Raw genomic sequence first — 226,523 nt, 5'->3', positions numbered from 1 at the left:
CGCCAGCGAACCGGGCAGCAACAACAGCGCCAGGTCCGGGCTGAAGGCGCGCACGCCATCCACCACCGCGCGGGCGTGGACCTCGTGATGAACAATCGTGTTGTAGAGGGCGCCATGGGGCTTGACGTAGCTGACGCGCGTGCCCGCGGCCCGCGCCATCGCGTCCAGCGCGCCGATTTGATACAGCACGTCATCCGCCAGCTCCGTCGCGGTGGCGTCCACAAAGCGTCGGCCAAAGCCCGCCAGGTCGCGGTAGGCCACGTGCGCGCCCACGGCCACGCCCCGTTCGGCGGCTGCGCGCGCGGTGGCGGCCATGTGGGAGGGGTCCCCGGCGTGGAAGCCGCAGGCGATGTTGGCGCTCGTCACCGAATCCAGGATCGCCGCGTCATCCCCCATGGTCCAGGCGCCAAAGGATTCGCCTACGTCGCTGTTCAGGTCCATGACGCTCATGTGTGACCTCCGTCTCGGTGATGAATCCTCACCAGAATGCACCATCGAGACGGATTGTTCAACAATCTGAGCGGCGCGGGGTGGGGGGAAGCGGTGCCTTCGCCGCCCAGGTACTCAAAATGCCACGCCTCCGCGTTGGGGTTCCTGGCCCCGGAAACGGTGAACTCCTCCAGGTTTCGGCGGTGAATCCAGTTGTACGTACCCGCGTTGGCCTTGAGCCACAGGTAGTACTTGCCCCCAAAGGCATACTCCGGGGTCTCCGGGACATCGATCGCGTCCCCCCAACCGTGATTGGACGTGCCCGGGATCGCCGCCAGGTTGGGGCCCAACTCCTTGAACAGATAGTCCTGCGTTTGGCGCGTGCGATACGCCAGGTCAATCTGCAACGGGCGCCCAAACCTGGCCTGGAACGCGGCGTTCAGGCGGGTCAGATCCGCCAGCGCGGGCGCCGCGAGGAGCGTGCGCTCGCTATCCCACGGAATGGCCACGAGCGAGCCGCTCGGCAGGCGGCCGTTGGGCTGGGCACGCACCTGCGCCCGCGTGAGGCCGGCGGCGTTGGACGTGGGGGCCGTGGATTCTCGGACCAGCGCCGCCTCCTTCATCCAACCGGTCATGCCCTGCGTGCGCACAAAATACCAACCGCGCCGCTGCCCTCCGGCCCTCTCGTAGGCCACGTCCCGGTACGCCACCGAGTTGGCCGGAAGGTCCCCTGCTATCAACGCCCCGCCGATGCTACGAAAGAGCTGGGCCCCCTCCGAGCCCGTGAAGAAGCGGTCCGCCAGGCCCGCCCGATTGGTGCTGTAGTCCTCATTGATGCGCACGTACCTGCCGCCGCCGCTGGTGGGGCGGGTGTCCGCCCTGGGCTTGTCTGACTTGGCGGGCTTGGGTTTGGCTGTGGGTGGCGTGGCCGGCTTGGCGGCGCCCGACGCGGCGGACCCCGGGGCGGGCGGCGCGGTGACGTCCGGGGCGCCGCCGGTGGGATCGCCGGCAGTGCCGCCTGCAGTGCCCGACGCCGCTGCCTCACCCGCCGTCGATCCTCCCGCTTGACCCGTGGCCGGGTTCCCCGGCGCACCCTCCGCGCCCGTGCCGGGCGCCTGACAGCCCGCCAGGGCCAACGCGAGCGCCGTGGCGCCGGCCGCCATCGCGAGGCGGGCGCGCTGGCGCAGGGCGCTGCGTGCCGGGGCGGGGGGCGTGATCTTCATGGTGCTTGAACTCTAAGCGCAGGCCGCGTGCTCCCCTAGACTCGCGTCGTGAACACCCAAAACCCGGCCCCGGATCAGGACGAACTCGAGAAGAGCGCCGAGCGCCTCAAGGAGCGCGTCTACGTCACCTTCACCGCGCTGGCCGTGCTGCTTGCGTTGTCGATGCACGCGGACACGGAGACCCCCGGCCGGGCGGCGCTGACCCTCTTCATCACCGTTCTTGGTGTGCTCCTGGCCAGCTTTTGTGCGGATCTGGTGGCGCACACTGTGGTTCACCAGCATCTCCCCGGCCGCGCGGATCTGCGGCACATGATCAAGGTTGGCACCGGGGCGCTGGGCGCCGTCACGTTGCCCCTCCTGCTCATCGGCGCCGCTGGGCTGGGGCTCTTCGGGCTTCCTGCGGCCCTCAAGGTGGGCCAGGTGGTGCTGGTCGTGACCCTCGGCGCGCTCGCGTTCATCGCCCTGCGCCGCGTACAACTTCCCCTGCTCCAGCGCGTCTTGCTTGTCGCGGCACTGGTGGCCGTCGGCACGCTGGCCGTGGCATTGGAATTGGTGGCGCACTTGTTCTAACCGGCCTCGCGGCAGTATCCGGCCGCAACCATCACCGGGCCTGCGCTCGCGCTGCCCCCCTCAGGGCGCCCCCGGGTGCCGCCCGGACCATCGTGGCGACTAGCCCGCGGCGTTCTCTTTCATGGCCGGGCAGCTCTGTGCCTTGGGGTCCTTGAGTTCGTAGTGCCACACCTCGTTGGCGTAGGTCCGGCAGAGCCCAAAGTCGCTGGCGTTGCGGTCCATCCAGTAGGCGGCGGCGGTGGGGCCCACGTCCGCGGCGGCGCCGTGCACGTGCTCGGAGTTCTCTGGGGTCCTGACCCACTTCTTGGCGGCCGCTTCACTGCCGCGCTTGCGGATGGCCTGGTCCAGTAGCTCCTGCTGGTAGTCGGCGGTGCGCCATCCGGAGGTCAGCCAGAAGTCGTCGACGCCGTCCTCCTTGGCGGCAGCCTTGGCCTCCTTGATGGCCTTGAGCAGTGCGGGGTTCATGTATTTCACTGCGGGGTGCTCGCTATTGCTGGGGTCCACCCTGGTGTCCCGCAGCTGGCTCGGGTCCTTCAACGCCGATGGCGTCGCGAGTCCCGCGCTGTTCGTGGTTCCCTTGGTGGCGCTCGCCGTGGCCTCATCCGCGGGGGTGGCCATGATCCGCTGAGCCACAAAGATCGTGGCGACCAGGGCCAGGATCAGCACCACAATGGCCCCCATCCGCTGGCGCCGCTTGTCCGCCTGGCTGGTGGTTCCTTCAATGGGGGGCATGGGGGCTCCTGGTTTGTCTGCACGAGTCGGGAATGGCTCCGTGTGCCGGCGGGACGTTTCCCGGCCGACTCTCACTACTTTGCCGCCCGGACCCCCCTCGGCGCGTCGGGCGAGGGAGTGAAGAATCTACGTGGCACTCATACCCGGGGGCTACCTCTCCGGGGCGGAACCTGCCACGCTGGGGCCATGAGCGCTTCCCCCACGCCCCGCGTCCTGGCCCCTGAGATCGATCCGGACAACAAGCCCAAGGGCCCTGCGTCCTACTTCCCCAGCATTGAGGCCAAGTATGGGCGCGGCCTGCAGGAATGGCTCGACGACGTGGTGTCGCGTTTGGAGGGCGGCGCGTCACACATGGAGGTGGTGACGTGGCTCAAAACCGAACACGGCATGGGTCACGGTCACGCCAATGCCGTGGTGGCGTACGCCAAGGCAGCGCTGGCTCACTAAGCCCGGGCGGCGCAGCGAGCAACACATCTGATATTCTAGATATATGGATGACAACGCCGCACGGGACGTCTCGCTGGGGACCGTCTACCGAGCCCTCGCCAATGACACGCGCCGGCTCATCCTCGACCTCCTCCGCGATCCCCACGCCCACTTTGATCACCAGCAGTACCGGGGCCTGGGCCTCAGCCTCGAGGATGGCGTCTGCGTTCAGGACATTCAGAAGGCCACCAAGATCTCGCAGTCGGTGGCCTCGACGTACTTGAAATCCCTCCAGGATGCGGGCTTTTTGACCTCATACCGCGAGGGTCGCTGGACGTACTACCGACGCGATGAGAAGGCGATCCGCACCATCGCCGACCGCATCGGCCAGTCGCTCTAACCCAGATTTCACCGCAGCAAGGGTCGGGGAGATCCTTCGCCTAATACATCTAATTATCTAGATATGGAGATTCATGAAACACGGTTTTTTGGCCAGCACCATGCTTGCGCTGGGCGTCTTTAGCATCATCACCACCGAGATCGGGATCGTTGGCGTGCTCCCTGAGCTGGCAGACCGGGCGGACGTGTCAATCTCTCAGGCCGGCCTGCTCGTGAGTGTCTTTGCCCTGGTGGTGGCAGTGAGCGGACCCTTTGGCGTGCTTGCCGCGTCTCGTTTCAATCGCAAAACGGTTCTCCTGCTTGCCATGGCAGTTTTTGCCCTCGCGAACATCGTCTACGCCTTCTCCGAAAGCTTCCCCGTGCTGGTGGCGTTCCGGATCATTCCGGCCCTGCTCCACCCCATCTTCTTTGCGGTTGCCCTGACCGCCGCGACCTCGATGGCGCAACCGGGCAAGGAGGCGGGAGCGGCCGCCCGGGTGTTCACCGGAGTGACCGTCGGCTTTGCCTTCGGCGTTCCGGCCATGGCCTTCCTGGCCAGCAGCGCCTCGGTGCCCACGGCGTTTTCCATCGCGGCCCTGGTGAACGTGCTCGCCTTCATCGGAATCGCTCTGTGGGTGCCGGCCATGCCGTCAGAGCAACACCTGAGTTACGGGAAACAGCTGCAGATCCTGCGCCGCCCTCGCCTCTGGCTCCAACTGATCATCGTGACGCTGGTGTTCGCTGTCATGTTCTCCAGCTACTCCTACTTCTCGGACTTCTTGGGCGGGGTCAGCGGCGTCCCCTCCCTCACCATCGGTGCGCTGCTCATGCTCTTTGGCCTCGTGATGATCGCGGGCAACCTCGCCTTTGCGCGGCTGATCAAGCACGGCCTGCTCGCGACTCTGCTGTGGTTCTTGGGTGGCTACGTGGCGCTGTACCTGGTGATGTACGCGGTGGCGCCGTCCGCGTGGGCCATCTCGATCCTCGTGATCCCGTGGAGCCTGCTGCACTCCGGCGGGCTCCTGCTCGGCCAATCGCTGATCGCCCGCGAGTCCACGGAGGCGCCCACGTTCGGCAACAGCCTCTTCGTTTCCTCCTCCAACATCGGCATCACTCTTGGCTCGGCGCTGGGCGCGCTGCAGATCGCAGCCGCCGGAACGCGGTCTCTCGTCTTCGTTGGAGTGGGCGCGGCGTTGCTGGCGCTGCTGGCCGTCGGGGTCAGTCACCTGATCCGTGGAAGAGAAAAAGCACCGCAGCTAGCGCAGCACGAATAGCCGCGCGCTCACGCTCCCACCCGCATCCAGCGATCATTGCGCACGCGCCAGGACAAGGTGGCGGCCCGGGCCAGCAGGTAGCCGCAGAACGCCACCCAGATCCACACCAGGGCCTCGCCGGGCAGGGCAAGCACGTCAGTGAGGACCAGCAGCGGCGCGTAGAGCGCCAGGTTGAGAAGGCCCGTGAGCGCCAGGTAACGGGCGTCCTCGGCGCCGATCAGCACGCCGTCGAGCACAAAAACCAAACCGCACACCGGCTGCGACGCCGCCAGGATGAACATGCCCAGTGTCGCAGCGCTCTGGACCGCAGCGTCCGGCGTGAAAAGCGGTGGCAGCACCCAGGCCAACGCAGCCAGCATCGCGCCCGTGAACAGCCCAAACCAGACGCCCCACCGCATCATGGTGCGCGTCAGGGCCCGCGTGCGGTCCTTGTCCCCCGCGCCCAGCTCCTTGCCGATCAGGGACTGCGCCGCCACCGCCAGGGCATCCAGAGCAAAGGCCAAGGTGGAGAACATGGTGAAGACCAGCTGGTGCGCGGCCAACGTGATGGCGCCCTGGGAGGTGGCCACCCAGACGGTAGCCAGGATCGCGATGCGCAGCGAGAGCGTGCGCAGCATGAGCCACCCGCCGGCGTGCGCCGAGCGCCTCAGCCCCGCCACGCTGGGACGCAGCGAGACGCTGCGCCTGCGCAGCCGCGGAACCAGCAGCGCCACATAGACCAGCGCCATGAGCCACTGGGCTATCGATGTGCCCAGCGCAGACCCACCCACACCAAGGCCCACCCCGTAAACCAGCACAAAGTTGAGGCAGATATTGATGCCGAACCCCCCGCCAGCCACCAGCAAGGGGGTGCGCCCGTCCTGCAGGCCACGCAGCACGCCCGTGGCCGCGAGCACCAACAACATGGCCGGCACACCCGGCATGGACCAGCGCAGATACTCCACCGCGTAGTCCGCGGTGGCCCCCCGTGCCCCCATCCACTCAGCCAGTGTCGGCGCAGTGGCAAAGCCCACCACCGCCAACACCAGCCCAAGGAAGAGGCCCAGCCACACGCCGTCGCGCCCAGAGGCCAGGGCCTTGGGCAGGTTCCCCGCCCCAAATTGCCGCGCAACGGCGGGCGTGGTGGCGTATGCAAGGAAGACCATCAGGCCCACCACGGTCCCCAGGACTGTGGTGCCAAGGCCCGCGCCGGCCAGCTGCTCCACGCCCAGGTGCCCCACAATCGCCGTGTCAGCGAGCAGGAAGAGCGGCTCGGCAATCAGCGCGCCAAGCGCCGGGACCGCCAGCACCAGGATCTGCTTGGTCAGCCCCGGGAACTGCTGGCGCGCGGGACGCCCCGCGGCGGTGCGCCGGGGCTTCGCGGAGGGTTCTGCTGGGGGCTGGGGCGAGGACTGCACGCACCGAGCCTAGCGACGCGCGCCGCACACGCTTGCTTCCGCGGCCCATTGCGGGTGAGATCGGGACATGACTGAACCCCTGGTGATCACCTCCCGTCCCGGCGTCACGCGAGTCAACATCAACCGCCCGGACCAGGGCAACGCCCTGGATGTGAGCACCGCGAGGGCGCTCGTGGAGGCCATCCACGCCGCGGAGGAGAACCCCACCACGGCCGTTTTGACCCTGACCGGAACCGGGCGCATCTTCTGCGGCGGCGGAGATGTCGCAGCCATGGCAGCGCACGGCAGCGCGGAGCGGCCCGCCTTCCTGACGGAGCTGGCCGACGCCGCTCACTCAGTCATGCGGGCGCTGGCGGGTTCACGACTGGTGATCCTTGCGGCCGTCAACGGCGCCGCCGCTGGCGCCGGGCTGGGGCTGGTATTGAACTCCGACCTGGTGGTCGCCACCGATCACGCCAAGTTCCTGGCCGCCTACGCCAGCATTGGACTGACCCCGGACAGCGGCGCCACGCGCATGCTTCCCCACATCTTGGGCCACCAGCGGGCCATGGAGATGCTGGTGGGCGGGAAGGCGCTGACCGCGGCAGAGGCCAAGGACTGGGGCCTGGTCAACGAGGTGACCTCGGCCGAACGCTTCGAGGCCGCGGTGACCCAGTGGGAGTCCCGACTCCTGCGCGTCCCCGCCCAGGTGCTCGCCACCACCAAGGGCCTCGCACGCCAGGCCATGGAACCCTCGCTGGGTTACTCCGAGCACCTTGACCGGGAGGCCACGCTGATTGCCCAGTCCTGCTCCGGGCCAGAGTCCCAGGAGCTGATTGCCCGCTTCGCTGCCAAGAGTCAGCCCGCGGGTGACGGCGGGCTGGCCGCTAGCGCGGACCGCAAGACGTCACAGTCTGCGTGAGTGGGCGAAGGGGCGCGCGAGCGCCTTCCGAACTGTGGTTGACATCACTCTAAGTGCGCCATAAGCTCGCGTAGTTTCATCACTGCGCATCAGAAGTTGCCTGCTGTGCAACATAGGTCTGACGTTTGGCACGATCAGCCCCACACGCTCGGAGACGCATCATGACCAACCTACGCACCCCCGCCCTCGAAGAGATCCTCGCTGCAGCCGCCCAGATTGTCAGGGCGTTTGCCGCTAACGACGGCACGGAGTACTTCACGGCCTTCGCCCCGGACGCAAGCTTTGTCTTCCACACCGAGCCGGGCCGCCTGGACGCCCGGGCCGAGTACGAGGCTCTGTGGCAGGGCTGGATCGCGGAAGGTTGGCGCGTGCTGAAGTGCGTCTCCACTGAGCAGCTGGCACAGGCGTACCCGGGCGGTGGCATCTTCAGCCACACTGTCGCCACCACTGTGGACCTAGGCAATGGCACGCAGGATTCCTATCGCGAGCGCGAGTCCATCGTGTTCCGCACGGACGGTGACGGGCTGCTCGCCGTGCACGAGCACCTCTCCACGCTGAGCGCGCTGGACGACGCAGGCGAGCGCTGATGTCCCTCTACAAGGGCCTTGAATCCCGCCTGCAATCCAACGCAGAGGACGGCGGTGCGGTCCGCGGCACGCTCAACATGCCGCGCATTGGCATGATCTGGCTCGCCGCCAACCTGGTGGTGACGACCCTGCTCACCGGCACGCTCTTCATCCCTGGACTGGACTTTGGCACCACCCTCGCCATGATTGCACTCGGCACCGTCTGCGGCGCCGTGGTGCTCACCTTGGTGGGAAACATCGGCACCCGCACCGGTTTGCCTACCATGGCGCTGACCCGCGGAGCCTTCGGCACCAAAGGCAGTTTCCTACCGGTCGCGGCCAATCTCTGCGTGCTGATGGGCTGGAGTTGGGTCCAAGCGATGCTGGCCGGGGTCACGGTCAATCACCTGGTGGCCAGCCTGACAGGTTTCTCCAACCCCGTCCTCTTCTCGGTCCTATGCGAGGCCATTGTGGTGATCCTCGCGATCTTTGGCCACACCGGCATTGCGAGGGTGGAGCCCTGGCTGGCCGTGGTGATGCTGGTGATCATCGCGTGGATCTTTGCCACCGCCTTTGGTGCCTACTCACCGGCCGAGTTCCAGGCCCTTCCCGTGGATGCCTCGACTGGGACGACGCCTTTCAGCGCATTCGACATCGTGTTCGCGACCGCTATCTCCTGGACCGTGCTCTCGGCAGACTTCAACCGCCTGGCCCGCAGTAGCAAGGCCGGCATCCTGGGCTCCGGCCTCGGTTACATGTTCTCCACCATCATCTCGATGACCCTCGGTGCCACGGCCATCGCGTACGTAGCGCTGCGCGGAACCCAGGTGATCGCATTTGATCCGACCCTGCTCGTGGATGCGTTCGGCGCCCCCATCGCGATCGTCATCTTCCTCTCCGTGATGGCAACCAACACGATGGTGGTCTACGGAATGACCACCTCCGTGGTCAACTCAAAGGTCGGCAGTCGCGTGAAGTTCCTTCCCACGGCGCTCATCATCGGCGTGGTCTCCATCGCGGGTTCCACGTGGCTGGCGCTCCTTGATCAGTTCACGACCTTCCTGACTGTCGTCGGTTCCTTCTTTGTGCCGGTGTTCGCGATCATGATCGTGGACTACTACCTGATCAAGCGCGGGCGCTACAACCGAGACCTGCTCCGCCCCACTGGCGGACGCTACTGGTATCAGGCTGGCGTCAACTGGATAGCGGTCGGGGTCTGGATTGCGGGTGCGCTCTCATCCGCGGCCCTGACCTACGTGTGGCCCAGCCCCATCGGTGCCACCGTTCCGGCCCTCGCCATCTCCTTTGTGCTCTACCTGGGTCTGATGTTGCCCGCGCGAACCCGTGGCTCGGTTGAGCCATACCAGCACCTGGCTGACGACGCCACGCCCGGCAGTTAGCGTCGCGGCGGTCCACCCGGGTATTGCTGGCCCGGGTACTGCTGGCCTGGGTATTGCTGGCCCGGGAACTGCTGGCCTGGATACTGCTGGACCGGAGCCCCGGGTGTCATCATGGCGCGGGCCCGTCTGCGCCGGGCCGAGCGTGCCACGAAGAGCGGCCCCAGCACCAGCACCAGGATCACCAGCGGCGCACCGGGCATCAAAAACCACTCAGCTATGCGGGTTATCCCCGTTGCCCACGGCGTGCGAACGTCCTTCCAGATGAGGGACGCGGCGACGGTGGCCGCCAAGAACACCGGGATGGACACCAGCGCCCCGGCCCACCACGGGCCCCGCAGGGCTCGGTTTCCGATGAGGGCCAGACACGGTGGCAGGAGCATAGGCAGCGTGTCCACGAACAGGTCGGCCCCGGCCGACAACACGTCGCCAAACATCGAGAGGCTGCCGTGGCCCAGCATCAGGAACAGGATGCCCAGGAGCAGCATCCCACCCGAGACCAGGAGCGCAGGGGCCAACAACAGCGCCGCACAGAACCACAGCACGGCCTTCCACGAGGGGTCCCGGGGAAGAGGTCCCTGCGGCCGGGCCGGCACGCCGCCCCCATACACGAGCGGGGGGTACTGGCCCGGCGGTGGGTACTGACCCTGAGGAGGGTGTTGGCCCGGTGACTGGCTCATGATCCTGCCTTCCATGGAGGGGGCGGCGGGTGTCCTGGATAGCCCGGCCCTGGGTAACCAGCTGCCATGAACGCCCTAGCCCGCCGGCGCCGGCTGGACTGGGCGATGAGTAGCGGGCCGAGCACCAGCGCCAAGATCATCCAGAAAGCCCCGAACACGAGAAAGAGGCCGGCCACCACGGAGACCCCCTGCAACCACCCGTTGCCAGTGTGAATAAAGGCCCTGCTCAGGACTAGGCCCACCACAACGACCACGGCGGCGGAAACGAGCGTTCCCGCCCACCAGGGCGCCCGCAGTGCCCGGTTGCCGATGATGATCAACGCAGGAAGCACCGTGGAGGGAAGCATGCCCACGATCACGGCCGAGGCGAAGGGCATGTAGTCCCCCGCCTGTTGCGCTTCGAACGCCCCCAGGATGGAGGCGGCGCCGCCCAAGACCAGGAGCAGCACCAAGAAGGCAAGCCCCACGGGCACCAGCACCAGCCCGGCGCTGAACCAGAGAATGGCCTTCCACGAGGGATCCGTGGGGAGCGGGGCCCGCGGAATCACGTAGCCGACCGGAACCATCTGCGGCCGCTCCAGGTACGGCCCCTGCTGCGAGTACGGGCCCGGCGGTTGGCTCATGACCTCTCCGCCCGCAGCTCGCGCTTGAGCAGCTTGCCGGACTGATTCCGCGGCAGCTCCTGCACAAACTCCACCGCCTTGGGCACCTTAAACGCGGCGATGCGCTCCTTCACATGGGCCCGCACGGCCTCTGCGGTGAGGCTGGCCCCCGGCTTGAGCACCACGACCGCCGTCACCGCCTCGATCCATCGCTCATCCGGCAGACCAATCACCGCGACCTCCGCGACGGACTCCAGTTCGTAAATCGCGTCCTCCACCTCACGCGGCGCCACCAGCACCCCGCCGGTATTGATCACGTCCTTGATGCGATCCACCACGGTAATGAAGCCCCCCGCGTCCTTGGTGACCTGATCGCCGGAGCGGAACCACGCGCCGTCGAACGCTTCCGCCGTTTGCTCCGGCTTGTTCCAGTACCCCTTAAACAGCTGCGGTCCGCGGTACTGAATCTCGCCCGGCTCGTCTTGCCCGGCCACGTCGCCGTTGGCGGTGAGAACCCGCGCCTGGACAAAGTACACGGGGCGCCCGGCGGACGCGGGCCGCGCTTCATGCTCCTCCGGTCGCAGCACCGTGCAGAGCGGGCCGAGTTCCGACTGCCCAAAGCAGTTGTAAAAGCCGATGCTCGGGTATCGCTCGCGCAGGCGCGCCAACACCGTGACCGGCATGATGGACGCGCCGTATTGGGCCTTAGTGAGCGAGGAAAGATCACGTGTGGCCAGCTCGGGATGGTTCGCGAGCGGCACCCACACGGTGGGCGCCAGGAACAGCGAGCGGGCGCGCTCGGATTCCACCAACTCCACAATCTGCCCGACGTCCGGCTTGGGTAGGAGCCGCACAGTGGCACCGAGTGCCAGGTACGGCATCAAAAAGACATGCATGGCCGCCGAGTGATACAGCGGCATGGCGACCAGCGGGCGGTCCTCCGCGTCCAGATCCAGGGCGATCGTGGCAGAGACGTACTCGGCCATCAGCGCGGCGTGTGTCATCATGGCGCCCTTGGGTGCCGAGGTGGTCCCCGAGGTATAGAGCAGTTGCACCAGGTCATCGCCGTCCACGCGGACCGCGGCGAGCGCCTCCGTGCCGCCGTGCGGAGCGGGATCAAGCGCCGTGGTGAGCACGGACGGGTGGCCCTCTCCCCCAGGCGGGGGCAGAAGGTCCCACACCTGGCGCACCGAGGCAGCCCCGCCGGCGTCGAACACCGCCTTGACCGTGGCCCGCAGGGCCGGGTCCGCCGCAAGCAGCGTGGCACCAGAGTCCTCTAGTAGATAGCGCAGCTCATCACCCTTGAGCGCGAAGTTCACGGGGACGTGGACCAGCCCGGCGCGGGCACAGGCCAAGAAAAGCACCGCGTACGCGTCAGAGTTCAGGCCGTAGGCGGCCACGCGGTCGCCTCTGCTGAGGCCCGCGCCGAGCAGCCGCACTGCGACTCTGTCCACGGCCGCCTCTAGCTCCGCGTAGCTCCACTCGCGCTCCTCAAAGCGCAGGGCTGCGGCGTGTGGGGTGCGTTCCGCGCTCCGCGTCAGGAGCGAGTCCAGCCGCGTGGAACGGGCCGCCGCGATGGTGTCTTCGAGTGCGTTCACTGGTGTGGTCCTTGCTCTAGGGATCGCAGGGCTCTAGAGCCGCTCGATGATGGTCACGTTGGCCTGCCCGCCGCCCTCGCACATGGTCTGCAGGCCATAGCGGCCGCCCGTGCGCTCCAGTTCATGCAGCAGCGAGACCATGAGGCGCGCCCCGGTGGCACCGATGGGATGCCCCAGGGCAATGGCGCCGCCGTTGGGATTGGTCTTGGCCGGGTCCGCTCCCAGCTCGTGTTGCCAGGCCAGCACCACCGCGGCGAAGGCCTCATTGATCTCCACCACGTCCATGGCGTCCAGGCTCAGGCCGGTGCGCTTCAGCGCGTGACGCGTGGCCTCGATGGGCGCGGACAGCATCATGACGGGATCATCCCCACGGGCGCTGATGTGATGGATCCTGGCGCGCGGGGTGAGGCCGTGGCGCCTCACCGCCTCCTCCGAGGCGATCACCAGGGCCGCCGAGCCGTCGGACATCTGCGAGGCGGTGGCCGCCGTGTGGAGGCCGCCCTCCACGATGGGAGCCAGCGTGGCCATCTTGTCCCGGTCGGGGGCGCGCGGCCCCTCGTCCCGGGCCAACCCACCCAGCGACAGGATCTCCCGATCAAAACGGCCGGCCGCCTGCGCCGCGATGGCGCGCTCATGTGAGGCGGTCGCGAAGTCCTCCAGCTGCTCGCGGGTGAAGCCCCACTTCTGCGCCATCATCTCCGCGCCTCGGAACTGGGAAATCTCCTGGTCCCCGTAGCGCGCCGCCCAGTCCTTGGAGCCGGCAAAGGGGTCCGGAAAGCCCAGTTCGGCGGCCGCCCGATTGGAGGCCTGGAGGGGGATGGAGCTCATGGATTGCACCCCACCGGCCACGATGAGATCGCTGGTGCCGCTCATCACGGCCTGGGCCGCGTACATGATGGCCTGCTGGCCGGAGCCACATTGGCGCTCAACCGTGGTGCCGGGGACGGACTGATCCAGGCCCGCCGCGAGCCAGGCGTTGCGGGCAATGTCCATGGACTGGGGTCCCAGCTGGTCAATGCAACCCAGGATCACCTCGTCATACTCGCCGCTGTCCACTCCGACGCGGGAGACGGCCTCACGCAGCGGGGCCGCGGCCAGGTCCAGCGGGTGCACCGCGGACAGGCCCTTGCCACGGCGCCCCACCGGCGTTCGGATCGCGTCGACAATGAAGGCCTCTGGCACGGTGAACTCCTCGCGATCCGCGGCCACCATCCCGTCGATGTGACCCACCTTGCACAGTACGAGGCGCACCCTCAGCGCGCAATGCACCCGGGCGGGGGCGGTGCCGCGCTCAGCAGTGGCGAGTGCTGATGCGGGTGCCCACCTTAGGCGGGCGCCCAGGCGTAGATGGTGCGCGGCTTGATGGTTTTGGCCCACAGCCACCCGCCGAGCAGTGCGATGGCGTAGGGGATCACCACCTGGGCCAAGATGACGCCCAGCATCCACACCGACCCGGCATCGCTTCCATACTGCGACCGTGACTCCGCTGCCCCGATGCCCACCAGCACCAGCACGGCCAGCAGGGTAGCGATCACCAGCCCCATCACGTGCCCCCAGACGGCGCTCTTGGTGAGTGCGGTCGCGGCCGCCGCGATGCCCACGCCGACCATGGCAAAGAAGCCGCCGCCCACGAGCACCCCCATGAGGGTCACGAGTCCCACCATGAACAGCAGGGAGACGGACAGGACCAGGCCAAGGAGGACCGCAAGGACGGCGCCGCCAACCATGATGACGCCCGTCATGAGCCAGTAGCGTCGCCACAGCAACGAGGCTTGCTCCGAGGCCGGGTCCACGGGTGCGGCAACGAGCCCGGCGCCGTACTGCTGGGGGGCGTAAGGCTGGACGGCGTACGGCTGGGGACCAGCCGGGGGCAGCGGCGCTAACGGTGCCGGCGGCGCGGGGTAGCCAGTGGGCCGGTACGGCAAGACCGGGCCAGCGGGCGGCGGCGCCTGGGTGGGCAGGAGGTGATCCACGTTGGTCTCGATCAGCGGCGGACGCTCCCGTGGCTGTTCCTGCGGTGTGGTCCCCATAGTTGCCGCTCCTTCTCCCCATGCCCAACGCGTGCCAGTGACTTCAGCCTGAATCCTAGCCAGTCTGTGCGCGCGGAACCTCTTGCCTTGTTGCTAGCCATCCCATCACAAGAGCCACGCCGTAGGGGGGAACGATCGGCAGGAACACGCGGAGCAGGACCGCCCAACGGCGGGCGAAGTCCAGCTCGAAGGCCGAAGGAAGCAAGTGCGAGAGCATCCACATGGCGGCCAGCGTGCAGAGCACCACGACCGCGAAGCCCATCACATGCCCCCACGCTGCGTTCTTGGTCAGAGCCGTCCCAGCCGCTGCGACTCCTAGCCCTAATAGTGCAACGCATATCCCCCAGTAGAGGGCAATCACCAGTGCCCCGAGTTGAAAGGCGTCGTCCAGGGCCCCCAGCAGGACAGCGAAGCAAACCACGGAAAGACAGAACCCTAAGGCCAAGACCCACACCAACATGATGGTGTAGCGCCGCCATTCCAACGCCTTGAGCGCTGCTGCAACGACTTCCGCCCGCTCCTCTGGAACGTCCCCCATATCTGCCACCCTCCCCACAGAGCATTGCGCTGCGTATCGCCCGTCTCGGCGCGAGCCGGACCCTCACCAGAGTGTGGCAGTTCAGGGCCTGTGAGGGACGGGAGCGCCGCTCACCTGTGGATTCACGCGGTCACGGGACTGGCAGCATCATCAGGATTCGGTCCGGCCATCTGCTCCATGGCGCAGGAGTAGTCGCCCAGAAAATCGATCCGGGTCACGTGCTTAAAGCGCGTATTGGTCCACATGGCATCCCATCTGCCGTCCGGATCGATCATGCGGACCCAGACCGAGCGCTTGCGCCATGTCTGCGGGGAGCAGATCCACATGTGCCCCAACCGCCGCTCTTCCTCATACAGCTCGTAGACGGCTGCGTTCTTGGCGACGCTCTGCAGGAGCCCGCCCGTCTCCGAAAGATCCAGAGGGTGCTCCGGAGCGATAAGGGGCCACGGATCGCGAGACTCAACGAACTCCTGGAACACCGGGGCAAGCCTGGCCTCGGTGATGTCGCGAAGGCGAACCACGCTGTATCCATTCGGGTAGCCGCCATCACGCAGCACGGCAAAGAGCACCCACTCCGGCCCGCGGTCTAACACCACGCCATAGAACGCTTCGCGATCCTGGTGGCCGCCCCGCTTCCCGAGCACCGCGGCTCGGCGATACCTCACGATCGCGGCCTCGCGCTGGGAGCGCTGCAAACATGTGAGAATCTTGCTACGTTTCCGCGCGCTGTGCATACCGAATTTTAACTCCCCAGCGCGGCGCCGCGACCTTCCTTGCGCAGCACCGCCCAGGCGATCAGCACGGCGAGCACAATCATGGCTCCGACGCTCGCGACCACACCGCCCCATCCCTGACCCTGAAAGGCCAGGCCCACGGCCCAGCCAAAGAGCGAGGAACCGCCGTAGTAAGCCAGGTTGTAGAGGCTGGAGGCCTGCGCGCGGCCGGTGCGCACCAGCCCTGGCACCCAACCGGAAGCGGTTGCATGCGCCGCGAAGAAGCCTGCGGTAAAGAGGAGAAGGCCAGCGATCACGGCCGGCAGGGAGTCCATCCATGTCAGTAGCAGGCCTGCGAGCATGACGCCGCTCGCCCCACGCAGCACGGGATAGCGGCCATGACGGGAGGAGAGCCTGCCGGACTGCGCTGAGGACCACGTCCCGGAGAGGTAGGCCAGGAACAGCAGTGCGGAGAGCGAGGCGGGGATGAGGAAGGGCGGTGCCTGCAGCCGGAATCCAAGGTAGTTGTACACCGCCACAAAGCCGCCCATCAGCAGCCCTCCCTGGCAGAACAACGCCACGAGCCGGCGGTCCTTGAGGCACGTCACCAGCTTGCGCAGCAAGGGAATGTCTCGCGCCGAACGCCGCACCACCGGTTGGAATCCGCGTGGGGCCGGCGCCACCAAGAAGAAAATGAGCCCGGCCACCGCCGCCACGGCGGAGACCACAAAGGTGCCCACCCGCCAGGTATAAAACTCACTCAGGGGCCCCGCGACCAGGCGGCCAAGCAGCCCGCCGAGCGTGGTCCCGGAGATGTACGTTCCGCTTGCCACGGCCGCGGCCAACGGCGCCACTTCCTCGGTGAGGTAGGCCAACGCCACGGCGGGAATGCCGCCCAAGGCCAGGCCCTCCAGCAGGCGCAGGCCCAGCAGCACCTGGAAGGTGGGGGCAAAAGGCACCAGGAGCCCCAGCACCACGGCGCACAGGATGGCCAGACGCATGGTGGTGCGCCGCCCGCGCCTGTCCGCCATCACGGACCAGGGGATCACGGACACGGCCAGGCCCAGGGTCGCCATGGACACCGCCAGCGCGGCATCCGCCTCTGAGATCCGCTGATCCGCAGCCAATTCCGGCAGCACGCCCTGCACCGAGTACAGCTGCGAGAACGTGGCGACGCCCGCCGCAAACAGCGCCAGAATCATGGCCCGGTAGCCGCGGCTGCCGCGCTCATGCCCCGACCAGGGACTCGCCCCGGATTCCGAACCGCCCAAGGACATCTCGAGGATCAGGCCCCGGCGGTGGTGTAGGTCAACAGCAGCGCCATGCAATTAGAAAAGGCGTGCATGCAATAGGAGTAGGCGATGGATTTTCCTGAGAGCACATAGCCCGCACCAAAGGAGATGCCCATCAGCAAGTACGGCAATCCCGTCATCAGAGTGGGCCATTCCTTGCCGATGAAGTGCAGGGACATGAACACCAGCGCTGACAGCACCACCAGCACCCAAGGATTGATCCAGCGCGAGAGCTTGCCCACCAAGAGATGCCGGAAGATGTACTCCTCCACGAGCGGTCCCATGAGGCCCACCATCAGCACCATGAGCGGCCACGGAATGGCCTGCATCATGGCGGTTGCGGCGTCCTGATTTTGGCTCTGATTGACGCCGTCAAGGCCGACGCCGCTGGCGGCAGCCGCCAGAGCCACCAGGACGGCGGTCGCGATGATGGTCGCAAACCACGCCGCCGGGAGCCCGCAGAACTTGGCCCAGGGGTACCAAAGGAAGGTCTTGAAGGAGCGCCACAGCTCCCTGCCCAAGGCAAAGAGCGTGAGGGTCACGAGGATGGCGTACATCCCAAAATTGACCACAAAGCTAGAGAATTGGTCCTCATCCGCGGCGGCGGCCTCCGCCTCCGCAGCCGCGTCCCCCAGAAGCGCAGTCAGCGCCAAGGGGAGCACAAACATGAGCCCCACGTAAAAGGCAAAGGTGACCCAGTCCATGACAGAAAAACGGCCCAGCTTGGCCTCGGGATGCCGGGGACGCTTGCGCGGCGCCGGCATGGCGGGCGGGTACGGGGTCGGGGCGAAGTGGGCCGGGTAGCTCATAGGGTCCATCGTAGATCGGTGCCCGACGCCGCGCGGTACGCGGTTGCGCGGCTCACCGGGCGCGCCCGGCCGGCTTCTCAGCCCAGCCCGTTGGCTTGCAGCCGCTGCGCATGGGTGTTCACGGCCTGCAGGGTGCCCGCCGCGGCGTCGTAGCGGAAGAGGGCGATCCCTGATTGCTCGGCAAAGGCCAAGGCGCCGGGAGCGTAGCCGGTTCGCGTGAAGAAGAGGCCCTTGCGCCCGCGGGGGTCATGATTCACCACACCGGCAAACTCGCGGATGTCCTTCACACCGACGCTGCCCGCATAGTGCTTCACCTGCGCCACGTAGAAGTGGCCTTCCACATCGATGCCGCCATCACCCGTGGCGGCGGTGGTCTGTGCAGAGGACTCGCCCATGAAGCGCATCCACTCAGCCGCGAGCGTCTCCGCCTCCAGCGGCGTGATCTCGTAGTGTCGCGGAGCCGGGGCACCAAAACCGCCAGCCGGCGCGGGTACCGCCGTTCGGGTGGTGCCCACGCCCCGGCGCCGGTGGATGGCGTCCATGGCACCCGCGACGGCGGCATTGGCCAGCCGCTGCCGCGCCCGTTTGCGGGAGGCCTTGGCCCGGCGAGTGCTGCGTACGGTCAGCGCCACCACAAGGATGAGCAGCGCCACCATGCCCCAGAGCACGGGATCCACGGCCTGCGAGGGAAGCGTCCTCAGGACGGCCTCTGACACCGATGTGCCGAATCCGGGAAACAGCCCCGGGAACCTGGTCAGCACCATGGCACCGCCCACCAGGATGGTCACAAGGATCGTGACGCCGCAGAGGCTGGCCATCGCCTCCGCGTTGCCCTCCGCCACCGTCTTGCGAGGTGTGAACTGGCTGCGCATGCGAAGGATGACCTCCCGGCGCAATTGGGCGTCAGAGAGGTAGGGATCCAGGACGTTCCGGCCCAGGTCTTTGCCGGATTTATACGCTGAGTTCTCTGACCACACGAGCGTCATCCTCCCATAACGGGCCAAGATAATGCTGTTTGATATGTGCTCCAAGCAGATTGTGGAGCGAACGGCAGCGCATGTGCGCCCACCAGCCCTCGGTCGGGCCCGCTCAGCCCTCGCCCAGCACGCGCAACCCGAGATCCGCGGCCAGCGCCGGCGCCAGCTCCTGCAGCTGCCAGTCGGTGATGATGGCGCCGCGCAGGCCCATGACGGGACCCACTCCCGCCAGCCGCGCGCCGCGCAGGTCCACGTCCTTCAAAACGCTGCCGTGCAGGCTCAGACGGCCAATGTGCACCTCTGAGAAGGAGATCCTGGTGGCCTTGGCCTCGTCCAGGTCCAACTCCTCAATCACGGCGTCCTCGATCAGCAGATCCGTGACGATGGCCCTGCGCAGGTCAACGCGGCCCAGCTTGGCCCCGCCGATCCGCACGGCCTGCACCTTGGCGTCCACCAGATCAAGCACGCCCATCCGGGACTGCCGCAACATCACGTTGCGCCACGAGGACTTTCCCGCCCGGAGTTCATCAGCAAAGACGCCCTCCAGCAGGCTGCCCTCCCAGCGGCTGCGCGTCAGGTCCGCCCCGGAGAGGTCCGCGCGGGCCACCACGCAGTCTCGGAACGTGACATCACTCAGGTCTGTGGCGCCGCTCGCGCCCTCTAGCCGAGCGCCGTCGAACTCGCCGCCTAGGCCCATCTCATCCCACCCCAGCACGTGATGCGAGGAGCTGGGCTCCGCCAGGGGGACGCGGGGTGTGGCGGGCTGGACCGAACGTGAGGCAGACATGGTTCTAGTCAACACGGTGCGGGCCAGACATGGCGAAGCGGGACGAGCCTGAGGCCCGTCCCGCTTCGCGTGATGCATCGGTACCCCCGTACCTTGGGCCTACTGGCCCCGCATCACGTGACGCACTCAGGGGAAGCAAAGGGGGTGGCCTTCCTCAAAATTCCACCCCATATGCCGCCCGTCTGGCGCACCACCACTCCCCCCGCGAAGCAACAGCACCCGGCCTTAGTTCCCCCGGCCGGTCTGCTACCCCCCATCGCGTTGAGTGGCTAAACCAGAGTTTGGCAGGCCAACGACCCTGCCACAACCCGCCCGCGCCCCGACGATTCCACGGAGCGAGTCGATGCCATGCCCCTAATTGACTAACGCCGTCACGTTTCATATTTTTCGCGCCGGTAACCCGATGCGAAAGTATCCGACACCTGACGCATTGTTCCCGTCCTGCGGCGGCTTGTCACAACAAGCCACAAATCAGTCAAGAGTTGACAGTCCGACCGCGAGCGCAGTGAAGTCGCAGATCAAACAAATATCACCCGTTGTCCAGCATGTGGACACTTTGGGCGCAAGCGCTTGCCTCGTGTCCTCGAGGCGCCCACATGGCACGAGGCCGTGCGGCGCTGGAGTGCGCCGCACGGCCTCGTGAAACGGACCTGAGGGTCCGTTGGGCTAGGCGTCGTCCTGCGTGGAGGGCTCCTGCGCCGCCGGGACAATCGGCAAAGCGCCGGTGGCCAGCACCTCTGCCGCCACCCGGTCCTCCTCCGCCATCTCCGTATCAGCCGGCCCCACAAACTGGGACATGTAGAGACGGTAGTAGGCACCCATCGCGGCCAGTAGATCCTCGTGGCTGCCCTGCTCCACAATGCGACCGGACTCCATCACCAAGATGGTGTCCGCATCGCGAATGGTGGAGAGTCGGTGCGCAATCACAAAGCTGGTGCGATCCGAGCGCAGGGCCTTCATGGCCTGCTGGACCAACAGCTCCGTGCGCGTATCCACCGAGCTGGTGGCCTCATCCAAGATGAGCAGGCTCGGGTTGGAGACAAAGGCACGCGCAATGGTGATGAGCTGGCGCTCGCCCGTGGAAACGTTGGTCGCCTCCTCATCCAAGATGGTGTCGTAGCCATCTGGCAACGCACCCACAAAGCGATCCACATAGGTGGCCTTCGCGGCCGCGATGACCTCCTCGTCGGTGGCGTCCAGGCGCCCGTAGCGGATGTTGTCCATGATGGTTCCGCCAAAGAGCCAGGCATCTTGCAACACCATGCCCACCTTGGAGCGCAGCTCCTGGCGGGAGAGCTCGCGGGTATCCACGCCATCCAACAGGATGCGCCCGGCGTTGAGCTCGTAGAAGCGCATCACCAGGTTCACGAGCGTGGTCTTACCCGCACCCGTGGGACCAACGATGGCCACCGTGTGCCCCGGATCCGCCTCAAAGGAGAGCTCCTCGATGAGCGGCTTGTCCTCCGAGTAGGAGAAGGAGACGTTCTGGAACTCCACACGGCCCTCGGTCTGCTGCGGCAGGTGGGCCGTTGCCTCCTCCTGGGACTCCTCATCGGCATCCAGGAGCTCAAAGGTGCGCTCCGCGGAGGCCACTCCGGACTGGAGCATGTTCGCGACGCCCGCAATCTCGGAGAGGGGCTGCGTGAACTGGCGCGAATACTGGATGAACGCCGTGGCGTCGCCCAGGCTCATCTGCCCGGCGGCGACGCGCAGGCCACCCACCACGGCAATGCCGACGTAGGACAGGTAAGTCACAAACATCATGACCGGCATCATGGACATGGACAGCGCCTGCGCACCAAAGGCCGCCTTGTACAGCTCCTGGTTGCGCTCCTCGAAGCGGTCCATCATGTCCTGCTCGCGACCAAAGACCTTGACCAGTTCGTGACCGGAGAAGGACTCCTCGATCTGCCCGTTCAGGGCACCCGTTGCCTTCCACTGCGCCACAAACTTCTTCTGGCTTGGCTTGCCGATTCCCGCCATGACCACTGCGGTGAGCGGCAGCGCAACGAGCGCAATCAGGGCCAGCTGCCAGGAGACCACAAACATCATGATGATGATGCCGATGACGGTGAAGACGGAGGAGACCAGCTGGCTCAGGGCCTGCTGCAGCGCCTGCTGGATGTTGTCCACGTCATTGGTGACGCGGGAGAGCACGTCTCCGCGCTGGCGCGGATCGAAGTAGTTCAGCGGCAAGCGGTTGAGCTTGTTCGCCACGTCGTCGCGCAGCTTGCGCACCACCTTCATCACCAGGCGGTTGAGCAGCCAGCCCTGGGCCCACATGAACAGTGAGGCCAGCACGTACAGCATGAGCACGGTGATGAGCACATTGCCCAGCGCCACAAAGTCGATGCCCTGTCCGGGCGTGAAGACCATGTGGCTCAGGCGGTCGGCTTCCTCGGTCTGCCCCTGGGCGCGGAGGCCCTCAATGGCCTGTTCCTTGGTGATCCCGGTGGGCATGTTTCGCCCCACCAGTCCGCCAACGATGATGTCCATGGCGCGGCCCATGACCTTGGGCGCCACCACGTTGAAGACCACAGAGACGGCCACCAACAAGAACACTCCGGAGAGCTGGACCTTGTAGGGGGAAAGCAGGCTCAGCAACCGCTTGGCGCTGGGCCAGAAGTTCTCTGCCTTGCGCACGGACTGCTGGCCACCAAAGCCATCGTCCATGTTCATATCAAAGGCTTCCGTCTCCGGTGCCTCCGTGGCGTTCTTGCCCTCCGCTGCCTGCACGGCGGCGGTCTCACTCTTGAGCTCCTGGCTCTTCTTCTTGGGGCTCATCAGGCCACCTCCTCCGCGCTGATCTGGGACTGGACAATCTGTTGGTACGTCTCTGAGGACTCCACGAGTTCCTCGTGGGTGCCCCTGGCGACGATCTCCCCGTGCTCAAGCACCAGGATCTGATCCGCCTCGATGATGGTGGAGACGCGCTGCGCCACCACAATCACCGCCGCGTTCTTGGTGGGCTCTGCCAGGGCCGCCCGCAGGCGGGCATCCGTCGCCACGTCCAAGGCGGAGAAGGAGTCATCAAAGAGGTACACCTGCGGCTTGGACGCCAGCGCGCGCGCAATGCATAGGCGCTGACGCTGCCCGCCGGACACGTTGGTGCCGCCCTGCGAGATGGGCGAGTCAAGCTTGCCCTCTCGTTCGGTGACAAAGTCGGTGGCCTGGGCCACCGTCAGCGCCTCCCACAGCTCCTCCTCCGTGGCCTTCTGCGCGCCAAAGCGCAGGTTGGTGGCCACGGTTCCGGAGAACAGGAACGGCTTCTGGGGCACGGCCGCGATGGTCTGCGACAGGCGCTGGCGGGTCATCTGCTGGGTGGAGACGCCGTTGATCAGCACCTCTCCCTCATCCGCGTCATACAGGCGGGGAATCAGGTTCAGCAGCGTGGTCTTGCCGGAGCCGGTGGAGCCGATGATGGCGGTGGTCTTACCCACCTCAGCCGTGAAGTTGAGGCGGTTCACCACGTTCTTCTCTGCACCCGGGTAGCCAAAGCTCACGCCGCGAAACTCCACGGCGGGCGCGCCCGGGACTGGGTCAACGTCCACGGTCGCGTCCGTGATGGAGGGCTCGGTGTCCAGCACCTCTCCCACGCGCTCTGCGGAGACCATGGCGCGGGGAATCATCATGGCCATGAACGTGCCCATCATGACCGCGGTCAGAATCTGCATGAGGTACTGCATGAACGCGGTCAGCGAACCGACCTGAATGTCGCCGCTGTCCACGCGGTGCCCACCGAACCACAGGACCGCCGTGGTGGCGCCCTCCAGGATCAGCATGATGAGCGGGAACATGAGCACAAACAGGTTGCCCACGCGCACGCCGACCTTGGTCAGGTCCTCATTCGCACCGGCAAAGCGCTTGGACTCGTGCTTCTCACGCGTGAACGCGCGGACCACGCGGATGCCGGTGATCTGCTCACGCAGCACGCCGTTGATGCCGTCAAGGCGCGTCTGGTTCTCGCGGAAGAGCGGCATGAGCTTGATGACCAGCAGGCCCACCACCAGGAACAGCAGCGGCACGGAGACCCACACCAGCCACGACAGCCCGGCGTCCTCGCGCAGCGCCATGATGATTCCGCCGATGCACATGATGGGCGCGTTGACCATGAAGTTCAGGCCAAGCAGGACCAGCATCTGGATCTGCTGAACGTCATTGGAACCACGGGTGATCAGCGTTGCGGCGCCAAACTTATTGACCTCACGGGCAGAGAAGTTTGAGACGCGGCCAAAGACGGCCTTGCGGATGTCGCGACCAACGGCCATGGCCGTCTTGGAACCGAAGTAGACGGCGGCGACGGCGACGATCACCTGGATGAACGCGACGATCAGCATGATGCCGCCGAGTTCCCAGATCCGGTCAACGTCGCCCTTGATGACGCCCTCGTCAATGATCTGGGCGTTCAGCGAGGGCAGGTAAAGGGTGGTGATGGTGGAGGCCAACTGGAACAGAACAACCAGGAGGATCCAGCCGATGTATGGCTTTGAATGCCGAGCGATGAGCTTGAACAGCATGTGTTTCCTTCTTCTTTCCGCCCCATACCCTCACAGTTCGTGGCGGCGCGCGGTGCCGGCGGGCAGGGCACACGGACCTAGGGGAATCAGCGGGAGGGCTTGGGGGCCGGCTGCCTCCCAAGCGACCGCAAGCTTATAACGCGAGGCCGACACCCCGGTATCCTCCGAACGAATGAACTTTAAACACGCGCTGACGCGCGGTGCTCTCGACCGGCGCATGTGCCCGACGCCGCATGGCCGGCTCGGCGCCTCAATCGCCCCACGCTGTGGGCGCGGCCGCCACCTCATCCACGTTAAGGGCGGACGGCGAGGCGAGCAGCGTCAGCTCCGTCTCTGCCACCCGGCCTTGCACGCCCTCCCAGCGCACCTGAGGCACCGGTTCCAGCTCGCCCACGGGCACCCCGGTGGGCGCAGTCAGGCGCAGCAGGCTCTCCGCCGTCCACGCCAGGGCCGTGCGCACCGAACCCCCGCCCACGCCGTCGACCGCTCGGTTCCGCAGCCGCGCTGCGATCCCCGCCACCAGCAGTTGTCCCGTGGCGTGATCCAGCGCCTGCACCGGCAAGGCGCCGGGCCGCCCATCGGGGCCCCGGTAAGCGCCCGCGATCCCCGTGGCGGCCTGCACCAACGAGTCAAACCCGCGCCGCTCCTGCCACGGACCGGGCCCCCACGCGCTGAGGGAGGCGCGCACCAGATGGGGGTGGGTGCGCTCCAGCGCGGCCTCGTCCAGGCCAAAGGCGGCCAGCGCGTTATGGCGGTAGCCCGTGACGATCACGTGCGCCTGCGCCAGGTGCCTGTGCACCGTGGCCGCGTCGCGGTGCAGGTCAAGGTGCATCACGCGCTTGCCCGCATCCGTGTCCAGGTGCTGATCCTCCAACTCCGGCAGCTGCGGCGGATCAATCCGGATCACCTCCGCGCCCAGCGCGGCCAGGGTCCGGGTGGCGGTGGGGCCCGCTATGACCCGTGTGAACTCGACGACGCGCAGGCCGGCGAGCGGGGCCACGGCTGCCGGGCCGCCCTGCCCGGCGCCGCGCTGCCCGGCTCCGTGGGGTTGCCATCGCGGGCCGGGCACCTGGTCCTGTGCCGGGCAGGCGCCTTGGGCGGGGGCGACGTCCGGCAAGAGCTCCAGCGCCCCGTGCGCGTCCACCGCCGCGGCCGCCGCCACACCCGCAGCGCTGGCCCGCCACGCGATGACCGAGCGCGATGCCGCGGCCACCCCACCGGCGGCGAGGATGGCGCGCTCTGCCTCGGCGCTCGTGAGCCGGGCCAGCACGGCTCCCACCCTGTCTGCTTCCTCCCCAACCTCCACACCTCCCCCCGGCCCAAGCGCCCGCAGCAGCGCGGCGTGGTGGTGCGGGTAATTCGCGTGGGTGCGCAACCAGCCATCCGCGGTGGGCCAGAAGCGTGAGAGCGGAGCAAAGCCCTGCGGCGCCCGTCCCTCGGGATGCTCGGCGTCGATGACGCGCAGCCGGGACAGGGAATCGAATCCGGCGCACACGCGCGCACTGCTCGTGGAGATTCGCCCCCGCAGGTCAGTCAATTCAGCCACGGCCGCGGCTGCCAAGCGGGTGGACCCCAGGGCCAGCCCCTCCACATCCAGCGGTCCGCCCCACCAGCGCCGCGGTCCAGAAACCCTGACGGCTGCGATGCTGGCTTCGCTGATGCCGGCGCCAGCGGAACCCATGAGCCCGCGTCCCAACTGGAGCGCGGCCCCCACACCGCCGTCCTGATCGCCGCTCGGTTCTCGTTCCATCCGCGCCTCCAGCCCCTCCGCAACAGCACCACCGGCGTGCCAAGTGTAAACACGTTGGGTTGCGAGCCGGTGCACCTGAGATGCTTGGACTTCCCTGCCCCAGAGGAAGTGAGCACAGTGCTGGAAGAGGTCGCGACCGCGAGCGAGGCGGCGCTGCGCTCCCTTGGCTTCCGCTTGGGCCACAAGAGCGCAGACACCTGGGCTTTTACCCTCCCCAATTCGCGCCCGGCGGTGCGCACCCTGCGCGGGGATCGCGGCCGCATCACGCTCTCTGAGGCGCGCAAGCGCGGCGACCAGCACGGCGGGGAGCGTGCGCTCCTCGTGGCCCCGTCCGCCTCCCCCGGCGTGATCAGCGCCGCGCGGCTTGGCCGCTGGGACCTGCTGCTCTGGGACGGGCCGGAGGCGCTGATCAATGGTGTCTCTTACGCGGCTGTTGGCATGGGCGCGCCGGCCGATGCCCCCCGTCGCCGCGACCGGCTCGGTGCCGTTGCCCCCGCGACGGCCCCCGCTCCCCTGCCCCCTGGAGTCGCGGGCTCGCGCGCGGTGTCTCCCCACGGCGTCGGGCACAGCACCGAGCCAGCGCCGCTGCCGCACACCGGTGGGCGGCCGGCGTGGACGCGCTGGGCCGTGGCCCGCCTGCTCCTGCTGCGCGGTCCGCAGCCAGTGGGCCGGCTTTCTGACGTGCTGGGGGTTTCGCGGCAGGCCGTGGGCCGCGCGCTGCAGCAATGGGGCGGTTGGGTACACCGAGCGCCCGACGGCGCGTGGTCGGCTGTGAACGGGCCGCAACTGCGTGCGGCATGGGACGGCGCCTATTCCGGCCCCGGCGGGGTGGTGACGGGATGGTGGCATCCTCTACCGCCGCTGCAGCAGGCCAGGGCGGCCGTGCTGGTGGCCCAGCGCGAGGGCGCGTGGCCGCTGGTGAGCGGCTCCATTGCCTTGCGTAGCCACGGCGTGGAGCCGCATGTTGACAACGGGCCGGCCTGCGTCCTGGTCCGAACGGAAGTGGACCTGGCCTCGGCCGGGTTCCAGCGGGTGGAACTGGACAGCGCCACGCTGGTATTGCGGGTGCCCCATGACCCCACCGTCTGGGCCACAGCAACGCCCGCCACCGTGGCGGGGGAGGCGGTGGTGATCACCGATCCACTGATGGCGGGATTTCTGGCATGGGGGGATATATAGTGATGTGTGGGGTAGCGCACGTAGGGTAACTCGGGTTGTGAGGCAAATCTCAGAATCCGCCCCCTGTGGGCGCCGTAACCGTGTTATTTTTGGATCAATGAAGTGGGGGACTTGGCGCATTGTGCGCCGAGTACGCGGCTGGAGCGTGAATGGGAACGCTCTTCCGCGGCCATTGGGGGCCCCTGCATGTCGTCGCCAAGCGGTTTTGCCGCGCCGATGACCACACAGGGGGGGTAGATGCTTTGATGCGTCAACGCACAAGATCGATCTGGGCCGTGCTTGCAGCCGGCGCCTTAGCAGTGTTGGGACTCGCAGCAGTCCCGTCCGCAGCCTTCGCGGCAGCGCCATACGAAACGAATGGCACCGTCTCCAACGTGAAGTTCGTGGAGACCACGATCACCGACGGCAAGAAGAGCGAGTTGACCGGCGAGTGGTCCTTGCCGAACTACCCCACCAAGCCGGCAGGTTTCACGCTGGCGCTCCCCGTGGAGTTGCAGGGCCTCGCGGAAACCTTTGATCTGAAGGCTACCGACACCGGCAAGCCCATGGGAAAGTGTGTGGTCACCAAGACCACGTTGGACTGCAGCGTCAATGACGACTACATCGACACGAACCCGCGCAATCTGCGCGGAACTTTCACCTTCTGGGCCAGCACGCAGCTGAACAACTCGGAAGAAGAGGTCAAGGACTTCACCTTCAAGAACGTTGAGGGCAAGACGACCGTCACGGTCAAGCCCGACAAGTGCACCGAGCGGTGCGAGTTCACGGGCTGGTCCGGCCAGAAGTTTGGCGATTATGACAAGGTCAACAACGACGTGTGGTGGTACATCGAGATTCCCGCCCCCGTGGGCGGCATGACCGCGGGCGAGGAAATCGTTGTCACCGACACCCCCGGGGATGGCCAGGAGCTGAAAGCGGACTCCGACTTTGTTGTCCAGGAAACCTCCACGGTCACGGAGCACGAGTCCGGCCGAAGCTACCCCGACGGATGGTCGGAAACGGACCGCAGCCGCGTGAGCTTTGATGACGGCCCGCCCTACACCGCCAAGTGGACCGCTGAGCAGGGCAAGTACTACCGCATCCAGATGAAGCTTGCCGCCAGCAGCAACAGCAGCACTGAGGGCAACACGACGACCTACACCAACAAGGCCACCATCAAGGTGGGCTCCAAGGACGTGATCGAGGTCAGCAATGTCGTGAAGAAGCAGGGTGGCAGCGGCACCGGCATCGGTGACAACGTCGGCACGTTCACGATCAACAAGAAGGTCACCGGCGACGCCATCGTCTCTGCAGATACCGAGTTCACCGTGCACTACGTGGTGACCAGCTCCACCGGCACTGTGCTGGCAGATGCGGACGCCACCGTCTCTGCCACTAAGTCGTTCAAGAGCGAGGAATACCCGACTGGCGCCAAGGTGAAGCTCTCCGAGGCCAAGCCCAAGGACTCCGCCTCGGTGACCTGGGCCGCCCCGGTCTTCGACAAGGCCGAGTTTGAGCTGGAGGGCGGGACCAATACTGTGGTCGCGCTGACCAACACCGCCTCGCTGGAAACCGGCTTCTTTAAGGCCAAGAAGGTTCTCTCCGGCACCGGTGCAAGCCTGATCCCGGCCGATGCCGAGTTCACCGTGAAGTACAACTACCCCGCTGGCGATGCCTTCCCGGCCGGCGCCGGCGAGCTGAAGTTGCGCGCGGATGGCACCGAGGTCACCAGCCCCAAGCTGCCCGTTGGCGCGGTGCTGAAGCTCTCTGAGGTGGCCCCGGCCACCGTTGACGGCGCTACCTGGGGCAAGGCCAAGTTCAACAAGGACACGGTCACGATCGCCAAGGGCGAGACGGTTGAGGTCACCCTGGAGAACCCCATCACGACGGTTCCCCCGACCACGGCCCCTCCGACCACGCCGGAGACGACCCCGGCCACCACGCCGGTGGATTCCACTCCGGCGACCACCCCGACCACCCCGCCGCTGGCTAACACCGGCGCCTCGGTCGGCATCGGTGTGGGTGTAGCAGTTCTGCTGCTGGTCGGTGGCCTGCTGACGGTGGGCTTCTCCCGCCGCCGCGCTCGCCACTGAGCACACCGTGACTGACACCGCCTCGCGGTGACACGTCGCAAACACAGGGTCTGCCCCGGAGCACTCGCTCCGGGGCAGACCCTTTTTGCTGGGCAATGTTTCCTAATCATGGAAACTGGACTCCACCTAGCGATACGCTGGCGAGTGAACCAGCCCCACAGCCCGAGGAGTCCACATGCCGCAGCAGTCACAGAACATTGAGCGCCTGTCCGCAGGAACCACCGCCCCGAGCTTCACCCTCACGGAGGCGGACGGGGGCCAGGTTTCGCTTGAGCAGTCCCTCGCCGATGCCGGACGGGGCGTGGTGGTGTACTTCTACCCCAAGGCAGCCACCCCGGGTTGCACCACCGAGGCCTGCGATTTCCGCGACAACCTGGCCTCGCTGCAGGGCGCCGGGTACCTGGTGCTTGGCGTCTCCCCGGATGAGCCGGAGGCCCTGCGGGACTTCCGCGACGCGCAACACCTCACCTACACGCTGCTCTCAGATCCCGACTACGCGGTGGCGCGGAGCTACGGCGCCTACGGCTCCAAGGTCATGGGAGAGCAGACCTTCACGGGCACGCAGCGCTCCACCTTTGTGGTGGGCAAGGACGGGAGCCTGATGCACGCGGAATACGACGTGCAAGCAGAGGGCCACGTGCGTCGCCTGCGTGAGGAGCTGGGGCTCTAAGCGGCGCTCACCGGCCGGGCCATAGCCGGGCGGCCGTCATTGAATCGAGACCGTCCTGCCACCTGACTACCGGGGAACTCATGGGTCCGGCTAGGCCCGCCGCCCTAGGCTGAGGTCAATGGAACATGCGGCTTGGGACGGACACACGCGCACGCAGGGAGGGTGGACTCGCCTGGGGCAATGGCTCCTGGTTGGCCTGCTCGCGTGCGTTCCCTTTGCCTGCGGGCTGCTCGCCCTTCTGGTGATTCCCACGCAGCTGCGAAGCTCGCTGGTGCCGTGGCTGGCCACCGGCATCATCCTGCTCGGCGTGCCGCTCTGGTTTGTGGTGGCGGAGGCGCTGGCCTCTGCCCTGCGCAAACTCATCAAGCCGCCACGGCTCTTCCTGGCCGTGGACGCGCTCCTTGGCTTTGCGCTCCTGGTGCTGCTGTACTCCATGATCGTCGCGTCCCTACTTGGCGCGGTGCTCTGCGCCGGCGTGGCCGCGGTGGCCTGGTGGGTCAGCGCTCCGTTGACTCACCGTCGCTACCGGCTCGCGTCCACAGGTAAGGCGTCGTCTCCGTGACCTTGACTAACCCGGCCCGCTCCAGAATGGGGCGGGAATCCTGCGTGGAGTCGGAGTGGATCCACCGCACGCCCCGGCGCAGCACGCTCTGCACCCGGGCAGAAGTCAACGCGCGGTAGATACCCCGCCCGCGGTACTCGGGAAGCGTGGCGCCGCCCCAGATCCCGGCAAACTCGGTGCCGGCCACGGGATCAATCCGGCCCGCGCTGACCACCCGGCCCTCCGCGAGTGCGGCCCACAACTCCACCGGTTCTCCGGCTGCCTGGCGGCGCAGCAGCTCGGGGACCATGCGCCCCGCCAGTTGTGTACCGAACACGTGGTCCTCCATGCGAGCTGCGGCCATCATGGCAGCCTCCGTCTGCGCCTGCTCCAGGGTGATCCCTGACGGAGCCTGAACGCCGGCCAGCCCCTGTGCGGAGCCCACCATGACGGACTCGGCCGCTTGGGCCGCAAAACCCGCCTGTTCTAGCGCCTGGTGCAGGCCCGGCGCGTGATCGTGCGCCCGGGTCTTGACCTCCACCTCATCCAGTTCGGGGTGCTCACGCACCCACGCGGCAACGGAAGCGACCAACGCGCGCACCCCAGCGGCGTCGGGCAGGTGGCCGTCCCGATCCGCCAGCGAGGCGTAGGAAACAAAACCCTGCCCGCCCTCATAGATGCCCAGCTCGGTGCTCAGGGTGCCCGTCATCTCCGCCTCAGAGCGCAGCTGCTGGTCATAGGCGGCAAGTAATTGGGTTCTATCGATCACTGTGCCGAGACTACCTCAGCTTCCGGGTCTACGCTGGAGAACAGCCCCAGACCCAAAAACATTAGGAGTACCCCCTCGTGAACCCCACCATGCGAGCCGTGGTGCTCAGCTCACCAGGCGGCGTCGAGCAGTTACAGATCCGAGACGTGCCGCTCCCGCAACCAGCGCCTGGTCAGCTGCGGATCAAGGTCAAGGCCTTTGGGCTCAACCGCTCCGAGCTTCACACCCGGCTAGGCCTCGCGGAAAGTGACGTCACCTTCCCCCACATCCTTGGCATCGAGGCCGCCGGGGTGATCGACGAGGATCCCAGCGGCACCTTTCCCATAGGCCAGCAGGTTGCGACCATGATGGGCGGAATGGGCCGCAGCTATGACGGCGGCTACGCCGAATACACCTGCGTGCCGGTGGGGCAGGTCATCGCCTTTGAATCAGAGCTGCCCTGGGATGTCCTCGGGGCCATCCCAGAGATGCTACAGACCGCCTACGGTTCACTCACCGTGGGCCTGGACGCCCAGCCAGGCCAGAGCCTGTTGATCCGCGGCGGAACCTCATCGGTTGGGATGGCAGCCGCAGTCCTGGGCCACCGTCTCGGCATGCGCGTCTTGTCCACGACGCGCAACCCCACCAAGGCAGAGGCACTGACGCAGCTCGGCGTGGACCATGTGTTGATCGACAACGGCAAGGTCGCGGAGCAGGTGCGTGCAATCCTTCCTGATGGAGTGGACGGCGCGATCGAACTGATCGGCACGCCAACGCTCCCGGACACTTTGCTGGCCACGCGCGTGCACGGCACCGTGTGCTTCACCGGCATGCTCTCCAACGAGTGGACCGTGCCAGACTTTTACCCCATCGCCTACCTGCCGCGCGGGGTCCGGCTGACAGGCTATGCGGGCGAGGCCGCGGACCTGCCGGCGCAGATCTTGCAGGGCTTCCTGGACGATGTGGCCCTCGGCAGTGCCGTGGCCCCGCTGGACCAAGCCTTCTCCATGGATCAGATCCAAGACGCGCACCGGCTCATGGAATCAGGACAGGCCACAGGCAAGCTGGTGGTCTTGCCCTGACCCGGCGCACCTATTTCATGGTGTCCAGGATCTGCACCAGGTCCTCAAACGTGGTCAGCGGGTTCACGATCGCAAAGCGAGTGTTGGGCCGGCCGCCGTGCGAGCTGGGCACCACAAACGCAAACTGCTCATCCAGCAGACCATCAGACCACCGCGCGTAGTCCTCGCGCTCCCAGCCATCCCGTTCAAACACCACCACGCTGAGCTGCGGATCCCGCACCAGCGTGAAGCCGGGACGATGACGGATCTCCTCAGCGATGCGCTGGGTCAGCTGCAGCGTGCTGGAGACCGCGTCGCGGTAGGCCTGCACGCCGTAGGTCGCCAGCGAGTACCAGAGCGGCAGGCCGCGCGGGCGTCGCGTGAGCTGGATGGAATAGTCAGAGGGGCTGTAGTCATCGCTCTCCGTGAGCGTGTCCAGGTACTCGGCGTGCTGGGTGTGCGCGCGCCGCCCGGTCTCCGGGTCGCGATAGATCAGCGCGCAGCAGTCGTAGGGCGCAAAGAGCCACTTGTGCGGGTCAACGATCGCGGAGTCGGCACGCTCGACGCCGCTGAATTGGTGGCGTGCCTCGGGTGCCAGGATGCCGGTGAGCCCGTAGGCACCGTCAATATGCAGCCAGAAGTCAAAGTCGTCCTTGAGGGCTGCGATGCCCTTGATGTCGTCAATGATGCCGAAGTTGGTGGACCCCGTGGTCGCCACAACGGCAAAAACCGCGTCCCCGTGCTCCTCCAGCGCCGCCCGGACCGCGTCCGCATGCAACTTCCCGTCCGCCCCGGCCGGGACGGCGATGGTGTCCACATCCATGACCTTGGCGGCGGACTTATTCGAGGAGTGCGCCTCTGCGCTGCAGACCAGCTTCCAGCGCGACGGCAGGGCCTTTCCGGCCTCGGAGAGGCGACGCTTCGCGGCGTCGCGCGCTGCCACCAGCGCCGAAAGGTTACCGATGGTGCCGCCCTGCACAAACACGCCCCCGGCTCCCTGCGGGAAGCCAAACTCGCCGGCCAGGAAACTGAGCACCTCGTTCTCCGCATGCACGGCGCCCGCACCCTCAAGCCAGCTGCCGCCGTACAGGCCGGACGCGGAGACGACCAGGTCAAAGGCGATGGCCGCGGTGGTGGGCGCGGTGGGGATGAAGGAGAGGTAGCGCGGGTGGCTCGCGGTGAGGCAGGCCGGGGCCAGAATGTGCTCAAACACAGCCAGGGCACGGTTGTTGCCCAGGCCCTCATCGGTGATGGTGCGGCCGGCCAGGCGGCGCAGTTCCGCGGGGGCCAGCGGCTTGTCCAGCGGGACATCCTTGGCGAGCATGCGCCGGCGGGAATAGTCCAGCACCGAGTCAACAATCGCGGCCTGCTCTGGGGTGCTTGCGTGCATGCGCATGGGATCCATTGGTGACTCTCCTTGTTGAGCCTGCGGCACACCCGCTGGGCCACAGCAACGCTAGCAGAGGGCGGCGGCCAGGCGGGTGTGAGTCCCTTGCCGCGCGTATCCCTAGACTGGCCACGTGAGATCTCCCATCCCCGCGTACCTGGAAGAAGTCCTCAACGACACCGTGGACGGCGGTGAAGTGGCCTCCTATATTCCCGAATTGGCCCGGGCCAACCCGGACCGGCTCTCGGCCGCCCTGTGTATGGCCGATGGCACCATTTACGGCGCGGGAGAAGTGGAGACCCGCTTCAGCATCCAGTCCATTTCCAAGCCCTTTGTTTACGCGCTGGCCCTGCAAGAGAACGGCGTGCAAGCCGTGATGGAGCGTATCGGTGTGGAGCCGAGCGGCGAGACCTTCAACTCCGCCTCCTTGGATCCCAAGACACAGCGCCCGGACAACCCCATGGTCAACATCGGCGCCATTGCGACCCACGCTTTGGTGATGCCGGACGGAACGTGCGCCGAGCGCTCCGAGGCGGTACGTCGCGGGCTTTCCGCCTTTGCCGGGCGCCAGTTGCAGATTGATCAGGCCGTGTACTCCTCGGAGATCAGCACCGCCTTCCGCAACCACTCGCTGGCGTACCTGGTGCGCAGCGTGGACGGCTTTGAGCAGGACCCGCGCGAGATTGTGGAGGGCTACACCCGCCAATGCTCGCTGCTCGTGGACGTGCGAGACCTGGCCGTCATGGCCATGACCCTCGCCAACTCCGGCGTGAACCCGGTGACCAAGGAGCGCGTGGTTCACGCCGACGTGGCGCAGCAGGTGCTCTCCGTCCTGACCACCTGCGGCATGTACGACGCCACGGGAGACTGGATGACCCAGGTCGGCATCCCCGCCAAGTCCGGCGTGGGCGGCGGCGTCATCGGGGCGCTGCCGGGCCAGGTGGGCGCGGCGGTCTTCTCACCGCGCCTGGACGATGTAGGCAACTCGGTCCGCGGCGTGCAGGCCTTTGAGCGCTTCTCCAAGGACATGGGCATGCACCTGCTCAAGGCGCCGCCGCTGTCCAAGGACGTGGTGCGCACGGCAACCATGCGTTCGACGGCGTTGGGTCCGGTTCACGCTGTGGAGCTTCAGGGGCCGTTGCGCTTCTCCAGTGCCGAGCGGGTCATGCGTCGGCTTGAGCAGGTGCCTCACGATAACTACGGCGTGGCCCTGGACCTGACGCGCGTTTCCTCCGCGGACGAGGTCAGCCGGCGCATGCTGCTGGAGGCCATGCGATCGCTGCGCAATGAGGGTCACCGGATTTATCTGGTGGACCCCAAGGGTTCCGTGCCGGACCGCGATCTGGGCGATGGATCGCTTCCCCTCCAGGCCGCCTCGCTCGACACCCTGGATACGCCCCGCAATCACTAGCCACGCTGCGTGGGGTTGTGTTGGCGGGACGAGGTGTGGCGAGCTGTGGTGCGGCGAGCTGTTGTGCGGCGAGGGCGTGGGATCCAGGCGCCTGGTCACGGGCCACGCTGGCGTTGGCGGGTGGTCCAGGAGCTGACGACAGTCCACGGGCGACGGACCGCCCCTCCGGGAGCCGTCCCCACCTCGGGCGCACCAGGGTTGGCCGGCCGTATTGCGGCGGGCTCGGTGGTGGCTTCCACGACGAGCCTGCCCAGGTGCACCTCGTGGTGGTGGAAGTTGCACAGCAGCACGGCGTGCTCCACGTCGGTCGGTCCGCCCTGCTGCCACGGAATCACGTGGTGGGCCTCGCACCACCCTGGGGGCGCACCGCAACCGGGAGCCTTGCAGTGCCGATCGCGGACCATCAACGCTCGGCGCTGGTGAACACTGAAATGACGCCTGGCCCTACCCAATTTCAGCGGTAGCCCTGCTTCGTCGGTGAGCATGAACTGCACATCGGCGCTACAGAGCATGCTCATGACTTGGGATACAGGCACGGCAGCGTCCGACCGTGCCACCCTGGCGAACCGTTCATCCACCAGTGTTTGAGGATCAATTCCAGTCATCGTGCCCAGCGCACGAGGCGGCGCCGGCGCAAACACGGGTGGCGGTGGCGGTGGTGCTGGTGGTGGTGGTGAAGATGCCACGGCCTGCACCGGCGATTGTTCTGGTTGCGGCGCCCCGAAGGGGGCGCGCATTCCTGCAAAGGGATGGGGCGGTTCCATCCGATCCGGCGGCCCGCCCCACCCCTGACCTGCCGAACGCGGATCTGCAAACACGTCCCCGCCTTCGGTCGGGCCATCAGTCCCGGCTCGTTGAACTGCGGCGGCCGGCTGGGCTGTGGGCTGCTGGGCGGTGGCGGCGTGGAGGAAAGCATGAAGGGCCGGCAGGGTCGCAGTCACCAGCAGCGTGGGAGCGGCGCCGTGGTTAGTGGGTGCGTTCCCGGAGCTGGCATGAGCCGCGAACAAGGAGGCCAGGGCGTCGAAGGACTTCTGGTCCATGGTGCGGGCATCCTCCCCCGCCTCCACGTCCACTACAGCGCCTGATTCGGGGTCTGGGGCTGGTTCCTTCCGGCGGGGTGAGGTGTAGGCATCCAGCACGGCGCGGATCGCAGCGCCCTCTAGTTCTGGGGCGAACCCCGTCATCCGCCACCCACCACCGCGCGCCATGCTGATCTTGAACGATCGAGCCTTCACCTGCTTCTCGTAGTCCGGCTCTACGCCATCGGGGTCAATCGCGTTAGCCCATGCCCTGGCGACCTGGACCAGCGCTGCGCTCTCCAGCCGTCGCCCACCCCAAGGGTCCACGGCGAACTCCACCCCGGACTCACACCCAAACCCCGGCTCACCCTCCCCGGGGAGCACCCGCCCACCACTGGCCTGAGCCACGAGGGTGGCCTCGGCGAACTCCAACATCCCCGCCACCACTTCAGGGTTCTCCGCAGTGTCGGGCACCTCCTGCGGCAGTTCCCGGTGAATGGTCAACGCCTGCTCAGCGGACACTTCCCCGGCCTCCAAACCCCGAGCAATCCCAGGCCGCAACGGCGCCAACACCCCGGAAGAGAAACCATTGCGCGTTGTGACGGCTCCGGCCACGGAGATCCACCCCTGAGCCGTCGGGGCAGGGACCCCAAAGAGCTGCATCAACAACGCCTTAGACCCGCGCGCACCCACCCGGTGCGCCAACGAATCCGGACCGGCCCTGCCCACACCACCGTTCAAACCCTCAGACCGAGAGACCACAGCAGCAGCGGCACGCACCCGCAAAGCATCCATCACCACCGAAAGCCCAGCTAGCTCAACCAGCACCGCCACCACCTCAGCATCGCTGGCTTCTTCAACCCACCGCGCCGAATCCGGCAACACCGCGCCCCGCAGCACCCCGACCACGGTAGCGAGCGCCCCGGCGGCAGCCCCCGACCCTGACTCCGACCCCTCGTGACTCTGATCCACGACCGCTCACCTCCCCAGGCGACTGGTGTTCCCCCTTGAACACCTCAAGCGTCTCGTGACCCCCTGACACTTTGCTCCGCTTTTGAACCGTTTTCGGCCAGATCCACCAAAGAATATTTCAGACCCACAGAAACAAGGTTTATCCACAGGCCCCGTCCCTCACAGGCCACCCAGAAACACCACGCCCGCGCACCCGGGCGCGCCAACGACGTCGACCCTCAGAGGTGAGAGCCGACGCCGCTGGCGTCCCGTCCCCCATCAAAACTGGGGGCGCGCCGGAGGTAGGACGGCGCCGGGATTTCTGGCCGGTGAAACCCGATTCCGCCGGCCAAACTTAGGGGTAAAGCTGGTGGGTGACGCGAGCGCAGCAGACCTCAGTTCGCGCTCAGCAACTGCCCCGTCGGCGTCTCGAAGTCCACCTCGCGGCCGGCCACGAGCGTGCTGTGCACCACGCCAAAGAGCTCCCGGCCGTCGTACGGCGTCACCGGGTTCTTGTGCCGCAGCGCCCGCGCGTCCACCACAAAACTCTGCTCGGGGGCAAAGAATGCCAGGTCGGCATCCGCCCCCACGGCGATCTTGCCCTTGGACTCCAGGCCCACAAATGCGGAGGTCTTGGTGGCCATCCACCCGAGCACGTGCTCCAGGGAGACCCCGCGTCGCCGCGCCTCGGACCAGACCAGCGGCAAGCCAAGCTGCAGGGAGGCCACGCCGCCCCATGCCTCGCCAAAGTCGCCGTGATCCACGCCCTTGACCTCTGCCGTGGCCGGGGAATGATCCGACACGATGATGTCGATGGTGCCATCCAGCAACCCGGCCCAGAGGGCGTCGCGGTTGGATTCCTCGCGGATGGGCGGGCAGCACTTGAAGGCGGTGGCGCCGTCCGGAACCTCCTCCGCCACGAGCGTGAGGTAGTGCGGGCACGTCTCCACCGTGAGCCGCACGCCGTCCGCCTTGGCCTGGCGCACGCGCTCAATGGAGTCCGCATTAGAGAGGTGCAGAATGTGGGCGCGGGCGCCGGTGCGCTTGGCCCGCTCAATCACGTCCGCGATGGCCCGGTCCTCCGCATCCCGCGGGCGGGAGGCCAGGAAGTCCGAGTAGTGCTGCCCGTGCGCCTGCGGCGCCGAGTCAATGATGTGCGCGTCCTCCGCGTGGACAATCAGCAGCCCGTCCACGGGCTCCAGCTCCTCCATGACCTGCTGCATCTCATCCGCTGTGAGGGACGGGAACTCGTCCACGCCGGAATGCAGCAGGAAGCACTTGAAGCCAAAGACCCCCTGATCCAGCAACGGGCGCATGTCCGCCAGGTTCCCGGGGATGGCCCCGCCCCAGAAGCCCACGTTCACAAACGCCTTGGGCCCGGCCACGGCGCGCTTCACGTTGAGCGCGTCCACCGTGACGGTGGGCGGGATGGAGTTCAGCGGCATGTCGATGATGGTGGTGACACCACCGGCGGCCGCGGCGCGCGTGGCGGAGGCAAAGCCCTCCCACTCGGTGCGGCCGGGCTCATTCACATGCACGTGGGAGTCCACCAACCCGGGCAGCAGCACCTGATCCGAGGGAACGTCCACCACTCGCGCGCCTTCCAGCCCGGCGCCCAGTGCCTCGACGGCCACGATGCGGCCCTGGTGCACGCCCACCTCCACGGCGCGCACCCCCTCGGGGGTGTAGGCGCGCTCGGCGCGGACCACCAGGTCAAGGGCGCCGCTCACCGTCGCCCCGGCCTCAGCCGCTACCTCAGCATTGCTCATCTGGCTCACGCGTCCTCCTCCATGCTCTTAGCCTGGGCCAGCAATCGCCGACCCAGCTCCTGACCTGCCCTCTGCACCAGCTCCCCCGCGCGCGCCATGGACGCCCGCGGATCTGGCTCAAACTCACTCAGTGCCAGCACCCCGGCAAAACCGGCCGCCCGCCACTGCGCCTCCTCCAGGGTGGTGCGCCCGCACACCGCCCAGACGGGTTTCCCCGCCCGGCGCGCGGCCTGCGCCACCCCCGTGGGAGTCTTGCCACCCAGCGATTGCTCATCCAGGCTGCCCTCCCCCGTGATCACCGCATCCGCGGATTCGATGATCTCAGAGAGCCCCACCAACTCAGCCACGACCTCCACGCCGGGCCGCCGGCTCGCGCCAAGCACGGCCAGCGCGGCATAGCCCACGCCCCCGGCCGCGCCGGCCCCGGGAAGCTGGGCGGCCGCGGCAGCCTCCTGACCCAGCGCCTGCCCGACGACGCGTGCCCAAGTCCCCAACGCGGCGTCGAGCTGGGTGACCTGCTCGGGTGAGGCGCCCTTCTGCGGGGCAAACACGGCTGGGGCGCCGCGCGCACCGGTGAGGGGGTTGTCCACGTCCGCGGCCAGCACCAGCGTGGTGCCCTTGAGCCGCGGATCAAGCGCCGAAAGGTCCAGGCGCGCTGCCCGCGCCAGGGCACCGCCGCCGGCAGGCAGCGGCTCCCCCGCGGCGTCGAGCACCCGCGCGCCGAGGCCCTCCAGCAGTCCAGCGCCCCCGTCCGTGGAGGCGGAACCGCCCACACCCAGAATGATGGTCCGAGCGCCCGCGTCCAGCGCGGCCGCCAGCAACTCTCCCGTGCCGCGGGAGGTGGCGCCCAGCGCGTCTTTGACGCCGCCGGGCAGCACGTCCAACCCGGAGGCGGCGGCCATCTCCACCACCGCATGCTCGCCGCGCAGGGCAAAGATCGCCTCAACTGGGGCGCCCGTTGGCCCGGTGACCACCACGGATCGCGGGCAGAATCCCGCGGCCAGCGCCGCCTCAACCGTGCCCTCTCCGCCGTCCGCCATGGGCACGCGCACCACGTCAACAGCGGGGATTACCTCAGCGAGGCCCGCCTCCAGCCTGGAGGCGACCTGGGCGGCGGTGAGCGACCCCTTGAACTTGTCCGGGGCAAGCACGATGCGCACGGGAGGCTCCTTCGGGTCGGGGCGGGTGGGGTCGGGTCGGGAGGGAAGTCGGGTCTGGTGGGGCGAACAGCTACGCCGAGACCGCCACCGGCATGGGCACCAGCGCTGTCGGCGCGTCCGTGGCGCTACTGGCCACGTCCTCAAACTCATTCACGTTATCCAGCTCGCTGCCCATCGCGATATTGGTGATGCGCTCCAAAATGACCTCCACCACCACGGGAACCTGGTGCTCGGCGGCCAGCGACGTGGCGGTGGCCAAGGCCTGGGCGAGCTGGGACGGATCCTCCACGCGGACGGCCTTGCAGCCCAGTCCCTCTGCCACCTTCACGTGATCCACACCATATCCCTGAGTCTGCGGGGAATTGATGTTCTCGAACCCCAGGGACACCTGATAGTCCATCTCGAAGGGGCGCTGGGACTGGCGAATCAGGCCAAGGTAGGAGTTGTTGACGACCACGTGGATGTACGGCAGCTTGTGCTGCGCGCCCACCGCGAGCTCCTCCATCATGAACTGGAAGTCGTAGTCGCCGGAGAGCGCCACCACGGTCTTGCCCGGCAGCGCGCGGGCCACGCCCAGGGCCGCGGGGCCGGTCCAGCCCAGGGGTCCGGCTTGGCCAGCGTTGATCCAGTGGCGCGGCTTGAACACGTGCAGCATCTGCGCGCCGGCGATCTGACTCAGGCCAATGGTGCTCACATAGACCGTGTCCCGGTCCTGATCAAAGAGCGCATTCATCTCTTGGTACACGCGCTGGGGCTTGATGGGCTGGTTCTCAAAGTTGGTCTTGCGCTGCAACTCGCCGCGACGGGCGCGCACCTCTTGCGCCCACTCGCTGTAATCCGGCAACGTGCCCTCTGCCGCGCGCTCCTTGGCCAGCTCCAGCAGCGCCTGCAGCGCCGCCTTGGCGTCTGACACCACGGAGACGTCCGCGTTAAAGATGCGGCCAATCTGCGTGGGATCAATGTCAATGTGCGCAAAGGTGCGCCCGCGACGGTAGGTCTCCAGGCCGCCGGTGTGGCGGTTGGCAAAACGGTTGCCGATACCCACCACGGCGTCACTGGCCAGGAAGGTGGCGTTGCCGTAGCGGTGATGGGTCTGCAGGCCCACCATCCCTGCCATGAGCCGGTGATCATCCGGGATCACGCCCCAGCCCATGAGCGTGGGCACAACGGGAACGCCCAACAGCTCCGCCAGCTCCACCAGCTCCGAGGCGGCGTCCGCATTGAGCACTCCGCCGCCGGCGATCAGCAGCGGCCGCTTGCCCGCCGTGAGCAGGTCAAGCACCTTGGTCGCCTGCGCGCGGGTGGCCCGCGGATTGGCCACGGGCAGCGGCTCATACGTGTCGATATCGAACTCGATCTGCGCCTGTTGCACGTTGATCGGCAGGTCAATCAGCGTGGGGCCGGGGCGGCCGTTGCGCATCAGCCCAAAGGCCTTCTGGAAGGTGCCGGGTACCTGCCCGGGCTCCAGGACGGTGACGGCCAGCTTGCACAGGGGCGCGGCGATGGAGGCAATATCCACGGCCTGGAAGTCCTCGGTGTGCAGCTTATTGGTGGGCGCCTGGCCCGTGATGCACAGCATCGGGATGGAGTCAGCCTGGGCCGCATAGAGGCCGGTAATCATGTCCGTGCCCGCCGGGCCGGACGTTCCGATGCAGATGCCGATGTTGCCGGCCACAGCGCGCGAGTAGCCGTCCGCCATGTGGCTGGCGCCCTCCACGTGCCTGGCCAGGGTGTGGCGGATGCCGCCATGGGCACGCATGGCCGAATAGAGCGGATTGATGGCGGCGCCTGGCAGCCCAAAGGCCTCCGTGCTGCCCTCCTTTTCCAGGATCAGGGCGATGGCGTCTACGGTGCGCATGCGGGTCATGGGGTCCTCCTCGAGGGCCTGACATTCCTGGCCCTCTTGGGCCACAAGGATGTGGGTTGGGTGCCGCAGGGAAGGCCCGACGGCGTGTGGCGCGGTAGGCGCGTGCGCCGCGTGCGGCGCGTGCGGCGGTTTCTTGAGCACCCGGCGGCGCCGGGTGGTGAGGCTACTGCGGGGCGTTAGGCGGCGGCGTCGGGCGCTTGGTCCGGATCCGCCCCAGAGAGCGTGGCCAGCGTGCGGAACAGGCCGGAGTGATCCAGCGCGCCGTCCCCGGTTGCGACCGTGGAGGCCACGAGTTGGGCAATCAGCCCGCCGACCGGCAGGCTCAGCCCAGCCTCGCGGGCGGCGGAGGTGACGATGCCCATGTCCTTGTTGTGCAGCGCCAGGCGGAAGCCCGGGGCAAACTCACGGTCCAGGATCTTCTGGGCCTTCTGATCCAGCACCTTGGAGCCGGCCAGGCCGCCACCAAGGACCTTGACCGCGGCCCGCGTATCAACGTGATGCGCCTCGAGGAAGAGGATGGCCTCCGCGAGGAGGGCAATGTTGCCCGCCACGATGAGCTGATTGGCGGCCTTGACGGTCTGGCCGGAGCCGGCCGGGCCCACGTGAACAATGGTCTTGCCCACGGCACGCAGCACGTCCATGACCTCCGCGACATCCGCCGGATCACCGCCAAGCATGATGGAGAGCACGCCGTCGATGGCGCCCTGCTCGCCGCCGGAGACCGGGGCGTCCAGGGGGCGCAGGCCGGCCGCCCGGGCAGCCTCCGCCAGGCGAGTCGTGACGTCCGGGCGGATCGAGGACGCGTCAATCCAGAAGGTGCCCGGCTTGGCGTTGGCGATGATGCCCTCCTCCCCGAGCAGCACGCCCTCCACGTCGGGGGAATCCGGGACCATGGTGATGACCACGTCCGCGTCCTTCACAGCGTCGGAAATGCTCTGCGCGCCCGTGCCGCCGGCGGTCTCCAGCTCGGCGATCTTTTCCGGGGAACGGTTGTAGCCGGTGACATCAAAGCCGGCCTGAACCAGGTTCTTGGCCATGGGAAGGCCCATGATGCCCAGCCCGATAACGGCGATCTTCTTGCTCATGAGAGTCTCCTTGGAACGTGGGAAGGGGTGCGGTGGGGTGGCGTTGCTGGTTGCTGCGCGCTCAGGCAGAGGCGCGGATGAGCCAGGCGAAGGCCGCTTCCAGCGGGGCCTTGTATTCCAGGCCGATGGGGCCGGCATAGCCCAGTTCGCGGGAGCGGGTGATCCACTCGCCGAGCGGGAGCGTGCCGGTGCCCGGGGCTCCGCGGCCGGGGTTGTCCGCGATCTGGATGTGGCCAAAGTCCTTGGCGTGGTCCTGGATCACCGCCGGGACGTCGTCACCATTGACCGCGAGGTGGTAAAAATCTGCCAGGAGCTTGACGTTGTCCACGCCCGCCGCCTGGGTCTTCGCGATGACGGCCAGTGCGTCCGCGGCGGTCTTGAGCGGGTACAGCGAGGCGCCGGAGACGGGCTCAAGCAGGACGGTGCCGCCAAGGCGAGCCACGCCCTGGGCGGCGGCGACCAGGTTCTTCACGGCCAGCTCATCCTGCTCCTCTGGGCTGACGCCATCCATGCGGTTGCCATAGAGGGCGTTGAAGGAGCGGCAGCCGGTGGCCTCACCGATGGCGGCCACGACCGCAACATTCTCCTTGAACTCGGCGCAGCGACCCTTCCAGGAGACCAGACCGCGGTCGCCGCCGGGCATGTCCCCTGCCAGGAAGTTGAGGCCGGTGAGTTGCACGCCGGCGTCCCGCAGGGCGCCAACAAAGGCGTCCACGTCCTTGGTCGCCGGGACTGCCTCCGCGAAGGGCCACCAGAATTCGACCTGGTCAAAGCCGGCGGCCTTGGCGGCGGCCGGGCGCTCCAGGAGCGGCAGCTCCGTGAGGAGGATGGAGCAGTTCACGGTGTAGGACATGGTCGCGCCTTCCTGACCCGCACCAGGTTTCCATGATGCGGAAGATTGTTTCTGTCTAATGAAACGCTAAGGCGTGACCCGGCACACAGTCAAGTCTTTTCCGCCTAGCGTTTCTTAGATTCCGCATTGTGGATAAGGGTGGGGCGGCTCGATGGGTCCTGCCGCCGCCGCGGCGACCCTCCCAGCAGCCCTTTCCGAAAGATATATTTCCGCATGGTGGAGGGGTTCTCTTTTGATGCGAAAACTGCAACACTCGTCCCCAATGTAAGGCGTATCACATTCCCACCTGTTGAAAGGCTCCGCCATGCCGTCGCCAGACGAGACGCTTCACCCCGCCCCCGCTGCGGGGATCTCCGCGCAGCATCTGGGCGACGCCAACAATCCGTATGAGCTGAGTCCCTCGCTCTACAACAAGGACCTAGCGCCAACCACCCGCGAGGGCCGCACTTGGAGCTCCTACAGCATCTTCACCCTGTGGGCCAACGACGTACATTCACTGGGCAACTACGCCTTCGCCATTGGCCTCTTTGCCTTGGGCCTCAGCGCCGGGCAAATCCTGCTGGCCCTCATCATCGGGGCCGTCCTGCTCTTCGGGCTGCTCAACCTCTCTGGCTTCATGGGAGAAAAGACCGGGGTTCCCTTCCCCGTCATGTCCCGCATTGCCTTTGGTATTCGCGGCGCGCAGATTCCGGCGCTCATTCGCGGCGCCGTAGCTATCGCCTGGTTCGGTATCCAGACCTACCTGGCCGCCATGGTCCTCAAGGTCATGGTCCTTGCCGTGGCCCCCGGGGCCGTCTCGTTGGATAGCGGCAAGGTCCTGGGGCTCTCTCCCTTGGGCTGGATCTGCTTCGTGGCGCTGTGGCTGGTGCAGCTCGTCATCGTTTCCTACGGCATGGAGATGATTCGCAAGTACGAGGCCTTCGCCGGGCCGGTCATCCTTGTCACCTTTGCCGCCCTCGCCATCTGGGTCTTCATGCAGGCCGGCGGCTCCATCTCCCTGGTCAACGACAAGGTTCCCGCAGCATCCTGGGTGGACACTCTGGGCTCTGCCTCCCTGTGGGTGGCCATCTACGGCACCTTTGTCCTGAACTTCTGTGACTTCACGCGCGGCGCCAAGTCCAAGAAGTCCATTGTCCGGGGCAACTTCATCGGCATTCCGGTGAACATGGCCTTCTTTGGGCTCATCGTGGTGGTCCTGGCGGGCGGCTCCTTCAAGATCAACGGCGCCACCATCACGTCCCCTTCTGATGTGGTGGCGGCCATCCCCAACACCCCGCTGCTGTTGCTTGCCTCGCTGTCTCTGCTGATTCTCACCATCGCCGTGAACCTCATGGCCAACTTTGTGGCCCCCGTCTACGCGCTGACCAACCTGTTCCCCAAGAAGCTCAACTTCCGCAGCGCCGCCATCATCTCCGGCGTCATTGGCCTGGTGATCCTGCCCTGGAACCTCTACGACTCCCCTGCGGTGATCACCTACTTCCTCGGCGGCCTTGGAGCCCTCCTTGGCCCACTTTTTGGCATCATCATGGCCGACTACTGGATCATTCGCCGCACCCACGTGCACGTGCAGGACTTGTACCGCATCCATCCAGACGGCACGTACTTCTTCAGCCGCGGCGTGAACTTCCGCGCCGTGGGCGCACTGGCCATCTCCTCAGCGGGCGCCCTGCTGCTGGCCTTCTCCCCCACCTTCGCCGTGGTGCACGCGTTCGCCTGGTTCATTGGCTGCGCGCTGGGTGCCGTGGTGTACCTGGTCATGGCCAAGCGCCCCACGGCCCTGGTTGACCAGGACGGCGAGGCCATCGCCGTGCGCCCCACCCACTGATGACCATCCCCGCCCTCAAACTCAGGAGCCCCGAGTTGCGCATCCTTGTTGTGAACGTGAACACCACCGATTCCATGACCGCCGCGATCGGGGCTTCCGCCAGAGAGGTGGCCGCTCCAGGGACGGAGATCATCGAACTCACCCCGGACCTGGGCGCCGACTCCTGCGAGGGCAACTTTGAGTCCTACCTGGCGGCCGTCGCCGTGATGGACAAGGTGATGCGCTACGAGGGGCCCTACGACGCGGTCATCCAGGCCGGCTACGGCGAACACGGTCGCGAGGGACTCCAAGAACTCCTGGACGTGCCGGTCGTGGACATCACCGACGCCGCGGCGTCCACGGCGCAATTTCTTGGCCACAAATATTCGGTGGTGACCACCCTTGACCGGACCGTGCCGCTGATCGAGGACCGCCTCAAGCTCTCCGGACTCCTGGATCGCTGCGCCTCCGTGCGTGCGTCCGGACTGGGCGTGCTGGAGTTGGAGGAAGACCCCGACCGCGCGGTGGCGGCCATCGTGGAGCAGTCCCGGATCGCCGTCGAGCAGGACAAAGCCGAGGTGATTGTGCTGGGTTGCGGGGGGATGGCGGAGCTGGAGGAGCGAGTCCGAGAAGCCACGGGTGTGCCCATTGTGGACGGCGTCCGGGCCGCCGTGACGGTGGCGGAGTCGCTGGTGCGCCTGGGACTCACCACCTCCAAAGTGCGGACCTACGCGCCGCCGCGGCCCAAGCGAGTCACGGGCTGGCCGCTCTCCCACTCAAAGGCCTGAACCCGCCGGCGGGAGTCTGGGTCTCCCGGCTCACGGACCGTGGCGGCGAAGACGTCCTGGTTGCAATACGCCTCCCCCACGTTCTTGGTCTTCCCCGGGAAGGTGAAGCCAGACAGGGTGGCCTTCTTCAAGTCAAAGAAGTACTGCGGCCGCTGCTTGGCGCGATCATCCACGGACCACGTCACCAGCTGCCCGCAGATGGCCGGGCCCTGACCCAGCTTGGTCTTGGCCGGGACGGGAACCGTGAAGGCCTGCTTGCTCTGGGTATCCACGATCACGAGCGAGCCCTTCACTGACAGCATCAGCGTGGTCCCCTGCGCGGCCACCACGAACGCGTCAAGCGTTGGGTCAATCTCCAGGACAGCCGTGGACTTTCCGTCCAAGTCGCCACTCACCACCCCGGTGGTTTTCATCAGGGTCAGGCCGCCTGGCTCCTTCTTCGCGGTCTGCCGCTCGGAAATCAGCCCGTGGGGCCCGGCGAAGGAGCGCCCCACGTTGCTCCCGATCCGCTGGGGCTTGCCCCCGGAGAGCTTGACCTTCAGCAGCCCGATGGCCGGCGTCGCAGAAGCAGATCCGCCCTCGACGATGGGGCTGCTCCACACCACCGAATCCCCCACCATCACTGGTGCGGACGCGCCAGTGACGCCCTCAAAGGGCTTGTCCGTGCTCCCACCAAAATCCTCCGCGCGCGCCAGCAGGCGCACCTTGCCTGTCTTCAGGTCCTTGGAGAACAGGCGCCAGGTGGTCTCCAAGATGTTGTTGCCGGGAGCCTCCATCCACACCACGTAGTCCTCGTTGATGTCCAGGCCCAGGAGTTGGCGAGGCCCGTCCTGCGGCAGGATCCCGCGCGACGTGGCCAGGGGTGCGGCGGTGGTCTTTCCCACCGAGACGAGCTGAAATTGACGCTGCGTGGTTTCCGTCAGCTTGTTGTAGTTCCGCTTGGGCTGCAGCACTCCCACCATGCCGTCCTTGGTGAGTGCCCACGGCCCCAGTGACAGGGACTTGGGCGCCGCCTCCGCGGTATCAAAGCGCACGGTCTGCGACACGGGGCTCTGGCCCACTGCGTCCTTGTCCAGACGTATCTCTCTGGCCTCCACCGGCTTGCCGCCGGGCCATGTCAGCCCCTTGACCGGCTGGTGAGTCTTGCTCACCGGCGTGGCCGCGCCCGCGGACGGGCCACCCGCAGACGGGCCACTTGCCGACGGGCCACCCGCAGACGCGCCACCCGCGGACTGGCTGCCGGAGGCGGCGCTGGTGGAAGTACCGGATCCGGCGGCGGTGCACCCACTCAGCAGGGCAAGGCTCAGGACGGCGGCGGCACCTAGGCCGGCCGCTGCACGCGGGTGCAATCTCATGGGTGGTGGCTCCATCGCTTCGCAAGGCCGAAGAGCCAAGGGGCTCATGCGGCTACGCCGGCCTTAGCCCGCGCAGAATGTCAGTCTCTGCACGGAGCACACACCACGCAAGTGAACAGCGCATGGACGGCCCTCCCCCACCCGGACTCCCACTGCCTCACAGCACCACTTGGCGGTTCTGATCCTTATACAAGAGGTACCGGAACGGCCCGGGCCCACCGGCGTAACAGGCCTGCGGGCAGAAGGCGCGCAGGGACATGTAGTCCCCCTCTTGCACCTCAACCCAGTCGGCGTTGAGCCGGTACACGCCCTTGCCCTGGAGCACGTAGAGGCCGTGTTCCATGATGTGCGTCTCCGCGAACGGGATGGATGCACCGGGCTCAAAGGTCACGATGTTCACGCCAAAGTCGTAGCCCAGATCGTTGGGGTCCAGCATGCGAGTGGTGCGCCAGCGACCGTCGGTCCCTGGCATGGACCCGGGCTCCACGTCGTGCTCATTGCCAACCGCAAAGCGCGCCGGGTGCCCCTCCAAGGGCTCCGCGCGCTTACGGAACCAGTGAAAGCGAGCCGCCTCCGCGCCGTCGTTCTGGGCGGACCATGCCGACCCGGCAGGCAGGAACGCGAAGCCGCCGGGTGTGAGTTCGTGCCGTTGCCCCTCATGCGTGATGCTGAGCTGGCCCTCCATCACGAAGAGGAACCCGGCCACCTCCGCCTGCGGCTCCGGCTTCTGGGCGCCGCCGCCCGGCGAGACCTCCAGGATGTGCTGCGCAAAGGTCGTGGCACCGCCGGCCACCGGCCGGTTCAGCACCCACGCGCGCGTGCGGCTCCACTCCGGGAACACCGACGTGACGATGTCCCGCATGACCCCCCGCGGAATGACCGTGTACGCCTCCGTGACGATGGCGCGGTCCGTGAGCAGCTCGGTCTGCGGCGGGTGCCCACCGTGCGGCGCGTAGTAAGGGGCCTGCGCGCTTGGCGCTGCGGTGGTGGGCTCGCTCATGTCATTCCTCGTGATCGGTACTCGGGTGTTTGCGTTCTTCTGGGTGATGATGCCCGACGACGCTTGGTTGCGTCAGTCGGCGATGCGTCAGAGGGCGATGCGTCAGGCGTCGCGGCGCGGCGGCCGCGCGTGCGCCGCCACCAGCTCCGGGCCCATCCCGGCGGCCGCCCACAGTTCCTGGGCGCTGATCGCGCCACAGACCAGGCCGCGGTGTAGGAAGCCGGCCAGGGCACGCGCTGTGGCCGGCTCATCCATGATGGCCCCCTCCACGCCGTTGATGTAGTTGGCCAGGCGTCCCGCCGCGGCCACGTAGCCGTCGCGGAAGTACGCGTAGGTGGCCAGGTAGCGCGTGATGAGCTGGGCGGGGTGCAGGTCCCAGCCCTGCTTGATGCCGCGCTCAAGGTGACGCCGCACCAGGCGGGCGTGCAGTTGCCAGGCCGCCGGCGCCTGCTCGCCGACCGGCAGGATGTTGGTGGAACCGTCCGAGAGGTGCACGCCGGTGCCGGCCACGGCCAGCTGCAGCAGGTCCTTGGCGGCATCCGCGACGGGGTGCTCCATGGACTGATAGGCGGCGTCGATCCCCAGGGAGGCCGAATAGTCGTAGGTGCCGTAATGCAGGGAGGTGATGCGGTGATCGCCCACCCCCAGCAGGCGCGCGGCCGTCACCGTGCCGTCCTGGCCAAGGATGATCTGCGGCGTCTCTGCCTGCACCTCAAAGCCCAACCGCCGCTCCGGCAGGCCAAGCGCCTGCTCCAGCCGCCGGCACACCTCCACCATGACCCGCACCTGATCCAGCGTGCTGACCTTGGGAAGCGTGATGACCAGGCCGTCCGGCAGGCGGCCGGCGCGGTCCATCAGCGTGGTGACAAAGAGGTCAAGGGTACGCAGCCCGCGGCGCCGGGTGGGGGCCTCAAGGCACTTGAAGCGGGTGCCAACAAAGGCCGGGTCGAGGCCGCGCTGCATGGCCTCCGCCAGGCGGGTCGCGGTGATGACCGCGTCCCTGTCCTCCCGCTCGGGGTGATGGCCGTAGCCGTCCTCGGCATCAAGGCGCAGGTCCTCGATGGGCTCCGTCTCCAGCTTGGCCTGCACGGCCGCCACCAGGGCTCCGTCCCCGCCCAGGCCCACCAGTTCCGCCACGCCGGCCACCCCGCCGTGCTGCCCGGCGGCGGCCAGGGCCTGCTGGCCCCACTGCTCCGGGAGCTCGGGGGTGTAGCGATCCATCCCGACGTACACGGTGTGCACCGGCTGGCGCACGTCGCGATCTCCGGGATAGTCGTTGGCCAGGATCGCGTCGGTCCCGGCCAGCGCCGCATCTGCACGGTCAAAGTCGGCGTCGTTCAAGATGCCGTGGTGGGCCTGAGGGGGAAAGGTGCTCATGCGGTGTGTGCCCCCGGGCTGGCCTGCCCAAGCGAGTTCACCTGGTCAAGCAGCCGGTACGCGGACAGGGTCAGGAAGTCCTCGTAGTCCTCTGCCCGGCCAGAGACCAGGCGGCCAATCAGGGCGGCGGCAGGCTCGTAGAAGCGGGCAAAACGCTCCGGGTCATTCACCTCACCGCGCAGGCGCTCCACCTCCTCCGCCAGCACGGACTGGACCAGCTCCGCTGTGATCACGTTGCCGGTGTCCCTGGCCGCCACGGCCTGATTCACCTGCTGCCAAATCTGGGTGCGAGAGATCTCCGCGGTGGCCGCGTCCTCCATCAGGTTGTGGATCGCCACGGCCCCGTTTCCGGAGAGCCACACGGCGGTGTACGCCACGGCCACGTAGAGGTTCATGCGCAGGCCGGACTCCGTCACGCCGCCGTCGGCAGAGGCCACGTCCAGGAGCTGCTCGGGGGAGACCTGGACTTCCTCGCGGAGGCGGTCCACCTGGTTGGGCTTGGAGCCAAGCACCGAGTCAAAGACCTCCTGGCAGACCGGCACCAGGTCCGGGTGGGCTACCCAGGAGCCGTCAAAGCCATCATTGGCCTCACGGGTCTTGTCATCTGTCACCTTGGCAAAGGCAGCGGCCGTCACGTCAGGGTGCTTGCGGTCGGGGATGACGGCGGCCATGCCACCCATCGCGAAGGCGCCACGGCGGTGGCAGCTCTTCACGAGCAGCTCCGTGTAGGCGCGCATGAAGGGGGCGGTCATGGAGACCGCGCCGCGATCGGGGAGCACAAAGTCCCCCGCTGTGGAATCACGGAAGGTCTTCACGATGGAGAAGAGGTAATCCCAGCGCCCGGCGTTCAGGCCAGAGGCGTGATCTCGCAACTCGTAGAGGAACTCCTCCATCTGGAAGGCAGCCGGGATGGTCTCAATCAGCATGGTGGCGCGCACCGTGCCGTGGGGAATGCCCACGTACTCCTGCGCAAAGGTGAAGACCTCATTCCAGAGGCGCGCTTCCAGGTAGTGCTCCATCTTGGGCAGGTAGTAAAACGGGCCCTGGCCAGAAGCCGTCAGCGCAGCCGCGTTGTGGAAGAAGTGCAGACCAAAGTCAACGAGCGCGCCCACTGCCTCCGCGCCGTCCACCAGAACATGCTCCTCCGGAAGGTGCCAACCGCGCGGCCGCACCACCACCACGGCCGTCTTGCCGTCCTGGCGCACGCTGTATTCCTTGCCCTCCGCGGAGGTGAAGGCCAGCGTGCCGTGAGCGGCGTCGCTGAGGTTCGCCACGGCGTCGAGCACGTTTTCCCACGTGGGGGTGGAGGCATCCTCCAGGTCAGCCAGCCACACCTTGGCGCCGGAGTTGAGGGCATTGATGGCCATCTTGGCCGGGGACGCGGGGCCGGTGATCTCCACGCGCCGATCCTGCAGGGCGGCGGGGGCCGGAGCCACCTGCCAGTCGCCGTCCCTGACCTGCGCGGTCTCCGGCGGGAAGGTCAGGGTGCCGGTGGCGCTGGCCTCCTTGCGGCGATCCTCACGTGCCGCGACCAACTCGTCGCGACGGCCGGCAAAACGGTGGTGCAGCTCCTCGATGAAGGCGAGGGCCTCATCGGAGAGGATCTCCGCGGAACGCGGGTGCTGCGAGGTACGGGTCAAGGTGATGCTCATGCTGGCCTCCTACTGGCTGGCGGGTCGTGACGTCCTGAAGCGTTGAATCGTGACTAGCGGGCAACCGCCGCGACAACTGCCGCCGCGACGTCGGGTGCTACCTGCGCGTCAAAGACACTCGGGACAATAAAACCCGAGTGGAGCTCATCCGGGGAGACCCGGTGGGCAATGGCATCCGCCGCCGCCACCAGCATCTCCGTGGTGATGTCAGAGACGTTGGCGTCCAGCAGGCCCCGGAAGAAGCCCGGGAACGCCAGGACGTTATTGATCTGGTTGGGGTAGTCAGAGCGGCCGGTGGCCACAACGGCAGCGTGCTTGGCTGCCGCGGCCGGGTCCACCTCCGGGTCCGGGTTAGCCATGGCGAAAACGATGGCGTCCGTGTTCATCGAGGCCACGTGCTCCTCCTGCAACAGGCCGGGGGCAGAGACGCCGATGAAGACGTCCGCGCCAACCAACGCCTGGTGCAGCGTGCCAGAGAAGTCCTCCGGATTGGTGTGCTGCGCAATCCAGGAGCGGTGCTCATCCACGTAGTTTTCGCCGCGGTGGATGGCGCCTGAGCGGCCCGCCGCGACGATGTGCTTGGCGCCGGAACCCAACAGGAGCTGGATGATGGCGTGGCCGGCCGCGCCGACCCCGGAGACCACAATCCGCACGTCCTCCATGTTCTTGCCGACCACGCGCAGGGCGTTGCGCAGGGCCGCGAGGGTGACGATCGCGGTGCCGTGCTGGTCGTCGTGAAAGACCGGGATGTCCAGCTCCTCTCGCAGGCGCGCCTCAATCTCGAAGCAGCGCGGCGCCGCGATGTCCTCCAGATTCACGCCGCCGTAGACGGGGGCCAGGGCCTTCACAATCGCCACAATCTCATCTGTGTCCTTGGTATCCAGGCAGACCGGCCAGGCGTCCACGTCCGCGAACTGCTTAAACAGCGCGGCTTTGCCCTCCATCACGGGCAGGGCTGCGGCCGGGCCGATATCCCCCAGGCCAAGCACCGCGGTGCCGTCGGTGACGACCGCGACCGTGTTGCGCTTGATGGTCAGGTTCCGGGCGTCCGCCGGGTTCTCGTGGATGGCCATGCATACCCGGGCGACGCCGGGGGTGTAGGCACGGGAGAGGTCGTCACGGTTGCGCAGGGGCACCTTGGGGACGACCTCCAGCTTGCCGCCCAGGTGCATCAGGAAGGTGCGGTCCGAGGCCTTGCGCACGGTGATGGACTCCAGGGCGTCCACGGCGAGTTGCACGCGTTGGCCGTGGTCGGCGTCGGTCGCGTCAAAGGTCACGTCCACGACCATGGTTGAGTGGTTGGACTCGGCGACGTCCAGGGCCGTGACCGCGGCGCCGGCGGCGCTGATCGCCGTGGCAATCTCGCTCGTGGCAGAGAACGAAGCGGGGGTTTCTACCCGCAGCGTCATCGAGTATCCGGGGCTGGGAACAGCCATGTGAGTCTCCTCGTGTTTCCATGATGTGGAAGTTAGCTTCTACCTTGCGGTATCTGTGTCCCAGTGAACCAGATCACGTGCCACATATCCAGGCCGTTATGGGGGTTGTTATCCAGAATGCGGAAAACTGACACCGCGTGGCGATAGGCTTTCCGCATGACACAGGCCATCCCGGAGACCGGGGCGCGCTCCGGCGGCGTCCAGTCGGTTGAGCGCGCGTTCGCGCTCCTCGAGACCATCGCGGCAGCCGGCGGGGAGCTCACGCTGAGCGAACTCTCCCAGCGCACACCCCTCCCCCTGCCCACCATCCACCGACTGCTGCGCACGCTCGTGACCATGGGCCACGTGCGCCAGCTGCCGGATCGCAGCTACGCCCTTGGGCCGCGCCTCATCCACCTGGGAGAGGTGGCCAATCGCCAGCTCGGCGCCATGGCCAAGCCGGCCATGCGCCGCCTCGTGGAGGAGCTGGGAGAGACCTCAAACCTCGCAGTGCTCGACGACGACCGGGTCACCTACGTGGGCCAGGTGCCCTCCCCGCACGCCATGCGCATGTTCACCGAGGTGGGCCAGCGCGTGAAGCTGCATTACTCCGGCGTGGGCAAGGCAATCCTCGCGACCCTGCCGGACGAGACCGCGCTTGGCCTGGTGCAGCGCTCCGGGATGGATGCGCGCACCATCCACTCGCTCACCTCTTCGCAGGCACTCCTGGATGACCTGGCCGCCTCCCGCCTGCGCGGCTACGCCGTCGATGAGCAGGAGCAGGAACTGGGGGTGCGCTGCTACGCGGTGGTGGTCCCGGACTCCTCCACGCCGCTGGCCGTTTCCGTCTCCGGGCCCACCTCCCGCGTGGACGACGCCTTTGCCGAACGCGCCGTCCCCGCCCTGCAGCGCGCGGCCCGCGAGATTTCGCTGGCGCTGAACGCGAGGTAGGCGGGGGTACGCGAGGTAGGCGGGGGTTCCGGCGCTGGGAGCCGGCCACGCGGCGTCGGGCACCTGCGCCTACGCCGAATGCCACCTCATACGACATATGCCGTCGTGGAAGACGGCATATGTCGTATGAGGTGGCACGCGCCCCGGACCGAGTCGGAAGCCGACCCGGCGCTGGGACTCCACCACGCGGCGTCGGGCACTGCCGCCCGCCGGTGACGTCAGTGGCCGCCGGGCGGATTGGTGCGCTCGTGCGCCTCGATGCGCCGCAAGGCCGGCGTCACGGACTCTGGCACGGGCGCGTTCTGCTTCTCGTGCTCCTTGACCACCGCGGTGAGGGCCACCTTTTGCTGCGTCGCGGTGACGACGGGGACCTCGTTGCCCTCGGCGTCAATGAGCTTGCCGCCCACGTAGCTGTCGCCATCCTCCAGGTTGTCCAACTCGTCCTCCCGGACCATGCGTGGGGGCGCCGCGACAAAGACGGAACCCTTGGTGGAGTTGCCGCCCTTGATCTCGTTGAACACGATGTTGAGCAGCACCGCCATGATCGCGGCCGAGCTGATGCCTGAATGCAGGATCGTGGACACCCAGGTCGGGAAGTGATCGTAGAAGGTCGGCGCGACGATCGGGATGCCGCCAAACGCCACGGAGGCGCCGACGATGATCAGGTTGTACCCGCCGTCGTAATTGACCTTGGAGAGCGTGCGAATGCCGGAGGCGGCGACCGTGCCGAAAAGCACGATTCCCGCGCCGCCAAGCACCGGAGTCGGCACCGCGGCAATCACGCGGCCCAGGACCGGGAGCAGGCCAAGCACCACCAGGATGAAACCGCCGGCGGTGACCACAAAGCGGGACTTGACGCCGGTGATGGCGACCAGGCCCACGTTCTGAGCAAACGCGGACTGCGTGAAGGTGTTGAAGAACGGTGCCACCAGGGTGGAGACCATATCCGCGCGCAGCCCATTGGCGATGCGCTTGGAGTCCACCTTGGCCCCCGTGATCTCGCCGACCGCCAGGATGTCCGCCGTCGTCTCCGTGAGGATCACGATCACCACGATCGTCATGGACAGAATGGCGCCGAACTCAAAGATGGGCATGCCAAACGCCAGCGGCTGCGGGAAGGCGAAGATGTGGCCCACGCCCACCTTGGAGAAGTCCGCCATGCCAAGCGGGATGGCGATGAGCGTGCCCACGACCATGGCGAGCAGGATGGACAGGCGCGAGATGGCCGCGTTGCCCAGCTTGGAGAAGACGATGGTCAACGCGAAGACGAGGGCGGCGAGCCCAATGTTTTGCAGCGACCCGTAGTTCTCCGCCTTGGCGTTGCCGCCCATGGCCCAGTTGGCCGCGACCGGCGTGAGTGAAACACCAATCATGGTGATCACCACACCCGTGACCACGGGCGGGAAGAAGCGAATGACCTTGGCAAAGAACGGTGCAATCAGCAGGCCAATGAGGGCGGCAACAATCACGGAGCCGAAGACCGATTGCAGGCCGTGCACGTGATCCGGCGCGCCGGACACGATGGCGCCCATCGTGGACACCGACGCGAAGGAGGTGCCCTGCACCAGCGGGAGCTTGGACCCAAAGAAAGGGATTCCCCACGACTGCAAGATGGTGGCGAGCCCGCCAATAAAGAGGCAACACGCAACCAGAAGGCCAATCTCATCGGTGGAGAGGCCCGCGGCCTGCCCAATGATCAGCGGCGGCGCAATGATGCCGCCGTACATGGTGAGCACGTGCTGCAAACCAAACGCTAGGGTGCGTCCCAGCGGCAGTCGCTCATCCTCCGGGTGCTCGGAAAGGTCCACCGCGGCGGAGGTATTTTTGGGGTGCTTGGGGTGCTTCACGCGAACTCCTTCGTTCGGCCGTGCCGGGTGGGCCGCGACGCAGAGCGCAGCGGCCCACCCAGAAAGATGCGGGTCAGCAGAAGCCCGGGATGTTCTCCCAGATCTGATGGGGCTGCGTGTCCTCGCGCTGAATGGTGGCTTCGATGAGCCCGTACGGCCGGTCGGCCGCGAAGAAGACCTCGTTCGGGTTGTCCTGGCCAAAGGGGCTCAGGTCAACCAGGAAGTGGTGCTTGTTGGGCAGCGACATCTTGATCTCTTCGATCTCCGGATGCGCGGCGAGCACCTCCTCTCCCATGGCAAACATGGTCTGCTGCAAGGCCAGCGAGTGGGTGTTCGCAAAGGCCCTCAAGAGGCGCTCACGCACGTCCGCGTAGGCGGCCTCAAAGTCGATTCCCTGTGCCACTGCGGCGTCGGAATAGCGCCAGCGCGCCGTCACGTCCGTGGCCAGGATCCGGTCGCTGGTCTCTTTCAGCGTGGTGTAGCGATCAACCGGGAAGCCGTGAAATTCGGAGCCGGTGGACTTCAGCACGGTGAGCCCTTCAAGGCCGGCGACCAACGTGGAGACGCCGTCCTTGACCTCCAGCACCGCGGTGCGCACCTCAGACTTGTTGCGGCTGAAGGCGTGATCGTGGTCCTGGATGCGGTCCCAGAAATACTGTTCCGCTTCCCAGCGGCCGCCGGTGATCCACTCAAACTCGGTGGTGAAGTGCCGGCCCATGCGCAGCAGGAAGGCCTCCACGGACGTGAACCCGTCACGCGCAAAGCCGTAGACCGTGTTCTTTTGCGTGTCGGTGGGGACCACCAGGGCGTTGTCGCCGTTGCGGTGCGCCTCGGTGAAATCACCGTGCAGCTGCGAGGAGACGTTCAAGTCCTGGATCTGGTGGCGGTCCGTGTCTCGCGTGATCTTCACGACCCGGACCTCGGCTTTGCCGTACTGGTTCTGACCCAGAACGATCTTGGTGCTGGCGCGGGTGGCGGTGCCAGTGGCGGTGCTTGCTGTGGCGGTCATGACTAACTCCCTCGGTACGTCGAGTAGGCAAAAGGACTGAGCAGGAGAGGCACGTGGTAGTGCGCCGAGGTGTCCGCCACAACAAAGTCGAGCGTCACAGCGGGGAAGAAGGTTTCCGTACCCTTCGCTCCGAAGTAGGCGCCCGTCTCAAAAGTGATGCGATAGCGCCCCTCCCCCACCTCGGCCGGGCCCAGGTTGTTGATCCGACCGTCGGAGTCGGTCATGCCCTGGCCAATCTCTTGCCACCCGGAATCCGTGGGGGATTCCAGCGTGGCCTTGACACCGGAGGCAGGCCTCCCGGTCCCGGTGTCCAGGATGTGGGTGGTGATGTGGCTGCGACCGCCGGCGGCGGGAGTCACGATCCCCTCGAGGCGCAACAGCGCGATCTGTGCCAGTTGCTCGGCGGCTTCCGCTGCCTCGGCGGCGCGGTCCTGCGTCAGGCGACGCTCTAGCTGGGCCAGGATGTCTTCCGCGCTGCGCCCTGCGGCGCGGATCAGGAAAACGCGCTGGAATCGCTGCTCGTAGTCGGCGTTGCCTGCCGCGAGGCGGCGCGCGGTTTCAGTCTCCTGCCCGACGCCGATGCTCGCCTGCTCGGTGCGGCTCAGTTCCGCTTCGGCTGAGTTCCCCTCGGGTCGCTCGCCGATGCGCGGGTGGTGCGCCAAAGCGGCGTCGAGCTCTGAGGGGGTGAAGGCCGGCTGCTGGCGGGCCGTCGCCAGGAGGGCGTCGCGATCCGCGTAGGGGCGGCCGGCCACGATGGCGTCCACCCAGCGGTCCACGTCGACGGCGGGGCGTACCGCGGCCGCTGCGAGGTCCGCGGGCAGGGTGTTGAACAGCGACAAGTCCATGGGTGATCAGCGCTTTCCACTGGTGTGGCCGCCACCGGCTGAACACCCTTACCCCCGGGAGCAGGCTCCTGGTTTGACTCGATGTTTCGTATGGCGGAAAGAAGATTTCGTTCGTGCTTCACCTATGTAATCCAAGTCACATGCATCCTGTCAAGGCTTTGCCGCAAGAACTTTGTGGCGCCGCCCCCTTGTCACGAGGGGGCGTGACTGTCAGACTCGTTCCACGATACGATTAACAGATTCCATATAGCGGAAAGAGGTGCATCATGACTGTCGAGAAGAACCCACCGCACACCACCACGCCGCAGGCACTCCGGGCCACGGACCCGCGTGCCAGCACTGCGTCACTGCCCTCCCACGCCCATCCCGTGACGCCGGGCCAGGAACGCGATTGGCCGGACTTCCCCGCCGGCGGGTGCGATCCGGACTTCCCCGGCGGCTCCCGGCTGCGCCGCCCCTCGGGTTTGAACCGGATGGTGGACGGCCTGATGCGGGCGGTCCGCGGCTAGGAACGCGGGCCACGCGGCCCGAACCCAAGCAGGCCTATCGCCCCGAAGCGCCCTTCAAGCCCGCTCCTCGTCGATAAGCCCGCTTCCCCCACGAGCCCGACACAAGAACGCCGCGAACCACCCCGTCAGGAACCCCGCGGCCCGAACCCAAGCAGGCCTATCGCCCCGAAGCACCCTTCAAGCCCGCTCCTCGTCGATAAGCCCGCTTCCCCGACGCATACGACAAGGGCCCGGACTCGCCACAGCGAATCCGGGCCCACCATTCTTGGTGCCACGATCTCCGGCGCACAAGGTTCGGCTCCCCTGCTCAAGCGGGCCTATCGCCCCGAAGCACCCTTCAAGCCCGCTCCTCGTCGATAAGCCCGCTTCCCGACACAAGAACGCCACGAACCACCCCGTCAGGACTCCCTGCGTACGGCCTCCGCCACCACCCACCCGGCGTCCACGTACATCGGGGCCTGCGCAGCGGGGACCAGGGTGGTGACCACCTCGGCGCCTCCCTGCCACGCCTCATCCAGCGCGGCCTCCACGAGCACGGGCACCACCGCGGAATCCGGCAAGCCGCCCTGGCCCACGCGCTCCACGAGACTCAGCGCGCCCGCCTGAGCCAGCCCTTCGCCGTCGAGCATCGCCGTCCAGCGCACCCGCGCCACCGGGTGGTCAAAGACGGACAGCTCAATCACGTCATAGTCGCCCAGCGGCGCTTGGGCCAGTACTCCCTCGGAGGGCAGTGCCCCCACCCGGCTCACCGCCTGCGGATCGGCACTCAGTACTACCCAAGCGTCGGCCTCATTCTGCTGCGCTGGCACCCATTGAGCGGCGTCCTCGCCGTCTGAAAGTACCGAATATCCCTCGCGCCACTGATCCTGCGTCATGCCGTCCTCACTCGATTTTTGGGTCTGCATTGGGGGTTCAAACCCGGCCACCTGCGCCGTTGCATTGAGGCTACGCCCGCGCCAGCGTGCGGCAACCTCGCCGGCGTGCGGTCAGTCCATAGGGCCCCTCAGCGTCCCGTAGTACGCGGCTCCTCAGTAGTCTCGGTATTTGAGTTGTCGCCTTTCGAAAGTAAGATGAAGAGTCAATTACTTTTGGTTGGAGGCGCGCTGTGTCGCACATCATCGGGAGTGACGTGTCCTCCCTGCGACACGTCAACCGCGCGGGGGCCCTGCAGCGCCTTCGCCGCGCCCCGGATGATTTCCAAACGGCTGCGGACGTCGCTGAGCCGCTTGGCCTCTCGCGCCCCACTGCCGCGCGGTTGCTGACGGAACTTGCCGAGAGCGGCTGGGCTGAGTTGCAGCTGGCCCACACCGGATCCGCCGGCAGGCCCGCCCGCACCTTCCGCTTGAACCGCCACCACGCGCTCGTCGCCGCCGTGGATGTGGGTGCCAATAACGTGCTGGTGGCCATCGCAGACCTCTCCGGTGAGGTGTTGCAGCGCTCCTACGCGCCGCATGGCTTCCCGGACTCCGCTACCGAAATGTCTGACCTGGTGGCAGGCTCACTGCGCCAACTACTGAAAGAGCTGCGGGGGCCGGACGGCGAGTGGGAGCAGCTCCTGGCGGTCTCCGTCAGCGTCCCTGCGACAGTGGATCGCCAGGGCGTCATTCACCCCCAAAGCGATTCGCCGTCCTGGGCCACTCAGGAGCTGGCGGATCGCTTGCGGCGGGCCATTTCCGGCCCCACGGTCCGTTTCGACAGCGCCCCCACGGCCGCCTTGCGCGCCGAACTGGAGCACGGCGAGCTGCGCCGTTACGAGGACGGCGTGTTCGTGTTGGCCGGAGACATCACGGGCGTGGCGCCGCTCGTGAACCAGGTCCCGTACCTGGGGGCTGGCGGCGCGGCCGGCGCGATTGGCGGTCTGCACGGGGTGGATTGGCGCCACGCTACTGACGCTGTACTGCAGCGCACCGGGGCCCACAATCTGGACGAGTTGGTCTCTTGGGGCCTGCAGGAACGCCCGGACGCCATCGCTGCCCTGCGCAGTTACACGCAGGACCTGACCTCCGGGGTGGAGGTCCTGGTCCGCAGTTTTGATCCCGCGGTGCTGGTGCTTGGCGGATGCCTTGCCCCCGCGGGACACCTTGTACTGGAGCCGTTGGGGGAAGCTCTGGAACTGAAGCTCGGTGCACCACCGCCTCGGATGGTGTGTGCCCGGGTTGACCATGTCGACGCGCCGGTCCTTGGGGGACTCGCCGCCGCGCTGGCTGCAGTTGAGTGGGGCGCCTGATGTCCCACATAACCCCCCAAGGAGACCCCGTGTCGCAGATCGACGGAAGTGCCGTCGCGTCCCTTCGACGCTTGAACGCCACCAAGGTGTTGGACGTTCTACGCGGCGAGCCGTATCGGAAGTTCACCGTGCATGAGATGGCGGTCAGCACCGGCCTGTCGCGCCCCACGGTGGGGCGCCTGCTAGAGGATTTTGCGTCCTCCGGATGGGCCCTGATCGCGGAGGGCGTGCCCGGGGCCACCGGCCGCCCGGCTCGCCGCTTCAGCTTTGACCGCAACCGCGGCCTGATTGTCAGTATCGACATTGGCCGCCAAGGTTGCATCGTGCTGGTCTCTGACCTGGTGGGCAATGAGCTGGCCATCAGCGACGAGTTTGGCCTGGACATGCGGGACCCGAACTTTGCCATCTCGCATGCGCTGGACGCGGTGAGCACGGTCTTGGACACGCTCGACGACGCCCCGGAGGTTTTGGGGGTGTGCTTTGCTGCCCCGGTGGCGCTGTCTGAGAGCGGCGTGGTGCTGCACTCGCGGACGGTGCCGGAATGGGTGCGTGCCGACTTCGGTGCCAGGCTGCGGGCGGCCTACCCCGGGCGCCCGCTGGTGATGAACAACGACCTGTTCATCATGGCGGAGGCGGAGCTGCGTTTGGGTGCGCTGCGGGATGCCCAGCAGGGCATGTACGTCTATACCGGGACGTTCACGACCGTGGCACTCACGATCAACGGCAAGGTCCACCGTGGCTTTCGGCAGTTGGCCGGTGAGATTGGCTCGTTGGAGGAGTATCGCTGGCAGGATCAGCTGGACGCCGCGATGGAGAAGGTGGCACCCGGCCTGACCAAGCCCACGTCCTTCCTGGTCAGCGAGGCGGAGTTGGGCAAGACCGCGCCGCGTGAGGCCATCTCCGTCCTGGCGCACGGGGTGTCCCCCGGCATCGTTGACCTTGCGTCCGTGTGGGACCCGGATGTGGTGGTGTTGGGCGGCAGCCTCTCCCGCTCCGACCAGTTCTACCAGCCCATTGAGGCGGCCCTGCAGGAATTCTCTGGTGGTGCCATCACGCTGCGCCGCGAGCAAATGGACTCGCTACGCGCTGCCGCCTATGGCGGTATACACCGCGTCCTCGAGTCCATCGACTGGTCAGCGTGAGAGGACCCACCATGAGCCTGATCGATACCTCAGACGTCACTACTCTGCGACGCTTCAATGCGGAGACCATCCTGGATGTGCTCCGGGCCGAGTCCCGCCGGTGGTTCACCGTCCGCGAGCTGGCCCTGGGCACGGGACTCTCCCGCCCCACGGTGGCGCGCGTTCTGGATGACCTGGCGGGCAACGGCTGGGTCATCTCCGTGGCCGGCACGCCCGGCGAGACCGGCCGCCCCGCCCGCCGCTTTACCTTTAATCGCAGGCGCGGCGTGGTGTTGTCCTATGACAGCGGCAACACCATCTTCCTGGTAGTTGCTTCCGACTTGGCCGGGGAGCCGTTGGCGACCGCCTCGCGCCAAGAGGAGAACATCACCGATCAGAATGCGGTGGTTCCGGTGCTGTGCGAGCTGGCGGATGAGGTGATGGCCAAGGTGCAGATGGACGTCCCCGTCCTCGGCGTTGGCGTTGCCCTTCCCGGCGCCATCAATGAGGCCGGCGTGCTCACCGATTCCGCCTTTGCCCCGACCTGGATTGGCCTTGATCTGCGCCCGCAATTGGAGGAGGCGTTCCCGGATGCGGTGATCTCCCTTGGCCACGATGTGGAGACGACCACCGCCGCGGAGCTCAAGTCCGGAGCGCTGCAGGGCGTGAACTCAGCCCTGCACATCCACTTCCTGGACAAGCCCTCCGCCACGCTGGTGGTGGACGGGCAGTTGGTGCGCGGCGCACGCGGCCTGGCCGGGGTCCGGCCCCGGGCTCGCAAGGGACGCGAGGGCCACTCCAGCGATTGGATGGCGCTGCGGAACGGGCTCTACGAGGGTCACCAGATTCAGCGCATGTCCGCCCTGGTCGCGGCGGCCCAAAGCGGTGACCAGGAGTACATCGACCTGCTCACGCGCTACGCGGAGGGCCTGGCCCCCCGCATCGCGTTCCTGACGCGGGCCATTGATCCCGAGGTGGTGCTGATCGGCGGGCAGATGCTTGCCCTGCCAGAGATCCTGACCGGACCCATGACCCGTGCCATCCGGATCGCGGTGGGCCGCGAGGTTGAGGTGCGCTTGGCCAAGCACCCCTTTGAACAGGCGGCCCCGCTGGGCGGCGTCTACGCGGCGCTCGATGCCATCGAGTGGGTCAGCTGAGCCTCACTGCCCGGCAGGAGGGGCGGCACCCGGGTTTCCCGGGTGCCGCCCCTCCTGCTTTGATGCCCGACGGCGTGTGGCCGGGTCAGCGGACGCCGCTTAAGCCGCGCGTCCGCTCACACCCCGCCAAGCGCCGTCGGGCCGGGGGTGTGCAGCGGCCCCGTGCGCCGGGAGGCCAGGACCGCCAGGCCGCCCAGCGCCGCGGACAGGGAGAGGATGAGGACCAGCGGGCCCAGCTCGGAGCCGCGCTGCAGCATGCCGAGTGCGGCGAGGCCCATGGCGGCGCCCGTGGAGTCCGCCATGTTCAGGGCCGCCGAGTTAAAGCCCTGCCGACTGGGTTCGGAGAGGCGAATCACCATGGTGGACAGGCGCGGATAGGCCAGGCCCATGCCCAGGCCGCCCACGCCCCAGAAGGCGACGAGCGCCCAGACCGGCCAAAGTAGCCCCGTGCTCACGGCCACGCCGGCCAGCGAGAAGAAGACGATGGACACGGCCATCATCAGCAGCGACCTGTCCGGCCACCGCTCCAGGAACCTGCCCTGGATCCAGGAGGCCAGCGCCCAGGTCAGGGCCGCCGCCGTGAGTGCCAGGCCGGAGAGGGCGATGTCCAGGCCGTAGACCTCGTTCAGCAGCAGCGGAAGGAACGCCTCCGCACCAAAGAACGCGGCCGCGATCATGCCGCGCAGCACTACGGCGCCGGGCAGTCCCACCTTCAGGCGGAAGGCTCCTTGGGGCAGCAGCGGGTAGATCAGTGTCAGCACGGCGGCCACCAGGATGATCAGGATGGGCACGCCCCAGCCCGGCGTCTTGCCAACAAAGCCAATCACCAGCACGGCGGAGGCAATCAGCACGGCGCGGACCAGGTCCGGGCCCAGCGGGCGCATGCTCGCCCGCGACTCTTCGGTGAGTGGTTCTTGCGCTGGCAGCCGGCGCAGGGAGGGAATCATGACGAAGGCGGCCAGGGCCACCAGCACCACCACTCCCAGGAAGACCCAGTGCCAGGACCACAGCGTGGCCACGGCCCCAGCAAGGAACGGGCCAATGAGTGAGGGAAGCACCCATCCGGCGGCGAACAGTCCAAAGATGCGCGCGTGCAGGTGCGGGGGGTATAGCCGGGCCACCAGGACGTAGATGGTGACGTTGATGGCGCCTGCTCCCAGGCCCTGAAGAATCCGGCCACCGGTGAAGGTATACATGTCCAGGGAGAGGCCGCAGACCACCAGGCCCAGCGCAAAAAGGATCCCGCCGACCCAGAACGGGCCCTTGGGCCCGCGCCGGTCCGCCCAGCCTCCGGCGCCCACCATGCCCACGATTCCGGTGGCGAGCGGCGCGGCCAGCGCAATGGCGTAGAGGTGATGTCCGTCCAAGTCCTTGGCCACCACCGGCATGATCGTCGCGACGGCAAGGGCCTCAAAAGCGGCCAAAAAGATCAGGGAAAACGAGCCGATCGTTGTGAGTAATAACGGTCGGGAGAAAGGGCTATTCAGATGCTGGGGTGATGAGGGGACAGACACCATTGCAGTCTAGGGCGTGGGGCGGCGGACACCCGGCGGCTAAGATGTTCTGCGGCCCTCGCGGCCATCCCCCCGAACCCAAAGGACCCCCTCATGGACGCCGGCTTCTGGCCCGCCCTGCTCCCCCTGATTCTCGCGTGGGTCATTGGCATGACCTCCCCGGGCCCAGATCTCTTCTTCGTGATCCACCGCTCGCTGGCCGCGTCCCGCCGCGAGGGCATCGCGGCCGCCTGCGGCGTGGCCAGCGGCGTGCTGGTTTGGCTGATCGTGGCGTTCACGGGCCTGGCGGCGCTGATGGCAGCGTTCCCCGCCATCACCGTGGTGATGCAGGTGGTGGGCGGCTTGGTCCTGATCTGGATGGGCGCGCGCACCCTGCAGGGGTGGCGGCGGCGGCGCGTGGCGGTGCCAGAGGAAGGGACCGACGACGCCTCGGGGCGCCTTGGCCTGGCCGTGGCCTACCGTCGGGGCCTGTATACAAACCTCGCCAACCCCAAGTTTGTGATCTACGTTTCCGCGGTTTTTGCACCGTTCATCGCCGATCAACGCCCGCTGTGGCAGACGCTGGTGCTGCTGGCGATGCTGGTGTTCACCACCGTGGCGTGGTTCTCCGTCATAGCGCTGGTGGTGGGGCACCCGCGCCTGCGCGGGCTGGTGGCGCGCTGGACCCATGCCCTGGACGCGGTGGCCGGCGTGGTCTTCATCCTGCTTGGCCTGGGGTTCATTGTGCTGGCCATCGTGGAGACAGTCGGCGCGCACTGAGCGGGCCTCGACCGCGGAAATTACTCCATGGTCGCCGCCAACTCCGGCTCGCTGAGCGCCCGGTTGGCGTAGATGAGCCGGACGGCGTCCGCGTCGGGATTGCCCGCATCCGGGCCGCGGTGTTGCAGGGTGAGTCCCACCTTGCGGGCCACGGCCTCTGATGCCGCGTTGTGTTCCAACAAATAGGCGACCACGGGCACGTCTGGATTCACGCGGGCCGCCTGCTGCACCGCCGCCCTGGACAGCTCCGTGGCCAGCCCGCGCCCCTGCGCTTCCGGGGCAAAGCGGTATCCGAGGTTCCAGAAAGAAGCGTGCGTGCCGCGCAGATCGCAGCCCCCGGAGCCCAACAACGCGCCGCCGTTCGGCTCACGCGCCGTCCACGAACCCAGCCCGTTGCGCTCCCACCCGGCCAGTTTGGCCTCTAGCCACTCCTTGGTGCGGCTCAACTGTGTGAAGCGGCCGCTCGGCAGGTGCCTCCACACGCGCTCATCCGAATACAGCGCGTGGATTTCCTCCAGGTCCGCCTCCGTCACGGGCGCCAGGATCATGTTTTGAGTTCGCAACTCCATGCCTCCCACGCTAGTCCTGGGCCCCGACACCTTGCGCGGGCGTCAGCCCCATCAGCCGCGCCCCGTTGTGCCACAGCACCTGTCGCATCCAGTCATCGCCCACATCCCAGCCGGCCAGGACGCGGAGCTGGTGCGCGTACGAGTGCGGGATGGTGGGGAAATCGCTGCCAAGGACCAGCCGGCGCGCCATGGCACCCCAGCGGCGCAGCACCTGCGCCGGGACCGGCGCGATGGCCTCTGCGTAGTCGGTGCCCACCATGGTGGTGTCCAGGTGCACGCCCGGGAACCGCGCGGCCAGATCGGTAAACTCCGCGTACTCCGGCATGCCAGCGTGCGCAATCACCAGCACCAGCGCCGGGTGCCGCTCCAGCAGCCGCGCCACCGGAGCCGGCCCCGTGAACTCTCCCCCGTGCGGGCCGGATCCGGCGTGGATCACCACCGGTACCTGCGCCGCTTCGAGGAGCCCCCACGCGTCGTCGAGCAGCGGATCATCCGGCGCAAACGCGCCCACCTGGATGTGGATCTTGAAGATGCGGGCGCCCGCCGCGAGGGCAGCCTGCACGTCCGCCGCGGCGCTCGGCTCCGGGAAGAAGGTGCCCGAATGCACTGCCGATCGATGCTGCGCCGCGAACCGGGCCGAGTACTCATTCAGCCACGCCGCCATCCCCGGCCGGTGCGCGTAATTGAGCGTGGGGTAGGCCCGCACGCCCAGCGCCTCCAGGGTTCGCACACGCTGCGCCTCGTCGCCGCGATAAGTAATGGGCCAGGGCGCGTGGCCGTGATCCTGGACCGTGTCGAAGTAGTCCCACACCTTGCATTGCACGTTGTGCGGCATGAAATGCACGTGCACATCCGCCAGGCCGGGAAGGCCCAGCGCCTGCAGATAGGCGGGAATCTGCGCGTCGGCGGCCGGTCCGGGGGTGGTGCTAGGAGTGCTCGTCATCTGGCCAGGCTAGCGCCCACGGCCGGGCGCGCAACGGGTACCGTGACCGCTTTGGAGCGGGAACCGAGGGGGCGCACATGGAGATGGTCGTGGAGTTGGGTGCAGAGCACGCTGAGGCGGCCGCGGCGCTGTGGGCGGAGGCGGGTTTGGTGCGTCCCTGGAACGATCCGCAGGGAGATTTTCTGCGCGCCGTTTCCGGGCGCACATCCGCGGTGCTGGGGGTGATCGGCATGCTCGACGACGCCGGTGCCGGGACCGCGGAGCCGGTTCCGGCGCTGCGCGGGACCGCCATGGTGGGTGCGGACGGGCACCGCGGCTGGGTCTACTACGTGGCCGTGCGGCCACAAGATCGTGGTCAGGGACTCGGCGCGCTGCTCATGGCAGCCGCCGAGGACTGGCTGCGACAGGCCGGGGCACCCAAGGTGCAGTTGATGGTGCGCACCACCAACGCGGCCGTGGTGGGGTTCTACGAGCGGCTGGGCTACGCGGACCAGCACACGTCCGTGCTGGGCAAGTTCCTTGACCCCGAGCTGGAGGCGCTGCGCCGCTCGCACGGGTGAGCGCCTGGGGATGGCGCTGGCGCTAGGGTAGGGCCATGTTGACGATCGCGCAGATCAGCGACCCGCACCTTGACCTTTCGCCGGAGCGACTCCGACGCTTTACTGCCGTGCTGCGCCAGATCCAGGCCCTGCCGCATGTCGACGCGCTCCTGGCCAGTGGCGACCTCGCGGATCACGGGCTTGCCGCGGAGTATCAGAGCTTCTTCGCCGCCCTGCCTGCTCGCGTCCCCACCCTCGCTGTGCCCGGCAATCACGATCTGGCCGCCCCCATGGCGCAGGCGCTGGCCGCGGCGGGATTGCCGCCCATCTCCCATGCCACTCTGCAGCTGGAAGGGCTCACCGTGGTGGGGCTGGACACCCATACGGATGGGCGCGATGACGGGCTCCTCACTGCGGCTACGTTGGACGCTGCCCGCGCACAGATGGCCGCGGCGCCGGGCCCGGTCGCGCTCATGATGCACCACCCGCCGGTTCCGGTGGGGCACCACATCGTGGACGAGCACTTTGCCCTGACGAACCCGCAGGACCTGGAGGCGCTGGTCCGCGAGTTCCCGCGGGTGATCGCCGTCCTCACCGGGCACGTGCATACAGCCTTCTCCACGATGATTGCGGGAGTGCCGGTGCTGGGTGCCCCCGGCATTGTTTCCACGATGCGGCTCGGCAGCCGCACGGACCCCATCGCTGACCCGGACGCCCTGCCCGGTTTTGCGCTCCACACTGTCCGCGGCACCCACATCGGCACCGTCTTTCACACCCTGAGCCCGCAGGAACTGCGCTGATCCTCGCGACCTTCATGAGCCTTCTGCCCTTCGTGCTCACGCCCGGAGCCAGCTTTGCGCTGACCGTCAACGCCGCAGCAACGGGCGATCGCCGCGCCGGCTTGCGAGTCACGCTTGGCACGGCCATGGGCCTGGCGCTGATCGCTGCGGTCGCAGGGCTGAGCGGACTGGGCGCTTTTGTTGCCTCCCACGAGCTGATCCGCGCATGGTTCCAGCTCCTTGGCGGCGCGCTACTCTTCGGCTTTGGCGCCGTTCCCCTCATCAAAACCTGGAGGGCTCGCAACAGAACGGAGCCGAGGCCCAGCGCACCGCACCCCACACGGCTGATGGGTTGGGCTTTCGTCGCCGTCGTGACAAACGTGAAGGCGCTCGCCATTTATCTGATTGTTGTGCCGCCGCTTCTTTCTCCCACCGCGCCCCAGCTTGGCTCCTACGCGACGGTCGCGGCCATCCACTCCGGCATGGTCCTGCTCTGGCTCTGCCTCATCACAGCCCTGATCACCCGTACGCCAGCCATCGCGCGCAACCCACGCGTCACGCTCAACCTGCAGCTCGCCTCCAGCGCGGCGCTGCTCCTCCTGGGTGCCCAGAGCATCGCGACCGGGTTCCTCGAACTGGGCTGACTAGATGTATGAGGGCGAGAAGTTCCCTACACGCTGTGGGTGCGGCGGATGCCGTAAAGCGGGTCGCCAGATCGGCCGCGGTGCCCAAGGGTGTCGTGTTGGACGCGCTGACGGCATCGGTCCAGACTGTCCCCGGCGAGCCACTGTTTGAAGACCGCCTTCGAACGATCCTCGACCATGTCCAACAGTCCCGCCGGGCCGGTGTTGTTCCGGGTGGGGGTGAGGTCGATGATCACGGTGACGTACTTGTCGCCCTTGCGAGCGTGAGGCCAGACGTGCTCATCAACCCCGATTGTGGTGACACCAACGAATGAAGGTCCCGACCGGTAAACCGATCGGGACCTTCTTCATCACTCGCACCCTTGAGGTACTTACGAAGATAATCAGCCGCCCTGGGAACCATCTGTGCGCTCCCCCGGCAAGGGCGGGGAGTCCGGTGAACGCTCGGTGACGCGCCCGCAACGCCAGCACGCGGCGCCCGGCAATTCGTTGAAGGCTCCGCACTCCGGGCACACCCGGTGCAGCCAGCAAACCTCGTCTCCCATGGCCCCATCCAGCCACCACCGCGTGCGTTAGGCAAGCCCCCTACCACCCGCCCGCCGCGCTTCACCTTCCGTTTACCCGCCGCCAGGATGCATTCACTCGTGCACGTCAAGCTGGGCCCATGCCCGCCTCGCATCGCACCCCTGCCCACCGTCCCCAGGCATCCTTCGCACCAGCACCCCGCACCGTGGCTCGCCGCGCCGCGCCGGTACTCACCGTCGTCGCGCTCTTGCTCGGTTCCACCGTTGGCCTGGGGAGCCTGCCCGCCGTCGCGGCGGACGCGCCCGCACTGCCCGCCCCGGTCATCAACGAGGTGGAGTCCAACGGCGACGACGTGGACTGGGTGGAGCTGGGCAACCCCGGCACTGCGCCGCTTGATCTGACCGGCTACGTCTTGACGGACTCGGAGCCGGCCAAGAGCGGGCACTCTTACACACTGCCCGCGGGAAGCGTGATTGCCCCCGGCGGGCTGCTGGGGATCGACGGCGTGCAGGCCCAGCGCCCGGGCTTCCCCTTTGGTCTGGGCGGCCAGGACGCCGTGCGGCTCTACGCCCCGGGCACCGACCCGGCGGCGGCGGACATCAAGCCTCTCGTGGAGTACTCCTGGGAGTCCCACGCGAGCACCAGCTACGGGCGCTGCCCAGACCTGACGGGTGAGTTCGGCACCACCACCCGCACCACGCGCGGCACCACAAACGACTGCAGCTCGCCCCTGGTCATCAACGAGGTGGAATCTGACGGCGGCAATCCTGGCGACTGGATTGAGCTGTTCAACACCGGCTCAGGCACCGTGGACGCGGGCGGCCTGGTCCTGAAGGACAACGACGATTCCCACGCCTACACCCTGCCCAAGGGCACCGAGGTGGCAGCGGGCGGCTTCCTGCGCGTGGATGAGTCCCAGCTGGGCTTTGGCCTGGGCAAGGCAGATTCCGCTCGGCTCTTTGGCGCCGGCGGGACGGTGCTTGATTCCTACACCTGGGCCGCGCACGCCGCCACCAGCGACGGCCGCTGCCCGGACGGAACCGGCAAATTTGCGCCGACCACCTCCCCCACGCCCGGCACGGCCAACGCGTGCGCCACGGAGGGCGGGGATGGGATCACGGCCGGCCCCTGGCCCGGCGGCGACTCGGTGCGCACCTTGGATGCCGCGGATGAGAAGCGCGGGGACTGGAGCGGCCTGGACATCGAGCCAGCCAAGGGTTCCGGCCCCGGTGCTCTCTGGGCGGTCCAGAACGGCGACGGCGAGCTGTACCGCATGGATTCGCCCGACGCCGGCGCCTCCTGGGCGCGCTCGCTCGGCTTTGAGCTGCGCTACCCGGACGGAACGGGAACCGTGGACGCCGAGGGCGTCACCACCACCTCCGGCGGATCCGCGGCCGGCATCTACGTCTCCACGGAGCGCGACAACGACAACAAGGGCGTCTCCCGCCCAGCGGTGCTGCGGTACTCGCTGCCCGCCGGCGCGACCGGCGCGGAGAAGCCGGGCACGCCGGCGTCGGGCACAGCTGCCGGGGACACCCCGGTACTGAACGCGGCCGCCGAGTGGAACCTGGCCAAGGACTTCCCCGGCCTGGGCGCCAACGCCGGGCTGGAGGGCATCACCTGGATCCCGGACTCCTGGCTGACCAAGCGCGGCTTCCGCGACGAGGCGCGCGGCGCCACGTACTCCCCCGCCAACTACCCCGGCCACGGCGACGGCCTCTTCGCCGTGGGCGTGGAGGGCACCGGCTCGGTGTACCTGTACGCGCTCATGGACTCCGGCGCCTTCCAGCGCGTGGCCACCATCAAGACGGGCCTGGAGGTGGTCGCGGACGTGCAGTTTGACGCTGACAGGAACCGGCTCTGGGCAGTGTGCGACGACGCGTGCAACGGTCGGATCGCGACGTTCGGCTTGGGTGCCGAGGCGGCTCCCAAGGCCAAGGCGGCAGCTGCGCCCGCCGCTGCCGGGACCTTTGCCCGCACGGCGCTGTACGAGCGCCCCGCCAAGACCGCCAACTTCGGCAACGAAGGCTTCGCGATTGCGCCGCTCTCCGCCTGCAAGAACGGCGCCGTGCCCACGTACTACGCCGATGACAACAACACCGACGGCCACTCGCTGCGCACGGGAACGCTGAGCACCACCTGCCCCACCAAGCCGGTGAAGCCCACCAAGCCCACCCCGGATCCCACCACTACGGACCCGAGCGAGACCGGGACATCCGGCACGTCGGGAGGAGACGACGAAGCGGGGCGGGGCAACGATGCTGGGCGGGGCACCGATGCGAAAGAAGCCAGTCAGGAGGGCGGGGCGCCGGATGCCGAGGCCTCCCAGGCGGGTTCTGTGGCCGCCGGTGCTCAGCGTGACGGGCTGGCTGCTACTGGTTCCGAGACCTGGCCGTGGGTGGTGGGCGGCGGCGCGCTGGTGCTGATCGGCTTGTCCCTGCTGGCCAAGCGCAGCGCCCGCACCAGAGACTAACGTCCCGGCTCCTGCCGGCGTGGGCCCCTACTCCTCGTCTGGTGTGGGTGAAATGATCTGGCGTCGATACTCCAGGAAGCGCTCGAAGTTACCAGAGAGCGCCTCTTGGAGTTCCGCGGCGCTGTTCACCCAAGCGGTGGACCCGTAGGGGGAAACGAAGCTGGAGTCGAAAACTCCGCCTGGGACCAGATTGTCCGGCTCGCCTTGGGGATTGACGATCACGAAGCCGCCCGCGACGCACAGGTCATAGATGAACACGGTCTCCTCATCGGAGAGCGTCGCGTGGTTGATGTTCCCGGTGACCGGCTCGCTCTGGTCCAAGAGGTTCAGATAGAGCTCGCTCTGATACCCCTCGAAGGACAGGGGCGCCCCGGATTGATCCACCATAACGGCGGTGCTGAGGTCCGGCACCTGGTGCAAACGGTGCCTGTCCAGGAAGGCGGCCAGCCCTGCCCGGTCCGCGTCGTAGGTCTCTTGGCCGTTCACCCGCATGAAGTACAAGTCGAATCCCATGCGGTCAGGGTACCCACGGCGCCCCACGCATCGCGAGGAAGGGGTGGAACTATCTTTTGGCGGTCAGCGGCTGCGTCTCAGCGGAGACGTTGACGGAGTTCCTGGACTGGCGGGAAGCTGCCCTGGAGAGCACCACAAAGACGGCGCCCAGAAGAAAAACCAGTGCCATCATGGCCAGCCCTGCGGTCACCAGACCGTCGCGATAGACCCAGGGGTGGCCGGTGGCCCCGGACGCGGTCAACGCGCCGGCAGAGCCCGGTAAGGCATGAGTAATCACGGCTGAGAGGACCGCGGCGTAGGCGGCCACAAAGACCGCCTCTGATCCGATGCGGAACAGGTTAAGGACTCCGGAGGCGGCCCCGGCGCGGTCCTTCGGCACCGCGGCCAAGGCCTCGGCGTCCACAAAGCCCAGCGGTAGGCCAAAGCCGAGTCCCAGCAGGATCATGGGGAGCACACCGAGCACCACGGGAAGATCTGGGCGCAGCAAGAGCAACACGCCCACCCCGCCACCCAGGAGGCAGGCAAAGGACGCCAGCACCACGGGCACGGGGGTGACCCGGCCGGAACGCATCACGCGGTGCACCACGCTCGGGGCAAGCAGAACTGGAACGGTCATGATCAGCATGAGCGCCCCGACCACCCCGGAAGCAAGGCCGTGGATCGCCTGCAGGGCACTGGGCAGATAGGTCAGGAACGTGACAAATCCGACGGCTCCAGCCACGGGAACCAACGCCATGGCCAGGAATCTTGGCGCCCTCATGGCAGAGAAATCAAAGAGCTGGCCCCGGGAAGTGGTGCCGCGCCCAAAACGAGGCAGCCACACGGATCCCAGCAGCGCGATCAGCAGCACCGCGGTGTGCGCCGCAAAGATGCCGCGCCACCCCCACGCGGAGAGCAACAGGCCGCACAGTGCGGGGCCGGCCGCCAGGCCCAGACCGTTAATGGTGCCGAAGAGCGCAAAGGCCTTGGCGCGCTTGGCGCCGTCGAAGAGCCGGGAAATGAGCGGGGCAGCGCCCGTAAGAACGGCGGCGGAACCGATGCCCGCGATCACCCTGCCCGCGTCGAGCATGGCCACGGTGGGAGCCAAGGCGCTGACCGCGCCGCCTGCGGCGGTCATCACGATGCCGATGCGGAACGTGCGACTGTAGCCGATCCGGTCCGAGCCGGCGCCCCAGAGGATGGTGCAGATCGCGAAGGAGACGTTGAAGCCGTTGACCACCCACTGCAATGGGGTCGGGGCGGATCCCAGCTCCGCGGCGATGCTGGGCAGCGCGACGGCCGTGCCGGAGATGGAGAGCGGGATCACGAACTGCGCAAGCAGGATCACGGTCAGCGATAGCTGGGCTTTGGGCATGGGTGGCTCCTCCGGCGGGCACGTTGCGAGTTCGATGAATCTCAGAGGTTCGACGTATGGCGAACCTCAACCAGAATGCCCCCTTCGCAGGTACGATGCAAGTAGAACCTTCAGAAACGAGTGATGTAACGCAAGGAGGCAGCGTCGTGGCGAACCCAGCAGGGGCACCAGCGGTGGCAGAATCGCTGGAGCCGGAGGACATCGAGCTGGGCCCTGTGCTCTCGGCCTTGGCGGATCCGCACCGGCGGCACGTCATCCACGAGCTGGTCAACGACACCGACGGCAGCGAACGCCCCTGCACCAGCTTTGGGTTGGACCTGTCCAAGTCCACCCGGAGCCATCACTTCAAGGTGTTGCGCCAAGCGGGCCTGGTGCACCAGGTGGATCGGGGAAATCGCAGCGGCGTGACCCTACGCCGGGCTGACCTGGACGCGCGCTTCCCCGGGCTGCTCAGCCTGATTGGTAGCGAAAAAGAAAGCTAAAGTCTGCCAGCAAGCGACCCGCCTCACAGCGCGAAGACACCCCGATCCAGGACAATATTCTGTGTGGCCCGCCGGGCCGGAACGGGGTCACATGAAGAACTGGTTGCTGCTCTCCGGCGCCATCCTCACAGAGGTGGCCGGTTCGCTGGGACTCAAGGCAGCGACGTCGGACCCTTGGTTTTACCTCCTGGTCGTCGCCGGATACGCGTGCGCCTTTGCGCTGCTGGGCGCCGTGCTGCGCGGCGGCATGAAGCTGGGCGTGGCCTACGGCGTGTGGGGCGCGAGCGGCGTGGCGCTGACCGCGGTGCTCTCCTGGGCCCTCTTCGCGGAACCGCTGACCTGGGTCATGATGATCGGCATTGTCCTCATCGTCGGCGGCGTGCTGCTGGTGGAGATGGGCTCCGGCTCGCACGGCAAGGCCGCGGCGGAACGTGCCACGGAACCCGCGGCAGAGGCGGGCGTCGCATGATCTGGCTCCTGCTCAGCGCCGCCATTGTGTGCGAGGTCGGCGCGACCCTCTGCCTGCGCATGGCCTCCATGGAGGGCGCCAAACCGATCTGGTACGCGCCCGTGGGGCTGGGCTACCTGCTCGCCTTCACCTCGCTGGCCCTGGCGCTGGGGCACGGCATGCCGCTGGGCGTGGCCTACGGCATCTGGGCGGCGGCCGGCGTCGCCCTCACCGCGCTGGTGAGCCACTGGCTGTTCAAGGAGCGCCTGACCCGCACCATGCTGGCCGGAATTGGGCTCATCATCGTGGGCGTGCTCCTGGTGGAGCTCGGCGCGCGGCACTGACGCGCCGGCTGGGGCACAGCACCCCTGCCCGACGCCGCGTTCAACCTTTTGTCTGAAGTCTCACTTTGGCGCTTCGCTGGCGACGGCGCGCCGTCTAGTTTGAAGGCATGAAGACAAAGATTCGGACGCCGCGGTTCTTCTCCCGCTGGCTCAGCGCCGGTCCCGTTGGAGTTCTCAACGGCATTGGAGTGGGCGTGAGCGTGATTCTTCTGATCACGAATCCGCTGGCCCTTCCGTGGGGCACTCCCCAGGCTGGCTGGTCCGCCCTCATCCTGATGGGCACCGCCGCGCTGGCGGTCTTCACGGCACCGCGCCTGCCTTGGGTTTCCGCGGTGTTGGTCGTGGCCGCACTCGCGCCGCAGGCACTGGAGTGGACATGGCCCATGCAGGGCGGCGGCGACATCGCTGGTCTCGCCATGATCTTGCTTGCGTTCACTCTGCAGACTGCCTCACGCCACGCCACCGCGCTCAGCCGAGTGGTGAGCCTCGTGGCCGCCAGCGCCACTGCCATGCTGCTGTCCTTTATTACCCTGTGGCGGGCCCAGGACTTCCTCAACGCCCAATACTTGAGTGAAAACCCCGAGGGATTCACCACCAGGGTGTACCCCGAAGACGACGTGGACCAGACCGGGCCCAGCCGGCTCGAGACCTTTGACCCCGGCTCCGGCCAGGACAGCTGGCTCACGAACGGCCCGTACGTGGCCGCTCACTTCATGCTCCTGTTTGGCCTGTGCTTGGCCCTCGGGTACGCGATCCATGCCGCTCAACGCCGCTTCGACGCCAGGCAGGGCTGGCGCTCCCTGCGCCCCTCAGTCCCGCAGGCGTTCTTCGCCGCCGTCGCCGCCCTGGTGGTCTTCAATGTGCTGATGAGTGACGCCTATACCAGCGGGAATCCCGGACAGTTCGTGAGCATTGTGGCTGTTGGGGTCGGCGCCCTCGTCGTCTTTCGCCGGCCCCGCGCTGGGTTGTGCATCGTGGCCGCAGCACTGCTGATCGCCCTGATCACCTCCTGGCCCATCGGGTGGGTCGTGGAGCCCATACAAATCGGATGGCCCTCCCTGCTGGCGCTGGCCGTTGCCGCAGCCACGCTGCCCCGCGGGCGCGCCTGGTGGTGGTGGATCGGCAGCGCGGCCGGCGTCTTCGCGCTCTGGATGGGCTGCGGCGTGACCCGCTTCAACTTGGCGGACCTGCTCCGCCTCACCACACCCGGGCCTGAAGGAGACACCTTCAGCATCTACAGCTTCGTGGTCGCCACCCTCAGTTCCCTCTTGATTGCCGCCGTCGCCGTGGCGCTGGGCTTCTCCGCGCAGCTCTGGATGCGCTACCGAGCCTCGCGGGCCCAGCTGGCGGCGGCCAAGCAAGAACTGGAGGTCTCCGAGGAACGCCGAGCCCTGGCGGACGAGCGCCGCTCCATCGCCGGAGACGTCCACGACGTCCTGGCCCACTCCCTCACCGTGATCGTTGCCCAGGGCGAGGGCGCCCTTGTCAGCGGCAATCACGAGCGCGACACCGCGGTGCGCAACATGGTGGAGGTGGCCCGGGCCTCGCTCCGGGACGTCCGTGCGCTGATTGAGCGCCTGGACGGCGAGGACACCGACCTCCCCTCCCCTGGTTTGGGCGACCTCCCGGCTCTGATCGAGACCTTCCGCAGCGCGGGCCTGCCCGTGGAATTGCGCGAATTCGGCGAGCGCACACCGCTGGGAGACGCCAATCAACTCGCCGTCTTCCGGATAGCCCAGGAGTCCCTCACCAACTCCCTCAAGCACGGCGGGCGCGGCGCCAACGCGGTGCTCACCCTGGATTGGCGCGGCTCCGAGTCCGGCCTGGCGCTCACTCTGGCCTCCACGATCGGGACGGTGCTTGAGCCCGCACCGGGCAACGGCATGGGGATCGAGGGCATGCGCACGCGCGCCGCGGTGGCCGGCGGCTGGCTCAGTGCGGGCCCGACGACGCGGGAAGACTCTGCGGATCACTCCGGCGAGGAGGCCGTCGAAGCGGCTGACGGCTGGCTGGTCACGGCCCAGATCCCGGCCGCCAAGGAACTGGCGGAGGTGCTGCGATGAGCACCCAACCCGGCCACGCGGCGCAAGGCATCACGGCCACAGACGCACCCGCTGACGCAAGCGGCGTACCCGCGGCACCCGCGCGGATCCTGGTCGTGGACGACCAGCCTCTCTTTGCCCAGGGCCTGACCCTGGTCCTGAATGCCCAGGCGCATGTGGAGGTGGTGGGGCAGGCGTCCAACGGGACGGAGGCGCTGGAACTGATCGCGGAGCTGCGCCCGGACGCTGTGCTGTTGGACCTGCGCATGCCCGGAATGAGCGGGCTTCAGGTGCTGGCGCGGCTGCGCGAGGGCGGCGATCTGACCCCTGTCGTGGTCCTCACCACGCTGCGCCACGAGCGCGCTGTGTACGAGGCGCTGCACCGCGGCGCGGCCGCGTTCCTCACCAAGGACGCGCCGCCTGCACTGTTACTGGAGACGCTGGGCAGGGTGCTCGACGGCGATACGGCCGTGGGTGCCCCGGAGTTGCGCCGGGTGCTGGAGAAGCACGGCGCAGACCTTCCGCTCCCAGCGCCGCTGCTGCCGGAGCTGACCGAGCGCGAGCGCGCCGTGTTCCTGCTGTGCGCGCGGGGGCTGTCCAACCAGGAGATCGCGGAGAGTGAATACGTCACGCTCGCGACCGTGAAGAGCCAAGTCAGCGCGATCCTGCGCAAGCTGGGGCTGGCTTCGAGGGTGCAGCTGGCGGTGTACGCCTACGAGAACCACATCACGCGGCCCGCACTGGATGGGGACTGAGCCGGGGTTTGGCCGGGCGGCTCCGGATGCAGTTCGGTCCGGTTACTCTCCGGCGAGGACCGCACCCACTCCGCGGTGGTCCGTCCCGGCGATCTCGAACGTGGCCCAGGAGCGGGTCTCCAACTGCGCCGTGAGCAGGTGATCTATCTGCGTGAAGGCAGGGACGGTGGCCCCGCTTGGCCAGGTGGGCAAGGGGATGACTCCGGCGTCGGAGGCCGAATCCGCCAGCCCCTCCGCCGCTTCCCTGAAGGCGGGGTGGGCCTGGGAGGCGTTGAAGTCCCCCGCCATCACGAGCGGTAGGTCCCGGTGCGAGCGCTGCCACTGCCCCAGCTCCCGCAGGTCCGTGCGCCACTGTTGCGCGCCCCCACTGGTGGGAGGCAAGGTGTGCACCGCCGCCAGGCGCACGGGCTTCCCCTTGGGTGGGGTGAGCACGGCGACGCGTTGTTCAAAGCGGCTGCCCCCGGCAGGCCAGATGCTGCTTTCCTCGGTCAGGGGGACCGCGGCAATGATCGCGGTGCCGGTAGAGCCGGACCGTGGCAGCGTGCCCGTGCGGTGCGGGAGCAGTTCCTTCATGTCCGGTTCTTTCATCAACCTGCCCACCCAGCCCTCGGTGGCCTCCGTGATCGCCACCGCCACGGGCCTACTCTCACGAATCTTCCGAGCCGTGGCCTCCACATCCGCCTGACCCAGCTCCACGTTCAGGCTCAGGACCGCAAAGGTGTGCCGGTCCTGCCCCTGCGGGATGGCCGCCGCGACCTGGCCGCGGGGCGGGTGGACCGCCGCAGGGACGGCCGCCATCACGGTGGCGAGGAGCAAGATGAGCGCCGCCACCCACCGCCGGAACACCGCAAAGCCAAAGACCACCAGGATCGCGGCACAGCACAGGAGCGGCAGCAGCGCCTGCATCACCGGCACCGCACTCCCGCCCATCCCGTCCACCTGCGGAAGCACGGCCAACGCCGCGCCAAGAACCAACGCCACACACCAGGAGAGAACGCGCCGAGGCCGGTGGGGTACGGCCGGCCGTGACCCGCTACGCGCCGCAGGCCGATCCCAAGAAATACTCATCCCACCATGCTCCCCGCAACACACGGCCGCCGCATCAGACCACGGTGGCCACAGTGTCTGGTCCCTGGGGAGGGGACAGGCCAGACTGGGGGTGAGCCCGGCACCCCATGACGAACCACGGACCACGAACCACGAACCACCCAAGCGAGGACAAGCATGGACGCACTCTTCAGCGAGGACGCCATCCCGCGCGAGCGCCGCGAGCTGGCCCCCGGCGCCGTGTGGCTGCCCGGATTCCTTGACCTGGCCCAGCAGCGCTGGCTGGTGGAGCGCTTCCGCGAGTGGGCGGCGGGCCCCGTCCCGCCGCGCGCCGCCAGCTACGGCGAGCACCAGATGAGCGTCAAGACCGTCTGCCTTGGCTGGCATTGGCGGCCGGGCGGCTACAGCCGCGAGGCCGTGGACGTGAATGGGCACCGGGTGCTTGGCGTCCCGGACTGGATGGTACGGCTGGGCCGCCGGGCCATCTCCGCCGCGTACGGCGTTGAACCGGGCGCCGCGCCCGGAGCCGGGCCAAGCCCCTGGGTCAGCGGCGACTACACACCGGACACCGCACTGGCGAACTTCTACGACGCATCCGCCCACATGGGCATGCACCAGGACGCGGACGAACTGGCACCGGACCCCGTGGTCTCCCTCTCCCTGGGCGACTCCTGCCTCTTCAGGTTCGGCAACACCGACACCCGCGGGCGCCCCTATCAGGACATCCGATTGGCCTCCGGCGACCTCTTCGTGTTCGGCGGACCCGCCAGGCGGGCCTTCCACGGCGTGCAGAAAATCCTCCCGAGTACCGCCCCAGAGGGTTGCGGCCTGACATCCGGCCGCATCAACATCACCCTGCGCAACACCGGCCTCAGCGGCCCTGGATCCGGTGGCCCTGGAGTGAGCGGCACCGGCCCGGTGTAACGGCGCGCCCCCACCCGCCCGACGCCGCGCGCCCGGGTGAGCGGGCGTCGTCGGGCACTGTGCGCTGCACCCCGGCCGACGCCGTGTGGGCGGGTAGCCGGGCGCCGCGCGGCAGGGCAGGATGGGGAGATGCCGACCCGGATTCGTTTGCTGGACACGTCAGATGCCGAGGCGCTCGCGGCGCAGCTCTCGCAGGATCGGGCGCGGCTGCGCCCCTATGAACCCACCCGGCCAGAGTCCTGGTTCACCGTGGACGGGCAGCGCCAAGCGGCGCGCGCCAAGCTGGAGGCGTGGGAGGCCGGCACCGGCGCTCCGTTCGTGATTCTGGATGACGCCGAGGAGGTGGTGGGCGCCATGTACCTCAACGACGTGGTGCGCGGGGCCTTCCAGAATGCGCACCCCGGCTATTGGCTGGCCGGGCACGCCACGGGGCGGGGCTACGCCAGCCAGGCGCTGGGAGAGGCCGCCGGTTTCGCCTTCCACGTGCTAGGGCTGCACCGGCTGCAGGCGGCGACGTTGCTGGATAACGTGGCATCGCAGCGGGTGCTCGCCGCGTGCGGATTCACTCAGGTGGGGGTGGCGCCGGGCTATCTCCAGATCGACGGCGCGTGGCGGGATCACCGGTTGTACCAACTGCTGGCGCCCGGCGGGTGAACGGGCGGCGGACGTCCGGCGGTGGGGGCCCAGGCATCCCGCGGGCACCGGAGGGCGGGCATAGGGTGGAGGAATGACTGAATCCCAGGTGATCATGTACGGCGCCGACTGGTGCGGCGATTGCATCCGTTCCAAGCGCGTTCTGGACGAGATCGGCGTGCCGTATGCGTACGTGAATCTGGTGGAGACGCCGGAGGCAGCGGACACGGCGGAGCAGATCTCGGGCCGCAAGAACATCCCCGTGGTCGTGATGCCGGACGGCTCCCACTTGGTGGAGCCCACCGATTCCGAGCTGCGTTCCTCGCTGGAGTCCAACGGGCTGCTCTGAGCGGTGTCGGTTCGTGGCCCGCGGTAGGTGCGCGGGCCCGGGGCTGGGTGTGCGGGCGGCGTGGGCGCTGGCGCGGAAGGTTTGCGCCTCAATGTGTGCGGATGCAGGCCCAAGCGGGACTGCATCCGCACACATCGGAGCGCAAACCTTGGGCCGGCACCCCTCGCCCCTACAACCGCAGCCCGCCGAACGGCTCCCCTGGGCTCAGGCCGGCCCCCAGCAGCATCCTCCTGAACTTCGCGGGCTCCATCAGGTCCGCCCAACGCCAGCGCACCACCCGGTACCCCAACGCCCGCAGCCGGTCCTCGCGATTCTTCTCCTTCCAGACGCGATCCCCAACGCTGGCCCCCTGGCTCATCTCGGGATTGACGTACTTCTCGTAGCCATCAAACTCGCCGATCAGGTGCAGCTCCGGCCAACAGAAATCGGCGAACCCCACCAGCCCGCGCTCATCCCAGAACTCGTGTTGCAGCTGCGGCGCAGGAAAGCCGAACTGCATCATCAGGGCCCGGCTGAGTGACTCCGCGGGAGACTCCGCCCCCGGGAGCGCCAGCGCTGCGATGGTCGTGGCCCGGTGTTGCCTGATCGGGTACGGCAGCCGTTCGCACGCCTGCACAAAGCGCGGATGCGCCTCAATCCGCCCGCCGCGCGAGTGGCTTAGCTGCCTCTGGGCCGCGTCCGCCACGGCGAGCGCGCGCCCCATCGGCGCCGTGGAGAGGTGATCCGCGAGGGCCTCGTACCGCTCCACCACCCGCAACTCGCCGCGCTCCACCACCTGCGCCGCGGGCCGAGTGCGGCGGTGAATCACGGGCGGGAGCGCTAGTTCCAGTTCGCGCGAAGCGGGGCCGGACGCGGCATGGGCAAAGGTCCGTTTCCCCCGCCCGGCCCTGGCCGTCGGAGTGGCCAGGATGTCCATCGCGGCGGGCATGCCAAGGGTCGGGAGACCATCGAGCACGGCGGCTGCCTCGCCGCAAAACACGGTGCCGGGCAGGCTGCGGGCCAGCGCGTGGGCGGCGATCTTGAACCGCTGGCTGGGCGGGCAGGCAAGCCACGTACTGGTTGCGATATACATCCCCGACCTCAGCCGCAGCAGCTCGCCGCCCGCGAACCGGCGGCGCACGCGCCCCCTGGCCCCGGCGCCGCTCAGGTGTCGCAGCTCAATGATCTGGTCGTGCGGATCTGGCGAGTTCATGCACCGATCATGGCCCGACGACGCGTGGTCGCGCTGGGCGGGCGGCTCAAGTTGTGGATAACTCGCCTCGGGAGCGCACGTGGCTCCGGCGGAACAAGGTTTGCGCCCCGATGTGTGCGGATGCAGGCCCAAGCGGGACTGCATCCGCACACATCGGAGCGCAAACTTTCCGCACGGGCCCGCGCCCAGCCTCAGGGACCCTTGTACCCCGTGACCTCCAACCACTCCCGGAAGCTGAGCAGCCCCGGGTCCATGGTCCGCACCCACTCGATGTCCGCCTGATAGCCCGGGGTGTCCGCGAACCAGCGGTACATGCGCTGCATGTCGTCTTGGCCGTCCAGCGTGGAGAGCGGCAGGGGCTCAAAGCGAGCGGGGAGCCCGGCGGCGTCGCCAAACGCTGCGGCGATCTGCTCTCCGGTGACCTCGTCCCCGGCAATTTCCAGGCCGCCGTCGGGCGCTTCCGCTTGCCCCAGCAGCACGGCTGCGTCCATCTCGCCAATGTCCTGGACCGCGATCATCTGCAAGGGGGTGCCGGGTGCCAGCGGTGCCCGGAACACGAGTTCGCCGCCCTCCACCTGGGGCAGGCTCCAGCGCAGGTTCTCCATGAAGTACACGGGGCGCAGCACGGAAACTCGGCCATCGAGCGCCTCGAGATGCTCCTCAACGCGGCGCTTGGACTCAAAGTGCGGGACGCCGGAGTTGCGCTCCGCCCCACCGACGGAGTTGAAGACCAGGTGCGGCACGCGGGACTCCACGGCGGCCCTGGCCAGCAGCATTCCCTGCCGCGTCTCACCCTCGGTGTCGGCGTTCTGCATGCCGCCGGGCGGGGTGGTCATGAACCAGAATGCGTCCACGCCCTGCAGCGCGGGCACCAGCGTCTCTGGCCGGTCGGCGTCCCCCTCCACCAGCTGGACGCCGCGCGCGGCGAGCGCCTGAGCCTTGGGTGCCTCGGGGTTGCGCACCAGCGCGCGCACCGTTGCGCCGCGCCGCAGCAGCGAGTTCACGACCGCCCCGCCTTGCTGCCCTGTGGCTCCAAAGACTGCGATGGTTCCCAAATCCGTGCTCATGACGCTCCTTGCCTTGCCGGCACCGCTCCCGGCAAGGGGCGCGGCGTCCGGGCGTGTACTCCAACCCGAACACTCCCATCATGGCCTACCGGGCTCTCGTGTGGATTGAGAGGCATCACCCGGCGGCGGCCCGCCACCCCGCATCCGGTCGCGGCACGGAGTCCAGCAGCAGCTGGGTATAGGGGTGCTGTGGGTGAACCAGCAGCTCGGCGGTGCGCCCCATCTCCACGATCTCTCCGCGGCACAACACCAGCGTGTCATCACACACCCGCCGCACCACGCCAAGGTCGTGGCTGATGAAGAGGACGGTCAGCCCGCGCTCCCGACGCAGCTCGGAGACCAGCTCCAACACCTGTGCCTGCACTGACACGTCCAGCGCGCTCGTTGCCTCGTCCATCACGAGCAGTTCCGGTTGCACGGCGATGGCCCTGGCCAGCGCCACGCGTTGTCGTTGACCGCCGGAGAGGGTGCGTGGGCGGGCCTGGATTTGCTCCGGGGTGAGCCCCACGCGCTCCAGCAAGTCGCGCGCCGCGACCCGCGGGGTGCGCCCGGCGGCGTGCAGCCGCACCGCGTCCTCCACGGCCTGCAGCACGGGGATGCGCGGATCAAGGGAGAGGTAGGGATCCTGGAAAACCATCTGCACGCTGCGCGCACGTTCAAGGCGCTGCTCCCTGCCGCGCGGGGCGCCGCTCAGCTCCTTGCCGCTGACGCGGATGGTGCCAGAATCCGGCTTCTCCAGGCCCACGATCATGCGGGCCAGCGTGGACTTACCGGAGCCTGATTCCCCCACCACGCCCAACGCGGATCCGCGTGGCAGCTCAAAGCTCGCGTCCACCACGGCGCGCACGGTGCCCAGCCGGCGCACCTGGTAGCTGCGGGAGACACCCCGCACGCTGAGCGCCACGGCGGGTGCGGATTTCGTGCCGGTTTCTGTGCCCAGCGGGTCGGGAACGTCCATGAGCTGCAGCGACGGTGTAGCGGCCACCAGCCGCTGCGTGTACGCGGCGGCGGGCGCGGCAAGCACCGCGCGCATGTCCCCGCGTTCTTCCACGCGCCCCTTGTTCATGACCACCATGTCATCGCAGAGCGCGCCGGCCAGCCCCAGGTCGTGCGTGATGAAGAGCATGCCCATGCCACGCTCGTCACGCAGGGTGGAGAGCAGGCGCACAATCTCTGCCTGCGTGGTCACGTCCAGGGCGGTGGTGGGCTCGTCGCAGATCAGCAGCTGCGGGTCACCCATGAGCGCCCCGGCGATCATCACGCGCTGCAGCTGGCCTCCGGAGAGTTCGTGCGGGTATTGCGTGAAGTGCTTCTCCGGGCGGGGTAGGCGCACGGCCTCCATCATCTCCAGGGCCTTCGCCTTGGCCTCGGCGCGGGTGGCGCCCTCGCCCAGGCGCAGTGACTCGGTGAGGTGATCCCCCAGCGTGCGTACGGGGTTGATGCCCGCCCGCGGATCCTGAAAGACCATGGCCGCCGCGCGGCGTCGAACCCCGCGCAGCTCGGCCGCGTCCATGCCAAGCACGTCCTTACCCTGCACCAGAACACTCCCGCCCAGGCGGGCGCCGGTGGGGAACAGTCCAAGGGGCGTGCGGGCGGTGAGTGACTTGCCGGAGCCGGACTCTCCCACCAGGCCCACGGTGCGGCCGGGCTCCACGGTGAGGCTGACGCCGTCCAGCAGCCGTGTGCCCGTCGGAAGATCTAGGGTCAGGTCCTTGATGCTCAGCAGGCTCATGCGCCCCGCCCTCCTCCGATGCGCTCGGCGAAGTCCTCGCCAAGGATGTTGACCGCCACGACGACCAGCACCACCGCAACCGCGGGGACCAGTGCCGGCAAGTAATGCGCGCTGAGTAGGCCCACTTGGGCCTCGTTGAGCATGGCGCCCCAATCGGCCTGGGGCGCCTGCACGCCGAGCCCAAGGAAGGACAGGCCGGCCAGCTCCGCCAGCACGTAGCCAAAGTTCAGGGTGGATTGAGCACCCACCACGGGCATCACGTTGGGCAGCACGCGCCTGGTCGCGATCCACCCGCCTCCAAAGCCCTGCACGCGGTACGCGGACACGTACGAGCGTTGCTTCTCCGCCAGCACCAGTTGCCTGGTCAGCCGCGCCACGATGGGCGCGTAGGCGATGGACATGGCGATGATGGGCGCCACCAGCCCCTTGCCAAAGAGCGCCACCGCGAGGATTGCCAGCAGCAGAGCGGGGAAGGCGAAGAGCAGGTCCATGAGCCGGGCCAGGACCGAGTCCACCCAGCCTCCACGCCAGGCGGCGATCAGCCCAAGCGCCAGGCCAAGCACGGTGGATCCACACACCACCAGGAGTGGGCCAAGCAGCGCGGTACGCGCGCCGTGCATCATCCGCGAGAGCAGGTCACGCCCCAGCGAATCGGTGCCGAGCCAGTGCTGCGCGGAGGGCGAGGAATACCTGGCGATCAGGTCAATTTCGTTGGGATCGTAGGGCGCCAGCCATGGCGCAAACACCGCGGCAATCACGGCAACCACCAGCACGACGCCGCTGATCACCACCATCACGCGGCCTCGCAGCAGGCGCGGGGTGCGGAGGCGCGGCTGCACGGACGGGGCGGGTGTGGCGGGCTTGGAGGCGGGCTTGGCGAGCGTCATCGGGCACCTGCTCCTGCAGCTAGACGGGGGTCAATCAGGGGTTGGATCAGGTCCACGATTGCGTTCAGGACCACAAAGACCGTCACCACCAGCAGCACCAGGGCCTGAACCACCGGGAAGTCCAGGCGATCCACTGACTGCACCAGCAAGGACCCCACCCCGGAAAGGCCAAAGGCGGACTCGACGATGGAGCTGGAGACCAGCAGCCCCGCCACGAGCATCCCCGAGACGGTGAGGATGGGTCCCAGGGCGTTGCGGAAGACGTGCCGGCGCACCACGCTGGCGCGCTTCAGCCCGCGTGAGGTGGCGACCTCCACGTGTTCACGGTCCAGTTGTTCCACCATGGAGGAGCGCGTGACCTTGCCGATGAGCACCACGTACACCAGTGCCAGGGCTGCGGAGGGCAGCACCAGATGGCGCAAGGTGTCCGCGAATCCCTCGCCGGAACCAAAGGACGGGAACCATCCCAGCTGCACGGCAAAGAGCGCGATGAAGGCGATGGCCGCCACGAAGGAGGGAATGGCACCGAAGGCGGTGAGAGTGACCACCACGGTCCGGTCCACCCAGGTGCCGCGCTTGAGCGCGGCCAGGATGCCTGCAGCCAGGCCAAACACGGTGATGAGCAGCCCGGCCATGATGACCAGGCCAAGCGTCACGGGGAGCCGGTCAAGCAGCACCTCGGAGACGTCCTGGCGGTACTGCATGGAACGGCCAAAGTCTCCGGTCAGCATGCCTCCCATCCAGTGCAGGTACTGCTGCCACGGCGGCAGATTCAGCCCGTACTGCTCCGTCACCAGCGCCACCGCTTCCGGGCTGGGCTTGCGGCCCCGCAGCAGAAAGGCCAGCGGGTCTCCCGGCACCAAGAAGCGGGAAAAGAAGACCAGCAAGGACGCCAGGAAGAGAGTCAGCGCCAGCCCCGCGAGCTTCCCCAGGACGGCGCGGGCCACGGACGCCATCGCACCCGAGTTCCGTGGGGGCGCCGTGGTGGCGCCGGTGGTGGCGCCGGTGGTGGCGCCGGTGGTGGGCTTGGGCGCGGTGGGCATGAGCGCGCCTCCCTTTCGCGAGCTCATCAGCGGGCCCCAAGCGTTGCGGCCCAGGGGTAGTACATGAAGTTGACGGACGGGGAGAGCCCCGTGATCCGGTCGGAGAGGTAGACCATGACCGGGGGCGCAAAGAGCGGGATCCAGGGCAGCTGGTCGTTCACGATCCGCTGCGCCTGCGCGGCCTTCTGAGCGCGCTGCTTGGGGTCCATGATCTGCACACCCTGATTCACGATCTTGGTGAACTCGGGGTGATCCCAGTTCCCGTAATTGCTGAACTCCCCGGCGCGCAGCACCGCAAACATCTCCATGGGGTCCCGTGCTGAGAGGTACCACTGGGTGTAAAACAGGTCCACATCCTTGCGGGCGCTGGGATCGGAGAAGAGCGCGGTGTAGGCGTTGGGGGTGACTGTGTTGATCTTGGGTTTGAGCCCTATCTCCGTCAGGGCCGCGGCCGTGGCTTGGGAGCTGACCGTGAAGTCGTTGGAAATGGGGGCGGTGGCGATGGTGATTTCCTTGCCTTGTGCCCCGGCCTCCTTCACCAGGGCCTTGGCCTTCTCCAGGTCTCGCTGGTAGGGCTCCACAGAGGCGAAGGCGCCCTCCACCGTGGCCGGGTCAAGCCCGCCCCACGCCGTCCTGGTGGTCATGGTGTTGCTGACCTCGCCGTACCCCCCGGCGCCTGCTTTGAGGATCCCCTCGCGATCAAGGGCCAGGGCAAGGGCCTTGCGCACGCGCACGTCCCCGAGCGGGCCCTTGAGATTGTTCACCACGAGCGCGGACACGGTGGAGTTGGTGCCAAAGTAGACGTCCCCCTGGGTTCCCGCCCGCAGGATCGGCACCGCCTCAGCGGGGACCTGCCACGCGCCGTCCACCTCTCCGGATTTCAGCGCGTTGATGCGCGCGTTCGCGTCCGTGATGAACACAAAGTCCATGGCCGCCGCGCGGGCGCGCAGACTGGGGTCCCAGTAGCCCTCGTAGCGCTTGAGGTGAATGGATTCCCCGGAGGTCCACTTGTCCATGGTGAAGGGGCCTGTGCAGTTCACGCCGCCGGTGGAGTTGCCGTAGTCCTTGCCCTTGTCCTTCAGGGTCTTGGCGGATTCGATCACGCCGGCGGAGTTGCCCATGCTCTGGTTGAACTGGCTGTCCGGGATCTTGGTGGTCACGGTGACCTCCATGGGCCCGGTCTTCTTGATGTCCGTGACATTGGCATAGACGGAGTACCAGAAGGACCCAACGGCGGGATCTACATGGCGCTTCAGGGACGCCACCACGTCGTTGGCCGTCAACGCCGTGCCGTCGTGGAAGGTGACACCCTCCCGGATGCGGTACACCCAGGTGGTGGGCGTGGGGTTGGCGTACGACTCCGCGAGGCCGGGTTCCAGCGACATATCCGGCTTCATGCGCAGCAGCGATTCGCACACATTCGCGAGCACCTGGTTATCCGGGTAGTCAAAGGCGTAGGCGTAGTCCAGGCTGTACGGCTCCGAGTGCACGGCCCAGCTGAAGGAGTCGATGTCACCGGCGGGCGCCGGGGTGGTGGTGCTGATCTCCCAGTCGGAGATGGCGCCAGCGGGCGCCCCGCAGGAGCTGAGTGCCAGGGCGGCGGCGCCAAGCCCGGCCACCGCGGCGGTGAGGGTCCAGCGGGACCCTGCCACGCGGCGTCGGGCCCTCATGCCCCCGCTCCTGGGGTGATCGCATCCGCTGCCTGCGATGCAAGGGCCTTCGATTCAAAGACCGGGGCGCCCTGGATCCAGGTGGAGTTCACGCGGACCGTGTGCAGATCCGGCGCGTCCAGCGCAAAGGGATTGGGGTCAAGGATCACCAGGTCCGCCAGGAATCCCGGGGCAAGGGAGCCCGTGTCCTGATCGCGGTGATTCACGCGGGCGGAACCGGAGGTGTAGGCGGCCAGGAAGGTCGCCACGTCCAGGGCCTGCTCCGGGCCGGCCAGGGGAGGCAACTCGGACCCCGGGTAGCGCCGGTTCACGGCGATGTGCAGGGCCTCGAGGGGGTCCGGAGAGGACACCGGCCAGTCGCTGCCGGCCGCCAGGCGGGCGCCGGCGCGCACCAGATCGCCAAAGGGATAGTGGCGCTCCTCCGCGCCCTGGCGCAGGAACGGCAGGGTCAGCTCATCCAACTGCTCCTCGTGGGTGGCCCACAGGGCCTGGAGGTTGGCGGTGGCGTCCAGCTGCGCAAAGCGCGCCACCTCCTCCTCATCCACCATCTGCAGGTGGGCCAGGTGGTGGCGGTTGGCGCTGGGCCCGTTGGCCGCGCGGGCCGCCTCCAGGGCGTCCAGCGCCTCCCTCACAGCGCGATCCCCCAGGGCGTGGAAGTGCACCTGGAAGCCCTCGGCATCCAGCGCCGTCACGGCGTCCTTGAGGAGCTGGCGGTCAACAAAGGAGAGGCCGGAGTTCTGTGTGCTGTGCCCGGAGTGGTCGTGGTACGGGTGCAGCATGGCGGCCGTGAAGTTCTCCGCCACGCCGTCCACCATGATCTTGACGGTGCCCGGCACGTAGGCGGGGCCGCTGCCCTGGCTCTGCGCGGCCGCACGGCGCGCCACCATCTCTGGGATCTGCTCCAGCCCGCGGTCTCGTTCCCACCACTGCGCCCCGCGCACATGAACCTTCAGCAGCCCCTCTGCCGCCGCGCGCCGGTAGACGGCGTCGATGTCCTGGATGCCCGCCATGCCGCTGCCCACCCATGCGTCCTGCCAGCCGGTGATACCCAGGGCCAGCATGTCCTCTTGCGCCGCAAGCAGGCCCTGCAGCGCCTGGTCCTCGCTGATGTGCGGGCGAAGGTGGGCAAAGAGGTGCTCGGCGCCCTCATGGAAGGTGCCCTGCGGGAAGCCGTCCGGCTCGCGCTCCAGGCGGCCATCCGCAGGGTCCGGCGTGCTGGCGTCCAGCCCGGCCAGCGCGATGGCCGCGGTGTTGGCCCACGCGCTGTGGTGATCGCGGCTGGCCAGGACGGTGGGGCGCTCGCCCGTGACCGCGTCCAGTTCGTGGCGGGACGGCGCGCCGCCGGGGAAGTGATCCATGGACCAGCCGGCGCCCACGATCCACTCCGCGTCCGGGTGCTCCGCGGCGTAACGGGCCACGCGTGCCACGGCGTCCGCCGCGTCCGTTGCCTCCGTCAGATCGCACTGCAGCGACTCCAGCCCGCCACCCATGGGGTGCAGGTGCGCGTCCTGGAAGGACGGGGAGAGCAGGGCACCTTCCAGCTCGACGACGCGGGTGCCGGCCCCGCGGTGAGCGTCGGCTTGCGCCTCGGGGACCAGGGCAACGATGGCCCCATCGCGGACCAGGACCGCCAGGCCGTGCTGGGGCTGGCCCGTGCCGGTGAAGACCGGACCACCGGTGAAGATGACGTCTGCGTGGGACATGGCTGGCTCAATCCTGTGGTGCGTTTGTGTCGGCGTAGTTGATGACGTTAATGTGAGCCACACCACCATGTCAACAGCGTTGACCACAACGATGACCAACGTGTTGTCCACGCTGACGGCCCCACCAGCCCCTTCGGCGTCGGAACCCGTGGGAGCATGGGCCTCAGGTAAAACGAAGGGGAGGCATGAGCGCCACAGCAGCGGGAAGAAAGTCCGGCCGCAATCGACTGGATCGCGAGACCATCATCGAGGCGTGCCTCGAGCTCACCGCCCGTCCGGGCGTGAAGACGCTCTCAGTGCGGGAGCTTGGCCAGCTCCTTGGCGCGGACCCCACCGCCATCTACCGGCACTTTCGCAACAAGGACGAGGTGGTTCTCGCGGCGCTGGATCACCTCAACGCGGAGGGGGTGCGCGGCGTCAGCTCGCCGCCGGAGGCGTGGCAGGAGACGCTGCGCCAGCTCGCGAACGCCTCGCTGCGCCTGTTCACCGCGCACCCCGCCATCGGCATGGAGTCCATCAGCGCCACCACGCACGGGCCCGGCGAGCGTGCAGCGGTGGAGATGATCCTGGACGCGTTCACGCGCGCCGGGCTATCCGAGGATGAGGTGGTGAAGCACTACGCGCTCTTTGCCCAACACATGATGGCCTCCGCCTCCGGGATGGCTCGCTCGGCTGCGGATCGCGGCGAGGTGGGCGCCAGCGGGGCGTGGTTCGACTCGACTCCCACCGCGGATCCCGGCTCCCACCCGCTCTTGGCACGCATGGCAAACAAACTCGGGGACCTTCAGGACGCCGATCTGCTGGCGCTGGGCATAGACGTCATCATCGCCTCCGCCGAGCGCACCGCTACTCGGAGCGCGCGTCCCGGGCCCTTGCCGCGGAGCGCCGCCACAGCCACACCGTGATCGCTGCCAGGATGACCGGGGGCACAAAGGTCAGGACGACTTCAAAAGCGGACGACGGCGGGCGGCCGGCTCCCAGCAGCGTGGCCACAGAACCCACCAGGCCAAGCGCCGTGATGAGGGCAAAGATCTGCCACAGCGGAACACGGGGAATCTCGGGGCGGGCCATGCCCTTCAGATTACCGGAGCGGAATGGGCCCGCATCGCATCAGAGGTAGCGAACAAAGGCTCTGCCCGGGGAACTGAGATCGTGCACCTCGGTGAGCCCGTTGGCCTCATAAAAGGCTCGGTGGCCCGGCTCGGCGTCCGTGAAGAGCACCAGCTGGCGAATGCCCTGGCTGGCCTCGTGCACCGCGTCCATGAGCAGGGATCCCACGCCGCTGCGGTGCTGCCCCGGGGCCACCAGGATGTCCTGCACCAAGGTGACAGCGGCGCCGTCGGACAGAATGCGGGCCAAGCCCACCAAGGCGCCCGCCTCATCGCGGGCGCAAAAGACGGCGGTGGAGCCCTCCAGCGCGGCCTGGATCAACTGCGGATCGCGGGTGTACGCGGTCCATCCGACCGATTCGTAGAGGGACAGTGCCTCTTCCAAGAGCGGGATCCGACCGCTCGTGACGCTGACGCTCATGCCTGCCTCCCCGGCGCGGTGCGTGGCCGCCCCCGGGGTGGATGGCGACTCTGCCGTGCAGCCTTCACCGTACTGGGTTCTCGCGACGTTCGCGCGGCCCGAACGCTCGCCTGGCCAGCCCGCTCAACCGACCCGAACGCCGTCGCGCACTCGCAGCGCAGTCACGGCCGCCAACGCCACCATCCCGCCGATCACCGGGACCCACAGCGCGTTGCGCAGCCCCTCGCCCTGGGCCACGGCGCCCAGCAGCGGCGAGGTGACCAGGAAGCCAAGGCGCATCAGCCAACTCACCAGGGACAGACCGGTACCCGGTTTCAGCCCCGGCACCTCGTTCGCCGCGGCGAGGGCGGCGGGCACCAGCGTCGCGGAGCCGTAGCCCATGAGCGCAAAGCCCAGCAGCACGCCCACGCCACCGCCCACCACCAGGGCCACGGCCGCGCCGATCGCCACCAGCGCGGCGCCCACCATGGCCACGTTCAAGCGGCCAAAGCGGTCGGAGAGCGGGTCTCCCAGGAGCCGGCCCACAAACTGGGCGCCGAAGCCCACCACGTACACCACTCCGGCCGCCGCGCCCAGGCCCGCCACCCCCACGCCGATCAGGGTGGACCAGTTGTTGACCACGTCCTCCGAAGCGCTGCCCATGCTGCCGATCACCACGAGCGCGCCCAGCAGCAGCCAGGTGCGCCACGAGGGCCGCACCGCGCGCGGGGGCCCCTTGGCCGCCGTCGGGTCGGTGCTCGACGGCGCGTGGTTGCCTCCCGGTGCCGGTTCAGTTGGCGTGGGGTCCACCTCCACCTCCACCCCGCGGACCGCCCAGACGCCGCCGATCCAGGCCACCAGCACCACGAGCACTCCGGTCACGCCCAGCTGAACCGAGAGCGGAACGCCCAGACCAGCGGCCAGGGCGGCCAGCGCGCCGCCGGTCACCGCGCCCGCGCTCCAGAGGGCGTGCAGGGAGTTGATGATCGTGGTGCCGCGCACCGCTTGGACGCGCAGGCCCTGCAGATTCTGGGCCACATCCACCACCGCGTCCGTGGCGCCTGCCACCGCGTACGCCGCCACGAAGATCAGCGGGTGCGGGGCAACTCCGGCCAGGAAGAGGGCTGCGGCCAGCAGGGCGGTGCCGCCGATCAGGATGGGGAGGCGGCCCAGCCTGCGCACCAGCACCCCGGCCAGGGCGGCCGCCAGGATGGCGCCGGCCGGGAAGGAGACCACGGCCAGGCCGTACTCGGCGTCGCTGAGCCCAAAGCGTTCCTTGAGCTCCGGCAGGCGCGGCAGCAGGGAGGCCAGGACCAGGCCGTTGGTGAGGAACTGCAGGGAGATCCCCAGCCGGGCGCGCCCCACATTGCCCTGCGGGCGCTTGGAGGTGTTCACAAGCAGTGACCGTATGGGCTTGAATGATCGGGTGCAACGATCACATCGCCTCTCCATGATCGTTCGGGCGATCAATTCCAGTCGCAGCCTGAGCGTGGAGGCCCTGAGCCAGCTCACCGGCGCCTCCCCCGTGACGATCCGTCGGGACCTGGTGGAGCTGGTCAGAGCAGGCCACGTGCGCCGCACCCACGGTGGCGCCGAGGCCCTGCCCCAACGCGGCGTGGCTGGCGCACCGTTCCGCCAGCGCTACGAGGCCAAGCGGGAGGTCAACGAGCGGCTGGGCGCCGCGGTCGCCGCGCTGCTGAGCGACGGCGACTCAGTGGTCCTGGACTCCGGCACCACGTGCTTCACCGTCGCCACGTTGCTGGCCGGTCGCGACCTCACCGTCATCCCGCTGTCCCTGCACGCCGCCGCCGTCTTAGCGGAGGGCACGTTGCCGCGCGTGGTGTTGCCCGGCGGGCCGGTGGAACCGGATTCTCAAGCCATGAGTGGGGCGGCGGCGGTCCAGGCGTTGGAGTCCATCAGCGCGGATGTGGTGGTCCTTGGCCCGTGCGCTGCGTCGGCCGCGCACGGGCTCACCGCCACCACCGCGCAGGAGTCCGCGGTGAAGGCGGCGGCCACGCGCGCCGCGGCCCGGCGCATCGTGGTGGCCCCGGCCTCCAAGCTGCTCTCCACGGCGACCTTCCGCTTCGCCACGCTTTCTCAGGTGGATCACCTGGTCACCACGCGGGACGCGCCGGGCACCCTGTTAGAGGAGTTCGCCGCGGAGGGCGCTCAGGTGCATCTGGTGTGAGGTCACCGCGGGGGTAGCACCTCAAAGCCCGTCGGCCCAAAGCTTTCCCCGTTCACCAGCACCTCAAAGCCATGGGTTCCCGGGTAGTAGCGCCGGGTGGAGATGGGTTTAAACGAGTACCGCTTGCTCAGCTCCAGGCTCTGCCCCGGCTCCAGCGTGGGGGTGGCCCACTTGAAGACCTTGCGCCGCTGCTCGCCACGGGATCCGGGCAACAGCAGCGCAAAGTCGATCGCCAGCCGGGCGCTCGCCCGGCCCGTATTGCGCACGGTGGCACCCAGGGTGACCGCGCCGCCAAAAGGCACCACTGCGGCGTCGAGCACCGGGCCCGTCACCTGCACCGGAACGCGCTCGAAACCCAGCAGGGCCAACGCGCCAGGGTCCCCGCGCTTCACCAGCGTGCGCAGGGAATGCTTCACGACCCACGCGTGGTGCGCGCCGCCCTCCCCGGCCCAGCGGGCCGCGGTCTGCAGCACCCACGCGCCGTGCTCGCGGCTGTGATCGTTGAGGTGATTGGCCACGGAGCGGCGCACAAAGTCCTCGGGATCATCGCGCAACGCGTCCAGGATGGGCAGGGTCAGGAGCGGGTCCCGCACCAGCGCGGGAATGCGCTGCCCCCACGGCAGGTACGGCCGGGCGCCCTCGCTCGCCAGGCGCCGCACGTGGAAGTTCTCATGGGTGGTCCACTCCCGCATGATCGCCAGGGCGCGCGAATGATCCGCGGCCAGCAGGGGCCGGATGGAAAACTCCGAGGTATTGCGCGGGGTCAGCAGCCCCAGGACGTCCATGGCGTCGTCGAAGTTCCGCCCTCGGCCGGCCGCCAGCGCGGCCTGCGCCGCCACCAGGCCGGCGGGCCAGATCAGCCAGCCGGCAAAGTCGGGATCCGCGGCCGCGGCGCGGACCGCCGCGATCGCGGGCGCCCCGGGCGGGAGGTCCGCGAGGGCGGCGCGGGCCAGCTCCTTGGCGCGGGCGGCCAGCGCCTGCCCCTCCAACTGCTCGACGGCGCGGGCGAGCGTCGGCAGCGGCGTCCCGCTGGCCTGCGCGAGGCCTCGGTGCAAGGCGGCCGCTTGCTCTCTTCCGAGCAGTTCATCTGCGGTGGGCACGGGCACGCTCCTGGGCATGGGGGCGGCGCGGCGGGTGCGGCGCCTCTCGAACTAGGGTGCCACGCCACCCCGACTCAAGCGGGCTTATCGACGAGAAGCGGGCGTGAAGGACGCTTCTCGTCGATAGGCCCGCTTGGACCGGCCCGACGACGGGTGCCCGGGGCGAGGGACAGGCCCGGGGCGGTGGCGAGGGACAGGCCCGGGGCCGGGAGAATCGCCCGTCAGGAACCCACACTGTCGGGGGTGCTCCGTAGTCTCGTCCACATGAGCGAATGGGTAGCCCTGCTGCGCGGGGTCAATGTGGGCGGGGTGACGGTGCGCAGCGCCGACTTGAAGGAGCTGTTCCAGTCCCTGGGCTTTGAGGGGGTGCGCACGGTGCTGGCCACGGGCAACGTCCTGTTCAGCGCCGCCGGCACCCCCGCCGCACTGAAGGCGCAGATCGAGACGGAGCTGGGCGCGCGCTTTGGCTATGACGCGTGGATTGTCTTGGAACCGCGGCAGCGCCTGGCACGCATCGTCTCCGCGTACCCCTTTGACGAGGACGTGGAGCACCACGCCTATGTGGTCTTCGGTTCCAACCAGAAGGTGCTCCACGCCCTGGGCGTCGCGGCGCTGGAGGCGCAAGAGCCCGTTTCCGGGGGCGAGGAAGTGCTCTATTGGGCCTGCCCCAAGGGCAGCAGCACGGACACTGCCTTTGCGAAGATGAGTGCCCAGCCCAAGTACAAACCGTTCATCACCACGCGCAACCTCAACACGGTCCGCAAGCTGCTCTAGCTGGCCCCCCACCGGCCGGGCCCGCGTCACGGGCGGTCATCAGCGCTTCATGGGGTAAATCAACAGGCAAGTCCCAGCAAAGACTGCCCCGGCAGGGCCCCCGATCGGCGCATCCCACCACCCGTCCGGACGCGCACACTCGCACGCCCTCACAGCAACGGAGCGGCCCCTCCTCGCCCGGCAGGGGCGGCCCGCCCTGAGGCCCTCATTCACCTGCCCGATGCTTGCTCACGGCCCTGGCCCGTGCGAACCTTCCAGAACCACTTGCAAGCGGCAGGTGACCCGTCCCGGCGGGGCACAGGCGGCCCAACGGTGACCCCCCAATGCCGAGAGGACAACCCCATGAGCACCCTCGCCAACAACCCCGAATCAGCCACCGCCGCGCAGGCGCGCAACGAGCCCTCCGCACCCCCCACCGTGGAACTGGAACTCATCCTTGACCCCACGTTGGGCACCGGCCCGCTCCCCCAACCGTCCAGTCGCTCCGTCCACGCCGGCTGGCAGGAACGCCTCACGCTTCTGACGGACCTTGCGGCGGAACGCCTAGCTGAGGATCCGGACGTGGTCCGGGTTCTGTGCACCACCACGGGCAGCGGCGATCACCTGCATCTGCACTTGGAATGCTCGCTGGTCTCGGCCGAGGCCACGGAGCGGGTGAGCACCCGCGTTGACCAGGTGCTGATCCCGGATCTGGAGGAGCAGCTCGGAACCCGTTTTGCCGAGTTGCATCTGGGTTTCACGGTCGCTTAAGGCGCAGCCACCCATTTCAGCGTAGGGTTCACTGGGTAGCTCCAATATCCATCTACGTTGAACGGGGACATCATGCCCAAGGTCTTCCCAGGTCGGTTCACGGCAAACCCTCAGGGGGATGTCACGGTGTTCATGATCGGCATGCGCTTTAACCAGCTGTGGCGCGTAGATAAGTGGCTACCCGTCTTTGTTGCTATGCCCCGCATGATCGCGTTCCTGGCCCGCCACCCGCAGGATGGGTTGCTGGGCTGGCACCTCTGGATCGGCAGGACCGTGTTGGTGCTGCAGTACTGGGAAAGCCCGGAGAAGCTGCGGGCCTTCGCCTCCGCCAAGGACCGCCCGCACGTGGACCCGTGGCGCCGCTACGTGACGTCCGTGGGTGATCATCCGGCCGTGGGCATCTGGCACGAGACCTACGTCAGTTCCCCGGGCACGCGCGAGTCCATTTACGTGAATATGCCGGAATTCGGCGTCGCCGCGGCCACCGAGCACGTCCCGATCGGCGCGGGCCAGCGCACGGCCAAGCAACGCATGGGCCAGGAACCGCCCGTCAACGGGGCCTAGCTCGCCAACCCCAGCTCCGCGCGGGCATGGCGGTACTTACCCGCCAGCCGCGTGGCCGTGGCGTGATCAAGCAAGGCGACGCGAGCCGGGTCGGTGTTGTCTGCGATATCCGCCCGCTTCACGGCGAGCGCCAGCTGGTCCGCGCGCACCCGCGCGTAATAGGCGTCCGGTTCCTCCCCGGACCTGCGCGTCATGGCATCCACGCCTGCGGCGATCTGATCCCCAAACGCCTGCCGGATCTGTTCTAGCGTCACGTCCGTGTCCTCTACTACGTCATGCAACCAGGCCACGGCCACCGCTGCGTGGCGCGGGCCCACGTCCTGCGCAACCAGGGCGGCGACGCGCGCCGGGTGCTCAATGTAGGGGCGGCCAGCCTTGTCCTGCTGACCCGCGTGAGCGCTCGTGGCGAGCACCCGCGCCGGAATGGTGAGGTCCCTGCGTTCCACACGTCCTCCTGGGTGTCCGGACGGCCGCGCCGTCCTGAGCGGTCCTGCTCTGTCACCTCTTAGCCTAGACAATGGGGCCGACACAGCGCTGTTGAACTGCCCAGAGTTGTGGATAAGTTCACGTGGTATCGCTGCGTGGTCGGCGCACCTCCGCCCAGCCTGCCCACCCCAGCAGCGCGCAGCTAAGCCATATGGCCCCGGCCGGCCCCCACGGAGCGGCGACCAACCCAGCCAGCAACGGCATCGCCACCTGCCCCGCCCGGTTTCCCATCAGCCTCACCGCCAGCGCTGACCCACGCCAACTGCCCGGCACAGATTGGGAAATGGCGCTCATGCTCAGCGGCTGGCCAATCCCCAGGAAGAATCCGCCGACCACAAGCAGCGCACCGGCCACGATCACCCCAGCCAGCCCGGGCCACCAAGCCAGCGCGAGCGGCGGCAGCGCCAGGGTCACCCCCGCGCCAAAGAGGCACCACAGCATCAGCCGCCTGCGGCTGAACCGGCGCACCAGCCACGGCAGCATGGAGCGGCACACGATGGACGCGCCGGCCCGCATCGCCAGCAAGAATCCGACCACCTCCGGCCCCACCCCCAGTTCCTCTCCCACGACCGGGAGGAACGCCGTGAGGATGTCCAGCATGGCCAGTAGGCTCAGCGCGCCAAGCATGATGCTCGGCAGGCCCGGAATCCGCAGGATCCGCCACACGGTCGGCTTCCCCGGATCCGCGGCGGCGCCACTGAGGACCCGGTCAGCGCCCGACGGCGGCTGGTCGCCTCCTCCGGACTGCGCCCGGTTCCCTGTGCCCTGCGCAGCAGGGTCAGCTGTGCCTGGGTCCGCTGTGCCCGGCGCCGCGGGGCCGGGCGACTCGGTCCGGCGGTCCCGCGGGGAGCCCGGGAGCGGCGCGATCAGCAGCAGCCCGCCCGCGGCCGCGACCACGGCGCCCACCCACAGAGCCAGGTTGACGGCGTCGGCCCGCCCTTCGACTCCGCCCCCACCCAGGAGCAACCCGCCCGCCAGGGGTCCCAGGAGCTGCCCGGTGGAGTAGGCGGCCGTGAACCAGCCAAAGCCCGCGTCCAGCTGGTGCGGGGCGCTATACCTGGCGATGGAGCTCTGGCCAGCGATGGTGAAGAGTAGGTGCCCAAAGCCCAGGACGGTGGAGGCAACAATCACGCCGGCCAGTCCGGGCGCCACCGCCAGCCCTGCCCCGCCAAGGCCCAACAGCACCGCTCCAGCCAGGAGCAGGAATCTCAGGCGAATCACCCGGTCGGAGAGGCGCCCCATCCACACGGCCACCACCAGCGGGATCACCGCGTAGGCGGCCGTCGCGATGCCGATCGCCGTCGCATCCGCGCCAAAGTCCAGCAGCTTGTAAGAGGTGACGGGACGCAGCAGGTTCAGGCCGGTCTGCGTGAAGACGGCGGCACCCACCAGGACCCACAACCACGGCGAACGCCCCTGCGCGGGGGCGGCATCGCTGCGTGGGCGTGGCACGGGATTCCTCTCGCCAAACGGAAGGGCCCGCGGGGGCCGGGTCTCAATTCAGCCTAACCCCGCGGGCCCCGCGCACCGGCTCCGCGTCAGCTCGCCGAGCGGCTGTCGTCCCTGACCTGCCCCACCAGTTCCTCCAACACATCCTCCAGAGTCACCACGCCCACCGGCTCACCCGCCGCATCCACGGCCAACGCCAGGTGGGCGCCCTCGCGTTGCATGCGACTCAGCGCAGGGCGCACGGCCTTGTCCGCCTGGAAGCGGGGTAGTTCGCGCACCATGTCCGCGGACAGGGGGCGCTCGCGGCGCTCTGCATCCGCCCCGATCACGTCCTTCACGTGCACATAACCCAGCCACACGCCGTCGGGCGCTACCAGCGGGAAACGGCTGAAGCCGTTGGCCGCCGCGGCCTCCACCTCTGCCGGCGTGGCCCCGGAAGGCAGGGTCTGGACCTGCGCCAAGGGGATCGCGACGGAGCCGATGGTGCGGGACTCAAAGGCGAGCGCGCCCATCAAGAGGCGCTCGTCCTGACCGTCAAGCAGCCCGCCCTCACGGGATTCGGCGACCAGGTCCGCCACCTCGTCGCGGGTAAACGCGCTGGTGACCTCGTCCTGGGGGGTGACCTTGAAGAGGCGAAGGATGCCGTTGCCGCAGGCATTCATGATCCACAGGAGCGGGCGCAGGAACTTCACGACCACCACCAGCGCGGGCCCCATGGCCATGGCCGTCTTCTCCGGGCCGGAGAGCGCAATGTTCTTGGGGACCATCTCGCCAAGCACCACGTGCAGGTACGTCACCAGCGCCAGAGCGATGGCGTAGGAGAGCACGTCGATCCACAGATCTGACATGCCCCACGCCTCAAACGGGCCGGCCACCGCGTACTTAACCATCGGCTTGGTGACGTACCCCAAAGCCAAGGAACAGACCGTGATGCCCAGCTGAGCGCCCGCCATCATCAGAGAGACATTCTCGATGGCCCACAGGGTCATTTTGGCGCGGCGGCTTCCCTCCCGCGCCAGGGGCTCAATGATGGAGCGGCGCGCAGAGATCAGCGCGAACTCCGCGCCAACAAAGAAGAAGTTGGCGGCGAGAAGCAGCACGGTCAGGACAATTCCCAGGACGTCCATCAGAGCTCCTCCTCATCCTTCGGATCGGAAACGGTGGCCTTCAGGGACGCGATGCGCGCCCCGTCCATGTCCAGCACTCGCAGCGTGAGCGTGCGGGCGGGTAGCTCGTGCTCCTCCTGCGTCTGCACGCTCACCTCATCCCCGGGCTGCCCAATGCGGCCCAGGTGCAGGGTCACCAGCCCGGCCAGGGTGTCGTACTCAGGGGCGGCGGGCACGCGGGTCCCCAGCAGGTCAGTGGCCTCGTCAGGTCGCAGCGCACCATCCAGGCGCCAGGCGCCGTGCGGCAGGCGCAGATTGGGGTCCTCCGGGTCGTGTTCATCCACCACCTCGCCCACAATCTCCTCCACCAGGTCCTCCAGCGTGAGCAAGCCGGCCACGTCCCCGGTCTCGTCCATGATGATCGCCATCTGCAAGCCACCGGCCCGGAGCGTGTCCATCAGGTCGTCCAACTCGGCAGTGTCCGGGGCCAGGGTCGCGGGCTCCGCGAAGGACTCCACCGTGACGGATCCGCGCTCCGGGAAAGGCACCGCCAACGCCTTGCGTACGTGCACCACGCCTTCCACGGTGGTGGCGCCGGGCGCCCCCATGGGGAAGCGCGAGTGCCCGGTGCGCGCGGCCAGCACCAGCAGCTCGGTCACGGTTGTGGTGGGTTGCACGGTGTCCATGCGTGGGCGCGGGGTCATGGCATCGCGGGCCCTGCGGCGCCCAAAGGCCACCGAGCGCTCCAGGAGGCGGGCCGTCTCTTGTGGCAACACGCCCTCGCGCGCCGAGTGATCAGCCAGGGCCACCAGCTCCTCCGCCGAGCGGGCGGAGGCCAACTCCTCCTTTGGCTCTATTCCCAGGCGGCGCACTATCCAGTTCGCCGTGCCGTTAAAGAAGAGCAGGAGTGGTTTGGTCACGGTGCTGAACCCGCGTTGGAACCCGGTCACCGCCCGCGCCGTGGCCAGGGGCCTGGCGATGGCGAGGTTCTTGGGCACCAGCTCACCAAAGACCATGGTGAGAACGGTCGCCAGGACCAGCGCAATCGCGACGGATACGGTGCGGGCGCCGGCCTCCGGGAGCCCGGCGGATTGCAGGGGTCCCACCACCAGGGCCGCAATGGCCGGTTCTGCCAGGAAGCCGATGCCGAGGTTGGTGAGGGTGATGCCCAACTGCGCCCCGGAGAGCTGCGTGGACAGGGTGTTCATGCCCTTGAGCACGCCCTCCGCCTTGCGATCCCCCGCGGCGATGGCGGCTTTGACCTCATTGCGGTTGACCGTGATGAGGGAGAACTCGGCGGCGACAAAGAGCGCACACCCGAGAATCAGGAGCAGTGCCCCCAAGATAAAAATTACTTCCATGCTTTACACCCCCTACTCAGGACCGGCGCGTCAGCACCAGCACACGGCAGAGGGGACGGACTGTCATCCGGACTGTCGCCAGGGGTGTTCATCGTTCCTTCCAGGCCGTCAGAGGTGACGGTCCGATCTTGATGCCTTCTATCCTTGCGGGTCGCGGCGGCCCATGGCAACGAGACGGGGGTCTTGGGGCCACATCCTGGGCGGATTCTCAGCTTGAGGCGCCCCGCTGGGCCCATTCGTCCTTGAGGAGCGCGTAAAGAATGCCATCTATCCACCCGTGATCCCTGTGCAGCGATTCCTTGATGGAGACCGATTCGCGGCGCATGCCCACGCGCTCCATGAGTCGCCAGGAAGCCTCATTGGCGAAGAATGCCCCGGCGGTGACGCGGCGAAGCCCCACCTGCTCAAAAGAAATGCCGATGGCGGCATGAACGGCCTCGGTGGCGTATCCACGCCCCCCAAAGTCGGGGTGGAACACCCAGCCAAGCTCCGCTTCCGTGCCCGCGGCCTGCTCCTTCACCTCACGTTGCCCCCAGGCATCGCCCACGAGGATCATGAGATCGCCAATGATCCTGCCCTCCAACTCCACCACCAGTTGTGGCCCCAGCTTGCTGGGAAAGGTGGCGTCCCAGTCTGCCCGGTCCACCGGATGCCAGCCCAGCCACTCGCCCACAGAATCCAGGCGGCGGTACTCCCACATGGCGTCCATGTCAGCCAGGGTGGCCCGGCGCAGGCTGAGACGCTCGGTGCGCACGGGCCAGGCGACGGCCGTGAGCGGATCCATGTCCACAGCGGCATGTTCCGGGGTTGCCCCCGCGAGGGGGTCTTTGAGAGTGGGGTCCTTGGCAGTGGGGGCGGATGCCGCGTCAGGCGAGCTCATGCGCCCAAGCCTGCCATTCGCCGTCGGGCAAAAGAAACGGCGGCGCCGGGTACGCATACCCGGCGCCGCCGCAAGCAGTGCCCCGCGTCAGGGCTTCAGCAGCACCTTGCCCACGCGGCCCGCCTCGAAGTTGGAGGCGATCGCGGAGGCGACGTCTTCCAGCCCAAAGGTCCCGGAGACGGGGAGCGTGACCTCGCCAGCGGCGACCCGGCGGAAGATCTCGCCCATCAGCGCGGCCTTCTCCTCCGGGGCCATGTCCTGGGACACCTTGCTGCCCCAGAAGCCCTTAATGGTGGCCTGCTTAAAGATCACGGGGCCGGAGGGAATCTGCATGACCGGCGAGCCCATAGCGCCAAAGGACACCAGGGTGCCGTTTTCCGCCAGCGCGGAAAGCAAATCGGCGCTGGCCTGGCCGCCCACGGAGTCAACGGCCACGGGGATGGGGGCCCCGCCCGTGATCTGCTGCACCTGCTCCTGCCAGCCCTCGGAGTCGGTGGCGACGATGCGGTTGATGCCCTGCTCGGCCAGCTCCGCCACGCCATCGACTCGGCGCACCAGGCCCACCACGTTGATGCCGCGAGCCGCGGCGAACTGGGCCACCAGGCGGCCCACGGCGCCGTTGGCGGCGTTCTGGATGAGCCACTCGCCCTCCTTGACGCCAAGGAAATTTACCAGGGAGAGCGCGCTGAACGGCATGGAAACCAGCTGTGCCGCCGCCTCATCCTCGATGGCGTCCGGGACTGGAATCAGGGTGGCTGCGGGCGCAACAAAGAGCTCAGCCCACACGCCAAAGACGCCGCCGGCGATGACGCGCTGACCCACCTCAAGGCCGGTCACTCCCTCACCCAGGGCCTCAATGACGCCGAGCGCCTCTGTGCCTGCGGCCGCGGGCATCTCCGGCTTGAAGCCGTAGTTGCCGGTGACCGTCCAGATGTCGTGATTGTGCACCGGGCTCAGCACGGTGCGGACCAGGGCCTGCCCGGGACCAGCCGTGGGGGTGGGGACGTCCTCAACCACGAGGACCTCGGCCGGGACGCCGAACTGGTGCTGACGAAGCGCGCGCATGGTGAAACTCAACTTTCTGTGGGGGTTGCTGTGTCGTGAAGTGTGTCGTGAAGAGGGCGATCGCTGGCTCAGGCCAGCACGCCCACCGCGGTGGCGATCAGGGCAAGCGCCGGCAGGGTTCCTTGCTTCAGGGCGGCGGCGCGGTGCTCCTTGGAAGAGAGGAGCAGCACCAGCGCTGCGGCGGTCATGGAAGCCACGCCGGTGAAGATGAGCGTGAGTCCGGCGACGCTGGTGGCACTGCCGCTATCGGCACCGCCGGTCGCGGCGAGCACCACACCGAGCAGCGTGATGATCGCGAGGAAGAGGTTGTAGAAGCCCTGGTTGAACGCCAGGGGCTTGGTCAGGCGCGCCTCCTCATCGGTGCCAATCCCGAAGGTCTTGCGTGCGGCGGGGCCTTCCCAGGCCACGGACTCCATCCAGAAGATGTAGACGTGCAGGGCGGCCGCGACTGCGGCGAGGATGAATCCGGCGATCAACATGGGTTTTCCTTTGAGGTGGAGCAGGAGGCTTTACTGAAACGATCAGTTCATAATATACTGTAACGGTCGGTCCAATAAAAGCAAGGGCCGCGTTGCTTGCATCACGCACAGGCCGGCACAAGCCGAGCCTCACCACCAGCAGGAGACCACCATGGGCCGCACCCGCACCATCCCAGAGGCCGAGACGGTGCTGGCCGCCCGCCAGGTGTTCTGGGAGCGCGGTTTTGCCGAGGCCTCCATCCCGGAACTGGAGGCGGCCACGGGCCTGAACCGCTCCAGCCTGTACCACTCCTTTGGGTCCAAGCGCGGGCTGTTCGACGCCGCCGTGCAGAGTTATCTTGACCAGGTGGTGCGCCCGCGGTTGGTTCCGTTGACGGCCCCAGTGGTGGCCCCAGGAGCGCTGGCCGCGTATCTGCGCGGGGTCCGCGAGGCCATGGCGGAGCCGGCCACGGCCCTCGCCAGCAACGGCTGCCTGCTGCTCAACTCCAGCGTGGGCTCTCTTGGCCAGGACCAGGCCGTGCGCCACAGCATCGATGCGTACCGGGCAGAACTCGGAGCCGCCATCACGCGCGGGGTTGCCGCCGCGCACCCCCAGCTGAATGGTCCCGCCGCCCAGGCCCTCTCCGTAGAGCTCACCGGCCTCATGCTCGCCGCCATGGCCCTGGTGCGGGTGGCCCCGGGCGCTGCGGTGGAGATGCTGGACGTCGCGCTGTCGCTGGCCTGATGCCCCGGCCCACCCCCCCTGGCCCGCCCCCTGGCCCACCCCCCTGGCCCGCGCCGCGGCGGGCCGCTAGGGTGAGAATTCCCAGAGCACGGAGGACTCAGCATGCCCCGCAAGCGCAAGACCCTGCCCAAGGACTTCGCCACCCAGCTCAAGGAAGCACCCCTGGATCAGCTCATCGCCCTGTTTGACACGGTTGAGCTGAACGCCACGGGCGGCTACGCCAAGTTGCCCGCACTGTTTTTCCCCGAGTGCCCCCCGGAGCTTGCGACCTGGCTGATCTCACAGGGCGCCGAGTTGGAAGCCCGCGATAGAAACGGCAGAACGCCGCTGCACCACTGGGTCGCCGCGTGGATCAGCCACCCAGAGGCGCTGCTGGACCTCGGCGCGGACATCGGCGCCACGGACAACGCCGGGAACACCCCGCTTCACGCGGCCGCCACTCGCCTCAACGAGCCAGCGGTCACGCTGCTCCTGGATCGCGGGGCGGATCCGAAGGTGCAAAACGCCAGAGGATCGAACCCGTTGGAGAGCGCGCTCTTCAGCACGTCCAATTCAACGCTGAGCGACGCCGCCAAGGTGGCCCAGCGATTCCTAGCGGCCGGCGTCGAGGTATCGAAGGCGAGTCGCACCACGGTGCACCAGCTCGGCGAGACGTTTGAGTCCGCCCGGGACGTCTTCGCCCCGGAGTTTCTGGAGGAGACTGATGCTGCGTTGCGCCAGCTGTACTCCCTCTTCGATGTGCCGCCGGTTGCCCGGCTTCAACGGCACGACGGCGCCTCCCCCATCCAGGTGCCCGCCGGCACCCCGGGCGCGCAGCACGGTGCGCTCTGGGACCTGCTGGTCCCCGCCTCCGGCGCGGCCACGACCGTCCAGGGCGAGATCATCCGCACCAGCGGAAAGATGGCGGACGAAATCCTCCGCAACGGCGGCGCCAACTGGGATCGCGGCTTCAGCTCCATGCTGATCTGGACCGTGGACCAGCTAGGCCAGGGCACGCCGCTTGCGGCCCCCTTACTGGAGGAAGCCGCAGGCCTCCGCGCCGCCATGAAGGGCGGCCACGGGCTGGCCGGGCCAGAACCCGCCCCCGAACGCCTCATGGCCCTGGCCGTGGAGTGGGTGCGCCTCAACCCGAACCCGGCGCCCAACTCCGCGCCCACCTTCCACCGCTGAGGCATCCTCGGCAACTCTCCCTGCGCAGACCTCAAATCCGGTGCGGCCCAGGGCCCTTAGCGGCAAGCTCACCGACGGAGAGTGAGTCCTCGGGGAGCATGCGACCTCCAGCCTGCTGCCGGACCTGGTGGCAGAGATCGGAGGCGGGCCGTTCTACGCATGGGTTGCCTCGCTCTACTTCGTCGCCAGCGTCATTGCCGCCATGGCCCTGGTGCGGGTGGCCCCGGGCGCTGCGGTGGAGATGCTGGACGTCGCGCTGTCGCTGGCCTGATGCCCCGACCCACCCCCTGGCCCACCCCCCTGGCCCGCGCCGCGGCGGGCCACTAGGGTGAGAATTCCCAGAGCACGGAGGACTCAGCATGCCCCGCAAGCGCAAGACCCTGCCCAAGGACTTCGCCACCCAGCTCAAGGAAGCACCCCTGGATCAGCTCATCGCCCTGTTTGACACGGTTGAGCTGAACGCCACGGGCGGCTACGACAAGCTGCCGGCACTGTTTTTCCCCGAGTGCCCCCCGGAGCTTGCGACCTGGCTGATCTCCCAGGGCGCCGACCTGGAGGCCCGCGATAGAAACGGCCAAACGCCGCTGCACCACAGGGCCCTCGACTGGAAGGGCGGGGCGGAGTCGCTGCTGGACCTCGGCGCGGACATCGGCGCCACGGACAACGCCGGCAACACCGTGCTGCACCTGGCGGCGCAGGGCTGGCGCGACGTCGTCGTCTCTCTGTTGTTGCGCCGGGGCGCCGACCCGTTCGCGAGGAATCACCGCGACCTGGACGCGCTGGAGTTGGCACTGGCCACCACCTCCTCCGGCCATATGGAGCACACGGCGGTGATTGCCCGGGAGCTCCTGGCGGCCGGCGTCACCCCCACTGATCGCATGCGCAAGCACGTGCTCCGGCTGGGCACGGAGTTCGAGTTCCACTCCACGGGGGCCAGCTATGATCCGGAGACGAACGAGCTGGTGGCGCGGGTAGAACGCGGCCTTCACGAGCTGTACTCCCTCTTTGATGTGCCGCCGGTTGCCCGGCTTCAACGGCACGACGGCGTCTCCCCCATCCAGGTGCCCGCCGGCACCCCGGGCGCGCAGCACGGTGCGCTCTGGGACCTGCTGGTCCCCGCCTCCGGCGCGGCCACGACCGTCCAGGGCGAGATCATCCGCACCAGCGGAAAGATGGCGGATGAAATCCTCCGCAACGGCGGCGCCAACTGGGATCGCGGCTTCAGCTCCATGCTGATCTGGACCGTGGACCAGCTAGGCCAGGACACGCCGCTTGCGGCCCCCTTACTGGAGGAAGCCGCCGGCCTCCGCGCCGCCATGAAGGGCGGCCACGGGCTGGCCGGGCCAGAACCCGCCCCCGAACGCCTCATGGCCCTGGCCGTGGAATGGGTGCGCCTCAACCCGAACCCGGCACCCAACTCCGCGCCCACCTTCCACCGCTGAGGCATCCGCGGCGACTCTCCCCGCGCAGACCTCAGATCCGTTGCGGCCCGGGGCCCTTGGCGGCAAGCTCGTCTTGGGGGTTGAGCAGGTAGCAGGCCTTCATGGAGAGGCACCCGCAACCGATGCACCCCTGCAGCTCGCGTTCCAAGCGCTCCAGCCGCTCCCGGCGCTTGGTGAGACTCGCCTTCCAGATGACGGCGACGCGATGCCAGTCACCCGCCGTCGGAGCGTCGCTGTGCGGCAGCGGGGCGAACGCCTCCTCCACCTCGGAGAGCGGGATGCCCAAGTTCTTGGCGACCACGATGAGGGAGACGCGGCGCACCATGTGGCGCGCGTAGCGGCGCTGGTTTCCCCCGGTGCGGTGCGACACCACCAGGCCCAGCCGCTCGTAGTAGTGCAGGGCGGAGACGGCCACGCCGGTGCGCGCGGCAATCTCGCCGACGGAGAGTGAGTCCTCGGGCAGCATGCGACCTCCACACATTGGGGCGTGAGGGGCATCACCATCGGAGCGCCCCGGTATCACTTGACCTCAAGCTTGGTTGAGGTCTTAGCGTCAAGACTATGCCAAACACACCAACACCCCTCGCACCCCACCCGCAGCTCTCCCACTACCGCGGAGCGGTCGCGGTCCTGGCCGGCGGCATCCTGCTGCAGGCCCTCAACGCCTACGTGACCTCCAGCCTGCTGCCGGACCTGGTGGCAGAGATCGGAGGCGAGCCGTTCTACGCGTGGGTTGCCTCGCTCTACTTCGTCGCCAGCGTCAGTGCCGCCATGCTCTCCAGCCGGGCCCTCCTCAAGCTCGGCGCGCGGACGGCCTTTGTTGTCGGTTTTGGGGTGTTTGCGATCGGCTGCGTGGTCGCCGCCCTGGCCCCTGGCATGGAGATTTTCCTTGTCTCCCGTGTGTTGCAGGGGCTCGGCGGCGGGCTACTCGCCGGCCTCTCCTTCGCTACCATCCGTTCCGCCCTGCCCCAGCCGCTGTGGTCGCAAGGAACCGCGATCGTCTCGGCCATGTTCGCCATCGGCACCTTGGTGGGTCCCGCGCTCGGCGGCGCCTTTGCGCAGGCCGGGATCTGGCGGCTCGCCTTTGTGGTGCTTGCCGCGCTCGGCCTCGCGCTCACCGCGCTGGTACCGCGCGCGCTGCCGAATACTGCGCGAAGCAACGACGTCGGGCAGATTCCGTTCGCCTCCATGGCCGCCCTCACGCTCGCGGTCCTCGCCATGAGCCTGGCCGGCGTGCTCGGCGGGGCCGGCACGTGGGTCGCGCTGGGCGTGGGCGCCCTGCTGATCGGCGCGTTCGTTGTGGCGGAGCGCTTCGGTTCCACCTCGGTGCTGCCGCGGTTCACCTACCGGCGCGGAAACTCGCTCAAGTGGCTCTACCTGACCATCGCGTTGGGCTCCGCCGCGGTCGTCACGGAGGCATTCACACCGCTCTTTGGGCAGCGACTGATTGGGCTTGAACCGCTGGTCGCCGGCTTCCTTGGCGCCACCGTCTCCGCCGGCTGGTCCGCCGCGGCGATCCCCAGTTCCCGGGTTCAGAGCGCCGCTGCGCGTCGGCGCCTCTCGATGTTTGGTCCCCTTCTCACGGCGATCGCCTTGGGCGCGACGGCGGTGCTGCAGTTGGTGAGCCCCAGCGGGCTTTCGGTGCTGGGCTGGGCCTTCACCCTTTTCCTGGCGGGCGTGGGCATCGGCATGTCCAACCCGCACCTTTCCGTCGCGGTCATGAGCAGCACGGAGGATGAGCGCCTGGCGGCGCAGGCGGCGGCGGGCGTGCCCATCGCCAGCCAGATGGGGCAGATGCTCTTTGTGGCACTGGGAGGAGTTTTTGTCACCGCCGGCATGCCGCACGTGCCGCAGGCCGCGGCCAATCTTTCGTGGGGCATCGCGGTCATCTCCGCCCTGGGCGCGCTCACCGCGTGGGTGGCGTTCCGGCGCGCCGCTCGGAAGCAGTGAACTCCCGCCCGGTCGCGCGAGCCAATTTAGGGCGAACCGGGGGTCAGGCTCTTGGCAAGTAGGAGCTCCGCAACTTCCCCAGGGAGCAGAAGCACCCCGCTATCGAGGTAGTCGCGGCGCCGATACAGGCGCTGTGCCCGCTCATCCGCTGCGGTGGAGGTGAGCACCTGGGTGTGTCCCGCCGCAGACATGGAACTCTCCCATTCGTCCAGGAGCTTGCTTCCCAAGGTGCGTCCGCGGTGACCTTCCAGCAAAAAGAGCATGTTCAGGAACGGGATCTCGTCCCAGAACAGGGACCATCGCAGCCAGCCCCGGAGTTCCTGTTCTTCCTCCAGGACAAGCGCCCTGCCCTCGTCAATCACCCGGGCCCACACCGTGGGCGTGATGTGGCGATCATGCTCTAGCAGAAAGTCCGAGTCCCGCTCCGTCGCTGGGCGGATGAGGAAAGCGGGGGCGTAGTTGCTCATGTCAGTCCCGTCTTGGTCGGTCACAGTTCACGCTCGTCCGGCGGCGGGAAGCTTCCCCAGGAAGGCCAGCGACCGCTCGGCAATCTCCGGCGAGTGGGTGTGGTGCAGGTAGTGCTCGCCAGGCAGGAGCACCACCTCGCCGCGCTCCACCGAGGCGGCCTGCTCCCGGTGCAGGGCAATCCAGTCTGGCTGGGCGGGGTTTTCCCCGGCCCGCGCAAAGAGCAGGACGGGCAGGTTCTTCGGGAAGGTCTTGCCCTTGGCCTCACGGAAGTTCGGGGCGATGTGCTCCATCTCGTCCAGGTAGGTGGGTGCCAAGGAGTTGCGGTTCGCCAGCACACCCATCTGCTGCTGCAATTCTTCGCTGTAAACCGCCTTGTCCAGGCCCTCCCCCAGGCCCGCCGCGATCCGGGCCACGCCGGTGAAGCGTGCGGCGGCCATGAGCCCGGTCGGGAACTGCGTGTCCATGCCGGACTGGGTGGGCACGCTGCTGTCGATGCCGATGAAGGCGGTCATTTCGTTGCCAAAGAGCTGGGCCCACTTCAGCCCATAGATACCCCCGATGGAGTGGCCCATGAGCGTGTACTTGTCCGCGCCAAGTTGGGAGACGGCCTGGTGCATCTCCTTCACGATGTTCTCCGCCGTGCGCGGCTGATCCGTGGGGTCGCTGAGTCCAAAGCCGAAGGGTTCAAGGGCAATGACGTGGGCCTTGGAGGAGAGTTTCTTGATCAGCGGGTCAAAATCCAGCGCGGGCGCCGCGGTGCCGAAGCCGGGAATCAGCACGATGGTCTCCGGGCCGGATCCGGCCACCACAGCGTTCATTCGCTTCCCCCCGACCTCAACATACTGGCCGTAGGCGGGGAGGTTCTTGGCCTCATTCGCCGTAGCGGTCTGGTGCCACACGGTGGTGGCGCCGATCGCCAGCACCAGGACCCCGAGGATCACCCCGAGGGTCTTCGCGGCACGGCGGAGGAAAGTCTTCATGGGGATCACTTTCAATCGGGGAGTTCGTCAAACGCTTCAGGGGAACATGCCAAAAGGTTTTTATATCCGGATTGAGTCTACTTCTCCTCCGAGTTCGACGGGGTTCTGCCGCAACGTTCCCCCTGCCGCTGCGGGGACGCATAGTCGGCACCCCACCGCGCAAGCTCATCGACGAGCGGCATAGCGTCACGGCCCACATCGCTGAGGGAGTATTCAACCTTGGGCGGCACCTGCGCGAACACAGTCCTGATCACCAATTCGTCCTCCTCCAGCTCGCGCAGCTGGCGTGTGAGCACCTTAGGCGTGGGGCCGCCAAGCTCCCTGCCCAGCTCACCGAAGCGCAGCACTCCGCGCTCATGGAGAAGGGTCAGGATGCTGGGCTTCCAGGCACCGCCCAGCACGGCGACGGAGATCTCCGCCGCACACGCCCCGCCTCCAGTTTTGGCGACATGCTCGGTTCGAGCGCGCATCAGCGACCTTCCTTAGTATCCATATGGTCACTATCAACCAATAATGACCGTACTTGTACTCATTGAGCCTACAGCCCACGCTGAAGGTATGTCCGTAGAGAACCCCACCCTCACCACCCCCGATGCCCGCCGATGGTTCGCCATGATCCCCATGCTGCTCGGCGTCCTCATTGGCGCCGTCGCCATCAGCAGCGCCACCACCGCGCTGCCCGCCATGATCAACGAACTCCGCCTCTCCCCCGTAGAAGCGGCCTGGGTGATCGACTCGTACCTGCTGGCCCTGGCGGTGTCCCTGGTCATCGCCGCCCGCGCCGGGGACCAAATGGGCCGGCGTCGGATCATGGTGGTAGGCCTGCTCGGCTTTGCCGTCTTCAACCTGCTGGGCGGGTTCGCCACGAGCGGCATGGCACTCATCGCCGTGCGGGTGTTGCTTGGCCTGTCCGAGGCCATGGTGATCGCCTCCGTCGTCGCCACCATCGGCGTGCAGTTCCGGGCCCGCGAGCGGGTGCTGGCCTACGGCCTCTGGACCGCCACATTTGGTGCGGGTAGCGCGTTTGGGCCCTTGATCGGAGGGCTCTTGGCGGATGGTCCAGGCTGGCGCTGGATCCTGTTCGGGGCCGCGCCGGTCGCCGGCATCGCCGCCCTCCTGGCTGCGTGGCTGGTCCCGAATTCGCGCACCGCCGTCACGCCGAGCTGGGATGCGGCAAGCATCGCCCTGTCGGTGGTGGCCATCGCGGGCCTGGTCTATGGCCTGCAGCACGCCTCGCTGCAGCCCGCCGCCTCCGCCGTAGCCGGGCTGGTCGGCGTGCTGACCTTGGTCCTGTTCGTCCGGCGGCAGCGGCGGTTGGAGGATCCTCTGGTTGACGTGAGGCTGTTTCAGAACCGTCGGTTCTCCATCGCTTACCTCCAGATCCTGATCGCCGCCGGCACCAGCTCGGCCACGGTCTACCTGGTCAGCCTGCACTTGCAGCAAAGCCGCGGGGACACCGCCGTGGAGGCAGGAATGACGTTGCTCCCGCACGCCGTCATGATCGTGGCCGGTGGGGTGCTGGCGCCGCTTGCCCTCCGCAGGCTCTCCAGTAGCACCGTCATCGCGGCGGCCCTGCTCGCCCAAGCCGCGGGGCTGGCCTGGATTGGTGCGTCCCCTGGAAGCTTCTTCATGCCGCTCATGCTCGTGGGCGTCGGCATGGGAATGTCCGGAACCCTGGCCGCCACCGCCTTGTTTGACGTCACGACGCCGGAGCAGGCGGGGCAGGTCGGGGCCATCCAGGAGGTCGCGTTTGCGCTGGGCGCCGGCCTGGGCATCGCGCTCTTTGGCGGAATTGCCCTGGCGTTGGCTCACACGGGCTTCCTGACCGCCTTCGTGGTTGCTGCCGTGTTTGCCGCGGCGGCCGGGCTGCTTCCAGCGCTCTGGCGCCCCCACCCCGCACCCAACCGCCGCCTGGCAGCGGGACCTAGTGATCCGCCGTCGGGCGCTTGCCCACCAGCTTCACAGAAGGAATGGTGCGCCAGGCAATGACCGCGCCGAGGAGCGTGACGGCCGCGGCCACGAGCGCCGTGACCTGCATGCCAGAGGTGAAGGCGTGCTGTGCCGCGGAACTGGCCGGCGAGCCCGGGTCAAGGACCGCCAGGGCGGAGGCCAGGGACTCGCGCACCGCGCCGCCGTGCTCCCCGCTCAGGTCAGCAGGCAGATTGAAGCGGTACAGGGTGGTCATGAGTGAGCCGAGGATCGCGATGCCAAGCGCCACGCCCAACTCGTACGCCGTCTCCGAAATGGCGGAGGCGGCGCCGGCCTTGGACTGGGGCACGGCGGTGACTACGGCGTCCACCGTGACAGTCTGCGCCAGGCCCACGCCAAGGCCAATCGGCACCAGGGACAGGCCCAGCCAGAGGTAGGACTCGGAGCCCTCCGCGACGGCCACGGCGATGAGTCCCAGCGCTGTGAGCAACAGCCCGACGGCGATGGTCCGGCCCGCGCCGAGGCGCCCCAGGAACCAGCCCACCAGGATCACCACGGCGATGGAGGCGAGGGTTGCAGGCAGCTCCGCCAGGCCGGCCTGCAGCGGGCTAAAGCCGCGTGCCAGTTGCAGATATTGCGAGAAGAAGAAGAGCAATCCAGTCAGCGCAAAGACTGCAATGAACTGCGAGATGACCGCGCCGGAGAAGGCTGGGTTACGGAAGAGGTCAACGTCAATCATGGGTGCGGCGAGGCGGTGCTGGCGGCGGACAAAGAGCCATCCAAGGCCCAGGCCCACCAGCAGGCAGGCCACCCCGAGCACGTCCACGCCGGATTGCACGGTGTGCTTCACGGCATACACGAGCGGCACAATCGAGGCCAGCGCCAGCACGGCGGAGGGCAGGTCAAAGCGTCCCGGATGGGGGTCCTTTGACTCCGGCAGCAGGAAGAGGCCCGCCACGATCAGGATGATGACCACGGGCACGTTGATCAGGAACACGGAGCCCCACCAGAAGTGCTGCAGCAGCACGCCGCCCACCAGCGGGCCAAGTGCCGCGCCGCCGCCGGCCGCGGCGGACCAGATGGCGATGGCGCGGGTGCGCTCACGGGGGTCGGGGAAGATGTTGCGAATCAGGGAGAGCGTGGACGGCATCAGGGTGGCGCCGGCGACGCCGAGCAGCAGCCGCGCGGCCATCAGCATCTCCGCGCTGGTGGCAAAGGCGGCCACCAGGGACGCGGCCCCGAACAGGCCGGAGCCAATCAGGAGCAGACGTTTGCGTCCAATCCGGTCCGCGAGGGTGCCCATCACCACCAGCAGACCGGCCAGCGCCAGCGAGTAGATGTCGCCAATCCACAAGATCTGCGTGGCGCTAGGGTTCAGCGCCTCGGTGAGCGCGGGCACGGCGAGGTACAGCACGGTGCCGTCGATCGCCAAGAGCAGAATCGCCAGGACCAGGACGGAAAGCGCGGCCCAGCGGCGTTTTGCCGAGAGGGGCGCGGCCGAGGGGGCGGGGACGGGAGGCTGCGGCTGATTCACCTCGCAAACTGTACCGCCCGGGCGGTATAGTTCACAACGAGGAACTCGACACACTACGGTGACTGCGAGACGAATCTCGAAGCCAGCAAGGGGAAACATGGGACGGATCAGTGGGCGCGACGCCGAACAGACGCGGCGTCTCTTGCTCGACGCCGCGGAGAGACTGATCGGCGAGCGCGGCTTGGGTGCCTCCTTGGAGGACATTGCACGCGCGGCCGGGGTGTCCAAGGGTGGCCTGAAGTACCACTTCGCCAGCAAGGAGGAGCTACTCAAGGCCCTCGCGATAGACCACTCGCTGGCGTTCCGCGCCGAGGTGGACGCGCACCTTGACCCGGCGGATCAGGAACCAGGGCGGCTCCTGCGCGCCTACGTGCGCTCCGCCCTCTCCCCCGCCGTTGATACCGCTTCCAGCATCGAGCGCCACGGGCTCATGGCCCGGCTCATCACTGTGGATTCCGTGCGCGAGATCTGCGGCCAGGAAGCACAGTGGTGGAACGAGGCTCTAGGCGAGGACGGCTTTGACCCACTCCTGACGGATGTGGTGGTCGCAGCAGCGGACGGAGCGTCGGTGGCGCCGCTCTGGGGAGAGGAGTACTCCCCAGAGCGCCTGGACGCGCTGCGCGAGCGATTGCTCGCCATGACGCGCGGGGCTGAGCGGACTCACCGGGCTCAGTAGCTCGGGCCAGCTGCCCTGCGGTGCATCACTCCTCGTTGGCGTCCGTGTAGCTGCCGGCCTCTCGCAGCTCTTCTCCCTCAAACTCGCCGTCGGCGTCCTGCATCTGGGTGAACTCGCCTTGGTGCCGTTCTCCCGCGGCCTGTTCGCCGTCGCCGGTGAGGTTCTCGTCCACGTAGCTACCCGTGGACTCGTCCTCCTCTAGGCGCTGCATGCCGTCTGACTCCACGTACTCGCCCTGGTTCTCTTGGCTCATGCTGTGTCCTCTCGCTCGACGGCGCGGCCGCAGCGGTGCGCTGGCCGTCGCCTCCTGTGATCCTTCTCCTCAGCCCCGGCCGTGGCAAGCGTGGACTCGCCCCCGTGACCCTTCTCTGCATCAGCCCGCATCGATAGCATGGGCTCCATGCCCTTCCATGAGAGTGTTGCCGGCCACCTCCGTGCTACCGCGGAGAACGCACCGCAACCGCTGGCAGATGACCTAGAGGCGGCGGCCGCGAAGCTGGACGGCTTTTTTCGGGCCCCCGGGACGCGGAAAGAGGCGGACCGGATTGTCGCGGTCCTCACCCCAGAGGTGTTGACGGCCATCGGTGAGGCCTTCGTGACGATGCGCAGCGACGAGATTGCGCACCCCGAAGAGCACTTCGGAAGCGAGTACGTCACTACCGGCTACGCCTTGGCCGCTCTCATTAATGGCGCGGCTATCCCGGAACTGGCCGCCGCAGCTGACGTGCAGCTCGCCAAGGTGCTAGCACTCATCCCCAGCATGACCCCCCAGCAGGTGGACCAGATCGAGCTTCTCAGCAGCAAGTACCGCAAGGAAGAGGCGGCGGTGGCGCTCCGGGCCGCCGTGAGTGAACGCCTGGCGCGGGAACCCGAGACCCAGGCCGAACAGTGGGACAAGGAACTGGGCCTGGGCATGCCCGCGGGGACCTGGGAAATGTACATTCGTGTGCCCGTCGTGATGGACCAGGGCAGACTCGATGCGGCCATCGTCATCGAGATCGAGAGCTACCCCGGCATGGGGGCGGGCTTTTCCCTCCGCATGGGAGCCGCGAACTACAACGCCCTGGGCGGCGGCATCCAGGTCATCCCACAACTCGGCCTGGCCTTGGGTGAGTACGAGCGCTTCTTCCCGAACTCCCAGCGCTCGCTGAAGGGTTCGGTCAGCCTGGCGGAGGTCATCAACGACATCCCGGGTGTGCTGGCGCAGGTGGAGGCGGCCCACCCAGAGCTCCACTACGACCGTGAAGCAATCGAGTTCACCGGCAGCCCGGGCCGCATCAATACGCCCACCCGCAAGAAGAAAATCATCTCCTGGCTCTCCGGCACGTAGCCCGCTCGGGGCGGGCTGGTGCTGGCGCTGGGGGGTGGAGATGGGCGCACCACTCGGCGCATACTGAAGCGAGGCGGACCCCCCGTCTGCGCTTGTTCGGAGACGACCTTCGGGCCCCCCAACGAAGGACTGCCATGACAGATTCCGTTCGCCCCTGCCCCGCCACCGTCTCCTCGGTTGGCCTGGTCTGGTGTGTGGCGCCCGCTTGGTACCTGCTGTGCGAGGCCATCGCCGCATCGGCCTTTCGCGGGTACAACTACGCGACGTTTTACATCAGCGACCTCGGCGTGCCGAGCTTTGGGGTCTTTGAGGGTCGCGAGCTGGCCTCTCAACTCCCCCAGGTCATGGACGCCGGCTTCATCGGCGCCGGGCTGTTGTTCCTGGTCGGGCTGTCCCGGCTGTTCCCCGTCCTGGAGCCTGGCGCACCCCGGGTGCTCCTGACGGTCTTTGGCGTGTTGCACTCGGTCGGGATCGCGTTGGTTGGACTGGTGCCCGGCTCGCCTGAGAACGCCGCGAACGGGCTCATGACCATCCACCTTCTGGGCGCGTTCGGTGCCATCGTGGGCGGGAACCTCGCTGCGATCGCCTCGGCTTGGGCGTTTCGTGGCACCGCATTGCCTCGATCCGCTCGACGCCTTGGCTTGATCCTGGGCGCCCTCGGCTTTGTCAGCATGGCGCTGTGGCAGTTGCACGTACTGCTGCCGGACGGCGTCTGGGAACGCGGGTCCGTGTACACCTTCATGCTGTGGCAGTTCGTGAGCGGCGTGGCCCTGCTGCGCTCCGCCCGAGCGCTTGACGCCTCTCGGCTCGACTGAGGTGTCCCGCCCCGGCCGGCGTCTCCATCCCTCGCCTCATCCGCTACCCAAGCCACCGTCCGACAGCTAGGCCGTGCGCAGTTCCTGACCCGCGGCCACCGCGGGCTCCGGTTCCGGGGCCGCACCGCGCTTGGACGCCACGGAGACCAGCAACACCACCAGGCCAAGAGCGGAGAGCCCCACACCCACCCAGGCGGCGGAGGCGTAACCCCAGCCAAGGCTGAGGGTGGCCCCGGCGGCCCAGGCCGCCACGGCGTTGCCGATGTTGAACGCGCCGATGTTGAGCGCGGAGGCCAGGGTGGGTGCGGCCGCCGCCTGGTCCAAGACGCGCGCCTGTAGCGGCGGCACGATCAGGAAGCCAAAGCCGCCGATGAGCAGGACGGACACGGCGGCGGCCCAGTACGAGTGCATGGTGAAGGCCAGGGAACCCAGCGCCAGGATGAGACCCAGCAGCCCCGCCACGGCCGTGGCGATCTGGTGACGATCCGCCAGCCTGCCGCCCAGCGAGTTACCCACGACCATGCCGACGCCCAGGAGCGCGAGCATCAGCGTCATGCCGGATTCGGAGACCCCTGCCTCCGCGTGAAGCATGGGAGCCAGGTAGGTGATGGCGGCAAAGACCCCACCAAAGCCCAGCAGCGTCACCAGCATGGCCATGATGACCTGCGGCCTGGCCGCGGAGCGCAGCTCGCCCTTGAAGCTGAATCCGGCCGGGGGCGCCAGCCGCGGGATCAGCACCCACAACGCGCCTGCGGCCAGCAGTCCGAGCGCCACCATGACCGCGAACGTGGCCTGCCATCCGGCCACCGCCCCAATCCAGGCGCCCGCGGGCACTCCCACCAGGTTCGCCAACGTGAGCCCGGTGAACATCATGGCGATGGCCCCCGAACGCTGGGCCGGGCCCACGAGTTGCGCGGCCACGATGGCGCCAATCCCAAAGAACGCCCCGTGCGTGAAGGACGCCAAGACCCGGCCGCCCAGCAGGAACCCGAAGGAGGGGGCCAGGGCCGTCACCAGATTTCCCACCGCGTACAAGACCATGAGCCCGGCCAGCATGGTGCGCCGATTCAGGCGGGAGCCCACCACCGTCATGATGGGCACGCCCACCAGAACGCCCAGCGCGTACACGCTCACCACCCAGCCCGCGGCCGGAATGCTCACCGAGAAGTGCTCCGCGATCTGGGGCAGCAAGCCGATCGGCACAAACTCCGTCATGCCGATACCAAAGGCGCCAAGGGCTAGCGCCAGGAGGGAGTACCGAGGGGAGTTAGTTGCAGACGCGGGTTGATTGCTCATGCATTTAAAGTAGTTGCAGACGCGGACTATTGCAAGCGCTACACTCAAGACATGCCATCCCGCGGCATCAGCACCTCAGGAGTTCACGTGAGCACGCAGCAGGACACGAAGCGAGAGCACCCCACCGGCACCGCAACAAGTGCCGCAAGAGACACCGCCAACGGCCCGGTGGATTACGTCGTGAACGGACACACCCCCCTGGCTCAGCGCTGGTGCGCCCTGGCCACGCTCCACGACCGCATCGACGCCAGCCTGGACCGCGCACTGCAAGAGGGGCACGGCCTCAGCACGCGCGAGTTTTCCCTCCTGGAGGTGCTGGGTCGCCAGCACAGCGGCGAGGGCGGACACCTACAGATGAAGGAGGTGGCGCATGCGGTGGCCCTGAGCCAGAGCGCCACCACCCGCCTGGTCAGCCGCATGGAGGAGCGCGGGCTGCTCTCGCGCTACATCTGCGCCACGGACAGGCGCGGCATCTACACGGACGTCTCCCCAGAGGGCACCCAGCTGCTCAACGAGGCGCGCCCCACCAATGAGCGCGCGCTGCATCAGGCCTTTGACGCGCTGGAACTGGACCCGGAGCTGGCCCCCTTGGTTGCCGTCCTACGCACGGACCACTAGGGCTGCACGCGCGCGCCGGTCACGTCCCAGACGTGGTGCTCAATGTCGTGGTCCATGTACTGCCACAGCGTCAGGACACTAAACGGGGCGCCGTCGGTCCGGTGGCCCCGCCTCTCCAGCTGTTCCGGCACCAGGGAACGCAACACGGAGTCGGTCTGGCGGGCCGCCAGCTCGACGTCGGCGGCGAGCGCCCGCGGATCGGTCGCCCAGTCCCGGCGCACCACATTGGCCAGGTCGCCATCCCAATTGTTGAACTCCGGATCATGCCGGGACACCATGGCCTCCAGCCGGTAACCCAGCAGCCGAATCATGTCCCTGGCGTGCACTCCATACTCCAGCGGGGACCACACCGTGGGCTTGGGACGCGTGGCAGCACCAGGCGCCGTCACAATCCCCGGCCACGCCGCCGCGGCGGCGCTCCACGCGGCACGCAACGACTCGACGTCGGGCCATTGCCTCCACCCGCACTCCGGGCACCCCTCGCGCATCACGAAGGTCCAGTCTCTGGTCTCGCCTGGCACCGGCGTGGGTTCGTGTTCCATGAACGCACCTTACGGCGGCGCGTGCGTGATGTCTGCTGCGACCCGGCACCAGGGAGTCGGCCTGATCCGCCATACTGTGCTCAGCACTTACCCAAGACCTGCGCCAGCCGCAGCCCGTCAAGGAGCGCCATGCCCCAGCCGCACCAGGCAGACAGCCACGACCTCATCCGCGTCATCGGCGCGCGTGAGAACAATCTGAAGGACGTCTCGGTGGAGCTGCCCAAGCGCCGCCTGACCGTGTTCACCGGGGTCTCCGGCTCCGGCAAGTCCTCGCTGGTCTTTGACACCATCGCGGCCGAATCCCAGCGCATGATCAACGAGACCTACCCGGCGTTTGTGCAGGGATTCATGGCCAACAACGCCCGCCCGGACGTGGATGTGCTGGAGGGGCTCACCACGGCGATCATTGTGGATCAGGAGCGTATGGGCGCCAATGTTCGCTCCACGGTGGGCACCGCCACGGACGTGAACGCCATGCTGCGCATCGTCTTCTCCCGCCTGGCCCAGCCCCAGATCGGCGGCCCGCAGGCGTACTCCTTTAACGTGGCCTCCATCTCCGGTGCGGGCGCCGTGACCATCAACAAGGGTGGGCAGGAGAGCAAGGAGCGGCGCAGCTTCAACATCCTGGGCGGCCAGTGCCCGCGTTGTGAGGGCATGGGCACCATCAACGACATTGACCTGTCCCAACTCTTTGACGAGAACAAGTCACTGAACCAGGGCGCGCTGACCATTCCCGGCTACACCCCGGATGGGTGGGGAGTGAAGATCTTTACCGGGTCTGGGTTCATGGACCCGGACAAGGCCATCAAGGACTTCACGGAGAAGGAGCGCCACGCGTTCCTCTACAAGGAGCCTGTCAAGGTCAAGGTGGGCGACATCAACATGACCTATGAGGGCCTGGTGCCGCGCATCCAGAAGTCCATGCTGGCCAAGGATCGCGAGTCCATGCAGCCGCACATCCGCGCCTTTGTTGACCGCGCCGTGGCCTTCACGCAGTGCCCGGAGTGCCATGGGACGCGCCTGGCAGAGACGGCCCGGACCTCACTGATCAAGGGCGCCTCCATCGCGGACGTGTGTTCGTGGCAGATTTCTGACGTGGCCGAGTGGGTCACGGACCTGAAGGAGCCGGGCATGGGCCCGCTCCTGGATGCCCTGCGGGACACCCTCAGCTCCTTTGTGGACATTGGTCTTGGCTACCTCTCCCTTGACCGCCCGGCCGGCACGCTCTCCGGCGGCGAGGCCCAGCGCACCAAGATGATTCGCCACCTGGGATCCGCGCTGACGGACGTGACGTACGTCTTTGACGAGCCCACGGTTGGCCTGCATCCCCATGACATCCAGCGCATGAACCAGCTGCTGTTGCAGCTGCGGGACAAGGGCAACACGGTCCTGGTGGTGGAGCACAAGCCAGAGACCATTGCGATCGCAGACCACGTGGTGGACCTGGGCCCGGCCGCGGGCTCCGGCGGTGGCCAGATCGTTTTTGAGGGAACGCTGGATCAGCTGCGCAAGGCGGACACGTTGACCGGCCGCCACCTGAGCTATCGCGCGGAGTTGAAGCAGAGCACCCGCGAGCCTCAGGGCGCGCTCTCCATCAGGGGCGCGCAGCGCCACAATCTGCAAGACGTCTCCGTGGACATCCCGCTGGGCGTGCTCACCGTCCTGACCGGCGTGGCCGGCTCCGGCAAGAGCTCGCTGTTGGATTCGCTGCCCCGCGATGCGGAGGTGGTGGTGGTTGACCAGTCCCCCATCAAGGGCTCGCGCCGCTCCAACCCTGGCACCTACACGGGGCTGCTTGAGCCCATCCGCAAGGCCTTCGCCAAGGCCAACGGGGTCAAGCCGGCACTCTTCTCCAGCAACTCGGAGGGCGCATGCCCCCATTGCAAGGGAGCCGGCGTGATTTACACGGATCTGGGCGTCATGGCCTCCGTGTCCACGCTGTGTGAGGTGTGCGAGGGCAAGCGCTTCTCCGCGGAGGTGCTGGATTACCACTGGGGCGGCAAGGACATTTCCCAGGTGCTCCAGATGCCCATTGCGGAGGCTTTGGAGTTCTTCTCTGCGGGTGAGGGAAAGATCCCCGCCGCCGCCAAGATCCTGCAGCGCCTCTTCGATGTTGGCCTGGGGTACGTCTCCGTGGGGCAGCAGCTGACCACCCTCTCCGGCGGGGAGCGCCAGCGGCTCAAGCTGGCCGCCCAGATGGCAGAGAAGAGCGAGATTTACCTGCTGGATGAGCCCACCACTGGCCTGCACCTGGCGGACGTTGCTGCGCTGCTTGGCCTGCTGGATCACCTGGTGGAGTCCGGCAAGTCAGTGATCGTGGTGGAGCACCACCAGGCGGTCATGGCGCACGCCGACTGGATCATCGACGTGGGCCCGGGCGCCGGTCGGGACGGCGGCCGGGTGGTCTTTGAGGGCACCCCGGCGCAGCTGGTGGCTGCCAAGGAGACGCTCACCGCGCAGCACCTGGCCCAGTACGTGGGCGCCTGATGGAAGGTGCGCTTCCGGAGGCCCCGCTGACCGTGGCGGACGCCGCGGCCTGGCGTGCGTGGCTGGATCACCACGAACACACGCACGACGGCGTGTGGTTGCGTCTGGCGAAGAAGGGCGTCACCGAGCCCACCTCGCTTGGCTACCAGGAGGCCCTCCTGGAGGCGCTGTGTTCCGGGTGGGTGGATGGGCAGCGCAAGTCCCTTGATGCCACGAGCTTTGCGCAGCGCTTCACGCCGCGCCGAGCCCGTTCGCTCTGGTCCCTGCGCAATATTGGGCTGGTCACCGAACTGATCCAGGCCCAGCGCATGCGCGAACGCGGGCATGCGGAGATTGCCCGCGCCAAGGAGGACGGCCGGTGGGACAGGGCTTACGCCGGGCCCGCCTCCATCCAGGTCCCGCCGGAACTGGAGGCCGCGCTGGGGGCCAACCCCGCGGCGTCGCGCACTTTTGACGCCATGAACCGGACCCAGCGCTACTCGGTGATGCACACCCTCGTGACCGCACCCAACCCCGCGGTACTCGCCGCCCGCGTGGAGCGCGCGGTGCAGCGGCTCATGCAAGACTGAATCTCCCTGCCGCGCCCCTCAGAGTCCATCACTCCTCTCGAAAGCGAAACCCGCCCATGATGCCCTACCCCGGCTCTGAGCCCGAGCAAGCCCCGCAGCGCCCCGGACGCGCCAAGCTCCCCGCCAAGGGCACCGTCGTGGCCTGCATCCTGGGGCTCCTGTTCGCCCTCGCGGCCTGGGGTATGGGTGGTGCATTCATCTCTGGCGAGAGCGGTAACCGCGACCTGGCCAGTGAGCTGCGAAGCAGCGGGAAGAGCGCCATGGTGGAGGACGCGCGGATTCGAGGCACCAAGAACTCAACGAACACTAACGCGGCCCCGCAGCTGGAGCTCACCTTCACGGACGCCCAGGGCAAGGTCCAGAAGGGCACCACGTACTTCTTTCCGGACACGGTGGGCGGCGCACCGATGAGGACGGCCTGGGTGGATCAGTTCTCCGGCAAGGAGACCATCGTCGGTGCCGAGGTGCGTTACCAGGCCGCTGACCCGTCCCGGGTCATGCTGGCGAGCGAGATCCCACCTATGGCCAGCTCCCCCATCAACGTGATCTCCTACTTTGGGTGGGTGTTTCGGGGCCTGAGCCTGGTCATCGCGCTGGTCTGCGTCATCACGCTGATCCGGGTCATCAGGTCGCGAAGTGGCGGAGGCAAGCAGGCCTGAACGCGGACATGAAGCGGGGCCCCGGCTGATCAGCCGAGGCCCCGCTTCGCGTCATCACTCGCACCCTTGGAGGTAGTTATGACTCTAAGGAGTCATCTTGTGCCAGCCCTGTGCGCCAGCCGCCAGTGCGGTGAAATCGGCGCGGTGAAACGTGCCGAACTCAACCCAACTCGGCGTCCGAGCGCAGCACGCAGAACTCGTTGCCCTCCGGATCCTGCATGGTGACCCAGCCCGTGCCGTCGGGCTTGCGCAGATCGGCGTAGACGCTCGCGCCCCTCTCCAGGAGCGCGTCCACCTCCTGATCGCGGGAGCGGTCGGTGGGCCTCAGGTCAAAATGGATCCGGTTCTTGCCACCCTTGCCCTCCGGCACCTCAATGAAGAGCAGCTGGTGCCCGTCCACCGGCGAATGGATCAGGCACTCCTCGTGCCCCGGCAGATTGGGATCCGCCGGGTCCATCTCGTAGTCAAGGCTCTGCCGCCACCATTCGGACAGCGCAAACGCGTCGGTGCAATCAATGCTGGTGTGGGAAACTCGGCTGCTCATGCCTCGAAGCTACTCCCCAGCCGGGGCTGGCAACAGTGCCCGACGCCGCTGGGCCGGCTCCCAGAGCCGCCCACAACGAGAGCGGGGCCCCGGCTTGTTAGCCGGAGCCCCGCTCCTTGTCATCACTCGCACCCTTCGAGGTAGTCACGACTGTAGGCCCCCAGTTTGTGGGCCGCCTGTGCCCCACCATCCAGGCCGGTGTGTGCCCCGTGGGGCCGTCATTCCCAACTGGTCAGCGGGCCCACACGCTCGTAGTGTCAGTGGTGGCTGCTTCCGCGGCCTCACCGCTTGACCCAGCCGCCCCACCCGGGTGGCACTGCAGAAAGGTGTTTCCATGAAGCCGATTTACACCACCGAAGCCCTCGCTACCGGAGGCGGCCGCGACGGCCACGTCTCCGTCTCCGAGTCGCCGTTGGAATTCGAGATGCGGGTCCCCCAGGCCATGGGCGGCGCCGGCGATGGCGCCAACCCCGAGCAGCTCTTTGCCGCCGGCTACGCCGCGTGCTTCAACTCCGCCCTGCAGGCCGTGGCCCGCGCGCAGAAGGTCGCCATCCATGGCTCCAGCGTGGGCGCGCGCGTCAGCATTGGGGACAACGGCCAGGGCGGCTTCCAGCTCGCCGTTCACCTGGAGGTGGTGCTCCCCGAGCTGGAGCATGACGCCGCTCAGGCCCTGGCGGACGCCGCCCATCAGGTCTGCCCGTACTCCAACGCCACGCGCGGCAACATTGAGGTGACGGTCTCCGTCAGCGACGACTAAACAGCGCCGCTGACCCCGGTCAGCTGAGGTCCGCCTCCACGGCTCGGGCCGCGGTTGCCAAGAGCGCCGCGGCCTGCCCCGGGTCCTCGCTTGGACCCACGCGCACCACGGCGAGCGCGGCGGGCGGGTGATCCGGGAGCACCAGTGGCACCGCCACCGAGGACACCCCTGGGATCACCTCTGCGTTGCTGACGGCGTAGAGGATCCCGGCGTCGGTGGAGCGCAGCTGCGGGCGCTCCAACCCGCGGCTGCGCAGCTCCTCCGACGCCAGCAGCCAACGGATCGCCGCCCCCGGCCCGCCAACATTCAAGGAATGCCGCGTGCCCGGGCGCTGCGCCACGGATGCCTTCCCGTGCCGAGGTTCCACGGAGACCAAGGTGACCACAGCGTCGTCGTCCAGGACGGCGAGGAACGCCGTGAACCCCAGCTGATTCGCCAGGGCAGTCAGCTCCGGGAGGACCGAGGCCTGCAAGTCCCGCTCCACCGTGCGGGCCAGCGCCGCCAGGCCCGGCCCAAGGCGGACGGAGCCGCCCTTGTCCCGCACCACCAGGCCGTGCTCCTCCAGCGTGCGCAGCAGACGGTAGACGATGGAGCGGTGCAGCCCCAGCCGATCGCACAGCTCGGGAATGCCCAGCGCAGACTCCGCCTCAGCCAAGACCTCCATGACCCGCAGGCCCCGGGACAGGGTCTGCGAGCCGGCGGAGGGTGCGGCGTCTGGCATGGATCAGGCCTGAGTAGATGTGGCGGTGGCGGCCGTTCCGGTGGCGGCCAAGACGCCCGCGCCGGTGTGCGGCATCACGACCTCAAAGAAGGCAGCCAGCTCGGAGTGCGCGTCCAGCGGCAGCACCTGGGCCACGTACTGATCCGGGCGGACCACCACCACTGCGCCGTCGCGGGAGATTCCGCGCTCCGCGTAGATGTCCGTTTCGGGGTCGGCAGAGAACACGTTCTCGTACTGCATCAGGTCAAACGCACCGTAGACGGGGCGGAAGGCGGCGGGCGCGTCCAGCAGCTCAAAGTCCAGGTGGTTCTGCTGGTAGATCACCTTGGCGTCAAACCACTCGCGGCGACGCCGGCCGCCCAGGTCGGCACCCACCAACGGCGAGGCCGGATCATTCGCGAGCCACTCCCCCAGATCGGTGGTCTTGGAGGGCTGGCCGGCGGCGGGGGCGTCCGCGAAAACGTAGATGCGCCAGCGGCCATCGGCTTGGGCCAGGTGGCCCAGCTGCACCGGGTTGCCCTCGGCGCGGCGCACCACCTGGGCGGAGCGGAAGCGCTTGCCCACGGTGTAACCGGTGGCCAGGTCCTGGTGGTCCTGGGTGCCGCACACCAGCGAGGTCTTGTACTCGGTCATGAACCCGGCCGGGAACTCGGCGGTGCGAACGTAGAAGTCCTCTAGCTCCGTGGGCGAGTCAAAGTCCTCCGGCTTGGCGGCCATCATCGAGGACCACGTCTTGTCAAAGTCAATGAGATTCTGCGCAATCTCCTGACGCTCATCCGTGTAGGTGCGCAGCAGCTCGGTGGGGGCCACGCCCAGCAGCACGTGGGCCAGCTTCCAGCCCAGGTTGAACCCGTCCTGCATGGAGACGTTCATGCCCTGCCCAGCCTTGGCGGAGTGCGTGTGGCAGGCATCGCCCAGGATGAAGGCGCGGGGCTGGCGCACCGCGCGCTCCTGCGCCGGCACGTCGTCGAAGCGATCGGTGACGCGGTGGCCCACCTCGTACACGGAGGACCAGGCGATGTGCTTCACGTCCACCGTGTAGGGGTGCAAAATCTGGTTGGCCCGGGCAATGATCTGGCTCATCGGGGTCTCGCGCACGGCGTGGTTGTCATCCTCCGCCACCTCGCCCAGGTCCACGTACATGCGCGTGAGCTGCCCGCCCTCGCGGGGGATGTGCAAGATGGATCCGCCGTCATTGGACTGAATGGCGCACTTCACGCGCCAATCCGGGAAGTCGGTGACGGCCAAGGAATCCACCACGCCCCATGCGTGGGCGGCCTGCTTGCCCTGACGGGTGGCGCCGATGTCGCGGCGAATCTGGGACCGGGCGCCGTCCGCACCCACCAGGTACTTGGTGCGGACCACCAACTCCTCGCCGGACTGGGGGCCGGCCACGCGGCGCAGCGTGACGGCGACCGGGTATTCCTCTGACTCGTCGATCTGATGCGAGAGGTACTCGATCCCGTAGTCCGGCACCATGCGCGTGGGCGACTGGCGCATGACCTCGCCGAAGTACTGCATGATGCGGGCCTGGTTCACGATCAGGTGCGGAAACTCGGAGACGTTGAGCTCGTCATCCTTGGCCACGGCCGCGCGCACAATCTCGCTTGGATTGGTGGTCCCTGGCTTCCAGAAGGACATCTCGGTGATGTGATAGCCCTCGTCAATCACCCGGTTGGCGAAGCCGAACGCCTGGAAGGTCTCCACGGAGCGGGCCTGAATGCCGTCCGCCTGACCCACCAGCAGCTCCTCCGGGCGGCGCTCCACCAGGCGGGCGTTGATGCCGGGGAACTGGGAGAGCTGCGCGGCGGTGATCATCCCGGCCGGGCCCTCACCCACAATCAGCACGTCCAGCTCGACGGGCAGCTCCGCGGTGCGGTTCAGGCCAATTCCGGCCGGGCGCTTGATGATCGGGTCTCCGGTGACATACCCGTCTTCGTGGAACTGCATGCTGGCCTCGCTTTGCCTCTGGTTGCCCTGCTCGTCATTGAGTGTTCGTTTATAGAACGCGGCGTTCCCATATCGAATATCTTCCCATCACTGTAGACCCAGATCACACCCCCGCGCCAGGTGCGTCACACTTTTGGGACGTCCCCACAAGGCAAAGGTGCCCGACGCCGCTGACTCACGTCAGCGGCGTCGGGCACCTGGCTCTGTGGCACAGTGGCGCTGCCGGCCCTTGGCGCGGGCTTTGCGCCTCAATGTGTGCGGATGCAGGCCCGCTTTGGGCTGCATCCGCACAGATCGGAGCGCAAACCTCCGCCGCGGGCCCGGCTACGCCCCCGCGACCTTGGCCATCTCGTCAAAGAAGTGGTTCCACCCGCCCACCAGCGAGTCCTGCTGCTCGGGCGTGAAGCCCGGGGTGTCCTGGGCAAAGTACATCGCGGTGCCCTCGCCCTCGGGACTCAGGTCAACGGTGATCTTGGCGCGCGTGGGCTCATCCGGGCGATCGGTGATGGTCAGGACCAGCGAGGCATCCGGCTCCACCGTCTCGAAGTTGCCCGCCCAGTTCATGGTGTTCCCGTCCGGAAGCACCATGACGGCCCGCCACTCGCGGCCCGGCTGCGCCACGTAGTCCAGGCGATCCATCGGCACCTCGATGTCGGGGCCCCCAAACCAGCGCGAGAAGGACTCCGCCTGGGTCCAGGCGGCAAACACCGCGGCCGGCGGCGCATCAAAGACGCGGTCGATGGTGATGCCCTCCACCAAGGCCTCCTCGCCAAACTCCGCACCGGACTGGTCCACGTTCTCTTCGGTCATGCTTGCTCCCCCGTACTCATTGGCTACTCTGTGGCCGCGAGCGGCAGGCTTGAGCTGGCCCGCCCGCGGGTGGTCCGCCACGCGCTCGGCCTACGCCGGACGCGCGGCGCCACGGGGACCAGTCTTGCGCGCCAAGCGCCCCGCGCCCAGCCCCTGACTCGAGGTTTGCGCCTCAATGTGTGCGGATGCAGCCCCGCTTTGGCCTGCATCCGCACACATCGGAGCGCAAACCTTCGCCGAGGGCCTGGCTACGCCCCGACTGCCGCACCCACACCGGCGCCCTCACCAACGCGCGCAAGCCTGGCCTGCGCGTCCGCCATCACCAGTTCCGCGTTGATCTGCGCACCGGCCATGGCCCCACCTGCCGCGGAGGCGCCCACCTGCGCCATCGGCTCCGTCACGTTGCCGGCCAGCCACACGCCGGGCACGGAGCTGGATCCGCCCATTCCGGAGGGCACCAGCGTGGCCATGCCGCCGCCCATGTCCTCCGTGAGTAGCCCCAGCTCGGCCAGGAAACCGGCCTGTGCCTCCGGATGCGATGCCGCCACGACCGCCTGGGCGGGGAGCACCTCACCGCCGGCCAGGCGCACACCGGTCAATGCGTCGTCGAGCACTACCAGCTCCTCCGCCTGCCCCGTCACGATCCGCACCCCGGCCGCGCGCAGCAGCGCCTGCTGCTGCGCATCCGGCTCGGCCGAGTGCAGCAGCAGCGTCACGTCGCGGCTCAGCTGGCTGAACAGCAGCGACTGGTGCGTGGCCGCGGGGCCGGTGCCCAGCACCACGATGGTCTGGTCCCGCACCTCCCAGCCGTGGCAATACGGGCAGTGCACCACGTCGCGCCCCCACCGCTGCGCCAGCCCGGGCACCTGCGGCAAAGCGTCGACGACGCCGGTGGTCACCAGGAGCCTGCGCGCCCGGACGCGCGCCCCGGACTCGATGGTCACCTCAAATCCCACGCCGTCCGGAGCGGCGGACTCGTCCTGCGTTAGGGCTCGGGCCCCGGTGACGACCGCGCGACGGATCTTGCCTCCGTACCCGGCCACCTCTGCCCGGCCACGGGCCAGCAGTTCGGCGGGGTTGAGGCCGTCCAGGCCCAGGTACCCGTGCATCTCGTGGGCCGGGGCATTGCGCGGCTGACCGGCGTCGAGCACCAAGACGCTGCGGCGCTGGCGCACCAGCTGCAGGGCGCCGTTGAGTCCGGCCGCACCGCCGCCGATCACGAGGACGTCCACCTCGGTGGGATCTACGGAGGGGTCGAAGTCGGTGAGGTCAAGGTGCTTGGGGGCAACGTCGCTGTGGTTCATGAGCGCTCCTGTGATGTGGCAAGAAGGTGCTGGATGCGTGGCTCGTAGCGCGTGGTCGCGGGCCGAGGCCGATGATCCAGCTGGTCTGCGTCCAGCTTGACCTCGGCGGGAGAGAACGGCAACTATGCTTGCCGTTATGGCAAACCCTTCTGCGCAATCTTCTTCGCCCCCCGCCCCTTCCTTGGGGGCGGTACTGGACGGCCTAGGGGTACGTCTGCGCACCCTGCGCGAGCGCTCCGGCGCCACTCTTGCCCAGCTTTCCGCGACCACCGGCATCTCCGTGAGCACCCTGTCCCGCCTCGAGTCGGGGCAGCGACGGGCCACCTTGGAGTTGCTCCTTCCGCTGTCTCGGGAATACGGCGTCTCCCTGGATGAGCTGGTCACGCTCCCCACTGTGGTGGATCCACGCATCACCCCGCAGGCACACCGGGACGGGGATCGCGTGGTGCAAACGCTGACCCGCCGCAACTCCGCCGTCCGGGTGTTTCGCACGCGCATCGAGGCGGGCTCGGCGACGGGTGCCGGCGCCAGCGCCAGCGCCAGCGCCAGCGGGCAACAACTGATGTCCCACCCGGGGTTCGACTGGGTCTACGTCCTGGCCGGGCGCCTGCGCCTGGTGCTCGGCGAGCGCGAGTTTGTGCTGGAGCGCGGGCAGGCCGCGGAGTTCGATACAACGACTCCGCACTGGTTTGGCGCCGCCGATCACCGCCCCGTGGACTACCTGAGCCTGTTCACCCAGGAGGGCGAGAAGGCGCACAAGCACCCGCACTGATCCGCGGCCGGCCCCTCCCCAGAACGCACAAGGTTTGCGCCCGGGGGTCTTACTTGGACTGAGCGCCGTCTCGGGACTTGATCCAGTACTTGTTGGTTTGCTCCCAGCCACCCTTGCCATCTGGCTTGAAACCGTAGGCCCTGTCCATTTCGGCCGTCACATCGCCATCTTTTGAGACGCCAAGTATGAGGGAGGCGCCGGGCACGTACGTCTTCTGCTCTGCATCCGCCGTCTCCGACGAGGCCCGAAGAATCGGGATGTCCACCTCCGCGTACTTACGGGCCCGCATGTAGGAAGGGTCATTGGGATCAGGCTTGGGCGCCTCGGAGCAGCTCACGACGGCGACCACGTTCTTGAAGTCCGCATCGGCGTAGTTGACATCCTCACGCGGGTCCCCGGTCCACTCTTCGAGGGGATACACCCCCGTGAGCGGCCTCATGAGCGACGAGGCGAGGAAATCGAACTCCTTGCGGGGCTCTTGCGTGGTCCCCGCAATCAGGGGCGGCTCCTCCGGCGTCTCACTGATTCGCGCCTGCGCCCCCTCTGCCCACTCCACCTCCATCCGCACGGCGCACAGCGTGGCGCCTTCCTTCACCTTCTCGGCGGTGACCTTGATGGATCGCACAGCCAGGCTCCGCCCGCCGCCTTCGATGGACTTCACCAGCGCGTCCGGGTAGCGCAGGGTGATCTCTTTGGCAGGGGCGGACTTCCCCTCGAAGGTGTAGACGTTGCCGGAGCCGGCCTCGGCGTTGGATGCTGCTGCGGAACCCTGAACGGAGGACGAGCCCTGCGTCGCTGGCGAGGACCCCGCGCACGCGGTGAGCCCCAGCGCCACCACAAACGCGGCCCCCAGAGTCGCAGCACTCCGCCCGCGCTTCACCTTTTCTGTGCCACCCATAGCAATTCCCCCAGTTGATGGTTCTATATTCACCGCTCAGCCTACGAAGATTCCTTCGCAACCCGGCCCCACCACGCCTATGCGGGCACCACAAACTCCGCCAGCTCTGCCCCGGGCGCGGTCAGCCTGGCAGACACCTGAAACACCAGGGCCCGCATGGCGCGGGTGGCGGCGTCCGGGGTGGCCCCGGCCCGCAGCGACAGGGCGGCGGTACGCGTCAGTGCGGGCCGGACCAGCCGCGCGGCCTGCAGGCCGGGCCGGTCTAGCAGGATGGTCGCCGGGACCACGGCCACCCCAAGGCCACGCTCCACAAAGCGCAGCACGGCGTCCATTTCCGCCCCCTCCACGGCCACGGTGGGGCGCAGCCCGGCGGCCTCGAATGCGGCGTCCGTGGCTTGGCGCAGATCGTAGGAGCGGTTGAAGGCCACCTGCGGCAGTCGCGCCAACTGGGCCAGGGTGATGCGCCCGGAGACCGCCGCGCGCGACGCCCCGGCCCGTACCGCAACGGCCCGCGCTTGCGGCGGGTCAAAGTCGGAGCCCATCAGCAGCGCGGCCCGGCCACGCCCCGGACGCGGCCCGTTCTGCACTACCGCCGACGAAACGGCCGGCGCCCCGGCACCAGCGTTGCCCGACGCCGCCCGCTCACCCGAGCGCGCGGCGTCGGGCGCTGCGCGGTGCTGGGACCCCGGACCGCCCTCCGACCGGGCGGACGCAACCACCAGCTCCTCGGTGAAGAGCTGCACCGACTCCACGGAGGGGTCCAGGATGCCGCGCTCGATGGTCAGCGCCAGGTCAAGCTGACCCTGCGCCAACGCCTGCGCCAGCGCGTGGGAGCCGGCCTCCATGACCTCGAGGGCCACGCCGGGGTGGGCCTCGCGGAACTCCGCCAGCACCTCTGCCACCACGGAGACGCACAGGGTGGGCGGCGCCCCCAGACGCACGCGCCCGCGCTCCAGGCCGGAGAGGGCCTGCATCTCGCGGCGGGCCGCCTCGGCGTCCGCCAGCATGCGCCGCGCGATGGGCAGCAGCGCCTCTCCGGCCTGTGTCAGCCGCACCCCGCTGGTCGCGCGCTCAAAGAGCCCCTGCCCCAGATCCGACTCCAGTGTGGAGATTTGCCGGCTGAGCGAGGGTTGTGCCAGGAACTGCTCCTCCGCGGCTCTGGTGAAGTTCCCCAGCCGCGTCACTGCCTCAAAGGAGGCCAATTGCTCAAGCTTCATGCCCATAGCGTATCGCTATGAGAGCCAGGCAAACTATACATTGGACGCATTGACAGCACGCTTCCTACAGTGAAGTCATGACCACTCAGCATGCCCCGGAAAAGCTTCTCACCACCTCCGTCCTCGTCATCGGTACGGGCGGCGCAGGCCTCCGCGCCTCCATCGAATTGGCCGAGCGCGGCGTGCAGGTCCTCGCGGTGGGCAAGCGCCGCAAGCACGACGCACACACCACCCTGGCCGCCGGCGGCATCAACGCCGCCCTCTCCACCATGGATCCCGAGGATTCCTGGCAGCAGCACGCCGCGGACACCCTGCGCGAGTCCTACTTCCTCGCGGACCCGGAGATCGTGGAGACAGTCACCAAGAACGCCGCCCGCGGCATCGAGGACCTGGACCGCTGGGGCATGCCCTTCGCCCGTGAAGAGGACGGGCGCATCTCACAGCGCTTCTTCGGCGCACACAAGTACCGCCGCACCGCCTACGCCGGGGACTACACGGGCCTGGAAATCCAGCGCACCCTGATGCGCCGGGCCGCGGAGCTCAACGTCCCCATCATCGACACGGTCTACATCACGCGGCTCCTGGTCGCGGACGGCACCATCTTTGGCGCCTACGGCTTTGACGTGGTCACCGGCCAGCCGGTGCAAATCCACGCGGACGCCGTCATCCTCGCGGCCGGCGGCCACACGCGCATCTGGCGTTACACCAGCTCACGACGCGACGAGAATACGGGAGATTCCTTCCGCCTGGCCGCCTTGGCTGGCGGCAAGATTCGCGACGCGGAGTTGGTCCAGTTCCACCCCTCGGGACTCATGGAGCCCGACGACGTCGCGGGCACCTTGGTCTCGGAGGCGGCGCGTGGCGAGGGCGGCGTGTTGCGCAACGCTCTGGGCGAGCGCTTCATGGAGAAGTACGACCCGGAGCGCATGGAGCTCTCCACGCGAGACCGCGTGGCGCTGGCCAGCTACACGGAGATTGCCGAGGGGCGCGGCACGGCCAAGGGCGGCGTGTACCTGGACGTGTCCCACCTGCCCCGCGAGACCATCCTGGCCAAGCTGCCCCGCGTCTACCGCAATCTCATTGACCTGCAGATGGTGGACATCACGGAGCAGCCCATCGAGATTGCCCCCACGGCCCACTACTCCATGGGTGGCGTGTGGGTGCGCCCGGAGGATCACGGCACCGGCGTGGAGGGCCTGTACGCCATCGGCGAGGCATCCTCCGGCCTGCATGGTGCCAACCGCCTGGGCGGAAACTCGCTCATCGAACTCATGGTGTACGGGCGCATCACGGGTGAGGTCGCGGCGGAGTACGCCCAGACCCGCACCGAGGTGCATCGCGATCCCGCCGCGGTCCAGGCCGCCCGGGATGAGATGCAGTCCTTCCTCAGCAATGACGGGCGCGAGGTGCCCCGCCGCCTGCAGCGCGAGATCCGGGACATCATGACGGAGCACGCCAATGTGGTGCGCACCGAGGAGGGCCTCCGCGCCGGCCTCGCCAAGATCGCCGCCATTGAGGAGCGCACGGCCAACGTCACGGCGCACCCGGACATCGCCGGCTTTGACGACCTGGCCCACGCCTACGACCTGATGGGTTCGTTGCTCGCGGCCCGCGCCACGCTGGAGTGCGCCATCGAGCGCCGCGAGACCCGCGGTTGCCACAACCGCGCTGACTTCCCGCAGCAGGATCCGGCGCTGCGGGGCAACTTCCTGTGGACCCCCGCGGACGGCGTGAGCTTCGAGCCGCTGCCGGACGCCCCGGAGTCCTTCCGCGCGCTGGCCCAGGAGGGCATGGATGACTCGGTGGACGGCAAGCTCGTGGAGTAGCCGGGGGCGCGGCCCGTCAGCGCATCACACCGTGAAGATCAGCGACACGTTCTGTCCGCCAAAGCCAAAGGAGTTGGAGAGGACCGCGCCGGGACCCACATCGCGCGGCTGGCCGCGCACCACGTCCAGTCCGCATGCCGGATCCGAGTCACTCAGGTGGGCAGTCGGCGGGACCAGGCCGGTTTGGGCCTGACGGATGGAGACGATGGCCTCCACGGCGCCGGCCGCTCCGACCAGGTGCCCGGTGGCACCCTTGATCGCCGTGACGGCCGCGCCGCCGTCCACGCCGGCCACTCCGGTGGAGCTCAGCGCCAGGGCCTCTGAGGCATCTCCCACGGAGGTGCCTGTGGCGTGGGCGTTGACCTGCTTGATCCCGGCCGGGGAGAGCCCGGACTGGCGCAGGGCCTTCTCAATGGCCAAGCGCTGCCCGCGGGCTGCTGGGTCTGAGGAGGTGATGTGGAAGGCATCTGAGGTGATGCCCCAGCCGGCCAGGTGCGCATGGATGCGCGCGCCGCGGGCCACGGCGTGCGCCGCGCTCTCCAAGATAACCACCCCCGCGCCCTCCCCGAGTACAAAGCCCTTGCGGTCCTCGGCAAAGGGGCGGGAGAACTGGGACAGGTCCTCGTCCGCGGCGGGGGCGGCCAGCGCCTGCGTCTGGGCAAAGGCGGCCACGGTGAGCTGCGCTATGGCGGCCTCGGTGCCGCCGGCGATCACCACATCCGCCTCGCCGGACTCGATCAGCCGGGCGCCGTGGGCAATGGCCTCCGCGCCAGCGGCACAGGCGGAGACCGGCGTGTAGACGCCCGCGCGGGCGCCGTAGGCCATGCTGATCTGGGCCGAGGCCGCGTTGGCCATGAGCTGTGGGACCGTGCGCGGGGAGACGCGGCGGGCGCCCTTCTCGTTGAGCACGGCCTCCTGAGAGAGCGTGGTCAACAGCCCGCCCACACCGGTGCCGATGCTCGTGGCCATGCGGTCGCCATCCACCTCGGGGCTGCCCGCGTCCGCCCAGGCCTCCAGGGCGGCGACGAGGGCCAACTGCTGCTGGCGGTCAAGGCGCTTGGCGGCGGCGCGTCCCAGAATTTCGCTGAGATCGGTGCTCACCTGCCCCACACCCTGGCGCGGCTGCTCAAAGAGTGCTGGGTCCAGCTTGAGCTCCGTGATGCCGGACCTGCCCTGGAGCAGCCCCTCCCACAGTTCCTCCACGTTGGCGCCCAGTGGGGATACGGCCCCAAGACCGGTTACGACGACCGCCACGGCCTGCCTCCTCAGTTGAAGTTCTTGTACGACGTACAACTACAGTTGTACGGCATACAATCGGCACATGTCTACCCGTCGTGACACTCGCACGCTGATCCGCACCGCCGCGGCCGCCCTGGTCCTGGAGCGCACACCGGCCGAGTTGACGGTCAAACAGGTCGCCGAGGCCGCCGGCGTCTTCCCCAACCAGGTCACTCACCACTTTGGCTCCAAGGACCAGCTCTACGTCGCGGCTGCCTTCTCCCGCTTCTTGCGCGACACCTCACGCCTGCCCCGCGCCGTCCGCTCCGCGCGCACCACGGACGCCTTCGCCGCCGCCATCACGCGCACCGCACTGACCATGCCGTCCCTTGATTCGGTGGTCAGCTCACTGGCACTGGCGCGCAACAACCCGGCACTGCAGGACGTGGTCTCCGGCTACCTGCGCCTCCTCCTCTCCCGTTCGGAGCGCTTTCTCGAAGCGGAGACGACGACGCGTGGCTGGGGTACCGCACACGGCGTTCGCAGTTCTGCCAAGACGTTTTGGACGTCCATCTTTGGCTCGGCGCTGGCGCATGGCGCGGGTTTTGCCGGGGCCTCGGATGACATCGAGATCGCAGCGGGGCTCGCACTCACCACCAGCTGACGCACACAGCGGGCGCACCGGGGATGTGTAGTACACGCGATGGGTGCGCACAGCCGCCCCAAAGAGTCGGCTCGTAGAGTCATGACTACCTCCAAAGGGTGCGAGTGATGACGCGAAGGCCCCGACCGGTTTCCCCCAAACCGGCCGGGGCCTTCATCATGTGCGGCAGCCAATGCGCCCGGACCCTTAGGCGTCCGGCAGCAGGTCCACCAGGAGCGACTCCCGATCCAGGTCGGCGATCAGGCCCCGCCGCAGCACAAAGCCGTGGACATTGACCATGATCACGTCCGCCATGCGCAGCGCCACAGCGTCGGCATCCACCCCCTCGAAGCGGCCGTTCCCTTCCTGCGTCTGAGCCCACGGGCCCAGTTCCCGCGCCACAATGCCCTTCACCTTCTCCAGCGCCTCCTCCACGACCGCGGCCAGGTCCCGGTCCCTCGCGGATTCGGCAAAGAGCTGCAGCACCACAGCACCCAACTCCTCCGGCAGGACCTGCTCCACGAGCCGGCGCAGCAAGCGGTGCGGGGTAATAACACCGGGCGAACCGCCGGAGAGGTGCTGCAGCAGGGCGCCGCGATCCTCCAAGAGCGCCAGCGCTGAGAACCGGACAAGTTCGGCCTTGGAATCGAAGTGCGAGTAGATGGACCCCGCGGACAGGCCGCTCTCACGAATGATGTCCGTCATGGAGGTGGCAACAAAGCCATTGCGAGCAAAGCACCGCAGGGCGGCCTCGGCGATCTGTAAGCGGCGCGACTGGCGCCCCTCTTCTGTGAGCTTGGGCATGCAAACAGAATAAACGTTCTGCTACAGTGAAGCCAAAGAAAACGAACGTTCTGTTTTAGGAGTAGTCATGAATATTCGCATCCGCACCCCCTGGATCAAGGCGGCGGTGCTCGGCCTGGGTGGGTCACTCGTGGTCGCCCTCCTCGTCTTGGCCTTCATGTGGCCGGCCAAGACGTCCACCGCCCACCACCTGCCCGTGAGCCTGGCCGGTCCCGAGGCCGCTGTCACCGCCGTAGAAAAACAGCTGGAACAGGCCTCCCCTGGCACCTTTGTGGTGCACCGCGCCGCCGACCGCACTGAGGCCGAGTCTCAGATCAAGCGGCGCGTGACCTACGGAGCCATCGTGTTGAGCACCGGGAACGGCGGGCAGCCCGCGCCGCCGGAGGTGCTCACTGCCCCCGCCGCGGGTGCCGCACCCACTCAGATGCTCACCGGACTGGCCTCCAAGCTCCAGGCGGACATGGGCAAGCAGATCGCCGCCGCCGGCGGTGATCCAGCCAGTGCCAAGGTCACCGTCATCCCCCTCGTGCAGCTCTCCGCCAACGACCCCATGGGTTCCGGCTTGGCGTTGGCCGCCCTGCCCCTGGCCCTGGGTGGCGTGATCGGCGGCGTCCTCCTCTCCACGAAGGTGCACGGCACGTGGCGCCGTTTGGGTGGGGCCGCCGTCTTTGCCGCTGCGGCCGGCGGGCTGTTGGTGCTGATCATGCAGGCCTGGTTTGGCTACTTACAGGGCAACGCGTGGCTCAACGTCGCGGCGATCGGTCTCACCGTGGGAGCGACAGCCACCTTCATGATCGGCTGCGTGAAACTCCTCGGTTCACCCGGCATCGCCTTGGGTCCCATCGTCACCGTTCTGCTCGGCAACCCGCTCTCCGGCTCCAACGCCCCGTGGCAGTTCATACCCGAGCCTTGGGGCGCCATCGGTCAGTTCCTGGTCCCCGGTGCCGGCAACACCCTGCTTCGAGACATCAGCTATTTCCCGGAGGCCAATACGGCTCAGCAATGGCTCACCCTGGCGGCCTGGGTGATCTTCGGCGCGCTGCTTGCCCTGGCCGGGGAGGCGCTGAAGCGCCGGCGCCTGGCTGGCAGCTCCCCACGGGTGGCGACCAGCCCCTGACCATGCAACTCCAGGATGGCGCTCAGCGGATTTACAGGGAGCGTCATTATTGTTTTAACTACCTCAAAGGGTGCGAGTGATGACGCGAAGGCCCCGAGCGATTTTCCCCAAGATCGCTCGGGGCCTTCATCTGTCCCGGCGCAGGTGCTAACGTTCCGAATCAGCGGCGTTGTCCAGCCGGTGCCGCGTGGCACCGAGGATCAGCCGCCGGCCAAGCGAGTAGAAGAAGAGGAGGTGTGACAGATGACTGCCCAGACCACGATTGCCGTGCGCCATGACGTACCAAGCGATCAGATGCCCAGTTCCCACACCTCCCGGCCCAGCGCCTGACACTCTTTACGCCGTAGCGCCTTGATGCGCGCACGGTCGGCATCGCACCGTCGATGCACCCAACGCGTCTGGTCCACGAGCAAAGGTCTCTCCCTTGTCTCTGCACCGTTCTTCCTTTTCCAACGCCAACAACACTCACGCCGGCACCGCCGACACCCACACCCACACCGACACCAGCGCCGCCTCACTCACCGACCTGGGGTGGGACCAGTCCTGGGCTGACGCCTTCACCGAACACGCCAAGCCAGGCTCCGTCCCCGCACGCGTCCTGCGCGCAGAACGCGGGCTGTGTGAGGTCCTCACGGAGCACGGCCCCGCCCGGGTTCTCCTCCAGGGCGCCCACCACCACGGGCCTGAGGACACCCCGACCACGGGAGACTGGCTCGCGATCATCCCAGCCACTGGGGCGGACCCGGCCCTGCTAGATGCCATCCTTCCGCGGCGCACCGCGCTGGCCAGGTCCAGCGCGGACGGCTCCTCTCGCGGGCAAGTGCTGGCGGCCAACGTGGACACGGTGGTGGTGACGGTCTCCCTCGCCGCGCCCCTGCGCCACACCCGCACCGAACGCCTGCTGGCGCTCGCGTGGGAGAGCGGGGCGCGCCCCGTCGTAGCCCTGACCAAGGCGGATGCCCAGGCCGATCCGGAGGCCGCGCTCGCGGACATGAGACAGGTAGCACTGGGGGTGGACGTGATCCTGACCAGCGCCAGCCTGGACCAGGGCACGGAGGCGCTGGCCGCCGTCGTGCACGGGACGGTGGTGCTGTTGGGGCCCTCCGGCGCCGGTAAATCCACGCTCGGCAACCGCCTGCTTGGCCAGGAGTTGCTCGCCACTGGGGACGTGCGTGAGGCGGACGGCAAGGGCCGGCACACCACTGCGTGGCGCGAGCTGTTGCCCCTGCCCGGCGGAGGCGTGCTCCTGGACACCCCGGGGCTGCGCTCCATTGGCCTGACCGGCAGCGACGAGGGGCTCGGGCGCACCTTCGCCGACGTGGAGGCGCTGGCGCTCGAGTGTCGTTTTGGCGATTGCGAGCACCGCACCGAGCCGGGTTGTGCGGTCCTTGACGCGATTGCGGCGGGCACGCTGGGCGAGCGTCGGCTGGAAAGTTATCGCAAGCTGCTTCGCGAGACCGCGTGGCAGGCCTCCCGCACCGACGCCAAGGCTCGCTCGGCACGCACTGCGCGGGTGAAGTCCACGGCGCGTCAGATTCGCGACATGAAAAAGATTCCCGGCAACCGGTTCAACAGGGGGGATCAGTGATGAGTTCAGGTCAGAACAACGTTCCTTGGGTCACGCGGCCGGAGCGGCCGGCGGACGCTGCGGCGGTCCACCGGGTAAACGCGGCGGCCTTTGAGACGGCGGCGGAGGCGGATCTGGTGGACGCGCTCCGGCGGGACCCGGGCGCCTGGATCCACGGGCTTTCCACGGTGGCCACAGCGCCCGACGGCGATGAGGTGGTTTCGCACGCACTGCTCACTCGGTGCCGCGTGGGCGGGCAGGACGCGCTGGCGCTGGCCCCCTGCGCCACCCTGCCGCAGTTTCAGGGCAGCGGGGCTGGCTCCGCTGCGATCCGGGCCGGCCTTGAGACGGCGCGGGCGGCCGGTGAGAACCTGGTGGTGGTCCTTGGCCACGCGGCGTACTACCCCCGCTTCGGCTTTGTACCCGCCGCTTCCATGGGGGTCACCGGCCCGTTCGAGGTGCCAGAGGGCTACTTTCTAGCCCTTTCATTGGACCCCTCCCGGCCCACCCCGCGCGGGGAGATCAGCTACCCGCCCGCGTTCGGGATCTGATCCTGGGTCTCCCGGCCCAAGGTGTGCCGCAGGGCCGCGCTCAGCTCCGGGTATCGGAAACGGTGCCCGGTGCTGCGCAGCCCTGGATCCATCTCCGCGCCAGGGAGCGAGGACGGCGCGGCCGCCAGCACCGTGCCCCGAAGGGCTGCGTCCCACAGGCATCGATGCACCACGTCCACCAGGTCATCCAGCCCAATCCACGCACCGCGCGCTGGGGTTCCCCGGCGCAGCATTCCACGCTCGGCCGCACCCGAACCCAGAACGTATCCGGCCCGGATGTGCACGACGCGCGGTGCAGGCGGTGAGGCAGCGGGGTTTGGTGACCACACGGCGTCGGGCAGGTGCTCCTCACCGAGCACCGCGACGCTCACGCCCGCGTGCGCGGCCTCTCGCACCAGGAGGCCGGACGCCTCCGCGTCCGCGCCCCAGGCAATCACGGCGTCACACCCCTGGAGCAGACCGGGGGTTGGTGCATGCGGGTGCCACTGGCGCGCGCCATGCCCGGTGCCCGCGTGGTGCACCAAACGGATCACGCGATGCCCGCCCGTGCTCAGGAAGGCGGTCAAGGCCCGGCTCAACTCGCCATCCTCCGCAGCCAAGGCGATCACCATGGAGCGGGCGCCAGCCTGTTCCGCGTCCGCATGGCGCTGCAGGTCCCACGCCACCTGGCGCTGGCGGAAGCGGATCATGGGACGCAGCAGACGGGGCGGGATGGGGGTGCGGAGGGAATCGCTCATGAGCGTGTGGCCCTGCGGCGTGGGTTCAAAGCCGTGCTCGTGGATCCAGGGGAACAGGCCCATGGGCGCGCTGCGCAGGCCGACCACCGCGGAACGATCCTCAAAGCGCCTGCCCGGAAGGTAGCCATGCGGTTGGTGACGGGCCGCCCACAGCAGGCCAAACGGCAGGGCGAGCACTGCGGTGCCGTCCGCCAGCGAGGCGGACTCGCGCACCAGGCGCGCCGGCATCCACGGCGGGGCCAGCCTCGCAAAGGCGCCGGGCCGGGCAAACCACTCCATGACCCGCTCAGGGGAATGCCGAATCTCCACAGCCTCAAGAATGCCCATGCCGCGACGCTACCCCGCGGCACAGGGTGGCGTGAGAGTCTTGATCCCGCGGGGGCGTCGCCAGGACGCCGCGACCAGGGGGAGACATGCAAGAGGGACAGTCGGCGGAATCCTTAGGCCGAGACATCCAGGCCGCCGTAGGCAAACTGGCGAGCGGCAAACTGGGGGCCGGGCAGTTGAGCCCAGGGGCACTAGGGGCCGTGGACGGTGAACAGCTGCGGGAACTGCGGGCCCAGATGCAACGCTTCATGCTGGAGTACCAATTTGGGCTGCGTGAGGTAGAGACCAAGCTCGCGATCCTGCGGGATGAGTTCTTGCACATGCACGCCTACAACCCCATTGAGCACGTCTCCACCCGAGTCAAGACACCGGAAAGCATCGTGGAGAAGATCGGGCGGCGGGAGGTGCTCCCGGACATGGACGCCATCAAGGAACAGATCACCGACATTGCCGGCGCCCGCGTGACGTGCAGCTTCACCAAGGATGTGTACCGACTCTTTGACCTGCTGACCCGGCAGGATGACATCACGGTGCTCAAGGTCAAGGACTACATCGCCAAGCCAAAGCCCAGCGGGTACAAGAGCCTGCACGCCGTGGTGCAGGTGCCGGTCTTCCTCTCCACCGGACCCGTGCCCGTGACCGTGGAGATCCAGTTCCGCACCATCGCCATGGACTTCTGGGCCTCGCTGGAGCACAAGATCTATTACAAATTCGCCAGCAACGTCCCGGAGAAGATTGTCTCCGAACTCACCGAGGCCGCGGAGATTGCCTCTCAACTGGACTCTCGCATGGAGCGCCTGCATCGGGAGCTGCACGGCGAGGTGGGCTGAGCGCGTCAGGGCATAGAAAAAGGGCGGGAGCGCAATGCTCCCGCCCTTCTTGCTACGTGCTCACAAGGAGCGCGTTGCGTTCTCTGAGATCAGAGGGCGCGGATGTCAGCAGCCTGCAGACCCTTGGGGCCGGAGACCGTCTCGAACTCGACGCGCTGGCCCTCTTCCAGGTTGCGGAAGCCGGAGCCGGAGATTGCGGAGAAGTGAGCGAAGACGTCGGCGGAGCCATCGTCGGGAGCAATAAAGCCGAAGCCCTTTTCGCCGTTGAACCACTTCACAGTGCCAGAAGCCATGTTAATTTCCTTCATGTTGCCGACCGGAAAACCCGGTCATTCCGCGCCGACGACTTCGATGCGGAGGGATGGTGGCCGATTCTCACGGGATGTGGAACCGGGGTGGACGGCAGCGGGGGCGCAGGTGCGCTTCGCGCTATCCAAGTAGTGGAGGTTCGGGGCCGTCCGGGTCTCGCATCCCACCGTGAGGCGGGGAGAGGTACCTGGGAAGGCGTCCCGGGTTTGATTCACCGGGAGGAGAAAACAGTAATACGAAATCAATTCAGTCAGGCGTCCAGCGGTGAAACCGAACGAGGTTCAAGCAGATAAAGCCGATCTACTTCTTTTGCATCGTGCGCGATTTCTCACTCACATTCCACACTGTACGCGTAAAACGCGAGTTGTGCACCCGCTTGGGAAAAATCTCTTGGTCCGCGCGCGCTCAGGCCCGGAATCTCGGGGGTTTTCTTGTCGAGATTAGGCCTCCCGGCGCACCAGGGCCGTGTTCACCTCGGTGAGCAGTGCTCGGCTTTGCTCCTCCGCGGCCGCACTATCGCCCCGGGCAATTGCTGCCGCGAGCCCCTCGTGGGCCCGTAGCGCTTCCTCCCGCGGGTGGAAGGGCATGAGCCCCGCGTGCGTGCGGCCGGCCAGCACCTCTGCCACTACGTCATCCAGGGCGGCGAACATGCTGTTGCCGGAGTGCTTGAGGATCAGGGCGTGAAACTCCACGTCCGCTTCAAGAAACGCCTCCAAGTCACCGGCCTCGCCCAGTTCCCTGAGGGTGGTGGCGAGGACTTCAAGGCGCTCCCTGGCCTGGGCGGGGGCCTGCATGGCTGCGCCGGAGGCGGCAAGCGGTTCCACCGCGATGCGCAGCTCTGTCAGTTCCCTGAACTGGGTGTCGCGGTCGTGACCCTCCAGGCGCCAGCGGATGACGGACGGCGCGTGGACGTTCCAGTCCGTCATCGGGTTCACCACTACGCCGATGCTGCGCTTCGGGGACACGAGCCCAAAGGACTCCAGGGTCCTGATCACGTCGCGAATCACGGTCCGGGACACGTCAAAGCGCGCCACCAGGGCCTCGAGTTTGTAGCGATGCCCGGCGGCGACAAGACCGTCCACCACCTCGCGGCCCAGCTCCTGCAAGATCGCGTCCTGCCGCAGCACCGCCTGCCTTACTGGTAACACCACGCCTCCTGAAAGGTTTGTTCCATTCTTCACCACACCCCGCCCGGCGCCTGACCTTGGACACCTGACCCTAGCGCCAGCAGCGGGCTAAGTGTTACTTTGATCACCGTTGGGCATCGTTCATCAGCATTTCAAGGAGGCAGTGTGGCCCCGTTACCGGCAGTTCACGTGGTTGTCATGGGCATCTCCGGCTCAGGCAAGACCACTCTCGCGACGTCGCTCTCACAGGAGCTGGGGTGGCCGTTTGCGGAGGCGGACGAGTTCCACCCGGAGAGCAACATCAACAAGATGTCCGCGGGGATCCCGCTGACAGATGAGGACCGCTGGCCGTGGCTTGGCTCCATCCGCGACTGGATGAGTCAGCACGCAGACAACGGCTCCGGGTCCGTGGTCACCTGCTCGGCGCTCAAGCGCGAGTACCGCGAGCTGCTAGAAACCGCCCGCGGGCGCGTGGTCTTCTTGCAGATCACGGCGCCAACTGAGGTGATTGAGGACCGCATGAATCACCGCGAGGGCCACTTCATGCCGGCCTCGCTGCTGCCAAGCCAGCTCGCCACCCTGGAACCGCTGGAGCCGGACGAGGACGGGCACATGCTCCCCAACAACGGCTCTCCGCAGGATCTGCTGACGGACGCACTGGCCGGACTCACTGATCTGCTCGGTGCGGATCCCCACGGAAGGAACCTCGCATGATGATCGAAGGCTGGACACAAACCATGCCCGCCTGGGCGCTGCTGCTCATCGCCGCGGGCGCCGTGGCGCTGCTGCTGGTCATGATCATTTACCTGAAGATTCACGCGCTGCTCTCGCTCGTGATCGTCAGCCTCATCACCGCCTTTGCCGCAGGCATTCCCGCGGGCAAGGTGGTGGGGGTGCTCACGGGGGGCTTTGGCGGCACGCTCGGCACCGTGGCGCTACTCGTGGGACTCGGCGCCATGCTTGGCCGGCTCGTGGAGACCTCTGGCGGCGCACAGGTGCTGGCGGATCGCTTTGTGAAGGCGTTCGGTGAGAAGCGCGCGGCCTTTGCCCTGGGCGTCGCCTCCCTGCTCTTTGGCTTCCCCATCTTCTTCGACGCCGGGCTTGTGGTCATGCTCCCTGTCGTCTTTGCCGTGGCCCGGCGCTTGAACGGCTCGCTGTTGACCTACGGACTCGCTGCCGCGGGTGGCTTCTCCGTGATGCACGTGTTTGTGCCCCCGCACCCCGGACCAGTGTCCGCCGCGACCTTCCTTGGCGCCAACGTGGGCCTGGTCCTGCTGCTCGGCCTGGTTGTTGCGCTGCCCGCCTGGTACTTCGGCGCTTACCTCTTTGCCCGCTACGCCGGGAAGAAGTGGGTGCTGCCCATCCCGGCCCTGCTGGGCGAGGCCGGCGAGAAGCAGCTGGCCAACCCGCCGCGCTTTGGCGTGGTCATGTCCGTGTTGCTGCTGCCGCTGGTGCTCATCTTCATGAACACCGGGCTCAGCACGCTGGCCAAGAGTGAAGTGGTGGACAAGGCCACGGCCGGGCAGTCCTGGTTCCAGGTGCTGGTGGCCTTGGGCGAGACTCCGGTGGCGCTGCTCATCACCGTGGTGGTCGCGTCCGTGGTCTTGGGCCTCAAGCGTGGGCTCTCCCGTCAGGACGTGCAGAACCAGGTGGAGTCCGCTCTTGGCCCGGTCTGCTCCGTCATCCTGATCACGGGCGCCGGCGGCATGTTTGGCGGGGTGCTGCGCTCCTCTGGCATTGGCGACGCGCTCTCGGGTTCCCTTGAGAGCATCAACATGCCGCTCTTCCTGGCCGGCTTCGTCATCGCGGCACTGCTGCGCGTTGCCCAGGGTTCCGCGACCGTGGCGCTGACCACCACGGCTGGTCTGATCGCCGAGGGTGTGGCGACGGCGGGCTACAACCCGCTGCAGCTGGCCGCTATGGCGCTGGTGGTGGCGGCCGGTTCCGTGATCGCCTCCCACGTGAACGATTCCGGCTTCTGGCTGGTGAGCCGCTTCTTCGAGATGGACGTGAAGACGACTCTGAAGACGTGGACGGTGCTGGAGACGCTCATCTCGCTGATCGGCTTTGCCGTGGCGGCGGCGCTGTTTGGGCTCGCCAGTTTGATGTAGCCGCGGTGAGCCGCGCCGGTGGCTGCACCACGCGGCGTCGGGCAGATGATCTGCGCCTGACCGTCACGCGAAAAAGTGCCCCGCACAGGAAATGGACCCGCGGTCCATATCTTGTGCGGGGCACCTTTTTACTGCGCCTGCCCGACGCCGCGTGGTGGCGTTGGGTGCCTGCCGAGACCTCGCGAGGTGCGTCAGCGCTGCATCAAGGCATCCAGCGCGACGGCGACTGCCGCGGCAACGCGGTAGTCAAGGCGCTGATCCGGGACGTTGACGGTGTAGCGGTCCCGCAGGGAGGCCTTGCGCTCGCTGGACATGACCACCTGGTTGGAGTTCTTGTCCGTGAAGTCGAAGTGAAAAGCCATAGGGAAGTCGATGAAGCGGCGCACGATCGCGACCGTGTGGTTGCGCTCCTGCCCGTAGGCCTCGATGCCCGGGGCGCTGAGGTGGAAGGAGGAGCGCAGCAGGCTGGCCTTGAAGTCCTTCTGGAAGTAGCCGATGGGCGTGCCGGCCGCGTCGCGGATGTCGTACCCCGCGTTCAGATCCATGACGGAGCGGGCCTTGAAGGAGAAGACCGGCTTGGTGCGCGCCTCGTCACCATAGAAGGTGACCTCTTCCTTAAACGCCATGCGCTTCTGCTGGGCCACGCCGATGATCTGGCCCTCGCTGCCATCCGGGTTCGCCATGCGGATCTCGTAGCGATTCACCATCATGGTGATGCGCTGCTTGACGAAGAAGCGCGGCAGGTACTGCACGGCGGGCTGGTGCTGCTGGCCGTAAGGCTGCTGCTGCGCCGGCTGCTGCTGGCCGTAAGGCTGCTGCGGCTGCTGGCCGGGCTGAGCCGGGTCGTACGGGTTGCTGCTCATGAGCGGTGTCCCTTTCCGAGGATGATCATCCACAGGCTAGCGGAACCCGGTCACTTTCTAGTGCGACTCACGTTGCGCTTCAGCTGCGTGAGTCCTGCTGCCAGGACGCGAGATGCGCTCTGACCCCAGGATCGACCGCATACACGAAGGTCCCACGCATGCCCCGCGTCATCAGCACCGCGTAGATATTCTTAACGTAGTCCAATACGTCATCATCGCCGAATGTGATGCCAAGCATTCCGTTGTTTGACTTGCCTCGGGTGTCAAAATAATTGGAGCGATCCAACTTGAACCGTCCAGACTGTGGATCGATAGTGAGTTCAGGTCCAATAATGACTCCGGCGTAATTGAGGTCATAGCCTTGGACGGTGTGAATCGAACCCACTTCATCCTTACTTTTCTTCGAGTTGATCCAGTCTTTGGACGTCGAATTCCATCTCAATTGAATCCCATCGATTTCAATATCGTACCTGTGGCGCTGTCCCTTGCTATGAGATACCCACTTCCAGCCGTACCCCGCCACGATTCGAGACAGCCCAACCTCGGCCTCCTTCTCTCTAATCTCCTTGATCATCTCTCCGAGATCGTCGAAAACTCGATAATCATAATCTTGAAAATCGCGGCTTTCATGCGTGCTCGCTCCCTCGTTCGCAAAGGAAAGCAGCGTGCGCGTATGCCGGATATAATCCGCGCCGCCGCGCACCCGCATTTGTTGCTTCAGTCGGTAGTGTCGATCACTAAGCTCTGCCGTCGCGGCCAATCCCCTCAACAGGTCGGCTGGGACATCGGAGGGACGAACAGACTGGCGGATATCTACGAGCAACAACTGATGTTTGCTATGTGCAACTATCCAATCAAGTTGGGTCAGCTGCTGTGGGTCCACACCGGCAACTGCATCGGCCGCCAGCCTGGCATTGATCTCGCGGAATCGTACCGTCATGCCGCCGTAGGCCTGGGCCGAGAGCCTGTTGAGCCGATGGGTTTCGTCGACGATGAGCAAATCCCAGACGCGGCCAGATTCAGCGACCTTATAGGGGTCCAATACCATGTCAGGATCCAAGCCGGGCGTGCGAACAAACACCGATTTGATGGACTCGCGTAGCGATTGCTGCGGGATCACCAGGCCAATCGAAAAATTCCGCACCAGCGCTGCATAGCGAGAGTCAAAGAACCCGGCGAACTGTGATTCTTCACCTTGCTCGGGAGCATCGGGTGCGTCGTCAGCGGAGTCCGCAATGTCGCGAAGTAACTTCATCAGAAAGATCGCGACGATGGTCTTCCCGGTGCCTGGATCACCCTGGACAACAATCGGACCCCTCGTCGTTGCCTGAGCGGAAGGCTCCAGATCGGCGAAAAGCCCCTCCAGAATTCCAGTCATGGCCTCAACCTGGTCGTCATTGAGAGACTTGAAGGGCGACAACTTGAATAGATCACTGTTTTGAATCTCTGTAATGGTGTGCTCAAAGAGACCCTGAGACTTCAATTCAGAAAAAATCTGTTCGAACCCGACCTGGTAGGCGGGTCGGTCGAAGTACTCCGACTCAGTCACTCCGCTGTTTCGATTCAGCACACGATAAACTCCGTCACCGGCAAACATGCGGATTAAGAAAGACTCCAGATCCAAACAAGCAGATTTATTGAACGTATCGCGGACCACAACGCGAACATTCTCCAGATGAGCCTTCTCTGGGTTCGTTAGATGCTGCTGCATTCGGCTGGCGAAATTGAGTGTTTCGCCAACGTAGATCGCGTCGCGTCCATCAATCGTGTAAACCACGGGCCAGTTCCGCAACCGCTGGTCGCTCGCCGCCCACGCGCTCACAACATCGTCCCTGAAGGGCCGCGGATTCATATCAGAGCCGATCATATTTTGTGCTCCGCCCCTTCGCCTTCTCCACCGGGTACTTCGCGGCACTCACTGCGAGCTTCTCGCGGATCACTTGAAGCGGATCGACCCCCATCGCGTCGGCCAAGAGGAAGCTGTAGGTGAGGACATCCGCGAGTTCTCCGGACACGCGACGAGCATCTGTGTCGGCAGTCCACTGGAAGCACTCAAGAAGCTCGCCGGCCTCGATGGAGATACTTTTGGCGAGGTTTTCTGGCGAATGAAATTGGTTCCATTCGCGCTCTTGATTGAACGCTCGCAATTGCGTGAGTATGTCGTCAACGGAGTCCACCTGCGAACCGTACCAATTTCGGCGATGCCGCACACCACTCCCACCCCTCAGGTGAGTCAGGCTTGTGAGCGTGGACCGGCCCCGCTCAGTCCGAGGGGGGCGTGGCGGCTCATCCGCCGGCGAGCAACCCTCGCGACGCCAAAAAGGCTCCGAGTGTTGGGGGTGAGCAAGCGCTGGGGCGCCTCCCCCGTCCGACTGACGAGGGACTCCGCCTCGTCGAGCACATCGCCTGCAGCCCAGTCGGGATGCCGCGGCCTGCGCGGTCGCCAGCGGTTGTTCAAGCTAGGTCCCGATCAGCCGCTTGTTCGTGCTGCCTGCCCTGGACGGCGCGGCCTCGTGCCATTGCTGAGTGAGGATCTCCAGCCGAGAGGCCGACTCCAGAGCCTGGGTTCCTGCCACGTGCACGGACTCCGCGAGGAACTCGACGAAGAGATCCACCGTGCCCGTGCGGGCAACATAACGCTCCAGGTCCAGCATCAACGCCGGCCCGCGCTCCGGGGCCGCGGCTGGTGGACGTCCACGTCTGGGGTTCAGAGGTGTGTGCTGGCCAAGCTGTCACGGTTCACCAACGTTCGGCAGGGCCGGGCCAAGCACACCTTGTAGTCCTAAAGTTGGTTGGTTAACGCCAGCGATGCCCCACGTTGCGCTGCGCTGTTCGCGACGACGCGCCTGGCCGGGACCCCACACCGAGGCGACCTTGTTAGCGTGAGGCAACCCCACGCCGTCGGGCAGGAAAGAAACGCCAGCCCAGCACCTCACGCAAGGACCCCGAATGCCGCTGATTCTTCCCGACCACTCCGGCCGCACCGTCCTGATCACCGGGCCCACTTCTGGGCTGGGGCAGGAGGCTGCGCGGCGCTTTGCAGAGGTGGGCGCGCACGTGATTCTCGCCGCCCGCAATCCCGAGAAGGCCGCGCAGACCATGGACCGGCTCCGCGCGGATCAACCCGACGCGCAGCTGAGTTTTCGAGCGGTGGACCTGGGATCGCGTGCGTCGATCGAGGCGTTCTCCCGCCAGATCGAGGCCGACGGGCAATCCGTGGACACCCTCATCAACAATGCCGGCGTCATGATGCCGCCCACGCGCTTTGAGACCGAGGACGGGCACGAGCTGCAATGGGGCACCAATTTCCTGGGCGCGTACCTGCTGACGGCGGGGCTGCTGCCCACGCTGCTGCGCTCGGACAGGCCACGCGTGGCCACTCAAGCTAGCTTCATGGGGCACCTGCTGCGCTTCAACGACCAGGACCCCGAGTCGGAGCGTCGCTACGTCCCGTGGCGCGCCTACTCCAACTCCAAGCTGGCGGACCTGGGATTGGCGCTGCGCCTGGCCGAGCTGTCGCAGGAACACGGCTGGGGTCTGCGCTCCACCGCCGCGCACCCGGGTTTCACCAGCACGGGCCTCATGACCGCCGGGCCGCAAATGCGCGGAAATGACGGCAAAGAGCGCGGCGGCGCCACGAATGCGGCCCTGCACAGCGCTGCGCCGGGAGCCATGCCCGTGGAGCTGGGCGTCGAGGCCATCCTGCTCGCCGCCGGGGCGGAATCGGCGCCCCAAGCCGCCTACTTTGGGCCCTCCAAGCGCTTCGGCACGGCCGGCCCTGGCGGGATCGTCAAACTCCCGCGCGTGGCCCGCGGGCGCGATTTTCCCGCGCAGGTTGAGGCGGCGGCGGAGCGCTCCACCGGGGTGTGGCTGGCGCCGTAGCGCAGCTGTAGCGCTGCCGTAGCGCTATGGGTGCTGCGGCAACGGCAGGCCGGCCCCGGCGAGCGCAGCACGCAGCCCCTCCACGGCGGAGCGCCCGCCGTTGGCCTCAAAGTGATGCACCGGCATCCCCACTTCGCGGGCCCCGGCGAGCTTGTGCGCGGAATCGTCCGTGAAAAACACCTGTGTCGCGTCCAGTCCCAGCCCGCGCAGCACCTGCTCAAACGCCCGCACGTCGGGCTTGGTCACGCCCAGCTCCGCGGAGTTGAAGATCCGCTCAAAGTGCTCGGGAAGCCCTAGGTGCCGCGCCTCCTCCGGGATGGTGTCCGTGCCGTTGGTGAGGATGGCGGTCCGTACCCCCGCGTTCCGAAGCTCGCCCACCAAAGCCAGCACAGCGTCGTCGAGCACCCCGCGCTCAGCCGCCCACGCCGCGGCGGCCGCCGGCGCACCCACGGCCGCGCCGACTCGTGCCACCCACTCTGCCCGGGTGATGCGCCCCGTCGTCACCGCCTCCAGCAGCGCTGGCTGAAATGCCACACCGAGGATGGCGCCGGCCTTCAGATGGTGGGCGGCCTCGATGCCGCTGAGATGGTCGGGATCGAAGTGGCGCACCACCCCGTCCAGGTCAAAAACGACGGCCTTGATCATGCTCTGGATCCTCCCATGTGCCGCGCTTCCCTCCGATCCTGACGGCCCCATCTTTCAATCACCCATCACTTACGCAACAGATCTCCGTCGGAACACCGTTATCCCAGGACTCCATCAGAATCGCTTGATTCCCTGGTTATGTCGCGGTCAACATCGCGCCACTCATCTCTGCCAGAAGGAGCCGAGCGTGCCGGCTAACCCGCCCACCTACGTCCCCCGACGCTATAGCCGCAAGCCTCGGCGCGTTGGACTCGTGATCGTGATGTGCCTGGTGACCGTGCTCGCGACCGTTGCCGGTGTGGGCGGCGCGTACGCCGGCCGCCTGCAGACCGCCTTTAACTCCGCCAATGTGGTGGCGCAGGAGGAGGTCCTTCCCACCTACAAGGACCAGCCATACAAGGATCCGGGCGATGACAGCATGAACATCCTGCTGCTCGGCGCGGACCGCAGCGAGGGCGGCGCCAAGCCCAACCTCACCGCCAGCGGCACGGATCAGCGCTCCGATTCCATGATGATTTTGCACATTCCGCAGGGCCACAAGGGCGCGTACCTGATGTCCATGGTCCGCGACACCTACGTCACCATCCCCGGCCACGGCAAGAACAAGCTCAACTCAGCCCTGCAATTCGGCGGCGTTCCGCTGCTGCGCCAGACCATTGAGGGCATGTTGGACGCTCGCATTGACCACGTCGCCATGGTGGATTTCCAGAGCTTCCGCGGCCTTTCCTCGGCGATTGGCGGCGTCACGGTGGATAACCCCAAGGCGTTCTGCGCCTACAAGACCACCCCGGACGTCTGCTTTGACGCCGGCAAGATCACGATCCAGGGCCAGCGCGCCCTGAAGTGGGTGCGCGAGCGCCACGCCTTCCCCACCAGCGACTACCAGCGCGTGAAGAACCAGCAGCAGTTCCTGAAGCAGGTCTTCAACAAGGTCCTGAGCCCGGAGGTCCTGGCCTCTCCCATCAAGATCGCGGACGTCATGGAGAAGGTCATGCCGTTTGTGACCATGGATTCCAAGCTCCACGACCAGCAGATGCTGATTGGCCTGGCCGTGCAGATGAAGGATCTGCGCGCCAAGGACATCAAGAACTTCACCCTCCCCACCGGCGGCACCTCCACCGTGGGCGGCGAGTCCATGGAGCTGGATAACCCGCTCTGGAACCGCAAGGTCGGGGACGCCATGGAAAAGGGCAAGATGACTGCGCTCTACAAGCAGGTTCCGGACCAGTTCAAGGACTGAGCGCCCCGCTGCGGCGCAGCGCGCCTGAGCCGGGTACGGCACCCCAGGTGCCCGACGCCGCTGACGTGAGTTAGCGCCGTCGGGCACCTGGGTGTTGGATAGGCGGGTGAGCCAGACCCCTTCGCCGCAGCCCCGCAAGTTTGCCGCCCTGCGGGACAAGCTGACGCGCCCGTATCTTTTTGGCGCCGGGCTCTCCATGATGGCGGACAACATTGAGCACGTCATCACCTATTGGGTGCTGTGGCAGACCTTCCACTCCCCGCTTCTGACCGGCTTCCAGGTCATTTCTCACTGGCTGCCTTTCCTTTTGTTGTCCGTCCCCTTTGGAACACTCGCGGAGCGGTTCGATAACCGCAAGCTGATCCAGCTGGCCCAGGTGGTCTTCATGCTGGTGTCCCTGGCGTGGGGCATCCTCTTCCTGACCAACACCCTGGAGCTGTGGCATGCCTGCGTGCTCCTGGTGCTGCACGGTTGCGCCGGCGCGCTGTGGGCCCCGGCCGAGCAGATGATGTTGCATGACTACGCCGAACCGGAGGACCTGCCCGGCGCCGTGCGACTCAACGCCACCTTCCGCAGCCTTGGCATGCTCGCCGGGCCAGTGGTGGGCTCGTTCCTGCTGTGGTCCCTTGGCCCGGCGTGGGGCATCCTCGTGAACATCCTGTTCTACCTGCCCATGACGTACTTCATGATGCGCACGCCGTACACGGGCCACACGCGCAGCGGCTTTGTGCTGAACCAGCGGCCCACCTTCGGCGAGACGCTAGGAGTGTTGCGCTCCGTGGCCCACGACCGGATCCTGCTCGGCATGATCCTGCTCTCCGGCCTGGTGGCGCTGGGCGTGGGCGGCTCGCTGCAGGTCTCCATCCCCGAGTTCGCGACCACGCTCGGCGCCGGGGACGAGGGCGGCGCGGGCTACGGCCTGCTGCTCTTCGCCAACGGCGTGGGCGGGGTGATCGGCGGGCTACTCCTGGAGGCCACCGGCGCCATCAAACCCACCGTGCGCGCCGCCGCCATTGCCACGATCCTCTTTGGCGTGACCACCGTGACCGTGGCGCTGACCGGGTCCTATGTGGTGGCCGTCGCCTCACTGGTGGTGGGCGGCGTGGCCGCCCTGGCCTCCGCGTCCATTGGCCAGGCCATGGTGCAACTGCGCGCCAAGACCCAGGAGCGCGGACGCGTGGTGGGCGTCTACAACATGTTCGGATCCGGGCTGCGCACCGGCAACGGCGTGACGCTGGCGGTGCTCGGCTCGCTCCTGGGCATCGGCTGGGCCGTGGCCTGGGGCGGGATCGCGCTGATCGTCGGCACGGTCATCATCTGGCTCATCATGGCCGGCCAGCAGCGCCGCAACGCGAGCTGACCGCAGCTCAGATCAGCTGGCGCGGCGGCGATAGATCAGCATGGCGCCGATGTACGCCAGCACCAGAATCCCGACGCACCAGCCCAGCGCCACCCACAGATCCGAGCCGATGGGCTGACCCTCAAAGATGGCCCGGATGGCGTTGACGAGCGAGGTGACCGGCTGGTGCTCGGCGAACCAACGCACCGGGCCCGGCATGCTGTTGGTGGGCACAAACGCGGAACTCACGAACGGCAGGAAGATCAGCGGGTAAGAGAACGCGCTGGCGCCGTCCACCGTCTTGGCACTCAGGCCTGCGATCACCGAGATCCAGGTCAGCGCCAGAGTGAAGAGCACCAGCATGCCCGCCACGCCGAGCCATCCAAGCACGCTGGCTCCGGTGCGGAAGCCCATGAGCAGGGCCACCCCCACCACAATCACCAGGGAGACCACATTGGCCACGAGCGAGGTGATGACGTGGGACCACAGCATGGCGGAGCGCCCAATGGGCATGGACTGGAAGCGCTCAAAGATGCCGCCCTGCAGGTCCTGGAACAGCCTAAAGGCGGTGTAGGCAATGCCAGAGGCAATGGTGATGAGCAGGATTCCGGGGAGCATGTAATTGATGTACGTGCCGCCGCCGGTCTGGATGGCCCCGCCCAGCACATAGACAAAGAGCAACAACAGGGCAATGGGCATGATGGCGGTGGTGACGATGGTGTCCGGGCTGCGCCGGATCCGCGTCAGCAGCCGCCCGGTCAGCACGGCCGTGTCCTGCAGGGCGTGGCTACTCATGCCGAGGCCTCCTGGTCTTCAGATCCTGTGCCCGACGCCGCGGGGTTGGGTTGGGTGGGCGCCTCGCCACGGGCGGTCATCGCCAGGAAGATCTCCTCCAGGCTGGGCTGCTTCTCCACATAGGTGACCTCCACCGGGGGCAGTAGCGCCTTGAGCTCCGCCAGCGTGCCGTTGGCGATGATGTGGCCCTGGTGCAATATTGCGATGCGCTGCGCCAGCTGCTCCGCCTCATCCAGGTACTGGGTGGTCAGCAACACCGTGGTGCCGCCGGCCGCCAGCTCCTTGATCGCGGCCCACACCTCCAGGCGCGCCTCAGGGTCAAGGCCCGTGGTGGGCTCGTCCAAAAACACCACCGGCGGGTGGCCAATCAGGCTCATGGCGATGTCCAGGCGCCGGCGCATGCCGCCGGAGTAGGTCCCGGCCGCCCGCTTCCCGGCCTCCGTCAGATCAAAGCGAGCCAGCAGCTCGTCGGCGATACCGCCGGGGCCGACCAGGTGGCGCAGCTTGGCCACCAGCACCAGGTTTTCCCGGCCCGTCAGGACCTCATCCACGGCGGCGAACTGCCCGGTGAGGCTGATCGCCTGACGCACCCCAGCGGCGTCGGACACAACGTCGCGACCGTGCACCGTCGCGGTGCCTGCGTCAGCGCGCAGCAGCGTGGAGAGGATCTTGATCAGGGTGGTTTTGCCTGCACCGTTGGAGCCAAGCAGGGCAAAAATGCTCCCGCGGGCCACGTCCAGGTCCACCCCGCGCAGCACCTGCTGATCCTTGAAAGACTTGGTGATGCCGCGCACGCTGATGGCGGCGTCACCCTTCGGCGACGTAGTCACGAGGAGCCGGCCTCCCCCGCCGCCTTGGCGATCGCGGAGTTCAGGCGCATGCGTTCCTTGTTGATCCACTGCCCGTCGGAGTAGTTGGCGAGGAAGTCCTCGGCGAATTCTGCGGGGTTCTCCCCCGTCACGTCGCGCAGGGGCGTGGAGTTGGCGGCGGCCTCCTCAAAGAGCACTGCCAGGTCATCCAACATCTGCACCAGCGTGTCTCCCGCGGAGATGGCGCCGGCGTAGGTGAGGTAGCGCTCCAGCGCCTTGACGGAGTCTCCGTAGGCCGTGGGAAGCGCCTCCACGCGGGCCCGATAGTTCCGGTAGCGCTTCTTGTCCTCAAAGGAACCGGTGAGCTTTTCAATCCATTCAGCGGCCATGATGGGTGCCTTCCTGTGCGGTGTCTTCAGTTGCGTTGGTGCCGGCGGAGCTAGCTCCGGCTGAGGTAGCTCCGGCTGAGGTAGCTCCGGCTGAGGTAGCTCCTGGGCGGTGCAGGGACTCCACCCGGTCAACGAGGAGGCCCCATTGGCCCCAGAACTCGTCCAGGTGCGCCCGGCCCTGCGAATTGAGGGTGTAGACCTTGCGCGGGGGGCCCTTCTCCGACGGGACCTTCTCCACGTCCACGAGCCCGCGCTGCTCCACACGCACCAGCAACGCGTAGACGGTGCCCTCTGCGATGTCCGTGAAGCCCTGATCCCGCAGCCAGGCCGTGATCTCGTAGCCATAGGCGGATTGCCGGCCCAGGATGGCCAGGACGATTCCCTCCAGGACTCCCTTGAGCATCTCTGTGGCTTGCTTGCCCATGTGCCCTCCTCGCTCCTCTTTGTTACTGAGTACTGGTACATAGCATCACTGAATAGTGGAGAAAGCGCAAGCCCGGGGGTGGTGTTGGGTAGGGCCCGGTGGGCTCGGCGGGGTGGGCTCGGGACGAGCAAGCGGTGGGTTCGGCACGTGCATGAGCACCCTCGCCCGTCGCCCGTGCCCGTGCCACTTCATACGACATTTGCCGTCTTGCAAGACGGCAAATGTCGTATGAAGTGGCACTCAGGCTGGAATCGTCGTCAGAGGCGGCGCTGGCCCCGGGCGCCACGGTCCACGCCCCACTCCCACGCGTCACGCCCCACACGTCTCGGCCCACGCCCCGGGCGCCACGGCCCACTCCCCACGCGTCACGCCCCACGCCCCACACGCCTCGCGTCTCGTACTTGGTGCTGAGCGCCTAGCGACTGAGGCCTACGCCCGGACGTACTTGGAGACGTACCGGCTTTCCGCGTCGTAAAAACGGCGCGGGAGCTCAACTCCCTTGCTGATCCCGATCCGCGTGGTGACAACCACCCGCGGCGGCTCGGCGCCGCGCAGCAGCCGCAGCGGAGGCGCCTGCAGGTCATGCCCGGTCAACCCCAGGTTGATGCCCAGCGCCTGCCCCAGCTTGCCCGGCCCATTGCTCAGCTCCACCCCGTCGCGGCCGCCGCGGCGCAGGCGCATGAGCCCGCCGCCCTCCAGGGGTTCCACGGCGCGGATGAGCACACCGCAACCCGCCCCTGCGCGCCCACTCACGATGTTGAGGCAGCTGTGGATCCCATGGCTCAGGTACACATAGGCGTGCCCGGCGCCCAGGAACATGGCCGCATTGCGCTTGTTTGGCCCGCGAAAGGTGTGACTAGCCGGGTCATCCGGGGAGTACGCCTCCGTCTCCACAATCCGGGCGCTAGTGAGGTCCCCGCCCACCTCGCTGATGAGCCGGCACCCCAGCAATCGGCGCGCCGCCTCCTCCACCGGGACGTCCAGCCACGCCCAGCGCGGGTCCGGGGGCTGCACCGCAGACAGTTCCGCGGGCTGTTCCGGCACGGCTTCAGGCCACCAGCCCGGGCGAGGTATTTGCCCCACACAGAATCACGGCAACCGTCTCCGACGCGGCCGGGATGTATGCCCCAGAGGTCAGCGCGGCCAGCGCGGTGGCCGCGGCCGGTTCGGTGATCACGCGCTGCTCGTCCCAGAGCGCCGCCTGCGCGGCCAGCACCGCGTCGTCGCTCACCAGGACGCTGCGCAACCGCGCTTCGACAGTGCCCGACGCCGCTTTGGCCAGCTCCCAGCCCAGCGCGCCCAGGCGCGTTGCGCCGAGGGAATCGGCGGCCACGCCGCCCACCTCCACATCCACGAGCTCCCCCGCGGCGAGCGCGGAGTGCAGCGTGGGGCAGCCCTGCGTCTCCACGGCCACGACCTTGATGCCGGGGCGCAGTCCGGCCAGGAGGCCACCCAGCAGACCGCCGCCGCCCACGGAGACCATCACGGTGTCCACGTCCGGGGCCTGTTCCTGCAGCTCCAGCGCCACGGACCCGGCGCCGGCCAGGATGTCCGGCTGGTCGTAGGCGTGGCAGAAGATGGCGCCCGTCTGGGCCACCCGCTCCTGGGACGCGGCAAAGGCGTCGTCATAGATGCGGCCCACCTGGTGCACCGTAGCGCCGGCCGCCCGCAGGCGCTTGACCTTGACCTCCGAGGCGGCGCCCGGCACAAAAACCTCCGCAGGGTGGCCCAACTCCCGCGCCACGAGCGCGTGGGCCAGGCCGGCGTTGCCGCCGGAGGCCACGACCACGCCGACCCGCGGATCCAACTCCCCTGAGGCCAGGGCCGCCAGCTGCCGCGCGTAGGCGCCGCGGGCCTTAAACGTGCCGGAGAGTTGCATGTATTCGTGCTTGAGCAACACCCGCGGTGACCAGCGGCTCAGGGGGGTGACCCGCACGGAAGGTGAGATGAGAGCGTGCGCCGCGCGGACGTCGTCGAGCGTGATCATGCCCCTACGCTTCCACCGCAACCACCGGCGCGCCAATCCGGGGCTGAAGCCCCGCCCACGCCAGGCGCAGCAGCACCATGGCGGCCAGCGCCACGCCCGCCAGAATCAACGCGGTGGCGGGCATGCCCAGCGCCGAACCCAGGAATCCGGCCAGCGGATACGTCAGCAGGAATGCGGCGTGGGAGAGGGAGAATTGCGCCGAATACACCTCCTGGCGCGTGTCATCCGTGGAGTTGCGCTGCAGCAGGCGCGAGGACGGGGTGAGCGTCAGTGCCGTGCTGGCCCCGATCAGGAACCACACCGCCAGCAGCAGCACCCATTGCGCGTCCCCGCTGCCAAGGAACATCACGGCCGCGCCCAACAGCAGGGCCAGCGGGAGGGCGGTGGCGCCCACCTTCATGACCGCCCGGTCGTTGAAGCGATCAAGCAACGGGACCATCGCGAACGCCACCAGCAGGGAGCCGGTGCCATTGGCCGCCAGCAGCAGCGCCGCCTGGGACTGGTCCCGGCCAAAGAGGCTCTGGGCAATCACCACAGTATTGACGATGACCATGGCGGTGACGGCCGCATCCACCAGGTTCAGTGCCAGCAGGCCCCGCAGCTCGCGCCTGGTCCAGAACAGCTTGATGCCACCCGTGAGCCGCTGGGCAAAGCTGCGCTGAGGGCCGCCTGCGACCGTGCCGGGGAGCCGGGTGATCAGGACCAGCAGCGCGGAGATCACAAACCCGGCGACCGTCCCAAAGAAGAGCTGGTGGTAGTCCACCAACTGCAACAAGAGCACCGCGAGCAGGGGACTCGCCAGCGCCTCCATGTCATAGGCCAGGCGGGACAGGGACAGCGCCTTGGTGTAGTCCCGCACCGCAGGCAATACCGAGGGAATCAGCGCCTGGAACGTGGGAGTGAAGGTGGCGGAGGCGGACTGCAGCAGGAAGATCAGCGCATAGATGTGCCAGGCCTCTGACACCCACGGCAGCGCCAGGGCCACGGCCGCGCGCACCACATCCGCGGCGATCAGCACGGTCTTGCGCGGCAGCCTGGCGGTGAGCGCGCTGACCACCGGGGTGACGCCCACGTAGGCAAGCATCTTGATGGTCATGGCCACGCCCATCACCACACCGCCTTGATCCCCGGCGATGTCGTAGGCGAAGAGCCCAAGGGCCACGGTGAGCAGGCCAGTGCCGATGAGGGCTATGACCTGGGCGGAGAAGAGCTTGGCGTAGCTGGGGTTTTTCAGGACGGAGAGCATGAGGGTTCCTTGCAACGGTGCCCCTAAGGGGCGCTAACGATGATGGGTTCGTTAGGTCGTCGCACTGCGCGACGACGTCAGCCGCAAGGAACCGTCCCCGAGGGGTACCGGGGGCTCACGCGTGTGCCCCGTGGCTGTTCTCGCCCTGCCCGCCGTGGGCGCCGTGGGCGCCGTGGGCGCCGTGGCCCATCGCCATCTCATGGCCCGCGTGAGGCGAGCCGGGCACCGAGGTGCCCCGAGCGGCGTCGAGCACCAGGTGCGCACTGTGCACCTGGCCCGCCACCTGGAAGTCGAAGAAGAGCAGGTAGCGGCCCTCGCTGGGCGTGTGGGCCATGAAGCTCACCTCCGGGCCGGAGTGCCGGCCGGGCTGCGGCTCATCGCCATGCGGGTGGATGTGCAGGTAGGAGAGGTCCCCGTCCCGCAGGCTCACCAGGTGGCCAAACGCGCCAAGGTAGGGCTCCAACGCGGTCACCGGGGCGCCGTTCTGGCTCACGCTCACCACCAGATCACTCATGTCCCCGCCCAGCAGCTCGCCGGTAATGCTGACGTCGAAGCCACCCACGCTGACGGCGCGCACCGGACCGGTGGCCGGGCGCGGGGTCAGCACCCCTCCGACGTCGATCATGCGGCTCAGCGTCATGGCTTCAGCGCCGCGCGGGGTGATGTCCACAAACACCCGGTAGCTGCCGGCCTCCACCCAACTCCAGGGCAGGCTCCACGTGCCGGTCGTCGCGTCAAGGACGGGGTGTACGTGGAGGAAGTTCTGCCCGTCGGAGCGCACCACCATGAGGTGCAGGGCCTTGTCATGGGAGGTTTCAAAGTCAGTGACCGCGGCGCCGTCCGGGCCAACGATGTGGAAGCTGAGCTCACCCGGGGTGTTGATCTCCGTGGGTGCGCTGATGGCGCTCAGGAGGTACTCGCTGGTGCCCAGTTCCGTTCCGGCCATGATGCCGCCCTGCTTTCTGTTGCGCTGCTGGTCCGGTCGTCTCTGCGACGGCCACAGTCAGAACATACCCCACAGGGGTATTGATTGGCCAGGGTGAGTCCGGTCTCCTCACCCTGGCCGGGCCCATCGGGACGCATCGGGACGCACAAAAGCCCCGACCGGGGCATCCGGTCGGGGCTTTTGTCTTGTCATCACTCGCACCCTTGAGGTGTCTTCGACAATACGTGCGGATTTTAGGAGCGGCCTGTGCACCAGCGATTCACTCCCTGACCGGGCCTGGCCTCACGCACCGAGCGAGATCCAATACCGCCGCAGCGCCACGCCGTCGCCGTCCACACGCACGTCCTCCAGCACGCCCCCGTTGGCCTCGATGGTGCCGCGCGAGCCCAGATTGGCCTCGGCGCACGTGAGCAGAACCCTGTCCATCCCCCGCTCACGGGCCAGGTCCAGCATCTGGGCCAGCGCGGCGGTGGCGTGGCCCTGGCGCCTGGCCGAGGGGCGGATCCCGTACCCAAGGTGGCCGCCGAAGTTTGCCAGGTATTCGTTGAGCTCGTGCCGCAACGCAACAGAACCCAAGTACTGATCCCCCGCCACCAACCACCGGAAGGTGCACGTGACCATGCCCGGGCTCAGCGGCTCGCTTTCCTGGCTCAGCAGTCGGGCCACCCACTGCTCAAAGGCGCCGGGCGCGGAGAAGTCCGCGTCCGCGTCCACTCCCGCACCGTCCTGCCAGGCTCCCTCCCACTCCGCATGCGAGGCCAAGAAGGACTCGCGATAGGCGACGGAGGGCTTCACCAGGCGGGCAGCCTGGGGCAGGTTTTGGGGCAGGTCTTGGAGAGACTCTTGGGGAAGCTCTTGGGGCATGCGGCGACGCTAGCACGCCCGCCGCGTGCCTCAGCGGGCACCTGGGCGCCCGTACTCCTCCAGCCAACGCAGCCACACCTCACTGATGGTGGGATAGGCGGGCACGGCATGCCAGAGCCGGTCAATCGGCACCTCGCCGACCACCGCAATGGTCGCGGCCTGCACCATCTCCTCCACGCCAGGACCAACAAAGGTGGCGCCGAGCAGCACATCGCGCTCCGTGTCTATCACCACGCGCGCGGTGCCCTGATAGCCGTCCGCGAAGGTGGCCGCGCCGGCCACCCACCCCAGGTTGTAGTCGATCGCCCGCACCTGATGGCCCGCGGCCTCTGCCTGCTTGGCCGTGGGGCCAACAGAGGCGATGGGCGGATCGGTGAAGACCGTGGCCGGGACCGCCGCGTGGTCCGCGGTGGCAGCGTGAGCCCCCCACGCGTCGTCGAACACTGGCTGGCCCAGCGCCCGCGCCGCGATCACGTCGCCGGCCGCGCGCGCTTGGTACTTGCCCTGGTGCGTGAGCAGGGCGCGGTGGTTCACATCTCCGACTGCGTAGAGCCACTCGCTGCCGACCACGCGCAGCGTCTCATCCACAGGAAGCCAGCCGCCGTCCCTCACACCCTCCAGGCCCAGGGCGTCCAGCCCCAGCCCCTCCGTGCGCGGCGCGCGGCCCGTCGCCACCAGAATCTCCTGGGCCTCCACCCGCTCACCGTTGTCCAGTTCCACAAACTTGGTGGGCCCAGTCTCGCCAGCCCCAGCGCGCCCGGCAGCACTCACGCCGGCCCGCACCACCGACGCCCCGCGCGCCGTCAGCGAGGCCTCCACCGCCTGACCCGCGAACGGCTCCAGCTGCGGCAACATCCCGCTGCGTGCCACCACCGTCACGCGCGAGCCAAGCGCGGAATACAGCGTCGCCATCTCCGCGCCCACCACACCGCCGCCCAGCACAATGAGGGACTCGGGAACGCTCGTGGCGCTGGTCGCCTCGCGGCTGGTCCACGGGTCTGCGTCGCTGAGGCCGGGAACCGGCGGAACAAAGGCCGAGGTGCCGGTGCAGAGCGCGACGGCGTGGCGCGCACTGAGGCGCGTGACCTCACCATCGGCGCCGGTCACCTCCACGAGACGCTCCCCCACGATCCGACCGGTGCCGCGCACCAGGTCGATCTTCGCGGTGGCAAGCCAGTCCTCCTGAGACTTGTCATCCCAGTCGTGGGTGAAGGAGGTGCGGCGCTTGAACATGGCGGCCACGTCCAGGTCACCAGTCGCGGCCTGCGCAGAGCCCGCCACGGCGCGCGCCTCTGCCAGGGCTGCGGCCGGGCGAAGGAGTGCTTTGGACGGCATGCAAGCCCAGTAGGAGCATTCGCCTCCCACCAATTCCGCCTCCACAACCACGGCGGAGAGCCCGCCCTGCACGGCGCGATCGGCCACGTTCTCGCCCACCGGCCCGGCACCCAACACAATCAGGTCATACTCGCGCGTCGACATGGGGCTCAGCCTAGCCACTGCGCGTGGAGCTGTGTCCCCCGCCGCGTAGCCGGGCGGCAGCGGGTTGAGGATGCCCAGCCGCGCCACCCGGTGAGCGTCCGGATGGCGCGGCTGGGCGGCCGCGCGGCTAAGCGGCTGGGCGGTGGGGCGCCGGCTGAGTTCGCCTACGCTGCGAGGCGGCGCGAGCGGGCGCCCCGGGTCAGCATGAGCACTACATCGCAGAGCACAAACGCGGTCAGCGTCAGTCCCAGCGCAGGCAGGAACAGACCCAGCCCCAACCCGGCAGCGCCGAACAGCGCCCAGCCCCACCACGGGACCGCGAAGGGCCGGAAGGGCGGCTTCTTGTCCCGCAGGCGCAACCCCTGCGGGCGCCGCAGGTACCAGGTGCGGTAGCCGGCCAGGATGATCACGATGATGGCCAGCGCGACCAGGAGCAGGCCCACCTGATTCCAGATGCCAAAGAGCTCACCCATGTGCAAGTTGATGCCCAAGGTGGCCAACTGGGAGGGCAGGTTCTGGTCATTAAAGTCCAGGCGGTCAACCACCGTGCCATTGGCGCGGTCTATGGCTATCTGGTCCGCCTTGACCGGGAATTGCGCGCGGGTCTCCTTCACCACCCACGCGCTCCCCTGATCTGCGGGCGGGCGGATCTCCAACTGATTCCCGTCGATATTGCTCATGCGCGCCAGGGAAAGCACCTGGGTGAAGGCCGCGGGATCACTCCACTGGTTTCCCTCGGTCGGGGCGGCCATGCCGCCGTGCTCGGCGTGCGCGCCACCGCCGCCGCCCGCCGGGGCGCCACCCAGGGTGGAGGTGAGCTTGGGGGCGGTCCAACTCAGCGCCGCGCGCAGCTCCGTGACGTTGTTCCCGGCCCATTGCGACCACGTGATGCCGGTGGCGGACAGGAAAAGCATGGCCACAAGTGCCCATATGCCAACAGAGGTATGTAGACTCCGGGCTCGTCGATACCCTGTCTGCTTGAGCGCCGGCCGCAGCAGGTCTCGCCTGGCCGCACGCTTGGACTTGCCCCAGGTCCACAACCAGAGGAACAGGCCAGCCGCGGCAATCACACCTAGCCAGGAGGCGGCAATCTCCGAGTAGATCCGGCCCGGCTCACCCAGTTGCAGCGAGGAATGGAAGCCCTCCAGCCAGTGGCGCATCGGGGTCTGGCCCACGCTGGTGTAGGTATTGAAACTGCCCAGCACCTCGGCGCTGACTGGATCAACAAAGACGGTGCGCTGGCCTCCATCTGTGTCCTCGGGATCGGCATACATAACCCGCGTGGAATGTGTTGCGTCTTGCGCCGGGCGCACGGCGACCACGGCCGCGTCGTTCGTGTGCCGCTGGGCTGCACTCAGCTGTGATTCGAGGCTGGCCATGGGCGTTTCCGCAGTACCAGAACCGTTCAATTCATGGGCATAGATCACTCTTTCCAGCTGCGGAGTGACCGAATAGGCTGCGCCGGTGACGGCGGCCAACAAGATGAAGGGCGCCACAAAGATGCCGGCGTAGAAGTGCAGGCGCATCACGAGCGGCTTGAGCCAGGGCCTGCGGCGGGCGCCTGGCCGTGGGGGTTCAGCTGCGGGCCGCGTCTGCGGCACCACAGAGGAAGGGGTGGGAGTGGACATGCGGGTGCTCCTTGGGGAGCCGGGGCGCTGGCGAGTGCGACGCTCCGCCCCCACGGGGGCGCGCGGCGGCTGACGGCGAGCGCGAAAGGAAAAGGGGAGGGCACGCCTGCCTGGCCCTTCACCGGGGGTGCGGTGGGGCTGCCCGACGACGCGGGCGTGGGGAGGCGCGCAGGCTCACTCCTGGCGGGGCACGGCGGTGAGGCCGGTTCCGGGTGAGTGGCTCAGGCGGGCGAGGGCGGCCCGCGGAATCGCAGCGAGCCAACCAGCCGAAGGGACCCGGGCCGGTGCGGATGTGGGTCCACCCCAGCTGCCCAGCGCAGGGCGGCCGGTCGGGGAGCCCTGGTTCCCAGGATGAGGGCCACCCGCTGGGCGGAGGCGACTGCTGACGACGCCACCGCGCGAGCACCCAGGCGTAACTGCGCACAGAGCGCGATCAGGAGCAGCTCGCCCCATCGCACCAGCAGGGCGGAGGCCACGGCTGCCCCCACGTGCGCGACAATCATGAACTGGTCCGCGCCCCACGGGGAGGCGCTGGCCAGGTCCGCCAGCGGCCCGGTCATCTCATGGCCACCCATCTGGTGGCCGCCCATCTGGTGCCCGGAAGGCATCCCGTCCAGGGAACCGGCCGATTGCCCTGGGGTACCCAGCGCGCCGTGGTGCGTGTGCGCTGGGAGGGGGCCAGCGGCGTCGGGCAGGGAAGGCGCACCCATGGACCCAAAAAGGAAGTGGTACGCCAGCTGCGACGGGAGCAGCAGGCCCAGCGTGCGCAGCCAACTGGGGCGCGCACGCATCAACGGAAGCGCCAGGACGGAGCCGAGCGCTAGGGCCAGCAGGGGTCCCAGCCAGGAGGTCACGGTGCCGCCGGCGGCCGTGTGGGCCCACAGAGCACACGCCACGGCGAGGGCCGAGGTGGCCCAGGCGCGCGAGACGACGGCCCAGCGTGACATCGAGGATCCTTCAGGGTGGGGGGTAGCCCCATTATTTCACGCCCGCGGCGCCCTGAGCTCGCATCGCCAGCACCCCAGGAGAACCAACGAACCCGGCATGAGCCCCTCCCGGCCCGCGACCTGGTTCACAGCCGGCACCAGCGACGAACTGGAGTTCACGCGGGCCCGTTGACTCCCCCGTCGATCCGGGCCATGATGCGAGTTCACCCGACTGATGCGCCCTGGTGCGCAGAAACGGAGGACTGTTCCATGCAGCCCACTACCCCGAGCCAGCCCGCGGGACAGCCGGAGACCACGTCGGGGGCAACAGCCGGCGCCACCTGGTCAGCCAGGCACATCGGCGGCCCCAACCACGTGCTGAGCGTTCGCACGGGCGCCGAACTAGTCGCGGCGATCACCGATTTTGCCCGTAGCCAGGGCATCCGGGGTGGGGCGGTTCGCGGAATCGGTGCGGTCAGCCGGGCCACCCTGCTCTTCCGCGACCCCATCGAGCTCACCTACGTGGACCGCGAGTTTGATGAGCAGATGGAGATCGCCGGCCTGCAGGGCAACATTTCGGTGCGCGGCGACGAGACCCTGGTGCACATCCACACCACGTTGGGGCGTTCCGACTATTCGGCGATCGCCGGGCATCTCAAGGAGGCGTGGATCCGCGGTGCCGGCGAATTCTTCATCACGGTTGCGGCCCATCCGCTGGAGAAGGCGTTAGACGCAGATCTGGGCCTCAACATCTTCACGCTGTGACGGGCCGGGACTGTTGCCGTGCGCTCTCCTTCCTGGGGACCCAGTACTTCGACGACGTGAAGCCACACCGCACCCTGCCGAAGCAGCCAGCTCTGGCCTTGGTCGCCGTTCTGCGTGAACGGTTCGCGCGCGTCTACGTCTGCCGGCAGTATGTGCAAGGCGTCTGAGGCCCAGGACCGTTTGCCGGCTCACCTCGAGGCAAGAATTCGCCGGGTGTGGCTGGAGGCGCTCGGGGCGAGCGGCCTCGTGGCCGACGGCGGGATCGAATTCGTGGAGCGTGACGACCTGGACGCTGTGGTCTCCGTGGCCCTCTTTGGCACGCGCCTGGTCGCCGCTCCGCCGGACCTGATGAGGCGCCTGCGGCGCTTGGACCCGGAACAATTGCTCGACGCGCGCGTGGTGGCCTCCGCGCTTGGACCGGCTGCCGTGCCGATCGGCACTGCGACGCTCTCATACCTCGCAGTCGCGCCGCCGCCAGGGAGTCGCGAGACATCGACGGCGACGGCCACGGACCTCACCGCAGTGCGGACGGCCTGCACCGAGGAAGAAGACGATGAGTCCGGCGTGGGCGGCATGCCTCACGCTTGGGCCTCCACAGCGGCGGGGTCGGGAGCGACCGTGGCCGTCAGCGGTTTTGATCCCTGGCATTCCGAAATAGCTCAGCTGGGCGTCCTGACACACCCCGAACATCGCGGTGGTGATCATGCGTATTCCGCGGCGTCCGCGGCCGTCAGCGCCGCACTGGAACGGGGGCTGATCCCCCAATGGCGCAGTCGCACGGACAACGAATCCTCCCACCGGCTCGCCGCGCGGCTGGGCTTCATCACTGTTGGCGCGCAATGTGCCGTCGCGCTGGGCTAGGTCTTAGAGAGCGCGACGGCCCGCAGACGTCTGAAACCGCACCAGGTACCCATCGGGATCAGTGACGAGAAACTGCTCCACGCCAGTCTCTTCGGTCTGACTCACGCGGTACCACGTGGCCTCCGGCTCCATGAAGAGCGGCCACTCCTCGGCGCGCAGCGCGTCAAGAATCGGATCAAGCTCAGGAACGCTGATCTGAAAGTTGATCCCCCTGCCCAAGGGCCGCTCCAGCGTGCCGGTCACCCAGTTCCGACCCACCGCGTGCTGTTCCAGCATCAGATGAGCCGAACCGCGCGCGATGTACGCGAAACCCTCCTCTGCCCGCTGGTACTGGATCTCAAAGCCACACAGATCAATCCAAAAATGCAGGCTGCGCTGCACGTCAGCGACGAGCAGTTCGGGAACCAGGGCCGGGTCTGGGGAGGTCACCTGAGCAGTGTTTCACGACTGCCCGCGCCACCCTGCCAGGCGGCGTCGGGCACCCGATAGTCCTGCCGCTATACCCCGCCGCCGGGCTCCGCGTAGTCACCCTGCGCCATGTTGTTAAAGCGCGAGTAGTGGCCCTGGAACGCGACCACGATGGTCTTGGTGGGGCCGTTACGGTGCTTGGCCACGATCACGTCCGCCTCGCCGGCGCGCGGGGATTCCTTGTCGTAGATGTCCTCGCGGTGCAGCAGGATCACCATGTCGGCGTCCTGCTCAATGGAGCCGGACTCGCGCAGATCGCTGACCTGCGGGCGCTTATCCGTGCGCTGCTCGGAGCCACGGTTCAGCTGAGACAGCGCAATCACCGGCACGTCCAGTTCCTTGGCCATGAGCTTGAGCGCACGGGAGAACTCGGAGACCTCTTGCTGGCGGGACTCCACGCGCTTGCCGGAGCTCATGAGCTGCAGGTAGTCCAGGACCACCAGCTTCAGGTCATGCTTCTGCTTGAGGCGGCGTGCCTTGGCCCGGATCTCCATGAGGGACATGTTGGGGCTGTCGTCAATGAAGAGCGGCGCGTCGTTGAGATTGCCCATGGTGTTGGCGATCTTGGTCCACTGCTCGTCCTTGACCTGGCCCTTGCGCAGGTCCTGCAGGCCAATGGTGGCCTCCGCAGAAAGCAGACGCATCGCGATCTCGTTCCGGCCCATTTCCAAGGAGAAGAACACGGTGGTGAGGTGGTGCTTAATGGCAGCGGAGCGGGCAATATCCAGGGCGAACGTGGACTTACCGACGGCGGGACGCGCGGCAACCACGATCATCTGGCCGCCCTGCAGGCCCTGGGTCAGCTCATCAAACTCGTAGAAGCCGGTGGGGACACCGGTGATGCCCTCGGTGCGGGAGCTCGCCGACTCAATCTCATCAACGGTGCCCTCGATGATGTCCTTCAGTGCCACGTAGTCCTCGCCGCCGCGGCGATCTGCGACCTTCATGACCTCTGCCTGGGCCTCATTCACAATGGCGTCCACCTCGCCATCAGAGGAGTAGCCCATCTGCACGATGCGCGTGCCCGCATCCACCAGGCGGCGCAACACAGCGCGCTCCCGCACGATCTCCGCATAGAAGCCAGCGTTGGCCGCCGTCGGCACGGACTGAATCAGCTCGTGAAGGTAGGCGGCGCCGCCCACCCGCTGCAGATCGCCGCGCTTGGTCAGCTCATCCGCCACCGTGACCGCGTCCGCGGGCTCGCCACGACCATAGAGGTCAATGACGGCCTCATAGATGTTTTCGTGGCTGGGACGGTAAAAGTCCATGCCGCGCAGCGTCTCCACGCAATCCGCGATGGCGTCCTTGGAGAGCATCATGCCGCCCAGTACGGACTGCTCCGCAACCAGGTCCTGAGGGGGCGTGCGCGCTCCGGCATCCCCGGGGGCGCTTCTGCTGCCCTCGTACTCCTGAACGCTCACCCTGGACTCCTCGCTGCTGGTTCCTGACCTACCCAGAGTGCGCCGTGGGGCCGACGCTTTGCTGGGCAGGGAATGCCCCCGCGCCATGTGGCGCGTAGGTAGAGGAATGACCCCACGGTAGGGCCGTTTGCCGCAGTAGACAAACCAGTTATCCACAAGTTCCACAGGAGCTCTGTTAACAAGTGCCACAGAAGGTGGGGACAACTGTGGACAACTTGGGGACAGTCAGGTGCACAACTGTTTTCTAACGCTGTACTTCGTTGAGTTTCCGGGGTTACTGGCGAGTCCGCTCAAGTTTATTTTTGGCCCGTTGTCCCCAGCTTGCTTGTGCGTATGTGGACTTGACGCGGACCCTCCACGTGTGGGGGGGCTAGTTATCCACAGTTTTGGCCGCTTCTCCACAGACACGCCAGCCGCGTGACGACCCCGAAGTGTCCGCCCGACCACCACCGTCCGCCATGCGGGCAAACATGCCCACATCCACATACGTGGCATCGATCACCGCTAGCGGCAACGGCTCGGCAACGGCGGGGCTTGCCCCCTGCCCGCTCAGCACCGAAACTGAGGCATGAATGAGCAGAAAACCCAGCCCACCGGCGTCGAACCGCTGGTGTTTGTGGAGTCCGTGGAGCACGCAGTCCGCCGCGCGGACGGCCTGTACCTTCTGGAGCTCTTTGCGGGGGTCTCCGGCCAGCCTGCGCGGATGTGGGGGCCAAGCATCGTGGGCTTTGATGAGTACAGCTACCGCTACGCCTCCGGCCATTCGGGGACCGCGCCGTTGATCGGTTTCAGCCCGCGCAAGGCGTCGCTCTCCCTCTATGGGCTCACGGGCCAGCCGGAGGGCGCGGCGCTCCTAGCCAAGCTGGGCAAGCACAAGATCGGCGCGTCATGCCTGTACGTCAACACCTTGGCGGACGTCGATCTGGCGGTGCTCCGCGAGCTCACCGAGACGGGGTACGCGCACGCTCTGACATGGAAGGCCAAGGGCGCCGCGGGCGAGCAGGTCAACTAAGCGCGCCCGCAACCACGAACGCCGCGCTCAAACCTTCCGAGACGAGCGCAGCGCCTGCTTCTGAGCCAGCCCCTTATCCGTGGAAAGGCGCTGATAATCGGCGCTCCCGACGGGCACCAACCCCACGCGCCCGCGCTCGTCAAAGTGGAACCCCCAGCCGTAGCGCTTGGCCAACGGGGAGGAGCGCAGGCACGCCTGATCGCGGGCAAAGAACTCATCCCACGCGGCGTCGCGCTCCTCGTCAAGGAGCCCCTTGCGCCTGGAATGCACCTCAAAGATCAGCTCGTCAGAGGTGTAGGCGTACGGGCGCGCCTGCAACAACTCAAACTGCAATTCGGCGATGGTCTGGCCGTCCTCGCCGTGGGGCGGCGTGATGCCGGTTGGCTCCGCGCGGCCCTCTGGGTTCAGGGAATCCTCTGCCACCGCGATGAACGTGTTGGTGTAGTTGGTGGTACCCATGCTCAGAACCTCCAGCGTTGTCCGGCCGTCTCAGACTCCCACTCTGTCCCGGCCACCCCTGAGGGTCAAGGGTCGGTGGCGCGCCACGTGAACACTAAATGACATACTCCGGCGCGCGGAGACCCTTAAAGGTGGAGTCCTGAAACACCAGCGGGTCATATTCTCCGGCGTGAGTGGCCACGCCGTGCACCTGCAGCAGCACCACGTGATGATCCCCTGCCGGCACCTCCGCGTACACGCTGGTCTCTAGCCACAGGGCTGAATGATCCAGCAGTAACGCACCACCCTCGCCCTCCGTTAGGTCTAGTCCGGCAAAGCGGTCCCCGGACTTTGACGCAATCTGACGGCACGCATCGTGATGCTCTGAGCCCAGGATGGAGACGCCAATACGCCGAGACCGCTTCACGATGGGCCAGGTGGTGGAGCGGTTCTGCACGGCAAAGGACACCAGCGCCGGCTCCAGGGACACCCCTACGGTGAAGGAGGAGGCCACGATCCCCTGCGGCGCGTTCTCCACGGTGGCGCACAGGGCGGCCACGCCGGAGGGGAAGCGCGCAAAGGCCTCACGCAGGAGGGTCGGTTGCAGTTCACGAGTTAGCGACACAGCGCACCTCAATCAGGCTCAATGCCTTCCCGTCTGGGAGGCGGTCTTTGCCCGGGCCACGGGGCCAGGGCCGAATCCTCACCTGGGGCACCCCAACACCGCGTCGAGGGTTGCCGGCGGATCGGCCAGGGCCTCTAGATCCGCACTCTTGATTCATGCCCGACGCTACGAGGTTGCGTTGCCTGCCTCCACTCCTGTTGCGAAACACGACGGTTATTGCGAACCGCGACGAGCGTCGCCACCGCGATGCAGGGCCCGGCGGCAATCCCAACCAACGACCCAAGGCACCAAGGCACCAGGAACCCCGGGGTAACGCAACGAGGGCCCCACCGGTTTCCCGGTGGGGCCCTCGTCTGTACCGCTCCTCGGTGAACCGAGGGAAGAAAAACTACTTCTTCTTGGACTTCTTCTTGGACTTCTCGGCCACGACCTGCAGGTCGATGCTGGCCAGGACGTCCGAGTGAAGACGAACGGTTGCGGCGTAGTTGCCCGTGGACTTGATGACCTGGGCAATCTCGACGTTGCGCTTGTCAACGGTGCCAAGGCCCTGGGCCTCGATCGCGTCGGCAACATCGCCCTGCTTGACGGTGCCGAACAGGCGACCCGCCTCGCCGGCCTTGACGGTCAGCTTCACAGGGCTGGCGGACAGACCGGCGGCAATGCGCTGGGCGTCCTCCAGGTTGGCCACGGCGCGCACGGCGCGAGCAGCCTTGATGTTCTCGATTTCCTTTTCCCCACCCTTGGTCCAGGTGATCGCGAAGCCGCGGGGGATGAGGAAGTTACGGGCGTAACCGTTCTTGACGTCGACGATATCGCCGGCGGTACCAAGACCAGTTACCTCGTGGGTCAGGATGAGCTTAGACATAAGTTTTCTCTCCCTTTTCTCAGCCGCGGCCAGCGCCGGAGTACGGCAGCAATGCCACTTCGCGCGCGTTCTTGATGGCCAGGGCGATCTTGCGCTGCTCCTGCACGGAAACACCCGTGACACGGCGTGCGCGGATCTTTCCACGGTCAGAAATGAACTTGCGAAGCAGTGCGACGTCCTTGTAGTCAATGACCTTGACGTCGGCGGCCTTCAGGGGATTGGACTTCGGTTTCGGCTTGCGGATTTCAGGCTTAGCCATCGTGGAGCTCCTTACTCGAATGGAGCCCGCAGAAGAGATCTGCGGGATGGTGAAAATGGGTTGTTAGATCAGAAGGGAGGCTCGTTGTTGCCGGGGACGGATCCCCAGCCACCGTTGCCACCGCTAGCAGGCTGACCCCAGGGGTCATTCTGCTGCGGCTGCTGCGCGGGCTGGCCCCAGTCATTGCCGCCGCCACCGGAGGAGGAGTTACCCCCACCGAAGCCGCCGCCCTGGTTGCCGCCGTTGCCACCGTTGCCGCCGCCGAAGCCACCGCCGTTGCCCCCTCCACGGGAAGCACGGGTGACCTTGGCAGAGGCGTACCTCAGGGACGGGCCGATTTCATCGACCTCGAGCTCCATGGAGGTACGGCTCTCGCCTTCCTTCGTGGTGTAGGACCGAGACTTCAACCGACCCTGGGCAATCACGCGAGTGCCCTTGGTCAGCGTTTCGGCGACGTTCTCCGCGGCATCACGCCACACCGACGCGCGCAAGAACAGGGTTTCCCCGTCCTTCCACTCGTTGGACTGGCGATCAAACGCGCGAGGAGTGGAAGCAATGGTGAAATTCGCCACCGCCGAACCCGACGGGGTAAACCGCAGCTCCGGATCGCTGGTGAGATTTCCGATGACCGTGATGACGGTATCGCCTGCCATGTTGCCTCCTACTTAAGTCTTGGTCCGTGCAGCGCCTTATTCGGCGATGCGCTGTTCCTCGGGACGAGTGATCTTGGTGCGCAGGATGGACTCGTTGAGAGTCAAAACGCGGTCAAGCTCGGTCGAGGTGGCCGGCTCAGCGGTGAAGTTAACCACCGCGTAGATGGCCTCAGTGTTCTTCTTGATCTCGTAAGACAGGCGACGACGGCCCCAAATATCGACCTTGTCGATGGTTCCGCCATCCTTGGTCACGATCTCAAGGAACTTGCCGAGCGTCGGCTCGACGGTGCGCTCATCGACCTCGGGGTCGATCAGCACCATCAGTTCGTAGGCACGCATGTGAACCCACCTCCTTTGGACATAACGGGCACGGTCTTTCCGTGCCAGGAGGTTCTGTGCGTGTCACCCCGCAGGCCCGCGCCAGGTGGCACGGAGACAGGGCAACTTGCTCATCCTACCGGAGTTGACCCCCTGGCCTCCACCCCAGTCTGACGTGCCAGGCGCCACAGTGGCGCGGCGTGGGCAGATCTGTGCACGACGCCGCCGGAAAGGTTGCGCTGTGAGGGACGGGGCGTGCGCCCCCGCACCTCAGAACTCACCGCGCCCGCCCCAAAAACTCACCGAGCGGCGTCGGGCAGGAGCCTCTGGATCGCGTCACCGAGCCGGCCCGTCAGGGTCAGCGCGTAAGTATTGGACACGTGGTTGGCGTCGCGATAGACCAGCACGTTGCCGATCACGGACGGGCACTGCTCCTCGTCGCAGAACCAGGACGCGGTGTCGATTGTTGCCGCGCCCTTCACCTTCTTGGCCGCCGCGACGGCCGGTTCCTTGGGCAGGGACAGGTGGCGCGGCAGGCTGCACGGCTCAGGGTCCTGGAGGTTTTGGGCCACGCAGTCCCGGGCCATGGTCTCCGGCTCGTCCGTCAGCGACGGCGAATCTCGCAGCACGGCCGTCTTGATACCGGACTTGGCGAACTGCTCCATCGGCTTGCGGAAGCCCTCCACCGCGTCTCCGGCGTAGGTGGAACCATTCCAGGAAGTGAAGATGATCAGCGCCGGCTTGGCCTTGGCCAACTCCCGCGCGGTCTGCTGGTTGAGGGTGGAACACACGAGCTTGCGCGTCTTTTCCAGCTCGCGCGGCGTGAAGCTAAACGGGCAGGAGTTCTTGACGTAGGTGACCACCTTGAAGCCGCGCTCGCGCCCCACCGCGTCCATGGCACCGATCCACTGGCCGGCATGCGAGTCCCCCACCAGCGCCACCTCCACGCCAGAGGAGGTATCGCCAAACTCGCAGCGCCGCACCTGATCCCCGTCCCACGCGGACACGCAATCTCGCCACTTAGGCAGATCCCGCGCGGCCTGACCCGGGATCGGTGTGATGGCCGTCCCGGAAACAAACGGCGCGCCGCTTGACGTATCCCACGCCTGCGCGCCAAAGCCCTTGGGCGGAGCCTTGAGCAGCTCGGCCGCGGCGCTGGCCTGCTGGGTGGTGATGGCCTGCGCTCGCACCGCCGGGACGGCAACCACCACGGCGGCCAGGGCCGTGGCCACGGCCCCGATGCCCACGGCCCGCCACGTGTGCTTGGCGGTGAAGCGCCAGGTCCGCGCTGGGCGTTCCACGAAGTAGTAACTGGCCGCCGCCAACGCCAGCGACAGGGCGATGAGAGCCAGGGCCTGCCACCAACGCGGCGCCGTGCCCACCACCTGCTTAAACACGATCACCACGGGCCAGTGCCACAGGTAGAGCGAATAGGAAATGTTGCCCACCCACTGCACGGGCGCCGCATCCGTGAGCCGGTGCAGCGAACCCCAGCCGGCGGTGCGGCCCGCGGCAATCACGGCCATGGTTCCCAGGACCGGCAGTATGGCACCCTGCCCCGGGAACGGAGTCTTGCCAGAGACGTAGCTGAAGGCCACCCAGGCCAGGACGGCCACCCCGGCCACAGCGGTGAGATTGCGCAGCCACACGGGGGCGGCCCAGCCGGCCGCGGGGAGCATCGCGGCCAGCAAACCGCCGGCGGCCATTTCCCATACACGGGCGGTGGTGACGAAGTACGCCGCCGCGTCGCCCGAGTTGACGAGCAAGATGGAGTAGCCAAGGGACACGGCGATGATCACCGCGAACAGCACCGCTGCCACGATGCGCACGGGCGCTGCGGCGAAGCGTTCAGTGCTGATGCCCGACGACGCGCTGGTCACCGGAAGCGCGGCGCGCCTGCCCCTCCCGCCGTTGCGGCGCTTGGCTCCTCTGGCGAGCGCAAGCGCCAACCACGCGGCCGCCAAGACCACGAGTGGCCAGAAGATGTAGAACTGCTCCTCCACACCCAACGACCAGAAGTGCTGCAGCGCCGTGGGCTGATTCTCTTGGGCCATGTAGTCCACGGAGTCCAGGGCAAGAACCCAGTTCTGCACACTGAGCAGGGAGGCCAATCCCTGGCGGGTGATCTCCTCCCACAGCGAGCTGGGCCACCAGATCAGCGTGGCCACCACGATCGCGAGGATCACCACGATCGCGGCCGGCATGATCCGCCGGATGCGGGCCGCCCAGAACGCCGGCAGGGAGATGCGGCCCTTGGCCTGGACCTCGCGCAGCAGGTGGGAGGTGATGAGGAATCCGGAGATCACGAAGAAGACGTCCACGCCCACAAAGCCGCCCGGTGCCGCACGGGGATAGAGGTGGTAAATCACCACGAGGCCCACGGCGAGCGCGCGCAGCGCCTGCACCTCGGGAAGGAAGCGGCGGGGGGTCTTTGGCGCGCCGGATCGCGAACCGGACGTGGCGCGCGGTGCCGTGGGAACGGCGTCGTGCGGTGCACCGCCGCGCTCGTGGCGCGCAGAAATGGTGGGGGGCAAGTCCATCTACCCAGAGCACCATCTCAGGATGAACCGCAGGTAAAACGCGGGGGTGGTTGACGTGAAGCCGCCCATCGCCCGGCCCACTCATGCCCACGCCTGCCACCTCATACGACATATGCCGCCGTGCACAGCGGCATATGTCGTATGAAGTGTCACTCCGCCGCTGCGGCGTCGTACGAGGTGGCGTTTGTCGCACGGGGTGGCAACCCGGCCCCACGCAGCCCCGCGCCCGTAAGAACTCGAGCCAAAAACCCCGCCTAGCCCTCCAGGAACACCCCAGCCACCTGGGAGAGCGCGTGCAGATCCGCGACGCCGGCCAGCTCGCGCGCGGAGTGCATGGAGAGCATCGGGATGCCCACGTCCACGGTGCGCAGGCCAAGGCGCGTGGCCGTCAGCGGCCCGATCGTTGAGCCGCACGGCACGTCATTGTTGGAGACGAACTCCTGCTGCGCCACCCCGGCCCGCTCGCACCAGGCCACCCATGCCGCGGCGCCGATCGCGTCCGTGGCGTAGCGCTGGTTGGCGTTGATCTTCAGGATGGGCCCGGATCCCAGCACCGGCTTGACCACCGGATCATGCTTGCCCGCGTAGTTGGGGTGCACCGAGTGGCCCACATCCGAGGAGAGGCACCAGGAGCTGGCGTAGGCGCGGCGGCGTTCCTCCGGGCCGGCGCCCAACGAGGCGTAGATGCGCTCCAGCACATCCTCCAGGAACGGGCCGCACGCGCCGGAGCGCGAGTTGGAGCCCAGCTCCTCATGATCAAAGGCGGCCAGGACGGCGATGGGGCCGTTGGAATCCCCAGCAATCCGCTCCCCGGCCGCTTCAAGAGCCACCACTCCGGCGTGCACGCTGGCCAGGTCATCCAGGCGCCCGGAGGCAAAGAACGCGTCCTCGGCGCCAAACACCGCGCCGCGGGCGGAGTCTGCCACCACCAAATCGAAGCCGCGGATGTCCGCCGCCTCCACCCCAGCACACCCGGCGACCTGCCCCAGCAGATCGGCCGAGGCCGGATCCCCCAGGCCCCACACGGGCTGGGTCTGGGCCTGCTTATCCAACGCCAGGCCGTCGTTGACCCCACGGTCCAGGTGGATGGCCAGTTGCGGCAACCGCAGCAGCGGTCCGGTCGCGGCCAGCACCACGGAGCCGTCTGCCATGGCCAGGCGACCGGCCAGGCGCAGCTCGCGATCGAGCCACGAGTTCAGCAGCGGCCCGCCATAAACCTCCACCCCCGCCTGCAGCCAGCCGAACGCGCCCGTGGTCGGCTTGGGCTTGAGCTTAAAACCGGGCGAATCAGTGTGCGCACCAAAGACATTCACGGCCCGCGTGGCCCCGGCGCCGGCCGGAACCGCCCAGCCGATCACCGCACCATCACGCACCACCACGTACCGCCCACCCGGCTGAGCCGGCCACGCGTCCGCCTCTTCCAGCCGGGTGAAGCCGGCCTCCTGAAGACGCCGCGCCACTTCCTCCGCCGCGTGATAGCTGGAGGGAGAGGCCTCGACAAAGTCGGCCAGGTCCTCGGCGTGGGTCAGGGCTGCCGGGGTGACGGGCATGGGGGGTGGCCTTCCGGGAGGGGGTGGGTTGTCCGCGCCCCAGCCTAGTCCGGGAGCCGTTTTGATGCCCGACGCCGCGTGGTCACGTGGGCGCCCCGCGCCCGGTCCCGCGCGGTCCCGCGCGTTGCCGCGCAGAGCCAACCGCGCGTCGTCGGGCACAGGTGCTACCTTCGGTAGGCCCCAGCGCACCGCGCCCAGCCGCGCCCACCACCGAGCAGGAGACCCCATGCCAAGCAAGATCATCCTCGATTGCGACCCCGGCCATGACGACGCGGTCGCGATGCTTCTGGCGTGGGGCAATCCCGAGATCGATCTGCTCGCCGTGACCACCGTGGCCGGGAATCAGACGCTGGAGAAGGTCACGCACAACGCACTCTCCGTGGCCTGTGTGGCAGGGGTGACCGGCATCCCCTTCGCCGCCGGGTCGGAGCGGCCGCTGCTGCGGCAGGTGGAGGTCGCGGCGGAGGTGCACGGCGAGTCCGGGCTGGACGGCCCGGTGCTGCCGGAGCCCAACATCGTCCTGGATGAACGCCACGCGGTGGACCTCATCATCGACACCGTCATGGCGCACGAGCCCGGCACCGTCACCCTGGTCCCCACGGGTGCGCTCACCAACATCGCGCTGGCCGTGCGCAAGGAGCCCCGCCTCCTTGAGCGCGTCAAGGAGGTGGTGCTGATGGGTGGCGGTCTCCACGAGGGCAATTGGTCCCCCGTGGCGGAGTTCAACATCGCCATTGATCCGGAGGCCGCGCAGATCGTTTTCACCGCCGGGTGGAAGGTGGTGATGGTGGGCCTGGACGTGACGCACCGCGCCCTGGCCACGGACGCCGTGCGCCAGCGCGTGCGCGCCATTGGCACCAGCCCGGCCCGCTTTGTGGATGAGCTCATGGACTTCTTTGCCAAGGCGTACGAGCACAACCAGGGCTTTGACGCCCCGCCCGTGCACGACCCGTGCGCCGTGGCCCACGTCATTGACCCCACCGTGGTGCGCGCCACGCAGATGCCCCTTCAGGTGGAGACGAAGGGGCTGCTCACCACGGGCATGACCGTCGCCGATCGGCGCGCCCCCGCCCCAGCGGACTGCCCCACGTGGGCCGCCACGGACATCGATCCGGATCGTTTCTGGGACCTGGTGATCGACGCCCTTGAGCGGATCGGCGAGCCGAAAGCGGACTGAGTGTGGGCGGGCGCGGCTAGGCGGGCGCGCCGGGGATGACGATGCCGTATTCGTAGGCAAAGACCACGGCCTGCACCCGGTCGCGCAGCCCCAGCTTGGCCAGCACGCGGCGCACATGCGTCTTCACGGTGGCCTCGGAGACAAAAAACTCCGAGGAGATCTCCTGGTTTGATTTGCCTGCGGCCATGGCGCCAAGGATCTCGCGTTCGCGGGGCGTCAGCTCGGCGATGGCGTTGATGATGTGGGCGGGAATGGCCGCCATGCCCGACGTCGTGGGGGCGCCACCCTGCCCCGCCCCACCCTGGCCCGCTTCACCCTGCCCCGCCTTACCCTGGCCCGCCGCCTCACCCGGGCGCGCGGCGCCAGGGCGCACGAAGGCCTCCAGCAGGCGCTGGGTGACGCGAGGCGCCACGACCGCGTCACCACTGGCGACGTGGCGCACGGCGCGCACCAGCTCATCCGCCCCCACGTCCTTCAGCAGGAACGCGCTGGCGCCGGCGGTGAGGCCGTTGAAGGCGTACTCGTCTAGATCAAAGGTGGTCAGGATGATGATCTTGGTTTCCGGGCGGGATTCCACGATGCGGCGGGTGGCCTCGATCCCATCCATGACGGGCATGCGCACGTCCATCAGCACCACATCCGGCGTGCACCGTTGCACCATCTCCAGGGCCTGTGCGCCGTCTGAGGCCTCTCCCACCACATCCAAGTCATCCTCGGCGTCCAGGATCAGCCCAAAACCGGTGCGCAGCAGGGGCTGATCATCCACCAGCCCCACGCGAATGTTGTGGGTGCTCATGCGCTTTCCACCTCTCGTGACTCTGTCTTGGGGGCCGGAAGCCACGCTTCCACTCCCCATCCTCCGTCCTCCAACGGTCCGGCGGTGACGGAGCCCCCAAAGAGGGTGGCGCGCTCCACCATGCCACTGAGGCCAATTCCGCTCCCTTGAGAGCGGGGTTGGCGCCCGGCTTGGCGTCCGTCGTCGCGCACGCGCACGTGCACTCCCCCGGTGTCCGCGCGGATCCAGACCAGCACCCGTGTGGGTTCCTTGGCGTAACGCAGCGCGTTGGTGAGGGACTCCTGGATGATCCGCACCAAGGTCAGGCGCAGCGCGGGGTCCTCTGGCAGCTCTCCTGCGCTGTCGATCTGCACCGGCAGGCCGGTGGCGCTGAAACTATCCAGCATCTCGTCGAGTTCCGCCCTGTCCCCCGCTGGGGCCAGCGGCGCGTCCTCACCCGTGCGCAGCAAGCCCAGGCTGCGGCGCAGGTCGTTGAGGGCGCGGCGTCCGGTCTTAGACACGTCCCCCATCACCTCCGCGGCGCGCTCCGGATTCTTAGGAGAAACCCGGCGGGCGCCGTCTGAGAGGGCGATCATGACAGAGAGCGAATGCGCCACGATGTCGTGCATCTCCCCGGCAATCCGGTTTCGCTCGCGGCCGCGGGCCAGCTCCTGAGCCCGGCGGGCCCAGCTTTGCAGCTCCGCCTCATGCAACTGAGCGTTGCGCATGGAGGACCCGAGCACAATCGCGAGCAGGTTTCCCACCGCGTTGGTGCCAAGAAAGAAGCCCAGCAGCACAAAGGCCGTGCCAGGTGCCTCGTAGCCGCGCGGGTCAAATTTGCTGACCCAGTAGACAATGCCAGCGGCCTCAACGGCGCTGACCAGGAGCCCGATTGCATAGGTACGCGAGACGGAATATTGACGGGCCACCGCATACAACGCGAACCAAATGCCGATCCCGGAACTGCTCACGCGGACCCCGGCAAAGAGCGAGGTCACCTCCGCCACCGCCACCACGGCCAACACCACCAGCGGCAGTCGGCGGCGGAAGAACAGCGCCGCAAGCACCACCAGCGACGGGATCACGTACCACCAGGTCACGTCCCCGGCGATCAGCGCCAGCGGAACGAAGCAGAGCACCGCGTAGGCAACACACACGATGCCGTCCATGAGCCGCGGGTGGGCCCTGACGTAACGTCGCACCGGACCGCGGTGCCGATCCGCCAACGTCCGCCACACGTCGTCGCCCTCTGGGACGCCGTGCAAGGCGTCCCACCCACTGGACGGCGGAACGGCCGCCCACGGCTGGGCGGCCGGAGCCGTTCCCTGCGTGGACGGCCGTTCCACAGGCGTCACCGGACGGCGCGCTTCTTCACGGCCCATGCGCCGAGCAGCATGGGCACCAGGCCCCAGAAGGCAACCGTGACCCAGGCATCCCACGGCTCAATGGTCGTCATGGAGCCCATCATGGAGGCCTGCTCCTCGGGAACGGGGCGCAGGCTGTCCAGGCTCGCGGTCGGCATGTGGAGGCTGAACCACTTCAGGACATCGTTATCGATGCCGAAGCTCACGCCCTGCAGGATGGAGGTGATCACGTAGACAAAGATCACCACGGTGACGATGGCCCCGGGCACGCTCTTCATGAGGGCGCCAGCGCCAAGACCCATCCAGGTCAGCACCACGACGTACAGCCCGGAGAGGGCCGCGTTGGAGACCAGGACGCCGCCGCCCAGATCCGAGTCAATCCCCTGCATTCCCGCCATGAGGAGGGTCACCAGGCTCGCCAGGATGTGCATCACGAAACCGCCGATGAAGCCGGTCACGCCCAGGATGAGCGCCTTGGCCGCAACCACGGGAAGGCGGCGGGGTACGGCGGAGAAGGTGCTGACGGCCGAGTGCGTTCCGTACTCGCCCGCCAAGGAGATGACGGCCACCGTGGCCCACAGCAGGCCAGCGATCTGCAGACCGACCGCGGCCATCTGGGACACCATGGCCGGGCTGAACTCCAACCCGACACCGGCCTGTGCGGCCTCCTCCGCGGACCCGGCGTCCGCGGCGACACTGGCGAGGATGGCCGTGAAGCCGGCGGTGAGCGCCAGCATCACGAACACGGCCACGGCGCCCAAAATCCAGGTGGCCCGGACGGAGAAGAGCTTGCGCCACTCCGAGCGCAGCACGCCCCCAAAGCTCACGTTGTACTTATGTGCGGCCGGGGCCGCCGAGTTCTGCATGGTCGCGGTGCTCATCGGCCCTCTCCTTGCTGGTTCTCTGCGCCGGGCTCAGCTGCTCTGCGCCCCTGCGGTGCGGGGGGCTGCGCCCACTGCTGCTGCGGGTTCTGCTGGGCTTGGTGCTGCGGGTTCTGCTGGAACTGCTGCTGCGGGGCTCCGGAAGGGACCGCCTGCGGCTGTCCCTGGTATTGGCCCTGCGGCTGTCCCTGGTACTGGCCCTGCGGGGGCATCCCCTGCGGCGGGCCAACCTGCTTGCCGTTCAAATCCGGCCCACCCAGGCCCTGGCCGGAGCGGTACTGGACCTCATTGGCGGTCATGCGCAGGTACGCCTCCTCCAGGGAGGGACGCACGGGCACCAGTTCCTCCAGCGCCACGCCCAACTCCAGGGCGCTGCGGCCCACGAGCGCGGGCTTGGTTCCGCGGATCTGCAGGCGGCGCTCGTCGATCCGGCGCACGTCCGCACCGGAGCGGGCCAGCGACTCGCCCAGGCGGCCAGCGTCGTCTGCCACGACACGCACGTGCTCATCTCCCACGTGATCAATGAACTCATCCACCGTGGCGTCCGCCAGCACGTGGCCGCGGCCGATAACCACAATGCGGTCGGCGGTCTGCGCCATCTCTGACATGAGGTGGGAGGAGATCAGGACCGTGCGGCCCTCCGAGGCCAAGTTGCGGCACAGGTGACGCACCCAGGTGACGCCCTCAGGGTCAAGGCCGTTGACCGGCTCGTCAAAGACCAGCACCTGCGGATCGCCCAGCAAAGCTGAGGCAATGCCGAGACGCTGCCCCATGCCAAGCGAGAAGCCGCCGGAGCGCTTGTCCGCCACGCCGCTGAGGCCGGTCAACGCCAGCACCTCGTCCACGCGGGAGGACGGAATGCCGTGCGTATCAGCCAGCGCCAGCAGCGACTGGCGGGCCTTGCGGGCCGGGTTGAGGGAGCGCGCGTCCAGCAGGGCGCCCACGGTGGTCAGTGGCGAGGAGTGCTCCTGGATGGGCTTGCCCATCACGGTGGCGTGGCCGCTGCTCGCGTTTTCCAGGCCCATCAGGATGCGCATGGTGGTGGATTTGCCGGCGCCGTTGGGGCCAAGGAATCCGGTGACAATGCCTGGCCTCACGGTGAATGACACGTCGTTGACGGCGGTCACTCCTCCGTAAGACTTGGTGAGGTGTGAGATTTCGATCATGGCTCCACGCTAAACGGCGCGCGCCCCCCGCGTCACCGCCCCCAAGGATGACATCAAGACGGAACGTCCCCCGGCGCCTCCGCCGATCGGATGAGGCGCGACCGGCAGCCTCGCGGCGCGGGTCAGTCCTGCGGCGTCTCTTTGGACTCCGACGCCTCGGCATCAGGCCTCAATGCCCGACGACCGCTGGGTCGCGGCGCGTGCCCAGCGGCGCGTTCCGGCGCGGAGACCTCAGAGCCCGGGTGGTCAGGATGAGAGGGCTCCGGTGCGGGACGATCGGGAGTCGAGTCTCCCGCGGCCGAGTCGGCTGCGGCCGGGGCACCCGAGGTGACCAAAGCGGCGTCGGGCACAGGCCCTGAAACCGCCGTCCGCCCGGCGTCCCGCGCCGTCCGGGCGGAACCCATGCCGCCCTGGTAGGCGTCGCGGCCGGCAAAGAGGCCGCCGAGCGGGTCGTCCATGCCGACGCGTCGAACGGGATCTGTGTGCGGATAAATAATGCTGCGCACCACCAGGGCCATGATCCAAGTCAGCGCGACCATGTGAGCCAGCACCAGGGCCACAAAAATCCATTCAGGGAAGCGGCCCTTGGCGTTCTCGTCGCCGGAATTCATATAAAGGAAGAACCAGATGGCCGCGAAGTGCGCCACCTCAAAGAGCTGCCACGTCAGCAGGGCACGCCAGCGTGGATACGCCAGGGCCGCAAGCGGAATGAGCCAGAGGATGAACTGCGGAGAATAGACTTTGCCCACCAACACAAACGCGGCCACGATCAGGAACACCAGCGAGGCCACGCGGGGCGGACGCGGCGCCCACACGCCCAGGGCAAGGACGCCGACGCACGCCGCAGCAAAGAGGCCAAAGCCCAGCACCGTGATCATGCCGGGGGTGGTGTGAAGGCTCGGAATCACCTTCCCCACCGAGAGGTCCCAGGCCTGCCACACCGAGGAATTGCCGGCCCCGCGGGACTGACTGAAGGTGTAGAACGCGGCCCACCTGGCAGGGGCGGCCAGAGCAAAGGGCAGATTCACCGCTACCCAGGCAATCACCGCCCCGCCCGTGACCGCAAAGAACGGTTTCCACACGCCGGTGCGGATGGCCAGGACCAGGAAGGCGCCCAACGCCAGCACCGGGTAGAGCTTGGTCGCAGCCCCCAGGCCAATGAGCACACCGGCCAACCATGGATGGCCACGACCAAAGGCGAGCAGGCCAAGGGCCAGGAACGCCACGGCCCACATGTCCCAATTGACCGTCGCCGCCATGAGGATGGCGGGGCTCGCGGCCACCAGCGCCGCATCCCACACGCGGCGACCGGAGCTCTTGGCCACCGCGATGACCACCACGGCCCAGAGCAGCACGACAAGGAAGGCGTTGATGTCGAAGTAGAACAACAACTGCGCACCGCTGCCAAGGTCCCGCGGGACCAGCGCCGCCGTGAGGGAGGCCACCGCGGACATCAGCGCGGGATACTCAAAGGGCTCCGCGGCGTTTGCGGTGAAGGGCGCCCACGGATTCTCGGCAAAACCACGCGCGCCGTAGAGGGCCGTCCAATCGGAATAGCACATGCCCGTATAGGTGGATTGCGAGCCCCACCCGGTCTGGCGGCACACATCCTTGGAGAGCACGGCCAGGATGCCAAAGATAAAGACGATGACCAGGAGCACACGCTCCACCCGCCAGAAGCCCGGCTTGATCACGCCCGGCTCGGTGCGCCGCCCCAGCGGGCCGCCAATGCCCTCCACAAGGGAACGAAGAAACGGGTCATTCCGACTGGGCACCGTGATGCGCAGGGGACCGCGCCGGTAGTGCCGGTCTCGCTCGGGGGTGGGCATGGGGTCAGCCTACTTTGACGCCCCACTCAAGCCCGCCCGACGCCACACGCCCCGCCACATCGGGCTCCGCACGCGCCCCCACTTTCGGCCGCGCCGGCGCCCCGCCCCGCCCCGCCCGTGACCATGCCCCCGCCCATGCCCCCGTCCATGCTTTGCGCCTCAATGTGTGCGGATGCAGGGCAAAGCGGGACTGCATCCGCACACATTGAGGCGCTAACCTCCATGGGCAGCACGCCCGAGCCAGCGCCCCACCCACCTTCTCCGCAGCCCACGCCCAGGCTCCTTTCAGGGTTACGCGAAGTGTTCAGCCTCTTCACCTTGCGTTCACCGGGCCTAGGTTGGCGCGTTACGTGCGGTCCCTAGGTTCAATGGTGTGAGCCAGAACGAGCAACAGCACAGCACCAACCGCGTCGCCGTGGTCATCCCAGCCCGCGGCGGCTCCAAAGGCGTGCCGCTAAAGAACCTGCGCCCTGTGGCCGGACGGTCACTCATCTCCCGAGCCGTGGATGCCGCCAAGGCCGCCACGCTCGTCACCGACGTTTTTGTGAGCACGGACCACTCCGGCATTGCCCGCGAGGCGGCCGCAGCCGGTGCCCGCATTGTGGAGCGCCCCGAGGAACTCTCCGGGGACGCAGCCTCCAGCGAGTCCGCGGTGCTCCACACCCTGGACACGTTGGCCGCCAATGGCGAACCCACCCCCACGGTGACGGTGCTGCTGCAGTGCACCTCTCCCTTCATTGACCCAGCAGACCTGGACGAGGCTGTGCGCCGCGTGCTGCTTGGCCAGGCGGACGTGAGCTTCGCGGCCATCGAGGACCACGGCTTCTTGTGGACCAAGGACAGCGAGGACACGGTGCAGGCCGTGGGCCACGAGGCTTCCTCGCGTCCACGCCGCCAGGATCGCGCCCCGCAGTACCGCGAGACCGGCGCCTTCTACGCCATGCGTACCGAGGGCCTGCGCGCCAACCGCCACCGCTTCTTTGGCGAGCTGGACATCATGCTGGTGCCGGGCTGGACCGCCCCGGAGATTGACACGCTTGAGGACCTGCAGGCCGTCTCCGAGTTGGCCTCCCGCAAGGCGCGCACCCCGCTCTCCGGCCTCGCCGCCGGGCCGGCGCTGGATGTGGACGCGCTCATCACCGACTTTGACGGCGTCCACACCGACGACGCCGCCTTCCTTGACCAGAACGGCACGGAATCCGTGCGTGTGCACCGCGGCGATGGCATGGGCGTCTCACGCCTCACCGCCGCCGGAGTGCCCCTTCTGATCCTCTCCACGGAGACGAACCCCGTGGTGAGCGCGCGAGCCAACAAGCTCCGCGTGCCCGTGTTGCAGGGAGTGGCCGACAAGGCCGGCGCCCTCTCGGCCTGGATGGCTGAGCACGGACTGGACCCGCGACGCGTGGCCTACCTGGGCAACGACGTCAACGACCTGCCAGCCCTCCGGCTGGTGGGGTGGCCCCTGGCCGTGGCTGACGCCCGGCCCGAGGTTCTGGCCGCAGCAAGGCTCACGCTGACCGCCTCTGGCGGACACGGGGCCGTCCGTGAGGCGTGCGAACGCGTCCTGGCCGGTCGCGCAGCGGCCGAGCAGGCGGCGTCGGACGCTTTGCTTCCCTCCGTATTTGGTGTCGCCGACCCGGCGAACGCCCCGACCGCTTCCGCAGTCGCATCCGCGACCGTGTGAGACCCCCACGAAAGGCACCACCGCGATGACCACCATCGATTCCTCCCGCGCCACCGCCCCCGTTCAGATCGGTGACTTCCAGGTCGGCCCGGACCAGGACGTCTATGTGATCGGCGAGATCGGCATCAACCACAACGGCAGCATCGAGACTGCGAAGCAGCTCATCGATGTGGCCGCTGAGGCCGGCGCCAACGCCGTCAAGTTCCAGAAGCGCACGCCGGAGATCTCCACGCCGAAGGACATGCGTGACAAGATCCGCTCCACCCCGTGGGGCGACATGACCTACCTTGACTACCGCTACCGCGTCGAGTTCGACGAGGCCCAGTACAAGGATCTGCTCTCCTACTCGGCCGAGCGCGGCCTGCACGCCTTCGCTTCCCCGTGGGACGTGCCCTCCGTGGAGTTCATGGAGAACCTGGGCGCCGTGACCCACAAGGTTGCCTCTGCCTCCGTCACCGACCTGGAGCTGCTGCGCGCGCTGGCCGAGACCGGCAAGCCGATCATCCTCTCCACCGGCATGAGCACCATTGAGCAGATCGACACGGCTGTGGAGACCCTGGGCACCAACAACCTGGTCATCATGCACGCCACCTCCACCTACCCGCTGCCCGCGGAGGAGGCCAACCTGCGCATGATCGAGACGCTGCGCGATCGCTACCAGGTGCCGGTGGGCTACTCCGGCCACGAGCGCGGTCTGCAGATCTCCCTCGCCGCCGTGGCGCTTGGCGCCGTGACGGTGGAGCGCCACATCACCCTGGATCGCACCATGTGGGGCTCGGATCAGGCCGCTTCGCTGGAGCCCAAGGGCTTCGAGGCGCTCATCCGCGACATCCGCATCCTGCAGGAAGCCCTGGGCGACGGCGTGAAGCGCGTCTTCCCGGGCGAGCTCGCCCCGCTCTCGCGCCTGCGTCGCGTCGACGCCTGAGCGCTTGGCAGCTAGGTACCTGGCACCAGTTGGCTTGGGACCGGAGTACCCCTGATCGCTAGCGCGATCTGCACGCGGCGCCCGTTGGTTCTTCGGAACCGGCGGGCGCCGCGCTTTCTGCGCAGAAAACTGGCGCGGTTTGCCCTGCGTTCACTTTGGCGTGACCCTGACGACGTGTCGCGCCGATAGTTTTTTCTCAGACCCAGTCAGATATATCCCCCTGGGGGGTTCACCTCCCCCATCCCCCCATTGAAAGGACCAGCGTGAGTAGCGGCCCGCTGATCAGCATCGTCCTCCCGGCCAAGGATCAGGCACCGTTCATTGACGACGCCCTGGTTTCCCTTCGCCAGCAGTTTCAGGACCCCACTGCCCTGCAAGTCATTGTGGTGGATGACGGGTCAAGTGATGGCACGGGAGAGCTAGCCGCCGCCCACGCCCGCTTCCTGCCGCACCTGAGCGTGCTCCGCAATGAGACGCCGACCGGCCTGGCGAGCGCCCGCAACCAGGGCCTGGCACACGCAACCGCGGACGTGCTTGGCTTCATGGACGGCGACGATTGGCTGGCTCGCGGCCACCTGCAGCAGTGCCTCAGCGAGCTGCGCCGCCTCGACGTGGACTTTGTGCGCACCGACCATGTGCAGGTCAAGGGCGGGCACCGCGTGCTGGTCCGCGCACCGCAGGCCCGGCGCAGCGTGGTCCTTGACCCGCGAGAGTCCATCCTCCCGGAGCACACCTCCACCATGGTGGACTACCCCTTTGCCTGGGCCGGGCTGTTCCAGCGCCGTCTGGTTGACCGGGGCCTGTTGGAGTTCCCGCCTGGGCTCTTCACCGCAGAGGATCGGCCGTGGATCTGGCGCCTCTTCCTTCAGGCCACCAGCTACGCCATGATCGAGGCGCCGGGCATCATGTATCGGCGCGGCGTCAGCACCTCCCTCACGCAGATCTACGACGAGCGTCAGTTGGACTTTGCCCGCTCCTATCTCATGGCCTTTGAGGTCCTGGAGGCGGACCCGGAGGCGGGCCGCTTTTGGCCCAAGATGGCCCGCCAGTTCCTGGCCGTAGCCGCCCATCACCGCACGCGCCGCGAGGGCATGGACGCCACCGTGAAGGAGCGTCAGACCGCACTGATCCGCAGCGTGCTTGAGCGCATCCCGCGTGCGGTGCTCGCGGCCGAGTTCAAGCGCCTTGATCACCGCCGCCGGGCCCTGCTTGGTCCCGTGCTTCCCAACGGCGTGCGCAAGGGAAAGGTGGCGGCATGATCCAGCTTGTGATGGCCTCAACTTTGTATCAGGTGGCCTCGTTGGCCGCCATGGTGGATCACGGTGCCCTGGATGGGCTCGGCATGAGTAACGAGCCGGTGGCCCGCCGCGTGTTGGTGCTGGCGGATGGCTCGCAGCGCCCGGAGGTGACCACCCCCATCCAGGACGCCGCGGGCTTTGAGGAACTGGCCTCCCGCTTTGACGCGGTGGTGGATCTGGGCGCCCTCGTGTGGCCTCGGCGCCCGCGGCAGTTCAATCCGCGCCCGGAGGAGCTGCTCATGTGGCAGCGTTTGCTGCGTTCGCACTGGAACCTGGGTACGGAGCGCGTGGAGTTGGTGCTGGAGTCCTTGCAGGTGACCCCCGCAGCGGCGCTGGCACGGGTCTTTCACGACTCTCCCATCTCCGTTCACGCGGATGGCCTCATGTCTTATGGCCCCACCCGGGACCGGCTGGCCCCCAGCATTTCGCAGCGCCTGGACGCGCTGGTGTACCTGGAGCTCATTCCTGGTCTGCGTCCGGTGTATCTGAGCGAGAACTCGGTGGCCCTTGTCCCCGTTCCGGCCCGCGCCCTTGGAGCGGTGCTTGAGCAGTTGGCCGCGCACCTTGAGCCGACCCCGGAGGTAGCCGCCCTGATGCGCGCCCCCCGTCCGGCTTCCCTGTTGTTGGGTCAGTACCTGGTTGATTTGCGGATCCTGGATCCGGAGGAGCAGCTGGAGTTGGACCGCGCCATGGTGGCGCAGGCCCGCAGCGACGGCGCGCAGGTCGTGGCGTACAAGCCGCATCCCGCCGCCGGTTTGGGCGGCGTGGCAGCCGTGGAAGAGGCGGCCCGCGAGGCCGGACTGGAGCTGATCCTGGTGCGGGATTCCGTCCCGGCGGAGGTCCTCATGTCCTGGCTGCGCCCGGTCTCGGTGCTGAGCAGCTTCTCCACGTCCCTGTTCACGGCCCGCGCCGTCTTTGATCTGCCGGCCACGGCCATCATGTCCCGCCTGGTGAGTCACCGCCTGACTCCCTTCCAGAACAGCAACCGCATTCCTGTGGTCCTCGCGGACGCGCTCCTGGGCCAAGGCGCCCAGGACCACACGCCCCAGGATCAGACAGCCGCAACGCTCGATGCCGCTCAGCTTCAGGCCCTGGTGGACTCCGTGGCCTATTGCATGCAGGCAAAGCTTCTCCCCGAGCTGCGTGAGGCCTCGGAGGAGTTCCTCACGGCGGAGCCGGCCTTGCGTGATCGTTACATCCGCCAGCGCCGCCTGCGCGCGCTTGGTTTGCCCAGCGCTCCGGGGCGTTCCACCTCCGCCGCGGCGAGCGCGCGGTTGGCGTTGGAGAAGCGGCTTGGCCCGGAGCAGACCCAGCGTGCGGTGAGCCTGGTTCGCACCCTGCAGCGGACCCCTCGCTACGCCGCCAAGACCGTGGGCCAGCGCCTCGTCAAGTGGTCTCAGGCGCCTCGACCCACCTCCTCGCGGGGGCGCTGAGCCATGTCCGTTTTGCTCCACGCCGCCTCTCCGGCCTCCGCGCTGCTCCTGAGCGCGGCGTTGAACGCCGGGCACATCGATCCCGAGCAGCGGCGCGTTCTGGCCTGGGATTCGTCCACGCCAGGCGGTGCGGCGCTGGAGCAGGGTTGGGCCGCCGGGCTGTGGGCGCACCTGGCCGGGGCGCGGGTGGACTTGGCCTTCTCCTCGCCGAAGGCCGCTATGCCCGACGCCGCGTGGCCGGCTCCCACGGGAGCGTCATCGGCCGCTGTGGGCGCGGCCAAGGAAACGGAACGGCCAGCCGCGCCCGCCAAGGCACCGTCACTGCTCGTCCTTGATCCTTCGGCTCCCACCGCGGCGAGCGCGCTGGCCGCGGCGTGGCCGCAGTCGCCCGTGCTCGCCTATGGCGACGGGCTCAGCGTGCTGTGCCCCACGCCGTCGGCCCTGGATTCAGAGGTGGGCTTGCGGGCCACCGGCCTGGTCCATAGCGAGTTGCTCCCCGGGCTGCGTCCGCTCATGTTCACGGAGAGTCGCGTGTCCCCGGAAACACTGGACCGGGCCAGCGTGCAAGCCGCGCTTGACCCGCTCCTGAAGGGCGTCAGCCTTCCCGAGCCGGCCAGCCACGCGCTGCAGGGCAAGGGCCGGGCGTGCCTGGCGGTGCTGCAGGCCCTCCCGGACCTTGGCAAGGACTCTGACGCGGAGGCGGAGCGCCTGGCCGCCCGCCTGGTCCGCGCCGCCCAGGATGGCGGAACCAGCGCGCTGTTGCTGGCGCCGGATCCGTCCGCCTCCCCGGCCCTGGTGGCCCGGACGCAGGAGTTGGCGGTGGGTGCGGGGTTGCGCGCGGCCACGCTTCCCGCGTGGTGGCCGGCCGAGCTGGCCCACGCACTGGTGGATCCGCGGCTGACGGTCGGGGTGTCCGCTCCGGCGCTGTATTCGGTGCAACGCCTCAGCGGCGCCCGCGTGCGGTCGGTGGCGACGGGCCGGCTGCTGCCGCGCCTGCGCTCGGCCGAGGACCACGCACGGATTGTGCTCGCGATTGTTGATGCGACGCTGCGCCGCGGGGTGCCCACGCCGGCAGAGGAACTCAGCCATGCGTCGTCGGGCAAGGCGGCACCGCAGCCTGCCGATCCCACCCGCCTGCAGTCCGTCCTGGACGCCGTGGCCTACTCGGTGGCGCCCAAGCTGCTGGCGCCGCTGCGTGATCACACCGCGCGCACCTTGCGCCGCGAACCCGCGCTGCGCGACGCCTATATCTCGCGTAAGCGCGTCAAGAAGTTGCACCTGCTTGACCGGGCCACGCCCAAGGTCTCTGCCCTGACTGGGGCCACCCTTACGGCGCTGATGCCGCTGGCGACCCTGGCCTCCGGCTCCTCCCCGTCCGGACGGCGGGTGCGGTGACCTTGCCCAGCACGCATTCCGGCCCCGTTTCGCGTGGAGTCCCCCGCCCGCGCCGGGGCAGCGCGGAGTTCTGGGTGGAATCCCCGCTGCAACTGCTCAGCGCAGTGGAGGCTCATACGGCGGGGCTCACCGGCGAGGACACCCTGATTCGGGTTCGCGCCGGCGTGCCCGGCCTGGAGCTGACTCGCGCGGCGTTGCAGGACTCGGCGCCTCCCGGCGTCCGCCTGGTGGAGCAGGGGGCCGGGATCACTCGCGCGTCCTCCTCCGGCCGGGATCGGTGGGGCGTGGGAGATCTGCATTCGGGCCTGGTGCAGCGCGCCATGCTTGGCCGCCTTGGCCACCGCGAGCTCATCATCATTGACGACGGGCTCGCGACCCTGACGTTGTTGCATCAGCTGGCCTCTGACACGCCGGTCCCGCTGGTCCGCGCCGCCGCGCCAGGCGGACCGCTGCGCAAGGCGCTTGGCCTTGGCCTGTGGCGCCTCACCCGGGCCAGGGCCGCGGCGGGAAAGGTGCTGGTTGTGACCGCCATGCCGCTGGATGAGGAGTTGCACCGCCGCCTCACCAAGATTGGCGTCAAGGTGGAGGGGCACCGATTTGAGTGGCTGCGCGCGCAGCCCGTCACGGAGTCCTTCCCCGAGCCCACCGTCGTGATCGGCTCCGCGCTGGCTGCGGACGGCCTCATCCGCGAGGAGCCCTATCTTGACTGGGTGGAGTCCCTCACGGAGGAGGGCCCGCTCTCCTATTTCCCTCACCGGCGAGAGGGCGGCGCCGCGTTGGAGCGTTTGGCCAGGCACCCGCGCATTACGGTGCGCCCCAACACCATCCCGGTGGAGATGCGCCTGCGCGGCTTGCTCCCTGGCCAGCGGGTGCAGGCCCTGCCCTCCACAGCCATCCCGTCCCTGCGCCTGCTCCTGGGCGGGCGCGATGTGCGCGTGCACGGCACCCGGGTGCCCGGTTCGTGGTGGACCGCGGCGGCGTCCCCAGAGCTGCGCGATCATCTTCAGTCTTCCGTGGCCAAGCCCGTCTCCCGGGTCAAGCCCTCCCCGTCTGGCGCCTCGGCGTCCGACCCTCAGTCTCCAAGGAGCGCCTCGTGACCGGCACCATCCTGGCCATCGCCGATTCGGATTCGTATCTGAAGTACGCGGTGCATTTCCTGGAGCACCTGCCCCAGTGGCGCCGGCAGGTCATGGTGGTCCGCTCCCCCGTGCAGCCCACGTCCGTGCAGACTCGCTCGGCGCTGGAGGGCACCTTCCTGCAGGGCCGCCCGCCGGCTGTGCTTCCGCTGAAGCGCCTGGAGAGTAACGCCAACCCGGCCCCGGACGTGGTGCTGGTGGCCGCGACGGGCCCCGTGGCGCGGGAGGTGCTGCTGCAGTGGTCCTCTGGCCCCAAGCGCCCCGCGCTGGTCACCGCGCTGCCGGGCATCGCCCTGCCTGCCACGCGCCGCGCGCTGGCCTTCCGCGAGCTGTGTGACCTGTTCCTGGTGCATTCGGTGGCGGAGGCGGAGGAGTTTGCGCGCCTCGGTACCGAGGCGGCGGAGGCGGCGGGGGTGTCACTGCTGATGCCCGACGACGCCGGGGCGGCTCTGGCGTTCCCCGATCCGGAGCTGCCGGGAGACGATGGCCCAGACCCCGCGGACGCCCCGGAGGTCGTCGCCCAGCTGGATGCGGCGCCGTCAGCCGGATCGATAGCAGGACCGACAACACCGCCGTCAACGAGCCCAGCAGCGACCTCGGCCGCGCGGGGCGCCCACGGCGGGGCAGCCGCCGCAACCCCTGCCGCGCCCGCCCCCTCTGCGGGCCCGTCGGATGACCTGCCCATGGAAACCGAGTTGGTGCCGCCACCCATGGCCCTGGCGCGCCTGCCCATGCTGCGCCACCAGAGCCCGCCGCCGGCCGTGACCCAGCCGCTGCATCGACTGGTCTTCGCGGCTCAGGCCAAAATGCCGTTCCTCGCCCCGGAGCGGCGCCAGGTGCTGCTCTCCCTGGCGCGGACCGCCCGGGAGCAACCCGATGTACGCGTCATCATGAAGCTGCGGGCCCACCGCGGCGAGCCGCAGACCCATCGTGAGCGCTTCCCGTACGACACGCTCTGGGATGAGCTGGTGCAGGAGGGGCTGGTCCGCGGGGACGAGCTGGTGTGGGAGGCCGGGCCTTTGGCGCCCCTGCTGACCCCGGGCACCGGGCTGGTCACCGTCTCCTCCACCGCTGCCATCGAGGCGGTGGACCGCGGCCTGCCCGTGGCGATTTTGAATGACTTTGGTGTGGACCGGAATCTGCTGAACGCGATGTTTGAGGGCTCCGGCCTGCTGACCTCGCTTGAGCAGGTGGCACAGCTACGCCTGGCGACCGCGGATCCCGAGTGGGCGCGCAGCAACTACTTCCACGACGCGGAGGCCGTGGCCACCAGCGGGTGGCCGGAGGTGGCCGCCGCCCTTGACGAGCTCGCGGAGCGGGCCAGGGCGGGGGAGCTCAGCGTGGATCCGGCGGTGGCCGCCCGCGCCAGGACGCGGGCCTGGCGCGCACGGCTGCGCACGCGACTGCCCCAGCCGGTGCTGCGCGCCTCGCAGCTGCTGCGCTCCGTCACCGGATAAGGCCACGCGGCCCCGCCGGGCCGCCAGGGGCCGGCTGTGCTCACTCAGTGCCGCCTCGGTTCCTCCTCAGGGCCCCCTTTGGGCCTCCGTGGCGCCCCCATGGCACCCCCGCGCGCCATGGCGGCGAACATCACGGCGGCCATGCCCCGCGCTGGACTAGACTGGGGAGAACTGTGCGCGTGTCAATTCATTTTCACGCCACGCATTAATCGAGAATTTCCAAGGAGACGATTTCGTGTCGGATCATCCCATCCGCGTCGCCATCGTCGGCGTGGGCAACTGCGCGTCGTCACTGGTTCAGGGCGTCGAGTATTACCGTGACGCCGACCCGAACGCTCAGGTCCCCGGCCTGATGCACGTGCAGTTCGGTCAGTACCACGTCAATGATGTGCAGTTTGTGGCCGCGTTTGACGTGGACTCCAAGAAGGTGGGCCTTGACCTCTCAGAGGCCATCAACGCCTCGGAGAACAACACCCTGAAGCTCGCTGACGTGCCGCCGCTCGGCGTCACGGTGCAGCGCGGCGAGACCCATGACGGTCTGGGCAAGTACTACCGCGAGACCATCGAGGAGTCTGACGCGGCCCCCGTGGACGTGGTCAAGGCCCTCAAGGACGCCAAGGTGGACGTGCTCGTGTCCTACCTGCCCGTGGGCTCAGAGGTGGCGGACAAGTTCTACGCCCAGTGCGCCATCGACGCGCATGTGGCCTTTGTGAACGCACTGCCCGTCTTCATCGCCGGCACCAAGGAATGGGCGGACAAGTTCACCGCGGCCGGCGTGCCGATCGTGGGCGATGACATCAAGTCGCAGATCGGCGCCACCATCACGCACCGCGTGATGGCCAAGCTCTTTGAGGATCGTGGTGTGGTGCTTGATCGCACCTACCAGCTCAATGTGGGCGGCAACATGGACTTCAAGAACATGTTGGAGCGCGAGCGCCTGGAGTCCAAGAAGATCTCCAAGACGCAGGCCGTGACCTCCAATACCTCCGCCGTCCTGGCCGCGGATGACGTGCATATTGGCCCGTCCGACTACGTGGCGTGGCTTGATGATCGCAAGTGGGCGTTTGTGCGCCTGGAGGGTCGCAACTTTGGCGACGCCCCGGTGTCCCTGGAGTACAAGCTGGAGGTCTGGGATTCCCCCAACTCCGCCGGCGTCATCATCGACGCGGTGCGCGCCGCCAAGATTGCCCTTGACCGGGGCATCGGCGGCCCGTTGCTCTCCGCGAGCTCCTACTTCATGAAGTCCCCGCCGGAGCAGTACAACGATGACGTGGCCAAGGAGAAGGTCGAGGCGTTCATCCGCGGCCAGTTGGAGCGCTAGTCACGCGCGAAGGCCGCGCAGGCTGAGAGGCCTGCGCGGCCTTTGCGTTCACTGGGGGGTGGGCGTCCGCCCCATCGCTGTGTGTCCTCAGCGCATGGATTGATGCGTCCATACGAGCATCTCCATTTCTAGCCGAAGCATCTCTGCGCGCTCGGAGTTGAGGCGCTCAAGGCGGGCGCTGCCCGGGAGTTCCGGGGCGGGCGACCAGGGAGTGCCCTTGCTGAACAAGGGCTTGCGGGTGCGGTGGGTCATCGTGTTTCACCCCCCTTCGCGGCCAAGGGGGCGGTCGGCATGCTGCGCGGCGCGCGGGGAGCGCGGAGCACATCTGGGCCGGCAAAAATCAGCTCGCCGTTGTGGCGTGCGGATGACTGGGTGGAAAGGGTGGCGCGGGCCATGTCACGGATCCTTCGAAGAGGTGTTTTGGGGAGAAATCCCCACCTCGGATCCGGCGCTGCCGGTGTTTCTTCCTGCGGTTAGCAGGCGCCCGGCGCGGACGAGGTGGAGTGGATGACGGAAGCGATCCCGGCGCGGTAGCGCGCGGACGGACGGATTCCTGCAGTGGCTCCGGCATTGAAGCCGATCCTGATTGTCATCATGTGTCTCCACCTCCTCTCGGCGGGCTGGGGCCGCGTACGACGTATGAGGGCGTCTGCGGCGAAATGTTCGGTTGGCTGGCGATCAGCATTTCCCATTGGGAACTCCCGATCACGTGCTTTCGAGACTACCAGCACCCTTCCCGCAAACGGAAGAGCTTCCTGGGAATTCTTCGGGTGAATTAAAGGTGACGGGGCCGGCGTCCAGTGGCGACGGGATTTTCCTGCCCGACGACGCGTGCTCACCCTGCCAGCGCGGCTGTCAGTCCTCCGCGGCCGTCAGTTCAGCGCGGCCGTCAGCCCTGCGTGGCCTCGGGCTGTTGCGCCCACCACTCGTGCAGCTCCGCGACGGCCTGCTCGCGTGTCACCGGACCCCGATCCAGGCGCTGTTCCAGCAGGAACTTGTAGGCGCGCCCCACCAGCGGACCGGGCTTGATGCCCAGCTCCGCCATAATCTCCTGGCCGTCAAGGTCCGGCCGGATCGCATCCAGCTGCTCCTGCGCGGCCAGCTCCGCCGCCCTGATCTCCAGGTCGTCGTAGGCAAACTCCAGTCGCTCGGCCTTGCGCCGGTTGCGGGTGGTCACGTCGGAGCGGGTCAGTAGGTGCAGGCGGGACAGGAGGGGCCCGGCGTCCGTCACGTAGCGGCGCACGGCCGAATCTGACCATCCCGCATCGGCGTAGCCGTAAAAGCGCATGTGCAACTCCACCAGGCGGCTCACGGCCTGGATCACGTCCTTGGGGAAGCGCAGGCTCTTGAGCCGCTTGCGCACCAGCTTGGCGCCCACCACGTCGTGATGGCGGAAGGTGACGGCCCCGCCGCCCTCGAAGCGCCGTGTGGCCGGCTTGCCGATGTCGTGCATCAGCGCCGCCATCCGCAGCACAAGGTCCGGACCCGGCACCGCGTCGTCGGGCCCTCCCTCGCGATCAGCTGCCTGGCGCAGCACCGTCAGGGAGTGCTCGTACACGTCTTTGTGGCGGTGGTGCTCGTCCGCCTCCAGGCGCAGCGCGGAGACCTCCGGGATCACCAGCTCCGCCAGGCCGGTGCGGACCATCACGTCAATACCGCGCTCGGGGTGGGCGCCAAGCAGCAGTTTGCTCAGCTCATCCCGGACGCGCTCCGCGGACACAATCTCCAGCCGGCCGGCCATGGCTGCGGTCGCGTCCCACTCCGCCGGCGCCAACTCCAAACCAAGCTGAGACACAAAGCGGGCGCCGCGCATCATGCGCAGCGGGTCATCGGAGAAGGAGATCTCTGGGCCCGACGGCGTGCGAAGGACTCCGAGTTCAAGGTCACCCAGTCCCCCAAAGGGGTCCACCAGCTCACCGGAAGGCAGGCGCACGGCCATGGAGTTCACGGTGAAGTCGCGGCGGGCCAGGTCATCGTCCAGGTGCTGGCCAAAGCGCACGTGTGGCTTGCGTGAGCCCTCCTCGTAGACGTCCGCCCGGTAGGTGGTGATCTCGATCTGGTCATCGCCGCGGCGCAGCGCGATGGTCCCGTAGTCCCGTCCCACCTCCCACGTGACCTCCGCCCATCCCTTGATCACGTCAAGGATCTGGTCCGGATTGGCGCTGGTGGTGAAGTCAAGGTCAAGCGCGGGCCGGCCAAGGAACAGGTCGCGGACCGGGCCGCCCACCAGGCTGAGCTCGTAACCGGCGGACTCAAAGCGGTGCCCCAGCTCCACAGCCACGGCCGGAAGGTCGGCGGGCAGGTTGGGCTGGACCAAGGCTGAGCGATTCACGCCTCCATCCTCCCAGAAAGCGACGGGCGCCGTGAGCCGCGCGTGATGGACGCGACGCGAGCCGGGCGCGGGGCCCGGCCCCGCGGCGTCGAACGCTTGGTCGTAGCACCGAGGCCGTTTTGAGGGAGCGCACGGACTCACCCACTAAGGTTGAGTGCATGAGTCACCCTGCCCCTGACCCGCGCAAGCGCACGCCGTTAACGGCCGCGCTCGCTTGGGAACGGACGCAGACGGCCCGGGCCGTGCACCGCGCAGCGCGGGCGGCGGCCGGGATTCCCACGGTGGAAGAGGTCTCTGCCGGCGGCATCGTGATTGATCCGGACTCCCATGACGTGTCGGTGGCGATCATCGCCCGCTATAACCGCGGGGGCAGGCTGGAGTGGTGCCTGCCAAAGGGCCACCCGGAGGGCGTGGAGAATCACCGCGAGGCCGCCGTGCGTGAGGTGGAAGAAGAGACCGGGATCCGCGGGCACATCGTGGCCACGCTTGGCTCCATTGACTACTGGTTCACCGTGCCGCAGTACCGCGTGCACAAGACGGTGCACCACTATCTCCTCATCGCCACTGGCGGGGAGCTGACCATCGAGAAGGACCCGGACCACGAGGCGGTGGACGTCGCGTGGGTTCCGCTGCGGGATCTGCCCCGCCGCTTGTCCTTCCCCAACGAACGGCGTATCGCCGAACTGGCACGAGAGGTCATTCAGACCCATGGCCTCTGAGTCATCCCCAGCGCCTGCCACTTCGGCGGCGCGGCGCTCGCGTGCCGTGGCTCTCATGGCCTCTGGCACCCTGGTTTCTCGCATCCTCGGCTTCCTGCGCACCGCGCTGCTTGCCGTGGCGATCGGCACCACCTCTGACGTGGGTGATCTGTTTGAGAAGGCCAACACCATCCCCACGATCATCTTCATGCTGCTGGCTGGCGGCATCTTCAATGTGATCCTGGTGCCGCAGCTCATCAAGGCCTCCAAGGCCGCGGATCGCGGCAGCGCGTACACCTCCAAGCTCATGACGCTCACCATCACGGTGATGGCCGTGATCACGGTGGCGCTGACCGCGGCGGCCCCCTGGATCATCAAGGCGCTGACCTCTGGCTGGGACGAGCCAAAGTTGGCGCTCGCCACCATTTTTGCCTACTGGTGCATGCCGCAGATCTTCTTCTACGGGGTCTATGCGGTGGCTGGGCAGGTGCTGAACTCGCACGGACGCTTTGGCGCCTATATGTGGGCTCCCGTGGCCAATAACGTGATTCAGCTGGTCATGATTGGCGTCTATCTGGTGATGTTTGGCGCCTATCAGGACGGGCGCCACACCCAGCTCATGCAATGGTCCACCAGCCAGACCGTGGTGCTGGCCGGAGGAGCGACGCTGGGCATCGTGGCGCAGGCCGTGGTGCTCTTCTGGCCGCTGCGGCGCCTGGGGCTTGGCCTCAAGCCTGACTTCAAGTGGCGCGGCATTGGTCTCAAGCACGTAGGTCAGCTGGCGGCCTGGACGCTTGGTGCCATGGTCGTGGGCAACCTAACCGCCCTCTACTTCGGCAAGATCGTCTCCGCCGCCACGCAAGCCCGCCAACACATGGGCTCCGCCGGGGCCTCGGTGGCCGGTGAGGCCGCACTGAATCAGAGCCAGCTCATCACCGTTTTGCCGCACTCCATCTTCGCGTTGTCCCTGGCCACGGTGCTCTTCAACGACCTCTCCAATGCCTTTGCCGACCGGCGTTTTCAGGATGTGGGGCCGCTGGTTTCTAAGGGCCTGCGCACCACGGCCGTGCCCATCATGTTCTTCACGGTGGCGTTTATTGTGCTGGCCGGCCCGCTTGGACGCCTCTTCGGCGGCACCTCCGCGACCGCGGCGGTGGACGCCGGTGCGGCCGTAGCCACCCTCGTGGTGCTCACGGCGCTTGGCCTGCCCGCCAAGTCCTATGCCTTCTACCTGATGCGCGTCTTCTACGCCCATGAGGACACCAAGACGCCCATGTTGTTGCAGGTCTCCTACGCTCTGGTGGGCCTCGCAGCGGCGTTCATCGCCTCCATCACCCTTGAGCCGCAGTACCTGGCCCAGGCCACGGCGGTGATCTATGCCGCGTCCAATACGGTCCAGGCCATCGTGGCGCACGTGGCCGTGACCAAGCGCTACGGCGGCTATGGCGCAGGGCGCGTGCTCTCCTCTTATATCCGGATTGGCTGGCTGGCGACCTTCGCCGGCCTGGCCGGCGGTGTGGTGCTCGCGCTGCTGGGTGGTTACGACTTTGGCTACGCCTGGAGTGGCTACACGCCGGCCATCCTCTCCCTGGTGCTGGCTGGCCTCACCATGGGAGGCGTGTTCCTGGTGCTGCTGCGCCTGGCCAACGTCAGCGAGCTGGAAGATTTCCTGGGCCCGCTTGCCCGGCGCATCCCTGGCGGCCCCAAGCGTCGTTAGGTAGGTCACCCCACGCCGTCGGGCAGTACATCACCCGGCCGCCCAGGCGGCACTTTCCCGACTCCTGTGCGTCATTCCCATTACGGTCTACCGCCTCATCAGCGTGCGCCAAGGCCCGGCCGGTAGCATGAAGCATGAGGGCACCGCTGTGTCCTGGGAGTACATTTTTTGAGGAGTCGTTCGTGGCCGAAGAGATCACCGTCGGAACCGTCCTGGGTGGGCGTTACCTCGTCACTGGCGAGGTCGTGGCCACGGCGGAGGGTGACCTCGTTTTCGACGGCACCGACCAGGTCCTGAACCGCCCGGTCTCCATCCTGATGGCTGCGCCGTCCAATGCCACCCGCGTCGCCGTGAGCGCGCGCGAGATTGCGATGGGCACCCGGCCCTCAGACGTGCAGGTCCTGGATCTTGGCCTGAACGCCGCCTCCACGTACCTCATCACCAACACCACGGACGCGGCCTCGCTGCTTGACCTGGTGGTAGAGGCTGACGCGCCGTACATCGAACCGTTCCAGACGGACACGCTTGGCCAGCAGATTTTTGGTGAGACCCGCTCCACGGAGCCGCAGGTCTACTCGGATGATGCCGAGTACTACCAGGAGCTGGCGGAGGAGCAGCAGCGCAAGCCGCTCTTCGGTGGCCGCTGGGGCCGCAAGAATCGCGCCGAGGCAACCCCGGAGACGGACTCGCAGGGCGTGATCCCTCCGGAGGTTCCGCTGACCGGCGCAGGTGTCTCAGAGCCGGTGACCGGCCCCTTCGCCGCAGAGCCCATGGCCGCCTCGCAGGCCGCCGCTGCGTTCCCCACCGAGCCCCACCAGGACTCCTCCCCCGCCTCGTCTGCCTCTCCCGCAGCTTCCGCGACCCCCGAGGATGAGCGGACGCAGTCCGTTCCCCGCGCAGAGGCCGCGCAGCCTGCGGTCACGCCGTTGCCCCCGGTCACGGTGGAGCCCACCTCCACGCTTCGTTCGGATGAGGACGCCGCCCGCGCCGCCGCCCAGCGCGGCGACGCCAACCGCCCCGCCTCTCGCTTCCCGCGGGCCGCCGCGGCGCCTGCCGCCGGTACCGCTGCAGCGCCCGACGACGCCGCCTCCCGTGAGCGCCAGACCTCGGCTGGCGCTGTTGCCGGCGCGGGTGTTGGCGCGGGTGTTGGCGCGGGGGCAGCTGCCGCGTCGGATACCGCCGCCAAGCGCTCGGCGTTTGACGCCGCCGTCGGCCAGGCCCCCCGCGCCTCGGTGCCGGCCGCTCAGCGATCCGGCGAGGACGGCGGCAATAAGCTCACCCGCTTGATTGTTGGTCTCTTGCTTGTTGCGGTGCTCGTGACCGGCGTGATCTTTGCGGTCCAGATCCTGACCCGCACGGGCGAGCCGGTCCCGACGCCCGTCGCCACCGCCCCTGCGGCCCCCAACGAATCCGAGCCCCCGGCCAGCCCGCAGGCCACCGAGGGTCCGTCCAAGGTGAAGCCCAAGGTGGATGACATCTCGCTGGCGTTCCCGAGCAACCCGGAGTCCGTGTACAGCACGTCGAATCAGTCACTGGAAGATGCGGTGGATGGGTCCTCCTCCTCCAGCTTCTCCACGTACACCTACAAGTCCCCGGTCTTTGGTGGCTTCACCAAGCGCGCAACCTTTGCCATTGAACTGAAGAAGGAATCAGATATCTCTGCCGTTGAGTTGGCGGGGATGAACGCCAAGGGCGGCAAGGTACAGATCTCCGTGGGCGAGTCCGATGATCCGGACGCCGCTCAGGACATCTTCTCCGGCTCGTTCTCTGGCCCCAGCCTGTCCGCAGAGGTGGGCGCAGGAGAGACCATGAAGGGCAAGTTCGTGTTCGTCACGATCACCGAGCTGCCTCAGTTGGCCTCCCCCGTCTCCGCTGAACGCCCCTATGGTTTCCAGGTTTCGGAGATCAAGGTTTCCTAGTCAGCAACCGTTCACTCGGTGCCCCTGGGCCCGGGAATAGCAACACGCCTGGGCTGGTTATACAGCCCAGAGAGATAGCCGCGGATCAGACCGTGGTGCGAAAGGAAGGCAGGCATCGTGCCCGCAATCGAGAGCGACACCATTCACGACGTCATCATCGTCGGTTCCGGCCCCGCGGGTTATACCGCTGCGGTGTACACGGCGCGTGCCAACCTGAAGCCGCTCGTGATCGCCGGCTCCGTGGAGACGGGCGGTGAGCTCATGAAGACCACCGAGGTGGAGAACTTCCCGGGCTTCCCCGAGGGCATCATGGGCCCCGAGCTCATGGCCAACCTGCAGCAGCAGGCCGAGCGCTTTGGCGCCGAGCTGCTGTATGAGGACGCCACCGCCGTGGAGTTGGAGGGGCAGATCAAGAAGGTCATCCTTCTTGACGGGACCATCCACCGCGCGCGCTCCATCATCCTCGCCACGGGCTCCGCCTACCGCGAGCTTGGCCTGGAGAACGAGACCCGCCTTTCCGGTCACGGGGTGTCCTGGTGCGCCACCTGCGATGGCTTCTTCTTCCGCGAGCAGGACATTGTGGTGGTGGGCGGAGGCGACTCCGCCATGGAAGAGGCACTCTTCCTCACCAAGTTTGCCTCCAAGGTGACCGTGGTTCACCGCCGCGAGTCGCTGCGCGCCTCCAAGATCATGGCGGACCGCGCCATGGCACACCCCAAGATCGAGTTCGTTTGGAACTCCGAGGTCGCGGACGTGCTGGGAGATGCCAAGGTGGACGGCGTGCTCCTGCGCAACCTGGTCACCGGCGAGGAAAGCAAGCTGGCCGCGACAGGCGTCTTTGTGGCGATCGGTAACGACCCCCGCACCGCGCTGGTGCAGGGCCAGGTGGACATCACTGCCGAGGGAACCATCGCCGTTGAGGGCCGTTCCTCCCGCACCAACCTGCCTGGTGTTTTCGCCGCGGGCGACGTGCTGGATCCCACCTACCGCCAGGCAGTCACCGCGGCCGGCTCGGGTTGCGTGGCTGCGCTCGACGTTGAGCACTTCCTTGGCGCGGCCGTGCCGGTCTACGAAGAGGCGTCCGCCGCTGCGGAGAACAGCAGCGTCTCCGCCTAATCGCGGTGCTCGGTTTTACCAACTTCCACTGATTCCCCTTTACTGCAGGAGCCAAGAACATGAGCAATGTCAACGCAGTCACCGACGCATCCTTCGAGGCCGACGTTCTTCAGTCAGACAAGCCGGTCATCGTGGACTTCTGGGCCGAGTGGTGTGGCCCCTGCCGCATGCTGAGCCCCATCCTGGACCAGATTGCCCAGGAGCATGACTCGGTCAAGGTCGTCAAGGTGGACGTGGACGAGAACCAGGCGATCGCCGCCAAGTACGGCATCACCTCCATCCCCGCCGTCTACGTCTTCAAGGATGGCGAGCACGTCGCCACCTCCATCGGCGCCAAGCCCAAGCAGATCATCGAGAAGGAGTTCGCCGAGTACCTCTGAGTCTCGCGAGACCACCACCCTGTCCGGCTCATCCCTTGAGGTAGCCCACAGAGCAGGTGCAGCTCCCCACAAGGGCCGCCGTCAGCCGAAAGGTTGGCGGCGGCCCTTGCTTTGTCTCCACGGCTCCCCAGGAGCCCCTCAGTGGCCCTGGGGCCTGGTCGGTATCGACGTCGCTGGCTCGGCGGCTCGGCGGCTCGGCGGCACCTGCGAGGCCCTGAGGCTCTGAGGCTCTGAGGCTCTGAGGCTGCATCGGATGGGCGTCGTGCACCAGGAGCGCTGGACCCGCGTGCTCTGACCAGTCCATCGGCGTCGCATCCGCAGAATGTCAAGCAGAAACGCTTACAGGGCCGCTTTATCGTACTGAGGCTGGCTTCTCCTCCGCCCTTGCCTTCAACGTGCGCTCCAGCTCAGGTCGCTGGCCCCACATTTCCTCGCCGTGGGGGCCGGAACGGATCAGAAGCCGGTCCAGCGGCCCCCTGGCTCATGAGCACTACCGGCGGCCCAGGGGTCCTGGCTCCCCGCTGTCAGCGCTGGCTCCGGGACGAACTGCCCGCGACGATCGGTCCTATTGTTGCCGCCGACGCACCGCGCCGTTTCACGTGAAACATGCGTGTCGTGCCGGTTTCGGCCGGTGACCGCGTCACCGGAATCGCTGTCGCATAGAAAGAACGCGTGGTGATCATGCGCCCGCATCACTGGTGCCTTGATCATGTTTCACGTGAAACACAAAGCAGCCGGCACTTCCCGGAAGGGAGGTGCCGGCTGCCATCACAAGACTCGACTAAGTTGCTGAAGCGTCGGGGCTGATCAGTTCCATGATTCTGTTCAGATCTTCCACGGTGGCGAAGTCGATCTGCACCTTGCCCTTGCGGGCTCCCAACGTGATTTTGACGTTGGTATCCAGGCGGTCCTGGAGATTGCTCGCGAGGAAGTCGAGACGCTCATGCCGCTGCGGCTCCGCCTGCCGGCGGCGGGACGTCTTCGGAGCAGCACCCTGCGCCAAAGCGACCAGTTCCTCCGTGGCGCGAACGGAGAGCCCCTCATTGACGATTCGCTGCGCGAGTCGCTCCATCTCTTCTACCTCGTCCAAGGCGAGAAGTGCGCGGGCGTGGCCGGCCGAAATCACGCCTGCAGCCACACGTCGTTGCACCAGAGCCGGCAGACGCATCAGCCGGATCGTATTACTGATCTGCGGACGACTACGTCCAATGCGAAGCGAAAGTTCATCCTGCGTGCAATCGAACTCGGTCAGGAGCTGCTGATAGGCCGCCGCTTCTTCCAATGGATTCAACTGAGAACGGTGAAGGTTCTCGAGCAGAGCGTCACGGAGGAGATCTGAGTCGTCTGTCTCTCGAACGATGGCCGGGATAACCTTGAGTCCCGCGGCCTGAGAAGCGCGCCAGCGCCGCTCGCCCATGACGAGTTCGTAGGCGACACCGTCGTCCTCACGGGACGGCCGGACCACGATGGGCTGGAGCAGACCCACCTCACGAATAGACCGAACCAGCTCGTCCAGCTCTTCTTCATCGAAGACAGAACGGGGTTGCTTGCGGTTGGGATGAATGTCGGAGAGCTTCACCTCACGGAAAGACGCCCCGGGCACCTCCACCAGGTCCTCCACCGGCTCTGAACTCTTCGCCTTCCGCTGGCCCAGGACGTCCGGAACCGGCTTGCGAGGGCTGTCATCCGCCGTGGAGGCAAAGAACATATCCGCGGGACGGGCCTTCTTTGCCTTCGCTGCGGAGGACGCTTTAGCCGCGGATCGGGCAGCAACTACACCAGCAGATACGGACGTGCGCGGCTGACTACTCGTCGTCGACGATACCGGCTTCTTGCGAGCTGGCTTAGGAGCAGCCACTGGCTTCGTTTCCTGCGGGGCCGCCGGTTCCGCTTCCGAGGGCGCGCTCGTGATGAGGGCCCCCAAGCCGCGTCCCAGACCCCTACGCTTCTCCGCCATGACGTCCTTTCAAGACAAAAATGATGCTCTCTCTATGGTAGTCGCCCCACCAGTTCGCGCCACCCGCTGTCATGACTCAGCATGACCCTTTGTCACCGCGAACTATGCGTGTGTTTCACGTGAAACATCACCGCCGTAGCACTGCGGGTGATCTTCGCTAACGTGTGGGCGCCGCTCGCGTCACGCTAAACACGCCTTTGTTTCACGTGAAACATGGGGCCGGCGAGAGGGCCTCGTTAGCCAGGAGGGACATCTCTTCGTTCCAGCCATGAAAATCCCGGCGGCCAAATGTGATGTCGTTAAACTGCTAATGCTTGCTCGGGAAGCCAATCTAGCGCAACTCCGTACCTCTGGGGGCAGAGACCCCCTGAACCGCCCCCGAGCCCGCAGGGAGTATCGGGACAGTCCACCGGAAACTGGCGGCGTGGCGCGCTCTTGCCAGGGACCTCCATCATCGCCACTCCAATCCGGCTCGGCTTCAGGGCTCGCTTCCCGCACGCGCGGTACCTCAGCATTGGGACGAGTAAGCCATCTGCCCTAGCTCCGCACCAGAATGACCCACGCGCCCATCACCGCCAACGAGGCTCGGACACACGCCGGAGGTTCGACCCCGCACAGCCCCGCTCGACCCCGCACAGCCCCGCACAGCCCCGCACGACCGCGTACTACCGCTGCAATCACCCGCAGCCGCGTTCAGTCGCGTTCGGTCCCGCCCAGTTCTCTTCAGTAGCGCTGGACTCCGTCCTCGCCATCGCCTCCCATCGTTGGACATGACCAGCTGACAGCCACAGACACCACAGGTTCCCAGGCGCCCACAGTCTCCAGGGAACCCGGCGGTCCAGGCGGTCCAGGCGGTCCAGGCGGTCCAGACGGTCCAGACGGTCCAGACGGTCCAGGGCATCGTGTCAGCCCCATACGTGCGTCCTCAGAGGGCGTCAGGAGCGAGCCGAGCATCTCAACAGTCCTAGCCCGGCATCATGAGCTCTCTCAATCCCCCAGGACCCCTGAGGCCCCTGAGACCTGATGGGCGCGGCTTACGCCCGTCCTGACTCGTCTTCATGCACTGACGTAGCAGTGCGAACCAGAGCGTCGCTGGATTCGGCACGGCGTTGACGCGCACCACAAGGGCCGCACCACGTGACTGCGCCTCATCCCCAACATGTTTCACGTGAAACACCGATCCAAGGATCAGCGGTCTCAGCGCACGACCTCCGCTACCCACCGCTACCCACCGCCACCCATCGCCAAGTACGGCCACGTACGGCCACACACTTCCACCCGGCCCCGGGCGCCCCACCCACCTCTGCACCTCCCGTACTCCCCGGAGGGCGGCACCCCCGGCCGCTGGCCTCATGGAAACGGACGGAGACCCGAGGGCAACGGCCAGTAGACACTGAAGGCGCATCAGGCTTGCCAACGTCGATGAGGCCTCGCCGAGCCGATGTCGACCACCCGGGTCCTGCCGGGCGGTCGGGCACTCCTCCCGAGACACCGAGGGACGCCGTGACCCATCCGCCTGATCAAGCACACGCAATCCCATGCGGGCACTGGGGGGCCGGCCGGGGAACCAGGAAGCGTCACGCTCTCGCTTGATGACGGCGCATCAGTTCCCCACGGAAGCGATGGTTGTCCACATGACAGCACAGTTACCCACATGGCAGTGCACGCTCAAAAACCCCGAGATCTCGCGGGAATCCAACCCACACCCCAGAGTTATGCACAGCACAGTCATTCCTGTCCACAAGTCTGGGGGTGGGGTTCTTCCACGAGCTGTGAGCACCGCCCTGCACCCCGAGCTGCGTCTACCTCCGGAGGGCAACACCACGGCTCAACGCAAGGAGACACTGAGACCGCACCCGGAGCATCGTTAGCTAACGCTCAAGCCTGCCCTCTTGCCCTACCTCCAGCCCACGTCAGGTGAGCGTGCAGTCTCTGACGCGCTGGCTAAGAATGAGCAAGCAAGGAAAGCGTAGAACCTTGATGATCTGATTTTCCGCTTCCTCGACTACCCAACGGCCCACAGAAAAGCGCCTGCCCCCCAACGGGGAGCAGGCGCCCACGGTACTGACTAGCGGCTGGACATCTCCGCGGCGGCCTCGAGGTACGCCAGCGCGCCGGTCGACGTCGGGTCGTAGGTGATCACGGACTGCTGATACGACGGCGCCTCTGAGATGCGCACGCTGCGAGGAATGACCGAGGCCAGCACCTCCTGGGGAAAATGCGCCCGGACCTCGTCAGCTACCTGAGCAGCCAGATTGGTCCGGCCGTCGTACATCGTCAAAAGGATGGTGGAGACCACCAGATCCGAGTTCAGGTGCTTCTGAATCATCTGGATGTTCTTGAGTAGCTGGCTGAGGCCCTCCAGCGCGTAGTACTCGCACTGGATGGGAATCAGGACTTCCCGTGCAGCAACAAAAGCATTCACGGTGAGCAATCCAAGCGAGGGTGGGCAGTCAATCAACACGTAGTCCAGGCGCGGCTGGCCCTGGGCGGCGCGATGCTTCTCGTACTCCCCCAGCGCCCGGTGCAATCTCTGCTCCCTGGCGACGAGTGCCACCAGCTCAATCTCGGCGCCGGCCAGGTCAATCGTTGCCGGGGCCACCATGAGGTTCTCTACGTCCGGGCACGGCGCCACTACTTCTGCCATGGGCCGGTCATTGATCAGCACGTCATACACGGAAGGCACGTCGGAGTGATGATCAATCCCCAGGGCCGTTGACGCGTTACCCTGCGGATCAATATCAATCACCATGACCTGGAAACCGGACTTGGCGAGGGCGGCGGCCATGTTGACCGTGGTGGTGGTCTTACCCACGCCACCCTTTTGGTTGCTGACGGTCATGTACCGGGTCTGCTTGGGCCTGGCCAGGGGGCGCTGACGGCCACGGCGCCGCCCGTGGGGCTCCTGCTGCTTGCCGTTCCCGAGGTGCTGGTCCATGCCGTCCTTCGTGATTGTCGCTGTGCTTCCGCTGCACGGAGTCATGCCGGCCGCGGACGCGGACTTGAGAAGTCTATCGTCCAGGGACGACAGTGCCCACGCCCCGCCGTGACGGCGGGTTGTGGGCACTGACTTCTCGGTACGGCGTCACCCCACGGCGATGCGAACCACCGTGGTGGGCTCCTCCAGAAACCCCTCCCCCAGCGTCTCCACGCGGACGTCGTGCCCCTTGTATTTCCGAATGATCTTCTGAGCCTTCTCAATCTCCAGCTCGGCGCTGCGTCCCTTCAAGGCCACCAGCTCTCCGGTGCCGCTGATGAGCGGCAGGGTCAGCGGGACCAGGGTCCGCAGGGCAGTGACGGCGCGCGCCGTCACCACGTCGGCATCGATCTGCCCCACCATCTGCTCTGCCCGGGCCCTGACCACATCCACGCGGGATTCAAGCCCAAGGTCCTCCACGACCTCATCCAACCACTGGCATCGCCGCTCCAGCGGCTCCACCAGCACCATCATGAGGTCGGGGCGCGATAGCGCCAGAACGATCCCAGGAAGACCCGCACCGGAACCGATATCCGCCACCAGGGCTCCCTGCGGGATCGCATCCGCCACGGCGGCGCAGTTCAGGACGTGCCGGCTCCACAGCCGCGGAATCTCGCGCGGGCCAAGCAGCCCCCGCTCAATTCCGCTGGAGGCAAGGTGGCCCACATAGCGCTGAGCCAGCTCGGCACGGTCACCAAAATAATGCTCGACGGCGCCGAGTTCGGCTTCCGTGGGACGCGGTGCCTCCTCGGGAGGCACCGCAACCAACGCGGCGTCGATCCTTGGCCCTTCTGGGCCCTCCCCCGGGCGTTGCATCTCTTGGTCAGCCATGCGCTCAGTCCTCGGAGGCGTGGACGACGACGTGGCGCTGGGGGCCTTCACCCTCTGAGTCCGAGACCAGATCTGCCTCGGCAATCAGGTCGTGGACCATCTTGCGCTCGTAGGCGCTCATCGGCTTCAGCGCCACCGACTCCCCGTCAGCCTTCACCGAGGCAATGGCGGCGCCCACGATCACCTTCAGGGCGTCTGCCCGGCGGGCGCGGTGACCATCAATGTCCAACACAAAACGCGAGCGCTGCCCGGTGCTGGAGAGGACTGCCAAACGCGTCAGCTCCTGCAGAGCCTCCAACGTGGCGCTGTCCTGGCCCACCAGGCTCTCCAAGCTGGAGGTGCCCTCCTCGGAGGAGATGGAGACGTAGACGCGCCCACCCTTCACCTCGATGTCGATGTCGCCGTCCAGGTCAGCGATGTCCAGCAGCTCTTCGAGGTAGTCCGCCGCAGCGTCCCCCTCCTCATCCAGCTTGGACTGAGCCGAGGCCTCGTCGCCGGCCTGTTCCCCGCCCGCCTCCGTCGTCGCCGCAGGCTCCGACTCGCTAGGTTCTGTCTCGCTGGGCTCCTGACCCATCACTGGGTCTTCCTGGGGCTGCTCCGGGGTACTCGTCACTTCTTCCTCCGGTTCTTGCGCTGAGGCTGCGTGCGCTTGGACTTGGCCTGCTCGGCCTCCTCCACCACGGTCTCAGCGGCACCCTTCTTCTGCCCGATGGGCGGAAGGCCCTTGGCCTTGCGGCGGATGTTGAGCTCCTTCTCCGCCAGCGAGCCCGGGGTCGGGTTGTACTTGATGACCCACATCTGCTGACCCAGCGTCCAAATGTTGGAGGCGGTCCAGTAGATGAGCAGGCCGATCGGGAAGTTGATACCACCGACGCCGAACACCAGCGGCAGGATGTACATCATCATCTTCTGCTGACGCATGAAGGGGCCCTCGAGGGCCTCCTGGGTCATGTTCTTCGTCATCAGCTGACGCTGCGTGTAGAACTGCGATGCCACCATGAGAACGATCATCACGAGGGCGACCACGATGACGGACATGTTGGTGGGGCCACCCGAATTAAGGGTGTTCAGGAAGGTGTCAGAGAGACGGGCACCAAAAATCGAGGAGTCATCAAAGCTGCGCACGTGATCCGGGGTCAAAGCGGCGATGCCGACATTCTCGCCCTTGGCCTTGGAGGTGCTGGAGAGCACCGTGTACAGCGAGAAGAAGAACGGCATCTGGATCAGCAGCGGCAAGCATGAGGAGAACATGCCCGTGTTGTGCTTCTTGAACAGCGCTCGCTGCTCCGCGAGCATGGCCTGCTGGGAGACCTGGTCCTTCTTGCCCTTGTACTTAGCCTGCAGCTTGCGCAGCTCCGGCTGTAGGGCCTGCATGGCCCTCTGCGCACGGATTTGGCGAGCAAAGATGGGGATCAGTGCGGCACGAACGCCCACGGTCACCAAGATGATGGCCAGCGTCCAGGTCCATCCCGAGTCGGCGTCAAGTCCAAGGAAGGTGAATCCCTCATGGAAGATCATCAGTAGCCATGACATGACCCACCGGAAAGGTGTCAAAAGCCACAGAATTGGTTCTGGCATGGGGAACTACGCTCCTCGGGCCGCTGACGCGGCAGGCTGTGTCTCGGAAAGAGGGGGATGGTTAAGCTCAATGATCTTTGGTGCATGGCCCTCAGGCCAAATCCGCCGACCGGGAGGGACCGGATCGATGCCGCCCTGCGACCAAGGGTTGCACCTCAAGATGCGGCGCCCGGTCAGCCAGCTGCCCTTCACCGCCCCGTGGACCGTGACTGCTTCTAACCCGTAGGCAGAGCAGCTGGGAAAGTATCCGCATACCTGCCCATACAGCGGCGAGATGATCAGACGGTAGAGCTTGAGCAAGCCGATCAAGAGGTTTCGCGGAACATCCACGAGGTGCCGCCACCATGGCGTGGGTGGTACGTCCTCAGGGGGCGCAACGGGGGCCGGTCCCATCAGGCGCACCACCTCTTCGATGGGCACCCCCGCCGCATCGGGATGCTGGTGGGCGCTCACTCTGCGGTCTCTGCCACTGGAGTCGGCGCGGAGGGCTGCGTTGGCCTGAGCCGTCTCATCCCTTGGTCAAGGTCCTTGGCCAGCGCCGCATACGGCGCACGTGCTGAGGCGGGCAGGGCGCGCACCACCACATCGGCACCGGTGAAGCCGGCCGAGATCTGTTGCCAGGCCGCTTCGCGTAGCCGCCGCTTCACCACATTCCTGGCCACCGCGTTGCCCACCTTCTTGGAGACGATGAAACCGAACCGCGCTGGTCCGTTCTCTCCACCAGGATGAACGATCGTAGAGACGACGAAGTTCCGGCACCCTTTTCGGGTGCCGGAACGCACGATGTTGTTCAGTTCACGGCCATCGCGCACACGGTGTTCGCGGGGCAGCATGTGACCTTCGTCGTCACGGTGCCGGCGTCAAGACGCCGGAACCGAATCAGGCCGAGAGTTCCTTGCGGCCCTTGGCGCGGCGGGTCGAGAGAATGCCGCGGCCTGCACGGGTCCGCATGCGAAGGCGGAAACCGTGCTTCTTGGCGCGGCGGCGATTGTTCGGCTGGAAAGTCCGCTTGCTCACGGTGTTCACTCCATGACGTCGTTCTCGGGCATCGCCCGTCCCGGCACATAAGAGAAGAACGGGAGGTGATGCATCTGTTCTGGGGTCCCTTCGGCTGCCCCGGCGGGGCATCCGCGCACCAATGTGTGGGTACGTGAGTACCTCCACATCACTGCATGGGACTAAACAACGGTAGACGAGAGGGAGGGCAGGGGTCAAACCGGCGTGGGGCATCACACACCATGTGAGCCCCTGATGTCACGGCCGGCGCCGCGATTTCTGAATATCCACTCCCTGTTCATCAATATTATCCACACCTTGGGGACAACTTTGGGGATACGCGAGATCCCGGGGCTGGGTTCTCCCCAACTCTATCCACGCCTGTGTATAACCCTGGGGATGACAGGTACCGTTAGGGAGTACGTCGGGGCCCGGCGGTGGTGTCGGGACCGTTCCCGAAGAAAGTCAGGGAAACGTGAGCTCGGATCAGTCGAACAGCGTGGGGAGCGCCTGGCGCCAGGTCGTGCGAACGCTGGAGATGGATGACCGTGTGACCCCCCGCCAGCGCGGATTTGTGGTGCTGGCCCAGCCCCTGGGGCTCATGGAATCCACGCTCCTGCTTGCGGTTCCCAGCGAACTGGCCAGGGAAATCTTTGAGTCACAGCTCAAGACACCGCTGGATGACGCCCTGCGTGCGGTCTTTGGACACGACATCCTCTGCGCTTTCAGCATCGACGCGGACCTGGCCCAGGACTCCCCCAAGGAGAACGTTGCCCGCCCGGATTCCGACGAGCGCCCCCAGGTCTCCAGCCCTGAGCCCGTGGATGATCAGCCGCTGCACCACCCGGTCCCCCACGCCCGTACGCAGATGCCGCAGCCGGGGCCGCCGTCCACCTCCACGGAGTTTGGCCGCCTCAATCCCAAGTATGTGTTTGACACGTTCGTGATCGGCTCGTCCAACCGCTTTGCCCACGCCGCGGCCGTGGCTGTCGCCGAGGCCCCGGCCAAGGCGTACAACCCGCTGTTCATCTACGGCGGTTCTGGGCTGGGCAAGACGCACCTGCTGCACGCCATTGGTCACTACGCCAGGCACCTCTATCACGGCATCCGGGTGCGGTACGTGAACTCGGAAGAGTTCACCAATGACTTCATCAACTCCATCCGTGACGATGAGGGCACCAGCTTCAAGCAGACCTACCGCAACGTCGACATCCTGCTGATCGATGACATCCAGTTCCTGGCGAACAAGGACGCCACGCAGGAGGAGTTCTTCCACACCTTCAACGCGCTGCACAATCACAACAAGCAGGTGGTCATCACCTCAGACCTGCCCCCCAAGCAGCTTTCCGGCTTCGAGGACCGTATGCGCTCGCGCTTCGAGTGGGGCCTGCTCACCGATATTCAGCCGCCGGAGCTGGAGACGCGCATCGCCATTTTGCGCAAGAAGGCCCAGTCGGAGGGCCTCTCCGCCCCGGATGACGTGATGGAGTACATCGCCTCCAAGATCTCCACCAACATCCGCGAGCTGGAGGGCGCCCTCATTCGAGTCACCGCCTACGCCTCCCTCAACCGTCAGCCCGTGACCATGGAGGTGGCGGAGCGAGTGTTGAAGGATCTGATCTCGGATGAGGATTCCCAGGTCATCACCCCGCAGTCCATCGTCGCCAGCACCGCTGAGTACTTTGAGCTCACCATCGACGAGCTCAACTCAAAGTCGCGTACTCGCACGCTGGTCACGGCTCGGCAGATCGCCATGTACCTCTTGCGTGAACTCACGGACATGTCGCTGCCCAAGATCGGGGACATGATGGGCGGCCGCGATCACACCACGGTGATCCATGCCGATCGCAAGATTCGCGAGCTCATGGCAGAGCGCCGGGCCATCTTCAACCAGGTCACCGAGCTGACCAACAAGATCAAGCAGCAGCACCGGGACTGATGTTGCCCGCCGGTGGATAAGTCGGTGGACAGGAGGGGGACAAGCTGTGCACAGAGGTGCCTTGCCTGTGGACGGTGTGGAAAACGCCCTCCTTCGTCCACAGCAGTGAGCGAACCCCACCGACGACTATCGACATTTCATCAACAGGCATTTTTGGTGCTCCAGCACCGTCAGAAGCACTTATCCACAGTATCCACAGCGGTTACTAACACTCCTACTCTTCCCTCATACACCAAACAACAATGAACCTTCGGCCCCAGTCGGGTACCCCGGACACGTTCATCTCTGCCTCCTCAAGGCCTCCAACAGGAGCGTTTGCGTGACGTTCACCGCAGCTTTCCCACAGGCAAAATTCGACCTACCAAGAGGCGGGTAGGCTTGCGTTTTGACCAAGACCTCTCCATGCCGGGTTGAAAGCTGGCGAAAGGTGGCCCTTCCGTGAAGTTCAGCGTTGAGCGCGACGTCCTCACCGAGGCGGTCACTTGGACCGCCAGGTCCCTGGCCCAGCGCCCCGCCTCCCCCGTTTTGGCAGGCATTCTCATCACGGCTTCACAGGGCATCGTCACGCTAGAGGGTTTTGACTACGAGACCAGCGCGCACCTGGAGATTGAGGCGCAGATCGAGGAAGAGGGGACCATCTTGGTCTCCGGCAAGCTCCTCGCCGAGATCTCTCGCAATCTGCCCCAGTCCTCCGTCACGGTGGAAACTGATGGGTCAAAGGTGCAGGTCCGTTGCGGCCGAGCTCGTTTTCACCTTGCGACCATGCCAGTGGCGGACTACCCCCAGCTCCCGGCCCAGCCGGAGATCCTCGGCGTCGTGGACGGCGCGGCCTTCGCCAACGCCGTCAGCCAGGTCATCGTCGCAGCCTCCAAGGACGACACCCTGCCGATCCTGACCGGCATCAAGGTCGAGTTTGATGATGACAACATGACCCTCTTGGCCACGGATCGTTACCGCCTGGCCCTGCGTGAACTCTCCTGGCGCCCCGCTAACCCGGGCGTTCAGACCTCCACCCTGGTCAAGGCCCGCACCCTCAACGAGGTGGCCAAGACCTTGGGCAGCTCCGGTGACCTGACCCTCGCTCTCTCTGCCAACGGGGACCTGATGGGCTTTTCCTCCGGCGCCCGCCGCACCACCACCTTGTTGGTGGATGGTGACTACCCCAAGATTCGGGCCCTCTTCCCGGAGAACTCCCCCATCCACGCCTCCGTGCGCACCTCCTCCCTGACCGAGGCCGTGCGCCGCGTCTCCGTCGTGGCGGAGCGCAACACCCCGGTTCGCCTGCAGTTCACGCAGGGCCAGGTGGCCCTGGACGCCGGCACCGGCGAGGACGCCCAGGCAGAGGAAAGCATCGAGACGGTGCTGGACGGCGAAGACATCACCGTCGCCTTCAACCCCGCCTACCTCTCAGAGGGTCTGGCCGCGTTTGGTTCGGAGTTTGTGCGCTTCTCCTTCACCTCTGCGCCCAAGCCGGCCATGCTGACCGCGCAGGCTGAGGAATCCGGCGAGGACGACAAGGCCTACCGCTACCTCGTCATGCCGGTGCGCCTGCCTAATTCCTGATCCTGGGGCCCAGAACGGCCCTGGCTTCTTCTGACCCGCGCACGTTTGCGGGGGCCTCTTCATCTCAGTTCAGCGAAGGGAACACGATGCACATCGGAATGATTGGTTTGGGCAAGATGGGCGGCAACATGCGCGAGCGGTTGCGCCGCGGCGGCGTGGAGGTCACCGGCTACGACAGCAACCCCGAGGTCACCGATGTGGCCACGGTCAAGGAGCTTGTCGCGGCGCTGCCCACCCCACGCACCGTGTGGGTCATGGTTCCCGCGGGCCAGATCACCGATAGCGTCATCGCCTCGCTCTCCGACGAGCTCTCCGAGGGTGACCTCATCATCGACGGCGGCAACTCACGATTTACCGATGACGAGCGCCACGCCCAGGAACTGACGGCCAAGGGCCTGCGCTTCCTGGACTGCGGCGTCTCCGGCGGCGTGTGGGGTCTGGAGAATGGTTACGGCCTCATGGTGGGTGGCTCCGACAAGGACGTTGCCGAGCTGATGCCCGTCTTCGACGCGCTGCGCCCTGAGGGTGAGCGGGAAGATAGCTTTGTGCACGTGGGTGCCGTGGGCGCCGGGCACTACGCCAAGATGGTGCACAACGGGATCGAGTACGGCCTGATGCAGGCTTACGCCGAGGGCTATGAATTGCTGGAGCGCAAGGACATCATCAAGGACGTGCCCGGCACGTTCAAGGCCTGGCAAAAGGGCACCGTGGTGCGCTCCTGGTTGCTTGATCTGCTGGTCAACGCGCTCGAGGAGAACCCGGATCTGGCTGGCGTTGCGCCGTGGGTGGAGGACTCCGGAGAGGGCCGCTGGACCGTGGAAGAGGCCATCGCGGAGGCCGTGCCGATGCCGGCCATCACCGCGTCCCTCTTCGCGCGTTTTGCCTCGCGGGATACCGATTCGCCGCAGCTGAAGATGGTCTCTGCCCTGCGTCACCAGTTCGGTGGCCACGCGGTGAAGAAAGCCTAAGGAGGCATCTCCTCCCGGTGTACGTCTCCCACGTAACCCTGCTGGACTACCGCAGCTACGCCCGGGCAGAGCTTGAGCTTGGCCCGGGCGTGAGCGTGCTGGTGGGACCCAACGGCGTGGGCAAAACCAATGTCGTTGAGGCGTTGGGATACCTGTCAACGCAGGGATCGCATCGCGTTCCCAACGATGCCCCATTGGTGCGTTTTGGGCAGGAGCGCGCCCTCGTGTCCGCCAGGGTGCACCGGGGAACCCAAGCCACCGGCGTCGAACTGGAGATTATCCCGGGGCGCGCCAACCGCGCACGGATCAATCGCTCCAACCATGTGCGCGCCAAGGAGGCCTTTGGCCTGGTGCGAAGCGTGCTGTTTGCGCCAGAGGATCTTGAGCTGGTCAAGGGAGATCCGGGTTCGCGGCGGCGTTTCATTGACGACCTGGTGGTGCAGCTTCGTCCGGATCAGGGTGCGGTGCGCGCGGACTATGACCGGGTGCTCAAGCAGCGCAACGCTCTGCTGAAATCCGCCAGGGCCGGGGGGCGTTTTAACGATGCCTTCGCGTCCACCCTGGAGGTGTGGAATACACACCTGGCCGCGGCTGGCGCGCGCGTTTTGCGCAATCGCGTGCACGTTCTTGGCCTGATTGCCCCGCACCTTGAGGCGGCCTACGCCTCGCTGACGGACGGGTCAAAGCCCGCCACCGCTCGCTATCTGAGTACGGTGACCGCTGATGCGGACACGGTGGGTGTGGCCGGCGGGCCGGTGGCGGATGAGCGCCTGGTTCAGGCGGGACTTCCCGAGCTGGAGGCCCTCATGCTCCAGGCTATGGAGGGCGCCCGCCAGCGCGAGATGGAGCGCGGGGTGACCTTGGTTGGCCCGCATCGCGACGACATTCTGCTTGGACTGGGGCCGGCCCCGGCCAAGGGCTTTGCCTCCCACGGGGAAACCTGGTCCATGGCCTTGGCGCTGCGCCTGGCCTCCTACGCCGTGCTGACGGAGGATGATCCGGCGGACGCCGCGCGTCCGGTGCTGATGCTCGACGACGTTTTCGCCGAGTTAGATACGCGGCGTCGCGCCAAGCTGGTGGCGGCGGTGGCGCAGGCAGAGCAGGTGATCGTGACCGCGGCGGTGCGTGAGGATGTGCCTCAGGAGTTGGAGGCAACCCTCATTGCCGTGGGGCCGGGCTGGATTGGCGAGGAGCCTGCTTCATGAGCGGCGAGGACCTGGTCTTCCCCCGGCCGGACCCGCAGGACTCCCTCACGCATGATGCGAAGGGGAATCTGTTGCCGGAGGAACGCCCTGAAAATCTGCCGGGTGAGCCCACGTTGGCGGATGCGGATGCCCCGCGAGTGGCACTGCAACGCATGCGCAGGCTGGCCCAAGAAAAGGGCGAGGTCCGTCGCGGCGCAGCCCAGGTGGAACGCGCGCGTCGAAAGGCGGAGTCTCGCAAAGCCGCCAGCCGTGAGGGCCGCATGGCGGGCCCCGCGAGCGACGACGAGGGACGGGACCCGGTTGGTCTCTCGCGGCTCATGAACAACCTGATGCGCTCTCGCGGCTGGAGTGAGCCCGTGGCGGTGGGCTCCGTTTTGGCCCGCTGGTCAGAGATTGTGGGCTCAGAGGTGGCGGCCCACGCCGTTCCAGAGAGTTACGAGAACAGCACGGTGGTGGTCCGCTGCGATTCCACTGCCTGGGCCACGCAGCTGCGCCTCATGCAGCATGATCTGCTCAAACGCTTTGACGCGGCGGTGGGCCACGGCGTGGTCACCACCATCCAGGTGCTTGGCCCGGCCGGTCCCAGCTGGAAACGCGGGCTGCGCACCGCGCAGGGTGGCCGCGGTCCGCGCGATACCTACGGGTAAACGCCGTCGGGCGGCTCTCTCCAAGAGCCTATTTTGCCCTCCACGGGGAGAGAGGCCCTGAGAGGCTGATCGGCCGGATGGGGAGGCACGGGCGTTTGAGCATGGATTCTGGGCCGTTCACGATGTATCCCGTGGCGTGGAACGCGGTTTTTTGGGGCAATTGGCGGTAGACTGGGGTAGTTCGTGCGGGGCACGTCAGAATCGCCTTCGCGAACACTGTCCACGATTCTGCGCGCAAGGAGCCCGGAACACCCGTGACTGAAAACAACCAGCACACACCGCAGGAGCCCACGGGGCAGGAGCCTTCAGAGGTTCAGACCCACGCCGGGAACGGCAACGTCGGCAGCGGCAAGGTCACCGAAGAGTACGGCGCCTCGGCGATCACCGTCCTTGAGGGACTCGAGGCCGTGCGCAAGCGCCCCGGCATGTACATCGGCTCCACCGGCCCGCGCGGCCTGCACCACTTGGTGTACGAGGTCGTGGACAACTCTGTTGACGAGGCCCTGGCCGGCTACTGCGACACCATTGACGTCACGCTGCAGCAGGATGGCGGCGTGCGCGTGGTGGATAACGGTCGCGGCATCCCCGTGGACATGCACCCCACCGAGGGCAAGCCCACCGTGGAGGTCGTCATGACGATCCTGCACGCCGGCGGCAAGTTCGGCGGCGGCGGTTACGCGGTCTCCGGCGGCCTGCACGGCGTGGGTATCTCCGTCGTGAATGCTCTCTCTCGCCGGGTGGTCACCAAGGTTCGCAGGCAGGGCTACGAGTGGGAGGCGGAGTTCGCCAACGGCGGCAACGTGTCCAAGTCACTCACCCGCGGCGAGGCCACGGATCTGACCGGCACCAGCCAGACCTTCTATGCCGATCCGGACATCTTCGACACGGTCGACTTTGACTTTGAGACGCTGCGCGCCCGGTTCCAGCAGATGGCCTTCCTCAACAAGGGCCTGCGCATCGTCCTGACGGACGAGCGGGTGCTGGAGGAAGACGGCGAGGAGGTGGCCTCTGACGATGAGAACGTGGAGACCGCCGTCCCGCGCCACCGCATGGTGGATTACAAGTACGACGACGGGCTGCTGGACTACGTCAAGCACCTCAACTCCGCCAAGAAGGTGGAGCTCATCCACCCGGACGTCATCGCGTTTGAGGCAGAGGACACGGCCAAGTCCATCTCCGTGGAGATTGCCATGCAGTGGACCACCGCCTACTCAGAGTCGGTGCACACCTACGCCAACACGATCAACACCCATGAGGGTGGCACGCACGAGGAGGGCTTCCGTGCGGCCATGACCTCGCTGATCAACCGCTACGCCAAGGATCAGAACCTCCTCAAGGAGAAGGACGAGAACCTCACGGGAGATGACATCCGCGAGGGTCTCACCGCCGTGATCTCCGTGAAGCTGGGTGAGCCCCAGTTTGAGGGCCAGACCAAGACCAAGCTGGGTAACTCCGTGGCCAAGGGCTTTGTTCAGGGCGTCGTCAATGACGGCCTGGGGGATTGGCTGGAGCGCAACCCGGTCGCGGCCAAGGACGTGGTGCGCAAGGCACTGCTCTCCGCACAGGCCCGCCTGGCAGCCCGCAAGGCTCGCGATCACGCCCGCCGCAAGTCTCCGCTGGAGACCTTCGGCATGCCCGGCAAGCTCTCTGACTGCTCCTCTAAGGATCCCCGCGAGTGCGAGGTCTACCTGGTGGAGGGCGACTCGGCCGGCGGCTCCGCCAAGCGCGGCCGCGATCCCCGCACCCAGGCCATCCTCCCGCTGCGCGGCAAGATCCTGAACGTGGAGCGCGCCCGCCTGGATCGCTCCATGGGCAACGCAGAGGTGCAGGCCATGATCACTGGCTTCGGCACCGGCATTGGCGAGGAGTTTGACCTCTCCAAGCTGCGCTATCACAAGATCATCCTCATGGCAGATGCCGACGTTGACGGCCAGCACATCACCACGTTGTTGCTGACGGTTCTGTTCCGGTTCATGCGCCCGCTCATTGAGCACGGGCACGTGTACCTGGCACAGCCACCGCTGTACCGGATCAAGTGGTCCAACGCTCCTCACGACTACGTCTATACGGACGCCGAGAAGGATGCCGCGATGGCCAAGGGCGCCGCGAACAACCAGCGCCTGCCCAAGGACAACGGAATCCAGCGCTACAAGGGCCTGGGGGAGATGGACTACAGCGAGCTGTGGGACACCACCATGGACCCCACGCACCGCACCTTGAAGCAGGTCGCCATGGATGACGCGGCGGCAGCGGATCAGGTCTTCAGCGTGCTGATGGGCGAGGACGTTGAGGCCCGCCGTAACTTCATTCAGCAAAACGCCAAGGATGTGCGTTTCCTGGACATCTGATCCAGCCCGACGCCGCCCTTCCGCACTGGGCGGGCGGCGTCACCTCGGCGGAGCTCCGCCCCCATGAACTTCCCTGACCAAGACGTGAGGAACTTCCCAGCATGAGCGACGAGCAGCAGCCCCAGGACGGGGCCGAGCCGCGTGAGGATCAGCCTCTTGAGGGCGCGATCATCGACAAGGTGAGCCAGGTTGACCTGCAGAAAGAAATGCAGCAGTCCTACCTGGATTACGCCATGGCCGTCATTGTGGGCCGCGCCCTGCCGGACGTGCGTGACGGGCTCAAGCCCGTGCACCGCCGTGTGATCTACGCGATGTACGACGGCGGTTTCCGCCCGGATCGCGGCTTCAACAAGTGTGCCCGTGTAGTCGGCGAGGTCATGGGTCACTATCACCCCCACGGCGACACGGCGATCTATGACACCTTGGTGCGCCTGGTCCAGGACTGGACCATGCGCTACCCGTTGGCCTCCGGCCAGGGCAACTTTGGTTCCCCCGGCAACGACGGCGCAGCGGCGCCGCGTTACACGGAGACCAAGATGGCCGCGTTGGCCATGGAGATGGTGCGAGACATCCACGAGGACACCGTGGATTTCAAGCCAAACTATGACGGCAAGACCATGGAGCCCACGGTCCTGCCGGCGCGCTTCCCCAATCTGCTCGTCAATGGCTCAGCCGGCATCGCCGTGGGCATGGCCACCAACATCCCGCCGCACAACCTCCGCGAGGTCGCGGACGGCGTGCAGTGGGCGCTGAAGAACCCGGAGGCAAGCCGCGAGGAACTGCTGGAGGCGCTGCTGCAGCGCATCCAGGGCCCCGACTTCCCGACGGGCGCCCGCATCTTGGGGCGCAAGGGGATTGAGGACGCCTACCGCACCGGCCGTGGCTCCATTGCGATGCGCGCCGTGGTGGACGTGGAGGAGCTCCAGGGACGCACTTGCCTGGTCATCACCGAGCTGCCCTACCAGGCCAACCCTGACAACCTGGCCATCAAGATTGCCGAGCTGGTCAAGGACGGCAAGATCCAGGGCATCGCGGACATGCGCGATGAGACCTCTGGCCGTACGGGCCAGCGCTTGGTGATTGTGCTCAAGCGCGATGCCGTGGCCAAGGTGGTGCTGAATAACCTCTACAAGCACACCGAGCTGCAACAGAACTTCTCAGCGAACATGCTGGCGCTCGTGGATGGTGTGCCCCGCACACTCTCCCTCGACGCCTTCATCCGCCACTGGGTCAACCACCAGATGGACGTCATCGTCCGCCGCACCCAGTTCCGCCTGAACAAGGCGGAGGCGCTGGCGCACATCCAGCTCGGCCTGCTCAAGGCCCTGGATGCCCTGGATGAGGTCATCGCGCTGATCCGCCGCTCCCCCACGGTTGAAGAGGCCCGCGAGGGGCTCAAGAACCTCCTGGAGATCGACGACGATCAGGCCAACGCCATCCTGGACATGCAGCTGCGCAAGCTCGCTGCCCTGGAGCGCAAGAAGATCCAGGATCTCTACAACCAGCTCATGATCGAGATCGCGGGCTACAAGGAGATCCTGGCCTCTCCCGAGCGCCAGCGTGAGCTCATCTCCGACGAACTCGCGGAGATCGTTGATCGCTATGGGGATGACCGCCGCACCGAGATCGTGCGCGGCTTTGATGGCGACATGTCCGTGGAGGACCTGATCCCGCAAGAGGAGATGGTGGTCACCATCACCCGCGGCGGGTACGTCAAGCGCACCCGCAGCGATAACTACCGCTCGCAAAACCGCGGCGGCAAGGGAGTCAAGGGCGCCCAGCTGCGGGGGGACGACGTCGTCGAGCACTTCTTTGTGACGACCACCCACCACTGGCTTGCGTTCTTTACCAACCTTGGCCGCGTCTATCGCGTGAAGTGCTACGAACTGCAAGAGGCCGGGCGCGACGCCAAGGGCCAGCACGTGGCCAACCTGCTCGCATTCCAGCCGGATGAGAAGATCCAGCAGGTGCTGGCGCTGCGTGACTACGAGCAGTCCCCGTACTTGGCCCTTGCCACCCGAAACGGCCTGGTGAAGAAGACGCGCCTGAGCGAATACGACACCAACCGTTCCGCCGGCGTGATCGCGATCAATCTGCGCGATGGCGACGAGCTGGTCTCCGCGAGCCTGGTCTCCGAGGAGGATGACCTGATTCTGGTCTCCAAACTGGGCCAGTCGGTGCGCTTCACGGCCTCGGATGAGGCGCTGCGCCCCATGGGCCGCGCCACCTCAGGTGTGACCGGCATGAAGTTCCGTGAGGGAGATGAGCTGCTGGCCGCCGACGTGGTGACGGAAGACTCATACGTCTTTACGGTGACGGATGGCGGCTTTGCCAAGCGCTCCCCCGTGGACGAGTACCGCGTGCAGGGTCGCGGCGGTTTGGGCATCAAGGTGGCCAAGCTTCCCGAGGATCGCGGAGAGCTGGTCGGCGGGCTGATTGTGCAGCCGGATGATGAGGTTCTGGTGGTCATGGCCTCTGGCAAGGTGGTCCGCACAGCGGTGGATCAGGTGCCCGCTAAGGGCCGCGACACCATGGGCGTGATCTTTGCCAAGCCGGATAAGAAGGACCGCATCTTGGCCGTCGCCAAGAACTCTGAGCGCGGTCTCGTGGCGCTGGTAGAGGCCCCGGAGGACGCGGAGGGCGGCCCCGATGCAGGCAGTTCCCAGGCGGAGGACGGTACAGTAGCCGAGGACATGGGCACCAACGTCGTCGCTGAGGCGAGCGTTGAGCCCGATCAGCAGAACCACGGAGGCAACGAGTGAGTACGCCCAACACGCCGGGTGCAGGCAGGGGCCGCGCGCCGCAGCAGCAGCCCCGCACCGCATCAGCGCGCCCGGCGACCCCGCCGCGAACTGGCCAGCAGAAGGCCCCGCAGCAGGCTCGGCAAGCCCAGCAGCAGCGCCCGGCCACCCGCCCAGCGGGAGCGCAGGGCCAGCAGCCTAAGGGAGCACAGCAGGCTAAGGGACAGGCCGGATTGGTCCGCCCCGCGCCCAAGGCAAAGGTCCGCAAGGCCCGCCTGCTTGTCTCCAAGGTGGACGTCTGGTCCGTGCTGAAGATGGCCTTCCTGCTCTCCGTGGCGCTCGGTGTCATCACCGTCGTGGCCGGCGTGCTGCTGTGGACCATTTTCGACGTCTCTGGGGTGTTCACCCGCATCAACGACCTGGTCGCAGAGGTTCTGCCGAACCAGCAGCAGGTCTTTGACGTGAAGAACTACGTGTCGGTGAGCCAGGTGACCAGCTTCGCCGTCATCATCGCCGTGGTGAACGTGGTGCTGCTCTCCGCGCTGTCCATGGTGGGAGCCTTCATCTACAACCTGGCCTCCGGGCTGGTCGGTGGCATCTCTGTGACGCTGACCGACGACTGATTTCTGAGGCACTCCGGGCCCCTGTGGCACCGGCAAGAGGCGCGTGGTCCCGATTTGGAACCGCGCGCCTCTTCCAGTAAAGTTAAGGAGTCCCCTCGGGGACGGTGAGGGCGTATAGCTCAGGCGGTTAGAGCGCTTCGCTGATAACGAAGAGGTCCCAAGTTCAAGTCTTGGTACGCCCACGGAACCCACTATCACCTACTCACGAGGTGAGCCGCATGAAGAAGCTGGTATTGATGGCCTTGGCCACAGCCGGGAGTATTGCTGGCTATCGGTGGTATCAGGAGAGGGCCAAGAACAAGGCCTCCTGGAACACCGCAACAGATCGCGTTGAGCACAGCGAGCGGTAGGGATTTCCAGCTCGGGGGTATGGCGCAGTTGGTAGCGCACCTGCTTTGCAAGCAGGGGGTCAGGGGTTCGAATCCCCTTACCTCCACCGAAAACATCAGGCCCCGGACCATTTGGTCCGGGGCCTGATGCGTTGTGTGCCTGATGCGTTGTGTGCCTGGCGCGTTGTGAGCCTGCTGCGTTCTGACCCGTTGGATCGCGCGGACACCGGGAAACGGAAGGGGCGACGCCGCGGGAAGAGTCCCGCGGCGCCGCCCCTTCCGGTGCAGCTCCCTACTGGGTGAAGCTACTTCGCTGCGGGCCCCGGCTTGGGTGCCTGCGTCTTGTTCTGCTCGGTGGCGGACTCCACCTTCTGGCCGGCGTCCTTGGCGGCGGCTGCCACGTTGCCCTTGGCCTCGGTGACCTTGTCAGCGGCGGCCTTGGCCACCTCTTCGGTCTTCTCCGCCACGTGCTTGGCTGCGGTGGCCGCGGAATCCTTGGCCTCTGCAACCTTCTGGTCGGCCGTCTGCGAGCGAGTCTCGGCCTTGGCACCGGCGTCCTTGGCTGCGTCGGCGGTGTTCGCCTTAACTGCGTCCTTGGCCTCGGTGACGTTCTGCTTGGTCTCGGCGGCAGCTTGAGCCACCTTGTCCTTGACCTCAGCGGTGGTGGAAGCCTGCTGGCCTGCCGGCTTGGAGGCGGCCTGCGGGGCCGGATCCTGCTGTGCGGGGTTCTTCCACGGGTCCTCCACCGGCTTGGATGCACGCCAGATGGCGATGCCGCCGGCGACCAGGCCAGAGAAGAGCACGAAGAGGAAGAACTTCTTGCCACCATTCTTCTTCTTGTTGCCCTTGGCGCGTGCGGTGGCCTCTGCGGCTGCCTGCTTGGCGGCCTTCGAGGCATTCGCGGCCTGCTTCTTCAGGTCACGCTTGGAGACCTTGACCTTCTTGGACACCTTGGTGCCCCCCTTCTTCGCGTCGCTGACAGCGTTGCGGGCGGCCGCCGTGGCGTCTGCCTTCGCAGTGTTGGCGAACGCCGCAACCTGGGCAGTGCCCTGGTCAGCCTTCTCGCGAACTGTCCCCGCGACGTCGTTCATGGTGGCGCTGGCCTGCTTGCCCACCTCTGAGGCCTTGTCGCTGAGCTCCTGGAGCTTGGGAGCGGCGTTCTCCTGCACCCGCTCAACCAGGTCCTCGGCCCTGTCGCGGGCCGCGTCCAGACCCTCCTGAATCTTCGGAGCCACCTGCTCGTAGCCCTGCGAGAGGGCCTCGGCTGCGGCGTGGACGCGAGGTGCAGCCCACTCCTTGACGTTCTCAACGGTCTCGGCGACGCTCTTCTGAACGTCTCGAGCCACGGTGTTCTTGTTATGCACAGGTCTCCACCCTTTCATTCCGGTCTTCCCGTCAGACTATCGCCCCGTTCTGTGGGTTGCATGCGAAAAGCGCCATGTTGGTGATGTTCACTGTCCGCGAAGGTTTCGGGCAGGCCGCATTCAGGGTCCACATGAAAGAATGAAGCCATGACTGCTATTCCCACGCACAAGGCAACTGTCCACACCACGCAGGGTGACATCGTCATCAACCTCTTTGGCAATCACGCGCCCAAGACCGTAGAGAACTTCGTTGGCCTGGCCACGGGCGAGCGCAGCTGGGTGGATCCGGCCACCGGCGAGCAGCGCGAGGGCACGCCGCTCTACAACGGCACCATCTTCCACCGCATCATCAAGGACTTCATGATCCAGGGCGGCGATCCGCTTGGCCAGGGCATCGGCGGCCCGGGCTACGCGTTTGACGATGAGATCAACCCCGATCTCGACTTCGTCGCGCCGTACAAGCTGGCCATGGCCAACGCCGGCATCCGCATGGGCCGCGGCACCAACGGCTCGCAGTTCTTCATCACCTCCGTGCCCACCACCTGGCTGCAGGGCAAGCACACCATCTTCGGCGAGGTGGCAGATGACGCCTCACGCGCCATCGTGGACTCCCTCAACGCCGTCGCCACCGACGGTCGCGACAAGCCCCTGGAAGACGTCGTCATCTCTTCCATCGACGTCGAGGCTGTCTGAGCCAACCCGACCTCGCTCTAGGGGCGGTCCCAGCCTGAGTGCTGGGGCCGCCCTTGTGGTCTCCCCACCGGGGACACCACTTCCCCGGCCCTCTGCCTCAAGGAATCACGGATGAACCAGCCCTACGGCGGCCACGTCCCCGCTCACGATGCCCCGCCCGTCTGCCCACGGCACCCGGACCGTGTGAGCTACATCAGCTGCCAGCGCTGCGGCCGGCCGGCGTGTGTGGAGTGCCAGCGCCCGGCGCCCGTGGGTGTGCAGTGTGTTGACTGCGTGCGCCAGGGCCAGGAACGCATCCCCACGGTGCGGTCAAGCAACGGAGTCGCTATCCGGCAGCGTCCGCTCCTGGTGACCTACTCCATCATTGGCTTGTGCGTGGTGATGTTTGGACTCCAGCTGGTGGTACCCGGCCTGACGGAGCTGCTGCTGGACTACACGCCCTATCTCTACTTGGAACCCTGGCGGCTCCTTTCCGGGGGCTTCCTGCACGACGACTCAAGCATTCTCTCGCTGCACCTGGCCATGAACATGCTCTCCCTGTGGTTCCTTGGCCGCGCTCTTGAACCGGTGGTGGGGCATTGGCGCTTCGCCGCCATCTTCCTGGTCGGGGTCCTGGGCGGAACGGTGGGTGTTGCCCTGCTTGGCAACCCGCTGACCCCCACGTTGGGGGCCTCCGGCGGCATCTTCGCCATTGGCGGCGCGCTTCTGGTGGAGCTGCGCAAGGATCGCCAGAACCTCATTGCCATGGCCGTGATCCTCGGGATCAACCTGGTGTACGGGTTCACGATCGGTTCCGGGGTCTCTTGGGAGGCCCACGTGGGCGGATTGGTGACCGGCATCCTGCTGGGATTCATCTTTGCCAGCGGGCGCAAGCTCAAGGCCAGGGAGGCCTATCACGCGGTGCTCACCCTGGTACTGGCCGCCGCACTGAGCGGTGTGAGCGTCTGGGTCAGCTATGCGCTCCTGACCGGCGCACGCGCCATCGGTTAGCGCCGCAGCCACCCACCGCGCCGGCGTCCTCGGCCACCTGCCCTGGCGCCGCCCTCGGCCGCGGCCTTCGAGCCGCCGTCTGCCCACGGGCCCCGCACCGATCCATCCCTCAGGGAAGGCCGGCGCGGGGCCCGTCTGCGTTGGGGGTAACCCACGGTTGCCCACAGGGGTTGTGCACAGTGTGGACAACTTACACGCATGTGATTCGGTGGCCGCCAGGGCACCGACGGCATCGTGAGGGGGGTAAAGATCCCCTGGAGTAGGGGCGTACGGAGTATTCCCCAGGCCCGATATGCACCTGTGGACATAGATACTCACAGTTTTGATCCACAGCTGTGGATAACTTCATCCACCGGTGGTGGACAACTGGGGGCTGGGGACGCGCACGTGCAGATAAACCCGCGAAAACCTGGGGGAACTCAGCCACGAGGCGTCTGTTGCCGGCCCGTGGACAAGGCCTCCGTCCACAGAACTTCTCCACAGTGTGGACAACTTACAGCCATGTGATTTGAGGAATGCGGTCGTGAGATTCCCCGGGAGAGTAAGGATGTGGGCGTCAAGCTGCAGCCCGATGGAGTTTTCCCCCGATTCCATCCACACCTGTGGATAACCTTCGTGAACAGGATGTGCACGAGTGCTAGCCAAGGAATCACGTGGCCGCCCCTGGATTGCCCTGGTCGCTGGGGACAAGATGGGCTAATCTGGGCTAGCGCCTTGTGATTGGGAAACATCAATCATTGTAGGGGGAGTGGTTCGCCCCTCGCCGGCGCACGGTGGGCACCAGCCCGCAGCGATGACTACGCAGTCAAGACAGACGCGGCGCAGCCAAGAGGGACGGGGCGCAGCCAAGACAGGCGCAGCCCAACCACGACAGTTCAGGAGTCGGACGTGACTGAGCGGGACATGAAGGAACAGGACATGACCGGGCCGGATGCTCACGCGCAGGATCTTGGCGCGCAGGATTCGTCCTCCCAGGGCGCGGGAGCGCAAGACCCGGGCGAGCATGACCCGGGCCGGCAGGGCACGATGGGGGCGCATGCCCTGCGCCCGGCGACGCTGGAGGACGCTGAGGCGCTCGCGGAGCTTGCCACGCTGCTGGCCGTGGTGGATGACACCGACGAGAAGCAGACGGTGGAGGACCTCCTGGA

214 protein-coding genes, 2 tRNA genes, 3 pseudogenes and 1 riboswitch (2 of these 220 cut by a window edge) are annotated in these 226,523 nt (G+C 67.4%); of the genes and pseudogenes, 95 read left to right on the top strand and 124 right to left on the bottom strand.

Annotated elements, in window-relative coordinates; genetic code table 11:
* Both DWQ67_RS08590 and DWQ67_RS08585 read right to left on the bottom strand, forming a co-directional pair.
* On the bottom strand, positions 1-450 hold the 5' portion of the coding sequence (locus DWQ67_RS08590; protein WP_121485168.1) for a LamB/YcsF family protein. Its footprint begins 309 nt before the window's first position; the window shows 450 of its 759 coding nt (coding positions 1-450); the start codon lies at positions 448-450; its stop codon lies off the left edge, out of view.
* A complete protein-coding gene (locus DWQ67_RS08585; RefSeq protein WP_121485167.1) occupies positions 447-1,652 on the bottom strand; it encodes a D-alanyl-D-alanine carboxypeptidase family protein in 1,206 nt (401 codons plus the stop codon). The genes DWQ67_RS08590 and DWQ67_RS08585 overlap by 4 nt, the downstream gene beginning before the upstream one ends.
* A 48-nt stretch (positions 1,653-1,700) precedes the next feature.
* Between DWQ67_RS08585 and DWQ67_RS08580 the strand changes: the two genes are divergently transcribed.
* Complete coding sequence (locus tag DWQ67_RS08580) at positions 1,701-2,222, top strand: hypothetical protein (protein WP_121485166.1); 522 nt, start codon at positions 1,701-1,703, stop codon at positions 2,220-2,222.
* A gap of 99 nt (positions 2,223-2,321) precedes the next feature.
* Here the strand turns inward: DWQ67_RS08580 and DWQ67_RS08575 are convergent, their stop codons facing one another.
* The gene (locus DWQ67_RS08575) at positions 2,322-2,954 is read right to left on the bottom strand and encodes a D-alanyl-D-alanine carboxypeptidase family protein (protein ID WP_121485165.1); all 633 of its coding nucleotides are present in this window, start codon (positions 2,952-2,954) and stop codon (positions 2,322-2,324) included.
* Positions 2,955-3,140: 186 nt separating this feature from the next.
* Between DWQ67_RS08575 and DWQ67_RS08570 the strand changes: the two genes are divergently transcribed.
* The 3 genes from DWQ67_RS08570 (at position 3,141) to DWQ67_RS08560 (ending at position 5,032) form a co-directional block, all read left to right on the top strand.
* Complete coding sequence (locus DWQ67_RS08570; protein ID WP_121485164.1) at positions 3,141-3,401, top strand: DUF4287 domain-containing protein; 261 nt, start codon at positions 3,141-3,143, stop codon at positions 3,399-3,401.
* Between the two features lie 43 nt (positions 3,402-3,444).
* The gene (locus DWQ67_RS08565) at positions 3,445-3,780 is read left to right on the top strand and encodes an ArsR/SmtB family transcription factor (protein WP_121485163.1); all 336 of its coding nucleotides are present in this window, start codon (positions 3,445-3,447) and stop codon (positions 3,778-3,780) included.
* Between the two features lie 73 nt (positions 3,781-3,853).
* Positions 3,854-5,032: an MFS transporter gene (locus DWQ67_RS08560; RefSeq protein ID WP_121485162.1), complete on the top strand. Its 1,179-nt coding sequence runs from the start codon at positions 3,854-3,856 to the stop codon at positions 5,030-5,032.
* A gap of 8 nt (positions 5,033-5,040) precedes the next feature.
* Here DWQ67_RS08560 and DWQ67_RS08555 read toward each other — a convergent pair whose 3' ends face one another.
* On the bottom strand, positions 5,041-6,339 hold the full coding sequence (locus DWQ67_RS08555; RefSeq protein ID WP_233556007.1) for an MATE family efflux transporter: 1,299 nt from the start codon (positions 6,337-6,339) through the stop codon (positions 5,041-5,043).
* Between the two features lie 157 nt (positions 6,340-6,496).
* Here DWQ67_RS08555 and DWQ67_RS08550 point away from each other — a divergent pair, with 157 nt between their 5' ends.
* The 3 genes from DWQ67_RS08550 to DWQ67_RS08540 all read left to right on the top strand — a co-directional run bounded on the left by DWQ67_RS08550 (position 6,497) and on the right by DWQ67_RS08540 (position 9,296).
* Complete coding sequence (locus tag DWQ67_RS08550) at positions 6,497-7,330, top strand: enoyl-CoA hydratase/isomerase family protein (RefSeq protein WP_121485160.1); 834 nt, start codon at positions 6,497-6,499, stop codon at positions 7,328-7,330.
* A 161-nt stretch (positions 7,331-7,491) separates the two neighbouring features.
* Entirely contained in the window at positions 7,492-7,917 is a 426-nt protein-coding gene (locus DWQ67_RS08545; RefSeq protein ID WP_121485159.1) for a nuclear transport factor 2 family protein, read from the top strand.
* A complete protein-coding gene (locus DWQ67_RS08540) occupies positions 7,917-9,296 on the top strand; it encodes a purine-cytosine permease family protein (RefSeq protein WP_121485158.1) in 1,380 nt (459 codons plus the stop codon). The genes DWQ67_RS08545 and DWQ67_RS08540 overlap by 1 nt, the downstream gene beginning before the upstream one ends.
* On the opposite strand, the gene DWQ67_RS13890 is transcribed toward DWQ67_RS08540, so the two are convergent.
* From DWQ67_RS13890 to DWQ67_RS13780, 14 genes are all read right to left on the bottom strand, one after another.
* Positions 9,293-9,973 (bottom strand): hypothetical protein, encoded by a 681-nt coding sequence (locus tag DWQ67_RS13890; protein ID WP_199712655.1) that lies wholly within the window; start codon positions 9,971-9,973, stop codon positions 9,293-9,295. The genes DWQ67_RS08540 and DWQ67_RS13890 overlap by 4 nt on opposite strands.
* Positions 9,970-10,596, bottom strand: a complete 627-nt coding sequence (locus tag DWQ67_RS08530; protein WP_121485157.1) for a hypothetical protein — start codon at positions 10,594-10,596, stop codon at positions 9,970-9,972. Before DWQ67_RS08530 ends, DWQ67_RS13890 begins: the two co-directional genes overlap by 4 nt.
* The gene (locus DWQ67_RS08525; protein ID WP_121485156.1) at positions 10,593-12,173 is read right to left on the bottom strand and encodes a fatty acyl-CoA synthetase; all 1,581 of its coding nucleotides are present in this window, start codon (positions 12,171-12,173) and stop codon (positions 10,593-10,595) included. Before DWQ67_RS08525 ends, DWQ67_RS08530 begins: the two co-directional genes overlap by 4 nt.
* A 33-nt stretch (positions 12,174-12,206) precedes the next feature.
* Positions 12,207-13,355 carry an acetyl-CoA C-acetyltransferase gene (locus DWQ67_RS08520; RefSeq protein ID WP_121485222.1) on the bottom strand — a complete coding sequence of 383 codons (1,149 nt, stop codon included), beginning with the start codon at positions 13,353-13,355 and terminating at the stop codon, positions 12,207-12,209.
* A 143-nt stretch (positions 13,356-13,498) separates the two neighbouring features.
* Positions 13,499-14,203 (bottom strand): hypothetical protein, encoded by a 705-nt coding sequence (locus DWQ67_RS08515; RefSeq protein ID WP_121485155.1) that lies wholly within the window; start codon positions 14,201-14,203, stop codon positions 13,499-13,501.
* Between the two features lie 55 nt (positions 14,204-14,258).
* Entirely contained in the window at positions 14,259-14,741 is a 483-nt protein-coding gene (locus DWQ67_RS08510; protein ID WP_121485154.1) for a hypothetical protein, read from the bottom strand.
* Between the two features lie 122 nt (positions 14,742-14,863).
* On the bottom strand, positions 14,864-15,436 hold the full coding sequence (locus tag DWQ67_RS08505; protein WP_121485153.1) for a hypothetical protein: 573 nt from the start codon (positions 15,434-15,436) through the stop codon (positions 14,864-14,866).
* A 47-nt stretch (positions 15,437-15,483) separates the two neighbouring features.
* Entirely contained in the window at positions 15,484-16,731 is a 1,248-nt protein-coding gene (locus DWQ67_RS08500; RefSeq protein WP_121485152.1) for an MFS transporter, read from the bottom strand.
* Between the two features lie 8 nt (positions 16,732-16,739).
* Positions 16,740-17,555 (bottom strand): CPBP family intramembrane glutamic endopeptidase, encoded by an 816-nt coding sequence (locus DWQ67_RS08495; protein ID WP_158595412.1) that lies wholly within the window; start codon positions 17,553-17,555, stop codon positions 16,740-16,742.
* 77 nt (positions 17,556-17,632) lie between these two features.
* The gene (locus tag DWQ67_RS08490; RefSeq protein WP_121485150.1) at positions 17,633-18,541 is read right to left on the bottom strand and encodes a restriction endonuclease; all 909 of its coding nucleotides are present in this window, start codon (positions 18,539-18,541) and stop codon (positions 17,633-17,635) included.
* 103 nt (positions 18,542-18,644) lie between these two features.
* Complete coding sequence (locus tag DWQ67_RS08485) at positions 18,645-19,319, bottom strand: pentapeptide repeat-containing protein (RefSeq protein ID WP_158595411.1); 675 nt, start codon at positions 19,317-19,319, stop codon at positions 18,645-18,647.
* 666 nt (positions 19,320-19,985) lie between these two features.
* Complete coding sequence (locus tag DWQ67_RS08480; RefSeq protein ID WP_121485148.1) at positions 19,986-22,103, bottom strand: ABC transporter ATP-binding protein; 2,118 nt, start codon at positions 22,101-22,103, stop codon at positions 19,986-19,988.
* A complete protein-coding gene (locus DWQ67_RS08475) occupies positions 22,103-23,836 on the bottom strand; it encodes an ABC transporter ATP-binding protein (protein WP_121485147.1) in 1,734 nt (577 codons plus the stop codon). Before DWQ67_RS08475 ends, DWQ67_RS08480 begins: the two co-directional genes overlap by 1 nt.
* Positions 23,837-24,086: 250 nt before the next feature.
* A complete protein-coding gene (locus DWQ67_RS13780; protein ID WP_158595410.1) occupies positions 24,087-25,586 on the bottom strand; it encodes a CoA transferase in 1,500 nt (499 codons plus the stop codon).
* 108 nt (positions 25,587-25,694) lie between these two features.
* Here DWQ67_RS13780 and DWQ67_RS13775 point away from each other — a divergent pair, with 108 nt between their 5' ends.
* The 4 genes from DWQ67_RS13775 (at position 25,695) to DWQ67_RS08450 (ending at position 30,069) form a co-directional block, all read left to right on the top strand.
* A complete protein-coding gene (locus DWQ67_RS13775; protein WP_158595409.1) occupies positions 25,695-26,765 on the top strand; it encodes a hypothetical protein in 1,071 nt (356 codons plus the stop codon).
* Positions 26,766-27,040: 275 nt separating this feature from the next.
* The gene (locus tag DWQ67_RS08460; RefSeq protein WP_233555995.1) at positions 27,041-28,837 is read left to right on the top strand and encodes a DUF5979 domain-containing protein; all 1,797 of its coding nucleotides are present in this window, start codon (positions 27,041-27,043) and stop codon (positions 28,835-28,837) included.
* Between the two features lie 175 nt (positions 28,838-29,012).
* Entirely contained in the window at positions 29,013-29,507 is a 495-nt protein-coding gene (locus DWQ67_RS08455; protein ID WP_121485143.1) for a peroxiredoxin, read from the top strand.
* A gap of 118 nt (positions 29,508-29,625) precedes the next feature.
* Positions 29,626-30,069 (top strand): hypothetical protein, encoded by a 444-nt coding sequence (locus DWQ67_RS08450; RefSeq protein ID WP_121485142.1) that lies wholly within the window; start codon positions 29,626-29,628, stop codon positions 30,067-30,069.
* Here DWQ67_RS08450 and DWQ67_RS08445 read toward each other — a convergent pair.
* On the bottom strand, positions 30,005-30,817 hold the full coding sequence (locus DWQ67_RS08445; protein ID WP_233555994.1) for a GNAT family N-acetyltransferase: 813 nt from the start codon (positions 30,815-30,817) through the stop codon (positions 30,005-30,007). The two genes, DWQ67_RS08450 and DWQ67_RS08445, sit on opposite strands and share 65 nt — an antisense overlap.
* A gap of 77 nt (positions 30,818-30,894) precedes the next feature.
* On the opposite strand from DWQ67_RS08445, the gene DWQ67_RS08440 reads away from it, so the two are divergent.
* Positions 30,895-31,878: a zinc-binding alcohol dehydrogenase family protein gene (locus tag DWQ67_RS08440; RefSeq protein ID WP_199712654.1), complete on the top strand. Its 984-nt coding sequence runs from the start codon at positions 30,895-30,897 to the stop codon at positions 31,876-31,878.
* 10 nt (positions 31,879-31,888) lie between these two features.
* Here the strand turns inward: DWQ67_RS08440 and DWQ67_RS08435 are convergent, their stop codons facing one another.
* Positions 31,889-33,262 (bottom strand): pyridoxal phosphate-dependent decarboxylase family protein, encoded by a 1,374-nt coding sequence (locus DWQ67_RS08435; protein WP_121485141.1) that lies wholly within the window; start codon positions 33,260-33,262, stop codon positions 31,889-31,891.
* A gap of 115 nt (positions 33,263-33,377) precedes the next feature.
* Between DWQ67_RS08435 and DWQ67_RS08430 the strand changes: the two genes are divergently transcribed.
* Complete coding sequence (locus DWQ67_RS08430; RefSeq protein WP_121485140.1) at positions 33,378-34,655, top strand: glutaminase; 1,278 nt, start codon at positions 33,378-33,380, stop codon at positions 34,653-34,655.
* Positions 34,656-34,750: 95 nt separating this feature from the next.
* On the opposite strand, the gene DWQ67_RS08425 is transcribed toward DWQ67_RS08430, so the two are convergent.
* The 6 genes from DWQ67_RS08425 to DWQ67_RS08400 form a co-directional block, all read right to left on the bottom strand.
* Positions 34,751-36,646: an HNH endonuclease signature motif containing protein gene (locus tag DWQ67_RS08425; protein ID WP_121485139.1), complete on the bottom strand. Its 1,896-nt coding sequence runs from the start codon at positions 36,644-36,646 to the stop codon at positions 34,751-34,753.
* Between the two features lie 374 nt (positions 36,647-37,020).
* Positions 37,021-38,394: an allantoinase AllB gene (gene allB, locus DWQ67_RS08420; protein ID WP_121485219.1), complete on the bottom strand. Its 1,374-nt coding sequence runs from the start codon at positions 38,392-38,394 to the stop codon at positions 37,021-37,023.
* Between the two features lie 5 nt (positions 38,395-38,399).
* Positions 38,400-39,554, bottom strand: a complete 1,155-nt coding sequence (locus tag DWQ67_RS08415; protein ID WP_121485138.1) for a glycerate kinase — start codon at positions 39,552-39,554, stop codon at positions 38,400-38,402.
* Between the two features lie 70 nt (positions 39,555-39,624).
* Positions 39,625-41,421, bottom strand: a complete 1,797-nt coding sequence (gene gcl / locus DWQ67_RS08410) for a glyoxylate carboligase (RefSeq protein ID WP_121485137.1) — start codon at positions 41,419-41,421, stop codon at positions 39,625-39,627.
* A 176-nt stretch (positions 41,422-41,597) separates the two neighbouring features.
* Entirely contained in the window at positions 41,598-42,506 is a 909-nt protein-coding gene (locus DWQ67_RS08405; RefSeq protein WP_121485136.1) for a 2-hydroxy-3-oxopropionate reductase, read from the bottom strand.
* A gap of 61 nt (positions 42,507-42,567) precedes the next feature.
* Positions 42,568-43,359 carry a hydroxypyruvate isomerase family protein gene (locus tag DWQ67_RS08400; RefSeq protein ID WP_121485135.1) on the bottom strand — a complete coding sequence of 264 codons (792 nt, stop codon included), beginning with the start codon at positions 43,357-43,359 and terminating at the stop codon, positions 42,568-42,570.
* Positions 43,360-43,663: 304 nt separating this feature from the next.
* On the opposite strand from DWQ67_RS08400, the gene DWQ67_RS08395 reads away from it, so the two are divergent.
* On the top strand, positions 43,664-45,184 hold the full coding sequence (locus DWQ67_RS08395; RefSeq protein ID WP_121485134.1) for an NCS1 family nucleobase:cation symporter-1: 1,521 nt from the start codon (positions 43,664-43,666) through the stop codon (positions 45,182-45,184).
* A 35-nt stretch (positions 45,185-45,219) separates the two neighbouring features.
* The gene (locus tag DWQ67_RS08390) at positions 45,220-45,951 is read left to right on the top strand and encodes an aspartate/glutamate racemase family protein (RefSeq protein WP_121485218.1); all 732 of its coding nucleotides are present in this window, start codon (positions 45,220-45,222) and stop codon (positions 45,949-45,951) included.
* Here DWQ67_RS08390 and DWQ67_RS08385 read toward each other — a convergent pair.
* From DWQ67_RS08385 to DWQ67_RS08360, 5 genes are all read right to left on the bottom strand, one after another.
* Positions 45,891-47,306 (bottom strand): hypothetical protein, encoded by a 1,416-nt coding sequence (locus tag DWQ67_RS08385; protein ID WP_158595407.1) that lies wholly within the window; start codon positions 47,304-47,306, stop codon positions 45,891-45,893. The two genes, DWQ67_RS08390 and DWQ67_RS08385, sit on opposite strands and share 61 nt — an antisense overlap.
* A 157-nt stretch (positions 47,307-47,463) precedes the next feature.
* The gene (locus tag DWQ67_RS08375; RefSeq protein WP_121485131.1) at positions 47,464-48,306 is read right to left on the bottom strand and encodes a bifunctional allantoicase/(S)-ureidoglycine aminohydrolase; all 843 of its coding nucleotides are present in this window, start codon (positions 48,304-48,306) and stop codon (positions 47,464-47,466) included.
* Positions 48,307-48,408: 102 nt separating this feature from the next.
* Positions 48,409-49,683: a DUF6986 family protein gene (locus DWQ67_RS08370; protein WP_233555993.1), complete on the bottom strand. Its 1,275-nt coding sequence runs from the start codon at positions 49,681-49,683 to the stop codon at positions 48,409-48,411.
* Complete coding sequence (gene aceB / locus DWQ67_RS08365) at positions 49,680-51,335, bottom strand: malate synthase A (RefSeq protein WP_121485130.1); 1,656 nt, start codon at positions 51,333-51,335, stop codon at positions 49,680-49,682. The genes DWQ67_RS08370 and aceB overlap by 4 nt, the downstream gene beginning before the upstream one ends.
* A gap of 53 nt (positions 51,336-51,388) precedes the next feature.
* Positions 51,389-52,771, bottom strand: a complete 1,383-nt coding sequence (locus DWQ67_RS08360) for an NAD(P)-dependent malic enzyme (RefSeq protein ID WP_121485129.1) — start codon at positions 52,769-52,771, stop codon at positions 51,389-51,391.
* 156 nt (positions 52,772-52,927) lie between these two features.
* On the opposite strand from DWQ67_RS08360, the gene DWQ67_RS08355 reads away from it, so the two are divergent.
* The gene (locus tag DWQ67_RS08355) at positions 52,928-53,701 is read left to right on the top strand and encodes an IclR family transcriptional regulator (protein ID WP_121485128.1); all 774 of its coding nucleotides are present in this window, start codon (positions 52,928-52,930) and stop codon (positions 53,699-53,701) included.
* Positions 53,702-53,919: 218 nt separating this feature from the next.
* Here the strand turns inward: DWQ67_RS08355 and DWQ67_RS08350 are convergent, their stop codons facing one another.
* From DWQ67_RS08350 to uraD, 4 genes and pseudogenes are all read right to left on the bottom strand, one after another.
* On the bottom strand, positions 53,920-55,548 hold the full coding sequence (locus DWQ67_RS08350; protein ID WP_158595406.1) for a nucleobase:cation symporter-2 family protein: 1,629 nt from the start codon (positions 55,546-55,548) through the stop codon (positions 53,920-53,922).
* Positions 55,549-55,621: 73 nt separating this feature from the next.
* Positions 55,622-56,557: a factor-independent urate hydroxylase gene (gene pucL / locus DWQ67_RS08345; RefSeq protein WP_121485127.1), complete on the bottom strand. Its 936-nt coding sequence runs from the start codon at positions 56,555-56,557 to the stop codon at positions 55,622-55,624.
* A gap of 2 nt (positions 56,558-56,559) precedes the next feature.
* A complete protein-coding gene (gene uraH, locus DWQ67_RS14050; protein WP_233556005.1) occupies positions 56,560-56,916 on the bottom strand; it encodes a hydroxyisourate hydrolase in 357 nt (118 codons plus the stop codon).
* Positions 56,917-57,402, bottom strand: a pseudogene (gene uraD / locus DWQ67_RS14045) (2-oxo-4-hydroxy-4-carboxy-5-ureidoimidazoline decarboxylase); the annotation flags it as partial.
* Positions 57,403-57,668: 266 nt separating this feature from the next.
* Between uraD and DWQ67_RS08335 the strand changes: the two are divergent.
* Entirely contained in the window at positions 57,669-57,911 is a 243-nt protein-coding gene (locus tag DWQ67_RS08335) for a hypothetical protein (RefSeq protein WP_121485125.1), read from the top strand.
* Positions 57,912-58,309: 398 nt separating this feature from the next.
* On the opposite strand, the gene DWQ67_RS08330 is transcribed toward DWQ67_RS08335, so the two are convergent.
* Positions 58,310-58,786: a hypothetical protein gene (locus tag DWQ67_RS08330; RefSeq protein WP_121485124.1), complete on the bottom strand. Its 477-nt coding sequence runs from the start codon at positions 58,784-58,786 to the stop codon at positions 58,310-58,312.
* A gap of 230 nt (positions 58,787-59,016) precedes the next feature.
* Here DWQ67_RS08330 and DWQ67_RS08325 point away from each other — a divergent pair, with 230 nt between their 5' ends.
* From DWQ67_RS08325 to DWQ67_RS08315, 3 genes are read left to right on the top strand one after another with little or no spacing between them, the layout of a single operon-like run.
* Entirely contained in the window at positions 59,017-60,138 is a 1,122-nt protein-coding gene (locus DWQ67_RS08325; protein ID WP_121485123.1) for an ROK family transcriptional regulator, read from the top strand.
* Positions 60,139-60,167: 29 nt separating this feature from the next.
* A complete protein-coding gene (locus DWQ67_RS08320; RefSeq protein ID WP_158595405.1) occupies positions 60,168-61,280 on the top strand; it encodes an ROK family protein in 1,113 nt (370 codons plus the stop codon).
* Positions 61,281-61,291: 11 nt separating this feature from the next.
* Positions 61,292-62,416 carry an ROK family transcriptional regulator gene (locus DWQ67_RS08315; protein WP_121485121.1) on the top strand — a complete coding sequence of 375 codons (1,125 nt, stop codon included), beginning with the start codon at positions 61,292-61,294 and terminating at the stop codon, positions 62,414-62,416.
* Positions 62,417-62,532: 116 nt separating this feature from the next.
* On the opposite strand, the gene DWQ67_RS08310 is transcribed toward DWQ67_RS08315, so the two are convergent.
* On the bottom strand, positions 62,533-63,840 hold the full coding sequence (locus DWQ67_RS08310; protein WP_158595404.1) for an MFS transporter: 1,308 nt from the start codon (positions 63,838-63,840) through the stop codon (positions 62,533-62,535).
* A 183-nt stretch (positions 63,841-64,023) separates the two neighbouring features.
* Between DWQ67_RS08310 and DWQ67_RS08305 the strand changes: the two genes are divergently transcribed.
* Complete coding sequence (locus DWQ67_RS08305; protein WP_121485119.1) at positions 64,024-64,689, top strand: LysE family transporter; 666 nt, start codon at positions 64,024-64,026, stop codon at positions 64,687-64,689.
* 20 nt (positions 64,690-64,709) lie between these two features.
* Here DWQ67_RS08305 and DWQ67_RS08300 read toward each other — a convergent pair whose 3' ends face one another.
* Together DWQ67_RS08300 and DWQ67_RS08295 are read right to left on the bottom strand one after the other, a co-directional pair.
* Positions 64,710-65,258: a GNAT family N-acetyltransferase gene (locus DWQ67_RS08300; RefSeq protein ID WP_121485215.1), complete on the bottom strand. Its 549-nt coding sequence runs from the start codon at positions 65,256-65,258 to the stop codon at positions 64,710-64,712.
* Positions 65,259-65,268: 10 nt separating this feature from the next.
* Positions 65,269-66,201 (bottom strand): amidohydrolase family protein, encoded by a 933-nt coding sequence (locus DWQ67_RS08295; RefSeq protein WP_121485118.1) that lies wholly within the window; start codon positions 66,199-66,201, stop codon positions 65,269-65,271.
* A gap of 77 nt (positions 66,202-66,278) precedes the next feature.
* On the opposite strand from DWQ67_RS08295, the gene DWQ67_RS08290 reads away from it, so the two are divergent.
* The 3 genes from DWQ67_RS08290 to DWQ67_RS08280 are packed head-to-tail and all read left to right on the top strand — an operon-like array spanning position 66,279 to position 68,163.
* Positions 66,279-66,761: a GNAT family acetyltransferase gene (locus DWQ67_RS08290; RefSeq protein ID WP_233555992.1), complete on the top strand. Its 483-nt coding sequence runs from the start codon at positions 66,279-66,281 to the stop codon at positions 66,759-66,761.
* A gap of 35 nt (positions 66,762-66,796) precedes the next feature.
* A complete protein-coding gene (locus DWQ67_RS08285) occupies positions 66,797-67,540 on the top strand; it encodes a metallophosphoesterase (RefSeq protein ID WP_121485117.1) in 744 nt (247 codons plus the stop codon).
* A gap of 14 nt (positions 67,541-67,554) precedes the next feature.
* Entirely contained in the window at positions 67,555-68,163 is a 609-nt protein-coding gene (locus tag DWQ67_RS08280; RefSeq protein WP_121485116.1) for a LysE family translocator, read from the top strand.
* Between the two features lie 38 nt (positions 68,164-68,201).
* Here DWQ67_RS08280 and DWQ67_RS08275 read toward each other — a convergent pair.
* Positions 68,202-68,474, bottom strand: a pseudogene (locus tag DWQ67_RS08275) (transposase); the annotation flags it as partial.
* A 353-nt stretch (positions 68,475-68,827) separates the two neighbouring features.
* On the opposite strand from DWQ67_RS08275, the gene DWQ67_RS08270 reads away from it, so the two are divergent.
* The gene (locus DWQ67_RS08270) at positions 68,828-71,161 is read left to right on the top strand and encodes a lamin tail domain-containing protein (protein WP_121485115.1); all 2,334 of its coding nucleotides are present in this window, start codon (positions 68,828-68,830) and stop codon (positions 71,159-71,161) included.
* A gap of 27 nt (positions 71,162-71,188) precedes the next feature.
* Here the strand turns inward: DWQ67_RS08270 and DWQ67_RS08265 are convergent, their stop codons facing one another.
* On the bottom strand, positions 71,189-71,674 hold the full coding sequence (locus DWQ67_RS08265) for a hypothetical protein (protein WP_121485114.1): 486 nt from the start codon (positions 71,672-71,674) through the stop codon (positions 71,189-71,191).
* 49 nt (positions 71,675-71,723) lie between these two features.
* Positions 71,724-73,028 (bottom strand): MFS transporter, encoded by a 1,305-nt coding sequence (locus tag DWQ67_RS08260; protein WP_199712653.1) that lies wholly within the window; start codon positions 73,026-73,028, stop codon positions 71,724-71,726.
* A gap of 146 nt (positions 73,029-73,174) precedes the next feature.
* On the opposite strand from DWQ67_RS08260, the gene DWQ67_RS08255 reads away from it, so the two are divergent.
* From DWQ67_RS08255 to DWQ67_RS08235, 5 genes are all read left to right on the top strand, one after another.
* The gene (locus tag DWQ67_RS08255) at positions 73,175-73,510 is read left to right on the top strand and encodes an ArsR/SmtB family transcription factor (protein WP_233555991.1); all 336 of its coding nucleotides are present in this window, start codon (positions 73,175-73,177) and stop codon (positions 73,508-73,510) included.
* A 91-nt stretch (positions 73,511-73,601) separates the two neighbouring features.
* On the top strand, positions 73,602-73,979 hold the full coding sequence (locus DWQ67_RS08250) for a DMT family transporter (RefSeq protein ID WP_121485113.1): 378 nt from the start codon (positions 73,602-73,604) through the stop codon (positions 73,977-73,979).
* Positions 73,976-74,302: a DMT family transporter gene (locus DWQ67_RS08245; RefSeq protein ID WP_121485112.1), complete on the top strand. Its 327-nt coding sequence runs from the start codon at positions 73,976-73,978 to the stop codon at positions 74,300-74,302. Before DWQ67_RS08250 ends, DWQ67_RS08245 begins: the two co-directional genes overlap by 4 nt.
* Before the next feature lie 107 nt (positions 74,303-74,409).
* Entirely contained in the window at positions 74,410-76,365 is a 1,956-nt protein-coding gene (locus DWQ67_RS08240; RefSeq protein ID WP_121485111.1) for a sensor histidine kinase, read from the top strand.
* Positions 76,362-77,099, top strand: a complete 738-nt coding sequence (locus tag DWQ67_RS08235) for a response regulator (protein ID WP_121485110.1) — start codon at positions 76,362-76,364, stop codon at positions 77,097-77,099. Before DWQ67_RS08240 ends, DWQ67_RS08235 begins: the two co-directional genes overlap by 4 nt.
* 42 nt (positions 77,100-77,141) lie before the next feature.
* On the opposite strand, the gene DWQ67_RS08230 is transcribed toward DWQ67_RS08235, so the two are convergent.
* A complete protein-coding gene (locus tag DWQ67_RS08230) occupies positions 77,142-78,080 on the bottom strand; it encodes an endonuclease/exonuclease/phosphatase family protein (RefSeq protein ID WP_121485109.1) in 939 nt (312 codons plus the stop codon).
* Positions 78,081-78,323: 243 nt separating this feature from the next.
* Between DWQ67_RS08230 and DWQ67_RS08225 the strand changes: the two genes are divergently transcribed.
* From DWQ67_RS08225 to DWQ67_RS08215, 3 genes are all read left to right on the top strand, one after another.
* Complete coding sequence (locus DWQ67_RS08225) at positions 78,324-79,070, top strand: alpha-ketoglutarate-dependent dioxygenase AlkB family protein (protein WP_121485108.1); 747 nt, start codon at positions 78,324-78,326, stop codon at positions 79,068-79,070.
* Positions 79,071-79,199: 129 nt separating this feature from the next.
* Positions 79,200-79,724 carry a GNAT family N-acetyltransferase gene (locus DWQ67_RS08220; protein ID WP_121485107.1) on the top strand — a complete coding sequence of 175 codons (525 nt, stop codon included), beginning with the start codon at positions 79,200-79,202 and terminating at the stop codon, positions 79,722-79,724.
* 73 nt (positions 79,725-79,797) lie between these two features.
* Entirely contained in the window at positions 79,798-80,052 is a 255-nt protein-coding gene (locus DWQ67_RS08215) for a glutaredoxin family protein (RefSeq protein WP_121485106.1), read from the top strand.
* Between the two features lie 169 nt (positions 80,053-80,221).
* Here DWQ67_RS08215 and DWQ67_RS08210 read toward each other — a convergent pair whose 3' ends face one another.
* The 7 genes from DWQ67_RS08210 to DWQ67_RS08180 form a co-directional block, all read right to left on the bottom strand.
* Positions 80,222-81,244 (bottom strand): PDDEXK family nuclease, encoded by a 1,023-nt coding sequence (locus DWQ67_RS08210; RefSeq protein WP_121485105.1) that lies wholly within the window; start codon positions 81,242-81,244, stop codon positions 80,222-80,224.
* 191 nt (positions 81,245-81,435) lie between these two features.
* Positions 81,436-82,311, bottom strand: a complete 876-nt coding sequence (locus DWQ67_RS08205; RefSeq protein WP_121485104.1) for an NmrA/HSCARG family protein — start codon at positions 82,309-82,311, stop codon at positions 81,436-81,438.
* Positions 82,312-82,426: 115 nt separating this feature from the next.
* Entirely contained in the window at positions 82,427-84,043 is a 1,617-nt protein-coding gene (locus DWQ67_RS08200) for a dipeptide ABC transporter ATP-binding protein (RefSeq protein ID WP_121485103.1), read from the bottom strand.
* Positions 84,040-84,930: an ABC transporter permease gene (locus DWQ67_RS08195; RefSeq protein WP_121485102.1), complete on the bottom strand. Its 891-nt coding sequence runs from the start codon at positions 84,928-84,930 to the stop codon at positions 84,040-84,042. The genes DWQ67_RS08200 and DWQ67_RS08195 overlap by 4 nt, the downstream gene beginning before the upstream one ends.
* Complete coding sequence (locus DWQ67_RS08190; protein ID WP_121485211.1) at positions 84,927-85,886, bottom strand: ABC transporter permease; 960 nt, start codon at positions 85,884-85,886, stop codon at positions 84,927-84,929. The genes DWQ67_RS08195 and DWQ67_RS08190 overlap by 4 nt, the downstream gene beginning before the upstream one ends.
* 113 nt (positions 85,887-85,999) lie before the next feature.
* Positions 86,000-87,643 carry an ABC transporter substrate-binding protein gene (locus DWQ67_RS08185; protein ID WP_121485101.1) on the bottom strand — a complete coding sequence of 548 codons (1,644 nt, stop codon included), beginning with the start codon at positions 87,641-87,643 and terminating at the stop codon, positions 86,000-86,002.
* Positions 87,640-89,346 carry an amidohydrolase gene (locus DWQ67_RS08180; RefSeq protein WP_121485100.1) on the bottom strand — a complete coding sequence of 569 codons (1,707 nt, stop codon included), beginning with the start codon at positions 89,344-89,346 and terminating at the stop codon, positions 87,640-87,642. The genes DWQ67_RS08185 and DWQ67_RS08180 overlap by 4 nt, the downstream gene beginning before the upstream one ends.
* A 185-nt stretch (positions 89,347-89,531) precedes the next feature.
* Between DWQ67_RS08180 and DWQ67_RS08175 the strand changes: the two genes are divergently transcribed.
* Complete coding sequence (locus DWQ67_RS08175) at positions 89,532-90,251, top strand: TetR/AcrR family transcriptional regulator (protein WP_121485099.1); 720 nt, start codon at positions 89,532-89,534, stop codon at positions 90,249-90,251.
* Here the strand turns inward: DWQ67_RS08175 and DWQ67_RS08170 are convergent.
* The 3 genes from DWQ67_RS08170 to DWQ67_RS08160 all read right to left on the bottom strand — a co-directional run bounded on the left by DWQ67_RS08170 (position 90,193) and on the right by DWQ67_RS08160 (position 92,250).
* On the bottom strand, positions 90,193-90,417 hold the full coding sequence (locus DWQ67_RS08170) for a hypothetical protein (protein ID WP_121485098.1): 225 nt from the start codon (positions 90,415-90,417) through the stop codon (positions 90,193-90,195). The two genes, DWQ67_RS08175 and DWQ67_RS08170, sit on opposite strands and share 59 nt — an antisense overlap.
* Positions 90,418-90,456: 39 nt before the next feature.
* The gene (locus DWQ67_RS08165) at positions 90,457-90,876 is read right to left on the bottom strand and encodes a GNAT family N-acetyltransferase (protein ID WP_121485097.1); all 420 of its coding nucleotides are present in this window, start codon (positions 90,874-90,876) and stop codon (positions 90,457-90,459) included.
* A gap of 123 nt (positions 90,877-90,999) precedes the next feature.
* The gene (locus DWQ67_RS08160; RefSeq protein ID WP_158595403.1) at positions 91,000-92,250 is read right to left on the bottom strand and encodes an MFS transporter; all 1,251 of its coding nucleotides are present in this window, start codon (positions 92,248-92,250) and stop codon (positions 91,000-91,002) included.
* Positions 92,251-92,281: 31 nt separating this feature from the next.
* Here DWQ67_RS08160 and DWQ67_RS13620 point away from each other — a divergent pair, with 31 nt between their 5' ends.
* Positions 92,282-93,043: a DeoR/GlpR family DNA-binding transcription regulator gene (locus DWQ67_RS13620; protein WP_158595402.1), complete on the top strand. Its 762-nt coding sequence runs from the start codon at positions 92,282-92,284 to the stop codon at positions 93,041-93,043.
* Between the two features lie 2 nt (positions 93,044-93,045).
* On the opposite strand, the gene DWQ67_RS08145 is transcribed toward DWQ67_RS13620, so the two are convergent.
* Positions 93,046-94,143 (bottom strand): DNA alkylation repair protein, encoded by a 1,098-nt coding sequence (locus DWQ67_RS08145; protein ID WP_121485094.1) that lies wholly within the window; start codon positions 94,141-94,143, stop codon positions 93,046-93,048.
* Positions 94,144-94,407: 264 nt separating this feature from the next.
* Between DWQ67_RS08145 and DWQ67_RS08140 the strand changes: the two genes are divergently transcribed.
* The 3 genes from DWQ67_RS08140 to DWQ67_RS08130 all read left to right on the top strand — a co-directional run bounded on the left by DWQ67_RS08140 (position 94,408) and on the right by DWQ67_RS08130 (position 96,231).
* On the top strand, positions 94,408-94,917 hold the full coding sequence (locus DWQ67_RS08140) for a DUF1697 domain-containing protein (RefSeq protein WP_121485210.1): 510 nt from the start codon (positions 94,408-94,410) through the stop codon (positions 94,915-94,917).
* 342 nt (positions 94,918-95,259) lie between these two features.
* Entirely contained in the window at positions 95,260-95,667 is a 408-nt protein-coding gene (locus tag DWQ67_RS08135) for a hypothetical protein (protein ID WP_121485093.1), read from the top strand.
* 72 nt (positions 95,668-95,739) lie between these two features.
* Entirely contained in the window at positions 95,740-96,231 is a 492-nt protein-coding gene (locus DWQ67_RS08130; protein ID WP_121485092.1) for a DUF4188 domain-containing protein, read from the top strand.
* On the opposite strand, the gene DWQ67_RS08125 is transcribed toward DWQ67_RS08130, so the two are convergent.
* The 7 genes from DWQ67_RS08125 to DWQ67_RS08095 all read right to left on the bottom strand — a co-directional run bounded on the left by DWQ67_RS08125 (position 96,228) and on the right by DWQ67_RS08095 (position 103,057).
* Positions 96,228-96,677 (bottom strand): HD domain-containing protein, encoded by a 450-nt coding sequence (locus DWQ67_RS08125; RefSeq protein WP_121485091.1) that lies wholly within the window; start codon positions 96,675-96,677, stop codon positions 96,228-96,230. The genes DWQ67_RS08130 and DWQ67_RS08125 overlap by 4 nt on opposite strands.
* A 118-nt stretch (positions 96,678-96,795) precedes the next feature.
* The gene (locus DWQ67_RS08120; RefSeq protein WP_121485090.1) at positions 96,796-98,169 is read right to left on the bottom strand and encodes an MFS transporter; all 1,374 of its coding nucleotides are present in this window, start codon (positions 98,167-98,169) and stop codon (positions 96,796-96,798) included.
* 86 nt (positions 98,170-98,255) lie between these two features.
* The gene (locus DWQ67_RS08115; protein WP_121485089.1) at positions 98,256-99,293 is read right to left on the bottom strand and encodes a hemolysin family protein; all 1,038 of its coding nucleotides are present in this window, start codon (positions 99,291-99,293) and stop codon (positions 98,256-98,258) included.
* The gene (locus tag DWQ67_RS08110) at positions 99,293-100,633 is read right to left on the bottom strand and encodes a hemolysin family protein (protein WP_121485088.1); all 1,341 of its coding nucleotides are present in this window, start codon (positions 100,631-100,633) and stop codon (positions 99,293-99,295) included. Before DWQ67_RS08110 ends, DWQ67_RS08115 begins: the two co-directional genes overlap by 1 nt.
* A 208-nt stretch (positions 100,634-100,841) precedes the next feature.
* Positions 100,842-101,513, bottom strand: a complete 672-nt coding sequence (locus DWQ67_RS08105; RefSeq protein ID WP_233555990.1) for a GNAT family N-acetyltransferase — start codon at positions 101,511-101,513, stop codon at positions 100,842-100,844.
* A gap of 87 nt (positions 101,514-101,600) precedes the next feature.
* Positions 101,601-102,578: a zinc-binding dehydrogenase gene (locus DWQ67_RS08100; protein WP_121485087.1), complete on the bottom strand. Its 978-nt coding sequence runs from the start codon at positions 102,576-102,578 to the stop codon at positions 101,601-101,603.
* Positions 102,579-102,646: 68 nt separating this feature from the next.
* Positions 102,647-103,057 (bottom strand): DUF1304 domain-containing protein, encoded by a 411-nt coding sequence (locus tag DWQ67_RS08095; protein ID WP_121485086.1) that lies wholly within the window; start codon positions 103,055-103,057, stop codon positions 102,647-102,649.
* Positions 103,058-103,208: 151 nt separating this feature from the next.
* On the opposite strand from DWQ67_RS08095, the gene DWQ67_RS08090 reads away from it, so the two are divergent.
* From DWQ67_RS08090 to DWQ67_RS08080, 4 genes are all read left to right on the top strand, one after another.
* Positions 103,209-103,781, top strand: coding sequence for a TetR/AcrR family transcriptional regulator (locus DWQ67_RS08090; RefSeq protein WP_121485085.1), 573 nt, complete (start codon positions 103,209-103,211; stop codon positions 103,779-103,781).
* 102 nt (positions 103,782-103,883) lie between these two features.
* On the top strand, positions 103,884-104,951 hold the full coding sequence (locus DWQ67_RS08085) for an ankyrin repeat domain-containing protein (protein WP_121485084.1): 1,068 nt from the start codon (positions 103,884-103,886) through the stop codon (positions 104,949-104,951).
* A gap of 127 nt (positions 104,952-105,078) precedes the next feature.
* The gene (locus DWQ67_RS13770) at positions 105,079-105,222 is read left to right on the top strand and encodes a hypothetical protein (protein ID WP_158595401.1); all 144 of its coding nucleotides are present in this window, start codon (positions 105,079-105,081) and stop codon (positions 105,220-105,222) included.
* 88 nt (positions 105,223-105,310) lie between these two features.
* Positions 105,311-106,393 carry an ankyrin repeat domain-containing protein gene (locus DWQ67_RS08080; RefSeq protein ID WP_121485083.1) on the top strand — a complete coding sequence of 361 codons (1,083 nt, stop codon included), beginning with the start codon at positions 105,311-105,313 and terminating at the stop codon, positions 106,391-106,393.
* Positions 106,394-106,424: 31 nt separating this feature from the next.
* On the opposite strand, the gene soxR is transcribed toward DWQ67_RS08080, so the two are convergent.
* Complete coding sequence (soxR, locus tag DWQ67_RS08075) at positions 106,425-106,859, bottom strand: redox-sensitive transcriptional activator SoxR (RefSeq protein ID WP_121485082.1); 435 nt, start codon at positions 106,857-106,859, stop codon at positions 106,425-106,427.
* 95 nt (positions 106,860-106,954) lie between these two features.
* On the opposite strand from soxR, the gene DWQ67_RS08070 reads away from it, so the two are divergent.
* Positions 106,955-108,343, top strand: coding sequence for an MFS transporter (locus DWQ67_RS08070; RefSeq protein WP_121485081.1), 1,389 nt, complete (start codon positions 106,955-106,957; stop codon positions 108,341-108,343).
* A gap of 26 nt (positions 108,344-108,369) precedes the next feature.
* On the opposite strand, the gene DWQ67_RS08065 is transcribed toward DWQ67_RS08070, so the two are convergent.
* The 3 genes from DWQ67_RS08065 to DWQ67_RS08055 all read right to left on the bottom strand — a co-directional run bounded on the left by DWQ67_RS08065 (position 108,370) and on the right by DWQ67_RS08055 (position 110,261).
* Positions 108,370-108,810, bottom strand: coding sequence for a GNAT family N-acetyltransferase (locus tag DWQ67_RS08065; RefSeq protein WP_121485080.1), 441 nt, complete (start codon positions 108,808-108,810; stop codon positions 108,370-108,372).
* A 27-nt stretch (positions 108,811-108,837) separates the two neighbouring features.
* Positions 108,838-109,791, bottom strand: coding sequence for an alpha/beta fold hydrolase (locus DWQ67_RS08060; protein WP_121485079.1), 954 nt, complete (start codon positions 109,789-109,791; stop codon positions 108,838-108,840).
* 77 nt (positions 109,792-109,868) lie between these two features.
* On the bottom strand, positions 109,869-110,261 hold the full coding sequence (locus DWQ67_RS08055) for a winged helix-turn-helix transcriptional regulator (RefSeq protein WP_121485078.1): 393 nt from the start codon (positions 110,259-110,261) through the stop codon (positions 109,869-109,871).
* Between the two features lie 88 nt (positions 110,262-110,349).
* Here DWQ67_RS08055 and DWQ67_RS08050 point away from each other — a divergent pair, with 88 nt between their 5' ends.
* Entirely contained in the window at positions 110,350-111,780 is a 1,431-nt protein-coding gene (locus DWQ67_RS08050; protein WP_158595400.1) for an MFS transporter, read from the top strand.
* On the opposite strand, the gene DWQ67_RS08045 is transcribed toward DWQ67_RS08050, so the two are convergent.
* A complete protein-coding gene (locus DWQ67_RS08045; RefSeq protein WP_233555989.1) occupies positions 111,716-113,254 on the bottom strand; it encodes an MFS transporter in 1,539 nt (512 codons plus the stop codon). The genes DWQ67_RS08050 and DWQ67_RS08045 overlap by 65 nt on opposite strands.
* Before the next feature lie 97 nt (positions 113,255-113,351).
* Between DWQ67_RS08045 and DWQ67_RS08040 the strand changes: the two genes are divergently transcribed.
* Positions 113,352-113,930 (top strand): TetR/AcrR family transcriptional regulator, encoded by a 579-nt coding sequence (locus DWQ67_RS08040; protein ID WP_121485075.1) that lies wholly within the window; start codon positions 113,352-113,354, stop codon positions 113,928-113,930.
* 25 nt (positions 113,931-113,955) lie between these two features.
* Here DWQ67_RS08040 and DWQ67_RS08035 read toward each other — a convergent pair whose 3' ends face one another.
* Entirely contained in the window at positions 113,956-114,183 is a 228-nt protein-coding gene (locus tag DWQ67_RS08035) for a hypothetical protein (RefSeq protein ID WP_121485074.1), read from the bottom strand.
* A gap of 147 nt (positions 114,184-114,330) precedes the next feature.
* Between DWQ67_RS08035 and DWQ67_RS08030 the strand changes: the two genes are divergently transcribed.
* Together DWQ67_RS08030 and DWQ67_RS08025 are read left to right on the top strand one after the other, a co-directional pair.
* Positions 114,331-115,260 (top strand): hypothetical protein, encoded by a 930-nt coding sequence (locus DWQ67_RS08030; protein WP_121485073.1) that lies wholly within the window; start codon positions 114,331-114,333, stop codon positions 115,258-115,260.
* Positions 115,261-115,394: 134 nt separating this feature from the next.
* Positions 115,395-116,075 (top strand): DUF998 domain-containing protein, encoded by a 681-nt coding sequence (locus tag DWQ67_RS08025; RefSeq protein ID WP_121485072.1) that lies wholly within the window; start codon positions 115,395-115,397, stop codon positions 116,073-116,075.
* Positions 116,076-116,141: 66 nt separating this feature from the next.
* On the opposite strand, the gene DWQ67_RS08020 is transcribed toward DWQ67_RS08025, so the two are convergent.
* Positions 116,142-117,371, bottom strand: a complete 1,230-nt coding sequence (locus DWQ67_RS08020) for an MFS transporter (RefSeq protein ID WP_121485071.1) — start codon at positions 117,369-117,371, stop codon at positions 116,142-116,144.
* Positions 117,372-117,458: 87 nt separating this feature from the next.
* Here DWQ67_RS08020 and DWQ67_RS08015 point away from each other — a divergent pair, with 87 nt between their 5' ends.
* Positions 117,459-117,989: a MarR family winged helix-turn-helix transcriptional regulator gene (locus DWQ67_RS08015; protein ID WP_233555988.1), complete on the top strand. Its 531-nt coding sequence runs from the start codon at positions 117,459-117,461 to the stop codon at positions 117,987-117,989.
* Here DWQ67_RS08015 and DWQ67_RS08010 read toward each other — a convergent pair.
* Positions 117,986-118,531, bottom strand: a complete 546-nt coding sequence (locus tag DWQ67_RS08010; RefSeq protein ID WP_121485069.1) for a DinB family protein — start codon at positions 118,529-118,531, stop codon at positions 117,986-117,988. The genes DWQ67_RS08015 and DWQ67_RS08010 overlap by 4 nt on opposite strands.
* A 129-nt stretch (positions 118,532-118,660) precedes the next feature.
* On the opposite strand from DWQ67_RS08010, the gene DWQ67_RS08005 reads away from it, so the two are divergent.
* Genes DWQ67_RS08005 through DWQ67_RS07995 form a run of 3 tightly spaced genes read left to right on the top strand, consistent with a single transcriptional unit; the run spans position 118,661 to position 122,246 of the window.
* Positions 118,661-121,018 carry an ATP-binding cassette domain-containing protein gene (locus DWQ67_RS08005; RefSeq protein WP_121485068.1) on the top strand — a complete coding sequence of 786 codons (2,358 nt, stop codon included), beginning with the start codon at positions 118,661-118,663 and terminating at the stop codon, positions 121,016-121,018.
* Positions 121,018-121,587, top strand: a complete 570-nt coding sequence (locus DWQ67_RS08000) for a YdeI/OmpD-associated family protein (protein WP_121485067.1) — start codon at positions 121,018-121,020, stop codon at positions 121,585-121,587. The genes DWQ67_RS08005 and DWQ67_RS08000 overlap by 1 nt, the downstream gene beginning before the upstream one ends.
* A gap of 56 nt (positions 121,588-121,643) precedes the next feature.
* A complete protein-coding gene (locus tag DWQ67_RS07995) occupies positions 121,644-122,246 on the top strand; it encodes a hypothetical protein (protein WP_121485066.1) in 603 nt (200 codons plus the stop codon).
* A gap of 160 nt (positions 122,247-122,406) precedes the next feature.
* Here DWQ67_RS07995 and DWQ67_RS07990 read toward each other — a convergent pair whose 3' ends face one another.
* Positions 122,407-122,790 (bottom strand): VOC family protein, encoded by a 384-nt coding sequence (locus tag DWQ67_RS07990; protein ID WP_121485065.1) that lies wholly within the window; start codon positions 122,788-122,790, stop codon positions 122,407-122,409.
* Between the two features lie 334 nt (positions 122,791-123,124).
* Between DWQ67_RS07990 and DWQ67_RS07985 the strand changes: the two genes are divergently transcribed.
* Entirely contained in the window at positions 123,125-123,547 is a 423-nt protein-coding gene (locus DWQ67_RS07985) for an organic hydroperoxide resistance protein (protein WP_121485064.1), read from the top strand.
* Between the two features lie 19 nt (positions 123,548-123,566).
* Here the strand turns inward: DWQ67_RS07985 and DWQ67_RS07980 are convergent, their stop codons facing one another.
* From DWQ67_RS07980 to DWQ67_RS07965, 4 genes are all read right to left on the bottom strand, one after another.
* Positions 123,567-124,268: an IclR family transcriptional regulator gene (locus DWQ67_RS07980; protein ID WP_121485063.1), complete on the bottom strand. Its 702-nt coding sequence runs from the start codon at positions 124,266-124,268 to the stop codon at positions 123,567-123,569.
* Positions 124,269-124,271: 3 nt separating this feature from the next.
* Positions 124,272-126,218 (bottom strand): FAD-dependent monooxygenase, encoded by a 1,947-nt coding sequence (locus DWQ67_RS07975; RefSeq protein ID WP_121485062.1) that lies wholly within the window; start codon positions 126,216-126,218, stop codon positions 124,272-124,274.
* Positions 126,219-126,542: 324 nt separating this feature from the next.
* A complete protein-coding gene (locus DWQ67_RS07970; RefSeq protein ID WP_121485061.1) occupies positions 126,543-127,028 on the bottom strand; it encodes an SRPBCC family protein in 486 nt (161 codons plus the stop codon).
* A 248-nt stretch (positions 127,029-127,276) separates the two neighbouring features.
* Positions 127,277-128,332: an NAD(P)/FAD-dependent oxidoreductase gene (locus DWQ67_RS07965; RefSeq protein ID WP_121485060.1), complete on the bottom strand. Its 1,056-nt coding sequence runs from the start codon at positions 128,330-128,332 to the stop codon at positions 127,277-127,279.
* A gap of 136 nt (positions 128,333-128,468) precedes the next feature.
* Between DWQ67_RS07965 and DWQ67_RS07960 the strand changes: the two genes are divergently transcribed.
* Positions 128,469-129,104, top strand: coding sequence for a helix-turn-helix domain-containing protein (locus DWQ67_RS07960; protein ID WP_121485208.1), 636 nt, complete (start codon positions 128,469-128,471; stop codon positions 129,102-129,104).
* Positions 129,105-129,153: 49 nt separating this feature from the next.
* Here the strand turns inward: DWQ67_RS07960 and DWQ67_RS07955 are convergent, their stop codons facing one another.
* Both DWQ67_RS07955 and DWQ67_RS14040 read right to left on the bottom strand, forming a co-directional pair.
* A complete protein-coding gene (locus DWQ67_RS07955) occupies positions 129,154-130,002 on the bottom strand; it encodes a hypothetical protein (RefSeq protein WP_121485059.1) in 849 nt (282 codons plus the stop codon).
* A 77-nt stretch (positions 130,003-130,079) separates the two neighbouring features.
* Positions 130,080-131,219, bottom strand: a complete 1,140-nt coding sequence (locus DWQ67_RS14040) for a LysR family transcriptional regulator (protein WP_233555987.1) — start codon at positions 131,217-131,219, stop codon at positions 130,080-130,082.
* A gap of 77 nt (positions 131,220-131,296) precedes the next feature.
* Between DWQ67_RS14040 and DWQ67_RS07940 the strand changes: the two genes are divergently transcribed.
* Entirely contained in the window at positions 131,297-133,045 is a 1,749-nt protein-coding gene (locus DWQ67_RS07940) for an L-aspartate oxidase (RefSeq protein WP_121485058.1), read from the top strand.
* A gap of 24 nt (positions 133,046-133,069) precedes the next feature.
* Here the strand turns inward: DWQ67_RS07940 and DWQ67_RS07935 are convergent, their stop codons facing one another.
* Positions 133,070-134,299 carry a beta-ketoacyl-[acyl-carrier-protein] synthase family protein gene (locus DWQ67_RS07935; RefSeq protein WP_121485057.1) on the bottom strand — a complete coding sequence of 410 codons (1,230 nt, stop codon included), beginning with the start codon at positions 134,297-134,299 and terminating at the stop codon, positions 133,070-133,072.
* A 67-nt stretch (positions 134,300-134,366) separates the two neighbouring features.
* On the opposite strand from DWQ67_RS07935, the gene DWQ67_RS07930 reads away from it, so the two are divergent.
* Complete coding sequence (locus tag DWQ67_RS07930; RefSeq protein ID WP_121485056.1) at positions 134,367-134,927, top strand: TetR/AcrR family transcriptional regulator C-terminal domain-containing protein; 561 nt, start codon at positions 134,367-134,369, stop codon at positions 134,925-134,927.
* Between the two features lie 186 nt (positions 134,928-135,113).
* On the opposite strand, the gene DWQ67_RS14215 is transcribed toward DWQ67_RS07930, so the two are convergent.
* Complete coding sequence (locus DWQ67_RS14215) at positions 135,114-135,710, bottom strand: TetR/AcrR family transcriptional regulator (RefSeq protein ID WP_121485055.1); 597 nt, start codon at positions 135,708-135,710, stop codon at positions 135,114-135,116.
* A 67-nt stretch (positions 135,711-135,777) separates the two neighbouring features.
* On the opposite strand from DWQ67_RS14215, the gene DWQ67_RS07920 reads away from it, so the two are divergent.
* The 3 genes from DWQ67_RS07920 to DWQ67_RS07905 all read left to right on the top strand — a co-directional run bounded on the left by DWQ67_RS07920 (position 135,778) and on the right by DWQ67_RS07905 (position 138,945).
* Positions 135,778-136,827 carry a hypothetical protein gene (locus tag DWQ67_RS07920; RefSeq protein WP_121485054.1) on the top strand — a complete coding sequence of 350 codons (1,050 nt, stop codon included), beginning with the start codon at positions 135,778-135,780 and terminating at the stop codon, positions 136,825-136,827.
* Between the two features lie 424 nt (positions 136,828-137,251).
* A complete protein-coding gene (gene rsgA / locus DWQ67_RS07910) occupies positions 137,252-138,415 on the top strand; it encodes a ribosome small subunit-dependent GTPase A (RefSeq protein WP_199712648.1) in 1,164 nt (387 codons plus the stop codon).
* Entirely contained in the window at positions 138,415-138,945 is a 531-nt protein-coding gene (locus DWQ67_RS07905; RefSeq protein WP_121485205.1) for a GNAT family N-acetyltransferase, read from the top strand. The genes rsgA and DWQ67_RS07905 overlap by 1 nt, the downstream gene beginning before the upstream one ends.
* On the opposite strand, the gene DWQ67_RS07900 is transcribed toward DWQ67_RS07905, so the two are convergent.
* Positions 138,921-140,009, bottom strand: a complete 1,089-nt coding sequence (locus tag DWQ67_RS07900; protein ID WP_121485053.1) for a hypothetical protein — start codon at positions 140,007-140,009, stop codon at positions 138,921-138,923. The genes DWQ67_RS07905 and DWQ67_RS07900 overlap by 25 nt on opposite strands.
* 236 nt (positions 140,010-140,245) lie before the next feature.
* Here DWQ67_RS07900 and DWQ67_RS07895 point away from each other — a divergent pair, with 236 nt between their 5' ends.
* Positions 140,246-140,839, top strand: a complete 594-nt coding sequence (locus DWQ67_RS07895) for a GTP pyrophosphokinase (RefSeq protein ID WP_233556004.1) — start codon at positions 140,246-140,248, stop codon at positions 140,837-140,839.
* Positions 140,840-140,928: 89 nt separating this feature from the next.
* On the opposite strand, the gene DWQ67_RS07890 is transcribed toward DWQ67_RS07895, so the two are convergent.
* Positions 140,929-141,132 carry a cold-shock protein gene (locus DWQ67_RS07890; RefSeq protein WP_121485051.1) on the bottom strand — a complete coding sequence of 68 codons (204 nt, stop codon included), beginning with the start codon at positions 141,130-141,132 and terminating at the stop codon, positions 140,929-140,931.
* A 456-nt stretch (positions 141,133-141,588) separates the two neighbouring features.
* The gene (locus DWQ67_RS07885; RefSeq protein WP_233555986.1) at positions 141,589-142,299 is read right to left on the bottom strand and encodes a FadR/GntR family transcriptional regulator; all 711 of its coding nucleotides are present in this window, start codon (positions 142,297-142,299) and stop codon (positions 141,589-141,591) included.
* Between the two features lie 174 nt (positions 142,300-142,473).
* Here DWQ67_RS07885 and DWQ67_RS07880 point away from each other — a divergent pair, with 174 nt between their 5' ends.
* Complete coding sequence (locus tag DWQ67_RS07880; protein WP_121485203.1) at positions 142,474-142,989, top strand: gluconokinase; 516 nt, start codon at positions 142,474-142,476, stop codon at positions 142,987-142,989.
* Positions 142,986-144,386: a GntP family permease gene (locus tag DWQ67_RS07875; protein ID WP_121485050.1), complete on the top strand. Its 1,401-nt coding sequence runs from the start codon at positions 142,986-142,988 to the stop codon at positions 144,384-144,386. Before DWQ67_RS07880 ends, DWQ67_RS07875 begins: the two co-directional genes overlap by 4 nt.
* Before the next feature lie 191 nt (positions 144,387-144,577).
* On the opposite strand, the gene DWQ67_RS07870 is transcribed toward DWQ67_RS07875, so the two are convergent.
* From DWQ67_RS07870 to DWQ67_RS07855, 4 genes are all read right to left on the bottom strand, one after another.
* Positions 144,578-145,249, bottom strand: a complete 672-nt coding sequence (locus DWQ67_RS07870) for an LURP-one-related/scramblase family protein (RefSeq protein ID WP_233555985.1) — start codon at positions 145,247-145,249, stop codon at positions 144,578-144,580.
* 79 nt (positions 145,250-145,328) lie between these two features.
* The gene (locus DWQ67_RS07865) at positions 145,329-147,071 is read right to left on the bottom strand and encodes a DUF2075 domain-containing protein (protein ID WP_233555984.1); all 1,743 of its coding nucleotides are present in this window, start codon (positions 147,069-147,071) and stop codon (positions 145,329-145,331) included.
* Positions 147,072-147,102: 31 nt separating this feature from the next.
* A complete protein-coding gene (locus DWQ67_RS07860; RefSeq protein ID WP_121485049.1) occupies positions 147,103-147,426 on the bottom strand; it encodes a nucleotide pyrophosphohydrolase in 324 nt (107 codons plus the stop codon).
* A gap of 282 nt (positions 147,427-147,708) precedes the next feature.
* Positions 147,709-147,903, bottom strand: coding sequence for a hypothetical protein (locus tag DWQ67_RS07855; protein ID WP_121485048.1), 195 nt, complete (start codon positions 147,901-147,903; stop codon positions 147,709-147,711).
* Positions 147,904-148,198: 295 nt separating this feature from the next.
* On the opposite strand from DWQ67_RS07855, the gene DWQ67_RS07850 reads away from it, so the two are divergent.
* Complete coding sequence (locus tag DWQ67_RS07850; RefSeq protein WP_121485047.1) at positions 148,199-149,131, top strand: SDR family NAD(P)-dependent oxidoreductase; 933 nt, start codon at positions 148,199-148,201, stop codon at positions 149,129-149,131.
* 24 nt (positions 149,132-149,155) lie between these two features.
* Here DWQ67_RS07850 and DWQ67_RS07845 read toward each other — a convergent pair whose 3' ends face one another.
* A complete protein-coding gene (locus DWQ67_RS07845; RefSeq protein WP_121485200.1) occupies positions 149,156-149,776 on the bottom strand; it encodes an HAD family hydrolase in 621 nt (206 codons plus the stop codon).
* Between the two features lie 187 nt (positions 149,777-149,963).
* Here DWQ67_RS07845 and DWQ67_RS07840 point away from each other — a divergent pair, with 187 nt between their 5' ends.
* Together DWQ67_RS07840 and DWQ67_RS07835 are read left to right on the top strand one after the other, a co-directional pair.
* Positions 149,964-151,016, top strand: a complete 1,053-nt coding sequence (locus DWQ67_RS07840; protein WP_158595399.1) for an LCP family protein — start codon at positions 149,964-149,966, stop codon at positions 151,014-151,016.
* A gap of 106 nt (positions 151,017-151,122) precedes the next feature.
* Positions 151,123-152,376, top strand: coding sequence for an MFS transporter (locus DWQ67_RS07835; protein WP_233555983.1), 1,254 nt, complete (start codon positions 151,123-151,125; stop codon positions 152,374-152,376).
* A gap of 12 nt (positions 152,377-152,388) precedes the next feature.
* Here DWQ67_RS07835 and DWQ67_RS07830 read toward each other — a convergent pair whose 3' ends face one another.
* From DWQ67_RS07830 to DWQ67_RS07770, 12 genes and pseudogenes are all read right to left on the bottom strand, one after another.
* Complete coding sequence (locus DWQ67_RS07830) at positions 152,389-153,150, bottom strand: ABC transporter permease (protein WP_121485044.1); 762 nt, start codon at positions 153,148-153,150, stop codon at positions 152,389-152,391.
* Positions 153,147-153,980, bottom strand: a complete 834-nt coding sequence (locus DWQ67_RS07825; protein WP_121485043.1) for an ABC transporter ATP-binding protein — start codon at positions 153,978-153,980, stop codon at positions 153,147-153,149. The genes DWQ67_RS07830 and DWQ67_RS07825 overlap by 4 nt, the downstream gene beginning before the upstream one ends.
* A complete protein-coding gene (locus DWQ67_RS07820; protein ID WP_121485042.1) occupies positions 153,977-154,348 on the bottom strand; it encodes a DUF1048 domain-containing protein in 372 nt (123 codons plus the stop codon). The genes DWQ67_RS07825 and DWQ67_RS07820 overlap by 4 nt, the downstream gene beginning before the upstream one ends.
* 100 nt (positions 154,349-154,448) lie before the next feature.
* Positions 154,449-154,772, bottom strand: a pseudogene (locus tag DWQ67_RS14030) (PadR family transcriptional regulator); the annotation flags it as partial.
* 429 nt (positions 154,773-155,201) lie between these two features.
* A complete protein-coding gene (locus DWQ67_RS07805) occupies positions 155,202-155,816 on the bottom strand; it encodes a DNA-3-methyladenine glycosylase (RefSeq protein ID WP_233555982.1) in 615 nt (204 codons plus the stop codon).
* Between the two features lie 4 nt (positions 155,817-155,820).
* Positions 155,821-156,759: a serine/threonine dehydratase gene (locus DWQ67_RS07800; protein ID WP_121485039.1), complete on the bottom strand. Its 939-nt coding sequence runs from the start codon at positions 156,757-156,759 to the stop codon at positions 155,821-155,823.
* A gap of 4 nt (positions 156,760-156,763) precedes the next feature.
* Complete coding sequence (locus tag DWQ67_RS07795) at positions 156,764-158,005, bottom strand: MFS transporter (RefSeq protein ID WP_121485038.1); 1,242 nt, start codon at positions 158,003-158,005, stop codon at positions 156,764-156,766.
* 115 nt (positions 158,006-158,120) lie between these two features.
* The gene (locus DWQ67_RS07790) at positions 158,121-158,951 is read right to left on the bottom strand and encodes a hypothetical protein (RefSeq protein ID WP_199712646.1); all 831 of its coding nucleotides are present in this window, start codon (positions 158,949-158,951) and stop codon (positions 158,121-158,123) included.
* 282 nt (positions 158,952-159,233) lie between these two features.
* Positions 159,234-159,815, bottom strand: a complete 582-nt coding sequence (locus tag DWQ67_RS07785; protein WP_121485037.1) for a GNAT family N-acetyltransferase — start codon at positions 159,813-159,815, stop codon at positions 159,234-159,236.
* A gap of 30 nt (positions 159,816-159,845) precedes the next feature.
* Positions 159,846-161,294, bottom strand: a complete 1,449-nt coding sequence (locus DWQ67_RS07780; protein WP_121485036.1) for a dihydrolipoyl dehydrogenase family protein — start codon at positions 161,292-161,294, stop codon at positions 159,846-159,848.
* Between the two features lie 164 nt (positions 161,295-161,458).
* A complete protein-coding gene (locus tag DWQ67_RS07775; protein ID WP_121485035.1) occupies positions 161,459-162,922 on the bottom strand; it encodes a PepSY-associated TM helix domain-containing protein in 1,464 nt (487 codons plus the stop codon).
* Positions 162,923-163,143: 221 nt separating this feature from the next.
* Positions 163,144-163,869 carry a hypothetical protein gene (locus DWQ67_RS07770; RefSeq protein ID WP_121485034.1) on the bottom strand — a complete coding sequence of 242 codons (726 nt, stop codon included), beginning with the start codon at positions 163,867-163,869 and terminating at the stop codon, positions 163,144-163,146.
* A gap of 249 nt (positions 163,870-164,118) precedes the next feature.
* On the opposite strand from DWQ67_RS07770, the gene DWQ67_RS07765 reads away from it, so the two are divergent.
* Positions 164,119-164,613: a PPC domain-containing DNA-binding protein gene (locus tag DWQ67_RS07765; protein ID WP_158595398.1), complete on the top strand. Its 495-nt coding sequence runs from the start codon at positions 164,119-164,121 to the stop codon at positions 164,611-164,613.
* 150 nt (positions 164,614-164,763) lie between these two features.
* Positions 164,764-165,474, top strand: coding sequence for a GNAT family N-acetyltransferase (locus DWQ67_RS07760; RefSeq protein ID WP_121485032.1), 711 nt, complete (start codon positions 164,764-164,766; stop codon positions 165,472-165,474).
* A 3-nt stretch (positions 165,475-165,477) separates the two neighbouring features.
* Here the strand turns inward: DWQ67_RS07760 and DWQ67_RS07755 are convergent, their stop codons facing one another.
* Together DWQ67_RS07755 and dnaB are read right to left on the bottom strand one after the other, a co-directional pair.
* Complete coding sequence (locus tag DWQ67_RS07755) at positions 165,478-165,903, bottom strand: bleomycin resistance protein (protein ID WP_121485031.1); 426 nt, start codon at positions 165,901-165,903, stop codon at positions 165,478-165,480.
* 68 nt (positions 165,904-165,971) lie between these two features.
* The gene (gene dnaB, locus DWQ67_RS07750; protein ID WP_233555981.1) at positions 165,972-167,363 is read right to left on the bottom strand and encodes a replicative DNA helicase; all 1,392 of its coding nucleotides are present in this window, start codon (positions 167,361-167,363) and stop codon (positions 165,972-165,974) included.
* Positions 167,364-167,931: 568 nt separating this feature from the next.
* Here dnaB and DWQ67_RS07745 point away from each other — a divergent pair.
* On the top strand, positions 167,932-168,375 hold the full coding sequence (locus DWQ67_RS07745; protein ID WP_121485029.1) for a DUF1801 domain-containing protein: 444 nt from the start codon (positions 167,932-167,934) through the stop codon (positions 168,373-168,375).
* Between the two features lie 27 nt (positions 168,376-168,402).
* On the opposite strand, the gene DWQ67_RS07740 is transcribed toward DWQ67_RS07745, so the two are convergent.
* The 8 genes from DWQ67_RS07740 to DWQ67_RS07705 form a co-directional block, all read right to left on the bottom strand.
* Positions 168,403-168,834, bottom strand: coding sequence for a DUF6157 family protein (locus DWQ67_RS07740; protein WP_121485028.1), 432 nt, complete (start codon positions 168,832-168,834; stop codon positions 168,403-168,405).
* 94 nt (positions 168,835-168,928) lie between these two features.
* Positions 168,929-169,438, bottom strand: a complete 510-nt coding sequence (locus tag DWQ67_RS07735) for a flavin reductase family protein (protein ID WP_121485027.1) — start codon at positions 169,436-169,438, stop codon at positions 168,929-168,931.
* A 38-nt stretch (positions 169,439-169,476) separates the two neighbouring features.
* A riboswitch (SAM riboswitch) is annotated at positions 169,477-169,592 on the bottom strand.
* Positions 169,593-169,826: 234 nt separating this feature from the next.
* Positions 169,827-170,303: a 50S ribosomal protein L9 gene (rplI, locus tag DWQ67_RS07730; RefSeq protein WP_121485026.1), complete on the bottom strand. Its 477-nt coding sequence runs from the start codon at positions 170,301-170,303 to the stop codon at positions 169,827-169,829.
* A gap of 19 nt (positions 170,304-170,322) precedes the next feature.
* Entirely contained in the window at positions 170,323-170,562 is a 240-nt protein-coding gene (gene rpsR, locus DWQ67_RS07725; RefSeq protein ID WP_121485025.1) for a 30S ribosomal protein S18, read from the bottom strand.
* A 68-nt stretch (positions 170,563-170,630) separates the two neighbouring features.
* The gene (locus DWQ67_RS07720) at positions 170,631-171,215 is read right to left on the bottom strand and encodes a single-stranded DNA-binding protein (RefSeq protein ID WP_121485024.1); all 585 of its coding nucleotides are present in this window, start codon (positions 171,213-171,215) and stop codon (positions 170,631-170,633) included.
* Positions 171,216-171,251: 36 nt separating this feature from the next.
* Positions 171,252-171,554, bottom strand: a complete 303-nt coding sequence (rpsF, locus tag DWQ67_RS07715; RefSeq protein ID WP_121485023.1) for a 30S ribosomal protein S6 — start codon at positions 171,552-171,554, stop codon at positions 171,252-171,254.
* Between the two features lie 278 nt (positions 171,555-171,832).
* Positions 171,833-174,073, bottom strand: a complete 2,241-nt coding sequence (locus DWQ67_RS07710) for an acyltransferase family protein (protein WP_121485022.1) — start codon at positions 174,071-174,073, stop codon at positions 171,833-171,835.
* 254 nt (positions 174,074-174,327) lie between these two features.
* On the bottom strand, positions 174,328-175,623 hold the full coding sequence (locus DWQ67_RS07705) for a M18 family aminopeptidase (protein WP_121485021.1): 1,296 nt from the start codon (positions 175,621-175,623) through the stop codon (positions 174,328-174,330).
* Positions 175,624-175,849: 226 nt separating this feature from the next.
* On the opposite strand from DWQ67_RS07705, the gene uriH reads away from it, so the two are divergent.
* Complete coding sequence (uriH, locus tag DWQ67_RS07700) at positions 175,850-176,800, top strand: uridine-preferring nucleoside hydrolase UriH (protein ID WP_121485020.1); 951 nt, start codon at positions 175,850-175,852, stop codon at positions 176,798-176,800.
* A 16-nt stretch (positions 176,801-176,816) separates the two neighbouring features.
* On the opposite strand, the gene DWQ67_RS07695 is transcribed toward uriH, so the two are convergent.
* The 5 genes from DWQ67_RS07695 to DWQ67_RS07675 all read right to left on the bottom strand — a co-directional run bounded on the left by DWQ67_RS07695 (position 176,817) and on the right by DWQ67_RS07675 (position 182,815).
* The gene (locus tag DWQ67_RS07695; RefSeq protein ID WP_121485019.1) at positions 176,817-177,596 is read right to left on the bottom strand and encodes a response regulator; all 780 of its coding nucleotides are present in this window, start codon (positions 177,594-177,596) and stop codon (positions 176,817-176,819) included.
* The gene (locus tag DWQ67_RS07690; protein ID WP_121485018.1) at positions 177,593-178,930 is read right to left on the bottom strand and encodes a sensor histidine kinase; all 1,338 of its coding nucleotides are present in this window, start codon (positions 178,928-178,930) and stop codon (positions 177,593-177,595) included. Before DWQ67_RS07690 ends, DWQ67_RS07695 begins: the two co-directional genes overlap by 4 nt.
* Entirely contained in the window at positions 178,927-179,820 is an 894-nt protein-coding gene (locus tag DWQ67_RS07685) for a hypothetical protein (protein WP_121485017.1), read from the bottom strand. The genes DWQ67_RS07690 and DWQ67_RS07685 overlap by 4 nt, the downstream gene beginning before the upstream one ends.
* On the bottom strand, positions 179,817-180,986 hold the full coding sequence (locus tag DWQ67_RS07680) for an ABC transporter ATP-binding protein (RefSeq protein ID WP_121485016.1): 1,170 nt from the start codon (positions 180,984-180,986) through the stop codon (positions 179,817-179,819). Before DWQ67_RS07680 ends, DWQ67_RS07685 begins: the two co-directional genes overlap by 4 nt.
* A 122-nt stretch (positions 180,987-181,108) precedes the next feature.
* A complete protein-coding gene (locus DWQ67_RS07675; RefSeq protein ID WP_121485015.1) occupies positions 181,109-182,815 on the bottom strand; it encodes a glycosyltransferase family 87 protein in 1,707 nt (568 codons plus the stop codon).
* Between the two features lie 373 nt (positions 182,816-183,188).
* Here DWQ67_RS07675 and DWQ67_RS07670 point away from each other — a divergent pair, with 373 nt between their 5' ends.
* From DWQ67_RS07670 to DWQ67_RS07635, 8 genes are all read left to right on the top strand, one after another.
* Positions 183,189-184,499, top strand: a complete 1,311-nt coding sequence (locus tag DWQ67_RS07670) for an acylneuraminate cytidylyltransferase (RefSeq protein ID WP_121485014.1) — start codon at positions 183,189-183,191, stop codon at positions 184,497-184,499.
* Between the two features lie 25 nt (positions 184,500-184,524).
* On the top strand, positions 184,525-185,424 hold the full coding sequence (locus DWQ67_RS07665) for an N-acetylneuraminate synthase family protein (RefSeq protein WP_121485013.1): 900 nt from the start codon (positions 184,525-184,527) through the stop codon (positions 185,422-185,424).
* Between the two features lie 263 nt (positions 185,425-185,687).
* Positions 185,688-186,683 (top strand): glycosyltransferase family 2 protein, encoded by a 996-nt coding sequence (locus DWQ67_RS07660; protein ID WP_121485012.1) that lies wholly within the window; start codon positions 185,688-185,690, stop codon positions 186,681-186,683.
* Positions 186,680-188,155, top strand: a complete 1,476-nt coding sequence (locus DWQ67_RS07655) for a polysialyltransferase family glycosyltransferase (protein ID WP_121485011.1) — start codon at positions 186,680-186,682, stop codon at positions 188,153-188,155. The genes DWQ67_RS07660 and DWQ67_RS07655 overlap by 4 nt, the downstream gene beginning before the upstream one ends.
* A gap of 3 nt (positions 188,156-188,158) precedes the next feature.
* Positions 188,159-189,550, top strand: coding sequence for a hypothetical protein (locus DWQ67_RS07650; protein WP_121485010.1), 1,392 nt, complete (start codon positions 188,159-188,161; stop codon positions 189,548-189,550).
* Positions 189,551-189,624: 74 nt separating this feature from the next.
* Positions 189,625-190,647: a hypothetical protein gene (locus tag DWQ67_RS07645; protein WP_199712644.1), complete on the top strand. Its 1,023-nt coding sequence runs from the start codon at positions 189,625-189,627 to the stop codon at positions 190,645-190,647.
* Positions 190,644-192,143: a DUF6716 putative glycosyltransferase gene (locus DWQ67_RS07640; RefSeq protein ID WP_121485009.1), complete on the top strand. Its 1,500-nt coding sequence runs from the start codon at positions 190,644-190,646 to the stop codon at positions 192,141-192,143. The genes DWQ67_RS07645 and DWQ67_RS07640 overlap by 4 nt, the downstream gene beginning before the upstream one ends.
* A gap of 235 nt (positions 192,144-192,378) precedes the next feature.
* Complete coding sequence (locus DWQ67_RS07635) at positions 192,379-193,464, top strand: inositol-3-phosphate synthase (RefSeq protein ID WP_121485008.1); 1,086 nt, start codon at positions 192,379-192,381, stop codon at positions 193,462-193,464.
* A gap of 87 nt (positions 193,465-193,551) precedes the next feature.
* Here DWQ67_RS07635 and DWQ67_RS13765 read toward each other — a convergent pair whose 3' ends face one another.
* Complete coding sequence (locus DWQ67_RS13765; RefSeq protein WP_158595397.1) at positions 193,552-193,716, bottom strand: hypothetical protein; 165 nt, start codon at positions 193,714-193,716, stop codon at positions 193,552-193,554.
* Positions 193,717-194,353: 637 nt separating this feature from the next.
* Positions 194,354-195,796 carry a CCA tRNA nucleotidyltransferase gene (locus DWQ67_RS07630; RefSeq protein WP_233555980.1) on the bottom strand — a complete coding sequence of 481 codons (1,443 nt, stop codon included), beginning with the start codon at positions 195,794-195,796 and terminating at the stop codon, positions 194,354-194,356.
* Between the two features lie 158 nt (positions 195,797-195,954).
* On the opposite strand from DWQ67_RS07630, the gene DWQ67_RS07625 reads away from it, so the two are divergent.
* From DWQ67_RS07625 to trxA, 5 genes are all read left to right on the top strand, one after another.
* Positions 195,955-196,515 carry an NUDIX domain-containing protein gene (locus tag DWQ67_RS07625; protein WP_121485007.1) on the top strand — a complete coding sequence of 187 codons (561 nt, stop codon included), beginning with the start codon at positions 195,955-195,957 and terminating at the stop codon, positions 196,513-196,515.
* Positions 196,505-198,211 carry a murein biosynthesis integral membrane protein MurJ gene (gene murJ, locus DWQ67_RS07620; protein ID WP_233555979.1) on the top strand — a complete coding sequence of 569 codons (1,707 nt, stop codon included), beginning with the start codon at positions 196,505-196,507 and terminating at the stop codon, positions 198,209-198,211. The genes DWQ67_RS07625 and murJ overlap by 11 nt, the downstream gene beginning before the upstream one ends.
* A gap of 182 nt (positions 198,212-198,393) precedes the next feature.
* Positions 198,394-200,130 carry a hypothetical protein gene (locus DWQ67_RS07615; protein WP_121485005.1) on the top strand — a complete coding sequence of 579 codons (1,737 nt, stop codon included), beginning with the start codon at positions 198,394-198,396 and terminating at the stop codon, positions 200,128-200,130.
* Between the two features lie 114 nt (positions 200,131-200,244).
* On the top strand, positions 200,245-201,246 hold the full coding sequence (trxB, locus tag DWQ67_RS07610) for a thioredoxin-disulfide reductase (protein ID WP_407645802.1): 1,002 nt from the start codon (positions 200,245-200,247) through the stop codon (positions 201,244-201,246).
* Between the two features lie 59 nt (positions 201,247-201,305).
* Positions 201,306-201,626 carry a thioredoxin gene (gene trxA / locus DWQ67_RS07605; RefSeq protein ID WP_121485004.1) on the top strand — a complete coding sequence of 107 codons (321 nt, stop codon included), beginning with the start codon at positions 201,306-201,308 and terminating at the stop codon, positions 201,624-201,626.
* A gap of 781 nt (positions 201,627-202,407) precedes the next feature.
* Here trxA and DWQ67_RS07600 read toward each other — a convergent pair.
* The 8 genes from DWQ67_RS07600 to rpmH all read right to left on the bottom strand — a co-directional run bounded on the left by DWQ67_RS07600 (position 202,408) and on the right by rpmH (position 209,986).
* On the bottom strand, positions 202,408-203,583 hold the full coding sequence (locus tag DWQ67_RS07600) for a ParB/RepB/Spo0J family partition protein (protein ID WP_121485003.1): 1,176 nt from the start codon (positions 203,581-203,583) through the stop codon (positions 202,408-202,410).
* Positions 203,584-205,651: 2,068 nt separating this feature from the next.
* Positions 205,652-206,521: a ParA family protein gene (locus DWQ67_RS07595; RefSeq protein WP_121485002.1), complete on the bottom strand. Its 870-nt coding sequence runs from the start codon at positions 206,519-206,521 to the stop codon at positions 205,652-205,654.
* A 147-nt stretch (positions 206,522-206,668) separates the two neighbouring features.
* Positions 206,669-207,391 (bottom strand): 16S rRNA (guanine(527)-N(7))-methyltransferase RsmG, encoded by a 723-nt coding sequence (gene rsmG / locus DWQ67_RS07590; protein ID WP_233555977.1) that lies wholly within the window; start codon positions 207,389-207,391, stop codon positions 206,669-206,671.
* A gap of 4 nt (positions 207,392-207,395) precedes the next feature.
* On the bottom strand, positions 207,396-207,965 hold the full coding sequence (locus tag DWQ67_RS07585) for a Jag family protein (protein WP_121485195.1): 570 nt from the start codon (positions 207,963-207,965) through the stop codon (positions 207,396-207,398).
* A 35-nt stretch (positions 207,966-208,000) separates the two neighbouring features.
* Positions 208,001-208,969: a membrane protein insertase YidC gene (gene yidC, locus DWQ67_RS07580; RefSeq protein ID WP_121485001.1), complete on the bottom strand. Its 969-nt coding sequence runs from the start codon at positions 208,967-208,969 to the stop codon at positions 208,001-208,003.
* A gap of 6 nt (positions 208,970-208,975) precedes the next feature.
* On the bottom strand, positions 208,976-209,362 hold the full coding sequence (gene yidD, locus DWQ67_RS07575; RefSeq protein ID WP_121485194.1) for a membrane protein insertion efficiency factor YidD: 387 nt from the start codon (positions 209,360-209,362) through the stop codon (positions 208,976-208,978).
* A 56-nt stretch (positions 209,363-209,418) separates the two neighbouring features.
* A complete protein-coding gene (gene rnpA, locus DWQ67_RS07570; protein WP_121485000.1) occupies positions 209,419-209,802 on the bottom strand; it encodes a ribonuclease P protein component in 384 nt (127 codons plus the stop codon).
* A gap of 46 nt (positions 209,803-209,848) precedes the next feature.
* Positions 209,849-209,986, bottom strand: a complete 138-nt coding sequence (gene rpmH / locus DWQ67_RS07565; protein WP_121485193.1) for a 50S ribosomal protein L34 — start codon at positions 209,984-209,986, stop codon at positions 209,849-209,851.
* 517 nt (positions 209,987-210,503) lie between these two features.
* On the opposite strand from rpmH, the gene dnaA reads away from it, so the two are divergent.
* The 11 genes from dnaA (at position 210,504) to DWQ67_RS07515 (ending at position 222,435) form a co-directional block, all read left to right on the top strand.
* Positions 210,504-211,904: a chromosomal replication initiator protein DnaA gene (gene dnaA, locus DWQ67_RS07560; protein WP_233556002.1), complete on the top strand. Its 1,401-nt coding sequence runs from the start codon at positions 210,504-210,506 to the stop codon at positions 211,902-211,904.
* Between the two features lie 438 nt (positions 211,905-212,342).
* On the top strand, positions 212,343-213,467 hold the full coding sequence (dnaN, locus tag DWQ67_RS07555; RefSeq protein ID WP_121484998.1) for a DNA polymerase III subunit beta: 1,125 nt from the start codon (positions 212,343-212,345) through the stop codon (positions 213,465-213,467).
* Positions 213,468-213,553: 86 nt separating this feature from the next.
* Positions 213,554-214,435 carry a phosphogluconate dehydrogenase (NAD(+)-dependent, decarboxylating) gene (gnd, locus tag DWQ67_RS07550; protein WP_121484997.1) on the top strand — a complete coding sequence of 294 codons (882 nt, stop codon included), beginning with the start codon at positions 213,554-213,556 and terminating at the stop codon, positions 214,433-214,435.
* A 17-nt stretch (positions 214,436-214,452) separates the two neighbouring features.
* Entirely contained in the window at positions 214,453-215,640 is a 1,188-nt protein-coding gene (gene recF / locus DWQ67_RS07545; protein ID WP_121484996.1) for a DNA replication/repair protein RecF, read from the top strand.
* A complete protein-coding gene (locus tag DWQ67_RS07540; RefSeq protein ID WP_121484995.1) occupies positions 215,637-216,287 on the top strand; it encodes a DUF721 domain-containing protein in 651 nt (216 codons plus the stop codon). The genes recF and DWQ67_RS07540 overlap by 4 nt, the downstream gene beginning before the upstream one ends.
* A gap of 380 nt (positions 216,288-216,667) precedes the next feature.
* Positions 216,668-218,635: a DNA topoisomerase (ATP-hydrolyzing) subunit B gene (gyrB, locus tag DWQ67_RS07535; protein WP_233556001.1), complete on the top strand. Its 1,968-nt coding sequence runs from the start codon at positions 216,668-216,670 to the stop codon at positions 218,633-218,635.
* Between the two features lie 101 nt (positions 218,636-218,736).
* Positions 218,737-221,397 (top strand): DNA gyrase subunit A, encoded by a 2,661-nt coding sequence (gyrA, locus tag DWQ67_RS07530; protein WP_121484993.1) that lies wholly within the window; start codon positions 218,737-218,739, stop codon positions 221,395-221,397.
* Entirely contained in the window at positions 221,394-221,999 is a 606-nt protein-coding gene (locus tag DWQ67_RS07525) for a DUF3566 domain-containing protein (protein WP_121484992.1), read from the top strand. Before gyrA ends, DWQ67_RS07525 begins: the two co-directional genes overlap by 4 nt.
* Positions 222,000-222,107: 108 nt before the next feature.
* A tRNA-Ile gene (locus tag DWQ67_RS07520) sits at positions 222,108-222,181 on the top strand.
* Between the two features lie 36 nt (positions 222,182-222,217).
* The gene (locus DWQ67_RS14025) at positions 222,218-222,349 is read left to right on the top strand and encodes a DLW-39 family protein (protein ID WP_233555975.1); all 132 of its coding nucleotides are present in this window, start codon (positions 222,218-222,220) and stop codon (positions 222,347-222,349) included.
* A gap of 13 nt (positions 222,350-222,362) precedes the next feature.
* Positions 222,363-222,435 (top strand) — tRNA-Ala (locus DWQ67_RS07515).
* A gap of 198 nt (positions 222,436-222,633) precedes the next feature.
* Here DWQ67_RS07515 and DWQ67_RS07510 read toward each other — a convergent pair.
* The gene (locus DWQ67_RS07510) at positions 222,634-223,692 is read right to left on the bottom strand and encodes a prolipoprotein diacylglyceryl transferase (protein WP_121484991.1); all 1,059 of its coding nucleotides are present in this window, start codon (positions 223,690-223,692) and stop codon (positions 222,634-222,636) included.
* Between the two features lie 147 nt (positions 223,693-223,839).
* Between DWQ67_RS07510 and DWQ67_RS07505 the strand changes: the two genes are divergently transcribed.
* The 3 genes from DWQ67_RS07505 to DWQ67_RS07495 form a co-directional block, all read left to right on the top strand.
* On the top strand, positions 223,840-224,385 hold the full coding sequence (locus DWQ67_RS07505) for a peptidylprolyl isomerase (protein WP_121484990.1): 546 nt from the start codon (positions 223,840-223,842) through the stop codon (positions 224,383-224,385).
* Between the two features lie 111 nt (positions 224,386-224,496).
* Positions 224,497-225,375, top strand: a complete 879-nt coding sequence (locus tag DWQ67_RS07500; RefSeq protein WP_121484989.1) for a rhomboid family intramembrane serine protease — start codon at positions 224,497-224,499, stop codon at positions 225,373-225,375.
* An 888-nt stretch (positions 225,376-226,263) separates the two neighbouring features.
* On the top strand, positions 226,264-226,523 hold the start of the coding sequence (locus DWQ67_RS07495) for a GNAT family N-acetyltransferase (protein WP_121484988.1). 844 nt of this gene lie beyond the right edge of the window; the window shows 260 of its 1,104 coding nt (coding positions 1-260); it begins with the start codon at positions 226,264-226,266; its stop codon lies beyond the right edge, outside the window.

Origin of the sequence: Galactobacter caseinivorans (assembly GCF_003640665.1) — a bacterium.
Taxonomy (GTDB): domain Bacteria; phylum Actinomycetota; class Actinomycetes; order Actinomycetales; family Micrococcaceae; genus Galactobacter; species Galactobacter caseinivorans.
Note: the sequence above shows the minus strand (reverse complement) of the source record. Positions and strands in the feature narration are given on the sequence as shown.

Bases quoted from the DNA above. Each gene is read 5' to 3' on its own strand.
- DWQ67_RS08585 (WP_121485167.1), bottom strand. From the start codon at position 1,652: ATGAAGATCACGCCCCCCGCCCCGGCACGCAGCGCCCTGCGCCAGCGC.
- DWQ67_RS08575 (WP_121485165.1), bottom strand. From the start codon at position 2,954: ATGCCCCCCATTGAAGGAACCACCAGCCAGGCGGACAAGCGGCGCCAG.
- DWQ67_RS08570 (WP_121485164.1), top strand. From the start codon at position 3,141: ATGAGCGCTTCCCCCACGCCCCGCGTCCTGGCCCCTGAGATCGATCCG.
- DWQ67_RS08565 (WP_121485163.1), top strand. From the start codon at position 3,445: ATGGATGACAACGCCGCACGGGACGTCTCGCTGGGGACCGTCTACCGA.
- DWQ67_RS08560 (WP_121485162.1), top strand. From the start codon at position 3,854: ATGAAACACGGTTTTTTGGCCAGCACCATGCTTGCGCTGGGCGTCTTT.
- DWQ67_RS08550 (WP_121485160.1), top strand. From the start codon at position 6,497: ATGACTGAACCCCTGGTGATCACCTCCCGTCCCGGCGTCACGCGAGTC.
- DWQ67_RS08545 (WP_121485159.1), top strand. From the start codon at position 7,492: ATGACCAACCTACGCACCCCCGCCCTCGAAGAGATCCTCGCTGCAGCC.
- DWQ67_RS08540 (WP_121485158.1), top strand. From the start codon at position 7,917: ATGTCCCTCTACAAGGGCCTTGAATCCCGCCTGCAATCCAACGCAGAG.
- DWQ67_RS13890 (WP_199712655.1), bottom strand. From the start codon at position 9,973: ATGAGCCAGTCACCGGGCCAACACCCTCCTCAGGGTCAGTACCCACCG.
- DWQ67_RS08530 (WP_121485157.1), bottom strand. From the start codon at position 10,596: ATGAGCCAACCGCCGGGCCCGTACTCGCAGCAGGGGCCGTACCTGGAG.
- DWQ67_RS08515 (WP_121485155.1), bottom strand. From the start codon at position 14,203: ATGGGGACCACACCGCAGGAACAGCCACGGGAGCGTCCGCCGCTGATC.
- DWQ67_RS08510 (WP_121485154.1), bottom strand. From the start codon at position 14,741: ATGGGGGACGTTCCAGAGGAGCGGGCGGAAGTCGTTGCAGCAGCGCTC.
- DWQ67_RS08500 (WP_121485152.1), bottom strand. From the start codon at position 16,731: ATGTCCTTGGGCGGTTCGGAATCCGGGGCGAGTCCCTGGTCGGGGCAT.
- DWQ67_RS08495 (WP_158595412.1), bottom strand. From the start codon at position 17,555: ATGAGCTACCCGGCCCACTTCGCCCCGACCCCGTACCCGCCCGCCATG.
- DWQ67_RS08490 (WP_121485150.1), bottom strand. From the start codon at position 18,541: ATGACGCTCGTGTGGTCAGAGAACTCAGCGTATAAATCCGGCAAAGAC.
- DWQ67_RS08485 (WP_158595411.1), bottom strand. From the start codon at position 19,319: ATGTCTGCCTCACGTTCGGTCCAGCCCGCCACACCCCGCGTCCCCCTG.
- DWQ67_RS08480 (WP_121485148.1), bottom strand. From the start codon at position 22,103: ATGAGCCCCAAGAAGAAGAGCCAGGAGCTCAAGAGTGAGACCGCCGCC.
- DWQ67_RS08475 (WP_121485147.1), bottom strand. From the start codon at position 23,836: ATGCTGTTCAAGCTCATCGCTCGGCATTCAAAGCCATACATCGGCTGG.
- DWQ67_RS13780 (WP_158595410.1), bottom strand. From the start codon at position 25,586: ATGGAACGAGAACCGAGCGGCGATCAGGACGGCGGTGTGGGGGCCGCG.
- DWQ67_RS08455 (WP_121485143.1), top strand. From the start codon at position 29,013: ATGCCGCAGCAGTCACAGAACATTGAGCGCCTGTCCGCAGGAACCACC.
- DWQ67_RS08450 (WP_121485142.1), top strand. From the start codon at position 29,626: ATGGAACATGCGGCTTGGGACGGACACACGCGCACGCAGGGAGGGTGG.
- DWQ67_RS08435 (WP_121485141.1), bottom strand. From the start codon at position 33,262: ATGGATCCCATGCGCATGCACGCAAGCACCCCAGAGCAGGCCGCGATT.
- allB (WP_121485219.1), bottom strand. From the start codon at position 38,394: ATGAGCAATGCTGAGGTAGCGGCTGAGGCCGGGGCGACGGTGAGCGGC.
- gcl (WP_121485137.1), bottom strand. From the start codon at position 41,421: ATGACCCGCATGCGCACCGTAGACGCCATCGCCCTGATCCTGGAAAAG.
- DWQ67_RS08405 (WP_121485136.1), bottom strand. From the start codon at position 42,506: ATGAGCAAGAAGATCGCCGTTATCGGGCTGGGCATCATGGGCCTTCCC.
- DWQ67_RS08400 (WP_121485135.1), bottom strand. From the start codon at position 43,359: ATGTCCTACACCGTGAACTGCTCCATCCTCCTCACGGAGCTGCCGCTC.
- DWQ67_RS08395 (WP_121485134.1), top strand. From the start codon at position 43,664: ATGCCGTCGCCAGACGAGACGCTTCACCCCGCCCCCGCTGCGGGGATC.
- DWQ67_RS08385 (WP_158595407.1), bottom strand. From the start codon at position 47,306: ATGAGATTGCACCCGCGTGCAGCGGCCGGCCTAGGTGCCGCCGCCGTC.
- DWQ67_RS08375 (WP_121485131.1), bottom strand. From the start codon at position 48,306: ATGAGCGAGCCCACCACCGCAGCGCCAAGCGCGCAGGCCCCTTACTAC.
- DWQ67_RS08370 (WP_233555993.1), bottom strand. From the start codon at position 49,683: ATGAGCACCTTTCCCCCTCAGGCCCACCACGGCATCTTGAACGACGCC.
- aceB (WP_121485130.1), bottom strand. From the start codon at position 51,335: ATGAGCATCACCTTGACCCGTACCTCGCAGCACCCGCGTTCCGCGGAG.
- DWQ67_RS08360 (WP_121485129.1), bottom strand. From the start codon at position 52,771: ATGGCTGTTCCCAGCCCCGGATACTCGATGACGCTGCGGGTAGAAACC.
- DWQ67_RS08355 (WP_121485128.1), top strand. From the start codon at position 52,928: ATGACACAGGCCATCCCGGAGACCGGGGCGCGCTCCGGCGGCGTCCAG.
- pucL (WP_121485127.1), bottom strand. From the start codon at position 56,557: ATGACCGCCACAGCAAGCACCGCCACTGGCACCGCCACCCGCGCCAGC.
- DWQ67_RS08335 (WP_121485125.1), top strand. From the start codon at position 57,669: ATGACTGTCGAGAAGAACCCACCGCACACCACCACGCCGCAGGCACTC.
- DWQ67_RS08330 (WP_121485124.1), bottom strand. From the start codon at position 58,786: ATGACGCAGGATCAGTGGCGCGAGGGATATTCGGTACTTTCAGACGGC.
- DWQ67_RS08315 (WP_121485121.1), top strand. From the start codon at position 61,292: ATGAGCCTGATCGATACCTCAGACGTCACTACTCTGCGACGCTTCAAT.
- DWQ67_RS08305 (WP_121485119.1), top strand. From the start codon at position 64,024: ATGGACGCCGGCTTCTGGCCCGCCCTGCTCCCCCTGATTCTCGCGTGG.
- DWQ67_RS08300 (WP_121485215.1), bottom strand. From the start codon at position 65,258: ATGGAGTTGCGAACTCAAAACATGATCCTGGCGCCCGTGACGGAGGCG.
- DWQ67_RS08295 (WP_121485118.1), bottom strand. From the start codon at position 66,201: ATGACGAGCACTCCTAGCACCACCCCCGGACCGGCCGCCGACGCGCAG.
- DWQ67_RS08290 (WP_233555992.1), top strand. From the start codon at position 66,279: ATGGAGATGGTCGTGGAGTTGGGTGCAGAGCACGCTGAGGCGGCCGCG.
- DWQ67_RS08285 (WP_121485117.1), top strand. From the start codon at position 66,797: ATGTTGACGATCGCGCAGATCAGCGACCCGCACCTTGACCTTTCGCCG.
- DWQ67_RS08280 (WP_121485116.1), top strand. From the start codon at position 67,555: ATGAGCCTTCTGCCCTTCGTGCTCACGCCCGGAGCCAGCTTTGCGCTG.
- DWQ67_RS08270 (WP_121485115.1), top strand. From the start codon at position 68,828: ATGCCCGCCTCGCATCGCACCCCTGCCCACCGTCCCCAGGCATCCTTC.
- DWQ67_RS08265 (WP_121485114.1), bottom strand. From the start codon at position 71,674: ATGGGATTCGACTTGTACTTCATGCGGGTGAACGGCCAAGAGACCTAC.
- DWQ67_RS08260 (WP_199712653.1), bottom strand. From the start codon at position 73,028: ATGCCCAAAGCCCAGCTATCGCTGACCGTGATCCTGCTTGCGCAGTTC.
- DWQ67_RS08250 (WP_121485113.1), top strand. From the start codon at position 73,602: ATGAAGAACTGGTTGCTGCTCTCCGGCGCCATCCTCACAGAGGTGGCC.
- DWQ67_RS08245 (WP_121485112.1), top strand. From the start codon at position 73,976: ATGATCTGGCTCCTGCTCAGCGCCGCCATTGTGTGCGAGGTCGGCGCG.
- DWQ67_RS08240 (WP_121485111.1), top strand. From the start codon at position 74,410: ATGAAGACAAAGATTCGGACGCCGCGGTTCTTCTCCCGCTGGCTCAGC.
- DWQ67_RS08235 (WP_121485110.1), top strand. From the start codon at position 76,362: ATGAGCACCCAACCCGGCCACGCGGCGCAAGGCATCACGGCCACAGAC.
- DWQ67_RS08225 (WP_121485108.1), top strand. From the start codon at position 78,324: ATGGACGCACTCTTCAGCGAGGACGCCATCCCGCGCGAGCGCCGCGAG.
- DWQ67_RS08220 (WP_121485107.1), top strand. From the start codon at position 79,200: ATGCCGACCCGGATTCGTTTGCTGGACACGTCAGATGCCGAGGCGCTC.
- DWQ67_RS08215 (WP_121485106.1), top strand. From the start codon at position 79,798: ATGACTGAATCCCAGGTGATCATGTACGGCGCCGACTGGTGCGGCGAT.
- DWQ67_RS08210 (WP_121485105.1), bottom strand. From the start codon at position 81,244: ATGAACTCGCCAGATCCGCACGACCAGATCATTGAGCTGCGACACCTG.
- DWQ67_RS08205 (WP_121485104.1), bottom strand. From the start codon at position 82,311: ATGAGCACGGATTTGGGAACCATCGCAGTCTTTGGAGCCACAGGGCAG.
- DWQ67_RS08200 (WP_121485103.1), bottom strand. From the start codon at position 84,043: ATGAGCCTGCTGAGCATCAAGGACCTGACCCTAGATCTTCCGACGGGC.
- DWQ67_RS08195 (WP_121485102.1), bottom strand. From the start codon at position 84,930: ATGACGCTCGCCAAGCCCGCCTCCAAGCCCGCCACACCCGCCCCGTCC.
- DWQ67_RS08190 (WP_121485211.1), bottom strand. From the start codon at position 85,886: ATGGCGTCCGTGGCCCGCGCCGTCCTGGGGAAGCTCGCGGGGCTGGCG.
- DWQ67_RS08185 (WP_121485101.1), bottom strand. From the start codon at position 87,643: ATGAGGGCCCGACGCCGCGTGGCAGGGTCCCGCTGGACCCTCACCGCC.
- DWQ67_RS08180 (WP_121485100.1), bottom strand. From the start codon at position 89,346: ATGTCCCACGCAGACGTCATCTTCACCGGTGGTCCGGTCTTCACCGGC.
- DWQ67_RS08175 (WP_121485099.1), top strand. From the start codon at position 89,532: ATGAGCGCCACAGCAGCGGGAAGAAAGTCCGGCCGCAATCGACTGGAT.
- DWQ67_RS08170 (WP_121485098.1), bottom strand. From the start codon at position 90,417: ATGGCCCGCCCCGAGATTCCCCGTGTTCCGCTGTGGCAGATCTTTGCC.
- DWQ67_RS08165 (WP_121485097.1), bottom strand. From the start codon at position 90,876: ATGAGCGTCAGCGTCACGAGCGGTCGGATCCCGCTCTTGGAAGAGGCA.
- DWQ67_RS08140 (WP_121485210.1), top strand. From the start codon at position 94,408: ATGAGCGAATGGGTAGCCCTGCTGCGCGGGGTCAATGTGGGCGGGGTG.
- DWQ67_RS08135 (WP_121485093.1), top strand. From the start codon at position 95,260: ATGAGCACCCTCGCCAACAACCCCGAATCAGCCACCGCCGCGCAGGCG.
- DWQ67_RS08130 (WP_121485092.1), top strand. From the start codon at position 95,740: ATGCCCAAGGTCTTCCCAGGTCGGTTCACGGCAAACCCTCAGGGGGAT.
- DWQ67_RS08115 (WP_121485089.1), bottom strand. From the start codon at position 99,293: ATGGACGTCCTGGGAATTGTCCTGACCGTGCTGCTTCTCGCCGCCAAC.
- DWQ67_RS08110 (WP_121485088.1), bottom strand. From the start codon at position 100,633: ATGGAAGTAATTTTTATCTTGGGGGCACTGCTCCTGATTCTCGGGTGT.
- DWQ67_RS08105 (WP_233555990.1), bottom strand. From the start codon at position 101,513: ATGAGCTCGCCTGACGCGGCATCCGCCCCCACTGCCAAGGACCCCACT.
- DWQ67_RS08100 (WP_121485087.1), bottom strand. From the start codon at position 102,578: ATGCGCGCGCTTCGTCAGCACCAGTTCGGCGTCCCGGCCGAGGTCCTC.
- DWQ67_RS08095 (WP_121485086.1), bottom strand. From the start codon at position 103,057: ATGTTGATCGCCGGATTCATCCTCGCCGCAGTCGCGGCCGCCCTGCAC.
- DWQ67_RS08090 (WP_121485085.1), top strand. From the start codon at position 103,209: ATGGGCCGCACCCGCACCATCCCAGAGGCCGAGACGGTGCTGGCCGCC.
- DWQ67_RS08085 (WP_121485084.1), top strand. From the start codon at position 103,884: ATGCCCCGCAAGCGCAAGACCCTGCCCAAGGACTTCGCCACCCAGCTC.
- DWQ67_RS08080 (WP_121485083.1), top strand. From the start codon at position 105,311: ATGCCCCGCAAGCGCAAGACCCTGCCCAAGGACTTCGCCACCCAGCTC.
- soxR (WP_121485082.1), bottom strand. From the start codon at position 106,859: ATGCTGCCCGAGGACTCACTCTCCGTCGGCGAGATTGCCGCGCGCACC.
- DWQ67_RS08070 (WP_121485081.1), top strand. From the start codon at position 106,955: ATGCCAAACACACCAACACCCCTCGCACCCCACCCGCAGCTCTCCCAC.
- DWQ67_RS08065 (WP_121485080.1), bottom strand. From the start codon at position 108,810: ATGAGCAACTACGCCCCCGCTTTCCTCATCCGCCCAGCGACGGAGCGG.
- DWQ67_RS08060 (WP_121485079.1), bottom strand. From the start codon at position 109,791: ATGAAGACTTTCCTCCGCCGTGCCGCGAAGACCCTCGGGGTGATCCTC.
- DWQ67_RS08055 (WP_121485078.1), bottom strand. From the start codon at position 110,261: ATGCGCGCTCGAACCGAGCATGTCGCCAAAACTGGAGGCGGGGCGTGT.
- DWQ67_RS08050 (WP_158595400.1), top strand. From the start codon at position 110,350: ATGTCCGTAGAGAACCCCACCCTCACCACCCCCGATGCCCGCCGATGG.
- DWQ67_RS08040 (WP_121485075.1), top strand. From the start codon at position 113,352: ATGGGACGGATCAGTGGGCGCGACGCCGAACAGACGCGGCGTCTCTTG.
- DWQ67_RS08035 (WP_121485074.1), bottom strand. From the start codon at position 114,183: ATGAGCCAAGAGAACCAGGGCGAGTACGTGGAGTCAGACGGCATGCAG.
- DWQ67_RS08030 (WP_121485073.1), top strand. From the start codon at position 114,331: ATGCCCTTCCATGAGAGTGTTGCCGGCCACCTCCGTGCTACCGCGGAG.
- DWQ67_RS08025 (WP_121485072.1), top strand. From the start codon at position 115,395: ATGACAGATTCCGTTCGCCCCTGCCCCGCCACCGTCTCCTCGGTTGGC.
- DWQ67_RS08020 (WP_121485071.1), bottom strand. From the start codon at position 117,371: ATGAGCAATCAACCCGCGTCTGCAACTAACTCCCCTCGGTACTCCCTC.
- DWQ67_RS08010 (WP_121485069.1), bottom strand. From the start codon at position 118,531: ATGGAACACGAACCCACGCCGGTGCCAGGCGAGACCAGAGACTGGACC.
- DWQ67_RS08005 (WP_121485068.1), top strand. From the start codon at position 118,661: ATGCCCCAGCCGCACCAGGCAGACAGCCACGACCTCATCCGCGTCATC.
- DWQ67_RS08000 (WP_121485067.1), top strand. From the start codon at position 121,018: ATGGAAGGTGCGCTTCCGGAGGCCCCGCTGACCGTGGCGGACGCCGCG.
- DWQ67_RS07995 (WP_121485066.1), top strand. From the start codon at position 121,644: ATGATGCCCTACCCCGGCTCTGAGCCCGAGCAAGCCCCGCAGCGCCCC.
- DWQ67_RS07990 (WP_121485065.1), bottom strand. From the start codon at position 122,790: ATGAGCAGCCGAGTTTCCCACACCAGCATTGATTGCACCGACGCGTTT.
- DWQ67_RS07985 (WP_121485064.1), top strand. From the start codon at position 123,125: ATGAAGCCGATTTACACCACCGAAGCCCTCGCTACCGGAGGCGGCCGC.
- DWQ67_RS07980 (WP_121485063.1), bottom strand. From the start codon at position 124,268: ATGCCAGACGCCGCACCCTCCGCCGGCTCGCAGACCCTGTCCCGGGGC.
- DWQ67_RS07975 (WP_121485062.1), bottom strand. From the start codon at position 126,218: ATGCAGTTCCACGAAGACGGGTATGTCACCGGAGACCCGATCATCAAG.
- DWQ67_RS07970 (WP_121485061.1), bottom strand. From the start codon at position 127,028: ATGACCGAAGAGAACGTGGACCAGTCCGGTGCGGAGTTTGGCGAGGAG.
- DWQ67_RS07965 (WP_121485060.1), bottom strand. From the start codon at position 128,332: ATGAACCACAGCGACGTTGCCCCCAAGCACCTTGACCTCACCGACTTC.
- DWQ67_RS07960 (WP_121485208.1), top strand. From the start codon at position 128,469: ATGGCAAACCCTTCTGCGCAATCTTCTTCGCCCCCCGCCCCTTCCTTG.
- DWQ67_RS07955 (WP_121485059.1), bottom strand. From the start codon at position 130,002: ATGGGTGGCACAGAAAAGGTGAAGCGCGGGCGGAGTGCTGCGACTCTG.
- DWQ67_RS14040 (WP_233555987.1), bottom strand. From the start codon at position 131,219: ATGAAGCTTGAGCAATTGGCCTCCTTTGAGGCAGTGACGCGGCTGGGG.
- DWQ67_RS07940 (WP_121485058.1), top strand. From the start codon at position 131,297: ATGACCACTCAGCATGCCCCGGAAAAGCTTCTCACCACCTCCGTCCTC.
- DWQ67_RS07930 (WP_121485056.1), top strand. From the start codon at position 134,367: ATGTCTACCCGTCGTGACACTCGCACGCTGATCCGCACCGCCGCGGCC.
- DWQ67_RS14215 (WP_121485055.1), bottom strand. From the start codon at position 135,710: ATGCCCAAGCTCACAGAAGAGGGGCGCCAGTCGCGCCGCTTACAGATC.
- DWQ67_RS07920 (WP_121485054.1), top strand. From the start codon at position 135,778: ATGAATATTCGCATCCGCACCCCCTGGATCAAGGCGGCGGTGCTCGGC.
- DWQ67_RS07905 (WP_121485205.1), top strand. From the start codon at position 138,415: ATGAGTTCAGGTCAGAACAACGTTCCTTGGGTCACGCGGCCGGAGCGG.
- DWQ67_RS07900 (WP_121485053.1), bottom strand. From the start codon at position 140,009: ATGGGCATTCTTGAGGCTGTGGAGATTCGGCATTCCCCTGAGCGGGTC.
- DWQ67_RS07895 (WP_233556004.1), top strand. From the start codon at position 140,246: ATGCAACGCTTCATGCTGGAGTACCAATTTGGGCTGCGTGAGGTAGAG.
- DWQ67_RS07890 (WP_121485051.1), bottom strand. From the start codon at position 141,132: ATGGCTTCTGGCACTGTGAAGTGGTTCAACGGCGAAAAGGGCTTCGGC.
- DWQ67_RS07880 (WP_121485203.1), top strand. From the start codon at position 142,474: ATGGGCATCTCCGGCTCAGGCAAGACCACTCTCGCGACGTCGCTCTCA.
- DWQ67_RS07875 (WP_121485050.1), top strand. From the start codon at position 142,986: ATGATGATCGAAGGCTGGACACAAACCATGCCCGCCTGGGCGCTGCTG.
- DWQ67_RS07870 (WP_233555985.1), bottom strand. From the start codon at position 145,249: ATGAGCAGCAACCCGTACGACCCGGCTCAGCCCGGCCAGCAGCCGCAG.
- DWQ67_RS07855 (WP_121485048.1), bottom strand. From the start codon at position 147,903: ATGCTGGACCTGGAGCGTTATGTTGCCCGCACGGGCACGGTGGATCTC.
- DWQ67_RS07850 (WP_121485047.1), top strand. From the start codon at position 148,199: ATGCCGCTGATTCTTCCCGACCACTCCGGCCGCACCGTCCTGATCACC.
- DWQ67_RS07845 (WP_121485200.1), bottom strand. From the start codon at position 149,776: ATGATCAAGGCCGTCGTTTTTGACCTGGACGGGGTGGTGCGCCACTTC.
- DWQ67_RS07830 (WP_121485044.1), bottom strand. From the start codon at position 153,150: ATGAGTAGCCACGCCCTGCAGGACACGGCCGTGCTGACCGGGCGGCTG.
- DWQ67_RS07820 (WP_121485042.1), bottom strand. From the start codon at position 154,348: ATGGCCGCTGAATGGATTGAAAAGCTCACCGGTTCCTTTGAGGACAAG.
- DWQ67_RS07800 (WP_121485039.1), bottom strand. From the start codon at position 156,759: ATGATCACGCTCGACGACGTCCGCGCGGCGCACGCTCTCATCTCACCT.
- DWQ67_RS07795 (WP_121485038.1), bottom strand. From the start codon at position 158,005: ATGCTCTCCGTCCTGAAAAACCCCAGCTACGCCAAGCTCTTCTCCGCC.
- DWQ67_RS07790 (WP_199712646.1), bottom strand. From the start codon at position 158,951: ATGGCCGGAACGGAACTGGGCACCAGCGAGTACCTCCTGAGCGCCATC.
- DWQ67_RS07785 (WP_121485037.1), bottom strand. From the start codon at position 159,815: ATGCCCCAAGAGCTTCCCCAAGAGTCTCTCCAAGACCTGCCCCAAAAC.
- DWQ67_RS07780 (WP_121485036.1), bottom strand. From the start codon at position 161,294: ATGTCGACGCGCGAGTATGACCTGATTGTGTTGGGTGCCGGGCCGGTG.
- DWQ67_RS07775 (WP_121485035.1), bottom strand. From the start codon at position 162,922: ATGTCCACTCCCACCCCTTCCTCTGTGGTGCCGCAGACGCGGCCCGCA.
- DWQ67_RS07770 (WP_121485034.1), bottom strand. From the start codon at position 163,869: ATGTCACGCTGGGCCGTCGTCTCGCGCGCCTGGGCCACCTCGGCCCTC.
- DWQ67_RS07765 (WP_158595398.1), top strand. From the start codon at position 164,119: ATGCAGCCCACTACCCCGAGCCAGCCCGCGGGACAGCCGGAGACCACG.
- DWQ67_RS07760 (WP_121485032.1), top strand. From the start codon at position 164,764: ATGTGCAAGGCGTCTGAGGCCCAGGACCGTTTGCCGGCTCACCTCGAG.
- DWQ67_RS07745 (WP_121485029.1), top strand. From the start codon at position 167,932: ATGAATGAGCAGAAAACCCAGCCCACCGGCGTCGAACCGCTGGTGTTT.
- DWQ67_RS07740 (WP_121485028.1), bottom strand. From the start codon at position 168,834: ATGGGTACCACCAACTACACCAACACGTTCATCGCGGTGGCAGAGGAT.
- rplI (WP_121485026.1), bottom strand. From the start codon at position 170,303: ATGTCTAAGCTCATCCTGACCCACGAGGTAACTGGTCTTGGTACCGCC.
- rpsR (WP_121485025.1), bottom strand. From the start codon at position 170,562: ATGGCTAAGCCTGAAATCCGCAAGCCGAAACCGAAGTCCAATCCCCTG.
- DWQ67_RS07720 (WP_121485024.1), bottom strand. From the start codon at position 171,215: ATGGCAGGCGATACCGTCATCACGGTCATCGGAAATCTCACCAGCGAT.
- rpsF (WP_121485023.1), bottom strand. From the start codon at position 171,554: ATGCGTGCCTACGAACTGATGGTGCTGATCGACCCCGAGGTCGATGAG.
- DWQ67_RS07710 (WP_121485022.1), bottom strand. From the start codon at position 174,073: ATGGACTTGCCCCCCACCATTTCTGCGCGCCACGAGCGCGGCGGTGCA.
- DWQ67_RS07705 (WP_121485021.1), bottom strand. From the start codon at position 175,623: ATGCCCGTCACCCCGGCAGCCCTGACCCACGCCGAGGACCTGGCCGAC.
- uriH (WP_121485020.1), top strand. From the start codon at position 175,850: ATGCCAAGCAAGATCATCCTCGATTGCGACCCCGGCCATGACGACGCG.
- DWQ67_RS07695 (WP_121485019.1), bottom strand. From the start codon at position 177,596: ATGAGCACCCACAACATTCGCGTGGGGCTGGTGGATGATCAGCCCCTG.
- DWQ67_RS07685 (WP_121485017.1), bottom strand. From the start codon at position 179,820: ATGAGCACCGCGACCATGCAGAACTCGGCGGCCCCGGCCGCACATAAG.
- DWQ67_RS07680 (WP_121485016.1), bottom strand. From the start codon at position 180,986: ATGATCGAAATCTCACACCTCACCAAGTCTTACGGAGGAGTGACCGCC.
- DWQ67_RS07675 (WP_121485015.1), bottom strand. From the start codon at position 182,815: ATGCCCACCCCCGAGCGAGACCGGCACTACCGGCGCGGTCCCCTGCGC.
- DWQ67_RS07665 (WP_121485013.1), top strand. From the start codon at position 184,525: ATGACCACCATCGATTCCTCCCGCGCCACCGCCCCCGTTCAGATCGGT.
- DWQ67_RS07655 (WP_121485011.1), top strand. From the start codon at position 186,680: ATGATCCAGCTTGTGATGGCCTCAACTTTGTATCAGGTGGCCTCGTTG.
- DWQ67_RS07650 (WP_121485010.1), top strand. From the start codon at position 188,159: ATGTCCGTTTTGCTCCACGCCGCCTCTCCGGCCTCCGCGCTGCTCCTG.
- DWQ67_RS13765 (WP_158595397.1), bottom strand. From the start codon at position 193,716: ATGACCCACCGCACCCGCAAGCCCTTGTTCAGCAAGGGCACTCCCTGG.
- DWQ67_RS07625 (WP_121485007.1), top strand. From the start codon at position 195,955: ATGAGTCACCCTGCCCCTGACCCGCGCAAGCGCACGCCGTTAACGGCC.
- murJ (WP_233555979.1), top strand. From the start codon at position 196,505: ATGGCCTCTGAGTCATCCCCAGCGCCTGCCACTTCGGCGGCGCGGCGC.
- trxA (WP_121485004.1), top strand. From the start codon at position 201,306: ATGAGCAATGTCAACGCAGTCACCGACGCATCCTTCGAGGCCGACGTT.
- DWQ67_RS07600 (WP_121485003.1), bottom strand. From the start codon at position 203,583: ATGGCGGAGAAGCGTAGGGGTCTGGGACGCGGCTTGGGGGCCCTCATC.
- DWQ67_RS07595 (WP_121485002.1), bottom strand. From the start codon at position 206,521: ATGGACCAGCACCTCGGGAACGGCAAGCAGCAGGAGCCCCACGGGCGG.
- rsmG (WP_233555977.1), bottom strand. From the start codon at position 207,391: ATGGCTGACCAAGAGATGCAACGCCCGGGGGAGGGCCCAGAAGGGCCA.
- DWQ67_RS07585 (WP_121485195.1), bottom strand. From the start codon at position 207,965: ATGGGTCAGGAGCCCAGCGAGACAGAACCTAGCGAGTCGGAGCCTGCG.
- yidC (WP_121485001.1), bottom strand. From the start codon at position 208,969: ATGCCAGAACCAATTCTGTGGCTTTTGACACCTTTCCGGTGGGTCATG.
- yidD (WP_121485194.1), bottom strand. From the start codon at position 209,362: ATGGGACCGGCCCCCGTTGCGCCCCCTGAGGACGTACCACCCACGCCA.
- rnpA (WP_121485000.1), bottom strand. From the start codon at position 209,802: ATGCTGCCCCGCGAACACCGTGTGCGCGATGGCCGTGAACTGAACAAC.
- dnaA (WP_233556002.1), top strand. From the start codon at position 210,504: ATGGATGACCGTGTGACCCCCCGCCAGCGCGGATTTGTGGTGCTGGCC.
- gnd (WP_121484997.1), top strand. From the start codon at position 213,554: ATGCACATCGGAATGATTGGTTTGGGCAAGATGGGCGGCAACATGCGC.
- DWQ67_RS07540 (WP_121484995.1), top strand. From the start codon at position 215,637: ATGAGCGGCGAGGACCTGGTCTTCCCCCGGCCGGACCCGCAGGACTCC.
- gyrA (WP_121484993.1), top strand. From the start codon at position 218,737: ATGAGCGACGAGCAGCAGCCCCAGGACGGGGCCGAGCCGCGTGAGGAT.
- DWQ67_RS14025 (WP_233555975.1), top strand. From the start codon at position 222,218: ATGAAGAAGCTGGTATTGATGGCCTTGGCCACAGCCGGGAGTATTGCT.
- DWQ67_RS07505 (WP_121484990.1), top strand. From the start codon at position 223,840: ATGACTGCTATTCCCACGCACAAGGCAACTGTCCACACCACGCAGGGT.
- DWQ67_RS07500 (WP_121484989.1), top strand. From the start codon at position 224,497: ATGAACCAGCCCTACGGCGGCCACGTCCCCGCTCACGATGCCCCGCCC.